The organism is Micrococcus porci (genome assembly GCF_020097155.1).
In the GTDB taxonomy this organism is placed as follows: Bacteria; Actinomycetota; Actinomycetes; order Actinomycetales; family Micrococcaceae; genus Micrococcus; species Micrococcus porci.
Map to the genome: position 1 here is coordinate 1,341,247 of NZ_CP083691.1, position 230,686 is coordinate 1,571,932.

186 protein-coding genes, 2 tRNA genes and 3 rRNA genes are annotated in these 230,686 nt (G+C 74.2%); 127 read left to right on the forward strand and 64 right to left on the reverse strand.

Annotated features, from left to right (window positions below):
- Positions 1-479: 479 nt before the first annotated feature.
- Positions 480-1,070 (reverse strand): hypothetical protein, encoded by a 591-nt coding sequence (locus KW076_RS06505; RefSeq protein WP_224354546.1) that lies wholly within the window; start codon positions 1,068-1,070, stop codon positions 480-482.
- 301 nt (positions 1,071-1,371) lie between these two features.
- Here KW076_RS06505 and KW076_RS06510 point away from each other — a divergent pair, with 301 nt between their 5' ends.
- Positions 1,372-1,716: a recombinase family protein gene (locus KW076_RS06510; protein WP_224354547.1), complete on the forward strand. Its 345-nt coding sequence runs from the start codon at positions 1,372-1,374 to the stop codon at positions 1,714-1,716.
- Between the two features lie 35 nt (positions 1,717-1,751).
- Positions 1,752-1,922, forward strand: a complete 171-nt coding sequence (locus tag KW076_RS06515; protein ID WP_224354548.1) for a GNAT family N-acetyltransferase — start codon at positions 1,752-1,754, stop codon at positions 1,920-1,922.
- A 22-nt stretch (positions 1,923-1,944) separates the two neighbouring features.
- Here the strand turns inward: KW076_RS06515 and KW076_RS06520 are convergent, their stop codons facing one another.
- The 3 genes from KW076_RS06520 to KW076_RS06530 are packed head-to-tail and all read right to left on the reverse strand — an operon-like array spanning position 1,945 to position 3,638.
- Positions 1,945-2,460 carry a GNAT family N-acetyltransferase gene (locus KW076_RS06520; RefSeq protein ID WP_224354549.1) on the reverse strand — a complete coding sequence of 172 codons (516 nt, stop codon included), beginning with the start codon at positions 2,458-2,460 and terminating at the stop codon, positions 1,945-1,947.
- A 43-nt stretch (positions 2,461-2,503) separates the two neighbouring features.
- On the reverse strand, positions 2,504-3,115 hold the full coding sequence (locus tag KW076_RS06525) for an O-methyltransferase (RefSeq protein ID WP_224354550.1): 612 nt from the start codon (positions 3,113-3,115) through the stop codon (positions 2,504-2,506).
- 4 nt (positions 3,116-3,119) lie between these two features.
- Complete coding sequence (locus tag KW076_RS06530) at positions 3,120-3,638, reverse strand: GNAT family N-acetyltransferase (protein WP_224354551.1); 519 nt, start codon at positions 3,636-3,638, stop codon at positions 3,120-3,122.
- A gap of 93 nt (positions 3,639-3,731) precedes the next feature.
- On the opposite strand from KW076_RS06530, the gene KW076_RS06535 reads away from it, so the two are divergent.
- The 3 genes from KW076_RS06535 to hemL are packed head-to-tail and all read left to right on the forward strand — an operon-like array spanning position 3,732 to position 6,656.
- Positions 3,732-4,316, forward strand: coding sequence for a P-loop nucleotide/nucleoside kinase family protein (locus KW076_RS06535; RefSeq protein ID WP_224354552.1), 585 nt, complete (start codon positions 3,732-3,734; stop codon positions 4,314-4,316).
- Positions 4,317-4,347: 31 nt separating this feature from the next.
- On the forward strand, positions 4,348-5,334 hold the full coding sequence (gene hemB, locus KW076_RS06540; RefSeq protein WP_224354553.1) for a porphobilinogen synthase: 987 nt from the start codon (positions 4,348-4,350) through the stop codon (positions 5,332-5,334).
- Entirely contained in the window at positions 5,331-6,656 is a 1,326-nt protein-coding gene (gene hemL, locus KW076_RS06545; RefSeq protein ID WP_224354554.1) for a glutamate-1-semialdehyde 2,1-aminomutase, read from the forward strand. Before hemB ends, hemL begins: the two co-directional genes overlap by 4 nt.
- Positions 6,657-6,747: 91 nt before the next feature.
- On the opposite strand, the gene KW076_RS06550 is transcribed toward hemL, so the two are convergent.
- Positions 6,748-7,434 carry a 3'-5' exonuclease gene (locus tag KW076_RS06550; protein WP_224354555.1) on the reverse strand — a complete coding sequence of 229 codons (687 nt, stop codon included), beginning with the start codon at positions 7,432-7,434 and terminating at the stop codon, positions 6,748-6,750.
- A gap of 75 nt (positions 7,435-7,509) precedes the next feature.
- Between KW076_RS06550 and KW076_RS06555 the strand changes: the two genes are divergently transcribed.
- Genes KW076_RS06555 through KW076_RS06565 form a run of 3 tightly spaced genes read left to right on the forward strand, consistent with a single transcriptional unit; the run spans position 7,510 to position 15,025 of the window.
- A complete protein-coding gene (locus KW076_RS06555; protein WP_224354556.1) occupies positions 7,510-7,917 on the forward strand; it encodes an MGMT family protein in 408 nt (135 codons plus the stop codon).
- Between the two features lie 59 nt (positions 7,918-7,976).
- A complete protein-coding gene (locus KW076_RS06560; RefSeq protein WP_224354557.1) occupies positions 7,977-11,459 on the forward strand; it encodes an ATP-dependent helicase in 3,483 nt (1,160 codons plus the stop codon).
- Positions 11,447-15,025, forward strand: coding sequence for an ATP-dependent helicase (locus KW076_RS06565; RefSeq protein ID WP_224354558.1), 3,579 nt, complete (start codon positions 11,447-11,449; stop codon positions 15,023-15,025). Before KW076_RS06560 ends, KW076_RS06565 begins: the two co-directional genes overlap by 13 nt.
- Here KW076_RS06565 and KW076_RS06570 read toward each other — a convergent pair.
- Complete coding sequence (locus KW076_RS06570) at positions 15,000-16,097, reverse strand: phosphotransferase (RefSeq protein WP_224354559.1); 1,098 nt, start codon at positions 16,095-16,097, stop codon at positions 15,000-15,002. The genes KW076_RS06565 and KW076_RS06570 overlap by 26 nt on opposite strands.
- A gap of 112 nt (positions 16,098-16,209) precedes the next feature.
- Here KW076_RS06570 and nudC point away from each other — a divergent pair, with 112 nt between their 5' ends.
- A complete protein-coding gene (gene nudC / locus KW076_RS06575) occupies positions 16,210-17,232 on the forward strand; it encodes an NAD(+) diphosphatase (protein WP_224354560.1) in 1,023 nt (340 codons plus the stop codon).
- Positions 17,233-17,251: 19 nt separating this feature from the next.
- On the forward strand, positions 17,252-19,369 hold the full coding sequence (locus KW076_RS06580) for an ATP-dependent DNA helicase UvrD2 (protein WP_224354561.1): 2,118 nt from the start codon (positions 17,252-17,254) through the stop codon (positions 19,367-19,369).
- A 30-nt stretch (positions 19,370-19,399) separates the two neighbouring features.
- Here KW076_RS06580 and KW076_RS06585 read toward each other — a convergent pair whose 3' ends face one another.
- Positions 19,400-20,176: a dinucleotide-utilizing protein gene (locus KW076_RS06585; RefSeq protein ID WP_224354562.1), complete on the reverse strand. Its 777-nt coding sequence runs from the start codon at positions 20,174-20,176 to the stop codon at positions 19,400-19,402.
- A 144-nt stretch (positions 20,177-20,320) separates the two neighbouring features.
- On the opposite strand from KW076_RS06585, the gene KW076_RS06590 reads away from it, so the two are divergent.
- On the forward strand, positions 20,321-21,010 hold the full coding sequence (locus KW076_RS06590) for a M48 metallopeptidase family protein (RefSeq protein WP_224354563.1): 690 nt from the start codon (positions 20,321-20,323) through the stop codon (positions 21,008-21,010).
- Between the two features lie 10 nt (positions 21,011-21,020).
- On the opposite strand, the gene KW076_RS06595 is transcribed toward KW076_RS06590, so the two are convergent.
- Complete coding sequence (locus KW076_RS06595) at positions 21,021-22,433, reverse strand: zinc-dependent metalloprotease (protein ID WP_224354564.1); 1,413 nt, start codon at positions 22,431-22,433, stop codon at positions 21,021-21,023.
- Between the two features lie 214 nt (positions 22,434-22,647).
- Between KW076_RS06595 and KW076_RS06600 the strand changes: the two genes are divergently transcribed.
- From KW076_RS06600 to KW076_RS06610, 3 genes are all read left to right on the forward strand, one after another.
- Positions 22,648-23,733, forward strand: coding sequence for a YlbL family protein (locus KW076_RS06600; protein ID WP_224354565.1), 1,086 nt, complete (start codon positions 22,648-22,650; stop codon positions 23,731-23,733).
- A 124-nt stretch (positions 23,734-23,857) separates the two neighbouring features.
- The gene (locus KW076_RS06605; RefSeq protein ID WP_224354566.1) at positions 23,858-26,830 is read left to right on the forward strand and encodes a UPF0182 family membrane protein; all 2,973 of its coding nucleotides are present in this window, start codon (positions 23,858-23,860) and stop codon (positions 26,828-26,830) included.
- Between the two features lie 110 nt (positions 26,831-26,940).
- Positions 26,941-27,014: transfer RNA gene (locus KW076_RS06610), tRNA-Met, on the forward strand.
- 271 nt (positions 27,015-27,285) lie between these two features.
- On the opposite strand, the gene KW076_RS06615 is transcribed toward KW076_RS06610, so the two are convergent.
- The 4 genes from KW076_RS06615 to KW076_RS06630 all read right to left on the reverse strand — a co-directional run bounded on the left by KW076_RS06615 (position 27,286) and on the right by KW076_RS06630 (position 31,890).
- The gene (locus KW076_RS06615) at positions 27,286-27,912 is read right to left on the reverse strand and encodes a sodium/glutamate symporter family protein (protein ID WP_224354567.1); all 627 of its coding nucleotides are present in this window, start codon (positions 27,910-27,912) and stop codon (positions 27,286-27,288) included.
- Complete coding sequence (locus KW076_RS06620) at positions 27,909-28,529, reverse strand: sodium/glutamate symporter family protein (RefSeq protein WP_224354568.1); 621 nt, start codon at positions 28,527-28,529, stop codon at positions 27,909-27,911. The genes KW076_RS06615 and KW076_RS06620 overlap by 4 nt, the downstream gene beginning before the upstream one ends.
- Positions 28,530-28,765: 236 nt before the next feature.
- A complete protein-coding gene (locus tag KW076_RS06625) occupies positions 28,766-29,572 on the reverse strand; it encodes a PspA/IM30 family protein (RefSeq protein ID WP_224354569.1) in 807 nt (268 codons plus the stop codon).
- 113 nt (positions 29,573-29,685) lie between these two features.
- Positions 29,686-31,890, reverse strand: coding sequence for a TPM domain-containing protein (locus KW076_RS06630; RefSeq protein WP_224354570.1), 2,205 nt, complete (start codon positions 31,888-31,890; stop codon positions 29,686-29,688).
- 222 nt (positions 31,891-32,112) lie between these two features.
- On the opposite strand from KW076_RS06630, the gene KW076_RS06635 reads away from it, so the two are divergent.
- On the forward strand, positions 32,113-33,489 hold the full coding sequence (locus KW076_RS06635) for a S1C family serine protease (RefSeq protein WP_224354571.1): 1,377 nt from the start codon (positions 32,113-32,115) through the stop codon (positions 33,487-33,489).
- Positions 33,486-34,274, forward strand: coding sequence for a PIG-L deacetylase family protein (locus KW076_RS06640; RefSeq protein ID WP_224354572.1), 789 nt, complete (start codon positions 33,486-33,488; stop codon positions 34,272-34,274). Before KW076_RS06635 ends, KW076_RS06640 begins: the two co-directional genes overlap by 4 nt.
- An 84-nt stretch (positions 34,275-34,358) precedes the next feature.
- Here the strand turns inward: KW076_RS06640 and KW076_RS06645 are convergent, their stop codons facing one another.
- The 5 genes from KW076_RS06645 to folP form a co-directional block, all read right to left on the reverse strand.
- Complete coding sequence (locus KW076_RS06645) at positions 34,359-35,810, reverse strand: anti-sigma factor domain-containing protein (protein WP_224354573.1); 1,452 nt, start codon at positions 35,808-35,810, stop codon at positions 34,359-34,361.
- A gap of 7 nt (positions 35,811-35,817) precedes the next feature.
- Positions 35,818-36,342, reverse strand: a complete 525-nt coding sequence (locus KW076_RS06650) for a tRNA (cytidine(34)-2'-O)-methyltransferase (RefSeq protein ID WP_224356802.1) — start codon at positions 36,340-36,342, stop codon at positions 35,818-35,820.
- A 95-nt stretch (positions 36,343-36,437) separates the two neighbouring features.
- Positions 36,438-37,406 (reverse strand): DnaJ domain-containing protein, encoded by a 969-nt coding sequence (locus KW076_RS06655; protein WP_224354574.1) that lies wholly within the window; start codon positions 37,404-37,406, stop codon positions 36,438-36,440.
- The gene (locus KW076_RS06660) at positions 37,403-38,236 is read right to left on the reverse strand and encodes a pyrimidine reductase family protein (RefSeq protein WP_224354575.1); all 834 of its coding nucleotides are present in this window, start codon (positions 38,234-38,236) and stop codon (positions 37,403-37,405) included. The genes KW076_RS06655 and KW076_RS06660 overlap by 4 nt, the downstream gene beginning before the upstream one ends.
- Positions 38,233-39,267, reverse strand: a complete 1,035-nt coding sequence (folP, locus tag KW076_RS06665) for a dihydropteroate synthase (protein ID WP_224354576.1) — start codon at positions 39,265-39,267, stop codon at positions 38,233-38,235. Before folP ends, KW076_RS06660 begins: the two co-directional genes overlap by 4 nt.
- 65 nt (positions 39,268-39,332) lie before the next feature.
- On the opposite strand from folP, the gene KW076_RS06670 reads away from it, so the two are divergent.
- From KW076_RS06670 to secA, 13 genes are all read left to right on the forward strand, one after another.
- Positions 39,333-40,691: a TrkH family potassium uptake protein gene (locus tag KW076_RS06670; RefSeq protein ID WP_224354577.1), complete on the forward strand. Its 1,359-nt coding sequence runs from the start codon at positions 39,333-39,335 to the stop codon at positions 40,689-40,691.
- Entirely contained in the window at positions 40,684-41,373 is a 690-nt protein-coding gene (locus tag KW076_RS06675) for a potassium channel family protein (protein WP_224354578.1), read from the forward strand. Before KW076_RS06670 ends, KW076_RS06675 begins: the two co-directional genes overlap by 8 nt.
- Positions 41,374-41,410: 37 nt before the next feature.
- Positions 41,411-42,655, forward strand: a complete 1,245-nt coding sequence (locus KW076_RS06680; RefSeq protein WP_224354579.1) for a cysteine desulfurase family protein — start codon at positions 41,411-41,413, stop codon at positions 42,653-42,655.
- Complete coding sequence (gene mnmA / locus KW076_RS06685; RefSeq protein ID WP_224354580.1) at positions 42,652-43,788, forward strand: tRNA 2-thiouridine(34) synthase MnmA; 1,137 nt, start codon at positions 42,652-42,654, stop codon at positions 43,786-43,788. Before KW076_RS06680 ends, mnmA begins: the two co-directional genes overlap by 4 nt.
- A gap of 9 nt (positions 43,789-43,797) precedes the next feature.
- Complete coding sequence (locus tag KW076_RS06690) at positions 43,798-44,187, forward strand: chorismate mutase (protein ID WP_224354581.1); 390 nt, start codon at positions 43,798-43,800, stop codon at positions 44,185-44,187.
- A complete protein-coding gene (locus KW076_RS06695) occupies positions 44,180-45,301 on the forward strand; it encodes a uroporphyrinogen decarboxylase/cobalamine-independent methonine synthase family protein (RefSeq protein ID WP_224354582.1) in 1,122 nt (373 codons plus the stop codon). The genes KW076_RS06690 and KW076_RS06695 overlap by 8 nt, the downstream gene beginning before the upstream one ends.
- Positions 45,302-45,494: 193 nt before the next feature.
- Positions 45,495-46,175 carry an MtrAB system response regulator MtrA gene (gene mtrA, locus KW076_RS06700; RefSeq protein ID WP_224354583.1) on the forward strand — a complete coding sequence of 227 codons (681 nt, stop codon included), beginning with the start codon at positions 45,495-45,497 and terminating at the stop codon, positions 46,173-46,175.
- A 4-nt stretch (positions 46,176-46,179) separates the two neighbouring features.
- Entirely contained in the window at positions 46,180-47,976 is a 1,797-nt protein-coding gene (gene mtrB / locus KW076_RS06705) for an MtrAB system histidine kinase MtrB (RefSeq protein WP_224354584.1), read from the forward strand.
- The gene (locus tag KW076_RS06710) at positions 47,976-49,712 is read left to right on the forward strand and encodes an LpqB family beta-propeller domain-containing protein (RefSeq protein ID WP_224354585.1); all 1,737 of its coding nucleotides are present in this window, start codon (positions 47,976-47,978) and stop codon (positions 49,710-49,712) included. The genes mtrB and KW076_RS06710 overlap by 1 nt, the downstream gene beginning before the upstream one ends.
- Positions 49,713-49,815: 103 nt before the next feature.
- On the forward strand, positions 49,816-50,592 hold the full coding sequence (locus KW076_RS06715; protein ID WP_224354586.1) for a ComF family protein: 777 nt from the start codon (positions 49,816-49,818) through the stop codon (positions 50,590-50,592).
- Positions 50,593-50,751: 159 nt separating this feature from the next.
- Positions 50,752-51,432, forward strand: a complete 681-nt coding sequence (gene hpf, locus KW076_RS06720; RefSeq protein ID WP_224354587.1) for a ribosome hibernation-promoting factor, HPF/YfiA family — start codon at positions 50,752-50,754, stop codon at positions 51,430-51,432.
- 56 nt (positions 51,433-51,488) lie between these two features.
- A complete protein-coding gene (locus KW076_RS06725) occupies positions 51,489-52,790 on the forward strand; it encodes a DNA glycosylase AlkZ-like family protein (RefSeq protein WP_224354588.1) in 1,302 nt (433 codons plus the stop codon).
- 86 nt (positions 52,791-52,876) lie between these two features.
- Positions 52,877-55,618: a preprotein translocase subunit SecA gene (secA, locus tag KW076_RS06730; RefSeq protein ID WP_224354589.1), complete on the forward strand. Its 2,742-nt coding sequence runs from the start codon at positions 52,877-52,879 to the stop codon at positions 55,616-55,618.
- Between the two features lie 103 nt (positions 55,619-55,721).
- Here the strand turns inward: secA and KW076_RS06735 are convergent, their stop codons facing one another.
- Both KW076_RS06735 and KW076_RS06740 read right to left on the reverse strand, forming a co-directional pair.
- Positions 55,722-56,318: an Rv3235 family protein gene (locus KW076_RS06735; protein ID WP_224354590.1), complete on the reverse strand. Its 597-nt coding sequence runs from the start codon at positions 56,316-56,318 to the stop codon at positions 55,722-55,724.
- A complete protein-coding gene (locus KW076_RS06740) occupies positions 56,315-57,064 on the reverse strand; it encodes a LysM peptidoglycan-binding domain-containing protein (protein ID WP_224354591.1) in 750 nt (249 codons plus the stop codon). Before KW076_RS06740 ends, KW076_RS06735 begins: the two co-directional genes overlap by 4 nt.
- A gap of 162 nt (positions 57,065-57,226) precedes the next feature.
- Between KW076_RS06740 and KW076_RS06745 the strand changes: the two genes are divergently transcribed.
- Positions 57,227-57,790 carry a hypothetical protein gene (locus tag KW076_RS06745; protein ID WP_224354592.1) on the forward strand — a complete coding sequence of 188 codons (564 nt, stop codon included), beginning with the start codon at positions 57,227-57,229 and terminating at the stop codon, positions 57,788-57,790.
- 18 nt (positions 57,791-57,808) lie between these two features.
- On the opposite strand, the gene KW076_RS06750 is transcribed toward KW076_RS06745, so the two are convergent.
- Positions 57,809-58,036, reverse strand: a complete 228-nt coding sequence (locus KW076_RS06750; protein ID WP_224354593.1) for a helix-turn-helix domain-containing protein — start codon at positions 58,034-58,036, stop codon at positions 57,809-57,811.
- A gap of 222 nt (positions 58,037-58,258) precedes the next feature.
- On the opposite strand from KW076_RS06750, the gene KW076_RS06755 reads away from it, so the two are divergent.
- From KW076_RS06755 to KW076_RS06765, 3 genes are read left to right on the forward strand one after another with little or no spacing between them, the layout of a single operon-like run.
- Complete coding sequence (locus KW076_RS06755) at positions 58,259-58,906, forward strand: RcpC/CpaB family pilus assembly protein (protein WP_224354594.1); 648 nt, start codon at positions 58,259-58,261, stop codon at positions 58,904-58,906.
- 1 nt (position 58,907) lies between these two features.
- The gene (locus KW076_RS06760) at positions 58,908-60,506 is read left to right on the forward strand and encodes a CpaE/TadZ family protein (RefSeq protein WP_224354595.1); all 1,599 of its coding nucleotides are present in this window, start codon (positions 58,908-58,910) and stop codon (positions 60,504-60,506) included.
- Positions 60,476-61,978 (forward strand): sensor histidine kinase, encoded by a 1,503-nt coding sequence (locus KW076_RS06765; RefSeq protein ID WP_224354596.1) that lies wholly within the window; start codon positions 60,476-60,478, stop codon positions 61,976-61,978. Before KW076_RS06760 ends, KW076_RS06765 begins: the two co-directional genes overlap by 31 nt.
- A gap of 28 nt (positions 61,979-62,006) precedes the next feature.
- Here the strand turns inward: KW076_RS06765 and KW076_RS06770 are convergent, their stop codons facing one another.
- Positions 62,007-62,255 (reverse strand): WhiB family transcriptional regulator, encoded by a 249-nt coding sequence (locus KW076_RS06770; protein ID WP_224354597.1) that lies wholly within the window; start codon positions 62,253-62,255, stop codon positions 62,007-62,009.
- 375 nt (positions 62,256-62,630) lie between these two features.
- Between KW076_RS06770 and KW076_RS06775 the strand changes: the two genes are divergently transcribed.
- Positions 62,631-63,077, forward strand: a complete 447-nt coding sequence (locus KW076_RS06775) for a hypothetical protein (protein WP_224354598.1) — start codon at positions 62,631-62,633, stop codon at positions 63,075-63,077.
- Positions 63,078-63,113: 36 nt separating this feature from the next.
- Here KW076_RS06775 and KW076_RS06780 read toward each other — a convergent pair whose 3' ends face one another.
- Positions 63,114-63,485, reverse strand: coding sequence for a DUF1844 domain-containing protein (locus KW076_RS06780; RefSeq protein WP_224354599.1), 372 nt, complete (start codon positions 63,483-63,485; stop codon positions 63,114-63,116).
- A 62-nt stretch (positions 63,486-63,547) separates the two neighbouring features.
- Here KW076_RS06780 and infC point away from each other — a divergent pair, with 62 nt between their 5' ends.
- The 4 genes from infC (at position 63,548) to KW076_RS06800 (ending at position 66,537) form a co-directional block, all read left to right on the forward strand.
- Positions 63,548-64,744 carry a translation initiation factor IF-3 gene (gene infC, locus KW076_RS06785; protein WP_224354600.1) on the forward strand — a complete coding sequence of 399 codons (1,197 nt, stop codon included), beginning with the start codon at positions 63,548-63,550 and terminating at the stop codon, positions 64,742-64,744.
- 125 nt (positions 64,745-64,869) lie between these two features.
- Positions 64,870-65,064, forward strand: coding sequence for a 50S ribosomal protein L35 (rpmI, locus tag KW076_RS06790; protein WP_224354601.1), 195 nt, complete (start codon positions 64,870-64,872; stop codon positions 65,062-65,064).
- Positions 65,065-65,150: 86 nt separating this feature from the next.
- Positions 65,151-65,537, forward strand: a complete 387-nt coding sequence (gene rplT / locus KW076_RS06795) for a 50S ribosomal protein L20 (RefSeq protein ID WP_224354602.1) — start codon at positions 65,151-65,153, stop codon at positions 65,535-65,537.
- A 103-nt stretch (positions 65,538-65,640) separates the two neighbouring features.
- Positions 65,641-66,537 (forward strand): TrmH family RNA methyltransferase, encoded by an 897-nt coding sequence (locus KW076_RS06800; protein WP_224354603.1) that lies wholly within the window; start codon positions 65,641-65,643, stop codon positions 66,535-66,537.
- Between the two features lie 122 nt (positions 66,538-66,659).
- Here KW076_RS06800 and KW076_RS06805 read toward each other — a convergent pair whose 3' ends face one another.
- Both KW076_RS06805 and KW076_RS06810 read right to left on the reverse strand, forming a co-directional pair.
- Positions 66,660-66,938 carry a GlsB/YeaQ/YmgE family stress response membrane protein gene (locus KW076_RS06805; RefSeq protein WP_224354604.1) on the reverse strand — a complete coding sequence of 93 codons (279 nt, stop codon included), beginning with the start codon at positions 66,936-66,938 and terminating at the stop codon, positions 66,660-66,662.
- 117 nt (positions 66,939-67,055) lie between these two features.
- On the reverse strand, positions 67,056-68,324 hold the full coding sequence (locus KW076_RS06810) for an MFS transporter (RefSeq protein ID WP_224354605.1): 1,269 nt from the start codon (positions 68,322-68,324) through the stop codon (positions 67,056-67,058).
- A gap of 57 nt (positions 68,325-68,381) precedes the next feature.
- On the opposite strand from KW076_RS06810, the gene KW076_RS06815 reads away from it, so the two are divergent.
- Positions 68,382-68,861, forward strand: coding sequence for a (deoxy)nucleoside triphosphate pyrophosphohydrolase (locus tag KW076_RS06815; protein WP_224354606.1), 480 nt, complete (start codon positions 68,382-68,384; stop codon positions 68,859-68,861).
- Positions 68,862-68,883: 22 nt separating this feature from the next.
- On the opposite strand, the gene KW076_RS06820 is transcribed toward KW076_RS06815, so the two are convergent.
- A complete protein-coding gene (locus KW076_RS06820) occupies positions 68,884-70,014 on the reverse strand; it encodes an Rv2578c family radical SAM protein (RefSeq protein WP_224354607.1) in 1,131 nt (376 codons plus the stop codon).
- 75 nt (positions 70,015-70,089) lie between these two features.
- On the opposite strand from KW076_RS06820, the gene KW076_RS06825 reads away from it, so the two are divergent.
- Positions 70,090-70,737, forward strand: a complete 648-nt coding sequence (locus KW076_RS06825) for a pyroglutamyl-peptidase I (RefSeq protein ID WP_224354608.1) — start codon at positions 70,090-70,092, stop codon at positions 70,735-70,737.
- A gap of 36 nt (positions 70,738-70,773) precedes the next feature.
- On the opposite strand, the gene KW076_RS06830 is transcribed toward KW076_RS06825, so the two are convergent.
- Genes KW076_RS06830 through KW076_RS06840 form a run of 3 tightly spaced genes read right to left on the reverse strand, consistent with a single transcriptional unit; the run spans position 70,774 to position 72,124 of the window.
- Positions 70,774-71,268: a hypothetical protein gene (locus tag KW076_RS06830; protein WP_224354609.1), complete on the reverse strand. Its 495-nt coding sequence runs from the start codon at positions 71,266-71,268 to the stop codon at positions 70,774-70,776.
- A complete protein-coding gene (locus KW076_RS06835) occupies positions 71,265-71,621 on the reverse strand; it encodes a CHY zinc finger protein (protein ID WP_224354610.1) in 357 nt (118 codons plus the stop codon). Before KW076_RS06835 ends, KW076_RS06830 begins: the two co-directional genes overlap by 4 nt.
- A 35-nt stretch (positions 71,622-71,656) precedes the next feature.
- Positions 71,657-72,124, reverse strand: a complete 468-nt coding sequence (locus tag KW076_RS06840; protein ID WP_080983906.1) for a MarR family winged helix-turn-helix transcriptional regulator — start codon at positions 72,122-72,124, stop codon at positions 71,657-71,659.
- 22 nt (positions 72,125-72,146) lie between these two features.
- On the opposite strand from KW076_RS06840, the gene KW076_RS06845 reads away from it, so the two are divergent.
- From KW076_RS06845 to KW076_RS06865, 5 genes are all read left to right on the forward strand, one after another.
- On the forward strand, positions 72,147-72,647 hold the full coding sequence (locus KW076_RS06845; protein ID WP_204371902.1) for a VOC family protein: 501 nt from the start codon (positions 72,147-72,149) through the stop codon (positions 72,645-72,647).
- Positions 72,648-72,720: 73 nt separating this feature from the next.
- Positions 72,721-73,707, forward strand: a complete 987-nt coding sequence (locus tag KW076_RS06850) for an IS481 family transposase (RefSeq protein ID WP_224354611.1) — start codon at positions 72,721-72,723, stop codon at positions 73,705-73,707.
- A gap of 102 nt (positions 73,708-73,809) precedes the next feature.
- Entirely contained in the window at positions 73,810-74,886 is a 1,077-nt protein-coding gene (gene pheS, locus KW076_RS06855; protein WP_224354612.1) for a phenylalanine--tRNA ligase subunit alpha, read from the forward strand.
- Positions 74,887-74,892: 6 nt separating this feature from the next.
- Positions 74,893-77,445 carry a phenylalanine--tRNA ligase subunit beta gene (gene pheT / locus KW076_RS06860; RefSeq protein WP_224354613.1) on the forward strand — a complete coding sequence of 851 codons (2,553 nt, stop codon included), beginning with the start codon at positions 74,893-74,895 and terminating at the stop codon, positions 77,443-77,445.
- Positions 77,446-77,465: 20 nt separating this feature from the next.
- Entirely contained in the window at positions 77,466-78,143 is a 678-nt protein-coding gene (locus KW076_RS06865) for a 4'-phosphopantetheinyl transferase family protein (protein WP_224354614.1), read from the forward strand.
- Between the two features lie 41 nt (positions 78,144-78,184).
- On the opposite strand, the gene KW076_RS06870 is transcribed toward KW076_RS06865, so the two are convergent.
- The 3 genes from KW076_RS06870 to KW076_RS06880 all read right to left on the reverse strand — a co-directional run bounded on the left by KW076_RS06870 (position 78,185) and on the right by KW076_RS06880 (position 84,710).
- Positions 78,185-79,546 carry a M1 family metallopeptidase gene (locus KW076_RS06870; RefSeq protein WP_224354615.1) on the reverse strand — a complete coding sequence of 454 codons (1,362 nt, stop codon included), beginning with the start codon at positions 79,544-79,546 and terminating at the stop codon, positions 78,185-78,187.
- A complete protein-coding gene (locus tag KW076_RS06875; RefSeq protein WP_350354973.1) occupies positions 79,543-83,592 on the reverse strand; it encodes a Pls/PosA family non-ribosomal peptide synthetase in 4,050 nt (1,349 codons plus the stop codon). The genes KW076_RS06870 and KW076_RS06875 overlap by 4 nt, the downstream gene beginning before the upstream one ends.
- Before the next feature lie 122 nt (positions 83,593-83,714).
- Entirely contained in the window at positions 83,715-84,710 is a 996-nt protein-coding gene (locus KW076_RS06880; protein WP_224354616.1) for a quinone oxidoreductase family protein, read from the reverse strand.
- Positions 84,711-84,808: 98 nt separating this feature from the next.
- On the opposite strand from KW076_RS06880, the gene argC reads away from it, so the two are divergent.
- Genes argC through argR form a run of 6 tightly spaced genes read left to right on the forward strand, consistent with a single transcriptional unit; the run spans position 84,809 to position 90,810 of the window.
- Positions 84,809-85,849 (forward strand): N-acetyl-gamma-glutamyl-phosphate reductase, encoded by a 1,041-nt coding sequence (gene argC, locus KW076_RS06885; protein ID WP_224354617.1) that lies wholly within the window; start codon positions 84,809-84,811, stop codon positions 85,847-85,849.
- On the forward strand, positions 85,846-87,006 hold the full coding sequence (gene argJ, locus KW076_RS06890; protein ID WP_224354618.1) for a bifunctional glutamate N-acetyltransferase/amino-acid acetyltransferase ArgJ: 1,161 nt from the start codon (positions 85,846-85,848) through the stop codon (positions 87,004-87,006). Before argC ends, argJ begins: the two co-directional genes overlap by 4 nt.
- 9 nt (positions 87,007-87,015) lie before the next feature.
- The gene (gene argB / locus KW076_RS06895) at positions 87,016-88,032 is read left to right on the forward strand and encodes an acetylglutamate kinase (RefSeq protein WP_224354619.1); all 1,017 of its coding nucleotides are present in this window, start codon (positions 87,016-87,018) and stop codon (positions 88,030-88,032) included.
- On the forward strand, positions 88,029-89,357 hold the full coding sequence (locus tag KW076_RS06900) for an acetylornithine transaminase (RefSeq protein ID WP_224354620.1): 1,329 nt from the start codon (positions 88,029-88,031) through the stop codon (positions 89,355-89,357). Before argB ends, KW076_RS06900 begins: the two co-directional genes overlap by 4 nt.
- Positions 89,354-90,325, forward strand: a complete 972-nt coding sequence (gene argF / locus KW076_RS06905; protein WP_224354621.1) for an ornithine carbamoyltransferase — start codon at positions 89,354-89,356, stop codon at positions 90,323-90,325. Before KW076_RS06900 ends, argF begins: the two co-directional genes overlap by 4 nt.
- Positions 90,325-90,810, forward strand: a complete 486-nt coding sequence (gene argR / locus KW076_RS06910) for an arginine repressor (protein ID WP_224354622.1) — start codon at positions 90,325-90,327, stop codon at positions 90,808-90,810. Before argF ends, argR begins: the two co-directional genes overlap by 1 nt.
- 205 nt (positions 90,811-91,015) lie before the next feature.
- On the opposite strand, the gene rpf is transcribed toward argR, so the two are convergent.
- The gene (gene rpf / locus KW076_RS12585) at positions 91,016-91,750 is read right to left on the reverse strand and encodes a resuscitation-promoting factor Rpf (RefSeq protein ID WP_286670214.1); all 735 of its coding nucleotides are present in this window, start codon (positions 91,748-91,750) and stop codon (positions 91,016-91,018) included.
- Between the two features lie 635 nt (positions 91,751-92,385).
- Here rpf and KW076_RS06925 point away from each other — a divergent pair.
- The 14 genes from KW076_RS06925 to KW076_RS06990 all read left to right on the forward strand — a co-directional run bounded on the left by KW076_RS06925 (position 92,386) and on the right by KW076_RS06990 (position 112,983).
- Positions 92,386-93,627 (forward strand): argininosuccinate synthase, encoded by a 1,242-nt coding sequence (locus KW076_RS06925; protein WP_224354623.1) that lies wholly within the window; start codon positions 92,386-92,388, stop codon positions 93,625-93,627.
- Positions 93,628-93,710: 83 nt separating this feature from the next.
- Positions 93,711-95,171: an argininosuccinate lyase gene (argH, locus tag KW076_RS06930; RefSeq protein ID WP_224354624.1), complete on the forward strand. Its 1,461-nt coding sequence runs from the start codon at positions 93,711-93,713 to the stop codon at positions 95,169-95,171.
- 153 nt (positions 95,172-95,324) lie between these two features.
- Positions 95,325-97,607: a HelD family protein gene (locus KW076_RS06935; protein WP_224354625.1), complete on the forward strand. Its 2,283-nt coding sequence runs from the start codon at positions 95,325-95,327 to the stop codon at positions 97,605-97,607.
- A 93-nt stretch (positions 97,608-97,700) separates the two neighbouring features.
- Complete coding sequence (gene tyrS, locus KW076_RS06940) at positions 97,701-99,029, forward strand: tyrosine--tRNA ligase (protein WP_434084372.1); 1,329 nt, start codon at positions 97,701-97,703, stop codon at positions 99,027-99,029.
- An 802-nt stretch (positions 99,030-99,831) separates the two neighbouring features.
- Positions 99,832-101,353: ribosomal RNA gene (locus tag KW076_RS06945) — 16S ribosomal RNA — on the forward strand.
- Positions 101,354-101,772: 419 nt separating this feature from the next.
- Positions 101,773-104,861, forward strand: a 23S ribosomal RNA gene (locus KW076_RS06950).
- A 181-nt stretch (positions 104,862-105,042) separates the two neighbouring features.
- Positions 105,043-105,159, forward strand: a 5S ribosomal RNA gene (rrf, locus tag KW076_RS06955).
- The 16S, 23S and 5S rRNA genes sit together here, the layout of an rRNA operon.
- Positions 105,160-105,666: 507 nt before the next feature.
- Entirely contained in the window at positions 105,667-106,503 is an 837-nt protein-coding gene (locus KW076_RS06960; protein ID WP_224354627.1) for a hypothetical protein, read from the forward strand.
- A complete protein-coding gene (locus KW076_RS06965; RefSeq protein ID WP_224354628.1) occupies positions 106,500-107,342 on the forward strand; it encodes an HAD-IIA family hydrolase in 843 nt (280 codons plus the stop codon). The genes KW076_RS06960 and KW076_RS06965 overlap by 4 nt, the downstream gene beginning before the upstream one ends.
- Positions 107,335-108,174, forward strand: coding sequence for a TlyA family RNA methyltransferase (locus KW076_RS06970; protein ID WP_224354629.1), 840 nt, complete (start codon positions 107,335-107,337; stop codon positions 108,172-108,174). Before KW076_RS06965 ends, KW076_RS06970 begins: the two co-directional genes overlap by 8 nt.
- A 123-nt stretch (positions 108,175-108,297) precedes the next feature.
- Positions 108,298-109,389, forward strand: a complete 1,092-nt coding sequence (locus KW076_RS06975; protein ID WP_224354630.1) for an NAD kinase — start codon at positions 108,298-108,300, stop codon at positions 109,387-109,389.
- Positions 109,386-111,128 (forward strand): DNA repair protein RecN, encoded by a 1,743-nt coding sequence (recN, locus tag KW076_RS06980; RefSeq protein WP_224354631.1) that lies wholly within the window; start codon positions 109,386-109,388, stop codon positions 111,126-111,128. The genes KW076_RS06975 and recN overlap by 4 nt, the downstream gene beginning before the upstream one ends.
- Before the next feature lie 173 nt (positions 111,129-111,301).
- A complete protein-coding gene (locus tag KW076_RS06985) occupies positions 111,302-112,009 on the forward strand; it encodes an NUDIX domain-containing protein (protein WP_224354632.1) in 708 nt (235 codons plus the stop codon).
- A complete protein-coding gene (locus tag KW076_RS06990) occupies positions 111,934-112,983 on the forward strand; it encodes a site-specific tyrosine recombinase XerD (protein WP_434084312.1) in 1,050 nt (349 codons plus the stop codon). The genes KW076_RS06985 and KW076_RS06990 overlap by 76 nt, the downstream gene beginning before the upstream one ends.
- A 127-nt stretch (positions 112,984-113,110) precedes the next feature.
- Here the strand turns inward: KW076_RS06990 and KW076_RS06995 are convergent, their stop codons facing one another.
- From KW076_RS06995 to KW076_RS07010, 4 genes are read right to left on the reverse strand one after another with little or no spacing between them, the layout of a single operon-like run.
- The gene (locus tag KW076_RS06995; RefSeq protein WP_224354634.1) at positions 113,111-114,256 is read right to left on the reverse strand and encodes a bifunctional 2-methylcitrate synthase/citrate synthase; all 1,146 of its coding nucleotides are present in this window, start codon (positions 114,254-114,256) and stop codon (positions 113,111-113,113) included.
- 13 nt (positions 114,257-114,269) lie between these two features.
- On the reverse strand, positions 114,270-115,208 hold the full coding sequence (prpB, locus tag KW076_RS07000) for a methylisocitrate lyase (protein ID WP_224354635.1): 939 nt from the start codon (positions 115,206-115,208) through the stop codon (positions 114,270-114,272).
- Complete coding sequence (locus KW076_RS07005) at positions 115,208-116,734, reverse strand: MmgE/PrpD family protein (RefSeq protein ID WP_224354636.1); 1,527 nt, start codon at positions 116,732-116,734, stop codon at positions 115,208-115,210. Before KW076_RS07005 ends, prpB begins: the two co-directional genes overlap by 1 nt.
- Positions 116,731-117,426, reverse strand: a complete 696-nt coding sequence (locus KW076_RS07010; protein ID WP_224354637.1) for a GntR family transcriptional regulator — start codon at positions 117,424-117,426, stop codon at positions 116,731-116,733. The genes KW076_RS07005 and KW076_RS07010 overlap by 4 nt, the downstream gene beginning before the upstream one ends.
- 164 nt (positions 117,427-117,590) lie before the next feature.
- Between KW076_RS07010 and KW076_RS07015 the strand changes: the two genes are divergently transcribed.
- Positions 117,591-119,534, forward strand: a complete 1,944-nt coding sequence (locus KW076_RS07015; protein ID WP_224354638.1) for an AMP-binding protein — start codon at positions 117,591-117,593, stop codon at positions 119,532-119,534.
- A gap of 48 nt (positions 119,535-119,582) precedes the next feature.
- Here the strand turns inward: KW076_RS07015 and KW076_RS07020 are convergent, their stop codons facing one another.
- Positions 119,583-120,308: a response regulator gene (locus KW076_RS07020; protein ID WP_224354639.1), complete on the reverse strand. Its 726-nt coding sequence runs from the start codon at positions 120,306-120,308 to the stop codon at positions 119,583-119,585.
- Positions 120,305-121,930 carry a sensor histidine kinase gene (locus KW076_RS07025; RefSeq protein WP_224354640.1) on the reverse strand — a complete coding sequence of 542 codons (1,626 nt, stop codon included), beginning with the start codon at positions 121,928-121,930 and terminating at the stop codon, positions 120,305-120,307. Before KW076_RS07025 ends, KW076_RS07020 begins: the two co-directional genes overlap by 4 nt.
- A gap of 196 nt (positions 121,931-122,126) precedes the next feature.
- On the opposite strand from KW076_RS07025, the gene KW076_RS07030 reads away from it, so the two are divergent.
- A complete protein-coding gene (locus KW076_RS07030) occupies positions 122,127-123,491 on the forward strand; it encodes a cation:dicarboxylate symporter family transporter (RefSeq protein ID WP_224354641.1) in 1,365 nt (454 codons plus the stop codon).
- Between the two features lie 79 nt (positions 123,492-123,570).
- Here the strand turns inward: KW076_RS07030 and KW076_RS07035 are convergent, their stop codons facing one another.
- Positions 123,571-124,620, reverse strand: coding sequence for a formylglycine-generating enzyme family protein (locus KW076_RS07035; protein WP_224354642.1), 1,050 nt, complete (start codon positions 124,618-124,620; stop codon positions 123,571-123,573).
- 203 nt (positions 124,621-124,823) lie between these two features.
- Here KW076_RS07035 and KW076_RS07040 point away from each other — a divergent pair, with 203 nt between their 5' ends.
- The 15 genes from KW076_RS07040 to KW076_RS07110 all read left to right on the forward strand — a co-directional run bounded on the left by KW076_RS07040 (position 124,824) and on the right by KW076_RS07110 (position 141,207).
- Positions 124,824-125,684, forward strand: coding sequence for a ParA family protein (locus KW076_RS07040; protein ID WP_224356805.1), 861 nt, complete (start codon positions 124,824-124,826; stop codon positions 125,682-125,684).
- A gap of 253 nt (positions 125,685-125,937) precedes the next feature.
- Positions 125,938-126,897 carry a pseudouridine synthase gene (locus KW076_RS07045; RefSeq protein ID WP_224354643.1) on the forward strand — a complete coding sequence of 320 codons (960 nt, stop codon included), beginning with the start codon at positions 125,938-125,940 and terminating at the stop codon, positions 126,895-126,897.
- Positions 126,897-128,027, forward strand: a complete 1,131-nt coding sequence (locus KW076_RS07050) for a prephenate dehydrogenase (RefSeq protein ID WP_224356806.1) — start codon at positions 126,897-126,899, stop codon at positions 128,025-128,027. Before KW076_RS07045 ends, KW076_RS07050 begins: the two co-directional genes overlap by 1 nt.
- Positions 128,028-128,030: 3 nt before the next feature.
- Positions 128,031-128,759, forward strand: a complete 729-nt coding sequence (cmk, locus tag KW076_RS07055) for a (d)CMP kinase (RefSeq protein WP_224354644.1) — start codon at positions 128,031-128,033, stop codon at positions 128,757-128,759.
- 18 nt (positions 128,760-128,777) lie between these two features.
- Entirely contained in the window at positions 128,778-130,313 is a 1,536-nt protein-coding gene (der, locus tag KW076_RS07060) for a ribosome biogenesis GTPase Der (RefSeq protein WP_224354645.1), read from the forward strand.
- A gap of 46 nt (positions 130,314-130,359) precedes the next feature.
- Positions 130,360-130,887 carry a hypothetical protein gene (locus KW076_RS07065; RefSeq protein ID WP_224354646.1) on the forward strand — a complete coding sequence of 176 codons (528 nt, stop codon included), beginning with the start codon at positions 130,360-130,362 and terminating at the stop codon, positions 130,885-130,887.
- 348 nt (positions 130,888-131,235) lie between these two features.
- Positions 131,236-131,312, forward strand: a tRNA-Pro gene (locus KW076_RS07070).
- Between the two features lie 155 nt (positions 131,313-131,467).
- Entirely contained in the window at positions 131,468-132,976 is a 1,509-nt protein-coding gene (locus KW076_RS07075; RefSeq protein ID WP_224354647.1) for a peptide MFS transporter, read from the forward strand.
- 85 nt (positions 132,977-133,061) lie between these two features.
- Complete coding sequence (gene gcvH / locus KW076_RS07080) at positions 133,062-133,448, forward strand: glycine cleavage system protein GcvH (RefSeq protein WP_224354648.1); 387 nt, start codon at positions 133,062-133,064, stop codon at positions 133,446-133,448.
- Between the two features lie 146 nt (positions 133,449-133,594).
- Positions 133,595-134,011, forward strand: coding sequence for an FHA domain-containing protein (locus KW076_RS07085; RefSeq protein ID WP_224354649.1), 417 nt, complete (start codon positions 133,595-133,597; stop codon positions 134,009-134,011).
- A 5-nt stretch (positions 134,012-134,016) separates the two neighbouring features.
- Positions 134,017-134,748, forward strand: coding sequence for a transcriptional regulator FtsR (ftsR, locus tag KW076_RS07090; protein ID WP_224354650.1), 732 nt, complete (start codon positions 134,017-134,019; stop codon positions 134,746-134,748).
- Positions 134,741-135,238, forward strand: coding sequence for a bifunctional nuclease family protein (locus KW076_RS07095; protein WP_224354651.1), 498 nt, complete (start codon positions 134,741-134,743; stop codon positions 135,236-135,238). Before ftsR ends, KW076_RS07095 begins: the two co-directional genes overlap by 8 nt.
- Before the next feature lie 195 nt (positions 135,239-135,433).
- Positions 135,434-136,015: a MerR family transcriptional regulator gene (locus KW076_RS07100; RefSeq protein ID WP_370643420.1), complete on the forward strand. Its 582-nt coding sequence runs from the start codon at positions 135,434-135,436 to the stop codon at positions 136,013-136,015.
- 123 nt (positions 136,016-136,138) lie between these two features.
- Positions 136,139-139,660 (forward strand): pyruvate carboxylase, encoded by a 3,522-nt coding sequence (locus KW076_RS07105; protein WP_224354652.1) that lies wholly within the window; start codon positions 136,139-136,141, stop codon positions 139,658-139,660.
- Positions 139,661-139,746: 86 nt separating this feature from the next.
- Entirely contained in the window at positions 139,747-141,207 is a 1,461-nt protein-coding gene (locus KW076_RS07110) for a mycothione reductase (protein ID WP_224354653.1), read from the forward strand.
- A gap of 49 nt (positions 141,208-141,256) precedes the next feature.
- Here KW076_RS07110 and KW076_RS07115 read toward each other — a convergent pair whose 3' ends face one another.
- Complete coding sequence (locus KW076_RS07115) at positions 141,257-143,095, reverse strand: AMP-dependent synthetase/ligase (RefSeq protein WP_224354654.1); 1,839 nt, start codon at positions 143,093-143,095, stop codon at positions 141,257-141,259.
- A 131-nt stretch (positions 143,096-143,226) separates the two neighbouring features.
- Here KW076_RS07115 and KW076_RS07120 point away from each other — a divergent pair, with 131 nt between their 5' ends.
- The gene (locus KW076_RS07120; protein WP_224354655.1) at positions 143,227-144,216 is read left to right on the forward strand and encodes an ROK family protein; all 990 of its coding nucleotides are present in this window, start codon (positions 143,227-143,229) and stop codon (positions 144,214-144,216) included.
- 54 nt (positions 144,217-144,270) lie between these two features.
- On the opposite strand, the gene KW076_RS07125 is transcribed toward KW076_RS07120, so the two are convergent.
- Positions 144,271-145,062, reverse strand: coding sequence for an alpha/beta hydrolase (locus KW076_RS07125; RefSeq protein ID WP_224354656.1), 792 nt, complete (start codon positions 145,060-145,062; stop codon positions 144,271-144,273).
- Positions 145,063-145,129: 67 nt separating this feature from the next.
- On the opposite strand from KW076_RS07125, the gene KW076_RS07130 reads away from it, so the two are divergent.
- On the forward strand, positions 145,130-145,840 hold the full coding sequence (locus tag KW076_RS07130) for a lysophospholipid acyltransferase family protein (RefSeq protein WP_224354657.1): 711 nt from the start codon (positions 145,130-145,132) through the stop codon (positions 145,838-145,840).
- Between the two features lie 106 nt (positions 145,841-145,946).
- Positions 145,947-147,347, forward strand: coding sequence for a class II 3-deoxy-7-phosphoheptulonate synthase (locus KW076_RS07135; protein ID WP_224354658.1), 1,401 nt, complete (start codon positions 145,947-145,949; stop codon positions 147,345-147,347).
- A 74-nt stretch (positions 147,348-147,421) separates the two neighbouring features.
- Here the strand turns inward: KW076_RS07135 and pknB are convergent, their stop codons facing one another.
- Both pknB and KW076_RS07145 read right to left on the reverse strand, forming a co-directional pair.
- Positions 147,422-149,302 carry a Stk1 family PASTA domain-containing Ser/Thr kinase gene (gene pknB, locus KW076_RS07140; RefSeq protein WP_224354659.1) on the reverse strand — a complete coding sequence of 627 codons (1,881 nt, stop codon included), beginning with the start codon at positions 149,300-149,302 and terminating at the stop codon, positions 147,422-147,424.
- Positions 149,303-149,357: 55 nt separating this feature from the next.
- Positions 149,358-150,530 (reverse strand): LysM peptidoglycan-binding domain-containing protein, encoded by a 1,173-nt coding sequence (locus KW076_RS07145; protein ID WP_224354660.1) that lies wholly within the window; start codon positions 150,528-150,530, stop codon positions 149,358-149,360.
- A gap of 183 nt (positions 150,531-150,713) precedes the next feature.
- Between KW076_RS07145 and KW076_RS07150 the strand changes: the two genes are divergently transcribed.
- Positions 150,714-151,112 (forward strand): Rv2175c family DNA-binding protein, encoded by a 399-nt coding sequence (locus KW076_RS07150; protein WP_224354661.1) that lies wholly within the window; start codon positions 150,714-150,716, stop codon positions 151,110-151,112.
- A 67-nt stretch (positions 151,113-151,179) separates the two neighbouring features.
- Here KW076_RS07150 and KW076_RS07155 read toward each other — a convergent pair whose 3' ends face one another.
- Positions 151,180-152,277, reverse strand: coding sequence for a polyprenyl synthetase family protein (locus tag KW076_RS07155; RefSeq protein WP_224354662.1), 1,098 nt, complete (start codon positions 152,275-152,277; stop codon positions 151,180-151,182).
- A gap of 58 nt (positions 152,278-152,335) precedes the next feature.
- On the opposite strand from KW076_RS07155, the gene dinB reads away from it, so the two are divergent.
- The 24 genes from dinB to nrdR all read left to right on the forward strand — a co-directional run bounded on the left by dinB (position 152,336) and on the right by nrdR (position 179,788).
- Positions 152,336-153,589 carry a DNA polymerase IV gene (dinB, locus tag KW076_RS07160; RefSeq protein WP_224354663.1) on the forward strand — a complete coding sequence of 418 codons (1,254 nt, stop codon included), beginning with the start codon at positions 152,336-152,338 and terminating at the stop codon, positions 153,587-153,589.
- A 127-nt stretch (positions 153,590-153,716) separates the two neighbouring features.
- Complete coding sequence (locus KW076_RS07165; RefSeq protein WP_224354664.1) at positions 153,717-154,100, forward strand: DUF3040 domain-containing protein; 384 nt, start codon at positions 153,717-153,719, stop codon at positions 154,098-154,100.
- A gap of 235 nt (positions 154,101-154,335) precedes the next feature.
- A complete protein-coding gene (gene mraZ / locus KW076_RS07170) occupies positions 154,336-154,767 on the forward strand; it encodes a division/cell wall cluster transcriptional repressor MraZ (protein WP_224354665.1) in 432 nt (143 codons plus the stop codon).
- Positions 154,768-154,933: 166 nt separating this feature from the next.
- Positions 154,934-155,929, forward strand: a complete 996-nt coding sequence (gene rsmH / locus KW076_RS07175) for a 16S rRNA (cytosine(1402)-N(4))-methyltransferase RsmH (RefSeq protein WP_224354666.1) — start codon at positions 154,934-154,936, stop codon at positions 155,927-155,929.
- A gap of 20 nt (positions 155,930-155,949) precedes the next feature.
- Positions 155,950-156,540, forward strand: coding sequence for a cell division protein FtsL (gene ftsL / locus KW076_RS07180; RefSeq protein ID WP_224354667.1), 591 nt, complete (start codon positions 155,950-155,952; stop codon positions 156,538-156,540).
- Positions 156,540-158,366, forward strand: a complete 1,827-nt coding sequence (locus KW076_RS07185) for a peptidoglycan D,D-transpeptidase FtsI family protein (protein WP_224354668.1) — start codon at positions 156,540-156,542, stop codon at positions 158,364-158,366. Before ftsL ends, KW076_RS07185 begins: the two co-directional genes overlap by 1 nt.
- Before the next feature lie 35 nt (positions 158,367-158,401).
- The gene (locus tag KW076_RS07190; RefSeq protein ID WP_224354669.1) at positions 158,402-160,153 is read left to right on the forward strand and encodes a Mur ligase family protein; all 1,752 of its coding nucleotides are present in this window, start codon (positions 158,402-158,404) and stop codon (positions 160,151-160,153) included.
- A complete protein-coding gene (locus KW076_RS07195; protein WP_224354670.1) occupies positions 160,150-161,673 on the forward strand; it encodes a UDP-N-acetylmuramoyl-tripeptide--D-alanyl-D-alanine ligase in 1,524 nt (507 codons plus the stop codon). Before KW076_RS07190 ends, KW076_RS07195 begins: the two co-directional genes overlap by 4 nt.
- On the forward strand, positions 161,670-162,800 hold the full coding sequence (gene mraY, locus KW076_RS07200; RefSeq protein ID WP_224354671.1) for a phospho-N-acetylmuramoyl-pentapeptide-transferase: 1,131 nt from the start codon (positions 161,670-161,672) through the stop codon (positions 162,798-162,800). The genes KW076_RS07195 and mraY overlap by 4 nt, the downstream gene beginning before the upstream one ends.
- Entirely contained in the window at positions 162,797-164,365 is a 1,569-nt protein-coding gene (gene murD, locus KW076_RS07205; protein WP_224354672.1) for a UDP-N-acetylmuramoyl-L-alanine--D-glutamate ligase, read from the forward strand. The genes mraY and murD overlap by 4 nt, the downstream gene beginning before the upstream one ends.
- 29 nt (positions 164,366-164,394) lie before the next feature.
- Entirely contained in the window at positions 164,395-165,660 is a 1,266-nt protein-coding gene (ftsW, locus tag KW076_RS07210) for a putative lipid II flippase FtsW (RefSeq protein ID WP_224354673.1), read from the forward strand.
- Positions 165,657-166,784, forward strand: a complete 1,128-nt coding sequence (gene murG, locus KW076_RS07215; protein ID WP_224354674.1) for an undecaprenyldiphospho-muramoylpentapeptide beta-N-acetylglucosaminyltransferase — start codon at positions 165,657-165,659, stop codon at positions 166,782-166,784. The genes ftsW and murG overlap by 4 nt, the downstream gene beginning before the upstream one ends.
- Complete coding sequence (gene murC, locus KW076_RS07220; RefSeq protein ID WP_224354675.1) at positions 166,781-168,262, forward strand: UDP-N-acetylmuramate--L-alanine ligase; 1,482 nt, start codon at positions 166,781-166,783, stop codon at positions 168,260-168,262. The genes murG and murC overlap by 4 nt, the downstream gene beginning before the upstream one ends.
- A gap of 44 nt (positions 168,263-168,306) precedes the next feature.
- Positions 168,307-169,038: a cell division protein FtsQ/DivIB gene (locus KW076_RS07225; RefSeq protein ID WP_224354676.1), complete on the forward strand. Its 732-nt coding sequence runs from the start codon at positions 168,307-168,309 to the stop codon at positions 169,036-169,038.
- A gap of 301 nt (positions 169,039-169,339) precedes the next feature.
- Entirely contained in the window at positions 169,340-170,605 is a 1,266-nt protein-coding gene (ftsZ, locus tag KW076_RS07230) for a cell division protein FtsZ (protein ID WP_224354677.1), read from the forward strand.
- An 89-nt stretch (positions 170,606-170,694) separates the two neighbouring features.
- Entirely contained in the window at positions 170,695-171,438 is a 744-nt protein-coding gene (locus tag KW076_RS07235; protein WP_224354678.1) for a purine nucleoside phosphorylase YfiH/LACC1 family protein, read from the forward strand.
- Positions 171,431-172,213 carry a YggS family pyridoxal phosphate-dependent enzyme gene (locus KW076_RS07240; RefSeq protein ID WP_224354679.1) on the forward strand — a complete coding sequence of 261 codons (783 nt, stop codon included), beginning with the start codon at positions 171,431-171,433 and terminating at the stop codon, positions 172,211-172,213. The genes KW076_RS07235 and KW076_RS07240 overlap by 8 nt, the downstream gene beginning before the upstream one ends.
- Before the next feature lie 116 nt (positions 172,214-172,329).
- On the forward strand, positions 172,330-172,944 hold the full coding sequence (locus tag KW076_RS07245) for a cell division protein SepF (protein WP_224354680.1): 615 nt from the start codon (positions 172,330-172,332) through the stop codon (positions 172,942-172,944).
- Between the two features lie 3 nt (positions 172,945-172,947).
- Complete coding sequence (locus KW076_RS07250; RefSeq protein ID WP_224354681.1) at positions 172,948-173,235, forward strand: YggT family protein; 288 nt, start codon at positions 172,948-172,950, stop codon at positions 173,233-173,235.
- 147 nt (positions 173,236-173,382) lie between these two features.
- Complete coding sequence (locus KW076_RS07255; protein ID WP_224354682.1) at positions 173,383-173,997, forward strand: DivIVA domain-containing protein; 615 nt, start codon at positions 173,383-173,385, stop codon at positions 173,995-173,997.
- Between the two features lie 23 nt (positions 173,998-174,020).
- Positions 174,021-174,554 (forward strand): signal peptidase II, encoded by a 534-nt coding sequence (gene lspA / locus KW076_RS07260; protein WP_370643447.1) that lies wholly within the window; start codon positions 174,021-174,023, stop codon positions 174,552-174,554.
- A 3-nt stretch (positions 174,555-174,557) separates the two neighbouring features.
- A complete protein-coding gene (locus KW076_RS07265; RefSeq protein WP_224354684.1) occupies positions 174,558-175,538 on the forward strand; it encodes an RluA family pseudouridine synthase in 981 nt (326 codons plus the stop codon).
- 162 nt (positions 175,539-175,700) lie between these two features.
- A complete protein-coding gene (gene dnaE / locus KW076_RS07270) occupies positions 175,701-179,222 on the forward strand; it encodes a DNA polymerase III subunit alpha (protein ID WP_239238444.1) in 3,522 nt (1,173 codons plus the stop codon).
- 71 nt (positions 179,223-179,293) lie between these two features.
- Positions 179,294-179,788, forward strand: coding sequence for a transcriptional regulator NrdR (nrdR, locus tag KW076_RS07275; RefSeq protein ID WP_224354686.1), 495 nt, complete (start codon positions 179,294-179,296; stop codon positions 179,786-179,788).
- Between the two features lie 94 nt (positions 179,789-179,882).
- On the opposite strand, the gene ppgK is transcribed toward nrdR, so the two are convergent.
- Positions 179,883-180,704 carry a polyphosphate--glucose phosphotransferase gene (gene ppgK / locus KW076_RS07280; RefSeq protein ID WP_370643448.1) on the reverse strand — a complete coding sequence of 274 codons (822 nt, stop codon included), beginning with the start codon at positions 180,702-180,704 and terminating at the stop codon, positions 179,883-179,885.
- An 80-nt stretch (positions 180,705-180,784) separates the two neighbouring features.
- Positions 180,785-181,729, reverse strand: a complete 945-nt coding sequence (gene map / locus KW076_RS07285; RefSeq protein ID WP_224354688.1) for a type I methionyl aminopeptidase — start codon at positions 181,727-181,729, stop codon at positions 180,785-180,787.
- Between the two features lie 81 nt (positions 181,730-181,810).
- Between map and KW076_RS07290 the strand changes: the two genes are divergently transcribed.
- Positions 181,811-182,035: an SPOR domain-containing protein gene (locus KW076_RS07290; protein WP_224354689.1), complete on the forward strand. Its 225-nt coding sequence runs from the start codon at positions 181,811-181,813 to the stop codon at positions 182,033-182,035.
- 71 nt (positions 182,036-182,106) lie between these two features.
- On the opposite strand, the gene panB is transcribed toward KW076_RS07290, so the two are convergent.
- Positions 182,107-183,018: a 3-methyl-2-oxobutanoate hydroxymethyltransferase gene (gene panB / locus KW076_RS07295; protein ID WP_224354690.1), complete on the reverse strand. Its 912-nt coding sequence runs from the start codon at positions 183,016-183,018 to the stop codon at positions 182,107-182,109.
- Between the two features lie 23 nt (positions 183,019-183,041).
- Here panB and KW076_RS07300 point away from each other — a divergent pair, with 23 nt between their 5' ends.
- Complete coding sequence (locus KW076_RS07300; protein ID WP_224354691.1) at positions 183,042-184,382, forward strand: glutamine synthetase family protein; 1,341 nt, start codon at positions 183,042-183,044, stop codon at positions 184,380-184,382.
- Between the two features lie 5 nt (positions 184,383-184,387).
- Positions 184,388-187,492 carry a bifunctional [glutamine synthetase] adenylyltransferase/[glutamine synthetase]-adenylyl-L-tyrosine phosphorylase gene (locus tag KW076_RS07305; protein ID WP_224354692.1) on the forward strand — a complete coding sequence of 1,035 codons (3,105 nt, stop codon included), beginning with the start codon at positions 184,388-184,390 and terminating at the stop codon, positions 187,490-187,492.
- Positions 187,493-187,558: 66 nt separating this feature from the next.
- Here the strand turns inward: KW076_RS07305 and KW076_RS07310 are convergent, their stop codons facing one another.
- Positions 187,559-188,587, reverse strand: a complete 1,029-nt coding sequence (locus KW076_RS07310) for an LLM class flavin-dependent oxidoreductase (RefSeq protein ID WP_224354693.1) — start codon at positions 188,585-188,587, stop codon at positions 187,559-187,561.
- Between the two features lie 170 nt (positions 188,588-188,757).
- A complete protein-coding gene (gene glnA, locus KW076_RS07315) occupies positions 188,758-190,182 on the reverse strand; it encodes a type I glutamate--ammonia ligase (protein ID WP_224354694.1) in 1,425 nt (474 codons plus the stop codon).
- A 148-nt stretch (positions 190,183-190,330) separates the two neighbouring features.
- Between glnA and KW076_RS07320 the strand changes: the two genes are divergently transcribed.
- Positions 190,331-190,846, forward strand: a complete 516-nt coding sequence (locus KW076_RS07320) for an RDD family protein (RefSeq protein WP_224354695.1) — start codon at positions 190,331-190,333, stop codon at positions 190,844-190,846.
- A 72-nt stretch (positions 190,847-190,918) separates the two neighbouring features.
- Here the strand turns inward: KW076_RS07320 and KW076_RS07325 are convergent, their stop codons facing one another.
- From KW076_RS07325 to lipB, 3 genes are read right to left on the reverse strand one after another with little or no spacing between them, the layout of a single operon-like run.
- A complete protein-coding gene (locus tag KW076_RS07325; RefSeq protein ID WP_224354696.1) occupies positions 190,919-191,725 on the reverse strand; it encodes a DUF4191 domain-containing protein in 807 nt (268 codons plus the stop codon).
- 25 nt (positions 191,726-191,750) lie between these two features.
- A complete protein-coding gene (lipA, locus tag KW076_RS07330) occupies positions 191,751-192,758 on the reverse strand; it encodes a lipoyl synthase (protein WP_224354697.1) in 1,008 nt (335 codons plus the stop codon).
- Entirely contained in the window at positions 192,755-193,447 is a 693-nt protein-coding gene (gene lipB, locus KW076_RS07335) for a lipoyl(octanoyl) transferase LipB (protein ID WP_224354698.1), read from the reverse strand. Before lipB ends, lipA begins: the two co-directional genes overlap by 4 nt.
- A 409-nt stretch (positions 193,448-193,856) precedes the next feature.
- Here lipB and KW076_RS07340 point away from each other — a divergent pair, with 409 nt between their 5' ends.
- On the forward strand, positions 193,857-195,437 hold the full coding sequence (locus KW076_RS07340; protein ID WP_255612488.1) for a serine/threonine protein kinase: 1,581 nt from the start codon (positions 193,857-193,859) through the stop codon (positions 195,435-195,437).
- An 86-nt stretch (positions 195,438-195,523) separates the two neighbouring features.
- Here KW076_RS07340 and KW076_RS07345 read toward each other — a convergent pair whose 3' ends face one another.
- The 4 genes from KW076_RS07345 to KW076_RS07360 all read right to left on the reverse strand — a co-directional run bounded on the left by KW076_RS07345 (position 195,524) and on the right by KW076_RS07360 (position 200,813).
- Positions 195,524-195,868, reverse strand: coding sequence for a hypothetical protein (locus KW076_RS07345; RefSeq protein ID WP_224354700.1), 345 nt, complete (start codon positions 195,866-195,868; stop codon positions 195,524-195,526).
- A 23-nt stretch (positions 195,869-195,891) separates the two neighbouring features.
- Positions 195,892-197,700: a 2-oxoglutarate dehydrogenase, E2 component, dihydrolipoamide succinyltransferase gene (gene sucB, locus KW076_RS07350; protein ID WP_224354701.1), complete on the reverse strand. Its 1,809-nt coding sequence runs from the start codon at positions 197,698-197,700 to the stop codon at positions 195,892-195,894.
- Between the two features lie 98 nt (positions 197,701-197,798).
- Positions 197,799-199,178, reverse strand: coding sequence for a dihydrolipoyl dehydrogenase (gene lpdA / locus KW076_RS07355; protein ID WP_224354702.1), 1,380 nt, complete (start codon positions 199,176-199,178; stop codon positions 197,799-197,801).
- Between the two features lie 108 nt (positions 199,179-199,286).
- Positions 199,287-200,813, reverse strand: coding sequence for a leucyl aminopeptidase (locus KW076_RS07360; RefSeq protein WP_224354703.1), 1,527 nt, complete (start codon positions 200,811-200,813; stop codon positions 199,287-199,289).
- Positions 200,814-201,005: 192 nt separating this feature from the next.
- Here KW076_RS07360 and KW076_RS07365 point away from each other — a divergent pair, with 192 nt between their 5' ends.
- The 3 genes from KW076_RS07365 to KW076_RS07375 all read left to right on the forward strand — a co-directional run bounded on the left by KW076_RS07365 (position 201,006) and on the right by KW076_RS07375 (position 204,845).
- Positions 201,006-201,980: a PAC2 family protein gene (locus tag KW076_RS07365; RefSeq protein WP_224354704.1), complete on the forward strand. Its 975-nt coding sequence runs from the start codon at positions 201,006-201,008 to the stop codon at positions 201,978-201,980.
- A 37-nt stretch (positions 201,981-202,017) separates the two neighbouring features.
- On the forward strand, positions 202,018-203,139 hold the full coding sequence (locus KW076_RS07370) for a DUF4192 family protein (protein ID WP_286670215.1): 1,122 nt from the start codon (positions 202,018-202,020) through the stop codon (positions 203,137-203,139).
- 164 nt (positions 203,140-203,303) lie between these two features.
- Positions 203,304-204,845, forward strand: coding sequence for an RNA polymerase sigma factor (locus tag KW076_RS07375; RefSeq protein ID WP_224356808.1), 1,542 nt, complete (start codon positions 203,304-203,306; stop codon positions 204,843-204,845).
- A gap of 90 nt (positions 204,846-204,935) precedes the next feature.
- On the opposite strand, the gene KW076_RS07380 is transcribed toward KW076_RS07375, so the two are convergent.
- Positions 204,936-205,151 (reverse strand): DUF7455 domain-containing protein, encoded by a 216-nt coding sequence (locus KW076_RS07380; protein ID WP_224354705.1) that lies wholly within the window; start codon positions 205,149-205,151, stop codon positions 204,936-204,938.
- Positions 205,152-205,378: 227 nt separating this feature from the next.
- Between KW076_RS07380 and KW076_RS07385 the strand changes: the two genes are divergently transcribed.
- Together KW076_RS07385 and KW076_RS07390 are read left to right on the forward strand one after the other, a co-directional pair.
- On the forward strand, positions 205,379-207,484 hold the full coding sequence (locus tag KW076_RS07385; RefSeq protein WP_224354706.1) for a DNA gyrase/topoisomerase IV subunit B: 2,106 nt from the start codon (positions 205,379-205,381) through the stop codon (positions 207,482-207,484).
- A 76-nt stretch (positions 207,485-207,560) separates the two neighbouring features.
- On the forward strand, positions 207,561-208,085 hold the full coding sequence (locus KW076_RS07390) for a hypothetical protein (RefSeq protein ID WP_224354707.1): 525 nt from the start codon (positions 207,561-207,563) through the stop codon (positions 208,083-208,085).
- Positions 208,086-208,161: 76 nt separating this feature from the next.
- Here the strand turns inward: KW076_RS07390 and KW076_RS07395 are convergent, their stop codons facing one another.
- From KW076_RS07395 to KW076_RS07415, 5 genes are all read right to left on the reverse strand, one after another.
- Positions 208,162-209,226, reverse strand: coding sequence for an NAD-dependent epimerase/dehydratase family protein (locus KW076_RS07395; protein ID WP_255718711.1), 1,065 nt, complete (start codon positions 209,224-209,226; stop codon positions 208,162-208,164).
- 5 nt (positions 209,227-209,231) lie between these two features.
- Positions 209,232-212,204 (reverse strand): alpha/beta fold hydrolase, encoded by a 2,973-nt coding sequence (locus KW076_RS07400; protein ID WP_224354709.1) that lies wholly within the window; start codon positions 212,202-212,204, stop codon positions 209,232-209,234.
- A gap of 21 nt (positions 212,205-212,225) precedes the next feature.
- Complete coding sequence (locus KW076_RS07405) at positions 212,226-213,266, reverse strand: 3-oxoacyl-ACP synthase III (RefSeq protein ID WP_224354710.1); 1,041 nt, start codon at positions 213,264-213,266, stop codon at positions 212,226-212,228.
- Between the two features lie 113 nt (positions 213,267-213,379).
- Positions 213,380-214,363: a M56 family metallopeptidase gene (locus KW076_RS07410; protein ID WP_224354711.1), complete on the reverse strand. Its 984-nt coding sequence runs from the start codon at positions 214,361-214,363 to the stop codon at positions 213,380-213,382.
- A gap of 12 nt (positions 214,364-214,375) precedes the next feature.
- Positions 214,376-214,765, reverse strand: coding sequence for a BlaI/MecI/CopY family transcriptional regulator (locus KW076_RS07415; protein WP_350354976.1), 390 nt, complete (start codon positions 214,763-214,765; stop codon positions 214,376-214,378).
- A gap of 118 nt (positions 214,766-214,883) precedes the next feature.
- On the opposite strand from KW076_RS07415, the gene KW076_RS07420 reads away from it, so the two are divergent.
- The 3 genes from KW076_RS07420 to cydC are packed head-to-tail and all read left to right on the forward strand — an operon-like array spanning position 214,884 to position 221,155.
- Complete coding sequence (locus KW076_RS07420) at positions 214,884-216,464, forward strand: cytochrome ubiquinol oxidase subunit I (RefSeq protein ID WP_224354712.1); 1,581 nt, start codon at positions 214,884-214,886, stop codon at positions 216,462-216,464.
- Positions 216,465-216,494: 30 nt separating this feature from the next.
- The gene (gene cydB / locus KW076_RS07425) at positions 216,495-217,517 is read left to right on the forward strand and encodes a cytochrome d ubiquinol oxidase subunit II (protein ID WP_224354713.1); all 1,023 of its coding nucleotides are present in this window, start codon (positions 216,495-216,497) and stop codon (positions 217,515-217,517) included.
- Positions 217,514-221,155 carry a thiol reductant ABC exporter subunit CydC gene (gene cydC / locus KW076_RS07430; RefSeq protein WP_224354714.1) on the forward strand — a complete coding sequence of 1,214 codons (3,642 nt, stop codon included), beginning with the start codon at positions 217,514-217,516 and terminating at the stop codon, positions 221,153-221,155. The genes cydB and cydC overlap by 4 nt, the downstream gene beginning before the upstream one ends.
- A gap of 29 nt (positions 221,156-221,184) precedes the next feature.
- Here cydC and KW076_RS07435 read toward each other — a convergent pair whose 3' ends face one another.
- Positions 221,185-223,791, reverse strand: coding sequence for a DNA gyrase/topoisomerase IV subunit A (locus tag KW076_RS07435; protein ID WP_224354715.1), 2,607 nt, complete (start codon positions 223,789-223,791; stop codon positions 221,185-221,187).
- Between the two features lie 49 nt (positions 223,792-223,840).
- On the opposite strand from KW076_RS07435, the gene KW076_RS07440 reads away from it, so the two are divergent.
- The 3 genes from KW076_RS07440 (at position 223,841) to KW076_RS07450 (ending at position 228,515) form a co-directional block, all read left to right on the forward strand.
- Positions 223,841-226,570 (forward strand): bifunctional acetate--CoA ligase family protein/GNAT family N-acetyltransferase, encoded by a 2,730-nt coding sequence (locus KW076_RS07440; protein WP_224354716.1) that lies wholly within the window; start codon positions 223,841-223,843, stop codon positions 226,568-226,570.
- 80 nt (positions 226,571-226,650) lie between these two features.
- Positions 226,651-227,313: a DUF5998 family protein gene (locus KW076_RS07445; protein ID WP_224354717.1), complete on the forward strand. Its 663-nt coding sequence runs from the start codon at positions 226,651-226,653 to the stop codon at positions 227,311-227,313.
- Positions 227,314-227,390: 77 nt separating this feature from the next.
- Positions 227,391-228,515: an alkaline phosphatase family protein gene (locus KW076_RS07450; protein WP_224354718.1), complete on the forward strand. Its 1,125-nt coding sequence runs from the start codon at positions 227,391-227,393 to the stop codon at positions 228,513-228,515.
- 36 nt (positions 228,516-228,551) lie between these two features.
- Here the strand turns inward: KW076_RS07450 and sepH are convergent, their stop codons facing one another.
- Positions 228,552-230,084, reverse strand: a complete 1,533-nt coding sequence (sepH, locus tag KW076_RS07455) for a septation protein SepH (RefSeq protein ID WP_224354719.1) — start codon at positions 230,082-230,084, stop codon at positions 228,552-228,554.
- Between the two features lie 276 nt (positions 230,085-230,360).
- On the opposite strand from sepH, the gene KW076_RS07460 reads away from it, so the two are divergent.
- Positions 230,361-230,660, forward strand: a complete 300-nt coding sequence (locus KW076_RS07460) for a DUF4193 domain-containing protein (protein WP_224354720.1) — start codon at positions 230,361-230,363, stop codon at positions 230,658-230,660.
- Positions 230,661-230,686 lie beyond the last annotated feature (26 nt).

Here is a 230,686-nt window from a genome sequence, read left to right on the forward strand (position 1 = left end):
CGCTGAGCCCCTTTACGTCCACTTCAGGAAGTGGGCCAGTCTCAAGCGAGGGTGGCCCACATCAGCGAGCAGAGAATGAGCGGGCGCTGGATGTGTCGGGGAGACCCCTCGCGCTCATGCGTTGCGCCTCCGTGTAGACGTATGACATCTACGCGCCGAGGCTTTTAATGAGGGGTATTGCGATATTTGAAAGTCGACAAAATAAGAGCGACACCCGCAATCCCTAGCAGGCTTCCGGCAACTCTCCCAAATAGTTCCGAATTAATAAACCCCCCCATAAAAAAAGCTATCCCCAAAAGGATGAATGCAAATCCAAAAATTACATTCTGAAAACGATTCATGAAACTAGTTACACCGCCCGAGTGAAATTACAATAATAGTATCTTGGCAAGATTTATAAGGGTCTCCATACGAGTAAGAGCTATGCCCCGCTGCGCGATTTGACGTGGGGCATAGCTCTTACTTCCTTGATTCAAGTCTTAGCGACCCATAGCTTCGCGGCACGTCTGCAGAAAGCCTAGGCCGACCAAGGCGGCGCCCAGTTCGAGAATCTCCCTCTCGGCTGTACGAGTAGATATATTTCGGGCGCCAGCAAGGATTCGGGCAACCTTGGTAGCACCATACTTGTTCACGAGCCTAACAAGTCGTGCTGCAAGCGCTGCAACGCGAACAGTGGGGAAGACGGTGCCCCCGACGAAGAGCAGAATCTCCCCTGCGCACTTTGCCGTTTCGACCCATCCCAGGGCAGAAACCTCATTCTCCGAGTGAGATGTCTGCTCATTTGAAATGGACTCAAACTCTGCGTTTACATCTTCAACAGCGCGCTTAGCCTTGATCAAATCCGCGCTTGAAAAAGTGTATCCCGTCACTTTCCCATTCGGATCCTGGACTTCGAGAATCTTCATGGAAGAATCGATGGCGACCGTGCGGCCCCGGCGCAGACCCGGCGGGAGGTCGGTCGCAGGCCCGGCCATTGCAGGAGTCGCGGTCATGGTGAGCCCGGCAGAAATAATTGCCGCAGAACTCAGCTTGATGACTGAACGACGACTCGCCTTATTGATATCCGTCACGATTCCTCCAGGTGCTTGCCCTCTAGTTGTCGCTGAGAGGCTGCTTGTCCATCATGATGCCGGTCGGCTACGCGGGTGCTCTGATCATCGACTGTGATCGAGCAATGCAAGCATACAGCAATGTGTTGTGCGTTACCTAGCCAGGATGCTGTTGCGCGACCTGGAAGTGCAGTCCTCCTCCCCCGAGGAACTCTGTCCAGGCGGGTATACCCCTTTACACGCCTCGCCCACCCACGAGAGCATCACGTCAGAGACGGTCCTAAGCGGGACCGTTGGACATAAGTGTCGGAGGGTCTTAGACATGGTTGGACAGACGGTGGCCTATGTGCGGGTGAGCTCGGCCGAGCAGAACCTGGATCGGCAGCTGGAGGCGGTGGGGGAGTGCGACCGGATCTTCGAAGACAAGATCTCCGGCAGCTCCCGCGCCAAACGCACCGGGCTGGCGGAGCTGCTGGGGTACGTGCGGGAGGGGGACCTGGTGAAGGTCGCCTCGATGGATCGGTTGGGACGGGACACCCGGGATCTGTACGCGATCGTGGATGAGCTCACGGATAAGGGGTGTGCGGTGCAGTTTGTGTCCGAGCGGATCACCGTGGACAAGTCCGGCACCTCCCCGGTGGACCCCACATCGAGGACCCCACGGTAAGAGCAACCCCAAAGGGATAAGGCACGGTCTTCTACATGGCGGTGTTGCCCTCGCGTCGGGGTCAGGGGATGGGGCGTCGTCTGCATGCCCTCGGCCTGGCCGAGCTGGCCCGGCGTGGCGCGCGGAAGTACATCGGCTCCACCGGCCGGAAGAAGGCCGCCATGGTCGCCGTCTCCCGCGCCAACGACTGCATCGTGGAGGGATGACGGCGAGGGGTCTGCGCCTGGCTCACCCGCCCCGCTGCGTCCCTGTGCGGGGTCGGAATCCCAGCCGCCGGTAGATGCCCATGGCCGCCTCGGAGGTGCCCTCGCCGAAGCGCAGGCTCACGGCCGCGTCGCCGGCGGCGGAGCAGGTGTCGACGGCGTGCTGCACCAGGGCGCGCCCGACCCCCTTCCCGCGCACGGCGGGATCGGTGAAGAGGTCGATGATGAACGGACCCGCGAGGTCCGCGTCCCAGATCGAGCGGGTGACCACCATGATCGCCCCGGCCAGGCGCCCGTCCACCCATGCCGTGGCACTCGCGTCGGCGCGCAGCTCCCCGTAGTCGCCGCGGAAGGTCGCGTCCATCTCCTCGCGCGCTTCAGCCAGGCCGGAGGCGGCGACGCCGGGCGGGTAGCCCATGAGGTAGCACCGGGCCAGGTCGTCGGTCGTCCCGGTGTCCAGTCCTCGGAACTCGAAGTCTCCGCGGACATGGTCGGCGGCGTGGGCCGCCGGCAGGCGGAGCGTCAGCAGGTCGGTGGACACGGGGGTTCCTCTCGTCAGGGCGGGGTGCATCCCTGCCGTTCGATCACCCGACGCCGGAGCCGTGCCCGGGTCGGTCCTTGCTGACCAGCAGCAGGCCGGCGCCCACGGGCACCAGGGTGCTGCGGAAGCCCGGTGAGGCGTCCACGAGCGCACGGAAGGGGCGGACGTCGTCGGCGTGGGACAGGCAGTTGTCCACCACGAGCAGCCCCCCCGGGGCCAGGATGCGGGCCAGGTCGGGCCAGTAGTCCGGGTAGGCGGGGCGCTCGGCGTCGAGGAAGACCAGCGGCAGGCACCCGTCCTCGGCATCGGCCAGCACGTCCGCGGCGTCCGCCTGCCGGACGGTCACGACATCGGCCACCCCCGCCGCCTCCAGGTTCGTCCGGGCCTCGGCCAGGCGGGGTGCGTCGGGGTCGACGGTGGTGAGACGACCGCCGTGGGGCTCCAGGGCGTCGGCGATCCAGAGGGCCGAGAAGCCCGTGGACGTGCCCAGCTCCAGCACCTCGGCCGGGGCCAGCGTGCGCACGAGGATGTTGAGCAGTTCCGCGCTCTCCGGCTCCAGGTTGCGGCGGCGGTCCAGGCGGTCGGGCTGGGCGGCGTCGAAGTCGCGCCCCTCCTGCCAGAGGCGGTCCAGCAGCGCACGGCGTCTCGGGTCCATGGGGTCATCCACCAGGGGCGGAGGCCGCCCCGTCCACGACAGCGACGGGTCCCTCCCAGCGCTGCTCGCCGTCGACGATGTGTCCGGTAGGACGCAGGCCGAGCCGGCGCGCCACGGCGGCCGAGGCGGCATGGCCGGGGTGGATGTCGGCCACGACCTCGGAGACCCCGCGCCGGGCGAGCTCGTCGAGCAGCAGGCGCGCCGCGGCGGTCGCATGGCCCCGGCCCTGCCAGGGGACGCCGATCACCCACGCGATCTCGGCGGCTCCCCCCGCGACGGGGATGGTCGCCTGCACGTAGCCGACAGCCTCCCCGGTGTCGTCGAGCACCACGAGGTGGTTCAGCCACGTCTCGCTGCGGTCCTCGGAGTGGCCGCGGGCCTGGACTGCGTACTGGCCGGAGAGGGCCCCCCGGGTGGGCGGCTCGCCGCCCGTGAACGTGTACAGGGCCGGATCCGCGAGGACGGCGACCATCTCGTCGGCGTCGTCCGGGCGGAGGGGTCGCAGGTGGATCGGGGGAGTCATGGGCCCCACGGGATCGGGTCTGCGTGCGGATGTCAACACCGCCCCGGCGGGTCGGCGGGCGCGCCGGCGTCGCCACCCGGCACCATGGCAACGGTGTTCGAGGGAGGCGACCGGCCCTGGCTGTGCGTGCTCGCCGGACGTGCCGGGACGGGCAAGACCACGCTGGCCCAGGCGCTCGCGCAGGCGACGGGCGCCTGCTGCCTGCGGGTGGACGCCGTCGAGACCGCACTCGGGCGGGTCCAGGACCACGTGGGCGCCGCGGGCTACGCGGTCGTGCACGAGCTCGCCGTCTCGAACCTCCCGCTGGGCCACGACGTCGTCGTCGACGCCGTCCATCCCGTCCCCGCATCCCGGGCCGCCTGGACGCAGACCGCCGCGCGGGCGGGCGCGCGCCTGGTGGTCCTCGAGACGGTCCTGCCGGACGGGAGGGAGCACCGCCGCCGCGTCGAGACGCGCGAGGCCGACATCCCCGGCCACCGGGTCCCCACCTGGGAGGACGTCCAGGCGGACGGCTGGGTGGCGTGGGACGTCGAGCGCGACGGTCCCCCGGACCGTGATCGACACCACCACCCGCGCGGCCGCGCTGCGCGACGCGCCGGCGGCCCTGCCACGCCGGTGACGCGCACGCGTGCCTCCGAAGGCCCGGGCGCCGTCCCGAGCGGGACCGCGCACCCGTAGCGCGTCGGGCCCACGGCCTAGAATCGAGGGCATGTCCTTCCCCTTGAACCGTCCCCGCCGCCTGCGCCAGTCCGCCGCGATGCGCCGGCTGGTGGCCGAGACCCGCCTCCACCCGAACGAGCTGATCCTGCCGGCCTTCATCAAGGAGGGCGCCGCCGAGCCCGTGCCGATCGCCTCGATGCCGGGCGTCGTGCAGCACACGACGGACACCCTCAAGGCCGCCGCGGCCGAGGCCGCCGAACTGGGCCTGGGCGGCATCATGCTGTTCGGCGTGCCGACCACGCGCGACGCCGTCGGCAGCGCCGCCCTGGACCCGGACGGCGTCCTGAACCGGGCCATCCGGGACGTGAAGGCGGAGGTGGGGGACGGGCTCGTCGTGATGTCCGACCTGTGCCTGGACGAGTTCACCGACCACGGCCACTGCGGCGTGCTCACCGCCGAGGGCACTGTGGACAACGACGCGACGCTGGAGATCTACGCCCGGATGGGCGTCGCGCAGGCCGAGGCCGGTGCGGACGTGCTCGGACCCTCCGGGATGATGGACGGCCAGGTCCGCGTGATCCGGGAGGCCCTCGAGGGCGCCGGACATCACGAGACCGCGATCCTCGCCTACGCCGCGAAGTACTCCTCGGCGTTCTACGGGCCGTTCCGCGACGCCGTCGACTCCCAGCTCACGGGCGACCGCAAGACCTACCAGATGGACGCCGCCAACCGGAGCGAGGCCCTGCGCGAGGTCGCCCTCGACCTCGAGGAGGGCGCGGACATGGTGATGGTCAAGCCCGCGATGAGCTACCTGGACATCGTGCGGGACGTGGCGGACATGGCGGACGTGCCCGTCTCCGCGTACCAGATCTCGGGGGAGTACGCGATGATCGAGGCCGCCGCCGCACACGGCTGGATCGACCGGAAGGCCTCGATCGTCGAGTCCGTGCTCTCCATCCGGCGCGCCGGCGCCGACTCCGTGCTCACCTACTGGGCGGCCGAGCTCGGCCGCTGGATGAAGGAGGGGTCCCTGTGACCGCGTCCCAGCCGACCACCAACGCCGCCGCCTTCGCCGCGGCCCAGGCCGTCATCCCCGGCGGCGTGGACTCGCCCGTCCGCGCGTTCGGCTCCGTGGGCGGCACGCCCCGCTTCATGGCCGGCGCACGCGGCCCGTACCTGACGGACGTCGAGGGCACCGAGTACGTCGACCTCGTCTGCTCGTGGGGCCCCATGCTGCTCGGCCACCGCCACCCCGAGGTCCTGGAGGCCGTGCACGCCGCCGTGGACCGCGGCCTCGGCTTCGGCACCTCCACGCTGGAGGAGACCGCGCTGGCCGAGCTGATCGCCTCCAGGGTGCCGGTCGAGCGCGTGCGCTTCGTGTCCACCGGCACCGAGGCCACCATGACCGCCCTGCGCCTGGCCCGCGGCGTGACGGGGCGCAACCTGATCGTGAAGTTCGCCGGCTGCTACCACGGCCACTCGGACGGCCTGCTGGCCGCCGCCGGCTCCGGCGTGGCCACCGCCGCGCTGCCCGGCTCCGCCGGCGTCACCGAGGCCGCCGCCTCGGAGACCCTCGTCGTGGACTACAACGACCGCGCCGCCCTCGAGGCCGTGTTCGCGGAGCACGGCGAGCGCATCGCCGCGGTGATCACCGAGGCCGTGCCCTGCAACATGGGCGTCGTGGAGCCGGCCGAGGGCTACAACGCCTTCCTCCGCGAGATCACCGCGCAGCACGGCGCCCTGCTGATCTGGGACGAGGTGCTCACCGGCTTCCGCGCCACCGCCACGGGCGGCTGGGGCCTGTCCGGGCAGCCCGAGGGCTGGACCCCGGACATCTGGTGCTTCGGCAAGGTGATCGGCGGCGGCATGCCCGCGGCCGCTCTGGCCGGCTCCGCGGAGATCATGAACCACCTGGCCCCGCTGGGCCCCGTGTACCAGGCGGGCACCCTCTCCGGGAACCCGGTGGCCATGGCCGCCGGCCACGCCACCCTCTCCCGCGCCGACGACGCCGTGTACGCCGCCGTCCAGCGCGCCTCGGACGCCGTCCGCGAGGGCCTCGCGGCGGCGCTGACCGCCGAGGGCGTGGACCACTCCATCCAGCGCGCCGGCACCCTGTTCTCCGTGGCCTTCGGCACGTCCGAGCACGGTGTGCGGGACTACCGGGACGCCCAGGGCCAGGACGTGTTCCGCTACGCCCCGTTCTTCCAGACCATGCTGGAGTCCGGTGTCTACCTGCCGCCGTCCGTGTTCGAGGCCTGGTTCGTCTCCGCCGCCCACGACGACGCCGCCGTGGAGCGTGTGCTCGCCGCCCTGCCGACCGCCGCGAAGGCCGCCGCGGCCGCCACCCCACAGGGCTGACCGAGCCCGAGAGGACCCGCACCGACGACGACGGCGCCCCGCCCGGGGAGGGTGGGGTGCCGTCGTCGTCCGCGGGGGAGAGGACGCCGGCTCACACGTCCGGCTCCACCGGCCACGCGCGGGACACGGTGGCCTGGGGGTCCTTGCGGCGGAGGTACTCCTCGAAGCTCTCCGCCTGCTCCGCCTTCCAGCGCGCCTGCGCGGCGTGCAGCTCGTCCAGGGGCAGGTCCGCCTTCGGGTGCCGGCGCACGAGCTCGTCCATGACCTGCACGGCGGCGAGCGCGTCGGCGGCGGACGTGTGCGCATCCTCCAGGACCACGTCGTAGTGCTCGGACACCGCGCCGAGGGTGCGCTTGCCCTTGCGGAACCGGTCCACCTGCTTGTCCACCACGTAGGGGTCCACCACCGGGCGCGGCTCCAGCGGGGCGACCCCGTGGCGGCGGGCCTCCCGGTCCATCACGGTGAAGTCGTAGACGCCGTTGAAGGCCACCACGGGGATGCCGGCGGCGAAGAGGTCCCGCAGGGTCTCCGTGATCTCGGAGACGCCCCGGCGGGCCTCCAGGCCCTCGGCCCGCGCCCGCTCGGTGGTGACCCCGTGCACGGCGGCGGCCTCCTCCGGGATCGGCACGCCCGGGTCCAGCAGCCACTCCGCGGAGGACACCGCCTTCCCGGCGGCGTCCACCATGACGATCGTCGCCGTGACGATCCGGGCCTGCCTGGGGTCGCGCCCGGTGGTCTCGAGGTCGAACCCCGCGCGGATCTGCTCGTTCCAGCTCATGGCCCCCACGGTACCCAGCCCGCAGGACACGCTACGGCGCACGGAGGCAGGCGCCGGGCTTGGCAGGATGACGGGGTGAGCCCCGTCCCGTCCACCCCGCCCGACCCCGACCCCCACCTGCCGACGGACGGACCCGTCACCCTGGGGGAGGCGCTCGCGGCCGCCGCCCGGCTGATCCCCTCGGGGCGTGCCGCCTCCTACGGAGCCCTGGCCGGGCTCCTGGGCCGGGGCGGGCCCCGGCAGGCCGGGCGCGCGATGGCCGAGTCCGAGCCCGGGACGCCGTGGTGGCGCGTCGTCCGCGCCGACGGCTCCCTGCCCGAGCCTCTGCGGCGCCAGGCGCGGGAGCGCTGGGCGGCCGAGGGGACGCCGGTGCGCGGGTCCGGCACCGTCCGCGATCAGCGGGTGGACCTGGCCCAGGCCGGCTGGGAGCCCGACGCCGCCGCCCGCGCCGCGCTCGCAGACCTGGCCGCCCGCGTGGGCTGAGCGACGGCCCGACCACGGCGGCCGGCCTACCGTGTCCGGCCCCCTGACAGACTGGAGCCATGAGCACCACCCCGCACCCGTCCGAGCCCCGGACGGAGCCGACGCCGCAGGCCGCCGACGCCGACCCGGCGGACCTCGCCGCGCTCCTGGCCGAGCCGGACGAGGAGCCGCCGCACGCCGCGCCCGTGCCCGCGCGCCTGGTGCGCGGCGTGGGGCAGGACCGCGCCGGCGTCGTGCTCACCGTCGAGCAGGAGGCGGTGGCCGGGCTGGGGGAGGGCCACGGTGCCCACCTGGTGCTCGGGGCGCCCGGCACGGGGCGGAGCACCGTGGCCGTGGAATACGCCGCCCGGCGGCTCGAGGCGGGCCTCGATCCGGAGTCGCTGCTCGTGCTCGCACCCAGCCGCGAGGCCGCGGCCCGCCTCCGGGACGCCCTGACGGAGCGGCTGGCCGCCGCCGGGCACGGCACCCGCGCCGTGACGCCCGTGCGCACCTGGGCCTCCTACGCGTTCGACCTCATCCGGCGCGCCCGCGTCACCGGGCCCCTGCGCGGGCTCTCCCGCCCGCCGCGGCTGCTCTCCGGTGCGGAGCAGGACACGGTGATCGCGGAGCTCCTGGACACCTACGCCGCCGGCCTCGCCCCGGCGCCGGAGTGGCCGCGGGACGTCGCGCAGGCCGTCGACACCCGCGGCTTCCGGCGGGAGGTCCGCGAGCTCGTGGACCGCATGAGCGAGTTCGGCGTGGAGCCGGGCGTCCTCCAGGAGCTCGGCCGCCGGCACGGCCGCCCGGTCTGGGAGGCCGCCGCCGAGCTGGTCCAGGACTACCGGGACCGCCTGGACCTGGGCATGGCGGAGGCGTTCGACGCCGCCGGGCTCATCTCCACCGCCGTCCGCCTGCTCACGGAGCGCTTCCCGGACGACCCGGAGCGCGACGCCGCGGCCCTCGCCTTCGCCGAGGCGGAGCAGGCACGGCTCCGGGCGATCGTGGTGGACGACCTGCAGGAGGCGGGTCCCGCCGTGCACGACCTCCTCGTCCACCTCGGCCGGGGCCGGGACGTCCTCCTCACCGCCTCGCCGGACACGACCGTCCAGGGCTTCCGCGGCGCCCGCCCCGACCTGGTCTCCCGGTACCCCGCCGCCCTGGATCCCGATGCCGTCCCCGGGGCGTCGTCGCCCGACCCCGACGCGCGGACCCACGTGCTCACGGCGGGGCACCGCATGAGCGCGGGCGTCCAGGAGGGCTGGCTCCGCGCCGCCCGTCGCATCCGCCAGCGGACGGTCGGCGTGGAGCTCACCCGCACCCGCACCGTCCCCGCGGGGGAGGGCGGCGCCGTCGAGGGGCACGCGGTCCCCTCGCGTGCCCACGAGGACCAGCTCGTCCTGGAGCGGGTGCTGCGCGTCCACCACGAGGACGGCGTCCCCCTGGACGGGCTCGCGGTGATCGCCCGCTCCGGCGCCCGCGCCGCCGCGCTGGGGCGTCACCTGGAGGCGGCCGGCGTCCCCGTGCGCCGCGAGGCCGCCGGTGAGGTGCTCAAGGACGAGCCCGCCGTGGCGCCGCTGCTCACCCTGCTCCGGGCGGTCTCCGACCAGGCCGAGGACCCGGAGGCCGGCGTGGCGCTGGAGGCGGACGAGGCCGTCGCGCTGCTGCGCGGCCCCTATGGCCGCGCCACCGCCCTCAACATCCGCCGCCTGCGCCAGGACCTGCTCGCCGCCGAGCGGGCCCGTGGGGGCCGGCGCACCTCGGACGAGCTGCTCGTGGCGGCCTTCGGCGACCCGGCCCTCGCCGGTGAGGAGACGGACCGCCACCGGGCCCTGCGGCGCCTGGCCTGGATGCACCGGGACGGCCTCGCGGCCGCCCGGGAGCCCGGCGCCACCGCGGAGACCGTCCTCTGGGCCGTGTGGGCCGCCTCCGGCCGGGCCGACCGCTGGCGCGCCGCGGCCCTCGGCCGGGCGGAGGGCGCCGAGGGGCGGCGGGAGGCCCGCCGCGCGGACGCGGACCTCGACGCCGTCGTCGCGCTGTTCCGCATCGCTGAGCGGTTCGTGGACCAGTTCCCGGGCGCGGCGCCCGCCGACTTCTCCCGGTACATGGAGTCGCAGGACCTGCCCATGGACACCCTGGCCCGCCGGGCGGAGACCGGTGACGCCGTGCACGTGCTCACCCCGGCCGGCGCGGCGGGCCGGGAGTGGGACACGGTGATCGTCGTCGGGCTCCAGGAGGGGGCCTGGCCCAACACCGCCCTGCGCGGTCAGCTGCTGGGCGCCACGGACCTGACCGACCTGCTCACCGCGGCCGCCGTCGACGGCGCCTGGCCCACGGACCACCGGACCCGGCTCGCGGAGGTCCGGCAGGATGAGCTGCGGATGCTGGCCGCCGCGGTCTCACGGGCACGCCGGCGCGTCGTCGCCACCGCCGTGCGCAACGAGGACGAGACCCCCTCGGACTTCCTCGACCTGCTCGACCCCGTCGCGGACGTCGCCGCCGGCCGCCCGCTCACCGAGGTGCCCCTGCCCCTCACCGCCGCCGCCCTCGTGGCGGCGGCGCGTCGTCGGCTGGAGGCGCCGGACCTGCCGGAGGCCCTCGTGGGCCTGGAGGATCCGGCGGCCGCCGCGGTGCTCGCCGCCCTCGCCGAGGACGGCGTGGCCGCGGCCGCGCCCGACCGCTGGTGGGGACTCGCCCCGCTGTCCACGGACGCCCCGCTCACGGACATCACCGCGGAGCCCGTGCGCCTCTCGCCCTCGCGGGCTCAGACCGCCTTGGAGAACCCCCTGAACTGGCTCCTGTACCACGTGGGAGCCCAGGCCGGCGGCACGCTCGCCCAGTCGATCGGCGTCCTCGTGCACTCCGTGGCCGAGCACCACCCGGACGGAGAGCCCGGCGCCGTGCGTGCCGAGCTGGAGCGGCGGCTCCCGGAGCTGGGCCTGCCGGAGGGCTGGACCACCGACCTGCAGCACGCCCGCGCCCGCCGCCTCGTCGAGGCGTACATCCGCTACTGGTCACAGATGCGCGCGGAGGGTCGACGCCCCGTGGCGCAGGAGGTCGCCCTGCACGTCCCCCTCGCCTGGGGGGATGAGCGCGTGGAGATCTCCGGTGTGATCGACCGGCTCGAGGTCGACGCCACTGGCCGCCCCTACGTGGTCGACCTCAAGACCGGCTCCTCCAAGCCGGACACGGCGGAGCTCGAACGTCTCCCGCAGCTGGCCGCCTACCAGGTGGCCGTGCGCGCCCGCGGGCTGGAGCTGCTCGCCGAGGACCCCGCCACCGACCCCGCCCTGCGCCGGGCCCTGTCCGCGATCGAGGCCCCGGCCGAACCCGGGGGAGCGGCCCTCGTCCAGCTCGGCGCCGCCACCAAGACCAAGGCCACCGTCCAGCCCCAGCCGGCCGTCACCGCCGACGACGACTGGGCCCTCGACCAGGTGTTCACCGCGGCCCGCCGCACCGTGGGTCCGCGGTTCCTGGCCGTCCACCGGCCCGGGGTGCGCTGCGCCCTGCCGTCCGTCTGCCCGCTCTGCACCGAAGGAAGGCAGGCCACCGAATGGCATCGCTGAGCTCCCCGGTCCCGCTGCGCCCCGCCCCGGTCGACGCCGGGCCCCGGGTCGACGTGTCCCGCGCCGTCCACAGCCCGCAGGACATCGCCGCGCGGCTGGGCGTGTTCCCGCCCACCGACGAGCAGGTGGAGGTGATCGCCGCCCCGCTGACCCCGCGGCTCGTCGTCGCCGGCGCCGGCTCAGGGAAGACCGCCACCATGTCCGACCGGGTCGTCTGGCTGGTGGCCAACGGCTTCGTCCGCCCGGACCAGGTCCTCGGCGTGACGTTCACCCGCAAGGCCGCCGGTGAGCTCGCCCACCGCATCAACGCCAAGGTGGACGCACTGCTGCGGTCCGGCCTGCCCATCCCCGGGTTCGAGGGCGAGCCCGAGGACCTGGGGCGGGCCTCCGTGTCCACGTACCACTCGTACGCCGGCGCCCTCGTCCGGGACTACGGCCTGCGCATCGGCGTGGAGCCCGAGGCCCGCCCGCTCGGGGAGGCGGACGCCCACCGGCTCATGTCGGCCGTGGCCGCCTCCCACCCGATCGTCGCGGACGGCCTGCGCGTCTCGGCGTCCACCCTCGTCGCGGCCGCGCTGCGGCTGTCCGGCGACCTCGCCGAGCACCTCGTGGAGCCCGCGCAGGTGCGGGCCCACCTGCGGGAGCGGATCGCCGTGGGCGAGGCCCTGGAGCTGCCCCCGCGCATGAAGGAGCCCTCCGACGAGATCGTCGAGTTCTTCGCCGGCCTCGAGACCCGGGTCCTCATGGCCGACCTGGTCGAGCGCTACACCCAGGCCAAGGCCGAGCGCGGCGTCATGGACTTCGGAGACCTGCTCCGCCACGCCGCCCGGGTGGCACGGGAGATCCCCGCCGCCGGGCGGGCGGAGCGGGAGCGGTTCCCCGTGGTCCTGCTGGACGAGTTCCAGGACACCTCCCACGCGCAGATGGAGATCTTCCGCGGGCTCTTCGGCCCCGAGTCCACGGACCTCGACGCCCCCGGGCTGGGCCACTGCGTCACCGCGGTCGGTGACCCTCACCAGTCCATCTACGGGTTCCGCGGCGCGTCCGCCGGCCAGCTGTTCACCTTCCCCTCGGCGTTCCCCCGCCTCGGCGAGCTGCCCGGCGGCGCCCCCGGCCGGGTCAACGCGGACGTCTCCCACCTCACGGTCGCCTGGCGCAACGACGAGGCGATCCTCGCGGCCGCGAACGCCGTGGTCGCGGAGCTCAACGCCCACGCCGCCGACGCCGGCACACCCCTCGAGCTCAAGCCGCTGCGGCCGCGGCCCGGCGCCGGGACGGGCGAGGTGCGCGTGGACCGCCACGTGAGCGCGCAGGACGAGGCGGAGGCGCTCGTCGCACGCCTGGCGGCCCTCGGCGAGGACCCCGCCACGGCGGATCTCAGCCGCGCCGTGCTCTGCCGCGCCCGGACCCAGTTCGGGCCCGTCCTCGACGCCCTCGAGGCCGCCGGTGTGCCGTACGAGGTGCTGGGGCTGTCGGGGCTGCTCTCCCTCCCGGAGATCGCCGAGGTGCTCTCCGTGCTCCATGTCCTCGCGGATCCGGGCCGCAGCGACCACCTCGTCCGCGTCCTGGCCGGCCCCCGGTACCGGATCGGCCCGGCGGACCTCGAGCTGCTCCACGAGCGGGCGCGGTTCGTCAGCCGGCTGCGCCGCCGCGCGGCCGCCCACGAGCCGCTCGACCCGGCGACCGCGGTCGAGGCGCCGGACGTCAGCGCGGACGAGGACGCCGACGCCCCGGCCCTGCTGGAGGCCCTGGACTCCCTGCCCGGGGAGTCCACCGTCTGGACCGGCTCCCACGGCCGGCCCTTCTCCGCCGAGGGACTGCGCCGCCTGCGCGCGGCCAACGCGGAGCTGCGCCGCCTCTCGGCCTGGGCCGGGGCGGACCCGGCCGACCTCATCGGGGAGGTCGTCCGGGAGATCGGCCTGGACGTCGAGCTCGCACTGCGCCCCGGCCCGTCAGCCGCCTCCGCGCGCCGCCACCTCGACGCCTTCCAGGACGCCGCCCGGGGCTTCGCCGCCGGCGACGGCGCCCCCGCCGACCTGCCGGCGTTCCTCGCATGGACGGAGGCCGTGGAGGAGCACGAGAAGGGCCTCGGCATCGCGTCGGCGGACCCCGCCCCCGGCGTGGTCCAGGTGCTCACGGCCCACGCGTCCAAGGGACTCGAGTGGGACGTGGTGGCCGTGCCGGGCCTCCAGACGGGCACCTTCCCCACCGCGCGTCCGGACCGCTGGACCAGCGGGGGGACCGGCATGCTGCCGTGGGCCCTGCGCGGCGACGCCGCCTCCCTCCCGCAGTGGGACGGCTCCTGGGCCGAGAACCGGCGCGACTGGGTGCAGTCCGCCGGGACGGGCTACTCCTCCAAGACGGCGGCCGCCACGAACCCGGCCCCCTACGGGGACGCCGTCGCGGACCACGCCGCCCGCGAGGAGCGGCGCCTGGCGTACGTCGCGTTCACCCGCGCCCGGTCGGCCCTCTGGCTGAGCACGTCCCACTGGAAGGGCACGGCCAAGAAGCCGGTGGACCCCTCGCCCTTCCTCGTGGAGGCGGCCGCGCTGGCCGGGGAGGTGCCCGGCGTCGTGCTGGGGGAGGAGCCCGCGCCGGAGGAGCTGGGCGAGGCCAACCCCACGGCCGAGCGCACGCTGGTCGCCTGGTGGCCGGCGGACCCCCTCGAGGGACCCGAGGCCTTCGAGGCCGACGGCGAGGACCTCGACGACGAGGCCGCGTGGACCCCGCTGCCCCGCCGCACCCGCCCCCGCCGGGCCCGTGTGGAGAACGCCGCCCGCCAGGTCGCCGCCGCGGACCCCGCGGCCCTGGCCGAGGACACCGACCTGGCGCGGGCGCTGGACTGGGTGCTGCTGCGCCGCCGGCGCGTCGGCGCGGCCGCGGACGGCGTGGCCCTGCCGGAGCACCTCTCGGTGTCCCTCTACGGGGAGCTCGCGGCCGACCCCCAGGCCGTCGCGGACCAGCTGCGCCGGCCCATGCCGCGGCCGCCGGCCCACGCGGCCCGCCGCGGCACCGCCTTCCACGCCTGGCTCGAGCAGCGCTTCGACGCCACCGGCATGCTGGACATCGACGAGTCCGACGACGCCGCCGACGCCTGGGTCGAGGACGCCCTGGACCTGGCGCCGATGCAGGAGTGGTTCCTCGCCTCCCGGTGGGCCGACCGGGTGCCCGCGTTCGTCGAGACCGCCGTGGAGACAACTCTCGCCGGGATCACCCTCCGCGGGCGCATCGACGCGGTGTTCCGCACGGGCGCCCGCCCGGGCATGCCCTTCGACCCCGAGGCCGACTGGGAGCTGGTCGACTGGAAGACCGGCCGCGTGCCGGGTGGGGCGGAGCTGCGCCGCAAGGCCCTGCAGCTGGCGGTGTACCGCCTGGCGTGGTCCCGCCTGCACGGCATCCCCCTGGAGCGCATCCGGGCGAGCTTCGTGTACGTGGCCGCGGGCCAGGAGCGGGTCTTCGACGACCTGCCCGGGGAGGAGGAGTTGGAGGCGATCGTCACCGCGGCCGTCGCGGGCCCGGGCGCCACCTCGTCCGGCGAGGTCAGTCCACCGGACGCAGCACGCTGACGGTGCCCCCGGCGCGGCCGTCGTCGTCGGAGACGTCCACGACGCCGTCCGCGTCGTCCTCGTCCCAGTCCGGGGCCCGGTCGTCGTGGGCGGCGTGCAGCCCGACCACGTTGTCCGCCGTCGGGGCGGCCTGCGGAGCCGTGGCCTCCGCGACGCCGACGGCCTCGGCCAGCTCGGTGAGCAGGGCCCGCGCGTCGGCGGTCGTCTCCGCGTCGTGGCGGTCGACGCCCCGCAGCAGCCACCGCGCCAGCGCGAACTCCGCCAGCAGCGCGCCGCGGCGCAGCAGGTGCGCGTCCGGGGCCGCCGCGCCCTCGGAGTCCAGCCGCTCGGCGTAGGCGGCCAGGACGCGCTCGGGCAGGGCGGGGTCCTCCGCGGCGGCCAGCCAGGCGAAGTCCTCCGCCGGGTCGCCCACGTGCAGGTCCGTCCACCCGGACACCCCCACCACGCGGCCGCGGGACACCAGGAGGCCGTCCTCGTGCAGGTCCCCGTGCACCGGGACCGGCGAGAAGTCCCAGAGGTCCGCTTCCTCGAGCGTCTCCTCCCAGCGGCGCAGCAGGCGCGGCGGCACCTGCCCGGTGGCCGCCGCCCGGTCCAGCTCCGTCAGGTGCCGCTCGCGCACATGGTCCGCGGTGTACACCGGCAGGTCCGCCTGCTCCACCACGGTCAGGGGCAGCGTGTGCAGCGCGGCGAGGATGCGGCCCAGGTCCTGGACGGCCGCGTCCCCGAGGCCGCCGATCTGCTCGAGCGTGGCCGGCTCGCCGGGCAGGGCCTGGTAGACGAAGGTGCGCAGCCCGTCGATCCGCACGGCGCCCGCCACCGAGGGCACGCGGAACGGCAGCCCCGCGCGCAGGTGCGGGTCGAAGCCGGCGAGGACCTGCAGCTCGGTCTCGAGGCGGATGCCGGCCTCCGCGGAGCGCGGCGAGCGCACCAGCCAGCGCTGGCCGGCGTCGTCCACCACGAGCGCGGCGGCGACGTCGGGCGAGTCGTCCGGGCTGGGCTCCACGGAGACGGGGGTCAGGCCGGGCACGGCGGCGGCGGCGAGGGCGGCGAGGCGGAGGGGCTGACGATGCACCCGTCCAGCCTAGGCCGCGAACGCCGGGGACGCCCGGGGGCGCACCGGTCCGGGCCCCGACCGGCCGGACACGGGTGTCCGCCGCGCGGGGCACGGGCCTACCGTGGGGGCCATGCCCGTCCCCTCCGCCCCCGACGCCGTCCCCGCCGCCCTGCCGCACCTGACCCTCGCCCGCGAGGCCCTGGACCGGTCCGGTGCCGAGCGCGAGGACCCGGGGCTGCTCGGCCGCCTCGCCGCGGATCCCGCCACGGGCGTCCTGCACCTCGTCGGCGGCCGCGCCCCCGTCCGGGACGGCGCGCTGGTCCTCGTCCCGCCGGCCGGGCCCTTCCCGCCCGAGGCCGTGTTCCTGGGCCGCCGCCTGACCGACGCCGCGGCCCCCTCCGCCGCCGGCCGCCCGCTCGTGCTCGTCGCGCGCGAGTCGGCGCCTGGGTCGTCCGGGGACGGCGGGCCGACGCGGCCAGCCGAGCCGACCGACGCCCCGACCCGCGACCCCTTGGCCGGGGCGGCCTGGCTGGGGCTGAGGGACGTGGCCGCGGGCCTGTCCGACGCCGACACGGGCCTGTTCGTGGAGGCCGTCGCGATCGCCAACTGGCACGCAGGCCACGGGTTCTGCTCTCGGTGCGGCGGCCGCACGGACACGGAGTCCGCGGGCTGGGTGCGCCGCTGTCGGGACTGCTCGGCCCGGCACTTCCCCCGCACCGACCCCGCGGTGATCATGGCGGTCATGGACGACCAGGACCGGATCCTCCTCGGCTCGAACGCGGCCTGGCCGGCGGGTCGGCACTCGTGCCTGGCCGGGTTCGTGGAGCCGGGCGAGTCCCTCGAGCACGCCGTCGCGCGGGAGGTCCTCGAGGAGGCGGGCATCGTCGTCGTGGACGCGGCGTACCGAGGCTCCCAGCCGTGGCCGTTCCCGCGCTCGCTCATGGTGGGCTACCGGGCGCACGCCCTGCCGGGTCAGGAGCCGGTGGCCGACGGCCACGAGATCCGCTCGGTGCGCTGGTTCACGCGCGACGAGCTCGCGGCCGAGGTCCGGGCGGGCGCCGTGACCCTGCCGGGGGCCGTGTCCATCGCGCGGGCCCTGATCGAGGATTGGTACGGTGGGACGCTGCCGGATCCGACCACGCTGATCTCCTGAGAGGAGGGCTCCGGGCCCCATGAGCACCCCCGACGAGATCCTCCGCGGCCTGGACCCGGAGCAGCGCAAGGCCGCGACCGCCCTGCACGGGCCCGTGTGCATCCTGGCCGGCGCGGGCACGGGCAAGACCCGCGCCATCACCCACCGGATCGCCTACGGCGTGGCCTCCGGCGTGTTCGACCCGCACCGCACCCTCGCCCTGACCTTCACGGCCCGCGCGGCCGCGGAGATGCGGACCCGCCTGCGCGACCTCGGCGTCGACGGCGTCCAGGCCCGCACCTTCCACTCCGCGGCCCTGCGCCAGCTGCAGTACTTCTGGCCGCAGGCCGTGGGCGGGCAGATGCCCACGCTCGTCGAGAACAAGGTGCGCCTGCTCACCGAGGTCGCGCACCGCATGCGCATGACCGTGGACCGGGCCGGCCTCCGCGACCTGGCCGGGGAGATCGAGTGGGCCAAGGTCTCCCTCCACGCCCCCGAGGGGTATGCCGAGGCCGCCCGCGACCGCGAGATGCCGGCCGGCTGGACCGCGACCACGGTCGCCCGGCTCTACACGGGGTACGAGGAGGCCAAGACCGCCCGCAACATGATCGACTTCGAGGACGTCCTCCTCATCCTGGTGGGCATCCTCTCCACGGAGCCGAAGATCGCGGCGACCGTCCGGGAGCAGTACCGCGTCTTCGTGGTGGACGAGTACCAGGACGTCTCCCCGCTGCAGCACCGCCTCCTCGACCTCTGGCTGGGGGACCGGCAGGACCTCTGCGTCGTGGGCGACTCCTCCCAGACCATCTATTCCTTCACGGGCGCGACCTCCCGGTTCCTCACGGGCTTCCGCGAGCGCTACCCCGAGGCCACGATGGTCAAGCTCGTCCGGGACTACCGCTCGAGCCCGCAGATCGTCGGCGCCGCGAACACGCTGCTGGCCGAGCGCACCCAGGCGGGCCTGCGGGACCGGTCCCTGCCGTTCTGGCCGGAGCCGCTCGCCCTGTCCTCGCAGCGTCCCTCGGGGCCGGACGTCGTGTTCGCCGAGTGCCAGGACGACGAGGCCGAGGCCGGCTGGGTGGCCCAGCGGATCCAGGGCCTGCTCGACGACGGCGTGCCGGCCGCGGAGATCGCCGTGCTGTTCCGCACCAACGGCCAGTCCGAGGCGTTCGAGACCGCCCTCTCGGCGGCGGGCATCGGCTACCAGCTGCGCGGCGGGGAGCGGTTCTTCTCCCGCCGGGAGGTCCGCGAGGGCGTCCTGCAGCTGCGCGCGGCGGCGCGCGAGGCGCAGGACCTGGTGGGTGCCGACGTCGTGCAGCGCGTCAAGGACGTGCTCTCCTCCCTGGGCTACTCGGACACCCCGCCCTCGGCATCGGGCGCGGCGCGCGAGCGCTGGGAGTCCCTGCACGCCCTGGTGAACCTGGCCGACCAGCTCGCGGGGACGCGGGAGGACTTCACCCTGGTGCAGCTGGTGGCGGAGCTGGACGAGCGCGCCCAGGCCCAGCACGCGCCCACCGTGCAGGGCGTCACGCTGGCCTCCCTGCACTCGGCGAAGGGCCTCGAGTGGGACGCCGTGTTCCTGGTCGGCCTGTCCGAGGGGCTCATGCCGATCTCCTTCGCGGACACCCCCGCCGAGGTCGACGAGGAGCGCCGTCTGCTCTACGTGGGCATCACGCGCGCCCGCCAGCACCTGCACCTCACCTGGACCCTGGCCCGTTCGGGCGGCGGCCGGGCCAACCGGCGCCCCTCGCGCTTCCTGCGTGCCATCGACCCGACGCTCGGCGGCACCCGTGAGCACGCCCCGGCCGCCGCGATGCCGGCCCGCCGTCCCCGGCGCGGGGCCACCGTGGCCGTGTGCCGCACGTGCGGCCGCCCCCTCGAGACGGGCGCCGAGCGCAAGACCGGGCGCTGCGTGGACTGCCCCGCCCTGTACGACGAGGGCGTGCTGGACACCCTCAAGGACTGGCGCAGCCGCGTGGCGAAGACGGACAAGGTGCCCGCGTTCGTGGTCTTCACGGACGCGACCCTGGAGGCGATCGCCGAGACGATGCCCGCCACGCCGGCCGAGCTGATCAAGGTCAAGGGCGTGGGCAAGTCCAAGCTCGACCGGTTCGGCCAGGACGTCCTCGACCTGCTCCACGGGACCTCCGCGGCCTGAGCCGGAGCACCCGGGACCACTCCCGCCGATTCACGGACGGGCGTCCGCGAGCGCCCCGTCCAGGGACTCCTCCACGGCGGCCAGCGCCGCCGCCCAGTCGTCACCCGTGCCGTCGCCGGCCAGGAGGTCCGCGCACCCGCATCCGGGACGCGTGCGGACGGGGATGCGGGTGAGCCGTCCGGTGGCCGCGTCCACCCGCAGCACTGCCGACGTCGCGTCCCGCCGCCCGGTCAGCACGTCGAGGGCCAGGACCACCGCGCGCAGTGCGTGTCCGGGCTCCCGGGCCGCCCCGGGGTCCCGGCGCGGCGGCGCGGCCGGGGGAGCGGTGAGGGCCGTCCCGGGGACGTCCTCCGTGCAGAGAACGCAGCCGGGTGCGCCGCCGCCGGTCCAGGGTCCGGCGCTGACGCCGTGGAGGTCGGTGCGGACGGGCAGGAGGGGATGCTGCGCCGCGATGGCGCGGGCGGCCAGATCGGGCAGGCCGGGCAGGTCGACGGCGACCGTGGCCGCCCCGAGGGCGCCCGGTCTCGTGCCGGCCCCCGCATAGACGGGCAACGCGGGCCACGTCCGCGACAGGCGCGCCTCCCAGGCGCGGTCCCGCGGGCGGCCGAGGTCCGCCGGGAGGAGGCCCAGACCGAGGTCGGACGCCCCCACCGGCGTCGGGTCCCACAGTGCGAGCGCCGCCACCCCTCCGGCCGCGAGCGCGGCGGCCAGCGCACCGCCGGCCGGTCCGAGCCCCGCCACCTGGATCCCCGCCGGGTCCGCGAGCAGGCCCGACTCCCGGGGCCCGTGTGCGTCCGTCGTCGCCATGGCACCGCCTCCCTCCGCGTCCGGCGCCCCGCGCGCCGGTCCCGCCTCCACCGTGCCACGGGCGCGCGTCGCGTGGTCCGGCCGTCCACAGGGCGCCCGCCCGTCCGGACGCGCCCCGGCGCCGCGCCGCGGGAGAATGGCGGCATGAGCCCGTCCCGCACCGTCACCGACCTCGACTGGCATGGCACCCCGGTGCGCCTGGTGCGCTCCGCCCGGCGCACGCGCACCGTGGCGGCCGTCTGGCGGGAGGGCCGCCTGCAGGTCAGCGTCCCCGCCCGTCTCTCCCGGGCGGAGGAGCGGCGGTGGATCGAGCGCATGGTGGACAGGGCCGGGCCCGCCCCCGCCGCGCACCCCGCCCCGTCCGCCTCGGCCCCGTCGACCGGACTCGGATCGGCCCCGGACCCGAGGGGGGACGCGGACCTGCTGGCGCGCGCGGACGCCCTGGCGTCCGCGCACCTCGACGGCGCCGCCCCCGGCGGACGTGCACCCCGGCCGGCGTCGGTCACGTGGTCCAGTCGGCAGCGCCAGCGGTGGGGCTCCTGCACGCCCGCCCGCGGCACGATCCGTCTCTCGGCCCAGCTGCGGGGCATGCCGGACTGGGTGGTGGACGCGGTCCTCGTGCACGAGCTGGCCCACCTGAGCGAGCGTGGGCACGGGCCCCGCTTCCAGGCGCTCGTGGGCCGCCTGCCGCGCTACACGGAGGCCATGGCGTTCCTGGCCGGCGTCACCTACGCCACGTCGCGCGGACTGCCGGGGGCTTACCCGGCAGACGCCGACGTCGCCGACCACGCCCGCGGATGGCCGGGCGGGGACGACGACGTCGTGGAGGGGTGAGCGGGCGGGCTCAGCCCTCGTGGGGGGCGTCGCCGAAGCCGCCGTCGAGGAGCGTGCGCAACTCGTCGTCGAGGGCGTCGGTGGAGGCCTCCGCCTCGGAGCGGCGGCGGGCGTAGCCGGCCGGGTCGTCGAGGTCCTCGGAGGTGGGCTGGCGCTCGGGGGAGGACCAGATCTGCTCGCGGTACTCCACCCCGTGCTCGGCGGTGACGGCCTCCCAGAAGACGGCCGCCTCGCGCAGGCGGCGGGGGCGCAGCTCGAGCCCGACGAGGGCGGCGAACGCCTCCTCGGCGGGGCCGCCGGAGGCGCGGCGGCGGTTCATGGTCTCGCGCAGCGCGGGGGCGGACTCCAGCGGGGCCGCCGCGGCGGCGACCACCACGTCCACCCAGCCCTCCACGAGGGCGATGAGCAGCTCGAGCTGGTCCAGGGCGGCCCGCTGCGTGGCGTCGGGCTCGGCGATGAACGAGGACCCGTTGAACACGGCCTGCATGGACTCGGGGTCCATGGGGTCCACGGACTCGGCGGCGCGTTCGATGCCCGCGGTGTCCAGGCGGATGCCGGCGGCGTACTGCTCGATCGCGGCGAACAGGTCGCGCTCCAGCCACGGGGAGTGCAGGAACAGGCGCAGGCGGGCCACCTCGCGCAGGGCCAGGTAGAGGCGCAGCTGGTCGTCCGGCACGGACAGCCCGTCCCCGAACTCCTCGATGTTCACGGGGATCAGCACGGGGGTGTGCCCGGCGATCGGCAGGCCCATGTCCGTGCCGGAGAGCACCTCCTTGCCGAGCGTGCCCACGGCGCCGCCCAGCTGCAGGCCGAACATGGTCCCGCCGAGGTTCTTCAGCATGGGCTGGAGGCCGCCGAGCATGCCGGCGTCCATCCCCTCGGGGAGCTGGCCGGGCAGCTGCTGCTCGATCGCCGCGGACATGGCGCGGGACAGGGACACCGCCACCGGCTCCGTGACGCGGCGCCAGCGCTCGGCGGTGGCCTCCACCCACTCGGCCCGGGACCAGGCCGCGCCCACGGCGCCCGTGGACTCGGTGTCCGTGACGCCGTCCAGCCACAGCTCGGCCAGGCGCAGGGCTTCGTCCACCTCGCGACGGGCGAAGGTGCCCACCACTGGGTCCTCGCCCGCCACGGCCTGGCGCGCGGACTGCCTGGCCAGCGTCCAGTTCACGGGGCCGTCGGAGCCAGGGCCGGGGTTCATCATGGCCTGGAACTGCGCCATGGCCTGCTGCAGCATCGTGGGGTCCAGTGCGGACGGGTCGAAGCCCATGCCGCCCGGTCCGCCCATCCCCTGCATCGCCTGGCGGATCTGCTCGGGGTCGGGGCCCTGCCCGCCGAACATCTGCCGGAGCATCTCCTCGAGGGGGTCGCGGGCGTCGTCGTCGCCGGAGCCGGATCCGGGGGTGCGCGGGGAGTCAGTCATGCGCCCCAGGCTATCGGCGCGCCCGCCGCCCGTGCGCGGGTCGGCCCCCGGGCGCGTCCGCCTTTCGCCCTGGGCGCACCCGCCGCCGGGGCCCGCGGCCCCTCCGCCGCGCCGCCCTCGGCGCGCCCGGGTAGACTGGACCGACCCGCGCCCGCCGGCCACCGCCCGGGCGCGTGGACCGATCCGACCACCCCCGCAGGAAAGCCGGTGTCGCGTGCGAGCAGCCCCTCCCAGGCCCCGCGGCGGCTCGCGCCGTCGCCCCGGCCGGACGCCCGTCTCCGGGCGGCTCGCCCTCGGCTCGGCCGCCCTGGCGTTCGTGCTTCCCGTGCCGTACATCCTGGAGGGACCCGGCCCGGCCATCGACGTCCTGGGCGAGCAGGACGGCACCCCCGTGCTCACGGTGGAGGGCGGCACCGCCGACCCCGGCGAGGGGCGCCTGGACATGACCACCGTGCTCGTCTCCGGCCCGCCCGGCGGGACCACGGGCCTCGGCGACCTCGTCACCGCCCTCGCGGACGGCACCGTGGACGCCCAGCCGCGCGAGCTCGTGCACCCCTCCGGCGTCAGCGCGGACACGGTCGCCCAGTCCAACGCCGCGGCCATGACGGACTCCCAGGACGTCGCCACGGCGGCCGCCCTGCGGGCCCTGGGCCGCGACGTCCCCGCGCACCTGGCCGTCCATGCGACGGTCCCCGGCGCCCCGGCCGAGGGGATCCTCCGCGAGGGCGACGTGATCCTCGCCGCCGCAGGGAGGTCCGTGACGGACATGGCGGGGATCCGCGCCGCCGTCGACGCCGCCGGCCCCGGGGACCTCGCCCTGACCCTCCGCCGCGACGGCACCGAGCGGCAGGTGAGCGTGCCCGTGACCGCCGCGGACCCGGCCACCGGCCGCTCGTGGCAGCTCGGGGTCCTGCTCGAGCAGCGCTTCGACCTGCCCGTGCAGGTCGAGTTCGCGCTCGAGGACATCGGCGGTCCGTCCGCCGGGATGATGTTCGCCCTCGCGGTGATCGAGCGGCTGACCCCGGGGGACATGACCGGCGGCGCGCGGATCGCCGGCACCGGCACCATCACGGCGGACGGCGTCGTCGGCCCCATCGGGGGCATCCCGCAGAAGATGCAGGGCGCCGCCCGGGACGGGGCCGACGTGTTCCTCGCGCCACGGGAGAACTGCGCGGACCTCGCCGGCCGCGTCCCCGCCGGGATGACCGTCTACGCCGTGGACACGCTGGCCACGGCCCGCGCCGTCGTCGAGGCCGTGGGCCGCGGCGAGCGCCCCGACGACGTGCCCACGTGCTCGTGACGCCGCCCCGCACCCGCCCCCTGACCGACCAGACCACCGCGACCGCACCGCCGGGCGCGACACCACGCGGGGACCGCACGGCTCCGCAGACCGCCCCCGGACCGGGGGAGACGAAGGAGAGACTGTGAGCTTCGGACAGGAAGGCGCGGGCCCCTTCGGCGGCCCGCCCCATCACGACGGCGATGGCGGCGCGCACGCGGCGCGCCGGGTTCGCGCGGGCGGGGGCCGGCCGAGCGCGCTGCTGCTGACCGTGATCGCGGTGGCCGCGCTCGTGGCCCTCTACATGCTGTTCACGCAGGTGTACACGGAGGTGCTCTGGTTCGACCAGCTCGGCTTCTCCGAGGTGTTCTGGACCGAGGTCCTCACCAAGGCGGCCCTGTTCGTCGTCGCCGGCGCGGTGATGGCCCTGGCCGTGTGGCTGTCCCTGCGCACCGCCTGGCGGCACCGGCCCGGCACGGCGGGCGCGGACGGCCGGGACTCCCTCAGCCGGGCCCGGCGTCAGCTCGAGCCGATGCGCCGGCTCGTCTGGGCGGCCCTGCCGGCGGTCCTGGGCCTGTTCGCCGGCTCGGCCGCGATGAACGGCTGGAAGACCGTCCAACTGTTCCTCCACCAGGTGCCCTACGGCAAGGCCGATCCGGAGTTCGGGCTGGACCTGATGTTCTACCTGGCCACGCTGCCGTTCCTGACGATGGCGGTCGGCTACCTGATCTCGGTGGTGCTGGTCGCCGGCCTCGCGGGCCTCGCCGTGCACTACCTCTACGGGGCCCTCGGCGTCGGCGACGACGGCCGGGTGCACGTCTCCGTCCCGGCCCGCGTGCACCTGGGCGTGCTCGCCGGCCTGTTCCTGCTGCTGCAGGCGGCCACGTTCTGGCTCAATCGCTACCGCACCCTCCAGTCCCAGGCGGGGAACTGGGCCGGCGCCATGTACACGGACGTCAACGCCGCGATCCCCACGTCCGCGATCCTGGCGGTGACGGCGGCGCTCGTGGCCGCCCTGTTCGTGTGGGCGGCCTTCACGGGCCGCTTCCGCCTGCCGCTGGTGGGGGCGGCGGTGCTCGTCATCACGGCGCTCGTGGTGGGGACGGCCTACCCGTACGTCGTGCAGCAGTACCAGGTGAAGCCGTCCGAGCGGACCCTCGAGTCCCCGTACATCGCCCGCAACATCGAGATGACCCGCGAGGCCTACGGCCTGGACCAGGTCCAGGTGGCGAACTACGAGGGCACCACTGACGCGCAGGCCGGGGACCTGAAGGGGGAGGAGGCCAACACGGCGAACGTGCGCCTGATGGACCCCAACCTCATCTCGCAGACCTTCGGGCAGCTGCAGCAGTTCCGCCCGTACTACGCGTTCCCCGGCACCCTGCACGTGGACCGCTACGAGGTCGACGGACAGACCCGGGACACCATCCTCGCCGCGCGCGACGTGAACGTGGACCCGGAGCAGTCCTGGGTGAACCGGCACACCATCTACACGCACGGCTACGGCGTGGTCGCCGCGGATGCCTCCGCGGTGGGTGCGGGCGGCAGGCCGCAGTGGATGCTCTCCGAGATCCCCTCGCGCGGCGTCCTGGGCGACGACTCGACCTACGAGCCTCGCATCTACTTCGGCCTGAACTCCCCGGCGTACTCGGTGGTCGGCGCCCCGGAGGGTGCGCCCGCCGTCGAGCGCGACCGCCCCCAGACCGCCGACTCCACGGACGACACGGCCTACACCTTCCAGGGCGACGGCGGCCCCTCCGTGGGCGGGCTGTTCAACCGGCTCGCCTACGCGGTGAAGTTCGGGTCCCCGGAGCTCGTGCTGTCCTCCGACGTGAACGAGGCCTCGCAGATCCTCTACGACCGCGACCCCGTGGACCGCGTGGCCAAGGTGGCCCCCTACCTCACGGTGGACACCGCCCCCTACCCGGCGATCGTGGGCGGGCGCGTGAAGTGGATCGTGGACGCCTACACGACGTCGGACCAGTTCCCGTACTCGACCGCCCAGCAGCTGGGCGAGGCCACGCAGGACTCCCTCAGCGAGGGCCAGGCCGCCGCGCTGCAGGGCCGGGTGAACTACATCCGCAACTCCGTGAAGGCCACCGTGGACGCCTACGACGGCTCCGTGGAGCTCTACGCGTGGGACGCCGAGGACCCGTTGCTGAAGTCCTGGCAGGGCGTGTACCCGGCCAGCCTGAAGCCGTACTCGGAGATGTCCGCGGCCCTGTTGGACCACGTGCGCTACCCCGAGGACATGTTCAAGGTGCAGCGCGAGCTGCTGGGCCGCTACCACGTGACCAATCCGGGCGACTTCTACGAGAACAACGACGCCTGGTCCGTGCCGTCCGACCCGACCACCGACAAGGACGTCAAGCAGCCGCCGTACTACATGTCCCTGCGGCTGCCCGGCCAGGAGGAGACCGCGTTCTCGTTGACGAGCACCTACATCCCGCAGATCACCGACAACGGCCAGCAGCGCAACGTGCTCTACGGCTTCCTCTCCGCCGACGGCGACGCCGGCACGGGCAGGGACGGCGAGCGGGCGCCGGGCTACGGCACGCTGCGGCTCCTCGAGCTGCCCCGGTCCACCACGGTGCCCGGCCCCGGGCAGGCGCAGGCGAACTTCGACTCCAACGCGCAGGTCTCCCAGGAGCTGAACCTGCTGCGGCAGGGAGCCTCGGAGGTGCTCAACGGCAACATGATCACCCTGCCCGTGGCCGGGGGCATCCTCTACGTCCAGCCGGTGTACGTCCGCTCCTCCGGCGGGACCACCTACCCGACGCTGCGCAAGGTGCTCGTGTCCTTCGGGGACAAGGTCGGGTTCGCCGACACCCTGGACGAGGCGCTGAACCAGGTGTTCGGCGGCGACTCGGGCGCCACCACGCCCGACGCCGGGGAACCGGCCCAGGAGCCGCGGGGCACCGCGGAGGAGGAGCTCAGCTCTGCGCTTGCGGAGGCCCAGGACGCGCTGGCCGAGGGCCAGGAGCGTCTGGCTCAGGGCGACTGGGCGGGCTACGGCGAGCAGCAGACCCGCCTGAACGAGGCGCTCAAGCGCGCCACCGCCGCCGACGACGCCGCCAAGGGCGCCCAGGAGTCCGCAGACCCGGCGCCCGAGGGCTGAGCCGCCCCGCCGTCCGCGCGGCCCACGACGGGCGCGTGGACGGCGGGTGGCCGCCGGCTGACCCCGATTTGAACTCTCCGCGACGATGTGTGTATAGTTCTATCTGTCGCCGCGGGGTGGAGCAGTTCGGTAGCTCGCCGGGCTCATAACCCGGAGGCCGCAGGTTCAAATCCTGCCCCCGCAACGAGAAAGACCCCCAGGACTCCGGTCCTGGGGGTCTTCTGCATGTCCGGCTCCCGCGCGCTGTTCCCCTAGGACGTCCGCCGACTCGTCCGGGTCCGGCGCTCACGGGCGCATCGACGCCCTCAGATGATCGGATGCGGCCGAGTGGGGGGGGGGGGGGGGGGGGGGGGGCCGTGAGCGCGCGCGGGTGCTTCCGCCGGAGACGACGCCGGGCCCGCCTCCTCCCGGGGGAGGGGGCGGGCCCGGCGTCGTGCCGGGGCGGCGGGGGCCGCTCAGGCGGGGACGGCCGACTTCCGGGCCGGGTCCGAGCGGACCAGGAACACGGCGGCGATGATGGCCGCCTCCGCGATGGCGTCCCAGATGCCCACCACGGCCCACGAGAGGCCGGCGATGATCAGCAGCGGCACGAAGGACACGGCCGCGATCTCGACGGGCACCACCGTGATGTAGGCCACGCCGAACTGCTCCATGGTGCCGGACTTCAGCTTCGGGTCCACGATGCGCAGCATGGCCACGCCGGTGGCGACGGCGCCGGTGGCCCAGCCCCAGGTGAACAGCTGCTTCTCGAACCAGGACTCGGTCATGACGTGCGGGGCCACGACCAGGCCGAGGAGGACGGCGAGCGCGAGGCCCACGACGAACAGGATCAGCAGCGGCTGCCAGTAGTCCAGGACCACCTTCGGGGCGATCGAGGCGATGCCGCAGACGATCAGGATGTCGGTGGCGGTGCCGGAGACGGAGTTCAGGGACGCCGAGTCCAGGAACGTGGCGGTCTTCGTCACCTGGAGCAGCAGACGGCCGATGATGCCCAGCACGAACGCCACCGCGAAGGCGGGGATCATCAGCTTGGGGCCCTCCGGGCCCACGATGGAGGGCCACACGCCCTGGAACCAGGTCAACCAGGCCGTAGGCGGCGGCGCCGAACATGGCGACGATGCCCACCTGGAAGGCCAGGGACTCCACGGAGGCGGCGGAGAAGGTGTGGCGGCCGATCACGGGGCACTCGGCGACCTGGTCGAGCACGCCCGTGCGCAGGTCCTCGGGGATGGAGGTCAGGCCGGCATACTCGCGGGCGTTGGCCGCGGGCGGCGCCCACGGCGGCGGCGGAGCCGAAGCCACCGGCCCAGCCGGCGAACAGCAGCAGGCCGAAGGAGTCCGGCGTGTGGAACAGCGGGTGCAGGATCAGCAGGGCCGCGAGGGCGCCGATGGCGACCTGGGAGGCGTAGATCAGCACGCCGTAGGCCGCGAACGAGCCGACGGGGCGGCCGATCTTCCGGACGTCGAAGTCATCGGTCAGGGCCAGGCAGACGAAGACGAAGACGATGACGATCGAGCCGTAGGTGCCGACCTGGTCGCTGAACGGCAGCCAGCCGGCGCCGTTCGGCCCCAGGGCCAGGCCGAGGATGCCGGCGATCACGGACGCCGGGATTATGAGGGTCTGCAGTGGCGTGAACACCGCGCGGGCGAGCGTGCCGATCGCCAGCAGCGCGCCGATCAGGCCGGCGTCCACCAGCACGGACCACGCCGTGAACTGTCCATCTATGGGTTCTCCAGGAGTGCGGGTCGTGAGGCGGGGACGCCGCGGGTGCGGGCGGGACGGCCGTCCTCCGACCAAGGCGGGGGACCGACGGAGGGCAGCGGGGACGGACGGGGGACACAGAACCGGGCACCCGTCCACTCGACCCCCACCAGGCACGACGATGGCGCCGCCCCTCCTCTCGGGAGGGACGGCGCCGTCGTCGGCGGGGCGGCTCAGGCGCGCTCGGCGGTGCCGGTCTGCGTGCCGGTCTCAGCGCCGGAGTAGTCCAGGGTGAGCTCCTCCGAGCCGGCGGTCAGGGCCGAGGGGGCGGAGCCGGACTTCAGGGCGGCGAGGCGGGCCTCCACCTCGGTCTGCTCGCCGAGGTCCTCGAGGGACTCGAACTGGGCGTCCAGGGAGGACGCGGCGAGCTCCTGCTGGCCGCGCACGCGGGCCTCCTCGCGGCGCACCTTCTCCTCGTAGCGGGAGATCTCGGAGGTCGGGTCCATGATGTCGATGGACTTCACGGCCTCGTTGACCTTGGTCTGGGCCTCGGCGGTGCGGGAGCGGGCGGTGAGCTCGTCCCGCTTGGAGACCAACTGCTGGCGCTTGACCTTCATCTGGTCCAGGCCGGTCTTGAGGCGGTCGACGATCTCGCGCTGGGAGGTGATGGTGGGCTCGGCGGTCTTCGCCTGGCGCTCCGCGTCCATCTGGCGCTCGATGGCGACCTTGGCGAGGTTGTCGAACTTGTCCGCGTTGGCGGCCTCGCCCTTGGTGCGGAACTCGTCCGCCTTCTGGGAGGCGGCGAGGGCCTTCTGGCCCCAGCTGCGGGCGGCCTCCTGGTCCTCGCGGTAGTCGTCCTCCATCATGCGCAGGTTGCCGATGGTCTGGGCGACGGCCGCCTCAGCCTCCGCGATGTTGTTGGTGTAGTCCCGGACCATCTGGTCCAGCATCTTCTGCGGGTCCTCCGCCTTGTCCAGCATCGCGTTGATGTTGGCCTTGGCGAGCGTGGTGATGCGGCCGAGGATGGACTGCTTGACCATGATGACTGCCTTTCGTCGTGCTGGTGGATCTCCCGCAGGCCGTGGGACCTGCAAGTCGTGCTCCCGGCGCGTCCGGCGCCGGGGGTCTGTGTGTCGGGTCGTGCGCGGCCGGCTCAGAACCCGCCGAAGTCGGCGTCGCCGAAGCCGCCGAAGTCGCCGCCGTCCAGGCCGCCGCCGCCGAACCCGCCGAAGCCGCCGCCGCCCCAGTCGCCGCCGCCGAAGCCGGAGTCGTGGTGGTGGCCGCCGAACATCGAGTTCATGAGGATGCCGCCGAGCAGGGCGCCGCCCAGGCCGCCGGCGAAGCCGCCGCCCGCGCCCGAGCGGGGCATGCCGTAGCCGCCCCGGTACCCGGCGCCGGCGTAGCCGCCGCCCAGACCCCCGTAGCCGCCCATGCCGCCGTAGCCGAAGTCGGCGACGTCCTGCTGGGCGCGCTCCGAGGCGCGGTCGGCGAGCTGGGAGGCGCGCTGGGCATGGTCGAGGGCCGCCACCGGGTCGGTGGAGCGCAGGGACATGGCCGTCTGCAGGGAGCGGTCCGCCTCCGCCAGGCGCGTGCGGGCCTCCGAGCCCACGGCGCCGCGGCGGGCGCCAATGAAGTCGGCTGTGCCGTCGATCTGGGCCTGGGCCTGGGAGATGGCCGCGGAGAGCATCTGCTCGGCCTGCCGCGCCTGCTCGCGGGCGTCACGGACGCCGGACAGCGGGGTGTTCAGCTGCCGGTGGGCGCTCTCGAGGCGCTGCAGCAGCGCCAGGGGGTCCGGGCGGCCGGACTGCAGCTCCGCACGGACCGCGGCCAGCGTCTGCTGCATGCCGCCCACGGGGCCGGCCAGCTCCGGGTTGCGGCCCGCGGAGAGGAGCGCCTGGGCCTCGGCGAGGTCCTGCTCCGACTGGGAGATGCCCATCTGCAGGTTCGCCACGTGGGTGGACAGCGCGGCCCCGGCCTTGGAGACGGCCTCGGTGAGCGTGCCCACCTGGGAGAGGGACTCCTCCGCGGCCCGCACGGCCACCGCGGCCGTGGAGCGGTCGCCGGCCTCCAGGGAGGCCCTCGCCTTCGCCTCGGCCGTCTTGACGAACTCCAGGCGCTCGCGGGCCTGCGTCGCGTTGTCGTTGACCTCGGTGAGCGCGGACTCGGCGTAGCGGCCGTGGAGGTCCACCAGCTCGCGCTCCGCGGCCTGCACGGCGCCCTCCGCCTGGGGGACGCGGGACTCGAGGGCGGAGATGGCCTCCGGGACGGAGTTCTCGAGGTCGCGCAGGGAGTCGAACTCCTTCTTGTGCGCCGCGAGGGTGGCGCCCACCTGCTCGGAGCGGGCGATGATCTCCTTGAGCCAGGAGCGCTGGTCCGCCTCGGTGTCCGGGATCTCGTCGTCCAGCTGGTGCTGCAGCTGGAAGGAGGCGCGCATGTGCTCCTTGGCCTTCTCGATGTCCTGGCGGAACGTGCCCACCGCGCCCTCGCCGTAGGAGGCCATCGCGAAGCCGACCTCCTGCTCCGAGGAGCGGATCGCGTCGTCGGCGGCCACGAGCGTGGCGCCGGCGCGCTTCCGGAGCTCGTCCACGGACAGCTCGTCCAGCGGGTCGCGCGACGCCTGCGGGCCGGTGGCGACGGCGCCGGGCTCGGCCCCGCCGTCCGACTTCCTGCGCCGGCGGGACACCACGTACGCGCCGCCGGCGACGGCGGCCAGCGCGCCGGCGCCCACCAGGGCCCCGGAGGCGCCGTTGCCGGAGTCGGACGTGGAGGTCTGGGCGGAGGAGTCCTGCTCCGCGGCCTGGGGGAGCGTCCCGTCCGGCTGGTAGGTCTCCCCGGAGCGGCCCCGGCCGTCGAGGGTGCCGTTGGCGGCGTCGTCGAGGCCCTGCACGGCGGCGACGGCCGGCGCCTCCCAGTCCCCGCCCGCGGCGGCCTTCCGCAGGGCCGGGAGGATGTACGCGGAGCGGATGTCCGACTGCATGGTGGAGGACATGCCCGTGTCGAACCCGTAGTTGCGGTTCTCCACGGCGATGGCGAGCACGGAGTCGCTGTTCCCGAGGCCGCGCTGCTGCACCACGGAGTCGATGGTCGCCTGCGGCGTGGAGTCGAACTTGTCCACGTACACGACGTAGAGGTTCTGCCCCGCCTTGGACTGCAGCTGCGTGATGTCCTGCGTCAGCTCGCTCTCCTGCGCGGAGGAGAGGACCTCGGCCTGGTCCACCACGAACGTGCCAGGGGGGACGTCCACGGCGGCATGCGCGCCGGGGGCGAGGAGCGCCGTCGTCGTGATCGCCCCCAGTCCGCCGAGGACGGCGGCGCGGCTGAGCCGCGGGGCGGACGGACGGACGACGGACTCGGCCATGGGGAGCTCCCTTTCCGGGGACGGGGTGCGGAGGCCGGGGGCGCCGGCCCGCCGCGGGTCTGGTGGCCCTGATTCTAGGGTGGCGCCGCGCGGGGGCATAGGGCCGCTCCCCGGCAGCCGACCGCGTGCCTCCAGCCCTCGGCGGACAGGGGACGCGGGCTCTCAGCACCGCGGGGAAGTCTGGGGCGAACGTCCAGGGATCGTCCAGAGTGGGGGTCCACCATGGGGCGCGCAGCGCACCGGCCGGACTGCACGGACGGCGGCGCGGACCAGAAGCCGGCACAGACCAGAAGCGAGGCCACCGTGGAGCATCCCGCCCCGGACACCGTCACCCCCGAAGCCGCCCCCGTCGCATCCTCCCCGCGGCCGGCGTCCCCGCGCGGCCGTCGCCGTGCCCTCGGCGGCGCCCTCGCCGCGACGGTGCTCGCCGGCTCCCTGGCCGCCTGCGGCGTTGCGGGTCCGGGCGCCGGCGCGTCGGCCTCGGCCTCCGCCTCGGGGTCCTCCAGCGCCGCCGCCGCTCCGGCGGTCGGGTCCACCGACCAGCCCGTGGCGGACAACCCCGTGGGCGCCGCCGCAGCGAAGGCGCTGCCGTCCGTGGTGACGATCTCCGCGACCTCCGGCTCCAGCGCGGGCTCGGGCTCCGGCTCCATCCTCGACGCCGAGGGGCACATCCTGACCAACACGCACGTGGTCACGCTCGGCGGCACCGCGTCCGACGCCTCCATCACCGTGCGCACCTCCGACGGCAAGGTCTACGCCGCGAAGGTCGTCGGCACGGACCCGGTGTCCGACCTCGCCGTCATCAAGATCGACGCCCAGGGCCTGACCCCGATCACGATCGGCTCCTCGAAGGACGTCAAGGTCGGCGACGACGCCATCGCCATCGGCGCGCCCCTGGGCCTGTCCAACACGGTGACGGACGGCATCATCTCCACCCTGAACCGGACCATTGCCATCCAGTCCTCGGCCGCCCCCGAGGGCCAGACCGGCTCCTCCGGCACCGAGCGGTTCCGCTTCCAGCTCCCCGGCGAGCAGGGCCAGTCCCAGCAGCAGGACATCTACATCAACGTCCTCCAGACCGATGCCGCCATCAACCCCGGCAACTCCGGCGGCGCCCTCGTCAACGGCGCCGGCGAGCTCGTGGGCGTGAACGTGGCCATCGCCTCCGCCGGCGGCTCCTCCGCGAGCGGGGCCGAGTCGGGCAACATCGGCGTCGGCTTCGCGATCCCCGTGGACTACGCCAAGCGCGTCGCGGACGACCTCATCGCGGACGGCACCGCCTCCCACGGCCTGCTCGGCGTCACGGTCCAGCCCCAGCCCGCCCAGGTGCAGGGCGCCGCCGGCGGCTCGAAGAGCACGGAGTTCAGCGCGGGCGCCCTGGTCCACACCGTCTCGTCCGGCTCCCCGGCGGAGAAGGCCGGCCTGAAGGAGGGCGACGTCATCACGCAGGTGGGTGAGCGCACCGTCACCGACACCGAGTCCCTCACCGCGGCCGTCCGCGAGTACCGGGACGGGGAGACCACCCCCGTCCGGTTCACCCGCGACGGCCGGGAGCAGACCGCGGACGTCACCCTGACCGCCATGGAAGCCTCCCGATGAGCGCGGTCCCCGAGTCCCTGCCCACGCCCGCCGACCTGGCCGTCCGCCACGGGTGGCGCACCGTCCTGGCGTTCGGCGCCCACCCGGACGACCTCGACTTCGACGCCTCCGCCACCCTGGCGGGCCTCGCCGCCGCCGGGGTGCGGGTGGAGCTGTGCGTGGTCACCGACGGCGACGCCGGGGGGTTCGACTCCGACGGCCCCGAGGCGATGACCGCCCGCCGGCACGCCGAGCAGCGCGCGGCCGCAGCGGTGATCGGCGCCGCGGACGTCCACTTCCTCGGCGAGCGCGACGGCCACCTCGAGCCCACCCACGAGGTGCGCCGCCGCATCGTGGAGCTGATGCGCCGGGTGCGCCCCGACGTCGTGCTCTGCCCCCACCCCGAGCGGGACTGGGAGTCCATGCAGGCCTCTCACCCGGACCACCTGGCCTGCGGCGAGGCCGTGGTGCGCGCCGCCTACCCCGCGGTGGAGAACCCCTACGCGTACCCGGAGCTGGCCGATGCCGGCCTGGACGCGTTCCGCATCCGGCACCTGATGCTCTACACGGCCCCCGCGGCGCGCCGGAACCTCACCGTGGACGTCACCGGGCTGGAGGACGTGAAGCTCCGCGCCCTGGACGCGCACGTCTCCCAGCACCCCGACGCCCCCGCCATGCGCGAGGCCGTGCGGGCCAAGCTCACCCGGCGCCACCGGGAGGCCGCCGGGCCCGACGCCCCGGCCGGCTCCGGCGAGGCGTACCACCTCGTCACCGTGAACGGGGACGGCGTCATCGCCGGCTTCTGAGCCGACCCGGCCTACCGTCCCGCACGCACGAGGGCCCCGGCACCGCACGGTGCCGGGGCCCTCGCGGCCTCAGGGGCGCCGCCGTCAGTTGTTCGAGGGCATGCCGCCGTACTGGGGACCGGACTGGTTCGAGGGGTCCAGGTCCAGGCCGAGCAGCACGTCGTCCGCCGTCGGCTCCGGGGAGCCCCCGGACGGCTCCACGGTCATGCTCACGGCCGCGAACCGGTCGAGGCCGCGGAAGGAGATGGGGTCGTCGAACCCGTCGGCGTCGTAGGTGCCCAGCGACGACGGCGCGGAGCCGTCCTTCGGGTACAGCCACACCTGGTACGTCTGTCCGTCCTCGAGCTGCGGCATGCCGGAGACCGTCACGTAGCCGCTGTTCTCGGAGTCGGACAGGAAGCCCTGCATCGTGCCGCCGCCCGCAGCCGGGTACTCGGAGGTCGTGTAGAGGTCTTTCGCCCCGTGGACGCGGTGGGTGATGCCGTCCCGGGAGAACTGGCTCCAGCCGGCGTACACGCCCAGCGCCAGCACCACGAGCGCCAGCAGGCCCAACAGGACGGTCTTCAGCCCGCGGCGGCGCTCGGCGGCCCCCCGCGGGGCCGCGGTCTCCTCCACCAGCTCCAGGCCCATGTCTTGGGCCGGCAGACGGCGCAGCACGCCGTCCAGCAGGTCCGAGGGCGGCTCGGCGACGACGTCGCGGAACGCCCACGCGACGGCGCGCCGGCCCGCGTCCACGCGGGTCCGCCAGAGGGCGAGCTCCCCGGCGCCGCGCTGCTGGGCGGCCGCCGCCGCGGCGGTGTGGCCGGCGGCGTCGAGCGCGTGCAGGGCCGAGAGGTCCGCGAGCTCGGCGCCGCGGCCGGCGTCGACGTCCTCTCGCGTGGTGGCGGCCAGCGCGGGGCGGGCCCCGGCGACGGGGGCGGGCAGCCCCTGGTCCGCGCGGTGGGCGGCCACGAGTTCCTGGACACCGTCCCGCAGCAGGGTGCGCGCGCGGTCCACGGGCACGTCCAGGGCCTCGGCGACCTGGGCGTCCGTGCGGCCCCCCAGCCAGGCCAGGCGCACCGCCCGGTGGGTCTCGGGGCTCACGGAGCCCTCGAGGGTGGCGGGGAGCGCCGTCGGGCCGCCGGTCCCCAGGCCGGCCCGCTCCGGCAGCAGGCGACGCCCCTGCTCCGGCAGCGCGTCCGTGCGCAGCAGGCCGGTCATCACGCGGTGGGCCAGGACCTCCAGCCACGCGAACACCCGGCGCTCGCGGGCGGCCGCGGCGTCGCGGTCGCTGAGGTCGAGCTCCGCCTCCGGCGCCTCGGACCAGGCCGCCAGGTAGGTCTGCGCGGTCGCCTCGGCGGCGTCGCGGCGGGAGCGGAACATGGCGGTGGCCATGCCGTGGACCCACGGGACGGTGGCGTCGTAGAACGCGGAGAACGCCGCGCGGTCGCCGCGCGCACTGGCGTGCAGGAGCTCGTCGACGCCGCGGCGGGAGGGCTGCTGCGGGGCGGTCGACGCGTCGGCGCCGGGGGTCTCGGGGTGCTGCGGAGTCTGCATGGTGACCTCAGTGTAGGGAATCGGCGGCGGGGCTCCCGGCGCCGGCGAAGCCGTGCTGACGCCACGCCTCGTAGACGGCGATGGAGGCCGCGTTGGCCAGGTTCAGGGACCGGCGGGAGGGCTGCATCGGCAGGCTGACGGTGTCCGTGACCCGCGGGTCGGACAGCACGTCCTCCGGCAGCCCCGTGGACTCCCGGCCGAAGAGCAGGACGTCACCGGCTTCATAGGCCACCCGGTCGTGGCGGACGCGGCCGCGGGCCGAGAAGGCGAACACGCGGGCGGGGGCCAGGGCGGCGAGGGCGGTGTCGAGGTCCGGGTGCACGGTCATCACGGCGAGGTCGTGGTAGTCCAGTCCGGCGCGGCGCAGGTGGGCGTCCGAGAAGTCGAAGCCCAGCGGCTCGACGAGGTGCAGCTCCGCCCCCGTGATGGCGGCCAGGCGGATCGCGTTGCCCGTGTTCCCCGGGATCTCCGGCGTGTGGAACAGGATCCGGAAGCCCGGGGTGCCCGGGGCGGGGGCGCGCTCGGCGTCCAGGTGCGGGTTCCGCGCGGCGGGCGGCGGGGCGGCGGGGGAGGGGTCGGGCGGGGTCTGCGGCACCCGCCCATGCTAGTCCCGGCGGGTCGGCGCGATCAGTGCAGGTGCCGCACGAGCACGGCCAGCGCGCGCCGGTCGACGACGTCGGGGTCGGGCCCGGAGCCCAGGAACAGCTGGAGCTCCCGCAGGAGGTCCCGGCCCGCGGCGGGCGCGGCCGTGAGCAGGTCCGCCTGCGCCTCGGGGCGGTCGGCGCCGCGCGCCTGCCGGATCACGGGGGAGTGCACGGCGTCGCGGTCCGTCATCACCAGGACGAAGCCGCCCACGGTGACCTGGGGGAGGGCGTGCTGCCAGGCCTGCATGGCAGGGCCGAGCAGCGGGGGCGCCACGGGGCGGCCCCGGGCCCCGGCCCGCAGGTCCGCCCCGTCCCACGTGTAGGTCCCGTCGGGCACCTGGACGGAGCCCACGAGGGCCAGGCGGCGGCCGCAGAGGACCGCGTGGTCCACGTCCAGCCCGCGGCCGAACCGGCCGCCCAGGTGCAGCCCCGTGAGGATCCGCACCGCGGGCAGGACCGGGGGGAGCGTGCGGGCGAGCAGGTCGAGGGTCCGGGCCTGGCGCACCACGCGGTGCTCGTCCGGGAGGATGCCGCGCGGTCGGGGCGCGCCGTGCAGCCGCTGGGAGGAGCGCACCAGGTCCAGCACGGAGGAGTCGTGCTCGCCCTGGCCCGGCGGCGGGTCGTAGACCACGGACCCCGGTGCGGGCCGGTCGCGCTCGCGGACCCCGGCCGGGGGCCAGGCCTGCGCCGCGGAGCGGCCCGCGGACGCCGTCCGTCCGGTGGTCCCGGCCGGCTCGGGAGGAAGGGAGAGGTCGTACCGTCGGCGCGCCTCGGGGTCGCCCAGCTGCTCCCACGCGCGTGTGACGGCCCGGAAGTCGCGGGCGTCGCCTCCGGCGTCGGGGTGGGTGCGGCGGGCCGCGGCGCGCCAGGCGCGGCGGATCCGCTCGGCGTCGGCGTCCCGGGGGACGCCCAGCACCTCGTAGGCGGTGCGGCGGTCCCCGGTCCCGCTCACGGCGCCCCCGGGGCGGGGTCGGCGTCGGCCGGGTCCGCCTCCAGGCCGGGGGCCTCGGCCAGCACGGCCGCGTGGCGCTCGTGGACCAGACGCAGGTAGAGCTCGCCGTCCTCGGTGAGCACGTGGTGGGGGCGCAGGCGGGTGGGCAGGCCGGGCCCGTCACCGCCGGAGAGCACCCGCGGGCCGTCACCGCCGGCGAGCAGCGGGGAGATGGTCAGCAGGAGCTCGTCCACGAGGTCCGCGGCCGCCAGGGTCCCGAACAGGCGGGGGCCGCCCTCGCAGTGCAGCACGCGGTGGCCGCGCGCGGTCAGAGCGTCCACCAGCGCGGGGGCCTCCACGACCTCGGCACCGGAGGCCACGACGTCGGCGCGCGCGGCGAGCGCCTCGGCGCGGTCCGGGCACCGCTCCAGGGCGGTCTGCGTCGTGAGGATCAGCGGCCGCACCGGCGCCTGCCGCAGGAAGTCCCCGTCCGGGTCCAGGCCCAGGGCGCCGCTGACGACGGCGATGCCGGGGTGGGCCGGCAGCCCCGCCTCCTCTCGGCGCGCCCGCGCGGCCGGACCCACGAGCGGCCCCTCGTAGCCCTCGGCCCGCACGGTTCCCGCGCCGACGAGGACGACGTCCGCGTCCGTGCGGGCGAGCGTGAACTGGCGCTGGTCCGCGGGCGAGCCGAGCCCCCCGGCGCGGCCGTCCAGGGTCGCGGCCCCGTCGAGGGAGGAGACGAACACGGCCCGCACCCACGGCCCGGGGACCAGGTCCGGGGCGGGGGCACGGCGCAGGGCGAGCAGGGCGTCGTCGTCGATCTCGGGTCCGGTGGCGGTCAGCAGCCTCACGGGCGGGCCTCCTCGGGGTCGTGGGTGGGGGCGGGGACGGCCGCGGGGGGCCGGTCCGCCGGGACGCGGTCCGCCGGCGTGGTGCGGTCCGCGGCGGGGTTCACGTCCCCGGTGTTGTGGACGGCGAGGAGGGGCTCGCGCCATCCCAGGATGCACTCGAGCATGTGGGCCGTGGAGACGGAGGCGTCGGCGTCGTGCATGCGCAGGATCCGGGCGCCGGCGAGGGCGCAGAAGGCGGCGGAGGCGAGGGTGCCGGCCAGCCGGTCGTGCCGGTGTCGGTCCAGGGACTCGCCGATGAAGTCCTTGTTGGACACGGCCGCCAGCACGGGGAAGCCCAGGTCGGCGATCTCGTCCAGGCGGCGCGTGACCTCCAGGGTGTGCACGGTGGTCTTGTTGAGGTCGTGGCCCGGGTCCACGATGATCCGCTCCTCGGGGACCCCCAGCGCCACCGCACGGTCCACGGTGCGCAGCAGGTGCTCGCGCACCTCCGCGACCACGTCGTCGTACCGCGGGCGGGGGACCACCGTCCGCGGTCCGCTCACATGGGCCAGCGAGTGCGTCACCACGAGGTGGGCGTTCGAGGCCGCGACGACCCGCCCCAGGTCCGGGTAGTAGAGGCCGGTGGTGTCGTTCACGACGTCGGCGCCCGCGTCGATGGCGGCCTCCGCCACCGCCGGCTGGAACGTGTCCGCGGAGAGGATCAGCCGCCGGGCGGCCTCCGAGGCGCCCTCGCCCCGGCCCGCGCGCACGGCGGCGACGAAGGGGGCCACGCGGGCGGCCTCCTCGGCGGGGTCGAGCTCCCGGCCCGGGGCGAACGGCACCCCGCCCACGTCCACCCACTCGGCCCCCGCGTCCGCGGCGGTGTGCACCTGGGCGAGTGCGGCGTCGAACGCGAAGCCCGCGCCGTCGTCGAAGAAGGAGTCCGGGGTGCGGTTGACCACGGCCATCGTGACGATCCGGCGGCGGAAGTCGATCTCGTGATGGGCGAACCGGTGCACCGGGTGGGCGAGGGGGACGGAGGGGGTCGGCACCCGGCCATTCAACCACCGGCGCCGCGCCGTGACAGGACGCTTCGGGAGGACTATGTTTCCCTCCCGTGGCACCCACCTCGTCGCCGCGGGTCGGCCCGCGCCGGCCCCGCTTCCGGCCGACCCAGCTCGTGGTCGGGTCCTTCCTCGTCGCCATCGTGACGGGCACCGGCGCACTGCTGCTGCCCGCCTCGTATCAGGGCCGCGCGCCCACCCCGCTGGAGGCCGCGTTCACGGCGACCAGCGCCACCACGGTCACGGGACTCGGCGTCGTGGACACCCAGACGTTCTGGACACCCCTGGGTCAGGTCGTGATCCTGGCGCTCATCAAGCTCGGTGGCCTGGGCGTCATGACGTTCACGTCGCTGCTGGGGCTGGTGATCCTCCGGCGGCTCGGCCTCACCCAGCGCCTCGACGCCGCGGCCTCCACCCGGGCCGAGGGGATCGGGGACCTGCCCCGGGTGCTGCAGGCCCTGATCCTGTACTCCACGGCCGTCGAGGCCTCGGTGGCGCTGCTGCTGAGCCTGCGCTTCTGGCTGGGCGCGGGGATGTCCCCGGGCCAGGCGCTGTGGCAGGGGATCTTCCACGCGGTCTCCGCATTCAACAACGCCGGGTTCGCGCTGTTCAGCGACAACCTCATGGGCTTCGTCTCGGACCCGTTCATCTGCCTGCCGATTGCGGCGGCGATCATCTTGGGCGGCCTGGGCCTGCCGGTCGTGCTGACCCTGCGGCGGCACCTGCGCCGGCCCGAGCGGTGGAACCTCACGGTCCGGCTCGTGCTCGTGGGCACCGCGGTGCTGCTGGTGGGCGGCACGCTCATGTACCTCGTCCTCGAGTGGTCCAACCCGCGGACCCTGGGCGGTCTGGACCCGGCCTCGCGCGTGCTCGCGGCGTTTTTCCAGTCCGTCACGACCCGCACCGCCGGCTTCAACACCCTGGACTACGGGCAGATGCATCCCGTGACGCTCTTCGGCACCGACGTGCTCATGTTCATCGGCGGCGGCCCCGCCGGCACCGCCTCGGGCGTGAAGATCACGACGGCCAGCGTCCTGCTGTTCATCGTGCTCGCGGAGATCCGGGGGGAGGGCGCCGTCCATGCGTTCGGCCGCCGGCTCTCCCGGACCACGCACCGCGAGGCGATCACCGTGATCATGCTCTCCGCGACCGCGATCGCCGTCGCCACGATGGCGATCATGGGCCTGTCCTCGTTCACGACCGACCAGATCCTGTTCGAGTGCGTGTCGGCGTTCGGCACGGTGGGCCTGTCCACCGGCATCACCGCCCAGCTGCCGCCGACCGCGCAGGGCATCCTCATGCTCCTCATGTTCGTCGGCCGCATCGGCCCCGCCACCGTTGCCGGCAGCCTGGCCCTGACCGACCGCACCCGCCACTTCGAGTACCCGAAGGAGAGGCCCCTCATTGGCTGATCTCACCCGTTCCCTGTTCGCTCCCCGCCGGGGCGACCGCCCCACCGTGGCCGTCCTCGGGCTCGGCCGGTTCGGCTCCGGGGTCGCCCTCGAGCTCATGGAGTCCGACTGCCACGTGCTGGGGGTCGACGCCGATGCCGAGGCCGTCCAGGCGCTCAACGGCCGACTGACCCACGTCGTCCGCGCGGACAGCACGGACGAGGAGGCGATGCGCCAGCTCTCGGTCCACGAGATGGACCACGTCGTCGTCGCCATCGGCGGCGACCTCGCCGACTCGATCCTCACCGTCTCGCTCATGCGGCGGTTCGGGACGCACCAGCTCTGGGCCAAGGCCAACGACGACCGCCACGGCGAGATCCTGCGTCAGCTCGGCGTGGAGCACGTGGTCCATCCGGAGAGGGACATGGGCCGCCGCGTGGCGCACCTGGTCAGCACGTCCTTCCAGGACTTCGTCGAGGTCGAGCCGGGCCTGGCCATGGTCCGGGCCACGCCGCCGTCGCGCCTGCTGGGCAGGGACCTGCGCGCCACCGGACTCGCGGGGGAGCGGGGCATGCGCGTGGTCGCCGTCAGCAGCCGCGGCACGTGGCTCTACCCGCCGAGTCACTACGTGCTCGAGCCCGAGGACACGATCCTCCTGGTGGGCCCGACCCGCGATGTCGAGCGGTTCCTCGCCCGGGACTGAGCCGGGGCACATCCGGCGCGGCTCCTAGACTGGCCGGGTGACCACCCCGGACCGCGTGCACCTGGACCACGCCGCCACCACGACGGTGCGCCCCACCGCGCTCGCGGCCCTGGCCGAGGCGGCCGCGCTGCCGGGCAACCCGGCCTCCCTCCACGCCTCCGGCCGCCGGGCCAAGCTGCACCTCGAGGAGGCGCGGGAGCGCATCGCCGCGGCGCTCGGGGCGCACCCCACCGAGGTGATCCTCACGTCCGGGGGCACCGAGGCGGACAACCTCGCCGTCCAGGGGCTGTACCGAGCCCGCCGCGCGGCCGCGCCGGAGCGCACCCGGATCGTGCTGACCGGCATCGAGCACCACGCGGTCCTCGACGTGGTGGGCTGGCTCGCCGCGCACGAGGGTGCCGAGCCGGTGCTCGTCCCGGTCGACGACGACGGGCGGGTCGACCTCGCCGCATGGGGGGCCGCGCTGGCGGCCGCGCCCGAGCGGACCGCCCTGGCCACGTTGATGTGGGCCAACAACGAGATCGGCACGGTCCAGCCCGTGGCCGAGGCCGCCCGGCTCGCGGCCGACCACGGGGTCCCGTTGCACACCGACGCCGTCCAGGCCCTCGGGGCGGTGCCCGTGGACTTCGCCGCGTCCGGGGCCGCGACCCTGGCTGTCTCGGGGCACAAGGTCGGCGCCCCCGTGGGTGTGGGCGCCCTGCTCGTGCGCCGGGACGTCACGCTGGAGGCCGTGGTGCACGGCGGCGGCCAGGAACGACGCCTGCGCTCGGGCACGGTCTCGGTGGCCCTGGCCGCCGCGCTGGCGGCCGCCGTCGCGGAGGCCGTCGCGGAGCAGCCCGCCGAGGCCGCCCGCCTGGGCGGGCTGCGGGACGAGGTGATCGCCGCCGTCGACGCCCTGGACGGGGTGCGCCTGACCGGGCCGCGGGACCTCGACCCGGCGACGGGAGAGCCGCTGCCGCCGGGGACGCGCCGACTGCCCGGCAACGTCCACATCACCGTGCCGGGCCGGACCGCGGACGCGCTGCTGTTCTTCTTCGACATGGCCGGGCTGGACACCTCGTCCGGGTCGGCGTGCACCGCCGGGGTGGCCGAGCCGTCGCACGTGGTCGCGGCCCTGCCGGGGCGGACGGAGGCCGACGCACGGGCCACCCAGCGGTTCACCCTCGGCCGGACGACGACGCCGGCCGAGGCGGCCGCGCTCATCGACGGGCTGCGGACGCTGCTGGGGCCGGCGTCTAGACTGGACCGCCCGTCCGTCGTCGAGAGAGGAGTCCGCCCGTGAAGGTCCTGGCCGCCATGTCCGGTGGGGTGGACTCCGCCGTCGCCGCCGCCCGCGCCGTGGAGGCGGGGCACGACGTCGTCGGGGTGCACCTGGCCCTGTCCCGCATGCCGGGCACGCTGCGCACGGGCTCGCGGGGCTGCTGCACGATCGAGGACGCCCAGGACGCCTGGCGGGCCTGCGAGGTGCTGGGCATCCCCTTCTACACGTGGGACTTCTCCGAGCGCTTCCAGGCGGATGTGGTGGACGACTTCGTAGCGGAGTACGCGGCCGGGCGCACCCCGAACCCCTGCCTGCGCTGCAACGAAAAGATCAAGTTCGAGGCGCTCCTGGACCGCGCCCTCGAGCTCGGCTTCGACGCGGTGGCCACCGGGCACTACGCGCGCGTGGAGTGGGGGGAGGACGGCCGCGTGCAGCTGCACCGCGCCGCCGAGGACGCCAAGGACCAGTCCTACGTGCTGGGGGTGCTGCGGGAGGACCAGCTGGAGCACTGCCTGTTCCCGCTCGCGGACACGCCCACGAAGGAGCTCGTCCGCTCCGAGGCCGCCGAGCGCGGCCTCTCGGTGGCCGCCAAGCCCGACTCGCACGACATCTGCTTCATCCCCGACGGAGACACCCGCGGCTGGCTGGCCGAGCGCATCGACCTGGCACCGGGCCCCATCGTCGGCGCCGACGGCGAGGTCCTCGGCGAGCACGCGGGCGCGCAGGCGTACACCGTGGGGCAGCGCAAGGGGCTGGCCATCGGCCGGCCCGCCCCGGACGGGCGGCCCCGGTTCGTGCTGGAGGTCCGGCCGAAGGACAACACGGTGGTGGTCGGCGGCAGGGAGCTGCTGGACGTGGACCGCATCACCGCGATCCGTCCGTCCTGGGCCGGGGCGCCGCTGCCGGAGGCGGCCGCCGGCGGGTGGTTCGACTGCGAGCTGCAGTTCCGCGCGCACGGGGAGATCGTCCCCGCCCGGGCCCGCCAGGCCGCCGACGACGACGGCCGCCCGCGGTGGGAGATCCGCCCGGAGCGGCCCCTGCGGGGGGTCGCCCCCGGCCAGTCCGCGGTGCTGTACCGCGGCACCCGGGTGCTCGGCCAGGCGACCATCGACACCGCCCGCAACGCCGCCGTGGACGCCGCGGAGCGTGCGTAGGGTGGCCGCATGAGCCACGACTACGACCCGCACGCCAGCTCCCTGGCCGGCACCGCGGACCAGGACATCCTCGAGGAGCTGTACGAGATCCGCGGGAGCATCGACAACATCGACGCGTCCCTGGTGTATCTGCTGGCCGAGCGCTTCAAGTTCACCCAGCGGGTGGGCCGGCTCAAGGCGCGCCACGCCCTGCCCCCGTCGGACCCGGGGCGAGAGGCCGCGCAGATCGAGCGGCTCCAGGACCTCGCCCGCGACGCGGACCTGGAGCCCGAGTTCGCCGAGAAGTTCCTGAACTTCATCATCGCCGAGGTCATCCGCCACCACCGGGCCATCGCCGAGGACGAGGCCCCGGTGGCCCGTCCCGCCGAGGCGTCCGACGCCGGGTCCGCGGATGCCTGAGGCGTCCGACGACGTCGGCGCCGTGCGGGTCGCCGCGCTCGGCGGCGCTCCGTGGCGCGGCACCGACGCGGCCGAGGCGCAGCTGGCGACGCTCGGAGAGCTGGGCGCCGAGCACTGGCCGGTCCTGCCGGAGCTGCCCGATCGCGGCCCCGGCGCCGACGCGACCGGCCGCAGCGCCGCCCTCCTGCACGAGCTGGCCGTGGACCTGCAGCCCCACGGCTGGCGGGTGAGCCCGCCCGGCGTCGTCGGCTCGGGCATGGACCGCCGCCGGGCCGCATCCTTCTGGCGCGAGGACGCCCACCGCTGGGCGGACACCGCCGGGGCCGAGGGCGCCGTCGTGGAGCGCCTGGGCGTGCGCCTGCGCGGCCCGCTGTCCCTGCTGGGGAGCCTGTGGCTGCCGGGGGGCGAGCGGGTGCTCGTGGACCATGGTGCCCGGCGCGACGTCGCGGCGTCCTACGTGGAGGGCCTGCGCGACGCGGTGCCCCGCCTCGCCGCGGCGACCGGGGCCCGGACCCTGGGCGTCGTGCTGGACGAACCGTGGGCCGCCGCCGTCCTGGCCGGCGCCCTCCCCACGGCCAGCGGCTACCGCACCGTGCGGTCCGTGCCCCGGGACGAGGTCCGCGCGCTGTGGCGCGACGCGCTGGCGGCGCTCGCGGACCTGCCCGGCGTCGGCCGGGTGTGGCTCGCCCCAGGGCGCCGTTCGGCGGGCGTGGACGTGCCGTTGCCGGACGTGTCCGCCCTGGCCGCGCTGGCGGGGGAGTCCCTGCCCGCGGCGGCACCGTCCGCGGACGACGACGCGCCCGCCCCGACCCGCGTGGACCTCGTGGTGCCCGTCGGCGCCCTGGACCCCGGGCCCGACGGCACGGGCGGGACGCGGGCGGGCTGGGAGACGGCCGCCGGGTGGACCGACGCCGGGCGCGGCCTCACGCTGTCCACGGCGACGGGGGTCCGGCCCGCGGACGTCGCCCGGACCTGGGAGCGCCTCGGTGCGGACCCCGGGCACCTCGCCGGCGTCGGGCTGACGGTCCCGGGACCGCACGATGCCGCCGTGCTAGGGCGCCTCCGTGCGGACGCCGAGGAGCTCGCCGCGCGGGTCGGGGAGCTCCTCGGCTGAGCGCCGTCCCGCGGGGGCGCGGCCCGCTCCGGCGCCCGGAACGGTCACGAATCCGTGACGACGCGCGTCGTTCTGCTGGCTCCGGCACTCCGACGTCCGGGGCAGGCGCTACGATCCGAGGGTGGGCACGGCGAGGTCGCGCCCGGCGCCGCCGTGGGGGCGGTGCGCCCGGCAGCGGGAGGAGGACGCGGGCATGAGCAAGGCCAGGATCCTGGTGGTCGACGACGACGAGGCGCTCGCCGAGATGATCGGCATCGTCCTGCGCAACGACGACTTCGAGCCGTCGTTCGCCGTGGACGGCACCTCTGCCCTGCCCGCCTTCCGGTCCGCCCGCCCGGACCTCGTCCTGCTGGACCTCATGCTCCCCGGGATCGACGGCATCGAGGTCTGCAAGCAGATCCGCGCCGAGTCGGACGTGCCGATCATCATGCTCACCGCCAAGTCGGACACCGCCGACGTCGTCCGCGGCCTGGAGTCCGGGGCGGACGACTACGTGCCCAAGCCCTTCAAGCCCGCGGAGCTCGTGGCCCGCGTGCGCGCCCGGCTCCGCGAGGGCGAGCAGCGCCCGGCCGAGGCCCTGGCCATCGGGGACGTGCGCATCGACGTCGCCGGCCATCAGGTCTCGCGCGGCGGCGCGCCGATCTCCCTCACGCCGCTGGAGTTCGACCTGCTCGTGGCCCTGGCCCGCAAGCCGCGCCAGGTGTTCACCCGGGAGATGCTCCTCGAGGAGGTCTGGGGGTACCGCCACCAGGCGGACACCCGCCTGGTGAACGTCCACGTCCAGCGCCTGCGCGCCAAGGTCGAGCCAGACCCGGAGAACCCGACCGTGGTGCTCACGGTGCGCGGCGTCGGCTACAAGGCCGGCCAGGTCTGAGCCGGTGACCGCCCCGGCCGAGCCCCCGCAGCCGGCCGAGACCGGCGACCCGGACGAGACCGGGGCCACGTCCGCGCCCGCGTCGGCGGGTCCCTCCACGTCCGCCGCCCCGCCGCGGGCCGGCCTCCGGCGCCGCCTGCGTCGGCGCTGGAACGGCTCCCTCCAGCTGCGCACCGCCGTCCTGGCGGGCCTGCTCACGCTCCTCGCGAGCCTCATGATCTCGGGGCTGATCACCCAGCAGGTGGCCCAGGCCCTCTTCGACGCCCGGCACCAGCAGGTGGAGGCCGAGGCCCGCCGCGGCCTGGCCCGCGTGCAGAGCACCTTCGCCAACGCGGCCGCGACGGACCAGCAGGCCACGGACGCCCTCGTCAGCCAGACCATGCGGGCGCTGGAGCTGGACGGCGGCACCACGATCCGGCGGCGCTTCCGCCTGGAGCCGCTGCCCGGCGGCACGGCGGCGTCCGTCGGCACCGTCTCCTCCCAGGGGCTGGACGCCGACGTGATCCCCCAGGACCTGCGCGACGCCGTGGCCTCCGGGCCGGGGGTCTACGACGCGTCGATCGCCCTCCCCGCGGCGGACGGCAACACGCGCCCCGGGCTGGCGTACGGCACGCAGGTGGTCCTCCCGCCGGGCGCGACCTACGCGCTGTACCTGGTCTACGACCTCTCGGACGTGCAGGAGTCGCTGGACTCGGTCCTGGGCGTGCTCCTGATGTTCGGCAGCGGCTTCCTGCTGGTCACCGTCCTGGTCTCCTGGTGGGCCGCGCACAGCGTGGTCCGGCCGGTCCAGCAGGCCGCGACGGCCGCCGAGTCGATCTCCGGCGGCAACCTCGCGGTGCGCATGCCGGTGCGCGGGGACGACGAGATGGCGCGTCTGGGCACCTCCTTCAACCGGATGGCAGACAGCATCCAGGCGCAGATCACCCAGCTCGCGCAGCTCTCCCGCATGCAGCAGCGCTTCGTCTCCGACGTCTCCCACGAGCTGCGGACCCCGCTGACCACGGTGCGGATGGCGGCGGACGTCCTCTACGGCTCCCGGGAGGACTTCGACCCCGTGAACCGCCGCTCCACGGAGCTGCTCTACCACCAGGTGGACCGCTTCCAGGCCATGCTCGCGGACCTGCTGGAGATCACCCGGTTCGACGCCGGCGCCGCCCAGCTGGCGCTCGAGGACACGGACCTGCTGGCCCTGGCCCGCGACGTCGTGCTGACCGCCGCACCGCTGGCCGATCAGGCGAAGGTCCCCGTGTACCTGGTGCCGCTCCCCCTCGAGGAGGGCCTGGACTGCGTGGCCCAGGTGGACCCGCGCCGCATCGAGCGGATCCTGCGCAACCTCGTGAACAACGCGATCGAGCACGCCGAGGGCTCACCCGTGGACGTGCTCGTCGCCGCTGACGAGGGGGCCGTGTCCGTGGCCGTCGTGGACGAGGGCATCGGCATGAGCCCGGAGCAGGTCCAGCGGGTCTTCGACCGGTTCTGGCGCGCCGATCCGTCCCGCAAGCGCACCACCGGCGGCTCCGGCCTCGGCCTGGCCATCGCCACCGAGGACACCCGCCTGCACGGGGGCCGTCTGGAGGCGTGGGGCGAGCTCGGGGTGGGCTCCGTGTTCATGGTGACCCTGCCCCGCCGCAACGGCGCCGAGTCGCCGGTGCGCCGTGCGGTCCTGCCCATGCCGCCGTCCTACGACCGGGGCGGCCGGCGGCTGGCCGCGGACCTGCACACCCCGGTGACCGGTCCGGAGGGGACCGGCGTGCACGACGCCGCCGCGCTGCCCGAGCGCGGCAGGGAACAGGAGCTCTGATGCGCCCGTCCGGCCCCGCACGACCCCGCCGCCGGCTCTGCGCCGCGGCCCTGGCGGGCGCCCTCGCGCTCGCGGGCTGCGCCCAGATCCCGCAGTCCTCGCCCGTGCGCAGCGGCGCCCCGCTGGACGTGGGGTCGCGCGCCGCGGACGCCCCGCAGTTCCGCCCCCCGGGGCCCGCCGAGGACGCGACCGCGGAGCAGCTCGTCCGCGGCTTCGCGCAGGCGGGGATCGCCCCCGAGGACGGCTACGCGATCGCCCGGCAGTACCTCTCGGCGGAGGCGTCGGACGGGTGGGAGCCGGACCGTGGTGTCGTCGTGTACTCCGGCGAGCCGACCGTCACCCGGGGACTGGGGGAGGGCACCTACGAGGTGCAGCTGGAGGTGGAGTCGGAGGTCGACGAGTTCGGCCAGCGCACGATGGCCCCGCCGAACACCACGCAGGCCCGCGAGGTGACCGTGGAGGAGGTGGACGGGGTCCTGCGCATCACGGGCGTCCAGGATGGGGTGCTGCTCTCCCGCAGCCAGTTCGCCCAGCTCTACGCTCCGCATCCCCTCTACTTCTTCGACCAGTCGCAGGCGTTCGCCGTCCCGGACGTGCGCTGGTTCGTGAATCGCGGCACGGCGGTGACCGCCCTGACCCGCGCCCTGCTGCGCGGCCCCGCGCCCTACCTGACGGGGGCCGTAGCCACCGCCTTCCCCCTGCGCACTGGAGCGGACCTCACCGGCCCCTCCGTCCCGGTCGCGGAGGACGGCACGGCCGCCGTCGACCTGACCGGGGCCACCGTCGACGGCGCCGACCCGGCCCGCCTCAGCCGCATGCGCGAGCAGCTGGAGCGCACGCTCACGGGCGTGTCCGGGGTGGAGCGCGTGGAGGTCACCGTGGAGGGCCGCTCCCTGACCTCGTCCGCGCCGTCCGGGTCGGTCCCGTCGGCCCGCATCGGCGAGGACCCCGGCACGGTCCAGGTCGGCGTGTCCGACGCCGGTGAGCTGGTGTTCTTCCAGGGCCTGGACGCCGTGCCGGTGGGAGGCCTGCCGTCCGTCGCGGACCTGGGGCCGGAGGACCCGGCCATGGACCGGGAGCGGCGCCGCTTCGTGTTCCTGGACCGCACCCGCACGGTCCTGCACGGCGTCGGCACCGACGGCGGGGAGCACCGCCTGCTGGACGGCGGCCGGCTCACCGCACCCAGCCTGGACTCGTCCGGGTGGGCCTGGACCGTCGACCGGGCCCGCTCGTCCCGGATCTCGGTCGTCCGGGCGGACGGTTCTGAGCCGGCGCGGGTCGTCACCACGCCCTGGCTCGCGGAAGGGGAGTCGATCGTGGCCCTGCACATCGGCCCGGCGGGCGCCCGGGCCGCCCTCATCGTGGACGACGGCCAGCAGCGGACCCTCCGCGTGGCCGGCGTCGTGCGGGGCGGGGACGGCGTGCCCACCGCCCTGACGCCCCCCGTGTACATCCCGACGCTCGATCCGCCGGACGACGTCGAGTGGATGGGGGACGGGTCCCTGGTGTCCACGCCGCTCGCGCCCGACGCGGAGACGCGCGTCCGCCCGGAGGTGGTGTCCCTCGACGGCACCTCCCGGCAGCTGAACCCGCTGGCGGGGCTGACCGGGATCAGCGCACGCGAGGAGGGGACGCTGTACGCCGAGACGGCCGAGGACGTGTTCCTCCTGGTCGGCTCCTCCTGGCGCGCGCAGGACGTCGCCACGCCGGTGCACGACCTCGCCTTCCCGGACTGACGGCCCGCCGCGACGACGGGCGACCGCTCCTGCACAGCCGACCGCCCCGCACTGCGGCGCGGTCCGGGGCCGTGGGCGGCGTCGAGCGTGCTGGACTGCCCGCATGCACCCGCTCCTGGAGTCCGTCGTGGACCTCGTCCTGCCCGCCGACTGCGCCGTGTGCGGCGCACCCGGGCACCGTCTGTGCCCGGACTGCCGGTGCCTGCTCGGGCGGGAGCTGTCCGCCCCGCACCGCGCCGAGGAGCCCGCGCTCGCCCTGCCCCTGGGCCCCGACGGCGCGCCGCTTCCGGTCTGGGCGGCCGGGGACTACCGCGACGGCCTCGCGGCCGCGCTGCTCGCCTTCAAGGACCACCACGGCTTCGGCCTGCGCCCCATCCTGGGGGACGCGCTCGCCCGCACGGTCGCGGCGGCCCGACTGGACCCCGGCCTGCAGGAGGCCGCGCACGCCCTGCTCGTGCCCGTCCCCGGATCGGCCTCGGGGTTCCGGCGGCGCGGCTACGACCCGCTGGCCGAGCTGGTCCGCTCCCTGCCCGCCCCCTGGGTGCGGGACGACGTCGTCCGGGCGGCCCCGGCGTGGTCGGCGTGGCCACCCGGCGGCGGGCCCTCCCACGGCGGTGCGGGCTCCCGGGAGCGCCGCTCCCGGCGGCGGGGCTGGCGGGTCCGGGAGGGGGCCCTGCGCCCGGGCACCCCGGTCCTGCTCGTGGACGACGTGCTCACCACCGGCGCCACCCTGGCCGCCCTGCACCGGGCCGTCCGGCGGGCCGGCGGCCGTCCGGTGGGCGGCGTCGTCGTCGCCGCGGTGGCCCCGCCGACCGGGGACGGCGGGGCCGGGGTCGGCGGTGCGGGATCGACCCTGGCCGGAGCCGAACCGGGGGAGTAGTGTTCTGGCCACGGAACACGCTCCCCGTGTTCCCGTCCCGCCGACGGCAGGAAGGAGGCCCCGCCCTCTGACCGATGCGGGCCGTGCCGCGGACCGTCCGGCGAGGAGGCGACCTCCCCTCCGTTCCGGGACCTGAGTGAGCCGGATCAGGAGGACATCATGACCCTCGACGTCAGCTACATCGCCCGCGGCATCACCCTCTCGGACCGCTTCCGTGAGCACGTGGAGGAGCGCCTCGAGAAGATCGAGCCGCTCGCCGAGGGCGCCGAGACCCTCGAGGTCAAGGTCAGCCGCTCCTCGCACCACCGCCACTCCGACGAGGGCATGCGCGTCGAGCTGACCCTCCGGGGTGCCCGCGAGGTCGTGCGCGCCGAGGGCGATGCCGACGACAAGGCCGCCGCATTCGACGCCGCGCTGTCCCGGATCGCCGAGCGCCTGCGCCGCATGCGGGACCGCCGCAAGGACCGCCGCCACGGCAAGGGGAGCGCGGCCTCCCGCGGTGCGGGCGAGATCCCGTTCGTGCCGCCGCTGCCCGCCGTGGGCCAGGCGGACGCCCCCGCCGACGAGGCGCCGGAGAGCGGCACGCCGGTGAGCATCCGGGCCAAGCGGTTCCCGGCCACGCCGATGTCCGTGGACCGGGCCGTGGACGCCATGGAGCTCGTCGGTCACGACTTCTACCTGTTCCAGGACGAGACCACCGGCGTGCCCTCCGTGGTGTACCGCCGCCGCGGCTGGTCCTACGGCGTCATCAGCCTGGACGAGTCCCTCCCGGCGCACCACGTCGCCCCCGTCGAGGGCGAGCGCGTCTACCAGGCGAGCCGGGAGGCCGACGCCGAGTGAGCAGTCGGCGCGCCGCCACGGCACCGCCCGGGTCCGCCCCGGGCGGTGCCGTCCCCGTGTGGTCGGCATCCCGTGCCCGCCGCGTCGTCCTGGGCGCGCAGGGCCTCGCCGGACCGCGGCCGGCCGCGAGCGCGCGGCGGGTGGCCGGCGTCGCCGCGCGCCTCGGCGTGGTGCAGGTGGACTCGGTGGACGTGCTCGCCCGCGCCCACCTGATGCCGTTCCACTCCCGCCTGGAGGACGTGGACCCGGCCCACGTCGCCGCCCTCACCGAGGGCCGCGGCCGGCGCTTCACGGAGGCCTGGGCGCACGAGGCCTCGATCGTGCCCGCGACGTCCCGCGCGGCGCTCACCCTCCTGCAGGGCCGGCGCTGGCCGCTCGCCACGGCGCTGCCCGAGGACCGCCGCACCGCCGCGGCGGCGGACATCCGGGCCCTGCTGGCGGCGCACGGGCCGCTGACGGCGCGCGAGGTGCGCGACCGGCGCGCCTCGCCCTGCGGGCCCGGGACCTCCTGGGGGTGGAACTGGTCCGAGGACAAGCGGGTCCTCGAGCATCTCTTCGCCGAGGGCTCCCTGGCCTCCGCCGGCCGCACCGCCTCCTTCGAGCGCCGCTATGCCCTTCCCGAGCTGCTCTGGCCTCAGGGGGAGAGCGGGCGGGCCCCGGTGCCGCCGGAGCCCGCCGCCGGCGGCGACGCCCGGCTCGCCGCCGCCCTCCAGCTCACCCGGATCGCCCTGCGCGCCCAGGGGGTGGGGGTCGCCGACGAGATCGCCGACCACCACCGCGCCCCCGTGACGCTGACCCGGCGGGCGCTGGAGGTCCTCGCCGACCGCGGCGAGGCGCTCGAGGTCCGCCTGGACCTCGGCGGGACCCGCCCCGTGCCCGCCTGGGCGGACCCGACGGCGCGCACCCCGCGCCGCGCGGGGGCGTGCACGCTGCTGAACCCCTTCGACCCGGCCGTCTTCCACCGCCCACGCGTGGAGCGGCTCTTCGGTGTGCGCTACCGGCTGGGGATCTACACCCCGGTGGACCGTCGCGTGCGCGGCTACTACCCGCTGCTCCTCCTGCAGGGGGAGCGCCTCACCGCGCAGGCGGACCTCGGGGCCGTCCGCCGCGGGCCGGATCCCCGGCTCGAGCTGCGCGGCGCCTGGTCCGAGGACCCCGCGGCGCACCCGGGCCCGGCCGGGCCGGCCCCGACCCCGGACGAGGTGGCCGACGCCCTCGCCGAGGAGGCGCTGCGCGCCGCGCGCTGGCGCGGACTGCCGCGCGTCGTGGTGCCCGAGGGCGCCCCCGGAGACCTGACGCCGCGCGTGCGGCGGGCGCTGCTGGAGCGCGACGGCGGCCGCGTGCCGCCCGGACCGTAGACTGTCGGGACGACCGCGTACGGGTCCGCCGGGGCCGCCGTCGAGCGCCGACGACCGGGCCACACCGCCAAGGGAGCAGAGAACCAGTGCCTTCGATCATCGACCGCGTCCTGAAGATCTCGGACAACCGCGTGCTCAAGCGCATGCGCGGGACCGTGGACGCCGTGAACCTCCTCGAGGACGACTTCCGCGCCCTCTCCGACGCCGAGCTGCGCGCGGAGACGGACTCGTTCAAGAAGCGCCTGGCGGACGGGGAGACCCTGGACCTGCTCCTGCCCGAGGCGTTCGCCGCGGTCCGCGAGGCCGCCGGCCGCACCCTCGGCCAGCGCCACTACGACGTGCAGCTGCTCGGCGGCCTCGCGCTGCACCAGGGCAACATCGCGGAGATGAAGACCGGCGAGGGCAAGACCCTCGTCGCCACCGCCCCCGCCTACCTCAACGCCCTGACCGGCAAGGGCGTGCACGTGGTCACCGTGAACGACTTCCTCGCCTCCTACCAGGCCGACCTGATGGGCCGCGTCTACCGGTTCCTGGGCATGGAGACGGGCGTGATCGTGTCCGGCCAGGACCCGGCCACCCGCCGCGCGCAGTACGCCGCGGACATCACCTACGGCACGAACAACGAGTTCGGCTTCGACTTCCTCCGGGACAACATGGCCTGGTCGAAGGAGGAGCTCGTCCAGCGCGGACACCACTTCGCGATCGTCGACGAGGTGGACTCCATCCTGATCGACGAGGCCCGCACGCCGCTGATCATCTCCGGGCCCGCGCAGGGCGACATCAGCCGCTGGTACGGCGAGTTCGCCCGTCTCGTGCGCTCCCTCGAGCGGGGCACGGATTACGAGGTCGACGAGAAGAAGCGCACCGTCGGCGTCCTGGAGCCGGGCATCGAGAAGGTCGAGGACCACCTCGGCATCGCCAACCTCTACGAGTCCCAGAACACCACGCTCGTGCAGTTCCTCAACAACGCCGTGAAGGCCAAGGAACTGTTCAAGCGGGACAAGGACTACGTGGTCCTCGACGGCGAGGTCCAGATCGTCGACGAGCACACCGGCCGCGTGCTCGCCGGGCGCCGCTACAACGAGGGCCTGCACCAGGCGATCGAGGCCAAGGAGGGCGTCGAGGTCAAGCCGGAGAACCAGACGCTGGCCACCGTGACCCTGCAGAACTACTTCCGCGGCTACGAGAAGCTCTCCGGCATGACCGGCACCGCCGAGACCGAGGCCGCGGAGTTCACATCCACCTACGGCCTCGGCGTCGTGGTGATCCCCCCGAACAGGGAGAAGCAGCGCGTCGACCGCAACGACCTCGTCTACAAGAACGAGAAGGTCAAGTTCGACGCCGTGGTGAAGGACATCGCCGAGCGCCATGCCACGGGCCAGCCCGTGCTGGTGGGCACCACCTCCGTGGAGAAGTCCGAGTACCTCTCCACGCTGCTGACCAAGGCGGGCGTGCGCCACGAGGTACTCAACGCCAAGAACCACGCCCGCGAGGCGGCCATCGTCGCGCAGGCGGGCCGCCCCGGTGCGGTGACCGTGGCCACCAACATGGCCGGCCGCGGCACGGACATCATGCTCGGCGGGAATGCCGAGTTCACCGCCGTGGCGCGCATGCAGGAGCTGGGCCTCGACGCCGCGGAGGACCCCGAGGCCTACGAGGCCCGCTGGCCCGAGGTGCTCGAGCAGGCCGAGGCCGCCGTCCAGGACGCCCGGGAGAAGGTGCGCGAGGCCGGCGGCCTCTACGTGCTGGGCACCGAGCGCCACGACTCGCGCCGCATCGACAACCAGCTGCGCGGACGCTCCGGCCGCCAGGGCGACCCCGGCGAGTCCCGGTTCTACCTCTCCCTGACCGACGACCTGATGCGGAACTTCAACCCGGGCGCGGCCCAGCGGATCATGAACTCCGCCTCCATCCCGGACGACATGGCCCTGGAGTTCAAGATGGTCTCCTCCGCCATCCAGAACGCGCAGTCCCAGGTCGAGGGGCGCAACGCGGAGCAGCGCAAGAACGTCCTGAAGTACGACGACGTGATGAACCGCCAGCGCGAGGCCATCTACGCGGACCGCCGGGCGATCCTCGAGGGCGACAGCCTCGGCGAGCGTGTCCGCGGGTTCGTGGAGGACGCCGTGGGCGCCGTCGTCGATGCGGCCACCGAGGAGGGCGCGCCGGTCGACTGGGACCTCGAGAAGCTCTGGGAGACCCTGCGCGAGGTCTACCCGGTGGGCATCTCCCCGGAGGACGTCCTGGAGCAGGTCGGCGGCCGAGGGCGCCTGAAGGCGGCGGACCTGAAGCGCGAGCTGGTCTCCGACGCCCTGCTCGCCTACGACGACCGCGAGGCCCAGGTGGGCTCCGAGGCTCTGCGCGAGGCGGAGCGCCGCGTGGTGCTGGCCATGATCGGCCGCCACTGGCAGGAGCACCTCTACGAGATGGACTACCTCAAGGAGGGCATCGGTCTGCGGGCCATGGCCCAGCGCGAGCCGCTGGTCGAGTACCAGCGCGAGGGCTTCACGATGTTCCAGGCGATGCTCGCGGCCATCAAGGAGGACTCGGCCCGCACCCTGTTCCACGCGCAGATCGCCGCCGCTCCGGCCCCGACGCAGCTGCCCGGCGTCAAGGACGCGCGCGCGATGACGATGGTCCCCCAGATCTCCGTCGAGGGTGTGGAGACCCCGCGCCAGCCCGCGCGCCTGCACCTGTCCGGCCCCTCCGAGGACGGCGAGGGCGTCGAGGAGAAGGACCTCGCGGCCGACGGCGCTCAGACCCCCGCGGGCGCCAACCGGGCGTCCCGCCGGGCGGAGGCCCGCAGGCGCCGCCGCGGCGAGGACTGAGCCCGGCGCCGGGGGACCCCCGGCGGACAGCGGAGGAGGCCGGGGCCGACGTCGTCATGACGCCGGCCCCGGCCTCCGCCGGCTCCGCGGTCCACCGGCCCGGTCAGCCGATCTCGAGGTGCGTCACCTTCCAGCGGCTCAGGCGGCGCTCGATGCGCAGGGCGACCGCTCGGGCCCGCCCGGCCACGAGCACGGTGGCGCTGGCCTCCACCGCCCCGGGGCGCACCGCGCAGACCCGGGCCCCCACCGGCCGCGGGGCCGAGCCGGACGGCGGGCGTGTGCCCGTCCGCTCGAGCAGGTCGACGCGGCGGCACATCTTCTCGTAGGTCTCGGGCGCCAGCCAGCCGGCGAGGTCTCGCACGGGGCGACGTCCGGCCTCGGTCTCCACGCACGCCACCGCGACCACGGCGGCGAGCGAGCGCAGTCGGCGCAGCTCCTCCCGGTCGTCCTCCTGCTCTGCGCGCCGGACCAGGTCCTCCCCGGTGGGCACCGCCGACATGCGGCGGGCGGGGCCGCGCAACAGGGCGGACTCGGTGTCGCGCCGGGAGGGGGCCGTTCGGGAGACGGGACGGGGGCGGGTCGGTCCGTGGGCGAGGGCGGGGGCGAGCGTGGTCATGGGGTCCTCCTGTGCGGGGCGGTGTGCGGGTCGGTCGGCGGACGTGCGGATCATCGTGCGGTCGGCGCGGACGGAGTGCGTCATGGGGTGCCGCCTCGCTGGACGTGCGGGGTGAAGTCGGGGGCGGTCAGGACCGTCCCGGGGAGGATGAGGTTCGGGTCCTCGCCGATGAGGTCCCGGTTGTGCCTGTGCCACTCCCGCCACCGCCGGTCGACCTCGCGCGGGGTGGCGTCCGGGCCCAGCTCGTCTGCTGCGATGTCCCACAGGCAGTCCCCGGCCCGCACGGTGACGGTGGGACGGTCCCCCGTGTCACGCGGGGCGGCGGGGGAGCCCGGCTGCGGCGTCGGCGGGGCGCCAGGCGTCCAGGCGGCGTCCGGCAGCGTCGGGGAGGCGGCGGCCGACGTCCACGACGCGTCCACCACGGCGGCCGACGGCGCGGGAGGGGCGTCCGCCCAGGCCGCCGGGGCCGCGAGCAGCTGCGCGCCCAGCACCGCCGCGCCGGCGCGGCGCAGCAGGGCGGGGGTCATCCGCTCGCCCAGACGAGACCAGCCGCGGTGCCCCGTGCGTCGGCCCAGGGCCAGTGCCGCGAGGCCGAGGAGACCCAGGGCCCACCAGGCCGCGAGTGCGAGTCCGAGACCGGCGGCGCCGAGGCCGAGGGCCCGACCGAGCGCCGCGTCCGGGGTGGGTGCGGCCGGTCCCAGCAGCGTGGCGGCGGCCCAGCCGAGGGCCGGCACGGCCGCGGCCAGCACCGCCAGCGCGGCGACGTCGAGGGCCGAGGCGCGCGGGGCGTGGACCCCTGCGGCGGGCGGCTGTGATGCGACGAATGACATGGTCCCCTCCGACCGTCGTCTGGACGGCTCCCGTGCCGTCGTGAACGTTCTGTCCTGAAGTGAACCGTACGGGTCGGATGGTTGTCAATGTTGTCGTTTGATGATGTTCGATGTGCCTCGATGGCCCGACGGCGGTGCGGGAGGTCGGACTAGTCTGTGCGCATGCGATGGGACGGGCTGTTCGAGGACCTGGAGGCGCGCTGGTCCGCGCTGGAGTGGGACGCGACGCGCGCCGAGGCCGCCGAGCTGACCCGGGGGGAGTGGGCGGCGCTCACGCTCGAGGAGCGGCTCCGCGGCGCGCGGGGCGAGACGGTGCGCCTGCACCTGGTCTGGGGGGAGCACCGCGACGTCCGCCTCGGGACGGTCGGCGACGGATGGGTGTCCGTGAACGCCGCCGCGGCCGACTCCCTGCTGGTGCCCCTGACGTCCGTCGTCGCCTGGGAGGGGCCACTGGGCGCGGCGAGCACCGCGCCCGAGGGCGTGCGCTCCCGGCCCGGCCTCCCCGCGGCGCTGCGTCAGCTGGCGCGGGCGCGCGCGGCGGTGCGGGTCGTGGCGGGGAACGGCGTCGAGCTGGGGGAGGGGACGATCGACAGGGTGGGCCGGGACCACGTGGACCTGGCCCGGCACCCGCGCGACGAGGCGCGGCGCGCGGGGCAGGTGCGGGGCCGGCTCGTCGTGCCGCTGGCCGCCCTGGGCCTGGTCGCGACGCCGGGCCCCCTCGGCTGAGGCTCCGCGGCCGCGTGCTCAGGCGCCGTGCCCGGCGTCCTCGCGCGTCCGCTCGGCCACGCGGGAGCGGGTCAGCTCGCGCTGCCGCTCGACGTACTCGTCCAACCAGCCGGCCTCGATGCGCCACTGGCCCCGGCCGCCCACCTGGATCGCCTGGAGCTGCCCGGTGCGCACCAGGGTCCGGGCCTGGCCGACGGAGACGTTCAGCACCTCGGCGACGTCGGTGAGGGTCAGGAACTGCGGCACGGGTCCTCCAGGGTCGAGACGGGGCGGCCGCCGGGCGGCCGGTCCCCACCATTCAACCGTGTCCCAGGCCTCCGTGCCTCCCCTGTCCACAGGGTGGGGGGCCCTACGCTGGATGCGCGCCCGGCCTGGCTACCCTGGGACGCACGCGGAGGGTGCGGCGCTGACGGGGCGCTCGGCTCCGCGTGGCCCGTCGTCGCGGGCTCCACGAAGGGGGGACCTCTCATGACCACCGATCCGACCGCGCCCGCCGAGGGGGCACGACTGCGCCGCCCCCGCTGGCGCGACCCCCGTCTGCTCGTGGGGCTCGTGCTCGTGCTCGCCTCCCTGGCCGGGGTGACGGCGATCGTCGCCGGTGCTCAGCGGACGCAGACGTACTGGGCGGCCGCCCGCGACCTCGCGCCGGGGGCTCCCGTTCCCGCGGATGCGTTCGTCCCCGTGGACGCCAACCTCGCCGACGCCGCGGGACACTACCTCCGGGCGGATGCCCCGGCCCCGGCGGGCAAGGTCGTCGGCGCGGTCGTGCGGGCCGGGGAGCTGGTGCCCGCGGACGCCCTGGCGGACGTGGACCCGCAGCGCCGCCGCCCCGTGGGGGTGCAGCTGGCCGAGCCGCTGCCCGCCGGCACGTCCGCGGGGGACCGCGTCGACGTGTGGGTCGCCGCCCGGCAGGATGACGGGCGGGACTACGAGGCACCCCGACGGATCGCCGAGGGCCTCGAGATCTCCGAGCTGACGGAGGCCGAGGGCGGCTTCGGCACCGGCGCCACGACGCGCCTGCAGCTGATGGCGGGCGAGGACGTGCTCGCGCAGCTGCTGGACGCCAAGGTCTCCGAGGCGCGCATCACCGTGGTCCCCGCCCTCGGGGAGGGCTGACGTGCGCGTCGCGCTGGCCACCACGCTGATGCCCGGCCGGGACCACGTGGGACCCCTGGAGCAGGCCCAGGCCGAGGTCACGGTCGTCCGCCGTGCCGAGGACCTCGCCGAGCTCCTCGCCGCAGCCCGGTCGGGACTGGTCGACGCCGTGCTCGTGGCGGGTGACCTGAGCGCCCTCGCGCGGGGCTTCGTCGACGAGGTCCGCGAGGCGCCGCGGCCCGTGGCCGTGGTCGCCATGGGCGAAGTGCGGGCCGAGCGCGAGCGGGTCCGCACCCTCGGCGTCCCCTGTCTCTCCGCCGACGCCGACCCGCTGGCCCTGGCGGCCGCGGTCCAGTCGGCCGTCCGGGCCCGTCTGACGGGCGCGCGTCCGGAGCTGGGCTCGGAGACGCCCCCGGCGGATCCTCCCGCGCCCGCACCCGGCACCCCGGACGGCGGCGACCCCGAGGCGGTCCGCGTGGCCGCCGTCCGGGACCGCGAGGGCACCCCACGCCTCCCGGAGCCGAACCCCGTGCGCGTGGACGCCCTGGCCGCGAGCGAGGTCGACGCGCTCTTCACCGAGGAGACGTCCCCTGTCGCCGCCGCGGACGAGGCGGGGCCGGCGTCGCCGGACGCGGCCGGACCGGACGCCGTCACGGCGTCGCCGGCCGACACGGCGCCCGAGGACGGCCCCGAGGGCGGCCCCGAACGGGGGCGGACAGGTCGGACCGTCGCGGTCTGGGGGCCCACCGGCGCGCCCGGGCGCACCACGGTCGCCGTCAACCTGGCGGCCGAGTCCGCCGTCGCGGGACTGCGCACCCTGCTCGTAGACCTGGACACCTACGGCCCGTCCGTCGGGGTGCACCTGGGGCTGACGGAGGAGACGGCGGGGCTGGCCCGCGCCGTCCACCGCGCGGAGCGCGGCAGCGTCACACGGGAGGACCTCGTGGACGCGGCCGTCCGGGTGCGGGTCGCCGGCGGCGACCTGGACGTCCTCACCGGGCTCACCCGGCCCGACCGGTGGCCCGAGGTGCGCCCGGGCGCGCTGCGGGAGGTCCTCCAGGCCGCCCGCGACGGCTGGGACCGGGTGGTCCTGGACCTCGGGTTCTGCGTCGAGGAGGACGAGGAGCTCTCCTTCGACGTCCCCGCCCCGCAGCGCAACGGCGCCACCCTCGCCGGCCTCGCCGCCGCGGACCGGGTGCTCGTGGTCGGGGGTGCCGACGCGGTGGCCATGCCCCGCCTGCTGCGCGCCGTGGAGGCCCTGCCGGCGGGTGTCGAGCAGGACCGCGTCCGGGTCGTCGTCAACCGGGTGCGGCCGCAGGCCTCCGGGGTGGCCCCGCAGGCCCAGGTGGCGGGCGTCTGGGAGCGGTACGGCCCGCCGATCCCGCTCGTCGCCCAGCTCCCCTGGGACCCGGGTGCGGCCGACCGGGCGCTGCTGGGCGGCCAGGTCCTCGCGGAGGCGGCCCCGGGCAGCGCGCTGCGCGCCGCCGTCCTCGAGCTGGCCCGCCTGGACCCGGCGGTGGCGGCCCGCACGCAGAGCGCGGGCAGGGGTCGTCGGCCGGCCGTGCGCGGCCTGCGTCGTAGGCTGGCCCCATGGTCAGCACCATCGCCTCGGACCCCCTGAACACGCACCCCGACCTGGGCGCGGAGGACCGGGCGTGGCTCCAGCAGCTCGTGGGGGACTGGCAGCTGATCGCGGACCTCGCGCTGGCCGACCTCGTGCTCTGGTGCCCGCTGCCCGTGGAGGTCGACGGCACGGGCCACCTGGCCATGGCGCAGGTGCGGCCTTTCACTGCGCCCACGCTGTTCCACCGGGACATCGTGGGCTCGCGGGCGCGTGCCGACCTCCGCGCCCTCGTGGACCGCGTGTGGGCCGCCGGGGCGCCGGCGGACGGCACGGGCCCGCTCGTGGAGCCCGGCGCCACGCTGAAGGTGCGGCTGTGGCCCGTCGTGCGGGCCGGGCGGGTGGTGGGCGTGGTGAGCGCCCACGAGGACCCCCGCACCCGCCCCGCGCGCTCGGCGGTGGAGGACAACTACCGCACCAGCGCTGACACGCTGCTGGACATGGTTCAGCACGGCCGCTGGCCGAACCCCGAGGACCCGCCGGCGTACTGGATCGGCGGGACCCCGCGCGTCGGCGACGGCCTGGTGGTCCTCGGCGACGATTCGCGGGCCACCTTCACCAGCCCGAACGCGGTCTCCGCGCTCCGTCGACTGGGCCTGCCCACGACCCTGGCCGGCCACTCGCTCACCGAGCTGCTCGGGGGCACCGAGGCCGCCCGCCGGCCGGTGGAGGAGGGCTCCTGGGCCATGCTCAACGGCCAGCGCGCCGGGCGCACAGAGGTCCAGGCCAACGGTGCGACGCTCACGGTTCGCTCCGTGCCGCTGCGGAACCGGGACGGCTGGTGCGGGGCCCTGATCATGCTGCGCGACGTCACCGAGCTGCGCCGTCAGGAGCAGCGGCTGATCAGCAAGGACGCCACCATCCGCGAGATCCACCACCGGGTGAAGAACAACCTGCAGACCGTGGGGTCGCTGCTGCGCATGCAGGCCCGGCGCTCGGACTCCCCGGAGACCGGGCGGGCCCTGCGCCAGGCGATGCAGCGGGTGGACACCATCGCCCTCGTCCATCAGACGCTGAGCGAGCAGATCGACGCCCAGCTCTCCGTGGACGCGCTGATGGCCCGCCAGTTCCGCCTGGCCGTGGAGGTTGCGGGCGACGGGCGGCCGCTGGGCACCCGGGTCGAGGGCACCTTCGGAGAGCTCGCGTCGCACGTCGTAACCTCGGTCGCCCTCGTGCTCAACGAGCTGGCCACGAACGCCGTGGAGCACGGCACCGGCGAGGAGGGGGGAGTCGTCTCGCTCCAGGCGCACCGGGAGGACACCCCCGCCGGCGACGTCCTGGTGTTCAGCGTGACCGACGGCGCGTCCGTGGAAGACGGTCCGGGAGAGGGGTTCGTCCCCCAGCCTGCGCCGAACGGCCTGGGCCTGCGGATCGTGCACTCGTTGGTCGAGGGGGACCTGCGCGGGTCCATCCAGTGGCGGCGGATGCCCGACGGCGGCACCCGGGTGACGGTGCGCCTGCCGGTGGAGTGAGGGTCGCCCGCGGCGGACGCGGGCCGGGTCAGGAGGCGCGCCGGGCGCGCGCGGCGCGGCGCTTCATGGCGCGGCGCTCGTCCTCGCTCATGCCGCCCCAGACGCCGGAGTCCTGGCCGGACTCCATGGCCCACTTGAGGCACGTGTCGATGACCTCGCAGGTGCGGCACACGGCCTTGGCCTCCTCGATCTGCAGGAGGGCCGGGCCCGTGTTGCCGACGGGGAAGAACAGCTCGGGGTCCTTGTCGAGGCAGGCTGCCTTGCTGCGCCAGTCCATGGTGGTGCTCACTTCCTGTGTCGGTGCCCCGGCGGGGCGGTCGACCCGCGGGTCGACGGCTGCGCGCGCGGCGGGCCCGGGCGGTGCGCCTCGGACGGCCCGGGCACGACGCGGCCCGGTCAATGCGACGGGGACCGCATCAGTCGAAACGGTCCCCGGGAAACTGTTGACCTCGATCCTCCCACGGGCATGCAAGGTGAACAAGAGGTGAAGGAGTCGTCTGCGGCGCACCCCCGTGAGGCGTTGGTCACATCGGGGGGCCGTCTGATCGCGTGCGGGGTCGCTCCGGGGCGTAGCGTGAGGGGCATCGCGGGCGCACCGGACGGCAGGGGCGCCCGCTCGTCCCCCGTGACCGCAGCCCCTGGAGGTCCCCGCATGAGCTCGTCGATCCCCGCCTCCCCGTCCGGGCGCCGGAGGATGCCCGCCCAGGCCGTCGTGGTGGCCGGGGTCCTGGGCCTCGAGGCCCTCACGCTGGTCTGGCTCGCCGTCGACGGCGTCGCCCACCTCGGGGCGGGCGCCCTCCCCACGGCCGCGGGGGTGTTCCTCGTGGTCGTCTACGTGCTCCTGGCTGCGTGGGTCGGCGCCGTCTGCGGGGGCATGGTCCGCGGCCGGCGGTTCAGCCGCGGCGCCGCGGTGGCGATCCAGCTCTTCGCCGTGATCCTGTCGACCTGGCTGATGAGCATCGGTGCGCCGATCGCCGGCGGGCTGCTGCTCGTCGGCTCGGGGGCGGCGCTGCTGTGCCTGTTCTCGGGCGCCGTGCAGGCGCACCTCGCCGGGCCCGACGCCGGCCGACCGGACGCCGGCCGACCGGACGTCGGCTGAGCGGCGTGGTCCCGCCGGGGGGCCGACGTCGCGGGGTCAGTTGACGGGGCCGGTGAACTTCTCACCCGGGCCCTTGCCGGGGGCGTCCGGGAAGGGGGAGGCCTCGCGGAAGGCGAGCTGGAGGGAGCGCAGGCCGTCGCGCAACGGGCCGGCGTGCTGGCTGCCGATCTCGGGCGCGGCGGCGGTGACGAGGCCGGCGAGCGCGGTGATGAGCTTGCGGGCCTCGTCGAGGTCGGTCATCTCCCGCGCGTCGGGGGAGTCGGCCAGGCCCACCTTCACCGCGGCGGCCGTCATCAGGTGCACGGCGGTGGTGGTGATCACCTCGACGGCGGGGACCTCGTGGATCTCGCGGACCTCGGTGGGGACGTCCTCGCCCGCGGCGTGCTGGTGCTGGTTCTGATCGGTCATGGTGGTAAGCTTCCCACAGACCGCTTCCAGCGGCGCACCCGTGTGCCGTCCGGAAGAGCAAAGTGGAGTCCTCCTCCCACCCGCGTCAGCAGGACGTCCGGCACGGCCGGGCCGAGTTGCCGGGTCACCGCGTGTCCGCGGCGGTCGCACCGGGGTCGGACGACCCCTGGCGACCCGGCGGCACCGCGAAGGGTCCCATCCGGGGCCGGTTCGAGGCCTCCCGTCTGCACCCGCAGGGGAGGCCTTCCGCATGGAGGGCCCCTGGCGTCCGGTCGCATCAACGTCCAGCAAACAGGAGTGGCACCATCAGCGATCCCCGCATCAACGAGCGTATTCGCGTTCCGGAAGTCCGACTCGTCGGCCCGAACGGCGAGCAGGTCGGCATCGTCCGCGTCGAGGACGCCCTGCGCCTCGCCGCCGAGGCGGACCTGGACCTCGTGGAGGTGGCCCCCACGGCCAAGCCTCCGGTGTGCAAGCTCATGGACTTCGGCAAGTACAAGTACGAGGCCGCCGTCAAGGCCCGTGAGTCGCGCAAGAAGCAGGTGAACACGGTCCTCAAGGAGGTCCGCTTCCGCCTGAAGATCGACCAGCACGACTACGAGACCAAGACCGGCCACGCCAAGAAGTTCCTCTCGCAGGGCGACAAGGTCAAGGCCATCATCCAGTTCCGCGGCCGTGAGCAGCAGCGTCCGGAGCTCGGCATCCGCCTGCTCCAGAAGTTCGCCGAGGACGTCGCGGAGCTGGGCACCGTCGAGTCCCAGCCCCGTCAGGACGGGCGCAACATGGTGATGGTCATCGGCCCGCTGAAGGCCAAGGCCGAGGCGCGCGAGGAGCAGCGCAAGTCCACCGAGGGCACCCAGCGCGAGCGCAAGGGCGGCGGCTCCCGCCGCGACCAGGCCGCCCGCGAGGCCAAGGCCGCCGCGGCGGAGAAGGCTGCCGCCAACTCCGCCCCCGTGCGCAACTCCATCGGGGACGCGTTCCCGGAGCAGCTGCGCTCGTTCGCCGCCCAGCAGACGGAGGCCCCGGCGGAGCAGGCCCCGGTGCCCGCGCCGAAGGCGGCCCCGGCCAAGGCCACTCCGGCCAAGGCCCCCGCCCCGAAGCCGGCGGCGACGCCCGCGCCCAAGCCCCCGGCGTCCGCGCCGAAGCCGCCGGCGGCCCCGAAGCCCGCCGCCGCCCCCAAGCCCGCCGCGAAGCCCATGCCCGCCCCGCCGAAGCCGGCCGCCCCCAAGGGCGCGCCCAAGCCCGGTCCCCGCGGCTGACCACGGCCCGGCGCCTCGCGCGTCGGGCATCCAGACCCCTCCGTCCCGCCTGGGACGGAAGACCACAGCACTGGCACTGCGTCTCTGACGCGGACGCCAGCTGACGACGAAGGAGAACGGCTGCCATGCCGAAGATGAAGACCCACAGCGGCGCCAAGAAGCGCTTCCGCGTGACCGGCTCCGGCAAGATCATGCGCCAGCAGGCCAACCGCCGCCACTACCTGGAGCACAAGTCCTCGCGCCTGACCCGCCGCCTCGCCGGCGACAAGGTCGTCTCCAAGGGCAGCATCAAGCAGATCAAGCGGATGCTCGGCATCTGACCACCCTCCGGCCCACCGGCCGGTCCCTCACCTCTTCCCGGAGCGGTGCGCCCTGCACCCCGGGACCGACAGACAGGAGCACACACGTGGCACGTGTGAAGCGGGCGGTCAACGCCCACAAGAAGCGTCGTACCGCCCTGAATCGCGCCTCGGGCTACCGTGGTCAGCGTTCCCGCCTCTACCGCAAGGCGAAGGAGCAGCTGCTCCACTCGTTCACCTACAACTACCAGCACCGCCACAAGCGCAAGGGCGACTTCCGTCGTCTGTGGATCACCCGCATCAACGCGGCCGCCCGCGCCAACGGCATGACCTACAACCGCTTCATGCAGGGCCTCAAGCTGGCCGGCATCGAGGTGGACCGCCGCATGCTGGCCGAGATCGCCGTGTCGGACGCCGCCACCTTCACCGCGCTCGTCGAGACCGCCCGCACGGCGCTCCCGGCCGACGTGAACGCCCCGGCCGCCTCCCGCTGAGCCGTGGCCGGCGCGTCAGCGCCGTGACCGACAGGGGCGGGCCCGTCTACCGGGCCCGCCCCTTCGTCGTCCCCGCACATCCCCAGGAACAGGAGACCCCCGCATGTCCCGCGCCCCGCAGCCCGACGACGAGCTCATGCAGAACCCCCGCGCCGAGCGGGTGCGTGCCGTGGCGGCCCTGGCCGGACGCGCCGCCCGTCGGCGCAGCGGCACGTTCGTGGTCGAGGGCCCCCAGTCCTGCCGGGAAGCGCTGCGCGCGCACCTCGGGGAGGGGCCGGAGCGGACACGCGCCCAGTGGCGCCCCGGCGCCGTGCTCACCCAGCTGTTCGTCGCCCCGGACCTCTTCGCCCGCGATCCCGGGCTCGGCGACCTCGTGGCGCGCCTCCACGACCTCACGGGGCCGGACCGTGTCCTGGTCCGGGAGGCCACGGACGAGGTCCTCACCGCCATGTCCGACGCGGTCACGGCGCAGGGGATCGTCGCGGTGGCCCGCATCCCGCAGCCGCTCACGGCGGAGGACGCGTGGTCCGACGCGCGGCTCGCCGCCGTCCTGTGTCGGGTGCAGGACCCGGGCAACGCAGGGACGATCGTGCGCGCGGCCGACGCCGCCGGCGCCGACCTCGTGGCGTTCACCGCCGGTTCGGTGGACCCGTTCGGTCCCAAGGCGGTCCGCTCCACGGCGGGGTCGCTCTTCCACGTCCCCCTCGTCGTCGGGACGGAGGCGGACGCCGCCGCCGACGCCGCCCGGGCCGCCGGCATGCAGGTCTGGGCCGCCGACGGCTACGGGGCGGATCGGCTGGACGCCCTGGAGCAGGACGTGCTCGGGGCACCGACGGCCTGGCTGCTGGGCAACGAGGCCCAGGGCCTGTCCGCCGCCGAGCTGGAGCTGGCCGACCGCCGGGTCGCGGTGCCGCTCTACGGGGCGGCGGAGTCCCTCAATGTGGCCACCGCCGCCACGGTCTGCCTGTACGCCTCCGCCATGGCGGCCCCGCACGCCTGACGCGCCCGTCCGCCGCACCGACGCGGCCACCCGGCGGGACGAGAACGGGGGCGTGGGCCGGAGATCCGGCCCACGCCCCCGTTCGGTGCGTGGCGAGCCCGTGGGCTGAGCGCGTCAGATGGTCAGACGCGGGTGCCGCGGCCCATGCGGCCGGCGATGGCCTGCCAGATGAACGCGACGATCACGCCGCCGATGATGGCCCAGAACCAGGTGGCCAGGTCGAAGAAGCCGTCGTTGGTGGACGCACCGAAGAGGGTGCGGCCCAGCCAGCCGCCCAGCAGGGCACCCAGGACGCCGGTGATGAGGGCGCCCAGCCAGCCGGAGCCCTGGTGGCCCGGAAGGATGAGACGAGCGATGGCGCCGGCGATGAGGCCGAGGATGATCCACGCGAGGAAGCCCATGATGAATGTCCTTTCTGGACGTCTATAGCTGTACGTGGGGACACGTTAGCCCACGCCCGGGGGTCGCCCTCCACCCCTCATCGACTGCGAATGCGCTGTGCATCCATGGTCGGCGGGCTATGCCCCAGGCGGCGCCGACGCGGGGCGGCGCAGCAGCGCCACCGACATCAGCAGCCCGACGAGGGCGATGCCCGCGCCGATCAGCGAGGGCATCCGGAGGGAGGCGCCCGCCCCGACGGCCGCCGCGCCCACCCACGCGCCCATCGCGTTCGCCATGTTGAGGGCCGAGTGGTTCAGCGAGCCGGACAGCTGCGGCGCCGTCGGGGCGGCGTCCACGAGGAGCACCTGGAGGGCCGGTGCGATGCCGGAGCCGGAGAGGGCCACGACCAGCAGGCTCACCAGCAGCGCCGGCCACCAGGGGGCGGTCAGGGAGACGGCCAGCAGGCCCAGCGCGCTCACGCCGAACGACCAGCGCAGGGTCCGGATCGGGTCGCGGTCCGTCAGGGCGCCGGAGACGAGGGTGCCGATCACCATGCCCACGCCGTAGAGGGCCAGGACCGCGGGCACCCAGCGCGGGTGCAGGCCGGAGACCTCGGTGAGCAGGGGTGCGATGTAGGTGTAGAGGCAGAACATGCCCGCGAAGCCGACGACCCCGATGGCCACCGTCGCCCACAGCCGCCCCGAGGCCAGCCCGCGGATCTCGGCGGCGACGGACGCGCCCGCCGGGGCCGGCACCCGGGGGACGAGGAGGGCGGTGGCGGCGATGCATCCCAGGGCGCACGCCGCGACGACGGCGAACATCCACCTCCAGCCGGCCGCCTGGCCGAGGGCGGTGGCGGCGGGCACGCCGACGACGTTGGCCACCGAGAGGCCCGCCATGACCCAGCCGATCGCCTGGCCCCGACGCGCGGGGCCCGCGAGGTCCGCGGCGGCGAGGGCCGCCGCGGAGAAGAAGGCGCCGTGGGGCAGGCCGGAGACGAACCGGGCCGCCATGAGCGCACCCAGGCTCGGGGCCAGCAAAGAGGCGAGGTGCCCCACCACGAACAGGCCCATGAGGAGGATGCTGGAGAGTTTGCGGTCCATGCGCGCCAGCGCCGCCGCCAGCACCGGCGCACCCACCACCACGCCCAGGGCGTACATGGAGATCAGGACGCCCCCGGTCTCCAGGCCCACACCGAGGTCGGTCACGGCCTCGGGCAGCAGGCCCATCATCGTGAACTCCGTGGTCCCGATCGCGAAGCTGCCCAGGGCCAGGGCGAGGATCGCCGGCAGCAGGCGCACGCGCCGCGGGCTCAGGAGGTCGTCGGGCGAGGCGGGACGAGGGGAGGGGGCGGCGGCGCCGTGATGCGGTCTCGGGATCGGGTGCGGAGCGGGGTTCTGGGGCACCGGCCCAGCCTACGGACGGCGGCGCAGACGAGGCGGCCCCGCCGCTACTCTGGCGGCATGAGTCCCGCCACACCGCAGACCCCTCCCGTGCCGTCCGCGCCGCGCCCCGTGGTGGGGGTCGCCCTGGTCGACGACGCCGCACGCCCCACCGCGCTGCTGGCCGCGCGGCGCAGTGCCCCGGCATCCCTGGCCGGGCTCTGGGAGTTCCCGGGCGGCAAGGTGGAGCCGGAGGAGGGGGCCGATGCCGCGCTGCACCGCGAGCTCGTCGAGGAGCTGGGCGTGCGGGTGCGCCTGGGCACCGAGGTGGCGGCCCCCGAGGGCCCAGGCTGGGAGCTGGCGAACGGGGCCCGGATGCGCGTGTGGTTCGGCGTGCTCCGGGAGGACTCGGGCGCCCCCGCCGCGCTGCAGGACCACGATCGCCTGGAGTGGACGCCGCTCACGGCCGAGGCCCTGCACGCGCTGGACTGGATCCCTGCTGACCGGCCGATCGTCGACGCGCTGTTGGCGGCGGTCGAGGCCGGCCGACTCGGGCTCTGAGCCGGGCCGGTCGGTCCGGCGGTCAGAACAGCGTCGGCTGCGCGATGACGGGCCGGACGGCGTCCGCGGCCGTGTCCGCCTGCTCGGCGCCGGTCGTGCCGGCCGGGGCGGAGAGGGGTGCCGAGGCGCCCCCTCGCGGGCCGGGCCCGTCCTCCCGGGTGATCGTGTGGGCGCCTCCGTGGCGCAGTCCGTGGCGCGCCGCAGCCTCCCGTGCGGCCTGGGAGACCACCCGGCGGTACGCCTGCGGCGCGTAGGCGGAGCGGGCGTACATGCGCCGGTAGTCCGCAGCGAGGTGGGGGTGCTCCCGGTCGATCCAGCCCAGGAACCACTCCCGGGCGCCGGGGCGCAGGTGCAGGGTCCCGGCCAGGACGCTGTGCGCTCCGGCGTCCGCGAGGGCGGCCATGAGCCGGTCCAGCTGGCGGTCCGAGTCCGTCAGCCAGGGCAGCAGGGGCATGGCCATGACGGAGACCTCCACCCCGGCCTCGGCCAGACGGCTGATCAGCCGCAGGCGGGCCGCGGGGGAGGGCGTGCCCGGCTCCACCGCGGCCGCCAGGGAGGGGTCGAGGAGGGCCAGGGACAGCCCGACCTGCACGGACGTCTGTGCGGCGGCCGCCTGCAGGGCGGGCGCGTCCCGCCCCAGCAGCGTGCCCTTGGTGAGGATGGAGAACGGGGTCCCCGTGTCCGCCAGGGCGGTGATGATGCCGGGCATGAGCCGGTAGCGGCCCTCGGCGCGCTGGTAGGGGTCCGTGTTGGTGCCCAGGGCCACCGGCTCACGCGTCCAGCCGGGACGGGAGAGCTCCGCGCGCAGGACCTCCGGGGCGTTCGTCTTGACCACGATCTGCCGGTCGAAGTCCTCGCCGGGCCCGAGGTCCAGGTAGCGGTGGGTGCCGCGGGCGTAGCAGTAGACGCAGGCGTGGGTGCATCCGCGGTAGGGGTTCACGGTCCATCGGAAGGGCATGGCCGAGGAGGCGGGCACCTTGTTCAGCGCGCTGCGCGCCAGCACCTCATGGAAGGTCACGCCGGCGAACTCCGGCGGGGACACGATCCGCTGCAGGCCCGGGAGCGGCAGCGTCGCGGGCGAGCCGGCCGGTGTGCCGGCCCCCGGCCGCTGAGCTCCGCCCCCGGTCCGCAGGGTCTGCGCTTCCCATCGCATGACTCCATTAGAACACATGTTCGAATCGCGTGACAACGGCCGGAGTCGGCACGGCCTTCCCGTAGCCTGGCGCGCATGACCGACCCCGTCCGCGTCCTCCTCACCGGCTTCGAGCCCTTCGGCGGCGACGACCACAACCCCTCCATCGAAGCGGCCCGTGCGGCCGCCGCGGCCCTGACCGCGGACGGGACCCCCGCCGTCGCCGTGGAGCTGCCCTGCGTGTTCGCCGCGGCCGGGCCCGCGCTGGCCGCCGCGCTCGAGGCGCACCGACCGGAGATCGCGGTCGCCGTCGGGCTCGCCGGGGGGACGGCCGCCGTGCGGGTGGAGCGCGTGGCCGTGAACCTGCAGGACGCCCGGATCCCGGACAACGCGGGGGACCGGCCCGCGGACCGCCCCGTCCGCTCCGGCGGTCCCGCCGCGCACTTCGCCACCCTTCCGGTCAAACGCGCCGTCGCCGCCGTGCGCGAGGCCGGTGTCCCCGCCGAGCCCTCCCTCTCGGCCGGGTCCTTCGTGTGCAACCACGTCATGTACTCGCTGCTCGACGCCCCGGCCCCGGCCCGCGCGGCCGGCTTCGTCCACGTCCCGTGGAGCCGCGAGCACGCGCCGACGCCGCAGACCCCGGCTCTGCCGGCGGCGGACCTGGCCCGCGCCGTCGCCGCGGTCGCCCGCGCGGCCCTGGTCGAGGGCCCGGACCTCGACGTCCCCGGGGGCGCCCTGCACTGACGTGGGCCGGACCCGCCGTGCGGCAGCCGGCGCGGCTCAGGCGCGGCGGGCGTCGCGGAGGTCCCCGCCGGCCGGCTTGAGCGCGCCCCGGCCGGGGCCGCGCCGCACCGCCGCCTGGACGTATCCGCCGCGCTCCAGTCCCGCGCCCCGCTCGAACGGGTTGCGCGACGCCGGGTCGCCCGTGCGCCAGCTCGACCACGCCGCCGACATCCCGTACAGCGGCAGGAAGGGCAGCCCCAGGCACGCCGCGTACTGGGCGGCGTGCGCTCCCTCGTGCCGCCACAGCCGCTCCGTCATCTCCAGCCCGGGCCGGGTGAACACGACGTCCCCCACCGTGAACGCCGCCCCGCCCGGGAACCGGTGCCGCCAGCCCTCCGCGTGGAGCAGCCCGTCCGGCCCCGGGCGCAGGGGGCAGCCCGCGAGGACGGCGCCCACCACACCGAGGGGCGTCGAGAGGTTCAGCAGGTTCCACAGGCCCCGCAGCCGCGCGGCGCCCCGCGGCCGAGTCGGGCGCGCGGGGGCGGCGCTCACGCGTCCACCGCGAAGTACAGGCGGGCGTGTCGGGAGCAGCCCGGGTTGAAGCCGGCTCCGCAGGCCGGACAGTGCGGATCCGCGTGGGCCATGGCGGCGCGGTACGCGGGCACATCCATCTCGTGCCGGCAGACCCCGCACAGCACGCTCGGGAGGCCGAACGCCTCGCGGGGGAGCGGGCGGCCCGGATGGCCGGCCAGCTCGTCGTGGCACTCGCGGCAGCACCAGTACTCCGGGCAGCAGTCCAGGCGCAGGGCGACGACGTCGCGCTCGGTCCGGTAGTGGGCGCAGCGGGTCTGCGGGTCGGCGTCGACGCCCCGGACGGCGGGGCCGGGGTCTGCGGGCGTCACCATGGCGCCAGACTAGGGGAGCGCGTCCGGCGCGGCCACTAGATGTACTGACCGGGGACGTTGATCGAGTCCGCTGCATGTGAGGCGTCGAGCTTCCCAAGGAGTGCCTCCAGCGCTGTCAGCTCGTCGGGGGTCAGGGCGTGGAAGAAGGCGTTGCGTCCCTGACGCAGGCCGGGTTGCAGGTCATTCCACCACTGCCGCCCCTCGGGGGTCAGGCTCAGAAGTCGCGACCTGGCATCGGCGGGGTTCGGTCGGGCCTGGACCCATCGCGCTTCGATGAGCTTCCTGATGGTGGCACCGACGTTCCGCGGGTCGACCGCGATGGCGGTTGCCACCTGTGCCTGCGTACGTTCACCTTCCGCGAGGACAGCCATGGCAGTGAACTGGGCCGTGGTGATCCCCTGCCCTGTCAGGTGAGTCGCCCATGCCCTCTCTGCGCGCCGCCCGAGGGTCGCCAGGAGGAAGCTGGCACCTTGGCGATACTTGACGTCACTCGATGTGCTCATATTTTATGTATACATGCCTTCCTTGACGCCCCCGACCGGGCACAACACCATCAACCCCTTCGCCATCGTTCCAGACGCCATGGGCTTCATCCGCTTCGTGGAGTCCGTGTTCGACGGGCACGAAGCCGCCCACGTCCGCACCCCCGATCGGGACGGCTCGATCATCCACGGCGAGGTCACGATCGGCGACGCCACGATCATGCTGTGCGACCGCAAGCCCGACTGGCCCTTCACGCCGGCCTTCCTGCAGGTCTATGTCCCCGATGCCCAGGACTGCCTGGACAAGGCCGTCGCGGCCGGAGGGCGCATCGTGACTCCCGTCAGCGACTTCTACGGCGGCTACCGGATCGCGCGCGCTCTCGACCCGTGGCGCAACCTCTGGTGGATCTACGAACCGACGACCCAGCCCCTGCACCAGGATGAGCGCGACAGCGACACCGACTGGCACGACCGCAAGCCCAGCCTCGTCTACACCTCCCTCATGGACGCCATGCGCTCCCTGGATCGACCTGAGCCGGCATGAGTCACCGCCAGCTCTTCGGCCCCGATCACGCACCATCTGATCGGGGCCGATTCGCACCCACCCTCGAACGATAATGACCCACCTCAACGCAGCTCTCACACCTCGCCACCGGCTCAAGGTCGCCCGCCTCGTCGTCGAGGACGGCCACCCGATCAGCGAGGTCGCCGCCCGGTTCCAGGTGTCCTGGCCGACCGTGAAGCGGTGGGTCGACCGCTACCTCGCCGGCGAGTCCATGAACGACCGCTCGTCGCGACCGAAGTCCTCACCGAAGAAGACGAACAAGGCGGTGACGAAGCGGTGCGTGAGCCTGCGAATGCGACTGCGCGAAGGACCAATCCAGCTCGCCGCCCGGCTGGGGATCGCTCCCTCGACGGTCCACCGCATCCTCACGGCGGCGCGCCTGAACCGGTTGTCGTACGTCGACCGCGCCACGGGCGAGCCAGTACGTCGCTACGAGCACCCGCACCCGGGTTCGCTGGTGCACGTGGACGTGAAGAAGATCGGGAACATCCCCGACGGCGGCGGCTGGCGTTACGTCGGCCGCCGCCAGGGCCAGAAGAACCGCGCCGCGACACCGGACAAGCCGAAGAACAAGTGGCACAGCCCCAAGCTCGGGTACGCATTCGTACACACCGTCATCGACGACCACTCCCGCGTCGCGTACACCGAGGTCCACGACGACGAGACCGCCATCACCGCCGTCGCCGTCCTGCACCGGGCGGTCGAGTGGTTCGCCGAACGTGGCGTTACCATCGAACGAGTGCTGTCCGACAACGGTGGGGCATACCGGTCGTACCTGTGGCGCGACACCTGCGAGGCGCTGTCGATCCGTCCGAAGTTCACCCGCCCGTACCGGCCGCAGACCAACGGAAAAGTGGAGCGGTTCCACCGCACGATGGGTGACGGGTGGGCCTACGCCCGCTGCTACACCAGCGAGCAAGAACGCCGAGACGCCCTCCCCGACTGGCTCCACCACTACAACCAGCATCGCCCCCACAGCGCCTGCGGGAACCAGCCGCCCTTCTCACGATTGATCAACGTCCCCGGACAGTACAACTAGACTGGCCGACAGGCCGCCGCCCGGGCGGACCGGCGCCCGCGCGCCCGGTCCCCGCCGCGCCGGCGGCGATCCGACGTCCCCTCATGCGAAGGTCATCGACCCATGACTTCCAGTCCCGAGACGGGCGCGTCCGAGGACGCGCCGCAGCTCTCCCCCGTGGACGGCCCCGCCGTCGACGCCGCCGTGGCCGAGGCCCTGGCAGCGTTCGAGGCCGCCGCCGACCTCGAGGAGCTCAAGGCCGCGCGCCTGGCCCACCAGGGCGACCGCGCCCCGCTGACCCTGGCCAACAAGGCCATCGGCACCCTGCCCAAGGAGCAGAAGGCCGAGGCCGGCAAGACCATGGGCGCCGCCCGGAGCCGGATCGGCAAGGCCCTCGCCGCCCGCACCGAGGTGCTCGAGGCCGAGCACGCCGCCCGCATGCTCGCCGAGGAGACCGTGGACGTCACCGCGGCCGCCGCGCGTCGCCTCCCGGGCGCCCGCCACCCGCTGTCCCTCCTGCAGGAACGCGTCTCCGACATCTTCGTCGGCATGGGCTGGGAGATCGCCGAGGGCCCCGAGCTGGAGCACGACTGGTTCAACTTCAACGCCCTGAACTTCCCGCCGGACCACCCGGCCCGCGAGATGCAGGACACCTTCTTCGTGGAGCCCCTGGAGTCCAACCTCCTGCTGCGCACCCACACCTCCCCGGTGCAGGTCCGCTCCATGCTGGAGCGCGGCGCCCCCGTGTACGTGCTCTGCCCCGGCCGCACCTTCCGCACGGACGAGCTCGACGCCACCCACACCCCCGTGTTCCACCAGTTCGAGGGCCTGGCCGTGGACCGCGGCCTGACCATGGCCGACCTGCGCGGCACCCTCGAGTACTTCGCCCGACAGATGTTCGGGCCGGAGGCGGAGATCCGCCTGCGCCCGAACTTCTTCCCCTTCACGGAGCCCTCCGCGGAGATGGACATCTGGCACCCGCAGGCCAAGGGCGGCCCGCGCTGGATCGAGTGGGGCGGCTGCGGCATGGTCCACCCCAACGTCCTGCGCTCCGCGGGCATCGACCCGGAGGAGTTCTCCGGCTTCGCGTTCGGCATGGGCATCGAGCGCACCCTGATGTTCCGCAACGAGGTCCCGGACATGCGGGACATGATCGAGGGCGACGTCCGCTTCTCCCAGCACTTCGGAATGGAGCTCTGATCCACCGTGCGTATCCCGCTTGACTGGCTGCGCGAGTTCGCGCAGGTCCCCGCCGACGCCACCGCCGAGGACGTCCTGGCCGACCTCGTCACGGTCGGCCTCGAGGAGGAGGACGTCCACCGCCCGTCCGACGAGCTCACCGGCCCGCTCGTCGTCGGCCAGGTGCTCACCCGCGAGCCCGAGCCGCAGAAGAACGGCAAGACCATCAACTGGTGCTCCGTGCGCGTGGTGCCCGAGGGCGCCGAGCAGACCCTGACCGGTGAGGGCATCGACCCCTCGGGCGTGCAGGGCATCGTCTGCGGCGCCCACAACTTCGAGGTCGGGGACAAGGTCGTCGTCTGCCTGCCCGGCGCCGTGCTGCCCGGGGACTTCCGCATCTCCCCGCGCTCCACGTACGGCCACGTCTCCGCCGGCATGATGGCCTCCGCCCGCGAGCTCGGCCTCGGCGACGACCACGACGGCATCATCGTCCTGGGCGACATGGGCCTCGACCCCGAGGTCGGCACCGACGTGGTCGACCTCTTCCACCTCCGCGAGGAGGCCGCCGAGGTCAACGTCACCCCGGACCGCTCCTACGCGTTCTCGATCCGCGGCATCGCCCGCGAGTACGCGCACGCCACCGGCACCGCGTTCACGGACCCGGCCGCCGCCGTCACCGCGCCTGAGGCGAACGACGCCGGCCCCGCCGTCACGCTCGCCGACGGCGCCGGCATCTACGGCGTCCCCGGCTGCGACCGGTTCGTGGCCCGCGTGGTCGAGGGCATCGACCCCGCCGCCGCGACGCCGCCGTGGATGGCCGCGCGCCTGCGCTTGGCCGGCATCCGCCCCCACTCCCTGGCCGTGGACGTCTCCAACTACGTCATGTGGGAGCTGGGTCAGCCCCTGCACTTCTACGACGCCGACCGCCTCACCGGCGGGATCACCGTGCGCCGCGCCGCCGCGGGGGAGACCCTGCGCACCCTCGACGACAAGGAGCGCACCCTCGATCCCGAGGACCTCGTGATCGCCGACGAGTCGGGCGCGATCGGCCTGGCCGGTGTCATGGGCGGCGCCGCCACCGAGGTGTCCGAGGGCACCACCCGCGTGCTCATCGAGTCCGCGCACTTCGACGCGGTGTCGATCGCGCGTACCCGCCGCCGCCACCGCCTGCCCTCCGAGGCCTCGAAGCGCAACGAGCGCGGCGTGGATTGGGAGATCGCCGACGAGGCCGCCGAGCGCGCGGTGCAGCTGCTCGTCGAGCTCGCGGGCGGCACCCCCGCCCAGGGCGTCACGGACGTGGGCACCCGGCCCGAGCCCGTCGTCGTCGAGCTGGACCCGGAGTACCCGGCCCGCCGCATCGGCGTGGACTACCCGCGCGAGCGGGTCGTGGAGCTGCTGACCGGGCTCGGCGCGTCCGTCGAGGACGCCGGGGACCTCCTGCAGGTCACGGCGCCCACCTGGCGCCACGACCTGCGCATCCCGGAGGACCTCGTGGAGGAGGTCGCCCGCCTGGACGGCTACGCGAACATCCCCTCCACCCTCCCCGTGGCGCCCCCGGGCCGCGGCCTGACCCGCGCCCAGGTGCACCGCCGCCGCGTGGCGGACACCCTGGCCGCCGCAGGCCTCACCGAGGTCCTCGACTACCCGTTCGTCTCCGAGGGGCAGAACCGCCTGTTCGGCTCCGCCACCCCCGAGGAGGGCGCGGCGCAGCGCATGGTGCGCCTGGCCAACCCGATCTCCTCGGAGTTCGGCTGGATGCGCACCACCCTGCTGCCGAACCTCCTGGAGACCGTCCGTCGCAACGTCTCCCGCGGCTTCAAGGACGTCGCCCTGTTCGAGGTCGGCGCCGTGTTCCTGCCGGGTGACGGCGCCCTCGGCTCGCCCTCCAACGAGCCCATCGGTGTCAAGCCCTCCGCCGAGACCCTCGCGGAGCTGGACGCCGGCATCCCGGCCCAGCCCCGCCACGTGGCCGGCGCCTTCGCCGGGCACGAGGCCGCCCCCGGCGCCGGATTCGCCCCGCGCGCGTTCGACTGGCAGGACCCGATCGCCGCCGCGCTCGCGGTCGGCCGGGCTGTCGGGGTGGAGCTGACCGTGGTCCAGGGGACGCACCAGGCGTTCCACCCGGGCCGCACCGCCACCCTGTCGCTGCCGGACGGCACCGCGGTGGGCGTGGCCGGTGAGCTGCTGCCGGCCTGGCTCGAGGACGCGGACATGCCCGCCCGCACGGGCGCCTTCGAGTTGGACCTGGATGCCGTGCTGGCGGCCGCCGCGGACCGCGTCGTGGCCCGGCCGCTGTCCACGTACCCCGCCTCCCAGCAGGACGTCGCCCTCGTGGTGGCGGACGACGTCGTCGCCGGGGACGTGCGCGCCACCCTCGCCGAGGGCGCGGGCGAGCTGCTCGAGGAGGTCGCGCTGTTCGACGTCTACGCCGGCAAGGGCGTGCCCGAGGGGCACAAGTCCCTCGCCTTCAGCCTGCGCTTCCGTGCGCCGGACCGCACCCTGACGGCCGACGAGGCCTCCGAGGCCCGCGAGGCCGCCACGGCGCTCGCCGCCGAGCGCCACGGGGCCGTGCAGCGCTGAGCCGGACCCCCGGCTCGGCCGTGCGTGAGACGAGCGTGACGACGGCGCCGACCTCCCCCACGCGGGGGATCGAGGTCGGCGCCGTCGGCGTGTCCCGGACCGAGGGCACCGCGCAGGTGCTGGCGGCCCTGGGGACGAGGCTGGGTCTCGGGCCGCGCGCCCTGGCCCTGGCGCACTCCTGCCCCGGCTGCGGGGCGACGGACCACGGGGCCCCGGCACTGCGCCGCGCCGGCGACGGGACGACACCCGGTGGGGCGCCCGGCGACGACGGGGGGCCCGTCCTGCCCGCCGTGAGCCTCACCCACGTCGACGGGCCCCGGCCGGTGACCGTGCTCGCGTGGTGCACGCCGTCCGTCGCAGGCACGGCGTGGGGGATCGGCGTGGACGCCGAGGACCCGACGGCGCCGCAGACCCTGCGCGCCTTCGCCGCGGGAGCGGACGGCGCCGCGGAAATCGACGCCGTGGCCTTCGCGGCGGAGGAGCGCGCCGCCCTGGCCGGGCTGTCCCCGGAGGGGGCCCTCGCCGAGCGCGTGCGCCTCTGGACCGTCAAGGAGGCCCTGGTGAAGGCCCGCGGGACCGGGTTGGACCGCGACCCCGCCGAGGTGCGCCCCCAGCTCGGGGAGGCGGTCGTGCCCCTGGCGGATCCGCGGCTGCCCCCGGGCGTGGTCGGGACGGTCGCCTGGCGGCCGGCCTCCTAGCCCCGGCGCGGCGTGCCGGCACCCCGAGCCCGGGCGGGGGCTCAGCCGGGGAAGGCGGGCAGCTCCGGCCGCAGCGTCCAGGCGTCGAACAGCGCGTCCACGTCCTCCGGGGCCACGTCGGCGCGCGGCGCCCAGGCGAGCACGTGGGCGCGGAACCCCGGCGTGTCCACGGTGGCGAAGCGGTGCCGGGCCACCCAGTCCCGGAGCATCTCGCCGAACACGGCGTCACCCAGCAGCGTGCGCACGGCCAGCACCGTGAGCGCGCCCCGCTTGTACACGCGATCGTCGAACATGTCGGCGGCGCCCGGCGCGGCCAGGACGAGGTCTTCCCCCTGGCGCTTCAGGCCGTGCCAGGCCTGCTTCGCCTCGTGGCGGAGGGCGGCCCGGCCCGACGCCTCCGCCCACAGCCACTCGGAGTAGCAGGCGAATCCCTCGTGCAGCCACAGGTCGGACCAGCGCCCCAGGGTCACGGCGTTGCCGAACCACTGGTGGGCCATCTCGTGGGCGATCAGCCGCTCCGACTCCCACGAGCCGTCCAGGTGGTTCACGCCGAACAGGGACAGGCCCGCGGCTTCGAGGGGGATCTCCAGGACGTCGTCGGCGACGACGGCCGCGTAGTCGTCGAACGGATAGGGCCCGTAGGCCGCGGTGAAGGCCTCCATCATGCGGCCCTGGCCGGCCATCGCGGCCTCGGCGCGGGCCTGCAGGCGCGGGGAGACGACGAGGCGCAGGGGCGGCACGCCCCCGGCCGCGGCCGACTCCGGCGTCCCGGAGCCCGGCGCGGTCACCTGCCGGTACCGGCCGATCTGCAGGGTGAGCAGGTAGGCGGGGACGGGCCGGTCCATGACCCACCGCCAGGTCTCGCGGGATCCGCGGGAGCGCAGGCGGGTGCCGCGGCCGTTGGCCACGGGGAGGTAGCCGGCGTCGCAGGTGACGGTGATGTCCGCGGTCTGGCGGACCGCGGGGGAGTCGATGCACGGCACCCACGTGGACGCGCCGTGGGGCTGCCCGGCCACGAGCACCCCGTCCGTCAGCTCCTCCCAGCCGATGGTCCCCCACGGGCTGCGGCGGGGCCTCGGGTGCCCCGAGTAGGACAGCCGCAGGACCACGAGCGACCCCTCCGGCAGGGAGGCGCCCAGGTGCACGACCACGCGGTGCGGGCGGTTGCGCGGCGTCGTCGCCCTCACCTTGAGGGGGCGGCCGTCGTGGGTGCCGGCGGCGCCGTCGACGGCGAGCCGGTGCAGGTCGAGCTCGACGGTGTCGCTCTGCCGGCACAGCCGCACGTGGAGCTCCGCGACGCCGGCCACCCGGTTGGACGCCAGCCGGACGTCGAGCTCCACCCGCAGGTGCTCGATCGTGGCGGTGTCGGAGCCGACTCCGGGGATGTACGGGTCGGTGCTCATCGGATGCCTCCTGCGCTGGTCGGGTCGGGGATCACAGGCAGCGCGCCGGTGGCGGCCGCGGCCCGCTGGTGTGCCGTCGGGGTCTTGCCGGGCCGGCGCCACGGGGCCACGGGGTTGCCGAGCCACCAGGTGCCGCCGGGCAGCTCCTCGCCGCGCATGACGAGCGAGCCGGCGCCCACGGTGGTGCCCTCGCCCAGACGCGCGGCGGGCAGCACCACGGAGTTGGGGCCGAGGGTGGCGCCGTCGGCGAGGACGACCTCGTCGAGGGCCATGACGCGGTCGTGGAAGAGGTGGGTCTGCACCACGCAGCCGCGGTTCACGGTGGCCCCGTCGCCCAGGGTGACGAGGTCCGCCTCCGGGAGCCAGTAGGACTCCACCCAGGCGCCGCGGCCGATGCGGGCGCCCATGCCTCGCAGGAACCAGACCATGGCAGGGGTGCCGGCGGCGGCGCGGGAGAACCAGGGGGCGGCGAGGAACTCGGTGAACGTGTCCGCGACCTCGTTGCGCCAGATGAACGAGGACCACAGGGGGTGCTCGCCGGCACGCACGCGGCCCACGAACGCCCTCTTGGCGAGGACGGTCACCACGGCGGCGACGGCGCCCGCCGCGAGCAGGACGGCGCCGCCGAGCAGGGCGGCCAGCCACCAGGTGCCCACCGCTGCGAGGGCGGCGAGGGCGGCGCCCACGGCGATCGTCAGCGCGACGTGCAGCCAGACCGGGATCGCGCGCAGCAGCTCCCAGCCGGTGCGGGCGGCCTTGAGCCGGGCCGGGGGCGCGTAGGTGAGCGAGGCGTCGGCCTCGACCTCGGTGCGGCGCAGGCGCACGGGCGGCGATCCCATCCACGAGGTGCCGGCCTTGGTCTTGGCGGGGGTGGTGGAGAGGACGGCCACGAGGGAGTCCCTGCGGAGGGTGCGGCCACCGGGGACCATGCCGGAGTTGCCCACGAAGGAGCGCTTGCCGACCTTCGCCGGGGCCACGTGCATCCAGCCGTCTTCGAGCGTGTAGGAGGAGACCATCGTGTCGTCGGCGAGGAACGCGCCGTCGCCGACCTGGGTCATCGTCGGCAGGAGCACCACCGTGGACGCCTCGACGTCCTTGCCGACGCGGGCGCCGAGCCAGCGCAGCCAGGTGGGCGTGAAGCGGGAGGCGTAGATCGGGAAGAGCTGGTCGCGGGCGGCGTCGAGCAGGCGCTCGGTGGCCCAGATCTGCCAGCCCACCCGCGAGCGCACGGGGTGGTGGCCCGGGGTGATGCCGATCGCGAGGACGCGCACGGCGACGAGCACCAGCAGCATCTGCACGCCGAACCACACGGCGGCGATCAGCGGGCTGGCCGCGAGCAGGCGGGCGGCGGCGGTGCCGACGGCCTGCAGCGGCGACGCGTCGGCGGCGGCGGGCGGCCACCAGGTCAGGGACCACGCGCCGACGGCCGCCGCGGCGGCCACGGCCGCCAGCGGCAGCAGCGCCACGGCCGTGGAGGAGAGCGTGGAGAGCACGCGCCAGCCGGCGGCGTCCGGGGCGGTCTCGGCCGGGGCCGAGCCGCGCTTGACCTTGCCGAGCTTCACGGCGGGGGAGCCGCCGTGGCGCTGGTGGCCGCGCAGACGCCCGGCCACGGTGGAACCGGCCTCGACGTGGGCGCCGGCGCCCACCTTGGCGCCGGGCAGCAGGGTGGAGCGGGACCCGACGACGGCCCCGGCCCCGACCTCCACGGTGCCGACGCGCAGCACGTCGCCGTCGACCCAGTAGCCGGAGAGGTCGACCTCCGGCTCGATCGAGGCGCCCTCGCCCACGGTGAGGAGCCCCGTCACGGGCGGGAGGGCATGCAGGTCGGCGTCGCGGGCGATGCGGTTGCCCAGCAGCCGGCCGTAGGCGGGGATCCACCCGGCCCCGGCGAGGGAGTAGGGGTCCACGAGGTCGGTGACCTGCTGCGCCAGCCAGAGGCGCAGGTGCACGCGTCCGCCGCGCGGGTGGGCGCCCGGGCCCACGCCGTGCAGCAGGGCGCGTGCCGTCAGCCCGGCCACGAGCATGCGGCCGGGGGCGGTGACCACGAACAGCCCCACGAGCGCGAGGATCCACCACGGGACGGTGGGCAGTCCGGGGACCAGGCCGGTGGCGGCGAGGAGGTTCACGGCGACGCCGGTCCACGTCCCCAGGCGCAGCGCCGGGAGGATGAACGCGGGCAGCCCCACGAGGGTCTGGGCCCACTGGGTGCGCCGCCGGGTGGTGTCGACGTTGCGCTCGTGGACCTCGATGCCCTCGGCGCCCTCGCCGAGCACGGCGGAGACGAGCTCGTCGGCGGTGGGGTGGCGGTAGACGTCCTGGACGGTCACGCCGGGGTGGCGCTCGCGCAGCCGGGCCACGAGCTGGGCCGCGGCGAGCGATCCGCCGCCGGCGGAGAAGAAGTCGGTCGAGCCGTCGGCCGGGGCCGCGCCGAGCACGGCCGCCCACTGGGCCAGGACCCAGCCGTCGGGGGTGGACTCGTCGGGGGTGTCGGCGTCGTCGGTGGCGGCGGTGCCGGGCAGCGGCCAGGGCAGGGCGTTGCGGTCGACCTTGCCGGAGGTCTTCGTCGGCAGGGAGTCGACGAGGGCCAGGCGCGGGACGATCGCCGCGGGCAGCTCCTCGGCGAGCCGGGCGTGGGCGGCGTCGAGGTCGAAGCCCTCGAGCGGGCCCGTGGGCTTGAGGTAGCCCACGAGGAGCTGGTTGCCGGCCGGGGTGGTGCGCACCGCGGCGGCGCCGCCCTGCACACCGGGCAGGTTCTGGAGGGCTGCGTCCACCTCGCCGAGCTCGATGCGGCGGCCGCCGACCTTGACCTGGTCGTCGGCGCGGCCCAGGAACAGCAGTCCCGCGGGGTCGTAGAGCACGAGGTCGCCGGAGCGGTAGGCGCGGTCCCAGCCGAGGGTCTCCATGGGCGCGTACTTCTCCGCGTCCTTGGCGGGGTCGAGGTAGCGGGCCAGGCCCACGCCGCCGATGATCAGCTCGCCGGTCTCGCCCTCCGCCACGGGGACGCCGGAGGCGGGGTCGACGACAGCCAGGTCCCAGCCGTCCAGGGGCAGGCCGATGCGCACGGGTCCCTCGCCGGCCAGCGGGGCGGCGCACGCGACGACCGTCGCCTCGGTGGGGCCGTAGGTGTTCCAGACCTCGCGACCGGGCACGGCCAGGCGTGCGGCGAGGTCGGGCGGACAGGCTTCGCCGCCGAAGATCAGCAGGCGCACGTTCGCGAGTGCGGCCGTCGGCCACATCGCGGCGAGGGTCGGCACGGTGGAGACGGCCGTGATGCGCCGTTCGGCCAGCCAGGGGCCGAGGTCCATGCCCGAGCGGACGAGCGCGCGGGGCGCGGGCACGAGGCACGCGCCGTGGCGCCAGGCCAGCCACATCTCCTCGCAGGAGGCGTCGAAGGCCACGGAGAGGCCGGCCAGGACACGGTCGCCGGGGCCGAGCGGATCGGCGGTGAGGAAGATCCGGGCCTCGGCGTCCACGAAGGCGGCCGCGGAGCGGTGGGACACGGCGACGCCCTTGGGCGTGCCCGTCGAGCCGGAGGTGAAGATGATCCACGCGTCGTCCTCCAAGCGGGGGGCGCGGGCCTCGGGCGCCTCGGCCCGCTCGGCGGCCGCGCGGTCGTCGAGCGCGCGCTCGCCGGTCAGGACGCCGGCCACCCGGGCCTCGCCGAAGACGAGCCGGGCGCGCTCCTCGGGGTCGTCCGCGTCCACCGGCACGTAGGCGGCGCCGACCGCCATGACGGCGAGGATGGAGACGTAGAGGGCCGCGGTGCCGGAGGGGATCCGCACGCCCACCCGGTCGCCCGCGCCGATGCCGTGCGCCTGCAGGAACCGCGCGGACTCGAGGACCCGGTCCAGCAGCTCCGCGTAGCCGAGCTGCGCCGTGCTGTCGTCCAGGGCGGGTGCCTCGGGGTGCTCGCGCGCGGTCGCGTCGAGGATGTCGATCAGCGTGCGTGGCGGCGGTGTGCGGTCCGTGCCCGGCAGCTGGGGTGCGTGCGGGGTGCCGGCGTCGTGGGGGGCGGAGCGGGGCGTGGACGGGTGGGGTGCGGTCACGGGACCTCCGGGGACGGCGTGGGAGTGAGGACGGGGCGGGGGACGACGCGCGGGCGGTCCAGGACCGACCCAGCCTAGTTCACCTGTTGTTCACCTGGGGTGGGGGACCCGCCACACGGTCGTCAGGAGAGGGGGAGCAGCACCTTGCCCGTGGTGGCCCGCGACGCCAGCAGGGTGTGCGCGCGGCCGGCCTCCGCCAGGGGCACCCGGGCGCCGATCCGCACGTCCAGCGCGCCGGCGGACCAGGCGTCGAAGAGCTCTCTGCCGCGCCAGGCGGTCTCCTCGGCGGTGCGGGTGTAGTGGGCCAGGGACGGCCGGGTGACGTAGAGCCCGCCGCCGGAGTTCAGCCGCTGGAGGTCGAACGGGGGCACCTGGCCGGAGGCGCCGCCGAAGAGCACCAGCGTGCCCCGCACGCGCAGGGAGGCCAGCGAGTCCTCGAAGGTGTCCGCACCGACGCCGTCGAACACCGCGTGGGCGCCCTCACCGCCGGTGGCGTCCAGGACGGTCTGCCGCAGCTCGGCGTAGGGCACAGCCGCGGAGGCCCCGGCGGCCGCCGAAAGCGCGCGCTTGTCCTCCGTCGAGGCGGCCGTGATGACCGTGGCGCCCCGGGCCGCGGCCAGCTGGGTCAGGAGCAGGCCCACGCCGCCGGCCCCCGCGGTGAGGGCGACGACATGCCCGGGCTCCACGGGGAACGTGGAGCGGCACAGGTAGTGGGCGGTCATGCCCTGCAGGGGCAGCGCGGCGGCGTCGGCCAGGTCCACGCCCGCGGGCACGTGCAGCAGCTGGTCCGCCGGGGCCGTGAAGTGCTCGGCGTAGGTGCCGCGGCCGGCGGCGGTCGCCACGCGCGCGCCCCGCAGCGCCTCGTCCACGCCGGGGCCCAGCGCGACGACGACGCCCGACCCCTCGCTCCCGGGGGTGAAGGGGTGCGGGACGGCGTAGACGCCGGAGCGCTGGTAGGTCTCGATGAAGTTCAGGCCCGCCGCGGCCGTCCGCACCAGCACCTCTCCGGCGCCGGGGGTCGGGACGGCGGTCTCGGTCCAGCGCAGGACCTCGGGGCCGCCGACCTCCTCGGCGATGATCGCGTGGTGGCGGGCGGGGATCTCGGCGTGGGTGCTCATGCTCCGCACTCTAGGTGCCCCCGGGGGCGGCGGACGAGCGCGCCGTCGTACTTCGCATAGATATTCCAGCCTCTGCATAGATGCGCTAGGGTGACGCCATGACATTCACCGTCGCCGTCTCCGGGGCCAGCGGCTACGCCGGGGGAGAGGTCCTGCGCCTGCTCGCGGGCCACCCCGAGGTGCAGATCGGCGCCATCAGCGCCCACTCCAACGCCGGCGAGCGCCTGGGCTCCCTCCAGCCGCACCTGCACGCGCTCGCGGACCGCGTCCTCGACGACACCACGGCGGACGTCCTGGCCGGGCACGACGTCGTCGTCCTCGCCCTGCCGCACGGCGCCTCCGCGGCCGTGGCGGCGGAGCTGGCCGAGCGGTCCCCACGGACCCTCGTCATCGACGCCGGAGCGGACCACCGCCTCGAGTCCGCCGCCGACTGGGAGCGCTTCTACGGCACGGACCACGCCGGCACCTGGCCCTACGGCCTGCCCGAGCTGCCGGGGCAGCGGGAGAGACTGGCCGGGGCCACGCGCATCGCCGTCCCCGGCTGCTACCCGACCACCTCGATCCTCGCCCTCGCCCCCGGCTTCGCCGCCGGGCTGCTGGAGACGCGGGACGTCGTCATCGTCGCCGCCTCCGGCACCTCCGGCGCGGGCAGGGCCGCGAAGCCACACCTGCTCGGCTCCGAGGTCATGGGCGGCATGAGCCCCTACGGCGTGGGCGGCGGCCACCGGCACACCCCGGAGATCGAGCAGGGCCTCGCGCAGGCCGCCGGCGAGCCGGTGCAGATCTCCTTCACGCCCACGCTCGCCCCCATGCCCCGCGGCATCCTCGCCACCGCCACCGCCCGCCTGAAGGAGGGCGTGACCGCGGACCGGGTCCGGGCCGCGTGGGAGGACGCCTACGGCCCCGAGCGCTTCGTCCACCTGCTGCCGGAGGGGCAGTGGCCGACGACGAAGGCCGTCGTGGGCTCGAACCACGTCGTCATGCAGCTCGCCGTGGACCCCCACGCCGGCCGTGTGATCGTCACCGCCGCCCTCGACAACCTCACCAAGGGGACCGCCGGCGGCGCCCTCCAGTCCATGAACATCGCCCTCGGCCTGCCGGAGCAGCTGGGGCTCGAGATCCAGGGGGTCGCGCCGTGAGCGTCACCGCAGCACAGGGCTTCCGCGCCGCCGGCGTCACGGCGGGCCTGAAGCCGTCCGGGAAGCCGGACGTCGCCGTCGTCGTCAACGACGGCCCGTCCCACACCGCCGCCGGCGTGTTCACCACCAACCGCGTCGCCGCCGCCCCCGTGCGGTGGTCTCGGCAGGTGCTGACGGACGGGCGCGCCGACGCCGTCGTGCTCAACTCGGGGGGCGCCAACGCCGCCACCGGGCATGCCGGCTTCCAGGACGCCCACCGCACCGCCGAGCACGCCGCCGAGGCGCTGGGCGTGTCAGCGGGGGACGTCGTGGTCTGCTCGACCGGCCTGATCGGCGAGCGCCTGCCGCTGGACACGCTGCTGGCCGGCGTGGACGCGGCCGCCGCGGGGCTGGCGGAGGACGGCGGGGCCGACGCCGCCCTGGCCATCATGACCACCGACACCGTGCCCAAGGAGGCGCAGGCCTCCGGCGAGGGCTGGACCGTCGGCGGCATGGCCAAGGGCGCCGGCATGCTGGCCCCGGGCATGGCCACCATGCTCTGCGTGGTCACCACCGACGCCGACCTGCCGGCCGCGGCCCTCCGGGCCGCCCTCGAGGAGGCCGTGCGCACCACGTTCAACCGCGTGGACTCGGACGGCTGCATGTCCACGAACGACACCGTCGTGCTGCTCGCGTCCGGCGCGTCCGGCGTGGCCCCCGAGCCCACGCAGTTCGGCGCGGCCCTCCACGCCGTCTGCGCGGACCTGGCCCGTCAGCTCGTCGGCGATGCCGAGGGCGCCGGGCATGACGTCCTCATCCGCGTGGTCAACGCCTCGGACGAGGACGCCGGCGAGGCCGTGGCCCGCGCCGTCTCCCGTTCCAACCTGCTCAAGACCGCCATCTTCGGCCAGGACCCCAACTGGGGCCGGGTCATCTCCGCGGTCGGCACAGTCCCGGAGGAGGTGGCCCCCTTCGACGCCGACGCCCTGGACGTCTCCTTCAACGGGGTGCAGGTGTGCCGGGCCGCCGGCGTCGGGGACTCCCGCGCGGGCGTGGACCTCTCCGGCCGCGAGGTGGTCATCGAGATCGACCTCCACGCGGGCGACGCCGTCGTGGAGCTGTGGACCAACGACCTCACCCACGACTACGTCCACGAGAACTCCGCCTACTCCACCTGAGGTGACCCCATGACCGGCCAGCCCGCCCCCGCCGACCCCACCACGCCGTCCGTGCCCGTGCTCTCCACGGCGCAGCGGCTCGAGCGCGCCGCCAGCAAGGCCGAGGTGCTCGTCGAGGCGCTGCCGTGGGTCCAGCGCTTCGCCGGCGCCACGATGGTGATCAAGTACGGCGGCAACGCGATGGTCTCGGACGAGCTGCGCCGGGCCTTCGCGGAGGACGTCGTGTTCCTCCACCACGTGGGCGTGCACCCCGTGGTGGTCCACGGCGGCGGCCCGCAGATCAACGCGATGCTCGAGCGGCTGGGCATCGAGTCCGAGTTCCGCGGCGGCCTGCGCGTCACCACGCCGGAGGCCATGGAGGTCGTCCGCATGGTGCTCACCGGACAGGTCGGCCGCGAGCTCGTCGGGCTGATCAACTCCCACGGTGCGTATGCGGTCGGCTCCTCGGGCGAGGACGCCGGGCTGTTCCGCGCCCGACGCACGGGCGCCGTCGTGGACGGCGAGACCGTGGACCTCGGCCTGGTGGGCGAGGTCACCGCGGTGAACCCGGAGGCCATCCGGGACGTGATCGACGCCGGCCGGATTCCCGTGGTCTCCTCGGTTGCCCCGGAGATCGGGGACGACGGCGAGCCCACCGGGGAGGTGCTCAACGTGAACGCGGACACCGCCGCCGCGGCCCTGGCCGCCGGGCTCGGGGCCGCGAAGCTCGTGCTCCTCACGGACGTCGAGGGGCTCTACGCCGACTGGCCGGACCGTGACTCCCTGATCAGCTCCCTCACGGCGAGCCAGCTGCGCGGACTCCTTCCGGGCCTGCAGTCCGGGATGATCCCAAAGATGGCCGCGTGCCTGCACGCCGTCGACTCCGGCGTCCACCGTGCGCACGTGGTGGACGGCCGCCGCCCGCACTCGATGCTGCTCGAGGTGTTCACCTCGGACGGCGTCGGCACGCAGGTCGTCCCGGATCCCACCCCCGCCACGCGGCCCGCGTCGGCGCCCACCACCGCCACCGCCCAGGAGGACGCATGAGCACCGCACCCGGCACCGATCCCGCGGCCCCCCAGGAGGAGCTGCTGGCGCGCTACGCCCACGCACTGACCGGCGTGTTCGGCGCCCCCGCCCGCGCGCTCGTGCGCGGCAGCGGCACGTCCGTCTGGGACGCCGACGGGCGCGAGTACACGGACCTCGTGGCCGGCATCGCCGTGAACTCGCTCGGCCACGCCCACCCGGCGGTCGTGGAGGCCGTCTCGCGGCAGGTGGCCACCCTCGGCCACGTGTCCAACCTCTTCACCTCGGAGCCGCAGGTCCGGCTGGCCGAGGCCCTCCTGGACCGGGCCGGCCTGCCCGAGGGCTCCTCGGTCTTCTTCTGCAACTCCGGCACCGAGGCCAACGAGGCCGCCCTCAAGCTGGCCCGCCGCCACGGCACGCAGGATCCCACCGGACGCCGCACGCGCGTCCTCGCCCTGGAGCGCGCCTTCCACGGCCGCACCATGGGCGCCCTGGCCTTGACCCACAAGGAGGCCTACCGGGCGCCGTTCGAGCCGCTGCCCGGCGGTGTCGAGTTCATCGCCGGCGGCGACGCCGGGGCCCTCGCCGCGGCCCTCGCCCCCGACGCCGAGGGCCGGACGGTGGCCGCCGTCGTCCTCGAGCCGGTCCAGGGCGAGGCCGGCGTGCATGGCTGGCCCGCCGCATACCTCGCCCGCGTTCGGGACCTCACGCGTGAGGCGGGCGCGCTGATGATCCTGGACGAGGTCCAGTCCGGCGTCGGCCGCACGGGCACCTGGTTCGCCTTCCAGAACCCGCAGGTCACGGGGTCCGGCGCGCCCGTGGTGCCGGACGCCTTCACTCTGGCCAAGGGCCTGGGAGGCGGCGTGCCGATCGGCGCGCTCGTCTCGGTGGGCCCCCAGGTCTCCCGCCTGCTCGCCCCGGGCCAGCACGGCACGACGTTCGGCGGGAACCCGCTGGCCACCGCCGCGGGCCTCGCGGTCGTGGAGACCCTGGAGGCCGAGGGGCTGCTGGACCACGTCCGCACCGTCGGCGCCCGGGTGTCCGAGCGCCTCGAGACGCTCGCCGAGGTCACGGCCGTCCGCGCCTACGGCCTCTGGATCGGCGTCGACCTCGCCGACGACGCCGCCGCGTCCCCCACGGGCGGGCTCGCCCCGGCCGTGGTGCGGGCCGGCCTTGACGCGGGCTGGATCCTCAACGCCACCGGACCCCGCACGCTGCGCCTGGCCCCGCCCCTGAACGTGGAGGCGGCGGACCTCGACCGCTTCGCGGACGCCCTGCCCGCCCTGGTGCGCGCCGCCCGCGCCGCCGCTCCGACCCCCCACGCTCCGAAGGAGGAGACCGCATGACCGCCGCCCCCGGCACCGACGTCCCCGTCCGCCACTTCCTCGTGGACACGGACCTGAGCCCCGCCGAGCAGGCGGAGGTCCTGGACCTGGCCCTGGAGATGAAGGCGGACCGCTTCCGCCACCGCCCGCTGGCGGGCCCGCAGACCGGCATCGTGTTCTTCGACAAGACGTCGACCCGCACCCGGGTGTCCTTCGCGGCCGGCATCGCCGACCTCGGCGGCACCCCGCTGATCGTGAACCCGGGGGAGTCGCAGCTGGGCCACAAGGAGTCCATCGCGGACACGGCGCGCGTCCTCGAGCGCATGGTCGGCGTCATCGTGTGGCGCACCTACGCCCAGTCCGGCCTGGAGGAGATGGCGGCGCACTCGCGCGTGCCCGTCGTCAACGCCCTGTCCGACGACTACCACCCGTGCCAGCTGCTGGCCGACCTCCTCACCGTGCGCGAGCACAAGGGCCGCACGCGGGGCCTGACGATGGCCTATCTGGGCGACGCGGCCAACAACATGGCCAACTCGTACCTGCTGGGGGGCGTCACGGCGGGCATGCACGTACGCGTCGCCGGCCCGGAGGGCTTCCTGCCCGACCCGGCAGTCGTGCGCGCGGCCGAGGAGCGGGCCGGGGAGACCGGTGGATCCGTGCTCGTCACCACGGACGCGGCCGCCGCGCTGGACGGCGCGGACGTCGTCGTCACGGACACCTGGGTGTCCATGGGCCAGGAGGACGAGAAGGAGGAGCGCCTTCGCCTGTTCGCGGACTACCGCGTGGACGCTGCCGCCATGGCCCGCGCCGCCTCCGACGCGGTCTTCCTGCACTGCCTCCCGGCCTACCGCGGCTACGAGGTCACGGAGGACGTGATCGACGGGCCGCAGTCGGTGGTGTTCGACGAGGCGGAGAACCGGCTGCACGCGCAGAAGGCGCTCATGGCGTGGCTGCTGTACCGCTCGGGCCTGGCCCAGGACCCCCGTTGATGGCCACGCCGGCGACGAAGACCGCCCGCCAGGCGGCCATCCGGGACGTCCTGCAGACGCGCGCCATCCGGTCGCAGGCCGAGCTCTCGGACGCCCTGGCCGAGCGTGGGCTGTCCGTCACCCAGGGCACGCTGTCGCGCGACCTCGTCGACCTCGGCGCCGTGCGCCTGCGCGGGGCCGAGGGGATGGTCTACGCGGTGCCGGCCGACGGCGAGGAGGCCGTGGCCGGGCGCAGCGCCGAGTCACAGACGGGGCGGCTCGCGTCCATGGCACGCGAGCTGCTCCTCTCCGCCGAGCCGACGGAGAACCTGGTCGTCCTGCGGACCCCTCCCGGGGCCGCGCAGTTCCTCGCCTCCGTCGTGGACCAGGCGCGCGTCGAGGGGATCGTGGGCACCATCGCGGGCGACGACACGGTGCTGCTCATCACGGCCGGCACGCGGGAGGCCCCCGCGGTGGCCGCCCGGCTGCTCGGCATGGCCGGCTGAGCCCTCCTGACGGCACGAAGGCCCCCGAGGACCACGTCCTCGGGGGCCTTCTCATGCCCGGAGCCGTTGCACGCCCTTCTGAGGCCCGATCGTGACGGCGGAGTCGCAGGGGATCGCTGGGGTCCTGCGCGGCCGTCTGGACGGCATTCAGGGGCGACGAAGGCCCCGTCCCAGCGGGACGGGGCCTTCGATCGCGGGGAGTGGATCAGGCGGTGGGGAGCACGAGCTCCTGGCCCACGTAGATCACGGAGGCGTCCTCGATGATGTCCTTGTTGGCCTCGTGCAGGGCCTTCCAGCCGCCGGCGACCTTGTGGGTCTTGGCGATCTTCCACAGGGAGTCGCCCGGCTTCACGAAGACGGTGTCCTCGGCGGCGGCCAGCTCGGTGGCGTTCTCGGTGTTGGCCTTCTCGGCGGCCTTCAGCACGGACTTGGGGGTGTGCGCGGCGGCGGCGGCGCGCTGGGCGGCGGCCTTCTCGGCGGCGCGCTGCTCGGCGGCGGACTGCTCGGCGGCCCAGTCCTGGGCGGCGGAGGCGGACGCCTGGGTGGACTGGCGCTGCACCGGGGTGGTGGAGTACGCGTCCGGGGCGGTGTCGGCGCCGGAGAGGCCGGCCTTGACGGAGCACACGGGCCAGGCACGCCAGCCCTGCATATCCTGCAGGATCTCGGCGCGCTTGATCTGCTCGGCCTTGGAGGCCTCGTGCGGGTAGCCGGTGCCGCCCACGCCGCGCCAGGAGGTCAGGGAGAACTGCAGCCCGCCGTAGTAGCCGTTGCCGGTGTTGATGGCCCAGTTGCCGTTGGACTCGCAGGCGGCGATCTTGTCCCAGGTCTCGACGGACGCGGCCTGCGCCGGGGCGGCGAAGGCGGCGGCGGCACCGACCAGAGTCATGCCGGTCAGGGCGGTGGCGGTGGCACGGCGGGAGGAGGTGGTGAAGAAAGTCATGTCGAAGAGAGGTTCGAGATCCTGCCTGTCCGGTCGCGGCTGCGTTCCGGAGGGTCGTCTACTCCTTGGTCGGGTCAAAGACTCCGTCGACGCGAGACGACCCTCAGCGGGCGGCCGGCGGAGCTTCGATCCGGGATCGACGTGTGCGCGTCGCGGGCTGGCCCGGGACTCGGTAACGGTTCGATCACGAATCGGCTACGGAAGAGTCAACGCCCCGAGGTGGGGGAGCGTCAAATCGCGGTGTGGACGACCTCAGCGGCCGGCGTCCTTCTGGCTCCTGGATGTCGATATGTCCATTGTGGGTCGGTTAGGAGTGGACAAAATGACGTCTTGGAGACGATGAGAGCGCAATCGGTCACTTCTTACCTCTCCAGCTCCTGGGCGTGTCGGCAGAGATCCCCCCGTGACAGCCCGTGGGTGGAAGATGCCTGAGCTGTTTGTTCGCTGTGGATGCCGCGCGACCGCCCGGTGTGCAGGAGTCGTCCTCCTTCGGGTCTGCTCGCCAGGCATATTCCGCACATTGCATAGATATGCATACGACCGCTAGGATCGGGGGCGACAACGCCGGAGGCTCGCGCCCCGCGCGGCCGCCAGAGGGCGGCCGGGAGCATGTCCTCTATATAAGGAGAAGAATCGTGAAGGATCGCATCGTCCTCGCCTACTCGGGCGGCCTGGACACCTCCGTGGCCATCGGCTGGATCGGCGAGGCCACCGGCGCAGAGGTCGTCGCCGTCGCCGTGGACGTGGGCCAGGGCGGCGAGTCCCTGGAGACCATCCGACAGCGGGCGCTGGACTGCGGCGCGGTCGAGGCCTACGTGGCCGACGCCCGTGACGAGTTCGCGGAGCAGTACTGCATGCCCACGCTCAAGGCCAACGCGCTCTACATGGACGCCTACCCGCTGGTCTCGGCGATCTCCCGCCCCGTGATCTCCCGCCACCTGGTGGCCGCGGCCCGTCAGTTCGGCGCCTCAACGGTCGCCCACGGCTGCACCGGCAAGGGCAACGACCAGGTCCGCTTCGAGGTCTCCATCCAGACGCTGGGCCCGGACCTCAAGTGCATCGCGCCGGTCCGCGACCTCGCCCTGACCCGCGAGAAGGCCATCGAGTACGCCGAGCGCAACGAGCTGCCGATCGCCACGACCAAGAAGAACCCCTTCTCCATCGACCAGAACGTCTGGGGCCGCGCCGTGGAGACCGGCTTCCTCGAGGACATCTGGAACGGCCCCACCAAGGACGTCTACGACTACACCGACGACCCGGCCTTCCCGCCGGCCCCGGACGTGGTGACCATCGCCTTCGAACAGGGCGTCCCCACGGCCCTCGACGGCCGCGCCCTGTCCGCCCTGGAGATCATCGAGGAGCTCAACCGGCGCGCCGGTGCGCAGGGCGTGGGCCGGATCGACATCGTCGAGGACCGCCTGGTGGGCATCAAGTCCCGTGAGATCTATGAGGCCCCGGGTGCGATGGCCCTCATCGCCGCCCACCGCGAGTTGGAGAACGTCACCCTCGAGCGCGAGCAGGCCCGCTTCAAGAAGCAGGTCGACCAGCGCTGGACCGAGCTGGTGTACGACGGCCAGTGGTTCTCCCCGCTGAAGAAGAGCCTGGACACCTTCATCGACGACACGCAGAAGCACGTCAACGGCGAGATCCGCCTCGAGCTCCACGGCGGACGCGCCACCGTCCAGGGCCGCCGCTCGGAGACCGGCCTGTACGACTTCAACCTGGCGACGTACGACGAGGGCGACTCCTTCGACCAGTCCTCGGCCCGCGGGTTCATCGACATCTACGGCCTGTCGGCGAAGACCGCGTCCGAGCGCGAGCAGCGGCTCGGCGGTGCGGCCGACCTGGCCGACGTCGCGCGCCTGAGCAACGACTGACCATCCCGCACCGCGGACGACGGCGGCCGGCCCCGCACCGGGACCGGCCGCCGTCGTCCGTCCGACCTTCAAGGAGACCCGCAGTGAGCGAGAACAGCACGCCGCGCCATGGCACCAACGAGGGCGCCCTGTGGGGCGGCCGGTTCGCCGGCGGCCCGTCCGAGGCCCTGGCGGCCCTGAGCAAGTCCACGCACTTCGACTGGCGCCTGGCGCCCTACGACATCGCCGGCTCGCGCGCGCACGCCCGGGTGCTGCACACTGCGGGGCTCCTCACGGCCGACGAGCTCGCCGGCATGATCGACGCGCTCGACCGCCTGGAGGCCGACGTGCGCTCGGGTGCCTACGCCCCGGCCGAGTCGGACGAGGACGTCCACGGCTCCCTCGAGCGCGGCCTGATCGAGCGCGCGGGCGCCGAGCTGGGCGGCAAGCTCCGCGCCGGCCGCTCCCGCAACGACCAGGTCGCCACCCTGGGGCGGATGTTCCTGCGGGACCACGCACGCGTCGTGGCCCGGGGCGTGCTGGCCACGGTGGACGCGCTCGTGGAGCAGGCCGAGGCGCACCCCTTCGCGCCCATGCCCGGCCGCACCCACCTGCAGCACGCGCAGCCGGTCCTGCTCTCGCACCACCTGCTGGCGCACGCCTGGGCGTTCACCCGCGACCTGCAGCGCCTCGTGGACTGGGACGCGCGGGCCGCCGTCTCGCCCTACGGCTCCGGCGCCCTCGCCGGGTCCACGCTGGGCCTGGACCCGAACGCCGTGGCCGCCGAGCTCGGCTTCGACTCCGCCGTGTGGAACTCGATCGACGGGACCGCGGCGCGCGACGTCTACGCGGAGTTCGCGTGGGTCGCGGGCATGATCGGCGTGGACCTCTCCCGGATCTCCGAGGAGGTCATCTTCTGGGCCACCAAGGAGGCCGGGTTCGTGCGCCTGCACGACTCCTACTCGACCGGCTCCTCGATCATGCCGCAGAAGAAGAACCCGGACGTCGCCGAGCTGGCGCGGGGCAAGGCGGGTCGGCTCATCGGCGACCTCGCCGGCCTCATGGCGACGCTCAAGGGTCTTCCGCTGGCCTACAACCGGGACCTGCAGGAGGACAAGGAGCCGGTGTTCGACGCCGTGGACACCCTCGAGCTGCTGCTGCCGGCCGTGTCCGGCATGATCGCCACGCTGTCGTTCAACACGGAGCGCATGGCGGCCCTCGCACCCCAGGGCTTCGCGCTGGCGACGGACATCGCGGAGTGGCTCGTCCGCCAGGGTGTGCCGTTCCGGGTGGCCCACGAGCTCTCAGGTGAGGCCGTGCAGGTCGCCGAGTCGCGCGGTGTGGAGCTGTGGGACCTCACGGACGAGGAGTACGCCGGGATCTCCGCGCACCTCACGCCGGCCGTGCGCGAGGTCCTGAGCACGGAAGGCTCGCTGAACGCCCGCCGCGGCCAGGGCGGCACCGCGCCGGAGGCCGTGGCCGAGCAGCTCGCCGCGCTGAAGGCGGCCCTCGAGCCGCTCCGCGCCTTCGCCGCGTCGGCCGGGTCCGTGGTCGACGCCCGCTGATGTGTGCCCGGGGCCAGGGCACGCCCCGGCCCCGGGCGTCCACCATCCGTCCATGCCGCGTTCACGTCGCCGGTTGTACGATGGATGGTCCCGTTCCGCCGCGGGGCCGCCCGACGCCGGCGGCCACGCCCCGACCGCATGAGGTTGCCCCCGATGACCGACACCGTGTCCTCCCGCCAGGCGGAGCTCGAACTCGAGCGGGAGCGGGTGGCCGTGCGCTACGCACGGCTGGACGCCCTCCGGGCGGAGAAGGAGGAGCAGCTGGCCCGGGTGCGGCGCTCCGGGTTGCAGGGGTCCGTGCAGAACCATTCGGAGCGCGACGCGTTCGCGAGCCTCTATGAAGACCGCCTCGCTCAGCTGTACGCGGTGGACGAGCGCCTCGTGTTCGGCCGCCTGGACCTGGACGCGGACGATGCGGGCGACGTCGAGCAGCGCTACATCGGCCGCATCGGCCTCACCGACGAGGGCCAGGAGCGCCTTCTCGTGGACTGGCGCGCCCAGGAGGCGGGGGCCTTCTACCAGGCGACGGCGGCGCGGCGTCTCGGCGTGGGCCGGCGCCGCCACCTGCTGCTGCGCGGCCGTGAGGTCCGCGACTTCGAGGACGACGTGCTCGACCCGTCGCTGATCGCCGAGGGCGCCGCCGGGGCCCAGTCCCAGGGGGCGCTCCTGGCGGCGGTGACCGCCCGGCGGACGGGCCGCATGGGGGACATCGTGGCCACGATCCAGGCGGAGCAGGACGAGGTGATCCGGGCGGACACCTCGGGCGCGCTCGTCGTGCAGGGCGGTCCGGGCACCGGCAAGACGGCCGTGGCCCTCCATCGCGCGGCCTATCTGCTCTACACCCACCGGGACCGGCTCGCGAAGTCCGGTGTCCTGGTGGTGGGCCCGTCGAACGCCTTCATGCGGTACATCGAGCGGGTGCTCCCGTCCCTGGGCGAGACGGGCGTCGTCATGGCCTCCCTCGGCACGCTCATGCCGGGCGTCCAGGCCGGGCCGGACCGCTCGGCGCGCGCGGCGGAGCTCAAGGGCCGGCTGGAGATGGCCGACGTCGTCGCCGCCGCCGTCGCGCAGCGGCAGCGGCTGATCCCGGAGACCCGCAGGCTCGAGATCGAGGGGACGGTCGTCAAGCTGAAGCCGGCGATGGTGCGGCGGGCCCGCGACCGGGCCCGGGCCACGGGCAAGCCCCACAACGAGGCGCGGACGACCTTCGTGAAGATCCTCGTCCGCGAGCTCGCGGAGAAGCTCAGGAAGAAGCTGGAGAAGTCCTCGGGCGTGCCCGTGCAGCGTGACCTGCTGCTGGAGGACGTCCGTACGGCCCGGGACGTCCGCGTGGCCCTGAACCTGTGCTGGATGCCGCTGACGCCGCAGAAGCTGGTGGGTGACCTGCTCACCAAGGAGCACCTGCTCCGGGCGGCGGCGCCCGGGCTGTCCGACGGCGACGTCGCGGCCCTCCTGCGCACGGACCCGGACGCGTGGGTCGAGTCCGACGTCCCGCTGCTGGACGAGGCCGCCGAGCTGCTCGGCGAGCTGGAGGAGCCCCACCGGCCGGGGGAGTCGGAGGCGCAGCACCGCCGCAACGTGGAGAACGCGCAGGCCTCCCTGGAGAACATGCACCAGACGCTCGCGGAGCTCGGCGTGGACGGGGTCGTGGATGCGGAGCAGCTGGCGGCGGCCAACGAGGTCCGCGCCGTGCGTCGCACGACGGCGGAGCAGGCCGCGCACGACCGCACGTGGACGTTCGGGCACGTCGTGGTGGATGAGGCCCAGGAGCTCTCGCCCATGCAGTGGCGGCTCCTGGCCCGCCGCTGCCCGCTGAAGTCCTTCACCGTGGTCGGAGACATCGCGCAGGCGTCCCGCCGGGGCGGCGCGCGGTCGTGGAAGGACGTGCTCGGACCGGAGTTCGGCGACCGGATGCGCCTGGAGGAGCTGACGGTGAACTACCGCTCGCCCGCGCGCATCACGCGCTGGGCCGCCCAGGTGGCGCAGGCGGCGGGCCTGGAGATCAGCTCGCCGGAGGCCGTGCGCGAGGGGGAGCACGAGCCGCTGCTGACGGTGGAGCCCGGCGCGGACCCCACGCGTCTGGCCCAGCGGGTCGTGGAGGCCGAGCGCGGACGGGTCGGGGACGGACTCGTGGCGGTCATCGTCCCCGCCGACGACGCCGCGGAGCATCTGACCCACCTGCAGGATCGGTGGGGCTCCCTCGTGGACCGGGCGCCGGCCCCGGGGGTGGAGGTCGTGGTGGTCACGGCGCGGGAGACGAAGGGCCTCGAGTTCGACGCGGTCGTGCTCGTGTCCCCGGAGCGGATCGTCGCCGACGCCGACGGCGTCGTGGGCGACCTGTACGTCGCGATGACGCGGTGCACCCAGTCGATCAGCGTCGTGAGCGGCGCCGCCGAGGAGGAGTTGCCCGCCGGGCTCATGCCGGTCCCCGCCTGAGTCGGGCGTCGGCTGCCGTCGCGGCACTCCTCCGCGCGTCGTCGTCACCGAGCCGCACGCGGTGGATAGGGTGAACCCGTGGCTGAGACGACCGTGACCCGTGCAGAGCGCCTGCGGCAGCAGGCCAACGACCCCTCCTTCGAGAACGTCTGGCAGGAGCTGACGTGGCGCGGCCTGGTGCACGTGTCCACGGACGAGGCGGCGCTGGAGGAGGCCCTCGCCGGGGAGCCGATCAGCTACTACTGCGGCTTCGACCCCACGGCCCCGTCCCTCCATCTGGGGCACCTGGTGCAGCTCCTCCTCATGCGCCGGCTCCAGCTGGCCGGCCACCGGCCCGTCGCGCTGGTCGGCGGGGCCACCGGGCTCATCGGCGACCCGCGGCAGACCTCGGAGCGGGTGCTGAACACCCGGGAGGTCGTCCAGGAGTGGGTGGAGTCCCTGCGCGCACAAATCGAGCCCTACCTCGCCTTCGAGGGGGACAACGGCGCCCGCATGGTGAACAACCTCGACTGGACCGCAAGCATGAGCGCGCTCGACTTCCTCCGCGAGGTCGGCAAGAACTTCCGCGTGGGCACCATGGTCAAGAAGGAGATCGTGGCCAAGCGCCTGCACTCGGAGGAGGGGATCTCCTACACCGAGTTCTCCTACCAGGTGCTGCAGGGCAACGACTTCCTCGAGCTCTACCGGCAGCACGGGGTGACCCTGCAGTCCGGCGGCTCGGATCAGTGGGGCAACCTGACCTCGGGCACGGAGCTGATCCGCAAGGTGGAGGGCGCCCACGTCCACGCGCTCGGCACACCGCTGATCACGAACTCCGACGGCACGAAGTTCGGCAAGTCCGAGGGCAACGCCATCTGGCTGGACGCGGACATGTGCTCCCCGTACGCCTTCTACCAGTTCTGGCTCAACACGGCCGACGCCGACGTCGTCGACCGCCTGAAGGTCTTCACCTTCCTGACCCGGGCCGAGATCGAGGAGTACGCGGCCAAGGTCGACGCCGAGCCGTTCCGGCGCGAGGCACAGAAGCGCCTCGCCTGGGAGGTGACGGCTCTGGCCCATGGCGAGGAGGCGGCGCGGACGGTGATCGACGCGTCCGCCGCCGTGTTCGGGGGAGGGGACCTGTCCGAGGTCGACGTCGACGTCCTCTCGGCCGTGCTGGCGGAGCTCCCTCAGGCGGACGCAGCCCAGTGGGGGGCCGCCGGCAAGCCGACGGCGGTCGAACTGCTGGTGTCGACCGGGCTGGTGTCCTCCAACTCGGAGGCGCGGCGCACCATCAAGGAAGGCGGCGCGTCGGTGAACAACGTCAAGGTCGCCGACGCCGAGCAGGTCTTCGGTGCAGATGAGGCCCTGGCCGGCCGCTACCTGCTGGTGCGCCGGGGGAAGAAGAACATGGCTGCGGCCGACCTCCGATCGGGGGAGTGACGCACGGCATACGAGGGAGTCGCCGTCGAGGGACGGCGACCATGCCGGGAAGACACCCCGGGATCCGCGGGAATCCGCGGGTCCCGGGGTGTCGCCGTTCCACCGCGCCCTCGATTTGGCGATCCCGCTGCGGTAGGGGTAGAGTTCTTTCTCGTGCTGAGGCGCGGTTCGGGGTTTTCCGGGCGGTGCTGGTGAGTAGCCGAGCATGACTTTCAGGGTCTGGCGCATGGATCGCAGTCCTGGGTTGTCGGTTCACCGGGCATGCATTCCCTGTTGAGGGGGTGGGTATTCTTGAGAAGATGGTCTGGTTTGACTGACTGGGATCGTGTGGTAAGGTCTTCTGGTCCTTCCTTGTTCTTCGTTGGATGGTGGGTGTGCTCGTCAGAGCGGCTTGACATTGACGGAGAACGTGGTAAGGTTGACTGGCCCGCCATGGTGAACGGCTGCTGACGGCTTCGGGAACGGAGTTGACACGGTGTGTGAACATGGTAAGGTTGTGAAGTCCTGAACTGCAGAGAACAGCGTATCGACGCCGACATGGTGTTGACAGTCTGAATCGGATGGTCTAGGATGGAGAAGTTGCTCCGGAGCGAAGCACCGCGGAATGACGTGGTGGGGAGGCCGGAAGCGCCTGTTGTTTGAGAACTCAATAGTGTGCCAAGTTTGTTGATGCCAATTGTTTTAACACATATTGGTTGACCGTTGTGCCCGCACCCCCGTGCGATGTGCACACGGTCTGCCAGGTATTGAATTGGCGTGGTGACCGGTTATTTCCGGCTGGTCCCGCGTCGTTCTGTAATTTTTTACGGAGAGTTTGATCCTGGCTCAGGATGAACGCTGGCGGCGTGCTTAACACATGCAAGTCGAACGATGAAGCCCAGCTTGCTGGGTGGATTAGTGGCGAACGGGTGAGTAACACGTGAGTAACCTGCCCTTGACTCTGGGATAAGCCTGGGAAACTGGGTCTAATACCGGATAGGAACGTCCACCGCATGGTGGGTGTTGGAAAGAATTTCGGTCATGGATGGACTCGCGGCCTATCAGCTTGTTGGTGAGGTAATGGCTCACCAAGGCGACGACGGGTAGCCGGCCTGAGAGGGTGACCGGCCACACTGGGACTGAGACACGGCCCAGACTCCTACGGGAGGCAGCAGTGGGGAATATTGCACAATGGGCGAAAGCCTGATGCAGCGACGCCGCGTGAGGGATGACGGCCTTCGGGTTGTAAACCTCTTTCAGTAGGGAAGAAGCGAAAGTGACGGTACCTGCAGAAGAAGCACCGGCTAACTACGTGCCAGCAGCCGCGGTAATACGTAGGGTGCGAGCGTTATCCGGAATTATTGGGCGTAAAGAGCTCGTAGGCGGTTTGTCGCGTCTGTCGTGAAAGTCCGGGGCTTAACCCCGGATCTGCGGTGGGTACGGGCAGACTAGAGTGCAGTAGGGGAGACTGGAATTCCTGGTGTAGCGGTGGAATGCGCAGATATCAGGAGGAACACCGATGGCGAAGGCAGGTCTCTGGGCTGTAACTGACGCTGAGGAGCGAAAGCATGGGGAGCGAACAGGATTAGATACCCTGGTAGTCCATGCCGTAAACGTTGGGCACTAGGTGTGGGGACCATTCCACGGTTTCCGCGCCGCAGCTAACGCATTAAGTGCCCCGCCTGGGGAGTACGGCCGCAAGGCTAAAACTCAAAGGAATTGACGGGGGCCCGCACAAGCGGCGGAGCATGCGGATTAATTCGATGCAACGCGAAGAACCTTACCAAGGCTTGACATGTTTTCGACCGCCGTAGAGATACGGTTTCCCCTTTGGGGCGGATTCACAGGTGGTGCATGGTTGTCGTCAGCTCGTGTCGTGAGATGTTGGGTTAAGTCCCGCAACGAGCGCAACCCTCGTTCCATGTTGCCAGCACGTAGTGGTGGGGACTCATGGGAGACTGCCGGGGTCAACTCGGAGGAAGGTGGGGACGACGTCAAATCATCATGCCCCTTATGTCTTGGGCTTCACGCATGCTACAATGGCCGGTACAATGGGTTGCGATACTGTGAGGTGGAGCTAATCCCAAAAAGCCGGTCTCAGTTCGGATTGGGGTCTGCAACTCGACCCCATGAAGTCGGAGTCGCTAGTAATCGCAGATCAGCAACGCTGCGGTGAATACGTTCCCGGGCCTTGTACACACCGCCCGTCAAGTCACGAAAGTCGGTAACACCCGAAGCCGGTGGCCTAACCCTTGTGGGGGGAGCCGTCGAAGGTGGGACCAGCGATTGGGACTAAGTCGTAACAAGGTAGCCGTACCGGAAGGTGCGGCTGGATCACCTCCTTTCTAAGGAGCATCAGTGCCCGTTGCATCACCGAGTGTGTGATGGCGGGTTGCTCATGGGTGGAACATCAATGAATGGTGCCAGTGGTGGTGCCGGCTGGATGTGAGTACGCCTTCGGGTTGGAAAGCATGTGGTTGGTGGCTACGTGCTGGTGTTGGCACACTGTTGGGTCCTGGGACAGCAGGCGCCCCTTTTCGGAGGGGTTGTTGTTCTGATCCTGCCTGGTGAAGCTGCGCATGTTGGTGTGTGGTGGATGGGGTGAGGGGCTGTTGTTTGAGAACTGTATAGTGGACGCGAGCATCTTATTTTTGTTGCCGTTGCGTGTGGTCGTCCCCCTGGGTGGCTGCGTTGAGCGTGACGGTGATGCCGAGAATGACATCTTTAGTTAGAGATAACTGCTCATTTGAGGACTTTCATGTGTGTGAAAGTTTCTAAGGGCGCATGGTGGATGCCTTGGCAACAGGAGCCGAAGAAGGACGTGGGAATCTGCGATAAGCCTGGTGGAGTCGATAACCGGACGTTGAGACCAGGATTTCCGAATGGGGAAACCCCGCACGACGTGTCGTGTGACCCCCGGTTGAACACATAGACCGGGTGGAGGGAACGTGGGGAAGTGAAACATCTCAGTACCCACAGGAAGAGAAAACAAAAGTGATTCCGTGAGTAGTGGCGAGCGAAAGCGGATGGGGCTAAACCGTATGCGTGTGATACCCGGCAGGGGTTGCGTGTGCGGTGTTGTGGGCCCCTCCTTGTCATGTCTGCCGGCATGGCGCAGTGAGGTGCGGGCATATAGACGAACCAGTGTGGATGCTGGACCGTAGAGGGTGAGAGTCCCGTAGTTGAAATGTGTTCCGCCGCTGTTGGAGGGTCGCCCGAGTAGCACGGGGCCCGAGAAATCCCGTGTGAATCTGCCAGGACCACCTGGTAAGCCTGAATACTACCTGTTGACCGATAGCGGATCAGTACCGTGAGGGAATGGTGAAAAGTACCCCGGGAGGGGAGTGAAATAGTACCTGAAACCATGTGCCTACAAACCGTCGGAGCCTTTCGGGGTGACGGCGTGCCTTTTGAAGAATGAGCCTGCGAGTTAGTGATACGTGGCGAGGTTAACCCGTGTGGGGAAGCCGTAGCGAAAGCGAGTCTGAATAGGGCGGTTCAGTCGCGTGTCCTAGACCCGAAGCGGAGTGATCTACCCATGGCCAGGTTGAAGCGCGTGTAAGAGCGCGTGGAGGACCGAACCCACTTCAGTTGAAAATGGAGGGGATGAGCTGTGGGTAGGGGTGAAAGGCCAATCAAACTCCGTGATAGCTGGTTCTCCCCGAAATGCATTTAGGTGCAGCGTCACGTGTTTCTTCCCGGAGGTAGAGCTACTGGATGGACGATGGGCCCTACAAGGTTACTGACTTCAGCCAAACTCCGAATGCCGGGAAGTGAGAGCGTGGCAGTGAGACTGTGGGGGATAAGCTTCATAGTCGAGAGGGAAACAGCCCAGACCACCGGTTAAGGCCCCTAAGCGTGTGCTAAGTGGGAAAGGATGTGGAGTTGCTGAGACAACCAGGAGGTTGGCTTAGAAGCAGCCACCCTTGAAAGAGTGCGTAATAGCTCACTGGTCAAGTGATTCCGCGCCGACAATGTAGCGGGGCTCAAGTACACCGCCGAAACCGTGGCATTCAGTTTTCTGGATGGGTAGGGGAGCGTCGTTCACGAGGTGAAGCCAGCGAGTAATTTCTGGTGGATTGTGGACGAGTGAGAATGCAGGCATGAGTAGCGAAAGACGGGTGAGAAACCCGTCCGCCGGATGACTAAGGGTTCCAGGGTCAAGCTAATCTGCCCTGGGTGAGTCGGGACCTAAGGCGAGGCCGACAGGCGTAGTCGATGGACAACGGGTTGATATTCCCGTACCAGTGAAGAACCGCCCATGCTGAGCCGGTGATACTAACCGTCTGAAGCGCCCCTCACTGCCCCTTCGGGGGTGGATGGGTGCGTGGAGCACGGGACCTGAACCGGGGAGGCAAGCGTATTAACAGGTGTGACGCAGGAAGGTAGCCGGGCCAGGCAATGGAATCGACCTGGTCTAAGGGTGTAGGGCTGCCGGTAGGTAAATCCGCCGGCTGTGTGCTTGAGACCTGATGGGCGCCCACGTGGTGGGTGATCCGGTGATCCTATGCTGCCAAGAAAAGCATCGGCGCGAGGTTTGAACTGCCCGTACCCTAAACCGACACAGGTGGTCAGGTAGAGAATACTAAGGCGATCGAGAGAATCATGGTTAAGGAACTCGGCAAAATGCCCCCGTAACTTCGGGAGAAGGGGGGCCCCAACCTTGAGCACCGCTTGCTGGTGTGAGGGGATCGGGGCCGCAGAGACCAGGGGGAAGCGACTGTTTATCAAAAACACAGGTCCGTGCGAAGTCGTAAGACGATGTATACGGACTGACTCCTGCCCGGTGCTGGAAGGTTAAGAGGACCCGTTAGCTTCGGCGAAGCGGAGAATTTAAGCCCCAGTAAACGGCGGTGGTAACTATAACCATCCTAAGGTAGCGAAATTCCTTGTCGGGTAAGTTCCGACCTGCACGAATGGAGTAACGACTTCCCCGCTGTCTCAACCGTGAACTCGGCGAAATTGCATTACGAGTAAAGATGCTCGTTACGCGCAGAAGGACGGAAAGACCCCGTGACCTTTACTATAGTTTGGTATTGGTGTTCGGTGTGGCTTGTGTAGGATAGGTGGGAGACTGTGAAGCGGGCACGCCAGTGTTCGTGGAGTCATCGTTGAAATACCACTCTGGTCATACTGGATGTCTAACTTCGGCCCGTGATCCGGGTCAGGGACAGTGCCTGATGGGTAGTTTAACTGGGGCGGTTGCCTCCCAAAATGTAACGGAGGCGCCCAAAGGTTCCCTCAGCCTGGTTGGCAATCAGGTGTCGAGTGCAAGTGCACAAGGGGGCTTGACTGTGAGAGTGGCAGCTCGAGCAGGGACGAAAGTCGGGACTAGTGATCCGGCGGCTCGTTGTGGAACGGCCGTCGCTCAACGGATAAAAGGTACCTCGGGGATAACAGGCTGATCTTGCCCAAGAGTCCATATCGACGGCATGGTTTGGCACCTCGATGTCGGCTCGTCGCATCCTGGGGCTGGAGTAGGTCCCAAGGGTTGGGCTGTTCGCCCATTAAAGCGGTACGCGAGCTGGGTTCAGAACGTCGTGAGACAGTTCGGTCCCTATCCTCTGCGCGCGTTGGAAATTTGAGAAGGTCTGTCCTTAGTACGAGAGGACCGGGACGGACGAACCTCTGGTATGTCAGTTGTACCGCCAGGTGCATGGCTGATTAGCTACGTTCGGGATGGATAACCGCTGAAAGCATCTAAGCGGGAAGCCGGCTTCGAGATGAGATTTCCTTGCCCCTTTGAGGGTGTGAGGCCCCCAGCTAGATGACTGGGTTGATAGGCTGGATGTGGAAGCGAGGACTGAAGACTCGTGGAGCTGACCAGTACTAATAGGCCGATGACTTTCAACACACATCATTTTTGGTGTTCGCGTCCACTGTGCGGTTGTCTGATTGCAGCCGGTGCTTTCCTGGTCTTGCCTGTGTGGTAGGGTTGGGGGGTGTTGTTCAAGTGAATATTGCCACTGTCTTGTTTGTGGCTCTCTAGGTTTCCCACGGCATGCTGGTTTGGTGTGTTGGTTGGGGTGAGGGTTACGGCGGTCATAGCGTGGGGGAAACGCCCGGTTCCATTCCGAACCCGGAAGCTAAGGCCCACAGCGCCGATGGTACTGCAGCCGGGAGGTTGTGGGAGAGTAGGTCGCCGCCGGACATTCTTTTGGGTTGAGGCCCCACACCTTCGGGTGTGGGGCCTCCCTGTGTTTTGGGGGGGCTTGTGGTGGGGACGGCAGAACGCGACCCACGCCGCAACGAGCCGTCCGCTGACGCTCATCGAAGGCCCGCACGCCCTTCGCCGGTAGGCTGGGGCGGAACATCAGAGCGTCTGCAGGACGCGAATCCGGGGCCACGCCCCCACACACCAGAAGAGTCGGAAGGACATCCCATGGCTGAGCGCTCCGCACGAGAGCCCCGCGACGATCGCCGCGGAGACGGCCACGACGGCACCCGTTCCGGCACCCCGCGAGGTCGGCGAGATGGGGACGGCGGGCGACGTCAGGGGGAGGGGCGTCCGTTCCGTCCGCATCGCGACGGTGAGGGCGTCGGCCGTTCACGCAACGTAGGTGGTCGGGACGGCGCGGCCCCGCGGCCCGGTCGTCCGGAGCGCGCCCAGCGTGAGCGCCCCGCCCACAGCCCGTCTGATCTCCGCGCCGCGAACAGGGTGGACCAGCAGCGCTCGCCCGACATCGACGGGGACGTGACCGGCAAGGAGCTCGACCGCGGCACCCTGAAGGAGATCGGCGGTCTCGACGAGCGTCCGGCGACCTGGGTCGCCAAGCACCTCGTGATGGCAGGCCGGTACATCGACGAGGACCCGGAGCTCGCCTTCCAGCACGCCCTGGCCGCCTCCCGCAAGGGAGGGCGCCTGGCCCGCGTGCGCGAGGCCGTCGCCCTGACCGCCTACGCGGCGGGGGAGTACCACGAGGCCCTGCGCGAGTTCCGCACCTACCGCCGCATGACCGGGGACGACACGCACATCGCGGCGCAGGTCGACAGCGAGCGCGCCCTCGGGCGCCACGAGAAGGCGCTGCAGCTGGCCGGCGAGGTCGACACCTCCCGGCTGGACCGCGCGGCGCGCGTGGAACTCGCGATGGTGGTGTCCGGGGTGCGCGAGGATCTCGGAGACCTGGAGGGCGCCCTCGCCGCACTGAAGATCCCGGAGCTCGACCGACGCCGGGGCTACCCGTTCTCCCCGCGGCTGTTCCAGCGCCAGGCCGACGTGCTCACCGCCCTCGGCCGCACCCAGGAGGCCGCCGTGTGGCAACGCTCCGTCCATGTGGCCGAGCGCGCCCTGGGGATCGGCGGCTTCGCCGAGCCCGAGATCGTCGATGTGGAGGTCGAGCCGGCTGAGGACGACCGCCCCGTGCGCGGTCACCGCGAGCGACACACCGGGCCCCGCGTGTCGGACGCCTCCCAGTCGTCCGCGGAGTCCGCCCCCGTCGGCGAGGGATCCGCCGAGGAGCACGGGCAGGCCGCCCCCGCGGAGCGCGAGTCATGACGGATCCCGCGGCCTCCACGTTCTTCGGCGGTCACGACGGGCTCCTGTGTGACCTCGACGGCGTCGTCTACGCGGGCGGGGAGGCCATCCCCGGCGCGGTCGAAACTGTGAGCGCCCTCGCGGAGCGGGGAGTGCCCGTCGGGTTCGTCACCAACAACGCCTCGCGACCCCCGGAGGCGGTCGCCGAGCAGCTGCGCCGGTTCGGCCTCGAGGTCTCCCCGTCCCATGTCTTCGGTTCTGCTCCGGTCGGTGTCGACCTCCTCGAGGAGCGGCTGACGGCCGCTGGACACGAGGGCCCGGCACGGGTTCTCGTGGTCGGCTCGGTCCATCTGGCGGACCTGGTCGCGGCCCGCGGCCACCACGTGGTGGAGACCGCGGCCGAGCGACCGGACGCCGTCCTGCAGGGCTTCGACCCCCGGGTGGACTGGTCGCGTCTCGCCGAGGCGGCCTACGCCGTCAACGCCGGCGCCGCCTGGGTGGCCACGAACCTGGACCTCTCCATCCCGCGGGCCGAGGGGGTGGCTCCCGGCAACGGTGCCCTCGCCCTGGCCGTCACGCAGGCGACCGGCGTCATCCCGGTGGCGGCCGGCAAGCCGGAGCCGCGCCTGTTCCATACCGCCGCGGCCGCCCTGGGGCTCCAGGCACCGCTCATGGTGGGGGACAGGCTCGACACCGACATCCGCGGCGGCAACGCCGCCGGCATGGAGACCGTGCTCGTCCTCACCGGCGTGGGCTCCCGGCATGCGGCGGGGGAGGCCCCCGAGGAGGACCGCCCCACCTGGATCGTCGACGACATGACCGCCCTCCTGGGCGAGCCCGCGGAGGCGGCGCGTGGGTGAGGCCCGACGGGCCGACGTCGCCCTCGCGGCGGACGGCCTCGCGCGCTCCCGTACGGAGGCCGCGGCCCTCGTCAAGGAGGGCGTCGTCCTGGTGGACGGCACGCCGGTGCGTCGCCCATCCCAGCCCGTGGCGTCGGGTGCGGTCCTGTCCCTCCTGGACCAGGGGCCGCGCTGGGTCTCCCGCGCGGCGCACAAGCTCGTCAGCGCCCTGGAGGCCTTCCCGGTGCCGGTGGCCGGACGACGGGCGCTGGACGCCGGGGCCTCGACCGGCGGCTTCACGCAGGTCCTGCTCGAGCGGGGCGCGGCACGCGTCGCCGCCGTCGACGTCGGCCACGGCCAGCTGGTGCAGGAGCTGCGCGCCGACCCCCGCGTCTTGGTCCGCGAGGGGCTGAACGTCCGCGACCTCACCGCGACGGACGTCGAGGGCTCGGTCGACCTCGTGGTCTCCGACCTGTCCTTCATCTCCCTGCGCCTCGTCCTCGACGCGCTCGCCGGGGTGTGCCGGCCGGACGCCGACCTGCTGCTGATGGTCAAGCCCCAGTTCGAGGTGGGCCGTGCGGCCCTGCCCCGGACCGGCGTCGTGACGGATCCCCGGGCGCGTCGCTCGGCCGTGGAGGGCGTGGTGGCGGCCGCGCTCGGGACCGGCCTCGCGGCCCGCGGGGTCGCACGCTCCGGCCTGCCCGGCCAGGACGGCAACGTGGAGTTCTTCCTGCACCTGCGCGCCCCCGCCGCCCCCCGCGACGGTGGAGCGGTCGCCGGGGATGCGGACGAGGACGAGCGCCGTCGCCGCGCGGCCGCCCTGGTCGCCGCCGCCGACGTCGACTGGTCCTGACGTCACGGCCCGGTCCCGTCCGCGGCTCCTCCGTGTGGACGGCGCCGCTGTCGTGTCCGCCCCCGTGGCTATCCTGGGACGAGCCGGCCGGAGCCGACCGGCCGACCCCCGCCGGAAGGAACCATGTCCGAGACCCCCTCCCGCCGCGTCCTCGTCCTGGCCCACACGGGCCGCGCCGACGCGATCGCCGCGGCCCTCCAGGCGACGGCCATGCTCGCCGAGGAGGGCCTGGACACCGTCATGCTCGCCGAGGACGTGGCGGCGATCCTGGAGTCGGGGACGGACGCCGTCGGCTTCCGGCCGCTGACGCTGGGCCGGGACTGCACGCTCGACGACGTCCAGCTCGGGCTGGTGCTGGGCGGGGACGGCTCGGTGCTGCGCGCCGCCGACTTCGTCCGCGGCCACGGCATCCCGCTGGTGGCCGTGAACCTCGGGCACGTCGGCTTCCTCGCCGAGTCCGAACGCACCGACCTCCACCGCACCGTGAAGGCGATCGCCGACGGCGCCTACGTCGTGATCGAGCGCATGGCGCTCGACGTCACGGTCCGCGTGGAGGGCCGGGAGGTGGCCCGCACGTGGGCTCTCAACGAGGCGTCCGTGGAGAAGTCCAACCGGGAGCGGATGCTCGAGGTCGTCGTCTCCGTGGACGACTCGCCGCTGACCTCCTTCGGCTGTGACGGCGTCGTGCTCGCGTCGCCCACCGGGTCCACCGCCTACGCATTCTCCGCGGGCGGCCCCGTGGTGTGGCCCGGCGTGGAGGCGCTGCTCTGCGTGCCGATCAGCGCCCACGCGCTCTTCTCCCGGCCGCTCGTCGTGGGGCCGCACTCGACCGTCGCCGTGGACGTGCTCACGCGCACCCGGGAGACGGGGGTGCTGTGGTGCGACGGCCGTCGCACCGTGGAGCTGCCCCCGCGTGCCCGCATCGAGGTCACCCGATCTGCCGAACCGGTGCGGCTGGCGCGCCTGCGGCCCACGCCGTTCGCCGAGCGACTCGTCCGCAAGTTCCGCCTCCCCACGGAGGGGTGGCGCGGGCCTGTCACGGAGGCGGACCGGCGCACCGGCCCCCTGGCCGAGGTGGAGACGGTGGAGCCGCGCCACGCGGCGCCGAGACCGGACGTGGTGCCGCCGCCCAGCGAGCCCCTCACCGTCCTCAGCCCCGAGGCCCTGGCCCGCTACCGAGGCCGCGACGGGCGCGAAGGAGACCGGACCTCATGATCGACTGGATGCAGATCACCGGCCTCGGCGTCATCGGCGAGGCCACCGTGGACCTGGACCCCGGCTTCACCGTGGTGACCGGCGAGACCGGCGCCGGCAAGACCATGGTCGTCACCGCGCTGGGGCTGCTGCTGGGCCGGCGCGCCGACGCCGGCGCCGTGCGCCGTGGGTCGCGTCGGGCCGCCGTGGACGCCGGCGTCCGCCTGCCCGCCGACCACCCCGCGCTGAGCCTCGCCGTGGAGGCCGGCGCCGTGCTCGACGACGCCGGCGACGGCTCCGCCGACCTGGTCCTGAGCCGCAGCGTCACCGCCTCCGGCGACGGCACCCGCTCCCGTGCGGGGCTTGGCGGCCGCGCCGTCCCGGTGGGGGTGCTCGCCGAGGTGGGATCCGCGCTGGTGGCCGTGCACGGGCAGAACGACCAGGTCCGCCTCCAGTCCGCCGCGGCACAGCGCCACGCGCTCGACGCCTTCGGCGGCCCCCAGCTCGTCGCCGCTGCGGCCGCCTACCGCGCCGACCACACGGCCTACGTTGCCGCCCGGAGGGAACGGGACCTGCTGGTGGAGCGCCAGCAGGAGCGGGCCCGGGAGGCCGAGGCGCTGCAGCGCGGGCTCGAGGAGATCGACCGGGCCGAGCCGGAGGCGGGGGAGGACGAGACGCTGCGCGCCCTCATCCGGCGCCTGGAGGACGTCGAGGAGCTCCGCGCCGCGGCCGACGGCGGCCACGCCCACCTCGCCGGCCCGGACATCGAGTCCGGCGACGACCTGCCCGGGGCCATCACCCTGGTCGAGTCCGCCCGCGCAGCCGTCCAGGCAGCCCCCGGGGACGACCCCGAGCTCGCCGCCGCGGCCGGGCGACTGGCCGAGGCATCCGTCATCCTCGGGGACATCGCTGCGGACCTGGCCCGGTTCTCTGCAGACCTGGACGGCGACGCCGTCTCCGACCTCGACGCCGCGCAGACCCGGCTCGCCGAGCTCAGCCGCCTCCAGCGCCTCTACGGTCCGGAGCTGACGGACGTGCTCGCCTGGGCCGAGGCGCAGCGCCCCCGCCTGGAGGAGCTGCAGGGCGACTCCGGGCGCATCGACGAGCTCGAGGCCGACCTCGCCCGCCTGGACGCCTCGCGTCGGGAGCGGGCCGCGGAGCTCACCACCCTGCGCACCGCCGCCGCAGGCCGCCTGGAGCAGGCCGTCACCGCCGAGCTGCACGCACTCTTCATGCCGGACGCCTCCTTCCACGTCTCGCTCGTCCCGCTGGACGACGGCGACCCCGGCCCCCACGGTGCGGAGGACGTCGCCCTTGCGCTGCGCCCGCACGCCGGAGCCGAGCCGCGCCCCCTCGGCCGGGGCGCCTCCGGCGGCGAGCTCTCCCGGGTGATGCTCGCCCTGGAGGTGGTCCTCGCCGAGACCGACCCCGTCCCGACGTTCGTGTTCGACGAGGTCGACGCCGGCGTCGGCGGTGAGGCGGCCGTCAGCATCGGCGCCCGACTCGCGCGCCTGGCCCGCCATGTCCAGGTCATCGCCGTGACCCACCTGCCGCAGGTCGCGGCCTACGCGGACCGGCACGTCCGGGTCGAGAAGAACTCCGACCCCGAGGCCGGGGTGACGACCTCCGACGTCGTCACGCTCGGGCAGCAGGAGCGGGTGGACGAGCTCGCGCGGATGCTCGCCGGGCACGGGGACTCTGCCGCCGCCCGGGCGCACGCCCGCGAGCTGCTGGAGGCGTCGGCGGCCGAGCGGGCCTGACGCCATGCGCCGAGCCCCCGCCGCGTGTGTACGATCGGGACCCGTGGTGCAACGTGACTCCCGCCCCCAGCCGTCCCGCACGGTGCCCCGGCAGAAGCCCGCGCGCGGCGGTGCGGTGCCGACGCCCGGTGCGGTCCTGACGTCCTCGACCCTCGTCGTCCCGGAGGACCCCCGTGGCTGAGGTCCCCGCGTCCGCCGGGCGCTCGCCGCTGCGCGACCTCTCCCTGCCGCGGCGGGTGAAGAAGTCCAAGACGGTCTTCGAGGGCCGGGTCTGGGACATCGCCCGCGAGAGCTTCCGCATGGACCCCGACGACAAGGGCCAGGAGCCGCTCACGCGCGAGCTGATGGTGCACCCGGGCGCCGTCGCCGTCCTGGCCCTGCGCACGCACCTCACCACCGCCGGCCCCGTCGAGCAGGTGGCGCTGGTCCGCCAGTACCGCCACCCCGTGGGCATGGAGCTCTGGGAGGTCCCCGCCGGGCTGCGCGACGTCGCCGGCGAGCCCCTCGTGGAGACGGCCCGCCGCGAGCTGCGGGAGGAGGCGGACCTCGAGGCCGCCGAGTGGCACACCCTCGCCGACTTCTTCACCACCCCCGGCGGGTCCACGGAGGCCATCCGCGTGTTCCTGGCCCGCCAGGTCAGCGCCGTTCCCGAGGGGGCGCGACACGAGCGTGAGGGCGAGGAGGCGTCCATGCCCCTGGCCTGGGTGAACACGGACGAGGTGCTCGACGCCGTCCTCGACGGGCGCATCCACAACCCGTCCACGGTGGTGGCGGTCCTCGCCCTCCACGCGCACCGGGCCCAGGCATGGCGTCGCCTCCGCCCGCCCGACGCCCCGTTCGTCCCCGACCGGCGGGGCCCCGGGGCCGACCGGCCCGCGTGAGCGCGTCGCCCGAGCTCCACCGCGCGCTCGACCGGCACCTGGACCACCTGGCCGTGGAACGGGGCCTGGCCAGCGCAACCCTGGCCGCGTACCGCCGGGACCTGGGCCGATACCTCGCATGGCTGGAGGCCTCCCGCGTGGATCGTCCCGCCGACGTCGACCCCGGGCACGTCGCCGGTTTCCTCTCCGCCCTCGGCACCGGGGACGACGGCGGCCGACCCCTGGGCGCCCGGTCCGCCGCGCGCGTGCTCTCCGCCGTGCGCGGCATGCACCGCTTCTGGGCGCTCGAGGGGCTCACCCCGACCGACCCGGCGGCCGATGTCGCCCCGCCCCGCCCACCCGAGCGGCTCCCGAAGGCGCTGCCCGTGGAGACGGTGACCCGGATCCTCGAGGCGGTCCCCACCGCGGAGCCCGCCGACCTGCGGGACCGCGCCCTGCTCGAGTTCCTCTACGGCACCGGGGCCCGCGTCTCTGAGGCCGTGGGACTGGACGTCGACGACGTCGTCGGCGTGGCGGGGGACCGGGGCGCCGGCCGGGGCGACGACGATCGGCTGCCCGTGGTGCGCCTCTTCGGCAAGGGCTCCAAGGAGCGGCTGGTTCCCGTGGGTTCGCACGCCGCCGACGCCCTCGCGGCGTGGCTCGTGCGCGGCCGACCCGCCCTCGCGGCAGCGGCGACGCGCCCGGTGCCGGCGCTGTTCCTGAATCTCCGCGGCGGGCGCCTCTCCCGGCAGTCGGCGTGGTCGATCCTCAAGGCGGCCGCCGAGCGGGCTGGCGTCGCCCAGGACGTCTCCCCGCACACCCTGCGGCACTCCTTCGCCACGCACCTGATGCAGGGCGGGGCCGACGTGCGCGTCGTGCAGGAGCTGCTGGGCCACGCGTCCGTGACCACCACCCAGGTCTACACCAGGGTCACGGCCGAGGCGCTGCGCGAGGTCTACGCGTCCGCCCACCCGCGGGCCCGCTGGACCACCTGACCCGCCACCCGTGGACGCCGCGGGGGCGGCGCCTCCCGCGGACCCCTGGTGGGATCCCGGAAGGCGCCGCCCCCGCGCGGAGACGGAACCGCTCAGCCCCGGGCCGGCAGCTCGCGCTGCGCCGTGTTCACTTTCCGGGCAGCTCGCGCTGCTCGGGGCCGTTGTAGGCCGAGAGCGGGCGGATCAGGGCGTTCGCGGCGCGCTGCTCCATGATGTGGGCGGTCCAGCCGGTGATGCGCGCGGCGATGAAGATCGGCGTGAACATCTCGGTGTCGAAGCCCATGAGGTGGTAGGTCGGGCCGGCCGGGTAGTCGAGGTTCGGCTTGATCTGCTTGGCCTCGTCCATGGCCTGCTCGAGCCCGTCGTACAGGCCGAGCATCTCCTCGCGGCCGTAGTGCTCGATCATGCGGTCCAGCGCGGCCTTCATGGTGGGCACACGGGAGTCGCCGTTCTTGTAGACGCGGTGACCGAAGCCCATGACCTTCTTCTTCTGGGCCAGGGCGTCCTCCATCCAGGCCTTCGCTCGGGCGGCGGCATCCTCGCGGGACTCCTCCTTGCGGATGCCGATCTCGTCGAAGGTGTGCATGACAGCCTCGTTGGCGCCGCCGTGCAGCGGGCCCTTGAGGGCGCCGATCGCGCCGGTGACGGCCGAGTGCAGGTCGGAGAGCGTCGAGGTGATGACGCGCGCCGTGAACGTGGAGGCGTTGAAGGAGTGCTCCGCGTACAGGACCATCGAGACGCGGAACGCATCGACGACCTCGGGGGCGGCCTCCTCGCCGAAGGACATCCAGAGGAAGTTCTGCGCGTAGTCCAGGTCCGCGCGCGGCTCCACGACCTCCTGGCCGCGGCGGCGGCGCTGATCATAGGCGACGACGGCGGGGAACGCGGCGAACAGCGCCTTCGCCTTCTCCAGCTCGGCCTCGGGGGAGGAGTCCTCCGCCTTCGGATGGTTGGCGCCCAGCACGGACACCGCGGTGCGCCCCACGTCCATCGGGTGGCAGTCGGTCGGCAGCAGGTCCACGGCGGCCTTCACCTCGGGGTCCAGCGCGCGGTGGGCGCGCTCGAACCGCTGGAACTCCTCCAGCTCCGCGTCGGTCGGCAGCTCGCCGTTCCAGAGCAGCAGCGCCACGGCCTCGAAGGGCAGCTGCGCCGCGAGGTCCTGCACCGGGTAGCCGCGGTAGAGCAGGGAGTTGGTCTCCGGGTTGACCTTGGACACCGCCGTGGTGTCCACGACGACGCCGGCCAGGCCCTTCTTGATCTCGGTCTCGGTCATGATGGGGGTCCTCTCAGAGGTTGGCGTTGTTCGAGTCGATGTCCAGCGTGGGGACGTCGAAGTTGAAGATGCCGGTGTCGAACGCGTTGTAGCCCTCGTAGTCCACGAGCTCGTACAGGCGGGCCCGGGTGAGCATCTGGTCCACCTGGGACTGCTGGGTGCCCTCCTCGCGGATGGCGTCCAGCACACGCTCCGCAGCGCCCATGGCCGAGCGGAGCAGGGTCACCGGGTAGATCACCATGGCGACGCCGGCGTCGGCCAGCTGCTGCCGGGTGAACAGCTCGGACTTGCCGAACTCGGTCATGTTGGCCAGCACGGGCACGCCCAGCGGGGCGAGCTCGCGACACACGGTCTCGAACTCGCCGATGTCCTTGAGGGCCTCGGGGAAGATCGCGTCCGCACCGGCCTCCACGAGCGCCTTCATGCGGGCGATCGCGGCGTCCAGGCCCTCCACGGCACGCAGGTCGGTGCGCGCCATGATGAGGAAGTTCGGGTCCCGGCGGGCGTCGACGGCGGCGGCGATGCGCTTGACCGCCGTGTCCAGGTCCACCATGTTCTTGCCGTCGAGGTGGCCGCAGCGCTTGGGGTTGAACTGGTCCTCGATGTGGCAGCCGGCCAGGCCGGCGTCCTCGAACTCCTGGACCGTGCGGGCCACGTTCATCGGCTCGCCGAAGCCGGTGTCGGCGTCGATCAGGCAGGGCAGGTCCGTGAGGCGGGCGATCTGTCCCCCGCGCACGGCCACCTCGGTCAGGGTGGTGAGGCCGACGTCGGGCAGGCCGAGCTCGTTGGCGAGGACGCCGCCGGAGATGTACACCCCGGGGAAGCCCTTCTCCTGGATCAGCTTGGCCGTGAGCGGGGTGAACGCGCCCGGGAACTGCTGGGCGCCGCCCTGCTTGAGGGTCTCGCGCAGGTCGATGCGCTTCTGGGCGGCGGTCTTCTTCGAGTACAGCATCAGAACAGCCCCTTCGGGGCGGCGGCGAGGTCGGCCTCGGACAGGAACGCCGGGTTGGCCAGGACGTTGAGCTGGTCGAGCTCGCCGGCCTGCAGCTCGGACAGGCGCTGCACGGCGTCCAGGAAGCGGTCCTGCTCCTCGGGGGTCACGACGCCCTCCGCCAGGGTGCGGAACTTCTGGATGTACTGCTCGCGGGCGAACGGGCGGGCGCCCAGCGGGTGGGCGTCGGCGACGGCGATCTGGTCGGTGATGACCGTGCCGTCCGTGAGGGTGATCTCCACGGCGCCGCCGAAGGCCTTCTCGGAGAGGTCGTTGGAGTGGTAGCGGCGGGTCCACTCGGGGTCCTCGACGGTGGTGACCTTGTGCCACAGGGCCACGGTGTCCGGGCGGGCGGCGCGCTCGGGGGCGTAGGAGTCCACGTGGTGCCACGCGCCGTCCTGCAGGGCGACGGTGAAGATGTAAGGGACCGAGTGGTCGAGGGTCTCGCGGGAGGCCGTGGGGTCGTACTTCTGCGGGTCGTTGGCTCCGGAGCCGATCACGTAGTGGGTGTGGTGGGAGGTCTTGATGAGCACGGACTCGACGTTCTCCGGGTCCATGGCCTCCGGGTGCTCGGAGTGCAGCTTGCGGGCGAGGTCGATCCAGGCCTGGGCCTGGTACTCGGCAGAGTGCTCCTTGGTGTAGGTGTCCAGGATGCCGCGCTTGGGCTCGCCCTGCTCCGGCAGCGGTACCTCGTAGTGGGCGTCCTTGCCGTCGAGCATCCAGGCGATCACGCCGTCCTCGCCCTCGTAGATCGGCACGGGGGAGGTCTGGCCGCGCATGGCGCGGTCGGCGGCCTCGACGGCCATCTTGCCGGCGAACGCCGGGGCGTGCGCCTTCCAGGTGGAGATCTCACCCTTGCGGGACTGGCGGGTCGCCGTGGTGGTGTGCAGGCCCTGGCCGATGGCCTGGAAGACGGTCTCGGCGTCGAGGCCGAGGAGGGTGCCGATGCCGGCGGACGCGGACGGGCCGATGTGGGCGACGTGGTCGATCTTGTGCTTGTGCAGGCAGATGGACTTCACGAGGTCCACCTGGACCTCGTAGCCGGTGGCGATGCCGCGGATCAGGTCGGCGCCGGAGCGGCCGGCGTGCTGGGCGACGGCGAGGATCGGTGGGATGTTGTCGCCCGGGTGGGAGTACTCCTCCGCCAGGAAGGTGTCGTGGTAGTCGAGCTCGCGGACGGCCACGCCGTTGGCCCAGGCGGCCCACTCGGGGGAGACCTTCTGGTCCACGCCGAAGACGGTGGCGCCGGCGCCGCCCGTGGAGACCGGGTGGGACAGGGCCTGGGCGCGGGCGGCCACGATAGGGCCGCGCTTCAGGGAGGCGACGGCGACGGAGGCGTTGTCGATGATGCGGTTGATGATCATCTCCTCGACCTCGGGGAGCACCTCGACCGGGTCGACGGCGACCTCGGCGAGCTTGTGGGCGAGCTGGTCCTCGCGGGCGAGGTTGTCGGCGGAGGGATGGACGCGGACGTCGTGCTTCTTCACTGATGTGCTCCTTCGAAGGGGGTGGGGGTCAGCAGGGTGGTCGACTCCGCGGCGCGGGCGCGCCGGGTGAGATGGGTGGCCGCGTGGTGCAGGTGCACGCGGGTGGTGGCCTCGGCGAGGTCGGCGGCGCCGGCGGCCACGGCCGCGGCGATGTCCGCGTGCTCCGCCGCCGACGACGCCAGGCGGGCCGGGTCGTGCGCGGCCAGGCGCCGCAGGCGGGCCAGGTGCAGGCGCAGCGTGCGCAGCGTGGAGACCAGGTAGGGGTTGCCCGCCGCGGCGTCGAGGCCGGCGTCGAGCTCGTCGGTCAGCGTGTAGTAGCCGGCCGGCTCGTCACCGGCCTCCAGGCGCGGGACCGCCGCGAGGAACCGGTCGGCGAGGGCGCCCATGGCGGCCGCCTGGTCGGCGTCGGCCCGCTCGGCGGCCCGCCGGGCCAGCAGCGATTCCAGGGCGATGCGCAGCTCGAACAGCTGCTCCGCCTCCTCGAGGCTGACGTCGGCGACGACGACTCCCCGGCCCGGCGCCTGGGCGGCGAGTCCATCGGCCACGAGGCGGGCCAGGGCCTCTCGCACCGGGGTGCGGGAGATCCCGAGGCGGTCCGCGAGCTCGACCTCGCCCAGCACCGTGCCCGGGGGCAGGGTCCAGTCGAGGATCTCCCCGCGCAGGGCGGCATAGGCCCGGTCGCTGACTCGCATGGCGCCACTGTATACAGAAACCCCGGCCGGTGTGAACGGGGGCACGGAAAAACCGCCTCTCAAGGGGTGAGAATCCGACGTGCGTGTGCGGGCGACTCCCGGCGGCGGCCCCTTATGTATGCACATCTCTTGTGCCACGTGATCCGCGCCACTATCCTCGAGCCATGGCGACCGACACCACCGCAGCCCCCCGCTCCTACGCCGACGTCCACCGCCGCTCCCTCGAGGACCGGGAGTCGTTCTGGCTCGCCGCCGCCGAGGCGATCGACTGGACCGTCCCGCCCACCCGGGCGCTCGACGACTCCGCCGCGCCCCTGTACCGCTGGTTCCCGGACGGCGTCCTGAACACGGCCCACAACTGCCTCGACCGGCACGTGGCCGCCGGCCGCGGGGAGGAGCTCGCGCTCGTCCACGACTCCGCCATGACGGGCGAGGTCACCCGCTTCACCTACGCGGAGCTCACCGCCGAGGTCGCCCGCCTGGCGGGCGCGCTCGCGGAACGCGGCGTCGGGAAGGGGGACCGCGTGCTGGTGTACCTGCCGATGATCCCGCAGGCCCCGATCGCCATGCTGGCCTGCGCCCGCCTGGGCGCGGTGCACTCCGTGGTGTTCGGCGGCTTCGCGCCGCGCGAGCTCGCGGCCCGCATCGACGACGCCACCCCGGACGTGGTGCTCACCTGCACCGGCGGCATCGAGCCCAAACGCCGCGTCGAGTACCTGCCGGCCGTGGCCGAGGCCCTCGAAATCGCCGAGCACCCCGTGCGCACCGTCCTCGTCCACCACCGCGAGGGGTTCGCCACCGCCCGCGAGGACGTCGCCGACCGCGGCGGGGCGGAGTGGGAGGACTGGGCCGAGGCCGTCGCCGACGCCGCCCCCGCCGGCTGCGTGGACGTCGCCGCCACCGACCCGCTGTACATCCTCTACACCTCCGGCACCACCGGCCGGCCCAAGGGCGTGGTCCGCGACCACGGCGGCCACGCCGTGGCCCTGCGCTGGACCATGGAGAACATCTACGACGTCGGTCCCGGCCAGGTCATGTGCACCGCCTCCGACGTGGGCTGGGTGGTGGGCCACTCCTACATCGTCTACGGGCCCCTGCTGGCCGGCGCCACCACCGTCCTCTACGAGGGCAAGCCCGTGGGCACCCCCGACGCCGGTGCGTTCTGGCGTCTGATCCAGGACCACGGCGTGCGCTCCTTCTTCACCGCTCCCACCGCGCTGCGCGCCGTCCGCAAGGCCGACCCGGAGGCCGCGCTGCTGGCCGAGTACGACGTCTCCAGCCTCCGCCACTTCTTCGCCGCCGGCGAGCGCCTGGACCCGGAGACCCAGAAGTGGATCGAGGGCGTCCTGGGCATGCCGGTGATCGACCACTGGTGGCAGACCGAGACCGGCTGGGCGATCGCCGCCAACCCCGTGGGCCTGGAGGAGCTGCCCGTGAAGACCGGCTCGTCGTCGGTGCCCAGCCCGGGCTTCGACGTCGTGGTGGTCGACGGCCTCGGCACGCCCGTGGCCCCGGGGGAGGAGGGCAACATCGCGATCCGCCTCCCGCTGCCGCCCGGCACCCTCCCCACCCTCTGGAAGGCGGACCAGCGCTACGTCGACTCGTACCTGACCGCCTTCCCCGGCCACTACGCCACGGGCGACTCCGGCATCGTCGACGAGGACGGCTATGTGTTCGTCCTCGGGCGCACCGACGACGTCATCAACGTCTCCGGCCACCGCCTCTCCACCGGCGTGCTCGAGGCCGCGCTGGCCTCCCATCCGGCGGTCGCCGAGTGCGCCGTCATCGGCGTCGCGGACACCCTCAAGGGCCAGCGGCCCTCGGGCTACGTGGTGCTCAGGGCCGGCGTGGAGCGCCCCGAGCCGGGCGGCGAGGCCGAGGAGGCACTGCTCGCGGAGCTCGTGCAGACGGTGCGCCGCGAGGTCGGCCCCGTCGCCGACTTCCGCGACGTGGCCGTGGTCGAGGCGCTGCCCAAGACCCGGTCCGGCAAGATCCTGCGCAAGACCATGCGCCAGTTGGCCGACGGCGAGCAGGTCGCCGTGCCCTCGACCATCGAGGACGCCTCGGTGCTCGAGGACCTCGCGGCCGTCCTGCGGCCCGCCGGCTGAGCACCTTCCGCATGAGCGGGCCCCGCCCGTGGAACGGGCGGGGCCCGCTCATGCGGAAGGGGCCCCCGGTGCCCAGACGTACTCCTGTTCGGGGCGCCCGCGGCCGCCGTGCCGTGCGCGACGGCGCACCCGACCGATCCGCTCGAGGTGCTCCAGGTAGCGCCGCGCCGTGACGCGGGACAGGCCCAGCCCGGCGGCGGCCTCGGAGGCGCTGCGGCCGCCGTCGGCATCGTGCACCAGGTCGAGGACCGCCTGGAGGGTGCCCGCCGAGAGGCCCTTGGGGAGTTCCTCCACGCCCCGTCGCTGACCGGCGCGGAACACGTCGTCCACGTGCTCCTGGCCGGACAGCCGCCCCGGCCCCGCGAGCAGCGCGGCCGCGCTGCGGAACCCCGTCATCCGCTGGGCGAACGCCTCGAACCCGAACGGCTTGACCAGGTACTGGACGACGCCGAGGGCGATCGCCCGCCGCACCACGGAGAGCTCCGTGGCGGCGGTGAGGGCGAGGACCCCGCCCTGGAAGCCCGCCGCGCGCAGCTGCTGCAGCAGGTCCAGGCCGTGGCCGTCCGGCAGGTTCATGTCCAGCAGGAGCACGTCGAAGGGGAAGCGGCCGTCGCGGTCGAGCGCCGCGGCCACGAGACGCCGCGCCGCGTCCACCGTGCCCACTGCACCTACCACCGTGAACCCGGGCAGGCGGGTCACGTGGTCCGCGCACGTCTGTGCGGTGAGCTCCTCGTCCTCGACGATCAGCACCCGGTAGGGCCGTTCCGCGCTCATGCCGCCTCCCCGTCCTGCTCGGGCCCCGCGGGCGGGACCTCCACCGTGAACACCGTGCCGGAGTCCGTCGCCACCTCGACGACGCCGCCCGCCTGGGACGCGATGCTGCGCACCAGGGCCAGGCCCATGCCGCGGCCCGCGATCCCGGCCGGCTTGGTGCTCCACCCCGGCTCGAACACGCGGTCCCCGTCCGGATCGAGGCCGGGCCCGCCGTCAGCCACCTGTACGAGGAGGCCGTCGGCGTCGCACGTGACGTCCGCGTCCACCCAGCGGCCGGCCGGCTCGGCGGCGTCCGCGGCGGCGTCGAGGGCGTTGTCCACCAGGTTGCCCACCACCGAGACGAGGTCGAGTGCGGCCAGGGGTGCGGGCGCCGACAGGCGCACGGCGTAGGTCAGCTCCACGCCGCGCTCCGCGGCCTGCGCGGCCTTGGCCTCCAGCAGGGCGGAGACGACGTCCTCGGCGTCCTGGTCGGGGCGGCGGTGCCGGGTGAGCACGTCGCGGGCGGCGTCCGTGCGCCCGGAGTCCAGCAGCGCCAGCGCGGTGTGCAGCTGGTTGGCGTGCTCGTGCGTCTGCGAGCGCAGCGCGGCGGTGAGCGTCCGGGACAGGGCGAGGTCGTCGGTGAGCCGCTGCAGGTCCGTGCGGTCGTGCAGCATCAGGACCCGGGTGCCGGCGGGGGCGGGGGAGATCCCCTCGCGGGCGGCGTCGTCCACGGCCCCGCCCCGCCGCGGGCGGGCCGCGCCCAGCACGCGCTGCCGGACCACGAACAGGCGGTCGCCGACGCGCGCCGGGAAGTCCGCGTCGGCGTGCTCCTCGAGTGCCCGGGCCAGCTCCTCGGGGAGGCGGGCGGCCGCAGGGACCGTGCCGTCCTCCGTGCGGGCCGGCAGCCCCAGCGCGTGCACGGCGGCGGCGTTGTGCTGGCGGATGCTCCCGTCCGGCGCGAGCACCACGAGCGAGGCCTCCAGCGAGTCCATCGCGGCGGCGGAGAGCAGGAACGACTCGGCCAGGTCCTCGGGACCCCGCCCCAGGGTGACGCGGTGCAGGTAGCGCGCCACGAGGAGGGCCGCGCCGAGGCCCGCGGCGAGGGTGAGCGCGAACGTCACCGCAAGGCGCGGCAGCTGGGCGGACGCGGCGACCTCCAGCTCGGAGACCCGCACCCCCATGGTGAGGACCCCGACGACGGCGCCCTCGGCGTCGCGGACGGGCACGAGCGCCCGCACCGAGATGCCGGCCGGACCCGTCGCCGAGACCTCCGTCCAGGACTCCCCGGCGAGCGCCCGGTCCACGGGGGCCGGATAGGCCGTGCCGACCTGCTCCGGACGCCAGCTCGCCACCCGCGTGCCCCGCGCGTCGAGCAGAGTCAGCCAGGAGACCCCCGCGTCGTCCACCACCGAGGGGATGCGCGCCTGCAGCGCCGCGGCCCCGGCAGGGGAGCCGAGGGCGTCCACGACGACCTCCTCCCGGGCGGCCAGGCGAGCGACGCCGAGCACGTGCCGCTCCTCCACCACGAAGGTGGCATCCCGGGCCTGCCGCCAGCCGGCCCAGCCGCTGAACACCGCGATCACGGACAGCAGCAGCACGAGGCTGGCCGCCACGCGGCGGGCGATGGACCAGGGGTGGCGCACGGCTGCTCCTCTTTTGCTCTGCGCTGCTCTGCGCCGCTCGGCGCTGAAGGACTCGGCGTCGTCCTCCCCCCGATCGTCTCCCGGGAGGGCGGGGTGTGACCACTATGACCGCAAGGGTGACGCGGGCCACCCCGCCGGGGGACGGTGGAGCCGTCCCCGCCGTCCGCAGGCGGGTCTTGCGAAGAAAGGCGGTGCCATGACGCACGCATCCCCCGCCGAGGCGGTCCCGGTCAAGAAGAAGGACCGGACCCACTGGCTCTACATCAGCGTGATCGCCTCGGTGATCCTGGGCGCCGCCGTGGGCCTGCTGTTCCCGGAGTTCGGCAAGTCCCTCAAGCCCCTGGGCGACGGCTTCGTCTCCCTCATCAAGATGATGATCGGCCCGGTCATCTTCTGCACGATCGTGCTGGGCATCGGGTCCATCGCGAAGGCCGCCACGGTCGGCAAGGTCGGCGGCCTGGCGCTGCTGTACTTCATCACGATGTCCACGTTCGCGCTGGCCATCGGCCTCGTGGTCGGCAACTTCGTGCACCCGGGCGAGGGCCTCAAGCTCACCCCCTACGACCCGAACAAGCCGAAGGCCCCCCTGGACTCCACGGTCCAGTTCCTCCTGGACATCATCCCGGGCTCCATGCCCGTGCTGCCCGTGCTGTTCGTCGCCCTGCTCGTGGGCTTCGCGCTCCAGCAGATGGGCCCCGCCGGCGCCCCGCTGCTGCGCGGCCTGACCCTGATCCAGGGCGTCGTCTTCCGCATCCTCATGATGATCATGTGGGTCGCCCCGCTGGGCGCGTTCGGCGCGATCGCCGCCGTCGTCGGCTCCACCGGCTGGTCCGCCATCGGCGCGATGCTCCTCCTGATGGGCGCCTTCTACCTGACCTGCATCCTGTTCATCACCCTCGTGCTCGGCACGATCCTCAAGGTCGTCACCGGGCTGAACATCTTCTCCCTGCTCAAGTACCTGGGCCGCGAGTACCTGCTGATCTTCGCCACCAGCTCCTCCGAGTCCGCCCTGCCCCGCCTCATCGCCAAGATGGAGCACGCCGGCGTGGACAAGTCCGTGGTCGGGGTGACCGTGCCCACCGGCTATTCCTTCAACCTGGACGGCACCGCCATCTACCTCACGATGGCCGCCCTGTTCGTCTCCAACGCCATGGGCATGGAGATGAACCTCGGCGAGCAGGTCGGCCTGCTCCTCTTCATGATCATCGCCTCCAAGGGCGCCGCCGGCGTCACCGGCGCGGGCCTGGCCACCTTGGCGGCCGGCCTGCAGGCGCACCGTCCGGAGCTGCTGGGCGGCATGGGCGTGATCGTGGGCATCGACAAGTTCATGTCGGAGGCCCGCGCGCTCACCAACTTCACCGGCAACGCCGTCGCCACCCTGCTCATCGGCCAGTGGGTCGGCGAGCTCGACGGGGACCGCGCCCGCCGCGTGCTCGGCGGCGAGCTGAAGTTCGACGAGGCCATGGTCGCCGGCCACGGCGACGCCGTCTTGGAGGACGCCAAGGCGCACCCCTCGATGGTCGAGCAGACCGGCGGCAGCCACGCCGCCTCCACGTACTGACCCGACCGGTCGACGACGCCGCCGGCCCGGCATCAGGATCGCTCCTGGTGCCGGGTCGGCGGCGTCTGTGCCTCCCGGCTCAGCCCAGGTCGCGGACCACGCGGAAGCCGAACATGGTGGTGGCCACCTCGGCGGAGAGGTAGGCGCCGCGGTAGTCCAGGCGCAGGTTCTGCGGCTGGTAGTTCCAAGCGCCGCCCCGGACCACCGGGAAGGGTACGGGGCCGTCGTGCACGGAGCCGTCGCCCGCCGTGCCGGAGAGGTCCTCGATCCAGTCGTCCGCCATGAACGCGCGGGCGTTGCCCGTGACGTCGTACAGCCCGAAGCCGTCGGCCTCGAACGATCCGACCGGGGCGGTGTGCGCGAAGCGGTCCGTCACGGACAGGCTCTCCCAGGGGAACCCGTTGACCGCCTGGGAGACGGTGTCGTAGGTGTTGGCGTAGCGGGCCGCCTCGTCGAGGGTGTCGCCCCAGAAGAAGGCGGTGTCGGCCCCGCCGCGGGCGGCCCACTCCCACTCGTCCTCCGTGGGCAGCCGGTCGGACTCCCCGGTGGTCTCGGAGAGCCAGTCGACGTAGGCCTGGGCGTCCTGGCGGGTCAGGGCGACGGACGGGGAGTCGGGGGTCTGCTCGAAGCCGGGGTCCAGGTAGGACAGCTCCGGGTTGAACGTCATGGCGCTGGGATCCTCCGGGTCCCACCAACGGGACCCGCCGCACACCTGGTATCCGGTGTCGTCCACGAACGCCTGGAACTGCTCCACGGTGACCTCGGTGCGACCCAGGGCGAAGGGCTCGGCAATGGTCACCTCGCGCTGGGGCAGCTCGAAGTCCCGGCGATTCTCCGGCACGCCCCAGGCCTCGTGCTCGGCGTCGGTCGAGCCGGCGGTGTAGGTGCCGGCGGGGATCACCACCATGTCGGGTCCGGCCTGGTGGTCGGAGGACACGGTGCCGGCGGGGGTGCCGGCGTCGACATCCGCGGCGGTCGACACGGGGGTGCCCGCGGCGTGCGCGGCCTGGTCGAGGCGGTCGGCCAGGGTCTGCACGATGAACCGCCACTCGTCGACGGCGCCCGTGAGCATCATGTCGTCGTCGATGGCCCCCTGCACGCAGTCGGGCGACGAGGTGTGCTCGAGCAACGCCCGGGACCCGGCGCCGGCCCGTGGGAGGGGGGGCGTCCGCGGCGTCGCCCGGGGCCGCCGACGCCGACCACCCACTAGGCTGGGTCCCCAGCAGGACGACCTCCGGCCGCGGTCCCGCGGCGTGGGGCCGTCGACGCGCCCAGACGACCACCGTGGAAGGAGCCGGCGCCGCCGTGACCCCCAAGGAACCGATCCCCGTCATGACCGTGCACGGCGAGCCCGTTCTGGGGCCCACCGGGCGCCCCAAGCACGAGTTCCCCGAGCCGACCCCGCTGGCCGGCCATGGACCTGCGCGGATCATCTCGATGGTGAACCAGAAGGGCGGCGTCGGGAAGACGACCTCCACGATCAACCTGGGGGCCGCGCTCGCGGGCTACGGCCGCAAGGTCCTCATGGTGGACTTCGACCCCCAGGGCGCCCTCTCCGCGGGCCTCGGCGCGGACCCGTACGAGCTGGACGTCACCGTCTACAACGTGCTCATGGAGCGCAAGGTCACCGCCCGGGACGCGATCCTCCCCACCGCGTTCGAGAACATGGACGTGCTGCCCGCCAACATCGACCTCTCCGCCGCCGAGGTGCAGCTGGTCAACGAGGTCGCCCGCGAGCAGGTCCTCGATCGGGCCCTGCGCCAGGTCAAGGACGACTACGACGTCGTCCTCATCGACTGCCAGCCCTCCCTGGGCCTGCTCACCGTCAACGCGCTGACCGCCTCGGACGGCGTCATCATCCCGCTCACCGCCGAGTTCTTCGCCCTGCGCGCGGTGGCGCTGCTGGTGGAGACCATCGAGAAGGTCCAGGACCGGCTCAACCCGGACCTCGAGATCGACGGCGTGCTGGCCACCATGTTCGACCAGCGCACCCTCCACTCCAAGGAGGTCGTGGGCTCGCTCGTGGACGGCTTCGGGGACCGGGTGTTCGAGACCGTGATCAAACGGTCCATCAAGTTCGCCGACGCGACCGTCGCCGCGACGCCGATCACCGTGTTCGCCGAGAACCACGACGGCGCCAAGGCCTACCGCCAGCTGGCCCGCGAGCTGATCTGCCGCGGCGGAGCGCCGTGATCCGCCGCTGACGCCGGCCCCGCACGAGGCGCCCGGCACCCGCTCCGCACGCCTGCGCGGAGCCGGGTGACGGGCGCCTCAGCGCATCCGGGCCCGATCTCTGCGAGAATGGCCGGATGGGCGCCGTCGGAACGACCCGACGCCGGCCCTCCCCACACCCCCACGGCGCCTCCTCAACGGACACGGCGCCGACCTCTCCGCGCGTGCGCCCTCCGGCTCCGTGCGGCCCCGATCCCGGAAGGACCCCGACTCCATGAACTCCCGCAAGCCGCGAGGCTCCGGACGCACCCCCGCCGCAGGCAAGCGCGGCGGCCCGTTCTCGGAGCGTGACTTCCAGCGCAACCTCGGCGCCCGCCGCGGCCCCGCCCGTCCGAAGGACGAGCCCGCCTTCGACGAGGACGCCGCCGAGCGCCGCGTCCGCTCCAGGCGCGGCAAGGGCGCCGGGGCCGCCCGCGCCAAGGCCCAGCACCTCGAGGAGATCCACGTGGAGGACGGCGAGCGCCTGCAGAAGGTGCTGGCCTCCGCCGGCGTGGCCTCCCGCCGCGTCTGCGAGGACCTCATCGCCGAGGGCCGCGTGGAGGTGGACGGCGTCGTCGTCACCGAGCCGGGCGTCCGCGTGGACCCGGTGCGCTCCCGCATCCAGGTCGACGGGATCTCGGTGCAGACCGACGTCACCAAGCAGTACTTCGTGTTCAACAAGCCCCGCGGCGTGATCTCCACGATGCTGGACCCGGAGGGGCGCCCCTCGATCGCCACTTACCTGAAGCCGGGCCAGGAGAACCTCTTCCACGTGGGCCGCCTCGACAACGAGACCGAGGGCCTGCTGATCCTCACCAACGACGGCGAGCTCGCCAACCGCCTCACCCACCCCTCGTGGGAGGTGCCCAAGACCTATCTGGTGCAGACCCGCGGCCCGCTGGCCAAGGGCGTGTCCAACCGCCTGCGGGAGGGCGTCGAGCTGGAGGACGGCCTCGCGAAGGTGGACTCCTTCAAGCTCGTGGACTCGACGCCGGGCCACGTGCTCGTCGAGGTCGTGCTGCACTCGGGCAAGAACCGGATCGTGCGCCGCATGTTCCAGGAGATCGGCCACCCCGTCGAGCGCCTCGTGCGCGTCAAGGTCGGCCCGATCCTCCTCGGCGACCAGAAGCAGGGCTCCGTGCGCGCCATGACGGCGCAGGAGCAGGGCCACCTCAAGGCCCTGGTGGACCTGTGATCCCGGCCGAGGGCGGCGCCGGCCCGGCCGGCCTCTCCGGCCCCGTGCTGGTCCGTGGCACCGGCCTGCTCGGCGCCTCGATCGGCCTGGGGCTGCGCGCCGCTGGCGCCGACGTCCTGCTGGACGACCCCTCGCCGACGGCGCTGGCCGTCGCCCGGGACATCGGCGCCGGCGCCGTCGTGGACCTCGACGACCCCGCGCTGGCCCCCGGCCTCGTGGTGGTCGGTGCGCCGCCGGACGTGACGCCCGCCGTCGTGGTGGACTCGCTGCGCCGCTGGCCGCACGCCGTGGTCACGGACATCGCCTCCATCAAGGGGGCGATCCTCGCCGAGGTGCGCGAGGCCGCGACGCGCGGGGACATCGCCCCCGGCGACGTCGCCCGGTACCTGCCCGGCCACCCCATGGCCGGCTCGGAGCGCTCCGGTCCCGTCGCCGCGCGCGGCACGCTGTTCACGGCGAGCCCCTGGGTGCTCTGCCCGGCCGCGGAGACGGATCCGGCCGCGCTCGCGGCGGGGGAGGCCCTGGCCCGCACCCTGCAGGCCACGGTGCACCGCATGTCCGCCGCGGACCACGACGCGTCCGTGGCCCTGATCTCCCACCTGCCGCAGATCGCCGCGTCCCTGGTGGCCTCCCGCCTCCAGGACGCCCCGGACCCCTCGCTGGCCCTGGCCGGCAACGGGCTGCGGGACACCACCCGCATCGCGGCCTCGGACCCGCACCTGTGGGTGCAGATCCTGGCCGGCAACGCGCCGCAGATCGTGCCCACGCTGCACGGGCTGCGAGAGGATCTGGACAGGCTCATCGGCACGCTCGAGGCGCCGTCCGCGCCCGGCGCACGGCTGGACGTCGCGCGGCTGATCGCGGAGGGCAACGCCGGACGCGCCCGGATCCCGGGCAAGCACGGCGCCCCGCCGCAGGCGTTCGCCCTGGTCACCGTGATCGTGGACGACACGCCGGGCCAGCTCGCCGCGCTGTTCGAGGAGATCGGGCGCGCGGGCGTGAACGTGGAGGACATCCGCCTCGACCACGCCTCCGGGTACCGGGTCGGCATGGTGGACGTCTCGGTGCTGCCGGGACGCAAGGACGAACTCGTGTCGGCGCTGACCGACGCCGGATGGAAGGTGGTCTGAGCCATGACCGAGCACACCCAGCACGACGACGCGGCGCGCCCCGCCCTGGTGGTGGCCGTGGACGGGCCCTCGGGCTCGGGCAAGTCCTCCGTGTCGAAGGCGGTGGCCCGTCGCCTCGGCGCGGCCTACCTGGACACGGGCGCCATGTACCGCGCGGTGGCCTGGCACGTCCTGGACTCCGGCGTGGACCTCGCCGACCCCGACGCGATCGCCGGCGCGGCCCGCGCCATGGACCTGCGCCAGTCCACGGACCCGGACGTCGAGTCCGTGGTCGTGGGCGGCACGGACGTGACGGACGCCATCCGCGAGGACCGTGTCACCGACGTCGTCTCCACCGTGGCCGTGGTGATCCCCGTGCGCGAGGAGCTGCAGCGCCGCCAGCGCGCGGCCATCGCCGGGGCCGGACGCATCGTCGCCGAGGGACGCGACATCACCACCGTGGTGGCCCCGGATGCGCACGCCCGTGTGCTGCTGACCGCCTCCGCCGAGGCCCGCATGGCCCGCCGTTCCGGCCAGCTGCAGCGTGCCGGCGCGGGGGAGCGGGACGCCGCCACCCTCGAGCGCCAGGTCTCCGGCCGCGACGCCCGGGACTCCGCCGTCTCCACGTTCGACCGCCCCGCCGAGGGCGTGGCGCTCGTGGACTCCACCGAGCTCGACTTCGAGCAGACCGTCGCGGCCGTGCTGGCCGCCGTGCAGGACCAGGCCGGCGTGGACGCCGTCCCGGGCCGCTGACCCGGAAGGACCGCCCCGATGACCGAGAACACCCCCCTGACGGAGGGCGAGGAGTACCAGCCCGCCGGTGAGGACCACCTGGCCGAGCGCCTGGCCGCCATCTCCGACGAGGAGGCCGACGCCCGCGCCGCCTCCCTGCGCGCCGGCCTCGGCGACTACGAGTTGGAGGAGGACGACGCCGCCCTCCTCGCCGACTGGGACGGGGACGACGAGTTCGACCTCGACCTGCCCGTGCCGCCCGTGCTCGCCATCGTCGGACGCCCCAACGTGGGCAAGTCGACCCTGGTCAACCGCATCATCGGCCGCCGCGAGGCCGTCGTCGAGGACGTGCCGGGCGTGACCCGCGACCGCGTCTCCTACGAGGCCGAGTGGAACGGCCGCGTGTTCACCGTGGTGGACACCGGCGGCTGGGAGCACGACGCCAAGGGCATCCACAAGCGCGTCGCCGACCAGGCCGAGCTGGCCGTGGACGTGGCCGACGCCGTCGTCTTCGTGGTGGACGCCACCGTGGGCATGACCGCGACGGACGAGGCGGTCGTGACCATGCTCCGCCGCAAGGACCGGCCCGTGATCGTGGCCGCCAACAAGGTGGACGACATGGTCCAGGAGGCCGACGCCGCCTCCCTGTGGTCCCTCGGCTTCGGCTACCCCTGGCCCGTCTCCGCGGTGCACGGGCGCGGCGTGGCGGACCTGCTGGACGCGGCCCTGGAGGAGCTGCCGGAGGAGTCGGCGCACGGCGGGCTCGTCCCGCGCGGCGGCCCCCGTCGGATCGCCCTCGTGGGCCGCCCGAACGTCGGCAAGTCCTCCCTGCTGAACAAGCTCGCCGGCGCGGACCGCGTGGTCGTGGACGACTACGCGGGCACCACCCGCGACCCGGTGGACGAGCTCGTGGAGCTCGGCGGGCGGCTGTGGCGCTTCGTGGACACCGCCGGCATCCGCCGTCGCCAGCACATGGCGCACGGCGCCGACTACTACGCCTCCCTGCGCACGGCGTCCGCCCTGGACCGCGCGGAGGTGGCCGTGGTGCTGCTGGAGGCCCCGAGCGTGATCTCGGAGCAGGACGTGCGCATCGTGCAGATGGCGCTGGAGTCCGGGCGCGCCCTCGTGCTGGCCTTCAACAAGTGGGACCAGATGGACGAGGACCGCCGCCCCCAGCTGGAGAAGGAGATCGAACGGGACCTGGCCCACGTGGCCTGGGCGCCGCGGGTGAACATCTCCGCGCTCACGGGCTGGCACAAGGACCGCCTGGTGCCCGCGCTGGACACGGCGCTGGAGTCCTGGGACCGCCGCATCCCCACGGGCAAGCTGAACGCGTTCCTGGGCGAGCTCGTGGCGGCGCACCCGCACCCCCTGCGGGGCGGCAAGCAGCCGCGCATCCTGTTCGCCACGCAGGCGTCCACGCGGCCGCCGACGTTCGTGCTGTTCACCACCGGGTTCCTCGACCCCGGCTACCGCCGGTTCATCGTGCGCCGCCTCCGGGAGACGTTCGGCTTCGAGGGGACGCCCATCGAGATCGGCATGCGCATCCGCGAGCGGCGCGGCCGCAAGCGCTGACGCGGCTCCCATGGTCGTCCCAGGCTGGCCCGCTAGCCTGGCCCTCATGACGACGACGCCCCGCGCCTCGCGCGCCTCCCGCCCCGCCGCGGCCCTGTTGACCCTGGCGGGTGCCGCCCTGGCCCTGACCGGCTGCGCGGCCGGCCCGGACCAGGAGACCGCCGACGCGCTGGCGAGCGCCGACGAACGGATCGCGAGCGCCGAGGCGGAGATCGCGGACCTGAAGGACCGCATGGACCGGGTCCCCGACACGGCGGCCATGCAGAGTCAGGCCTCCGAGGCGGTGTCCAGCGCCGTGGCCCAGGCCACGGGGGCGGCCGGGTCGCTGGGCGCGGACGCCGCCCGGCGTGCCCAGGAGGCGGTCGACGGCGTGTCCGGGCTGCCGGACGCCGAGGCCGTGCAGCAGGTGGAGGACGGCGGCCGGGTGATCGTGGAGTACGCGCAGGACGCCCTCCCCAAGGACCCCGCCGAGCTGCAGGCCCGCCTGGACGAGGCCGCCGACGCGGTCCGCCGGCAGGTCCCGGACTCCGCCGGTGTGGAGTTCAAGGTGGGGGACCAGACCTTCACCTTCTGAGCCGCCTGGACTCGCCCCGGGAAGTGCCCCCGCGATGTCCGGACGGCACCTGCCCGCGTGATACGATCCGCGGGAAGCGCGGCGTCGCCTGTCATGCCCCTCGGGGCCAGACGGCCCAGACGTCGGTTGCGCGTGCGACCCGGTGACGGAACGTCCGCGCCCGGGGGGCTCTCGGTCGGGTCACCCTTGGTTCAGGGCGAGGGGTTCACGTTCACGAAGAGGACGTGGGCCCCTTTCTCTTCGGCCCCGTACCCCAGGCGGCCAGCCGGCGGGGGAGTCGATTCGCCCCGCGTCTCGGAATGGGGTATCATTGACGAGTGCTGAAACGCGGAACGCCGCGGATCGCCACGGGCTATGGCGCAGGTTGGTAGCGCGCTTGACTGGGGGTCAAGAGGTCGTGGGTTCAAATCCCGCTAGCCCGACCAGCAGCACGAGGGCCCCGGAACCTGTCGGTTCCGGGGCCCTCGTCGTCGTGGAACGGCTCGCCCCCGCCTCGCGGGCAGCGTGATCTGTGCCACGAATCGGTCGGACGGCGTCGTCCCGCCCGGGCCGGAGGCCCTGTGGATGGAATCATGCTCCGATGACCCACAGCCCAGACAGCGGCGCCTCCGTGGCGCCCGACGCAGACCTGGGCGCCGCGCAGGCGCCCGCTCCCGACTGGCACGGCCGCCGCTTCTTCGGCCAGCCCGGCCCGCTCGCCAACCTCTTCTCCGTGGAGATGTGGGAGCGCTTCTCCTACTACGGCATGCAGGCGATGCTCGTGTACTACATGTCCTGGACCGCCGAGCGCGGGGGCCTGGGCATCGACGAGGCCACCGCCACCGGCATCGTCGGCGCCTACGGCGGCATGGTGTACGTGTTCTGCATCCTCGGCGGCTGGATCGCCGACCGCCTCCTCGGCTCCGAGCGGACCATGTTCTTCTCGGCCGTCGGCATCATGCTCGGCCACATCGCCCTGGCCCTGGTCCCGGGCGTGCCCGGCCTCATCCTCGGCCTGGTCCTCGTCGCCGTCGGCTCCGGCGGCCTCAAGGCCAACGCCGCCAACCTCGTCGGCTCCCTCTACGCCAAGGGCGACCAGGCCCGTGACGCCGGGTTCTCGATCTTCTACATGGGCGTGAACCTCGGCGGCCTCGTCGGCCCGCTGCTCACCGGCTGGGCCCGTCAGACCTGGGGTTTCCACGTGGGCTTCGGCCTGGCCGCTGTCGGCATGGCCATCGGCCTCACCCAGTACGCGCTGACCCGCAAGAACCTGCCCTCCACCGTCCACGGCGTCCCGGACCCGCTGCCCCGCTCGCAGTACGGCCGCTGGGCACTGATCGGGCTGGCCGGCCTCGCCGTCGTCGCCGTCCTCCTCCTGACGGGCGTCGTCAACGTGGGCAACCTCGCCGACGCCGTCGTGGTGCTCGCCGCCCTCGCGGCGATCGCCATCTTCGCCGTGCTGCTGACGTCCTCCAAGGTCTCCGCGGAGGAGCGCTCGCGCGTGAAGGCGTTCATCCCGCTGTTCATCGGCACCGCCGTGTTCTTCGCGCTCTTCCAGCAGCAGTTCACCGTGGTGGCGCTCTACTCGGAGAACCGCCTGGACCGCACCCTGTTCGGCACCGAGATCCCCATGGAGTGGGTCAGCTCGATCAACCCGATCTTCATCATCGCGTTCGCCCCGGTGTTCGCCGCGCTGTGGACCCGCCTCGGCGACCGCCAGCCGTCCACGCCCGTGAAGTTCGCCCTCGGCATCCTGCTGATCGGCGCGGCCTTCCTCCTCTTCATTCCGGCCTCCGGCTTCCTGGCCGTGCCGCTGCTGTGGCTGACGCTCATCCTCTTCGTCATGACCATGGGCGAGCTGATGATCTCCCCGGTGGGCCTGTCCCTGTCCACGAAGGTGGCCCCCGCGGCCTTCCCCGTGCTGATGGTGGCCCTCTACAACCTGTCGGTGGCCCTGGGCACCGCGCTCGCCGGCTCGCTGGCCGGCTCCTACACCGCGGAGAACGAGGCCGGGTACTTCGGCGTGATCGGCGGCGTCACCATCGCCGTCGGCGTGGTCATGCTGCTGCTGGCCCCGGCCGTGCGCCGCGGCATGCGGGGCGTGCGCTGAGCGCGCCTCGGTGGCGGAAGGCCCTCCTCCCTCGGTAGTCTGCGGGACAGACCATCCCCCCCCACCCGACTGAAGGGGTTCGACCATGAGCAGCATTCCCGAGGGCTTGAAGTACTCCACCGATCACGAGTGGGCCCAGGACGCGGCCGAGCCCGGTGTCGTCCGCGTCGGCATCACCGACTTCGCGCAGGACGCGCTCGGCGACGTCGTGTACGTCGACCTGCCGTCGGTGGGCGACGAGGTGACCGCCGGCGCGGCCATCGGTGAGGTGGAGTCCACCAAGTCGGTCTCGGACATCATGGCCCCGGTCTCCGGCACCGTCACCGCCGTCAACGAGGAGCTCGACGGCGAGCCCGCCCTGGTGAACTCCGCCCCCTATGAGGGCGGCTGGCTCGTGGAGATCAAGCTGTCCGACCCCGCCGAGGTCGACGGCCTCCTCGACGCCGCCGGCTACGCCGCTCACGTCGGCTGACCCGCCTCCCTCCGCCCCTCCGCACCCGCGGCGGGGCGGAGCCGTATGAACCGCCGGCGACGGGGTCGGCGGCGTCGCGCGTGTCCGGGCCTCGGACGCGAGCCTCGTCCCGTTCCGCCTCGTCCCCCACCCCCGAGGAGACCCCCATGACGCAGCAGGAGCCCAGCCTCCACACGTCCTCCATCAGCCTCACCGACCTGGCCCCCGTCGCGGAGACCGGTCTGTCCCCGGAGGAGACCGCCGCCGTGCGCGCGCTCCCGGCCGGGGCGGCCCTGCTCGTCGCCCACGAGGGCCCCGACGCCGGCGCCCGCTTCCTCCTGGACACCCCCGTGGTGACCGTGGGGCGGCACCCGGAGTCCGACATCCTGCTCGACGACGTCACGGTCTCCCGGCGCCACGCGGAGTTCCGCGCCGTGGACGGCGGGCACGAACTCGTGGACCTGTCCTCGCTGAACGGGACCTACGTCAACAACGACCGCGTGGACCAGGTGCGCCTGCGCACCGGCATGCAGCTGCAGATCGGTCGCTACCGCCTGAGCTACCACGCCGCCGAGCCCGCCTGACCCGCGTGAGCGCCCCGCACGAGCCGTCCGCCGCCCCGCCACCCGCGGGCGCGGCGCTGGGCATCGGCGACCTCGTGGCCGCCCTGGAGCCCTCTTTCCCCGGTGTGAGCGCGTCCAAGGTGCGCTTCCTGGAGGACCGCGGCCTCGTGCGCCCCGAGCGGACGGCCGCGGGCTACCGCCGCTACCGGCCCGCGGACGTGGACCGGATCCGGCTGGTCCTCACGCTGCAGCGTGACCGCTTCCTGCCCCTCAAGGTCATCCGGGAGCACCTCGACGCCCTGGACCGCGGCGAGCGCCCCGAGGATCTGGGCGAGGCCCCCGCGGCCGCCCAGGAGGCCGTGCGGCTGGGGCACGGGATCGCGGACCCCGACCGCCGCTGGACGCGGGCCGAGCTGGCCCGGGAGGCTGAGGTGCCGGCCCCGCTCGTGGACGAGCTGGACCAGTACGCGCTGCTGCCGCGCGCGGAGGACGGCCTGCACCCGCCGGCGGCCCTCGGCGTCGTCCGGGCGGCGGGGCGCCTGGCGGCGCACGGCATCGAGCCCCGCCACCTGCGGCCCTTCCGCGCCGCGGCGGACCGCGAGTTGGGCCTGGTGCAGAGCGCCGTGGCCCCGCTGGCCACCCGCCGGGACGCCGGCACCCGGGAGCGCGCCGCCCGGACGGCGGAGGAGATCGCCACCGCCTGCCTCGCCCTGCACGCCGCCCTCGTGCGCGCGGGACTGGAGAGCCTCGATGGCTGAGCCCCCCGAGCCTGCGGGCGACGTGCCCCTGACCGTCCTGGGCGTCCGGGTGGAGCTGCCCGAGCAGCAGCACGTCATCCTCCTCCTGGACCCGCCGGGGGAGATCGTCCTGCCGCTGTGGGTCGGCTCTCCGGAGGCGGCGGCCGCGGCGCTGGCCCTGGAGGGGGCCCCGAGCCCCCGGCCCGGCACCCACGCCCTGCTGCTGGCCGCCCTGGCCGCCGCGGGCTCGCGGCTGCGCGGCGTGCGGCTGACCCGGATCGAGGACGAGACCGTCCACGCCGCCCTGCTGCTCGACGGGGGAGCCGAGGTGGACGCCCGCGCCTCTGACGCCGTCGTGCTGGCGGTCCGCGCGCAGGTCCCGGTGCTCTGCGCCGCGGAGGTGATCGCGGCCGCGGGCATGGCGGCCCGCGACGCCGCGGCCGGGGACGAGGACGAGGTCGACGACTTCCGCGCCTTCCTCGACTCCGTGGACCCGGAGGACTTCGCCTGACCCCGCCGGGGCGCGACACGGAGGACCCCCACCCTCGGGTTCGTTGACCCGCCGCCCGGCGCGCCGTACCGTCGTCCAGAAGGCCCCCGGCCGCACCCGGGCCGCCCACGCGCACCTCCACGGTCACCGGAGGGCGCGCGGACGACCCGCCAGCGGCCACCGCAGCGGGGCCGCCGACCAGGAAGGGTCTCCTCTGTGACACCTCATGCAGGTCCTGGTCTGCCCCTCGGCATCGACGGCAGACAGGGACGTCTCTTCGACGTCGACGCGCTCGCCCCCGGCGGCGACGTCGGCTACCGCGGCCCCACCGCGTGCAAGGCCGCCGGCATCACGTACCGGCAGCTCGACTACTGGGCCCGCACCGACCTCGTGGTGCCCACCGTGCGCGGAGCCTCCGGCTCCGGCACGCAGCGCCTCTACTCGTTCCGCGACATCCTCGTGCTCAAGGTGGTCAAGCGCCTGCTGGACACGGGCGTGTCCCTCCAGCAGATCCGCACCGCGGTGGCGCACCTGCGCGAGCGCGGCGTCGACGACCTGGCGCAGATCACCCTGATGAGCGACGGCGCCTCCGTGTACGAGTGCACGTCGCCGGACGAGGTCGTGGACCTCGTCCAGGGCGGCCAGGGCGTGTTCGGCATCGCCGTCGGCCGCGTCTGGCGCGAGGTCGAGGGCAGCCTCGCCGAGCTGCCCGGCGAGGTGCTCGGCGACGACCACGCCCCCGAGGACGAGCTCTCTGCCCGCCGCCGCGCGCGGCGCCCCGCACGCACCGCGTCCTGAGCCGCGACGCCGACGCCCCTTCCCCCACGGGAGGGGGCGTCGGCGCATGCGGGGTGACCCGTGCGCCGTCATAATGTGGCATACCTCACCAGGACCGCGTGAGCGGTATGCCAGACTCGGGCCATGAGTCTTCCTCTGGATCCCGACACCACCCGCAACGGCGCGGGTCGTCCGGCGCACGCCGCGGCTCCCGCCTTCTCCAAGGTCCTCGTCGCCAACCGCGGCGAGATCGCCGTCCGCGCCTTCCGCGCCTGCCACGAGCTGGGGGCCCGCACCGTCGCGGTCTTCCCGCACGAGGACCGCAACTCCATCCACCGTCAGAAGGCGGACGAGGCCTACCGCATCGGCCAGGAGGGCCATCCCGTGCGGGCCTACCTGGACGTGGACGAGATCCTCCGCGTGGCCAAGGACGTGGGCGCGGACGCCATCTACCCCGGCTACGGCTTCCTCTCGGAGAACGCCGGGCTCGCCCGTGCGGCCGCCGAGGCCGGCATCACCTTCGTCGGCCCGCCCGCGGACGTGCTGGAGCTGACCGGCAACAAGGTGGAGGCGCTGCGCGCGGCCAAGCGGGCCGGCATCCCGACCCTGAAGTCCTCCGACCCCAGCTCCGACGTCGAGTGGCTGCTGGGCCAGGCCGAGGAGATCGGCTTCCCCATCTTCGTCAAGGCCGTCGCCGGCGGCGGCGGGCGCGGCATGCGCCGCGTCGAGCGCCCCGAGGACCTGAAGGACTCCCTCGAGGCCGCCATGCGCGAGGCGGACACCGCCTTCGGCGACCCCACGGTGTTCCTGGAGCAGGCCGTGCTGCGCCCGCGGCACATCGAGGTACAGGTCCTCGCCGATGCGGAGGGCAACGTGGTGCACCTCTTCGAGCGCGACTGCTCTCTGCAGCGCCGCCACCAGAAGGTCATCGAGATGGCGCCCGCGCCGCACCTGGATGAGGAGATCCGCCAGGCCCTGCATCGGGACGCCGTCGCGTTCGCCAAGGAGATGGGCTACGTCAACGCGGGCACCGTCGAGTTCCTCGTGGACACCGCCGGCGAGCGCGCCGGCCAGCACGTGTTCATCGAGATGAACCCGCGCATCCAGGTCGAGCACACCGTGACCGAGGAGGTCACGGACGTCGACCTCGTCGCCGCGCAGCTGCGGATCGCCGCGGGCGCGACGCTGGAGGAGCTCGGCATCCGCCAGGAGGACCTGCACGTGCGGGGCTTCGCCATCCAGTGCCGCATCACCACCGAGGACCCGGCCAACGGGTTCCGCCCGGACACCGGCACCATCACCGCCTACCGCTCGGCGGGCGGCTCCGGCGTGCGCCTCGACGGCGGCACCATCTACGCCGGCGCCGAGATCAGCCCCCACTTCGACTCGATGCTGGTCAAGCTCACCTGCCGCGGCCGCGACTACGAGACGGCGGTGCGCCGCGTCCGGCGCGCCCTGGCAGAGTTCCGCGTGCGCGGCGTGACCACGAACATCCCGTTCCTCATGAACGTGATGGACGACCCGCAGTTCGTGGCCGGGGACGTGGCCACGGACTTCATCGACAAGCACCCCGAGCTCGCGATGGTCAACCGCTCCCAGGACCGCGGCTCCAAGGCGCTGCAGTACCTGGCGGACGTGACCGTGAACAAGCCGCACGGCGAGCGCGTGGACGGGATCGACCCCCGCGACCGCCTGCCCGGGCATCCCTCGGACAAGCGCCACGAGCCGGACCGGTCCCCGTTCGACGGCCCGAGCCGCAACCCGGGCGCCGTCCCGCCGGCGGGCTGGCGCCAGGTCCTGGCGGAGCAGGGCCCCGAGGGCTTCGCCCGCACCCTGCGCGAGCAGACCGCGCTGGCCGTCACGGACACCACCTTCCGCGACGCCCACCAGTCGCTGCTCGCCACTCGCGTGCGCACCCGCGACCTGCTCGCCGCCGCCCCGGCCGTGGCGCACACCCTGCCGGGCCTGCTCTCGGTCGAGGCCTGGGGCGGGGCGACCTACGACGTCGCCCTGCGCTTCCTGCACGAGGACCCCTGGCAGCGCCTGGAACTGCTGCGCGCCGAGCTGCCGAACATCCCGATCCAGATGCTGCTGCGCGGCCGCAACACCGTGGGCTACACCCCGTATCCCACGGAGGTGACCGACGCGTTCGTCCAGGAGGCCGCCGCCACCGGCGTGGACGTGTTCCGCATCTTCGACGCCCTCAACGACGTCGAGCAGATCATCCCCGCGATCGCCGCCGTGCGCGCCACCGGCACCGCCGTGGCCGAGGCCGCGCTCTGCTACACGGGCAACATGACGGACCCGGCAGAGGAGCTCTACACGCTGGAGTACTACCTCGGCCTCGCCCGTCGCATGGTCGACGCCGGCGCCCATGTGCTGGCGATCAAGGACATGGCGGGCCTGCTGCGCCCCGCCGCGGCCAAGGAGCTCGTGGGCGCCCTGCGCGCCGAGTTCGACCTGCCCGTGCACCTGCACACCCACGACACCGCGGGCGGTCAGCTGGCCACCCTCCTGGCCGCCTCCGAGGCCGGCGTGGACGCGGTCGACGTCGCCGTCGCCTCGATGGCCGGCACCACGAGCCAGGCGCCCATGTCCGCCCTGGTGGCCGCGCTCGAGCACACGGAGCGGGACACGGGCCTCACCCTCGAGGCCGCCGCCGCCATGGAGCCCTACTGGGAATCCGTGCGTGCCATCTACGCGCCGTTCGAGGCGGGCCTGAAGGCCCCCACGGGTCGCGTGTACCAGCACGAGATCCCCGGCGGCCAGCTGTCCAACCTCCGCACCCAGGCCATCGCGCTGGGGCTGGGGGAGCGGTTCGAGCAGGTCGAGGCCATGTACGCCGCCGCGGACGACATCCTCGGCCACCTCGTGAAGGTGACCCCGTCCTCCAAGGTCGTCGGCGACCTCGCCCTGCAGCTGGTGGGCGGCGGCGTGGACCCGGACCAGTTCCGGGAGCGCCCCGAGGACTTCGACATCCCGGACTCGGTCGTCGGCTTCCTGCGCGGAGAGCTGGGCGACCCGCCCGGCGGCTGGCCCGAGCCCTTCCGCACCCGCGCCCTGAAGGGCCGCCGCGAGGGCTCCGGCATGGTCCAGGTCTCGGAGGAGGACGCCGCCGCCCTCGCCGAGGCCGGCCAGGGCCGGCGCGACGTGCTCAACCGCCTCCTGTTCCCCGGCCCGACGAAGGAGTACGAGGCGCACCGCGAGGAGTTCGGCGACATCTCCACCCTGCACACCCGCGACTTCCTCTACGGGCTCGTGCCCGGGCGGGAGCACGTGGTCTCGCTGGGTCGCGGCGTGCGCCTGATCGCCACGCTCCAGTCCGTCTCCGAGCCGGATGAGAAGGGCATGCGCACCGCCATGCTCACCCTCAACGGCCAGCTCCGGCAGATCCAGGTCCGGGACCGCTCCGTGGAGTCCTCCGTCCGCCAGGCGGAGAAGGCCGACGCCGCGGTCCCCGGCCAGGTGCCCGCGCCGTTCGCCGGCTCGGTGACCGTGCAGGCCGCCGTGGGCGACGTCGTCGAGCAGGGCGCGCCCGTGGCGACCATCGAGGCCATGAAGATGGAGGCGGCCATCACCGCCCCCGTCTCGGGCACCGTGACCCGTGTGGTGACCCAGGGCGTCACCCCCGTCCAGGGCGGGGACCTGCTGCTCGTCATCGAGTGAGCCCGGACCCGGCGGCGAGTTCCGCCGGGGACGAAGTGGACGGCCCGGACGACCCTCACGTCCGGGCCGTCTCCTATGCTGACGCCATGGCCACCACCGAGCGCTTCGACCTGATCATCCTCGGCTCCGGTTCCGGGAACTCCCTCGTCACGGACCACTGGGAGGGGCGGCGCGTCGCCATCGTGGACGCCGGCGTGTTCGGCGGCACCTGCCTCAACGTGGGCTGTATCCCCACGAAGATGTACGCCTACCCGGCGCAGCTGGCCGCCTCGGGGGCCGAGGCCGAGCGCCTCGGCGTGGGCCTGGACTTCACCGGCGCCGACTTCGAGGGCATCCGGGACCGCATCTTCGGCCGGATCGACGCGATCAGCGAGGGCGGTCTGCGCTACCGGCGGGACCAGCTCGAGCACACCGAGGTCGTCGCGGAGGAGGCCTGGTTCTCCGGCCCCAAGGAGCTGACGACGGCGTCCGGCCGCGTCCTGGCCGGCGAGCAGGTCGTGGTGGCCGCCGGCTCCCGCCCGACCGTGCCGGACGTCCCCGGCGTCGGCCTGCCCTCCGTGCACACCTCGGACACGATCATGCGCCTGCCCCGGCAGCCGAAGCGTCTCGTCATCCTGGGCGGCGGGTACATCGCCTCCGAGTTCGCGGCCATCTTCTCCGGACTCGGCACCGAGGTCGTGCAGGTCAACCGCGGCGCCCGGCTGCTCAAGGCCCACGACTCCTCGATTTCGACCCGCTTCACCGCGCTCGCGGCCCGGCAGTGGGACGTGCGCACCGGCTGGACCCTCGCCGGCGTCGAGCCCGTGGGGGATCAGCGGCGGGCCGACGAGGGGTGGGTGCGGGTGCGCCTCGACGCCGTCGAGGGCCAGGAGCAGATGGTCGAGCGGGAGGAGACCCTCGAGGCCGACGCCGTGCTGCTCGCGGTCGGCCGCACCCCGAACACGGACCGGCTCCGCCCCGAGGCGGCCGGGTTCGACGTCACGGCGGCCGGCGTCCTGGCGGTCGACGAGCACCAGCGGGTGCTCTCCTCCGGAGTGCCGGTGGAGGGCGTGTACGCGCTGGGGGACGTGGCCAACGCCTGGCAGCTCAAGCACGTCGCGAACCACGAGGCCCGCGTCGTCGCCCACAACCTGGAGCACCCGGAGGACCTCCGCGCGAACACCCTGGGGCCGGTGCCCGCCGCGGTGTTCACCCGGCCGCAGATCGCCTCCGTCGGCCTGACGCAGGACGAGGCCCGCGAGCTGCTCGGCGAGGACGCGGTGACCGTCAAGGAGCAGGCCTTCGGTGACGTCGCCTACGGCTGGGCCATGGAGGACGCCGAGGGCGTGTGCACGATCGTCGCGGAACGGGCCACCGGGCGGATCCTCGGCGCCCACCTCATGGGCCACGACGCCGCGAACCTCATCCAGCCGCTCGTGACCGCGATGTCCTTCGGCATCGACGCCCACCGCCTGGCCCGCGGCCAGTACTGGCCGCACCCGGCACTGACCGAGGTCGTGGAGAACGCCCTCCTCGGCCTCGACGTCCCCGACTCCGGCCTGCTCTGAGGCCGCCGGCCCCGGGCACGGGGCCCGGGGCCGGCCCTGATCCGTCCGCTCAGCCGCGGGCGGGGCCGGCGCCGTAGATCTCGTCCAGCACGGGCTGGAAGTCCTTGAGGATGGCCGTGCGGCGCATCTTCAGCGACGGGGTCATGTGCCCCTCGTCCGCGGAGAAGTCCCGGTCCAGGATCCGGAACTCGCGGATGCCCTCGGCGCGCGAGACCGTGTCGTTCGCCCGGTCCACGGCCTTCTGCACGTGGGCGATCACCTGGGGCTCGCGGGCGGCCTCGGCCATGGAGATCTGCGGGTCCAGGCCGTGGGCGCTCGCCCAGGAGGGGAGCGTGTCGGCGTCGAGGGTGACGATGGCGGCGACGAACGGCTTGGCCTCGCCGACCACCATGACCTGGGAGACCAGGGCGTCCGAGCGGATCGCATCCTCCAGCTGGGCCGGCGCCACGTTCTTCCCGCCCGCGGTGACGATGATCTCCTTCTTGCGCCCCGTGATCTTCAGGAAGCCGTCGTCGTCCAGCTCGCCGAGGTCGCCCGTGCGGAACCAGCCGTCCTCGGTGAAGGCCTCCGCGTTCGCCTCGGGCCGGTTGCGGTAGCCGCGGAACAGCGACGTGCCGCGGGTGAGGATCTCGCCGTCGTCGTCGATCCGGACCTCGTTGCCGCCCAGCGGCTGGCCCACACGCCCGATCTTGAGCTTGCCGGGTCGACCCACGGTGATGGGGGCCGTGGTCTCCGTCAGGCCGTAGCCCTCGAGGATGGTCACACCGACGCCGCGGAAGAAGTGCGCGAGGTCGGGGGAGAGGGGGCCGCCGCCGGAGACGGCGTACTTGAGGTGCCCGCCCATCGCCTCCCGGATCCGGCGGTAGAGCAGGGCCGAGTAGAACGCTCGCTGCAGCCGCAGGGGCGCCGTCATCCGGCCCTCCTCGAGTGCCCGGGACCAGCGGACCGCGACGTCGGCGCCGCGCCGGAAGATCTTCTCCTTGCCGCCCGCCTGGGCCTTGAGCAGGGAGGCGTTGTAGATCTTCTCGAACACGCGCGGCACGGCCAGCAGGAACGTCGGGTGGTACGTGTCCATCGACGTGGCCAGTCGGGAGAGGTCCGGGACGTGGCCGCACCGCGCGCCGGCGGCCACGGTGAGCACGGAGACGAACCGGGCGAACACGTGGGCCAGCGGGATGAACAGCAGGGTGGAGGCGCCCTCGTCGACGACCTCCCCGAGCGAGGAGCGGAGCGTCTGGTTCACGAGCTCGGCGAAGTTCCCGTGCGTCAGCTCGCACCCCTTCGGGCGACCGGTGGTGCCGGAGGTGTAGATGATCGTCGCGAGGGACTCGAGGGTGACGCCCTCCCGGCGGGCGTCGAGCTCGTCCGCGGGCACGTCGGCCCCAGCGTCCGTCAGGCGGTCCAGTCCGGCCCCGGGCGCGCCGCCGTCCTCGTCCATCACCCACAGGCCCTTCAGCTCGGGCAGGCCCTCGCGATGGACGGCGTCGGACACGGACTTGGCGCGGGCGGGGGTGTCGGCGATCGCGGCACCGACCCCGGCGTCCTCGAAGATCCAGGCGATCTGCGAGGCGGAGGACGTCTCGTAGACGGGCACGGTCACGGCGCCGGCGGTCCAGATCGCGAAGTCCGCGAGGGTCCACTCGAGACGGGTGGCTGAGACGATCGCCACACGGTCGCCGGGGCCCACCCCGGCGGCCACGAGGCCCCGGGCCAGGGCGCGGACGCGGTCCCACGCCTCGGCCGCCGTGACGTCGTCCCATGAGCCGTCCTCGCGGGGGACGGCGAACAGGGCCCGCTCCGGGTGCTGGACGGCCTGGTCGCGCAGGAAGTCGGTGATGGCCGCGTCGGGGCTCAGGCGGGGCAGGTACGGCTCGCTGATCTGGCGCATGGTTCTCCGGGGGATAGGGGGCGGCGGTGCACACGACCGCCGCCGTGGTGACACGGATCACCTGAACAGTACCCGAGTCACGGCGTCACGGGCGGCACCGGCGGAGCGCCGACGGATGCGAGCATGGCCGGATGCACCGCAGCCGTCCCGCCCCTCCCTCCCCTCCCGCCCCGTCCGCGTACCCGCGGCGTCTGCTGGGTGTGGACCTCGGCGGCACCGCCGCCAAGGCCGGCGTCCTCGAGCTCGCCCGCGACGGCCGCGCCCGCATCCTGGCACGCTCCCGGGCGGCGCATGCCGGCGCCGACCCCGCGTCCGCGGTGACCCGCGCCGCCGCCGACGCGCTCTCCCGGGCGGGTGTCCGCGTGCCGGACGGGGCCGGGTTCGCGTGCGCGGCGTGGCTGGATCCCGCCACCGGACGGGCCCGGGCCAGCCCCCACCTGCCCTCCCTGGTCGGCATCCGCCCCGCGGCCCTGTTGACCCCCGTGCTGGAAGCCGCGGGAGCGGCCGGGCACGGGCTCGTCCCGGTGGCGTTGAACGACGCCGACGCCGCCGCTCTGGCGGAGTCCCGCCTCGGCGCCGCCCGCCCGGCGCCCGGCGACCTCCCGGGAGCCCCGACGCTGTTCGTCGCGCTCGGCACCGGGGTCGGCGGCGCGGTGATCGTGGACGGCGCCGTGCTGCCCGGGGCGCGCGGCATGCACGGCGAGGCGGGGCACATCTGCGTCGACCCGGACGGGCCGGCGTGCCCCTGCGGGGCGCGGGGCTGCTGGGAGCTCTACGCCTCCGCCTCCGCGCTCGCGCGGACGCTGCCCGGGCGGCCGATCGCCGACGTGCTCGAGGCGGCCGTCGCGGGCCCCGGTCCGGAGCGGGACGCCGTCCTGGACGCGGGGGAGTGGCTCGGGCGCGGTCTCGCCCCGGCGGTCTGTCTGCTCGACCCGGTCCGCGTCGTGGTGGGCGGAGGCCTGATGGCGGCCGGGGAGCTGCTGCTGCCCACGGCCCGGGCGGCCCTGCGGCGGGCCCTGCCGACCGCCGCCGCGGACCGGCCGCCGGAGCTCGTCGCGGCCGCCCTGGGCAACGACGCCGGGTGGATCGGCGCCGCCCTCGCCGACGGCGCCCGGGTCTGAGACCGGTCCGGGCAGGCATGCCCCCGCCGCTCAGCGGGCCATCGGTTCCCCCGCTCAGCGGGCGGCGGCGGCCACCGCGTCCCGGCTGCGGGCGACCAGCAGCGGCAGGTCACGGTCGAGGGTGGCGACGTGCCGGCTGTGGAGCAGGCGGACCACCTCGACCGGCGCGGCCGTCAGCCCGCGCAGCAGGGTGTGGTGGCTGCGCTCCGGCACCACGGCGTCCTCGGCGGACCGGAACACCGTCACCGGCGCCGTGATCCGACCCAGTCCCCGGCGCGCGGCGGTCTGGATGCGCCCCACCTGGGCGACGCCGGCCACGGGCGCCCGCTCGTAGGCGAGCTCCCGCGCGTCGGGGTCCGCGATGTCCCCCGCGATCGACGGGACCGAGGGCACGACGTGGCGCAGCAGCGGCGCCGCGACGGCGAGCGGGCTGCCGAAGCGCAGCGCCGGGTTCACCACGAGCACCCCGGCCACGTCGCGGTGCGCCGCCGCGTCCAGGGCCAGGGCGCCGCCCATCGAGATGCCTGCGACGACGACACGCCGATGCGTGGCCAGCGCCGCGTCGACGGCGTCTCGCACGGCGGCGCGCAGCTCGTCCGCGTCGGTGGTCCCGAGGTCCTCCCAGCGGGTGCCGTGCCCCGGCAGCAGCGGCACATGGACGGCCGCGCCCCCGGCGGCGACGCCCTCGGCCCAGGCGCGCACGGAGTCCGGTCCGGAGGTGAACCCGTGGAGCATGACCACCGCGACCCCCGGCAGGGAGGTCGCCGGCAGCCGGAAGGGACGCTGGGCGGGGTCGACGCCCGGCGCGGGGCGGCGGTCGGGCGCGGCGGGGCGAAGGCGCGTCATGCGCACAGTGTAGGGCCGCCTGCCTAGGATGGACGGGCACCCGCCGCTACGAGAAGAGGTCCCCGCCGTGTCCGCGTTCTACTGGTCCGCCAAGACGTTCGTGGTGGCCCCCGCCACCCGGCTCCTGTTCCGCCCGTGGGTGAAGGGCCTGTCCCACGTCCCGGCCGAGGGGCCGGCGATCCTCGCGAGCAACCACCTCTCCGTGTCCGACTCCGTGTTCATGCCCGCGATGCTGGACCGGCAGGTGCACTTCCTGGCCAAGCAGGAGTACTTCACGGGCCGCGGCGCCAAGGGCTGGGCCACGAAGAAGTTCTTCGAGGCCACCAACCAACTGCCCATGGACCGCTCCGGCGGCGCCGCGTCCCTGCGCTCGCTCGAGGCCGGGCTGGAGTGCCTCCGCGAGGGCAAGCTGCTCGGCATCTACCCGGAGGGCACCCGCAGCCCCGACGGCCGCCTGCACCGCGGCAAGATCGGCGTCGCCAAGCTGGCGCTCGCCTCCGGCGCGCCCGTCGTGCCGATCGCCATGATCGGCACGGACCGCGTCCAGCCCATCGGCCGCATCCTGCCCACCCTGCGCCGGCTGGGCATGATCTTCGGTGAGCCCCTGGACTTCTCCCACCTGCAGGGCCGGGAGGGGGACCACCGGGCCCTGCGCCAGGTGACCGACGAGATCGTGGAGGCCATCCGCCGCCTCTCCGGGCAGGACTACGTGGACGTCTACGCGGCGGACGTGAAGTCCGGCCGCGTGGCGGTGCCGCCCCGCGCCGGCCGCGACTGACGCCCGCCGCCCCCGTCCCTGCGGGGCCTGGACGTCGCCGTCTCAGAGAGCGGACCGTGGGCGTCATGCGTCCGGGGACCCCCGCCCCGGCCCCTAGGGTGGTGGCATGCATGAGGACCCCCGCGACCAGATCATGGCCTTCGGCACCGCCATCTCCGAGGGGGCCGCTCCGGACCCCGCCCTCGACGCGTGGCGCGAGCTGCCGATCAAGCAGGCGCCCACCTGGGCCGATGAGGACGACTTCCGTGCCGCCGTCGCGGAGCTGAGCCAGGTCCCGCCGCTCGTCTTCGCCGGCGAGGTGGACGTGCTGCGCACCCGCCTGGCCGACGTGGCCCGCGGCCAGGCCTTCCTGCTGCAGGGCGGCGACTGCGCCGAGACCTTCGCGGGCTCCACCGCCAACCGCATCTCCGCCCGCGTGAAGACGATCCTGCAGATGGCCGCCGTCCTCACCTACGGCGCGTCCATGCCGGTCGTGAAGATGGGCCGGATCGCCGGCCAGTACGCCAAGCCGCGCTCCTCGGACACCGAGACCCGCGACGGCGTCACGCTGCCGAGCTTCCGCGGCGAGATCGTCAACGGGTTCGAGTTCACGGAGGAGGCCCGCCGCCACGACGCGCGGCGCATGGTGACGGCGTACCACACGGCCTCGTCCACGCTGAACCTGGTCCGCGCGTTCACGCAGGGCGGCTTCGCGGACCTGCGCAGCGTGCACCAGTGGAACCGCGGCTTCATGGAGAACCCGGCCTACGCCCAGTACGAGCAGATCGCCGCCGAGATCGACCGGGCGGTCCGCTTCATGGACGCCGCCGGCGCCGACTTCGAGGCCATGCGCCGCACCGAGTTCTACGCGGCCCACGAGGCGCTGCTGCTCGACTACGAGCGAGCCCTGACGCGCCTGGACTCCCGCACGGGTCTGCCCTACGCCACCAGCGCCCACTTCCTGTGGATCGGCGAGCGCACCCGCGACGTGGACGGCGCCCACGTCGACTTCCTCTCCCGCGTCCGGAACCCCATCGGCGTGAAGCTCGGCCCGACCACCACCGTGGACGACGTCCGCGCGCTGGCCGACAGGCTGGACCCGGAGCGCGAACCCGGCCGCCTCACCTTCATCACCCGCATGGGAGCGGACAAGGTCCGCGACGTGCTGCCGGGCATCGTCGCCGGCGTGCGCGACGAGGGCCTGCAGCCGGTGTGGGTCACGGACCCGATGCACGGCAACACCGTCACCGCCGCCAACGGCTACAAGACCCGCCGCTTCGAGGACGTCATGGACGAGCTCACGGGCTTCTTCGAGGTGCACCGCGAGCTCGGCACCCACCCCGGCGGCATGCACGTGGAGCTCACGGGCGACGACGTGGCCGAGTGCCTCGGCGGCTCGGACCCCGTGGACGAGGCGGACTTCGACGAGCACTACGAGACGCTCTGCGATCCGCGCCTGAACCACCAGCAGTCGCTGGAGCTGGCGTTCAAGGTCACGGACGCCCTCGCCCACCCGCACCAGGACTGACAGGGAGGTGGAGCGACGACGGGGCCGGGGGAGCGATCCCCCGGCCCCGTCGGCCGTCCGGACTCCCCCGCCGGTCAGAGGGTCCAGAGCTGGACGCTGGCGCCCTCGGGGAGGACGGTGCCGGCCGGCGTGCCCTGGCGCAGGACGCGCGCCGCGTCCCCGGACGGGCCGGGCAGGGGCAGGGTCCGCACGTCGGGGACGAACCCGAGGTCCGCGAGCCGCGTGCGGGCCTCGCCGACGGTGAGCCCGCCGAGGTCGGGGAGCGGATGCGTTGCCGGGCCGGTGGAGAGGACGACGGCCACCTCGTCGCCGGGCGTCATCTCCGCGCCCGCCTCCGGGCTCTGGCTCACCACGGCGCCCGCGGGGACCGCACGGTCCGCCACGCGGTCGGCGACGACGACGCCCACCCGGCCGTCCTCAGCCACCGCATGGGCGTCCGTCACCGTCAGCCCGGCGAGGTCCGGGGCGGGCACCGGCGCCGGGCCGTCGGAGACGGTCAGCCGGACGGGCCCGCCCGCATCGACCGTGCTGCCGGCGGCGGGGGAGACGTCGAGCACCACGCCGTCGGAGAAGCGCTCGTCGTGCCGGGACACGACGGCGGAGGTGAGTCCCGCCTCCGCGAGTCGGGCGGCGGCCTCCTGCTGCTCGAGGCCCCACAGGGGCGGCACCACCACGCCGGCCGGACCGGAGATCCCGCCGGAGCCCAGGATCCAGCCGAGCAGCAGCGCCATGCCGGCCAGGAGCAGTGTGACGGCCGCTCCGACCGCCACCGTGCGCCCCATGCCGGCCCCCAGCACGACCTCCGGGGTGCGGGCCGTCCGGCGCCGCTGGCGGGCCGACGCGGGTCGCGGGGCCACCGGGGCCGGACGCGGAGCCTCCGGGACCGCGGACGAGAGGTCGGACGAGGGGCTGGCCGCGGTCGCGGTCGCAGGTGTGGGCACGGGCTCCGCGCGACGGGGGTCGGGGCGGCGCGGCTCGAGACGGGCGGTCGCGTCGGCGGCGTCCGGCACGGGCACGGTGGGCACCGTCGGCGACACGGCGAGGGCGACGGTGGGGGCGTCGTCGGCCGCAGGGGCCTCGTCGGCGGGCGCGGTCTGCGGGAGGAGCGCGGCCACGCGGCGGAGCTCGGGCAGCAGGGCCGCCGCGTCTTCGGGCCGGTCCGCGGGCCTGGGCTCCGTGCACCAGAGGACGATGTCGTCCAACGCCTCGGGCAGTCCCGGACGCACCGATGAGGGGACCGGGACGCGCTCGTGCACGTGGCGGTAGGCCACCTGCAGCGGCGTGGCCGCCGTGAACGGCTGGGTGCCCGTGAGCAGCTCGAAGAGCATGATCCCGACCCCGTACACGTCCGCCCGGGCGTCCCCGCCGGTCCCGGAGATCAGCTCGGGGGCGAGGTAGGCGGGGGTGCCGAAGACCGTCTGGCCTGCAGAGGTGTGGCCCGTCGCCGCGCGGGAGAGCCCGAAGTCCGCCACCGTGATCCGGCCGTCGGTGCGCACGAGGACGTTCTCCGGCTTGACGTCGCGGTGCACGAGCCCGGCGCGGTGGGCGGCCGCGAGCCCCTCGACGACCGGCTCCAGGAGCGCGACCGCCCGCCGCGGGGCGACGGGGGCCTCCTCCCGGATCACGGCGCGCAGGGTCCGCCCCGGCACGTGCTCCATGACGAGGTAGGCGAGCACGTCGCCGGCCTCGTCCGCGGTGTGCCCCTGGTCGAGCACCGCGACCACGTGGGGGTGCGAGATCCGCGCGGCCGTCTTCGCCTCGCGCTCGAAGCGCCCGACGAGCGCGGGGTCCTCCGCGAGGTGCGGGTGCATGACCTTGAGGGCCACCTCCCGGTCCAGCCGGTGGTCCAGCGCGCGATACACGGTGGACATGCCGCCGCGCGCCACGCGGTCGAGGACCTCGTAGCGCCCGTCCACGAGGTCCCCGATCAGGGGATCACGGCGCGTGCTGCTCATGCCCTCCAGGGTAGATGACCCGCCGGTGCGCCCGTCGGGAGACCCCGCGCCCCGGTCAGAACATCGCGGCGGCGGCCTTCACACGCGCCACGTAGTTCCGGGCCTCCTGCTGCTTGACCGGGTCGTCCGACCCGCCGAGGCCGGTGAAGTAGGCGCTGATGCCCTGGTCGACGGTGTCCGTGTGCTCCTGGAGGTACTTGATGAGCACGACGCCGGCGGTCACGTTGTCCCGCACGTCGAGGACGTTGAGCTCCCGGCCCACGAGCTGGGATGCGAACTCGCCCGTGATCGGGATGACCTGCATGGCGCCGATCGCGTTGCCGGGGGAGACGGAGGCGTGCTGGAAACGGGACTCCGTGTAGGCGTGGCCGAGGGCCAGGGCGGGGTCGACGCCGAGCTCGAGCGCCGTCTGCCGCACGAGTGCCTGGACCTCGGCCGGGGACGGCTGCGGGACGGCCTGCAGTGCCCGCAGGTTGTCGTTGGCCGAGGCGGTCACGTGAGGCGCGTAGGTGGTGCTGAGGAACGTGGAGCCCACGGGACCGTCGATGACGGGGGCCTGCTCGGTGCCGTCGGCGATCACGAGCACGTCGCCGGTGTGCAGCACGGACCGCCAGGTGAGGCCGTTGAGCTCGCGCAGGCGGGGGATCGACACCTCGACGCGCTGGGAGATCGACCACATCGAGTCGCCGTTCCGGACGGTGTAGGTGGTCGGGGCGGCCTGGCGGACCGGCGCGGGGGCCGCGGCCACGGGCGTGGCGGGCGTCGTGGGCCGCGCCGGCGCCTCGGTCAGGAGGATCTGGCCGGGGTGCAGCATCGAGCGCGCGCCGAGGCCGTTGATCCGCTGGAGGACGGCGGCGTCGACGCCGGCGCGGCGGGACACCTGCCACCAGCCCTCGCCGCGCTCGACCTCCACGGTGCCGGGGGCGGCCGCCGGCGCGGGGGCGCCGGTGAGGGCGAGGACCTGGCCCGTGTAGATGACGGAGTCCGCGCGGAGGCCGTTCAGGCGGAGCAGGTCGGAGAGCCGGACGCCCTCCGCCTCGGCGATGCGATAGGGGTTCTCGCCGGCGCGGACGGTGTGGGTGCGCGGCGCGGCGTGGGCGGCCTCGGCGGCCTGCGCGGCCACGGGCAGCGCCCCCGTCATCAGGAGCGGGACGACGCCGCCGGCGACGAGGCCGAGCGAGCGGCGTGCGGTGGTCGCGGAGGCGCGGGGCGCGGCGGGCTGGGGCATGAGGGGGGTGACCTTCCTGGCGGGGGGCATGTGGGCTGGCACGGGCGATGCCCGTGTCGGGCGCCCCGGGGGGAAGGTGGCGGCGGCCCCGACTCCGCCGATGTTATAGGAACGTGACCTTCCGCGCCCACCCCCGTCGGCCGACCGCCCGGCCCTGTCTGGAGGCCCAGGTAGATTGGCGGGATGACCACCGAACACCCCGTCGACCGGGTCCCCTCCGACGCCGTCTCCCCCGAGCTGGACGCCCTCGTGGGCGACTGGCTCACCCTCCCGGACGTCGCCGAGCGCCTGGACCTGCGCGTCACCCGCGTGCACAACCTGATCAACGACCGTCGCCTGCTCGCCGTCCGCCGTCCCGAGCCGTCCGTGCGCGCCGTGCCCGCGGCATTCCTCACGGAGCGCGGACTGCTTGAGCCGCTGCACGGGACCCTCGTGCTGTTGCAGGACGCCGGGTTCGACGACGAGGAGGCGCTGCGGTGGCTCTTCACCCCTGACGAGTCGCTGCCCGGCCGGCCGATCGACGCCCTCCGGGACGGCCACAAGACCGAGGTGCGGCGCCGCGCCCAGGCGCTGGGGTGGTGAACCGGTCCCGCTGACCGCAGGGGCCCGGGCCCGACCCCGGGCGAGTCGCGGGCCCGGGGCCGCCGGGTCAGGCGGTGCGGACTGTGTACGCGTCGATGAGCTCGGCCAGCTCCCCGCGCACGTCCGTCCCCACCCCGAGGGCCGCGAGCCGCTCCAGGCCCCGGCGCGCCTCGGCCGAGAGCCGGTCGACCTCGTCGGCGACCGCCGTCCGGGCTCCGACCTCCTCGAGCCGCCGTTGCCAGTGCGCCACCCGCTCCGCGGAGAGCGCCGGATCTCCGAGCTCGGCGTCGAGGGCGGCCGCCTCCCCGCGGGGGAGCAGCGCCTCGGCCCGGGCGACCAGGACCGTCCGCTTGCCCTCGCGGAGGTCGTCCCCGGCAGGCTTGCCCGTGTGTGCCGGGTCGCCGAACACCCCGAGCAGGTCGTCCTGCAGCTGGAAGGCCATCCCGAACGGCAGGGACACCGCCTCGAACGCCGCGACGAGGTCGTCGTCGGCGCCCGCCAGCAGGGCCCCGAGCGCCAGCGGGTGCACCGCCGAGTAGCGGGCCGACTTGTGCTCTACGACGGCGCGGGCCGCGCGCTCGGCCGCCGCCGGGTCCGCGGCGGGCGGCGCCATCTCCGCGGCCACGTCGAGGTACTGGCCCACCATGACCTCGAAGCGCATCCGCTCCATCTCCCGCCGCGCGCGCTCCGCCCGGGGAGTGCCTTCAATGGCCCGGGAGAACATGGAGTCGCTCAACGCCAGGGCCACGTCCCCGGCGAGGATGGCCGCGGACACGCCGAAGTGCTCCGCCTCGTGCCGCCAGCCGTGCTCGCGGTGGCGGGCCTCGAACCGGCGGTGGACGCTGGGCATGCCGCGCCGGGTGTCGGAGCGGTCCAGGATGTCGTCGTGGATCAGGGCGGCGGCCTGGAACAGCTCGAAGGCCGCGCCCGCGACGGCGGCCCGCGGGTCCGTCGGGGAGCCCCCGGCGGCGCGCCACCCGAGCCAGCAGAGGACGGCGCGCAGCCGCTTGCCGCCCGAGGTGAGCACGCTGACGGCCTCGACCACGGGATCCGCGTCGGGGTGGATCCGGGCGGCGCCCCGCGCGTGTCCGTCGAGCACCGCCGTCAGGCGCTCGGCGACGGCGGCGCGGAAGTCGGACACGGAGGCGGTCTCGGGCGTGGGCATGGGTCCCAGGGTAGTCGGCGGTCGGTGTCGCGTCCGGAGTCGGGGCTACCCTCGGGGCATGTCCGCACCCGACCCCGGCCCGGCGCCCTCGTCCCCGCCCCCGCCCCGGCGCGAGCCCAGCATCCTCCACGTGGACATGGACGCCTTCTTCCTCTCGGTGGAGCGGCGCGAGCGGCCGGAGCTCCGCGGCGTCCCGGCTGCCGTCGCCCATCCCGAGGGGCGGTCCGTCGTCCTCTCGGCCTCCTATGAGGCCCGGGCCTACGGGGTGCGTTCGGCCATGCCGCTGGCTCAGGCCCGCGCGCTGTGCCCGCCCCTGCGGGTGACGCCGCCGCGCCAGGAGCTGTACCGGTCCACGTCCGCGCGGGTGATGGACCTCTTCGGCCGGGTGACCCCGGTGGTGGAGCAGCTCAGTGTGGACGAGGCCTTCCTGGACGTCGCCGGGGCCCGCCGGCTGCTCGGCCCGCCGGAGCGCATCGCGGCGCTCATCCGGGAGCGGGTGCGCGCGGAGCTCGGCCTGCCGTGCACCGTCGGCGGGGCGGGGGTGAAGTTCGTGGCCAAGATGGCCTCCACCGCGGCCAAGCCCGACGGGATGCTGCTCGTGCCCCCGCAGTGCACCCTGGCGTTCCTCCACCCGCGGCCGGTCGGTGCCCTGTGGGGCGTGGGGCCGCAGGCGGCTCGCCGGCTGCGCGAGCGCGGCGTGGAGACGATCGGCGACCTCGCCGCGCGCGACCCCCGCTGGCTGCGGGAGGCCTTCGGTGCCGCCGGAGCGGCCTGGGCGGAGCTGGCGGCGGGGCGTGACCCCCGCCCCGTGGCGCCGCGCGAGCCCGCCCGGAGCGTCGGGGCGGACCACACGTTCGACGTCGACGCCCGGGATCCCGCCGCCCTGGACCGCGAGGTGCTGTCGCTGTGCCACCGGGTGGCGGCGCGCCTGCGATCGGGCGGTCACACCGCCGCCGCCGTCACCGTGCGGGTGAAGGACCCCGCGCTGGCCACGCGGGCCCGCACGGTGCGCCTTCCCGCGCCGACGGCGTCGGGCCGTGTCCTGCACGCGCACGCCGGGCCGGCCGTGGCCGGGCTGCTCACCGAACGCCCCCACCCGGTCCGACTGGTCGGCGTCCGCGCCGAGCGCCTGTCCGACGCCGAGGCCCACGGCGCGGTCCAGGAGGCGCTGTTCGCCCCCGAGGGGCACGAGGGGCCCACGGACGACGCCGGCTGGCGCCGCGCGGAGGAGGCGGCGGACGCCGTGGCCCGGCGATTCCCGGGCGCAGGGGTGCGGCCGGCCTCCCTCCTGGGCCCGCCGGAGGGCTCCTGACCGGCGCGGACCCCGGCCCCGGCGTGGCGGCGGACGGGGGTGGGGAACTATCGTGGAGGGCACCCGGCGCCCTGGGCGCCCTGCCGACGGGGCGGCCGCGCCGCCACCACCAGAGAAGGAGCGCCTCGTGCCTCTCTCCGACCACGAGCAGCGAGTCCTCGACGAGCTCGAGCGCCAGCTCCACGCCGACGACCCGTCCCTCGCGTCCCAGCTCTCCACTCCGCGGGGCCCCGCCCCTGTGCGCCGGATCGTCCTGGGTGCGGCCATGATGCTCGCGGGGCTGGCCGTGGTCCTGGTCGGGGTGTCCACCCACCTGGTGGTCGTCGGCGTGCTCGGCGCCGTGCTGCTCGGCGGCGGCATCCTCGTGCTCACCTCCCGCAGGGTCTCGGCCTCCCGCGCCCCGGGGGCGCCGGTGGCCGGCGACGGCGGCCCGCACGCCGGGCGCCGGCGCGGCGGGCTCATGGACCGGCTCGACCGCGAGTGGGACAGCCGGGGGCGCGCCGACACCTGATCCGCCACGCCCTCCCCGGTCCCTCCACTTCCCTCCCCGCAGGCCCCCGCTCCCTCACGGAGCGGGGGCCTGCGGCGTGTCCGGGGAGCGTCGACCCCTCGTTGACCAGGGCGGGGGCGGGAATCGGGCGGCGAACGGTGGTCGGTGGAGGGAAGTGGGGTAAAGTGGAGGGCAGAAGAGAGATCGGCCCCGCCTCTGGTCGGGAGGGGCCCTCGACGGGTCAGGGGGTGTGCCGATGTTCCTCGGCACGTACACCCCCCGGCTCGACGAGAAGTGGCGTCTGATCCTGCCGGCCAAGTTCCGCGAGGAGTTGGCGGACGGGCTGGTCCTGACCCGAGGTCAGGAGCGGTGCGTCTACGTGTTCAGCGCGGCCGAGTTCGAGCGTGTGCACGAGCAGCTGCGTTCGGCCCCGCTCTCTTCCCGGCAGGCGCGGGACTACATCCGCGTCTTCCTCTCCGGAGCCTCGGACGAGACCCCGGACAAGCAGGGCCGCATCACCGTCCCCTCCCCGCTCCGGCAGTACGCGGGGCTGGACCGGGACGTCACGGTGATCGGCGCGGGCACCCGTGCCGAGATCTGGGACACAGCGGCCTGGGCCGCATACCTGGCCGAGCAGGAGGCGGCGTTCTCCGAGACGGACGAGGACGTTCTCGGCGGCATCCTCTGATCCACCCACCCACCGAGACATCCACCCCGCCCCCGTCGCACGAGACCCCCAGCCGGCGCCCCGGCACCTGACCCGCCTTCCCCTGGGCCAGGCATCGGAGCGGCGGAGGGGGATCCCGTGGTGCGGAGGCCCACCACGACAGCGCGCATCGGAGCAGGAGGCAGACGTGGACCCGACCCAGCCGCTTCCGCGGGACCGGCACGTCCCGGTCATGCGGGACCGCGTGGTCGACCTGCTCGCGCCCGCCGTGGAGGCGGCCGCCGCGGCCGGTCGCACCCCCGTGGCGGTGGACGGCACCCTCGGCATGGGGGGCCACACGGAGGTCCTCCTGCGCCGGTTCCCCACGCTGCGCGTCGTCGGCATCGACCGCGACCCGAACGCCCTGGCCATGGCGCAGGAGCGCCTCGGCCCGCTGGCGGAGCGCCTCGTGCCGTTCCACGGCACCTACGACCAGGTCCCCGAGGCCCTCGCAGCCGCCGGCGCCGAGCGCATGGACGCCGCGCTCTACGATCTCGGGGTGTCCTCCTACCAGCTCGACGCGCGGGAGCGCGGGTTCGCCTACTCCTACGACGCGCCGCTGGACATGCGCATGGACACGACCGCGCCCGTCACGGCCGCGGATCTCGTGGCCGAGCTCGACGAGCAGTCGCTGCGCCGCATCATCCGCCGGGACGGCGAGGACCGGTTCGCCGGGCCGATCGCCCGCGCGATCGTGCGGGCACGCGAGGAGGAGCCGATCCTCACGACCGGCCGGCTCGTCGACGTCATCCGGGCGGTCGTCCCGGTCTCCGCGGGCAACAAGGGCGGCCACCCGGCCAAGCGCACCTTCCAGGCCCTGCGGATCGCCGTGAACGAGGAGCTGGACATCCTCGACGCCGCCGTCCCCGCGGTCCTGGACGCCCTGGAGGTCGGCGGGCGGCTGGTCGTCATGAGCTACCACTCCCTCGAGGACAGGATCGCGAAGCGGCACCTCCAGGAGTGGGCGGCGTCGACCGCGCCGCCGGGGTTCCCCGTGGAGCTGCCCGAGCACCGGCCGCTGGTGAAGGTCCTCACCCGGGGCACGGAGAAGCCCACGGAGGAAGAAATCGAAGAGAACCGCCGCGCCTCCTCCGCGAAGGTGCGTGCAGTTGAGAAGATCAGGACGTCGAGGACCACGGCATGACGGCGTACGAGGAGACCGGGATGAGCGCACAGGCGTGGAGGGACGAGGCGAGGACGGCCTGGCCGCGGACCGGGGCGACCCCGGAACGCGAGCACCGGCAGCGCACGCCGCTGTCCGTGGTCCCCACGCCGCTGCCCCGCTCGGGCTCCGGCGTGGCCGTGCTGTGCGGACTGGTGCTGCTCGTGGCGCTCGGCCTCGTCCTGGTGATGAACATCACCATGTCCAACCGGCAGTTCACCCTGCTGGACCTGCGCGCCCAGCAGACCACCCTCACGGAGACCAACGAGCGCCTCGCAGAGCAGGCCGGCTACCTTGACGCGCCCCAGAACCTGGCGGCGCGGGCCGGGGCCATGGGCATGGTCAGCCCGGGCGCCACCTCCACCGTGGACGTGGCGTCGGGCGCCGTGGCGGGGCCCTCCACGGGCGCCGGGTCGACGACCCTGCCCGAGGGCCGCATCGCCCCGCCCGCCGACGCCGACCTCGCCCGCCAGGGCGAGGCCCAGGGGCAGATCCCGGGCCCGCGCACCGTGGACCCGGCCGCTCCCACCGCGGCCCCGTCCGGGGAGACCGCCCCGACCCCGGCGCCCACGGACGCCCCCGCCGGCCGCTGATGCCGGTCTCCCGCTCCCGCGTGAGCGGCGCGGGCTCCCGCACCGCACCGCCGATCGGCACGGCCCGGGTCCGGTCGCGGACCGTCCTGCTGCTGCTCCTGGCCCTGGTGACCGTGCTCGGCCTCCGCCTGGTCTGGGTCCAGGGCATCGACGCCTCGGGCGCGGCCGCCACCGCCATGAGCGAGCGCCTCAAGACGCAGGAGATCCGCCCGGAGCGCGGCGCCATCACCGACCGCGACGGGGCGGTGCTGGCCTCCACCGTGCGCCGCTACGACATCGTCGTGGACCAGCGCCTGGTCAAGGACTTCAAGGAGTGGGACGCGGAGAAGCGCCAGAGCGTGCTCGTGTCCATCGACTCCCGCCTGTCCAGCCTGGCGGAGGCCCTGGGCATGAGTGAGGACGAGGTGCGCGCCGCCGCGATCGGCGACCGTCCCTGGGCCGTGCTCAAGCGCTCCGTGACCCCGGAGGTCCGCGACCGCGTCCTCGCCCTGAAGGTCCCCGGCGTCCTCGCCGATGCGGTGGACCGCCGCACCTATCCCAGCGGGGCGGTCGCCGGCAGCCTCGTGGGCTTCATGAGCTCCGACGGCACGCCCCTCGAGGGCCTGGAGAAGAGCCAGGACGCCGTCCTGTCCGGCACGCCCGGCACCCGCACGTTCGAGGTCGGGGCGACCGGCATCCGCATCCCCAACGCACCCGAGGACGTCACCCCAGCGGTCGACGGCGCGACCCTCCGCCTCACGCTGGACAAGGACGCCCAGTGGTACGCCCAGGAGGCGATGGCCCGGCTCGCGGACACCTACTCCGCGCAGTGGGCCAACGCCGTCGTCATGGACGCGAAGACGGGGGAGGTCCTGGCCCTCGCGGACTCCGCGACCGTGGACCCGGGGGACCCGCAGGCCGCGGACGCGCGGGCCCGCACCCCCGGAGTCGTGTACACGCCCTACGAGCCCGGCTCCACCGGCAAGACGGCGACCATGGCCGCGGCCCTCGACATGGGCCTGGTCACCCCGGAGACCGGCCTGGAGGTCCCGGACCGGTTGGAGCTCAAGGGGCAGCCGCCCATCCGCGACGCCTCCCCGCACGAGACCTACACGATGACCGTGGCGGGAGTGTACGCCCGCTCCTACAACACCGGCACCGTGATGGTGGCGGAGAAGATGTCCGACGAGCAGCGCTACGAGTACATGCGTTCGTTCGGGATCGGCCGGCCGATCGACCTCGGACTGCCCCAGCCCGCCCGCAGCGTCCTCGCGGCGCCGGGGGACTGGGACGGCCGCCAGCGCCTGGTCACCGCGTTCGGCCAGGGCTACACGGTCACCACGCTGCACACGGCCCAGATGTTCCAGGCCATCGCCAACGGCGGCGTCCTCGAGCCGGCCCGCCTGATCGCGGCCACGGTCGGTGCGGACGGCACGGAGCACCGCTGGGACCCCGGGGTCGCCTCCCGCCGCGTGGTCTCCGAGCAGACGGCCGAGGAGATGCTGCGCATGATGGAGACCGTGGTCACCCAGGGCACCTCCACGGTGGCCCAGCTGCCTGGCTACCGGGTCGGCGGCAAGTCCTCCACCGCGCAGGTCGCCGGGGAGACCGGCACCTACGACGGCTACAACTACGGCTTCACCGCGGTCGCGCCGCTGGACGATCCCCGCTACGTGGTCTCGGTGTCCATGAACCGGCCCTCGGCGGGCGGCAGCTCCAAGGTGGTGGCGGCCGCGGCCGCGGACGTGATGCAGCACATGCTTCGCCAGGGCGGGGTGCCGCCCGGCGGCGCCGAGCCGGACGATTACCGCGTGTTCGTGGACGACCCGCAGGAGCGCCCGTGGTGAGCACGACGTCAGCAGCAGCAGACCAGGAGGACCAGATGACCGACGACGCCCCCCAGACGACGGCGCCCCTCACCCCCGCCGAGCAGGACGCGGCCTTCCGCCCCGCCGCCGTGACCCCGGTGGCGTGGGCCGAGGTGGCCGCCGCCCTGCGCGCCGCCGGCCAGGACGTCCGCGAGCGGTCCGCCGCCGCGGCCCCCGCGGTCACCGGCGCTGCCCTGGACTCGCGTGTCGTGCGCCCGGGAGACCTCTACGTGGCGCTGCCGGGCGCCCGCGCCCACGGCGCCGCGTTCGCGGCGGCGGCCCGCGAAGCCGGTGCGGCGGGGGTGCTGACGGACGGGGACGGCGTCGCACTGCTCGCGGAGCAGGGGCTGGACGACCTTCCCGTCCTCGAGGTGGAGTCAGTGCGGGCGGCCGCCGGCGTGGCCGCGGCCCGGATCTACGGCGGCGGCCCCGACGCCGGCCCTCGGCTCCTCGGGGTGACCGGGACCAACGGCAAGACGACCACCAGCTTCCTGGCGGCGTCGATCGTGGAGGCCCTGGGAGAGCGCTCCGGCATCATCGGCACCATCCTCACGCGCGCCGGCGACCGGCAGGTCCCCTCGACCCTCACGACCCCGGAGTCCGCCCAGCTGCACGCACTGATGGCGCTGATGCGCCAGGAGGGCGTGGACACGGCGGTGATGGAGGTGTCCTCCCATGCCGTGGAGTACCGGCGGATCGCCGGGCTGCACTACGCGGTGGCCGGGTTCACGAACCTCACGCAGGACCACCTGGACCAGCACGGGACCATGGAGGGCTACTTCCGGGCCAAGCTCGGCCTGTTCGAGGCCGACCGCACGGACCGCGCCGTCGTCGTCCTGGACGGCGGCGAGGGGCCCCGCTGGGGCGTGAAGACGGCCCGCCGGGCCGGCGCCCCCGTGACCACCCTGGCCCTCGGGGCCGCCTCGCCGACCCCGGGCGCCCTCGCGGAGGAGCACCCGGACGTCGTCCCGGACTGGCAGGTGACGGACCTCGTCGCCGACGGGCTCGGCCACCGGTTCGCCCTCGTGCACGCGGCCACCGGCCGGCGGCTCCCGGCGTCGGTGGGCCTGCCGGGCCTGTTCAACGTGGCCAACGCCGCGCTGGCCGCCCTCATGGTGCTCGAGTCCATCGGGGAGGACCGCCTGGACGAGCTCGCCGCGGTGCTGGACGTCCCCGCCGGCACCGGCCCCCTGGCTGCCGCGGTGCCCGGCCGCATGGAGGTCGTCGGCCGGGAGCCGGACGCCGTCGTCGACTTCGCGCACAATCCGGACGGCATGGTCCAGGCCCTGCGCGCCCTGGGCGACGCGCGGGCCGCCGCCGGCCGTGCGGGCCGCACCCTGATCGTGTTCGGCGCCGCGGGCGACCGCGACGCCACGAAGCGGCCCCTCATGGGCCGGATCGCGGCCGAGCACGCGGACGTCGTGATCGTCACCGACGACACCCCGCACACGGAGGACCCCGCGCCGATCCGCGCGCAGCTGCTCGAGGGGGCCCGGGAGGAGGCGGCCCGCGCCGCCGCGGCGGGGCGCGAGGTGCGGGTGGAGGAGTTCGCCGACCGCGCGGCGGCCATCCGCCGCGCCGCGGAGCTCGCCGCTCCGGAGGACGGCATCCTCGTGGCCGGTCGCGGCCACGAGACCGAGATGGACTACGACGGCACGCTCGTGCCGCTCGACGACCGCGTCGCCCTCCGCGACGCGCTGGCCGCGCGTCGCCCGGGCGACGCCCAGGAGCCCGGTGTCGCCGGGGGTAAGGTCGCAGGCAAATGATCGCACTCACCGCCGCCCAGATCGCCGAGGCCGTCTCAGGCACGCTGTCCTCCACCCTGGACCCGGAGACCGTCCTCGTGCACGTCACGCCCGACTCCCGCGAGGTCGTGGGGGAGGGCACCCTCTACGTCGCCAAGCCGGGCGAGCACGCCGACGGCCACGACTACATCGACGCCGCCCTCGCGGCCGGCGCGTCCGCGGTGCTGGCCGAGCGGCCCACGCAGGACGCCGACGGCGCCGCGCACCCTGCCATCCTCGTCGCCGACGCGGTGCTCGCGATGGGCGCGCTGGCCCGCGAGGTGGTCCGGCGCATCCGCGAGCACTCGCCGACCACGGTCATCGGCATCACGGGCTCGGCGGGCAAGACCACGACCAAGGACCTCCTCGCCGCGCTGCTGTCCACCCAGGGGCCCACCGTGGCCCCGGTCGGCTCGTTCAACGGGGAGGTCGGCGTGCCCCTGACGGTGTTCCGCGCCGCGCTGGACACCCGCTACCTCGTCGTGGAGATGGGCGCCGACCACGTCGGCAACATCGCCTACCTGTGCGACGTCGTAACCCCGGACATCGGCGTGGTGCTCATGGTGGGCACCGCCCACGCCGGCAGCTTCGGCGGCGTGGAGAACATCGCGAAGACCAAGGGCGAGCTGGTGGAGGCCCTCGGCCCGGACGGCGTCGCCGTGCTCAACCGCGACGACGGCCGCGTGGCCGCCATGGCCTCCCGCACGCAGGCCCCGGTCGTGTGGTTCTCCACCGAGGAGTCGGGCGCCGCGGCGGCCGCCGAGGACGTGGCCGCCGGCCGCGCGTCGGGCCTCTCCGTGGCCCGTGCCCTCACCGCGGACGCCGAGGAGCGCCCCGTGTTCGACCTGCAGCTGGGTGCCGACCTGGACGCCCCGCGCCACGCCGTGCGCGCCGGCCTGACCGGCCTGCACCACGCCCACAACATGCTCGCGGCGGCGGCCGCCGCGCAGGCCGCGGGCATGGACCCCGCGGACATCGCCCGCGGTCTCGACGGCCTCGGCCCCACGAGCCGCCACCGCATGGAGCGCAGCGAGCGCGCCGACGGCGTGAGCATCATCAACGACGCCTACAACGCCAACCCCGAGTCCATGCGCGCCGCCCTGCGGACCCTGGCCACCCTCGGCCGGTCCTCGGGCCGGCGCACGTGGGCCGTCCTGGGGGAGATGCTCGAGCTCGGCGACGCCCGCATCCGCGAGCACACGCTCGTCGGCGAGTCCGTGGTCCGCCTGAACATCTCCCAGCTCCTCGTGGTGGGCGCCGGCGCGCGCCCCCTCTACATCGGCGCGATGAACGAGGGCAGCTGGGGGGACGAGGCGCACTTCGTCGACGACGTCGAGCAGGCCGAGGCCTTCCTGGCCGAGGCCCTCCAGCCCGGGGACATCGTGCTCGTGAAGTCCTCCAACGGCGTCGGCCTGGCCGCCCTCGGCGACCGCCTGGCCGCCGCCGACGTCACCCCCTCGACCGCCTCCCCCTCCGACACCACCAAGGAGACGCGCCCGTGATCGGTCTGCTCATCGGAGGCGTCCTCGGCCTCATCCTCTCCGGCCTCGGCACGCCCCTGTTCATCCGGTACCTCGTCAAGCGGGGCTACGGCCAGCAGGTGCGCGACGACGGCCCGCAGACGCACAAGTCGAAGCGCGGCACGCCGACCATGGGCGGCTTCGTGATCATCTCGGCGCTCGTGCTCGGCTACCTCCTCACGCACGGGATCCTCGCGCTGCTCGGCTCCGAGCTCGCCGGCCCCACGGCGTCGGGCTGGATCGTGCTGCTGCTCACCGTGGGCATGGCGTTCGTGGGCTGGATCGACGACTACACGAAGATCGCCAAGCAGCGCTCCCTGGGCCTCACCCCCAAGGGAAAGATCATCCTGCAGGGCCTGATCGGCACCGCGTTCGCCGTGCTCGCCCTGCTCTTCCCGAACGCGGACGGCGTGACCCCCGCGTCGACGGCGGTCTCCTTCGTCCGGGACATCCCGTGGCTCGAGCTCGCGTTCGCGGGCCCGGTGGTGGGCGTGGTCCTGTTCGTGATCTGGTCCAACATCATCACCACCGCCACCACCAATGCGGTGAACCTGACGGACGGCCTCGACGGCCTGGCCGCCGGCGCCACCGCCATGGTCACCGGCGCGTACGTGCTCGTCTCGCTGTTCCAGGCGAGCCAGTCCTGCGGTCTCACCGAGGGCGCGGAGGCCTGCTACGTGGTGCGCGACCCCATGGACCTGGGCCTGCTCGCCGCGGTCCTCACGGGCGCGCTCCTCGGCTTCCTCTGGTGGAACACGTCCCCGGCCAAGATCTTCATGGGCGACACCGGGTCCCTCGGCCTCGGCGGCGCCCTCGCCGGCCTGGCGATCCTCTCCCGCACCGAGATCCTCGTGGTCATCCTGGCGGGCCTGATGGTGGCCATCACCCTCTCGGTGATCATCCAGGTCGGGTGGTTCAAGATCTCCGGCGGCAAGCGCGTGTTCCTCATGGCGCCCCTGCAGCACCACTTCGAGCTCAAGGGCTGGGCCGAGGTCACCGTGGTGGTCCGGTTCTGGCTGATCTCCCTGGTCTGCGTGATCATCGGCCTGGCCCTGTTCTACGGCGAGTGGCTCCTGCAGCACGGCGCCCTCCAGGCGGTGGCCCGATGAGCGCCCCCGTGATGCGCCCGCACGCCGACACGGACCGCACCCGCGGCCTGCGCACCTGGGACGACGCCGGCTGGGCCGGCCTGCGCGTGGTCGTCACCGGGCTCGGCGTCTCCGGGTTCTCCGCCGCCGACACGCTGGCCGAGCTCGGCGCGCGCGTCGTCGTCGTGGACGGCCGCGACTCGCCGGAGAACCGCGCCAAGGCGGACACCCTGCGGATCGTGGGCGTGGCCGACGTGCTCCTCTCGGAGGACGCGACGCATTCCCTCCCCGAGGTGGACGGCGAGCGCCCGGACCTGGTCGTGACCTCCCCGGGCTGGCGGCCGGACCAGCCGCTGCTCATGGCGGCCCACGAGGCGGGCCTGCCGATCTGGTCGGACGTGGAGCTGGCCTGGCGGCTGCGCGAGCGCGCCGGCCGCCGCACCGCCGACTGGGTGTGCCTGACAGGCACCAACGGCAAGACCACCACCGTGACCATGGTCGAGGCCATCCTGCGGGCCGACGGCCGCCGCGCCCTGGCGTGCGGCAACGTCGGCACCCCCGTGCTCGACGCGGTCCGGGACCCGGAGGGCTTCGACACGCTGGCCGTCGAGCTCTCCAGCTTCCAGCTGCACTGGACCCACTCGATCGTCCCCGCCTCCTCGGCGGTCCTGAACCTGGCCGAGGACCACGTCGACTGGCACGGATCCATGGAGGAGTACGCCGCCGCCAAGGGGAAGGTCTACGAGCGCACCACCGTGGCGTGCGTGTTCAATGAGGCCGACGCGCTGACGCGCACCCTGGTGGAGCGCGCCGACGTCGCCGAGGGCTGCCGGGCGGTCGGGTTCACCACGGACACCCCGGGGCTCTCCGACGTGGGCGTCGTGGACGGGATCATCGTGGACCGCGCGTTCCTGGAGAACCGCCGCCACGAGGCGATCGCCCTCGCCGAGCGGTCCGACCTCGGCGCCGTGGCCCCGCGCCACACCGTGGCCAACGCCTGCGCCGCGGCCGCGCTGACCCGCGCCGTGGGCGTGTCCCCGGAGGCCGTCGCGGAGGGGCTGCGCTCCTACGACCGTGGCGAGCACCGCATCCAGCTCGTGGCGACCTCCCGCGACGTCATGTGGGTCAACGACTCCAAGGCGACCAACCCGCACGCCGCGGACGCGTCGCTGGCCGCGTTCTCGTCGGTCGTGTGGATCGCCGGCGGCCTGCCCAAGGGCGTCACCTACGACGAGCTCGTCTCCGCCCATGCCGGCCGGCTCCGCGAGGTCATCCTGCTCGGCACGGACACGTCCGAGCTGCGCCGCGCCCTGGCCGCGCACGCCCCGGAGGTCCCCGTCCACGCGCCGCTCGCCGACGCCGACGGGCACGGCTCCCCGGACGGACGGGCCGTCATGGCCGAGGCCGTCCGCCTCGCCGACGCCCACGCCTGCCCCGGCGACACCGTGCTGATGGCCCCCGCGGCGGCGTCGATGGACCAGTTCCGCTCCTACGCGGAGCGGGGCGACGCATTCATCGCCGCCGTGGCCGAGCTCATGCGCGAGCACGGCTGGGACGTCGACTCCGAGGCCGACGCCCCGGCCTGACCGCCCGAACCGAGCAGACCAGGAGCCCCATGCCGTCCACCGCCACCCGCCCCGAGGCGTCCTCGCGTGCCAGCGCCCGGACCGCCGTGCGCCCGCGCCTGGCCGGGTTCTGGGGTGCGCTCGAGGGCCGGCGGGCCCTGGACTGGGCCGCCCTGCTGATCGGGCTGTGCACCGCCGTCCTGACGGTGCTCGGCCTGGTCATGGTGCTCTCCGCCTCATCGGTGGAGGCCATCTCCAGTTCCGGCGGATCCTACGGCCTGTTCCTGCGCCAGGGCGGATGGGCCCTCGGTGGGGCCGTGCTGCTGGCCGTTCTCCGCCGCCTGCCCGTCGACCTGTACCGCCGCCTCGCGTGGGCCGCCTACCTGTTCGCGTTCCTGCTCCTGGCGCTCGTGGCCTTCACCCCGCTGGGCAAGGAGGTGAACGGCAACACCAACTGGCTCCAGCTCGGCCCGGTCACGTTCCAGCCCTCGGAGGCGGCCAAGCTCGCCATGGCGCTCTGGGCGGCCGCCGTGCTGCAGCGCAAGGAGCGGCTGGTCCACCTGGTCTCGCATGCGCTCGTGCCCGTGCTGCCGTTCGGCGTGGCCCTGATCCTGCTGGTGCTCAAGGGGCGCGACCTCGGCACCGCCCTCATCCTGGCCTTCATCCTCGCCGTCATCCTGTTCGTCGCCGGCACCCCCGGCCGGGTGTTCGCCGTCCTCGCGGGGATCGGCGTCGTCGCGGCGCTGGGGATGACCGTGTTCGCGGCCAACCGCATGGAGCGCGTCCAGGCGTGGCTCTTCGGCTGCGAGGGGCTGCAGGGCGACCCCTGCATGCAGCCGGACCACGGCATCTACGCGCTGGCCTCCGGCGGCTGGTGGGGCGTGGGCCTCGGGCAGTCCCGCCAGAAGTGGAACTACATCCCCGAGGCGGAGAACGACTTCATCTTCACCATCCTCGGTGAGGAGCTCGGGCTCGTCGGCACGCTGCTGGTGCTCGCCTGCTTCGTGGGACTGGCCGTCGGGATGTACCGGGTGGCGGCCGGCGCGTCGTCCACCTTCGTGCGGCTCGCGACGTGGGGCATCCTGGCGTGGATCGTCGGCCAGGCGGCGATGAACATCGCGATGGTCACCGGCCTGCTGCCCGTGGTCGGCGTGCCGCTGCCCTTCATCTCCTATGGTGGATCTGCGCTGACCCTGTCGCTGGCGGCCGTCGGCGTGGTGCTCTCCTTCGCACGCCACGAGCGGGACCTGCTGCCCGCCGCGGAGGCGTCCGCCGCCGACCCCGCCTCGTCCGCCTCACCCCAGGAGTCCCGATGACCACCCCGAACGACGCCTCCCGCCCGCTGCGCGTGGTCCTGGCCGGCGGCGGCACCGCCGGCCACATCTCACCGATGCTCGCCATCGCCCGGGCGCTGGGCCGTCAGGACCCGTCCACGGTGTGCACGATGGTCGGCACCGACTCCGGGATGGAGACCCGGCTGGTGCCCCAGGCCGGGTACGAGCTGGACTTCGTCGAGCGGGTGCCCATGCCCCGCCGACCCTCCATGGACGTCGTGCGGTTCCCCGGGCGCTTCCAGGCCTCCGTCCGGCAGGCCGGGGAGATCCTCCGCCGCCGCGGCGCGGACGTGCTCGTCGGCGTCGGCGGCTACGTGTCCACGCCGATGTACCTCGCCGCCTCCCGCGCCGGCGTGCCCGTCGTCGTCCACGAGGCCAACGCGCGGCCGGGACTGGCCAACCGGGTGGGCGCGCTGCGCGCCGCCCGCGTGGGCACCGCCCTGCCGGACACCCGCCTGCCGAAGGCGCAGTGGGTCGGCATGCCCATGCGCCCGGAGATCTCCGGCCTGGACCGCGCCGCGGCCCGGGACGCCGCCCGCGCCGAGCTGGGCCTCGACCCGGAGCGGACCACGGTCGTCGTGACCGGTGGCAGCTCCGGCGCCCTGAACGTGAACCGGACCGTGCGGGAGAGCCTGGACGACCTCCTCGGCGCCGGCCTGCAGGTGTTCCACCTGACCGGCCGCGGCAAGGAGCTCACGGATGAGGCCGGCCAGCGCGTGACGCGCCCCGGCTACGTGCAGCGCGAGTACCTCGACGGCATGGAGAAGGCCTACGCCGCCGCCGACCTGATCGTCGCCCGCTCCGGTGCCGGCACGGTCTGCGAGATCGCCGCCGTGGGCCTGCCCGCCGTCTTCGTGCCCCTGCCCGTGGGCAACGGCGAGCAGGCGCTCAACGCCCGCCCCGTGGTCGACGCCGGCGGGGCCCTGCTGGTGCGGGACGAGACGTTCCGCGCCGACTGGGTGCGCCGGGAGCTGATCCCCCTGGCCACCGACCCCCAGCGCCTCGCCGCCATGGGAGAGGCCGCCGCGCGCCTGGGCGTGCGCGACGCCGACGTCAGGACGGCCGACCTCGTGCGCGAGGCGGCCCGGGAAGGAGCCCGCCGATGACCACGCAGCAGACCCCCGAGGGGCGCGCCCGCCGGGAGCGCGTCGCGGCGCTGGGCCGGGTGCACCTGCTCGGCATCGGCGGGGTGGGCGTGTCCGGCGTGGCCCGCATCCTGCAGGACCAGGGCGTCGCGATCTCCGGCTCGGACGCCAAGGACCTCCCGGTCATGCACGACCTCGCCGCGGGCGGGGCGCGGATCACCGTGGGCTACGACGCCGCGCACGTCGGCGACGACGTCACCACCGTGATCGCCTCGTCCATCGCCGGTCCGGGCAACCCGGAGCACGACGCCGCGGTGGCCCGCGGGCTGCGCGTGCTGCACCGCTCCGAGGGCCTGGCATTGGCCATGGAGGGCCACCGTGTCCTCGCCGTGGCGGGCACGCACGGCAAGACCACCACCTCCTCCATGGCCGCCATGGCGTTCACCGACGCCGGCTGGGACCCCACGTTCGCGGTCGGCGCCGCCGTCGCCGGGCTGGGCACCAACGCCCGTGCGGGCGCCGGGGAGTGGTTCGTGGCGGAGGCCGACGAGTCCGACGGCACCCTGGTGAACTACCCGACGACGATCGCCGTGGTCACCACCGTCGAGGCGGACCACCTCGACCACTACGGCACCGAGGAGGCCGTGCACGAGGTGTTCCGCGTCTTCGCCGGACAGCTGCCCGCGGCGGAGGACGGCGGCGCCCTCGTGGCCTGCCTCGACGATGAGGGCGCGGCAGGCCTGGCGGCGTGGGCGCATGAGCACGCCCGGGCCGCGGTGGTGACTTACGGCACGGGGCCGCGCGACGGCGTCGAGCCGGACCTGCTGGTCGACGGCGTCACCGTGGAGCCGGGGGAGTCCGGCGTGGGGCAGCGCGCCCGCTTCACCCTCGCGGACGGCACGTCCGCCGAGGTGCGACTGCAGGTCCCGGGCCGGCACAACGCCCTGAACGCCGCCGCCGTCGCCCTGGCGGCGGTCCGCGCCGGCATGTCGCTCCGAGAGGCCGTTCACGGGCTGGAGCAGTTCCGCGGCACGGCCCGGCGGTTCGAGTTCCGGGGCGCCGAGCGTGGAGTCCGCGTCTTCGACGACTACGCGCACCACCCGACCGAGGTGGTCGCCGCCGTCTCCGCGGCTCGGGCCGTGGCCGGCGAGGGCCGCGTCCACGTCCTGTTCCAGCCGCACCTGTTCTCCCGGACCCGGGACTTCGCGGCGGAGTTCGCCGCGGCGCTCTCCGGCGCGGACCGGGTGCGCGTGCTGCCCGTGTACGCGGCGCGCGAGGAGCCCATGGAGGGCGTCGACGCGACCCTCATCACCCGGGCCCTCACCACGCCGGACCCCGCGGACCGCACGGTCGCGGTCGACCGGGCGGCCGCGGTCCGCGAGCTCGCCGCCGGCGCCCGCGAGGGCGACGTCATCCTCACCATGGGCGCGGGCGACGTGACGGCCCTGGGGCCGGACCTCGTGGCGGCGCTCGCCGCGGACCCGTCCGTCGACGCGTGAGCCGGCGGGGTCGTCGCGCAGGGTCCGGCACCGGATCCACGGTGGTGGCCTTCCCGGGGCGCTCGGCCCGGGAGCGCCGCCGCCGACGCGCGGGCATGCTGGCCGCGGTGTTCGCGGCGCTGGCCCTGGCCGCGTGGGCGGTGTTCGCGTCGCCCCTCCTGGCCGTCGACCGGATCGACGTGACCGGCACGCGCCTGGTGGACCGTGCCGCGGTGGAGGAGCGGGTGGCGCCGCTGCGGGGGGTCCCCTTGCCGCGCATCGGCTCCTCCTCCGCGGGGGATCTGCTCTCCGGCATGCCGGGCGTCGCGTCGGCGAGGACCGTCGCCGTGCCGCCCACGGCCCTGGAGGTGCGCATCGAGGAGCTGGCGCCGGTGGCGCGCTCCGCCGGCGGCGACCGGGCGCAGGTGCTCCTCGAGGACGGCTCCGTGCTCGGCTCCGTCCCGGTCTCGGCCCTCCCGGGGGAGGGCGAGGAGGGAGGGGCGCTGCCGTCGGCCCCGGAGGCGCTCCTCACGGCCGGTCCCGACGTGCGCGCCTCGGCGGCCACCGTCCTGCGCGCCCTGCCGGACGGCGTCCGGGATCGGGTGCGCGGCGTGGATGCGGGGAGCCCCGAGCAGGTGCGGCTCGACCTGGGCGGCGGCCGGACCCTGGTCTGGGGGGACGCGTCCGAACCGGAGCGCAAGGCCGCGGTCGCGCAGGCGCTGCTGGACGGCCTCGAGGACGCGCGCGGGGTGCGTGAGGTGGACGTGTCCGTCCCGGATCGGCCCGTCACGCGCTGATCCGCCTGCAAGGAGCTTCACCTTCGACGTGAGGGTGAACTTCGCAGCCCTCGAGATCTGGCACGGCGGCGTGGGCATCGGCCGATGCCGCGAGGTTCAAGTTTCGCGTGAAGGTGGAGATCAGCACGCCGCCAGGCGCGCCATCATGCGGAATCCTTTGCGTCGCGGGAGGTCCTCCCAGTACGGTGGGATCGAGCACGCGCGCGTCGACCTTCCATGCTGACTTGAAGGCGCCGCCGCCGACCTCGCCCTCGCGACGTGGGCGAGGGCACCGAATCCTCGAGCAAAGGGAATGGACACCGTGGCTGCACCCCAGAACTACCTGGCCGTCATCAAGGTCGTCGGCATCGGCGGCGGCGGCGTCAACGCCGTCAACCGCATGATCGAGGTGGGGCTCCGCGGTGTGGAGTTCATCGCCATCAACACGGACGCCCAGGCGCTCCTGATGTCGGACGCCGACGTCAAGCTGGACGTGGGCCGCGAGCTCACCCGCGGCCTCGGCGCCGGCGCCAACCCCGAGGTCGGTCGCCAGGCCGCCGAGGACCATGCGGAGGAGATCGAGGAGGTCCTGCGGGGGGCCGACATGGTCTTCGTGACCGCGGGCGAGGGCGGCGGCACCGGCACCGGCGGCGCCCCCGTCGTGGCCCGCATCGCCCGCTCGCTGGGCGCCCTGACCATCGGCGTCGTCACCCGCCCGTTCACCTTCGAGGGCCGCCGTCGCGCCGGCTCCGCGGAGAACGGCATCGACGCGCTGCGCGACGAGGTCGACACCCTGATCGTCATCCCGAACGACCGTCTGCTCTCCATCTCGGACCGCAACGTCTCCGTCATGGACGCCTTCCGCCAGGCGGACCAGGTGCTCCTCTCCGGCGTGCAGGGCATCACCGACCTCATCACCACCCCGGGCCTGATCAACCTCGACTTCGCCGATGTGAAGTCCGTGATGCAGGGCGCGGGCTCCGCGCTGATGGGCATCGGCCACGCCCAGGGCGAGGACCGCGCCGTCAAGGCGGCCGAGCTGGCCATCGCGTCCCCGTTGCTCGAGGCGTCCATCGACGGCGCCTACGGCGTGCTGCTCTCCATCCAGGGCGGCTCCGACCTCGGCCTGTTCGAGATCAACGAGGCCGCCCGGCTGGTGCAGGAGGTCGCGCACCCCGAGGCCAACATCATCTTCGGCGCGGTCATCGACGACGCCCTCGGCGACGAGGTCCGCGTCACCGTCATCGCCGCCGGCTTCGACAAGGTGGACGCCACCTCTGCCCCCGCGGCGCCGTTCCAGCAGCAGGCCGCCCCGCAGCGCGCCGCCGCGCCGCAGCAGCCCGCCCAGCAGGCCCAGCAGGCTCCGGTCTCGCAGCAGGCCGCGCCGCAGCGTCCGTCCGTGCCCGGCACCATGCCGCTGAACAGCTCCTCGGCCTTCGGCGGAGCCCCCGCCCAGCCGGCCGCGACTCAGCAGCCCGCCGCCCCGCAGCAGCCCGCCGCGCCGCAGCGGGCCCAGCAGGACCTGCCCACGGTCGTGGAGCCGGAGTTCGGCTCCTCCGACCTCGACGTGCCGGACTTCCTCAAGTGAGCCTCGCGGGAGGGCCGGTCGGGACGCAGCCGGTCCCGTCCGGCCCTTTCGTGCACCGTGAGGACCTCCGTGCCGACGCGCGGGGGCGCGTGGCGCACGTCGCCTGGACCTCCGCCGAGGCCGGCAGCCTCGCGTTCCACATCCTCGGCGCGGAGCAGGAGCAGGCCCGGGCGGACGTCGTCGCGGCCCGCCATCGCGTGGAGGACGCCATGGGTGTGCCGCGCGGATCCGTCTTCTACCTGGAGCAGGTCCACTCGGTGGACGTCGTCACCGCCGGACCCGGCTGGGAGGAGGGCTTCGCGCCCACCGCGGACGCCTCGGTGAGCCCGGACGGCCACACGCCGCTGGCCGTCATGGTCGCCGACTGCCTGCCGGTCGTGTTCGTGGACGGCCTCACGGGGGCGACCGCCGTGGCCCACGCCGGTCGGCGCGGCCTGCTGGACGGGGTCCTGGAGAACACGGTGGACGCCCTGCTCGCGCTGCGCCCCGAGGGCTCCGCGGGGGCCTTCGGCCTCAAGGCGTGGATCGGCCCGGGCATCTCGGGGGAGTCCTACGAGGTCCCGCAGGCCATGCAGGACGAGGCTGTCGCCCGCATCCCCGAGCTGGAGGCGACCACGAGCTGGGGCACGCCGGCCCTGGCCCTGGCCTCGGGCGCCCAGGCGGTCCTGCGGGCGCGGGGCGTGGCCGTCGAGCGCATCGCCCTGGACACCTTCACGGACGAGCGGGTGTTCTCCCATCGGCGTGCGCCGGGTCGGGGCCGGTTCGCCGGGCTCGTCTGGACGACCCCGGCCGACGTCGACCAGGACCACGACGCGGGCGACGCCCGTGGCTGAGCCCCTGCAGGACGACCCGCGCGTCGCCGAGATCGCCGCCGGGCTGGACGGCGTCCGGCGGCGGATCGCGGATGCCGCGGCCGCGGCCGGCCGGGCGGACCTCCCGGAGCTGATCGTCGTGTCGAAGACGCACCCGGCGGAGGACGTGGTCGCCCTCGCGGGTCTGGGTGTGCGGCAGGTGGGCGAGAACCGGGACCAGGAGGCACGTCCGAAGGCGGCCGCCGTCGCGGAGGCCCTGGGCGGGGCCGGCGTGCCGGCCCCCGCGTGGCACTTCATCGGGCAGCTGCAGACGAACAAGGCCAAGCACGTGGCCCGCTACGCGTCCGCGGTGCACTCCGTGGACCGGCTGGACCTCGTCGACGCGCTGTCCCGCGCCGTGGTGTTGCGGCGCGAGCGCGAGGGGGCCGACGCCGTGTCGGCGCTGGACTGCCTCGTGCAGGTCGACGTCGACGACCGCGCGGACGAGGACCGCCCGGAGGGCATCGGGCCCCGGGGCGGCGCGGCCCCGGAGGACGTGCCGGAGCTGGCCCGCGCGATCGCCGCCGCCGACGGCCTGCGCCTGCGGGGCCTGATGTGCGTGGCCCCCCGCGCGGCGGACCCTGCGGCGGCGTTCGCCCGGCTCGCGGCGCTGTCCGCCCGGGTCCGTGCGGAGCACCCCGACGCCGACGCCCTCTCCATGGGCATGTCGGGCGACCTCGAGGCCGCCGTGGCCGCGGGGGCGACACACGTCCGGGTGGGCTCGGACATCCTCGGCGCCCGTGGGGCCGTGGGATAGCGTGTGACCCACGTGCCGACACGCGCCCGGCAGCCCCGCGGCGTGACGGCGCGGCACTGGACGACGAACGACGCGCCCCCGCTGGGGGCCGAACCGACGCGGTGGAGGACAGCGACATGGCCGGCGGCCTGAAGAAGACGATGATCTACCTCGGCCTGGCCGACGGGGACGAGTACGACGACGACCCGCGGCACGAGGCCGTGGACGCAGCCCCGCGGCGTGAGCCCGTCGAGGCCCGCCGCGTCGCCGAGCCCGCGCCCCGGCTCGAGCCGGAGGACGAGGAGTTCGACGAGCCGTCGACGCCCTCGCACGCCGGATCCACGGCCGCCGCCGCGGCCGAGCCGGCCCCGCGCCGCGCGGCGTCCCGCCCCGAGACCGCCGACCCGGGCCACCGCGCCCCGGTCACCCCCATCAAGCGAGCCGCCGCCCCGTCGGCCGAAGGAGATGCCGTGCGCACCCTGTCCACCGTCCACCCGCGCTCCTACAACGACGCCAAGCGCATCGGCGAGGCGTTCCGCACGGGCACCCCGGTCATCATGAACGTCACCGACCTCGGCGAGAACGAGGCCAAGCGCCTGGTCGACTTCGCGGCCGGGCTGGTGTTCGGCCTGCACGGGTCCATCTCCCGCATCACGAGCAAGGTGTTCCTGCTCACCCCGTCCTCCGTGGAGGTCGTCGGCGAGGAGCCGCCCGCCGGCCGTGACGGGGACGCGCCCTACGACAACGACTGACCCGTGCAGCTCGTCTTCGCCCTGCTCTACTTCGTCCTCACCGCCTACATGGCGGTGCTGACCGTGCGGATCGTCCTCGACGTGACGCGCTCGTTCGCCCGCTCGTGGCGGCCGTCGGGCCCTGTGCTGGTCGCCGCGAGCGGCGTCTACGCGCTCACCGACCCGCCGCTGCGGGCGCTGCGCCGCCGCATCCCGCCCCTGACCCTCGGCGGGGTCGGCCTGGACGTCGCGTTCCTGGTGGTCTTCCTGGGTGTCGTGCTGCTCCGCGTGCTGGTGCTGACGCTGGCCTGAGCGACGCCGGCGCCGGCCGCCGGGCGCCGCTTGCGGGTCCCCGTCGGCGCAGGGGCCCGGTGGTAGGGTCAAGCATCGTGAGACCGGCGGTGGCCGGCCGCATCCGATCGCCGGCGCCGGCCGATCCGCAGAGAGAGGTGACCGCCTGTGGTGCTGTCCTGGGAAGACGTGGTCAACAAGGAGTTCCAGCTCACGAAGTTCCGTGAGGGCTACGACCGCGAGGAGGTCGAGGACTTCCTCGACGAGGTCGTCGAGGAGCTCAAGCGGCTGACCGAGGAGAACGACCGGCTGCGCTCCGACCTCGACGCGTGCCGTGAGGGCGCACCCGCCCAGGCCGAGGCCTCGGCCCCCGCCGCTGGGGAGGCTGCGCCGGCCCTCCAGGCCCCCGCCCCGGTCGCCCCCGTGGAGCCGTCCGCCCCCGGGGAGCCGGTCGCCCCGACCGACTCCGCCACCTCGGCGGCCGGCGTCCTCGCGATGGCCCAGCGCCTGCACGACGAGTACGTCGCCGAGGGCGAGCAGCGCCGCGACCGGATCATCGCCGACGCGGAGGCCGAGGCGACCACCGTCGTCCGCCAGGCGGAGGAGACCCGGACCCGCACCCTGTCCGACCTGGAGTCCCGCCGCAAGGGCCTCGAGGCGGACGTCGAGCGCCTGCGCGCCTTCGAGACCGACTACCGCTCCCGCCTGACCGCGTACATCGAGGGCCAGCTGCGCGAGATCACCGCCCAGGAGCGCCTCGAGCCGGCGAAGGGGACCGTGTGAGCCCTGCGGCCCCGCAGGACGCCCTGACGGACCACCGCGACGCCCCCGCCCGCCCGGGCCGGGGCGTCGTCGGTGCGGCCCTGGGGGTCGCGACGCTCGCCTACGCGCTGGACCAGGGCACCAAGCTCCTGGTGGAGCGCACCATGGAGCTCGGCGAGTCGATCGTCGTGATCCCGGGGCTGCTGCGCTGGCACTACATCCTCAACCCCGGCGCCGCGTTCTCGATCGGCACGGACGTCACCTGGCTGTTCACGCTGATCCAGGCGGTCGTCGCGGTCGTCGCCCTGGTGGCGCTGCTGCGCTCCCGCTCCCGCGCCTGGTCCGTCGCGCTCGGCGGGCTCCTCGGCGGCGTCATGGGCAACCTCACGGACCGCCTGTTCCGGCCGCCGTCGTTCGGCCAGGGCCACGTCGTGGACATGGTCTCCGTGCCGAACTTCGCGATCTTCAACGTGGCGGACTCCTTCATCGTCTGCTCCATCCTCACGCTGTGCCTGCTGCTGATGAGCGGCCGCCGGCTGGACGGCACGCGCGAGTCCGACGCGGCCGCGGAGGCCTGAGGAGTGGGCCTGCGTCCCGGTCTGACGGAGCGGCTGGCGGTCACGGAGGACGACGCCGGCCGCCGCGCCGACGCGGTGCTGGCCGACGCGTTCGGGGTGTCCCGCGCGTCGCTCGCCGACCTGTTCTCCCGGGGCCTGGTGCGCGCCGAGTCCCGCACCGGCCGCCGGGACCGCGTCCTGGCCAAGTCCGCCAAGGCGGTGGCGGGGGAGACCCTGGCCGTGGACGTGCCCGTGGACCCCGACCCCCTGGAAGTGAGGGCTGAGCGCGTGGACGCGATGACCGTCCTGTACGAGGACGACGACCTGCTGGCGGTGGACAAGCCCACCGGCGTGGCGGCGCATCCGTCGCCGGGCTGGTTCGGGCCGACCGTGGTGGGCGGCCTGGCCGGGCTCGGGCGCCGGATCTCCACCTCCGGCGCGCCGGAGCGGCAGGGGATCGTCCACCGGCTCGACGTCGGCACCACCGGCGTCATGGTCGTCGCCAAGTCCGAGCGCGCCTACACGGCGCTGAAGGACCAGTTCCGCGAGCGCGTGCCGGAGAAGGTGTACCACGCGGTGGTCCAGGGCATGCCGGACCCGCTGGAGGGGACGATCGACGCCCCGATCGGTCGGGACCCGAACCACCACTGGCGCTTCGCGGTGCTCGAGGGCGGACGCCCGTCGGTGACCCACTACGAGACGGTCGAGGCGTTCGGCCGGGCGACGCTGCTGGAGATCCACCTGGAGACCGGGCGCACCCACCAGATCCGCGTGCACACCTCCGCGCTGCGCCACCCCTGCGCCGGTGACCTCACGTACGGCGCGGACCCGCGCCTGGCGGCCGAGCTGGGCCTGACGCGGCAGTGGCTGCACGCGCACCGCCTGGCGCTCCCGCACCCCGCCACGGGGGAGCGCCTGGAGATCGTCTCGCCCTACCCGGACGACCTCGCCCACGCCCTGCGCGTCCTGCGCGGGGAGGACCGCGGCGCCGCCCCGGACGCCTAGACTGGACCGGTCCGCACGCCGCGCCGCCCCGTCCGGGGGTGGTCCGTGCCCAGGGGTGCGCGGCGGGAAGGATGAGCGGCGTTGAGCGTGCAGCAGGAGACCACGGCCGAGGCCACGAGGGACGGCGGGTTCGTCCACCTGCACACCCACACCGAGTACTCCATGCTCGACGGCGCCGCGAAGCTGGACGAGCTGTTCGCCGAGGCGAACCGGCTGGGCATGGACTCCCTGGCGATCACGGACCACGGCTACCTCTTCGGCGCGTTCGACTTCTGGAAGAAGGCCACGGACGCCGGGATCAAGCCGATCATCGGGCTCGAGGCCTACCTGACGCCGGGCCAACAGCACCGCTCCGACAAGGAGAAGATCCGCTGGGGCGAGCCCCACCAGCGCGGCGACGACGTCTCCGGCGGCGGCGCCTACACCCACATGACCATGCTGGCCGAGTCCACGCAGGGCATGCACAACCTGTTCAGGATGGGCTCGATCGCCTCGCTGGACTCGGTGTACGCGAAGTGGCCGCGCATCGACCGGGAGCTGCTCAGCCAGTACTCCTCGGGCCTGATCGCGACGACGGGCTGCCCCTCCGGCGAGGTGCAGACCCGTCTGCGGCTGGGCCAGTACAAGGAGGCCGTGGAGGCCGCCGCCGAGTTCCGGGACATCTTCGGCAGGGACAACTTCTACTGCGAGGTCATGCAGCACGGCCTCGACATCGAGAAGCGTGTGGTCGAGGACCTGCGCCGCCTGGCCAAGGACCTGGGCCTGCCGTTCGTGGCCACGAACGACCTGCACTACACCCATGAGCACGATGCCAAGGCGCACGAGGCGCTGCTGGCCATCCAGTCCGGCTCCAAGCTCAACGAGCCGACCTACGACCAGGGCGGCTCCCGCTTCGCGTTCTCCGGCACGGACTACTACCTGAAGTCCCCGCGGCAGATGCGCGAGCTGTTCGCCGAGCTGCCCGAGGCGTGCGACAACACGCTGCTCATCGCCGAGCGCTGCGAGACGAGCTTCGACACCTCCGCCAACTACATGCCGCGGTTCCCCACCCCGGAGGGGGAGGACGAGACCAGCTGGCTCATCAAGGAGGTCGCCAAGGGCCTGGCCTACCGGTACCCGGAGGGTGTGCCGGACCACGTCCGCAAGCAGGCGGACTACGAGCTGGACGTCATCATCTCGATGGGGTTCCCGGGCTACTTCCTCGTCGTGGCCGACTTCATCAACTGGGCCAAGGAGAACGGGATCCGCGTGGGCCCGGGCCGCGGCTCGGGCGCCGGCTCCATGGTGGCCTACGCGCTGCGCATCACGGACCTGGACCCGCTCCGGCACGGGCTGATCTTCGAGCGCTTCCTCAACCCGGACCGGGTGTCCATGCCGGACTTCGACGTCGACTTCGACGACCGCCGCCGTTCCGAGGTGATCGACTACGTCACGCGCAAGTACGGCGACGAGCGCGTCACGATGATCGTCACGTACGGCACGATCAAGACGAAGCAGGCGCTCAAGGACTCGGCACGCGTGATGGACCAGCCCTTCTCCATGGGCGAGTCCCTGACGAAGGCGCTGCCGCCGGCCGTCATGGCCAAGGACATCCCGCTCAAGGACATCGAGGACCCCGAGGCCAAGCGGTACGCCGAGGCCGGGGAGTTCCGCGAGCTGGTCGCCGCCGACCCGGTGGCGAAGCAGGTGTTCGAGACCGCCAAGGGCATCGAGGGCCTGAAGCGCCAGTGGGGCGTCCACGCCGCCGGCGTCATCATGTCCTCCCACCCGGTGATCGATGTGATCCCGATCATGCGCCGACTCCAGGACGGCCAGGTCATCACGCAGTTCGACTACCCCACGGCCGAGGGCCTGGGCCTGATCAAGATGGACTTCTTGGGGCTGCGTAACCTCACCATCATCTCGGACGCGATCGAGAACATCCGCGCCAACCGGGGCGTCGACCTCGACCTCGAGCACCTCGACGTGGACGACGCCGAGTCCTACGCCCTGCTGGCCCGGGGCGACACCCTGGGCGTGTTCCAGCTCGACGGCGGGCCCATGCGCGCCCTGCTGAAGATGATGCGCCCGGACAACTTCGAGGACATCTCGGCGACGATCGCCCTCTACCGGCCGGGCCCCATGGGCGCGAACTCGCACACGAACTACGCCCTGCGCAAGAACGGGCTCCAGGAGATCACCCCGATCCACCCGGAGCTCGCGGAGCCGCTCAAGGACATCCTGGACACGACCTACGGCCTGATCGTCTACCAGGAGCAGGTCATGGCCATCGCCCAGAAGGTCGCCGGCTACTCGCTCGGCCAGGCGGACATCCTCCGCCGCGCGATGGGCAAGAAGAAGAAGTCCGAGCTGGACAAGCAGTACGAGGCCTTCCACCAGGGCATGCTGGACCGCGGCTACTCCGAGGGCGCCGTGAAGGCCCTGTGGGACATCCTCCTGCCGTTCTCGGACTACGCCTTCAACAAGGCGCACTCGGCCGCCTACGGCCTGGTCTCCTACTGGACGGCCTACCTGAAGGCCCACTATCCGGCGGAGTACATGGCCGCGCTGCTCACCTCGGTCGGCGACGACAAGGACAAGCTGGCCATGTACCTGAACGAGTGCCGCCACATGGGCATCACGGTGCTGCCGCCGGACGTGAACGAGTCCTTCCTGAACTTCACCCCGGTGGGCGACGACATCCGCTTCGGCATGGGCGCGGTCCGCAACGTGGGCGGGAACGTCGTCAAGGGCATGGTCCAGGCCCGCGAGGAGAAGGGGCTCTACACGGGCTTCGGCGACTTCCTGGCCAAGGTGCCGCTGGTGGTGTGCAACAAGCGGACCATCGAGTCGATGATCAAGGCCGGGGCGTTCGACTCGCTCGGCTACGCCCGTCGCGCCCTCCTGGCGGTGCACGAGGAGGCCGTGGACGCCACCGTGCAGCAGAAGCGCAAGGAGGACCACGGCGAGTTCACCTTCGACCTGTTCGCCCTGGGCGGCGCCGCGGACGCGGCCGACGACTCGGACGCCTCCGACGGCGTCGCCGTGCCGGACCTGCCCGAGTGGCCGAAGAAGGAGAGGCTCGCGTTCGAGCGCGAGATGCTCGGCCTCTACGTGTCCGACCACCCCCTGCAGGGGCTGGACGGGGTCCTCTCCCAGTTCGCGGACACCCAGATCACCCGCATCCTTGACGACGACGGCCCCGCCGACGGCGCGCACGTCACCATCGCGGGCCTGATCACGACGCTGGAGCGCCGGATCGCCAAGAGCTCGGGCAACGCCTACGCGCGGTGCGAGATCGAGGACCTCGGCGGCTCGCTGGACGTCATGTTCTTCGGGCAGGTCTACGCGCCGATCGCCATGATGCTCGCGGAGGACCTCGTGGTGGCGGTCAAGGGGCGCGTGCAGCGCCGCGACGACGGCTCGGTGGTGCTCTCGGCCATGGAGCTGGCCATCCCGGAGCTCACGGACGCCACGGGCGGGCCGGTGCGGATCACGATGCCGGCGTTCAAGGCGACGGAGCGCGTCGTCGGGCAGCTGGGGGACGTGCTGCGCACCCACGAGGGCTCCACGGAGGTCCGCCTGTCCCTCACCGGGCAGCGTGGCGTCCAGGAGTTCCAGCTGGGGCCGCAGTACCGCGTCACCCCCAACCCCGCCCTGTTCGGCGACCTCAAGATCCTGCTGGGGCCGTCCTGCCTGGGCTGAGCCCCCGACCCGCCCCGTAGCATGGGCCCGTGCCCGCCCGAGGGCCCGGCCCGACGTGAAGGAGAGCGCCCATGCACTGCCCGTACTGCCGCCACGAGGACTCCCGCGTGGTGGACTCGCGCTCCCTGGAGGACGGCTCCGCGATCCGCCGCCGGCGCCAGTGCCAGGCCTGCGGCAAGCGGTTCACCACGATGGAGACCACCGCGCTCACCGTGGTGAAGCGCTCCGGGGTCGCCGAGCCCTTCGACCGGTCCAAGGTCATCAACGGCGTCCGCAAGGCGTGCCAGGGGCGGCCCGTCTCCAGTGACGACCTCGCCGTCCTCGCACAGGAGGTCGAGGAGGCGGTCCGGGCCTCCGGCAACGCCGAGGTGGACGCCCACGAGGTGGGACTGGCCATCCTCGGCCCGCTGCGCCGGCTGGACCAGGTCGCCTACCTGCGCTTCGCGTCCGTGTACCGGGACTTCGAGTCCCTGAGCGACTTCGAGGACGCCATCGCGGAGCTGCGCGCCCAGGAGGGGGAGGCCCCCGGGCGTCCCGCGGTGCAGCCTCGGCTCTTCTCGCGCTAGAGTGTCTCCGAGGCCGTTTCGACGGCCCACATCGCCGAGGGCGGTTCCGGAGGGGAAGCCGGAACCGCCCTCGGTGCGTCCGGGGTCGGACGCGTCAGCGGAGCAGGCCGTCCGCGGGGTCGGCGTGCGCGGCGAGCGCGGCACCCACGATGCCCGCGTTGTTCTGCAGCATGGCGGGAACGATGGGGGTCTCCAGCTGCAGCAGCGGCAGGTAGTCGTGCGGGCGCTTGGAGATGCCGCCGCCCACGATGAACAGGTCGGGGGAGAAGATCCGCTCCAGGTGGGAGAAGAACCGCTGGAGCCGCAACGCGTACTCCGGCCAGTCCAGCCCCTCCCGCTCGCGCGCCTTCGCGGACGCGCGGGACTCGGCCATCACGCCGTCCAGCTCCAGGGAGCCGACCTCGAAGTTCGGGACGAGCACGCCGTCGTTGATCATCGCGCCGCCGATGCCGGTGCCGAGGGTGATGACCATGACGAGGCCGGGCACGCCCGCGCCGGCGCCGTAGCGCGCCTCGGCCAGGCCGGCGGCGTCGGCGTCGTTGACCACGGTGACCGGGCGCTGGAGCGCCTCCTCGAAGGTGTCCTGCAGGCTCACACCGATCCACGAGGGGTCGATGTTGTTGGCCGAGCGGCACACGCCGTGCTGGACGATCGAGGGGAAGCACACGCCCACGCGTGAGTCCGCGTCGGGGGCCTTCTCGCGGTGGTCCAGCTCGGAGACGATCTGCGCCAGGGTCCGGGCCATCGTGGCGGGCGACGCCGGCTGCGGGGTGTCGAGCCGGAACCGGTCGCCGCGCAGGGTGCCCGACTTGGGGCCGTGCCCCAGCCGGACGATGCCGCCCTTCATCCCGGTGCCGCCGATGTCGACGCCGAGGACGGACGGGTGCTTGGACGGGGCCGGGGGCAGGCGTGGGATCACGCCGGTGTTGGGAAAGCTCACGCCGGACAGTGTACGGACCGCGCCGGAGGCGCCCCAGGGACGGCCCCCTGCACCGCTCAGGGGAGGGTGAGGATCTCCGCGCCGTCCTCGGTGACCACGAGGGTGTGCTCGAACTGGGCGGTGCGGCGCCGGTCCTTCGTGACGACCGTCCACCCGTCGTCCCACTGCTCCCAGTCGATCCCGCCGAGGGTGATCATGGGCTCGATGGTGAACACCATGCCCGGCACCATCAGCCGGTTGTGGGCGGGGGCGGCGTCGTAGTGGGGGATGACCAGGCCGGAGTGGAAGTCCACGCCCACGCCGTGGCCGATGAAGTCGCGGACGACGCCGTAGCCGAAGCGCCGGGCGTAGGACTCGATGGCGCGGCCGATCACGTTGATCTCGCGCCCGGGCTTGACGGCCTTGATGCCGCGGCGCAGCGCCTCCTCGGTGCGCTCCACCAGCAGGCGGGACTCCTCGTCGACGTCGCCCACGAGGTAGGTGCGGTTGTGGTCGCCGTGGACGCCGTCCTTGTACGCGGTGATGTCCAGGTTGACGATGTCCCCGTCCTCCAGGACGGTCCCGTCCGGGATGCCGTGGCAGATGACCTCGTTGACCGAGGTGCAGATCGAGCGGGGGAAGCCCCGGTAGCCCAGGCACGAGGGGTAGGCGCCGGCGGCAACGATGAACTCGTGGGCGATCCGGTCCAGCTCGTCCGTGGTGATCCCGGGGCGGATGTGCTCGGCCGTGTGCTCCATGGCCTGGGCCGCGATGCGGCCGGCCTCCCGGATGCGGCCGATCCCCTCGGTGTCGTAGACGTCGGAGGCGTTGCCCTCGTCCGCGGTCGCCCTCCCCACGTACTCCGGGCGGACGATCGAGGCCGGCACGGCCGGGGCGGGGGACGGCGCCCCCGGCGTCAGCGTGCCCAGCGGCGCGCGCGAGCCCGGCTCCGGGGCGGGCGGGCCCTCGGGGCGGGGGCCGTTGTGGCTGGGCTGGGACGTGGGACGCGCGGTGGTGGACATGCCCTCCAGCGTATCGCCCGGTCCCCGGGAGGGCGCGTCAGGCCCTGCCCCGCGCACGGCGCCGGGTCTAGGGTGTGGGCCATGACCGACACGCACGAGCCCGGCAGCGGCTACTGGTTCAACGTCCGCACCCACCAGATCGAGGAGGGCCCCCAGTCGGACTGGAAGGAGCTCCTCGGCCCCTACCAGACCCGGCAGGACGCCGAGAACGCCCTGGCGCGGGTCCAGGCCCGCAACGAGGCCGCCGACGCGGAGGACGCCCACGACGACGCGTGGGACGCCAGCCCGCTGAACGACGCCTCCTGAGGCGTCCGTCCCCGACGACGACGGCGCCCGCCCCCGAGGGGGACGGGCGCCGCCGTCGTCCCGGACGCGGGTCAGGACTCGAACGCGTGGGCCGGGTCGGGGAACGCGCCGGAGAGCACGTCGGCGCGGTAGGCGCGCACGGCGTCGCCCATGACGGCGCGCAGGTCCGCGTATCGCTTCACGAACCGCGGCGTGCGCCCGGCGCCCAGGCCCAGCATGTCCTGCCAGACGAGCACCTGGCCCGTGGTCTTCGGGCCGGCGCCGATGCCGACCGTGGGCACGCGCAGGGCGGCGTCGACGGCGGCGGCCACGTCGGAGGGCACCATCTCCATCAGGACGGCGAACGCCCCGGCGTCCTCCAGGGCGCGGGCGGAGGCGATCAGCCGCTCGGCGGCGCCCTCGCCGCGGCCCTGGACCCGGTAGCCGCCGAGCACGTGCTCGGACTGCGGGGTGAAGCCGATGTGCCCCATCACCGGCACGCCGGCGGCGACCATCGCCGCGATGTGCGGGGCGAAGCGCTCGTCGCCCTCCACCTTCACCCCGTGCACCCCGGCCTCCTTCATGAGGCGGACGCCGGCGCGCACCGCCTGCTCGGGGGAGGCCTCGTAGGAGCCGAAGGGCAGGTCCGCCAGCACGAACGCCCGTCGCGCCCCGCGAGCCACCGCCGCCGAGAAGACGATCATGTCCTCCAGGGTGACGGGCAGCGTGGAGCCGTGGCCCAGCACCGTGTTGCCCAGGGAATCGCCCACGAGCAGGACCTCGACGCCGGCCTCGTCGAACAGGGCGGCCGTCATCGCGTCGTAGGTCGTGAGCATCGCGAACCGGCGGCCCTCGTCCTTGGCGCGCTGCAGGTGCACGGTGCGGTACCGGGCGGGGGCCTCGACGGGTGCGGCCGCCGCGGCGGTCGCGGCCCCGCCGTAGGGGGCGGCGGCCTCGGAGGCTGCGGGGGACGACGCCGGGGGCGTGACGGTGCGGGAGTCCATGCCCGCGAGTCTAGAGTGGCCGCATGGATCGTCAGCAGGATTTCGTGCTCCGCACCATCGAGGACCGCGACGTGCGCTTCGTGCGCCTCTGGTTCACCGATGTGATCGGCACCCTCAAGTCCGTCGCCCTCGCCCCGGCCGAGGTCGAGGCGGCGTTCACCGAGGGGCTGGGCTTCGACGGCTCGTCGATCGACGGGTACACGCGCATCTCCGAGTCGGACATGCTGCTCCAGCCGGACCCGGCCACCTTCCAGATCCTGCCGTGGCGCGGTGAGGCCGGGCAGACCTCCCGCATGTTCTGCGACGTCCTCACCCCGGACGGCCGCCCGGCCCCCGCGGACCCCCGCAACGTCCTGCGCCGCGTGCTGGACAAGGCCTCGGACATGGGCTTCAGCTGCTACACGCACCCGGAGATCGAGTTCTACCTGCTGGCCTCGGACCGCCCCGGTCCGGACGGGCGCCCCGTGCCCGTGGACTCGGCCGGGTACTTCGACCACGTCCCCGGCGGCGCGGCCCAGGACTTCCGGCGGGACGCCGTCACCCTCCTGGAGGACATGGGCATCTCGGTCGAGTTCAGCCACCACGAGAACGGCCCCGGCCAGAACGAGATCGACCTCCGCGCCGCCGACGCCCTGACCACGGCGGACAACGTGCAGACCTTCCGCACGATCATGAAGGAGGTCGCCGCCCGTCAGGGCCACTACGCCACGTTCATGCCCAAGCCCTTCGGCGACCAGCCGGGCTCCGGCATGCACACGCACTTCTCCCTGTTCGAGGGGGACTCGAACGCGTTCTACGACCCCGCCGACGAGTTCCGCCTCTCCGTGACGGGCCGCCGGTTCATTGCGGGCCTGCTGAAGCACTCCGTGGAGATCAGCCTGGTCACGCACCAGTTCGTGAACTCCTACAAGCGGCTCTGGGGCGCCGACGAGGCCCCCGCCTACGTCTCCTGGGGCCACAACAACCGTTCGGCCCTGGTCCGCGTGCCGCTCTACAAGCCGGACAAGGCCGGCTCCGCCCGCATCGAGTACCGGGGCCTGGACGCCTCCGCCAACCCCTACCTGGCCTACGCCCTGCTGCTGGCCGCCGGCCTCAAGGGCGTCGAGGAGAACTACGACCTCCCCGAGCCCGCCTCCGAGGACGTCGGCGCCCTCACCCCCCAGGAGCGGCGTGTGCTGGGGCACGTGTCCCTGCCGGGCACCCTGCACGACGCCGTCCGTGCGGCAGAGGAGTCGGAGTTCGTCGCCGACGTGCTCGGCGAACACGTCTACGAGGCGCTGCTGCGCAACAAGCGCCAGGAGTGGGACGACTACCGCGTGGAGATCACCCCCTACGAGCTCCGCCGCTACATGACCGGGCTCTGAGTCCGATGGCCCCGACGCCGGACTCCCACGTCCCCGGCCCGCGACGCGCCCTCGTCCATGCCGGCGTGGCCGACCTGACGCGCGCGGAGCGGCTCCTGTCCTCGCCCGAGCTCGCCGAGCAGGACGCCGACGCCGCGCTGGCCGCCCTGGCGCACGCCGCGGACCCGGACAGCGCGCTGCTGCTGTACATCCGCCTGGCCGAGCGGGACCCGCAGGTGCACCGGGTGCTCGCCGAAGCCGACCGGGCCCGGGACCTGTTGCGCCTGCTCGGCGCCTCCGAGGCCCTCGGCGAGTTCCTCATCCGCCGCCCGGAGCATCTGGACCTGGTCCTCGACCCGGCGCGGGCCGCCGCCACCGCCCCGGCGCTCGCCCAGCAGGACCCCACGGACGGCGGGGACTGGCACGACGAGCCCGCCGCGCTGCGCGCACTCCTCCTGGAGGCGGTGGGCGCGGACCCGGCCGCGGACCAGCCCGTGGCCGGGCTCACCGGCGCCGACGCCTCCGTCGCCCTGCGCCGGGCCTACCGGCGGCAGCTCACGGCGATCGCCCTGGCTGACCTCGCGTCGCGGGAGCCGACCCTCGTGATGCCGGCCGTCGGCCGCTGGCTCGCCGACCTGGCCGGCGCCGCCCTGGAGGCCGCGCTCGCGGTCAGCCGGGCCGAGCTCCGTGCGCGCGAGGGCGCCGCCGTGGACTGCGTCGAGCTGGCCGTGATCGGCATGGGCAAGTGCGGCGCCCGCGAGCTCAACTACGTCTCCGACGTGGACGTGGTCTTCGTCCACGACGTCCTGGAGCCGGGGGCGCCCGACGCCCCGTCCGCCCAGGAGGCCGCGCGCCTGGCGGCCGAGCTGGCCGCGGGCATCTCCCGGGTGCTCTCCGGCCCCGCCCCCGAGCCCGGCCTCTGGGAGGTGGACGCGAACCTGCGGCCGGAGGGCAGGGACGGGGCACTCTCACGGACGCTGGACTCGCACGTGGAGTACTACCGGCGCTGGGCCCACGGCTGGGAGTTCCAGGCGCTGCTCAAGGCCCGGCCGGTGGCCGGCTCGCCCGCCCTGGGCGAGCGGTACGTCGCGGCGGTCTGGCCGCGCGTATGGGAGTCCTCGGCCCGAGAGGGGTTCGTGGAGAACGTCCGCGCGATGCGCACCCGGGTGCTGGACACCATCGCGCGGGACGAGCGGGACCGGGAAATCAAGCTCGGCGCCGGTGGCCTGCGCGACGTGGAGTTCACGGCCCAGCTGGTGCAGCTGGTGCACGGCCGCGCCGACGAGTCCGTGAGGGTGCGGGGGACCCTCGACGCGCTCCGCGTCCTGCACGCGGCCTCCTACATCTCCTCCCGGGACATGCGCGCCTTCGACGCGGCCTACCGCTGGCTCCGCCTCCTCGAGCACCGCATCCAGCTGGTCCACCTGCGCCGCACACACCTGATGCCCGTCAAGGAGGGGCCGCGCCGCGTGGTCGCCCGCTCCATGCGGGGGGCCGGCGACGTCCACCCGGTCGCCGGAGACGACCTCCAGGACCGCTTCTCCCGGGTCCGGCGGGAGGTCAGGGCCCTGCACGAGACCGTCTTCTACCGCCCCCTGCTCTCCACCACCGCGGCGCTGTCCGACGAGGACGTGCGCCTGTCCGCCGACGCCGTGCAGGCCCGCCTCTCCGCCCTGGGCTACCGCGACCCGCGGCGGGCGCTCGCCCACATCGAGGCGCTCACCCGGGGCGTGTCCCGGCGCGCGGCCGTCCAGCGGCAGCTGCTGCCGGCCATGCTCGGCTGGTTCGCCGACGGCGCGGACCCAGATGCCGGCCTGCTCGCCTTCCGCCGGCTCTCCGAGTCGCTCGGCTCCAGCCCGTGGTTCCTGCGCATGCTGCGGGACTCCACCGACGCCGCCCGCCGCCTCTGCCTCGTCCTGGCCGGGTCCCGGCGGGTCGGCGACCTGCTGGAGCACGCCCCCGAGTCGGTCGCCTGGATCGGGGAGACCCGCGAGCTCGCGCCCCGCGGCCTCTCCGCCCTCACATCCGAGGTGACGGCCCGGCTCGACCGTCGGTCCCCGGAGGAGTCCGCGGCCCAGGTCATCCGGCACGTCCGACAGATCCGGCAACGGGAGATCCTGCGGACGGCGCTGGCGGACATCACCGGCGTCGTCGGCCTGGAGGAGGTCGGCCACGCCCTCGCCGACGTGGATCAGGCGGCCGTCCAGGGCGCCCTGCGCGTGGCCGGGCAGGCCGTGCTCGACGGCGCGGACCCCCTCACCGAGGTCGTCGTCGTGGCCATGGGCCGCCAGGGCGGCCGGGAGATCGCCTACGGCTCCGACCTGGACGCGATGTTCGTCCACCGCCCCCTGGCCGGCGCCGACGAGACCGCGGCGGCCGCCCAGGCGGAGGCCGTCGCGCGCCAGCTCATGGCCCTGCTCCAGCAGCCGGCCGCGCCGCCGCTGCCCAGCGAGCAGCCCCTCGACGTCGACGCGGACCTCCGCCCCGAGGGCCGGCAGGGCCCGCTGGTGCGCACCCTGGACTCCTACCGCGAGTACTACGCGCGCTGGGCCGAGGTGTGGGAGCGCCAGGCGCTGCTGCGGGCCCGCGTGGTGGCCGGCCCCGCGGGCCTGGCCGAGGAGTTCACGGCCTGGGCGGACGGGGTGCGCTACGGCGACGAGCTCTCCGCCGGGGACGCCCGGGAGATCCGCCGCATCAAGGCGCGCGTGGAGGCGGAGCGCCTGCCCCGGGGCGCGGACCCCGCCCGGCACGTCAAGCTGGGCCGCGGCGGGCTCTCCGACGTCGAGTGGCTGGTGCAGTCCCTCCAACTGCGCCACGCCCACGACGAGCCCGAGCTCCGGGTGACCGGAACGCTGCCTGCCCTGCGTGCCCTGGCCCGCCTGGACCTGCTGCCCCCCTCCGAGGCCGCCCTGCTGGAGGAGGCCTGGCTGCTGGCCACGCGCGTGCGCTCGGCGCTCGTGCTGTGGACCGGCAAAGGGTCCGACGTGCTGCCCACCAATGCCCGGGACCTGGGCGCCCTCGCGCGGCTCGCGGGGGACGCCTGCGGCGGCGGCGTGGCGTTCGAGGAGCGCTACCTGCGCGTCACGCGGCAGGCCCGCCAGGTGTTCGAGCAGCGCTTCTACGGGCTCTGAGCGCCGGGCGGGCCGACCGCCGCCGGGGCCCGCCCGCGGCTCCGGGCACGCCGGTCGTCTCCGGGCTCAGCGCCGGATGACGTGCTCGCCGAGCAGCTCCAGGGTGCGCACGCGCGCCGGGTGGTCGACGGCGGCGGCCGTGACGATCAGCTCGTCCGCCTCCACGCGGGCGGCGAAGTCGTCGAGCCAGGCGCGCACGACGTCCGGTGTGCCGACGGCGGTGTGCCGCAGCATGCCGAGCACCTGCTCGCCGGCGGGGGAGTCCATGAGCATGTCCAGCTCGTCCTCGGTGAGGTGGCGGCCCCGGCCCAGGAACATCCGCACGCGGGACCGGCGGGTGGCCTCCCACAGCCGCTGGGCCTCCTCGTCCGTGTCGGCGACGACCACGTTGGCGGCGGCGATGAAGTGCGGGGCGTCCAGCGCGTCCGTCGGGGTGAAGTGCTCACGGTAGAGGCGGGCCGCGTGCTCGAGCATCTGCGGCGCGAAGTGGCTCGCGAACGCGTAGCCCAGGCCGAGCTGTGCGGCGAGGTTCGCGCCGAACGCGGAGGAGCCGAGGATCCACAGCGGCACGTCGGTGCCGCGGCCGGGGTAGGCGTCGATGCCCGGCATCCGGGACTCGCCGCGTAGATAGCCCTGCAGCTCCAGGACGTCCTGGGGGAACCGGTCGGCGGCCTCGGGGGAGCGGCGCAGCGCCTGCAGGGTGCGCTGGTCCGTGCCGGGCGCCCGGCCGAGGCCGAGGTCCACGCGGCCGGGATGCAGCTCGGCGAGGGTGCCGAACTGCTCGGCCACCACCAGCGGCGAGTGGTTCGGGAGCATCACGCCGCCCGAGCCCACGCGGATGCGCTCCGTGTGGGCGGCCACGTGGGCGAGGAGCACGGCGGTGGCGGACGAGGCGATGCCGGGCATGTTGTGGTGCTCCGCGTACCAGACGCGCGTGAATCCCTGCGCCTCGGCGGTCTGCGCCAGTTCCACCGACTGCCCGAGCGCCTCGCCGATCCGCTGGTCCCCGCGCACGGTGGCCAGGTCCAGCAGGGACAGCGGGACGCCGGCCGGGGCGGTCTCCGGGGGGACGACGGGTCGGACGTCGGCGGTCATGGGTGCTCCTTCGGGTCGCGGATCGCCGGCGGCACGTGCCCGCCGGCGCTGCCCCGGACAGCGTCGCGTCGGCGGCGCCTATTCCCTGGTCTGCAGAGATGTCACGTGGGCCACGACGATGCCGGCCCCGTCCTCGCGGGGGAGGACGGGGCCGGAGGTCGACGGGCGGCTCAGCAGGAGTAGTAGAGCTCGAACTCGTAGGGGTTCGGGCGGGCGGCAAGCGGGGTCAGCTCCATCTCCCGCTTGTAGTCGATCCAGGTGCGGATCAGCTCCTCGGTGAAGACGTCCCCGGCGAGGAGGAACTCGTGGTCCTCCTCGAGGGCGTTCAGCGCCTCCTCCAGGGAGGTGGGCGCCTTCTGGATGTCGGCGGCCTCCTCCGGGGGCAGCTCGTAGAGGTCCTTGTCGATCGGCTCGGCCGGCTCGATGCGGTTGCGGATGCCGTCCAGGCCGGCCATCAGCTGGGCCGCGAAGGCCAGGTAGGGGTTGCCCGAGGCGTCGGGGGCGCGGAACTCGAGGCGCTTGGCCTTCGGGTTGGAGCCGGTGACCGGGATGCGGACGCCGGCGGAGCGGTTGCCCTGCGAGTAGACCATCGAGACCGGGGCCTCGAAGCCGGGCACGAGGCGGCGGTACGAGTTCACGGTCGGGTTGGTGAACGCCAGCACCGCCGAGGCGTGCTGCAGGAGGCCGCCGATGTACCAGCGCGCGGTGTCGGAGAGGTTCGCGTAGCCCTTCTCGTCGTAGAACAGGGGCTCGCCGCCCAGCCACAGCGACTGGTGGCAGTGCATGCCGGAGCCGGCCTCGCCGAAGACGGGCTTCGGCATGAAGGTGACGGACTTCCCGAACATCTCCGCGACGTTCTTCACCACGTACTTGAACTTCTGCAGGTCGTCCGCGGAGTGGGTCAGGGTGTTGAAGCGGTAGTTGATCTCCGCCTGGCCCGCGGAGCCCACCTCGTGGTGGGAGCGCTCGACCTCGAGGCCGACCTCGGCGAGGACGGCGCAGATCTCGTCGCGCAGGTCCGCCTGCTTGTCGACCGGGGTCACGGGGAAGTACCCGCCCTGGCGGGGGGTCTTGTGGCCGAGGTTGCCGCCCTCCTCGTCGCGCGAGGTGTTCCAGTGGGCCTCCGTGGAGTCGACGCGGTAGAAGGAGCTGCGGGCCGAGGACTCGTAGCGCACGTCGTCGAACACGTAGAACTCGGCCTCGGGGGCGAAGAAGGCGGTGTCCGCGATGCCGGTGGAGGCCAGGTAGGCCTCGGCGCGCTGGGCGACGCCGCGCGGGTCGCGGCGGTAGTCCTCGCCGGTGCGCGGGTTCACGATGGAGAAGTTCATGGCCAGGGTCTTGCGGACGCGGAAGGGGTCCACGAAGGCCGTGGTCACGTCGGGGATGAGCTGCATGTCCGACTCGGCGAGGCCGGCGAAGCCGCGGATCGAGGAGCCGTCGAAGAGCTGACCGGTGACGAAGAAGTCCTCGTCCACCGTGGAGGCGGGGACGTTGAAGTGGTGCTGCATGCCCGGCAGGTCGGTGAAGCGGATGTCGACGAACTCGACGCCCTCGTCCTTGATGTATGCGAGCACGTCTTCGACGGAGGTGAACATGGTTCTCTCCTGGCCTTCCTACGGTGGAATGGGGGCCGCGCGCCGTGGCGCCCGGCATGCCCCCACCCTACTCAGCCCGTGTGCGGGCCGCGTGTCCTGTGTGTTTCCGGCGTGTAACGCGTCCTCCGGCCCCGACTACCCTGGTGGGGTGGCACATCGAGCATCCGACCCCGCCCCCCGTGACCGGTCAGAGCGGGACGCCGCCGGCCGCGCCGAGCCCCTGATCAGCCGCGCCGACCTGGCGGGCTGGATCGACGGCCCCGGAGGGGGACGCGCCGGGGGCCGCTGGCCGGGCGACCTGCTGGGCCTGCCCGAGCACGGTCCGGCGTCGATGGCCACCGCCGCCCGCCGGGCGGGCGCCCTGATGATCGACTGGGCCCTGGCCCTCGTGGTCTCGAACCTCGCGTTCGGGGGCGACGCGATCGCCACCCTGCTCGTCTTCGCCGCCATGCACGTCGTGGGCCTCACGCTGCTCGCCACCACGGTCGGCAAAGCCCTCTGCCGGATCCAGGTGGTCCGCGAGGGCACGGGCGGCACCGCCCCGGTGCACCGCGTCCTGATCCGCACCGCGCTGCTCTGCCTCGTGCTCCCGGCTGTCGTCGTCGGACCGGACGGGCGGGGCATGCACGACCGCGTCGCCGGGACGGTCGAGCTCCACATGTGACCGCGGCGCCGTCGCGCCGGACACGACGAGGCCCCCGCCGCGCGGCGGGGGCCTCGTCGTGTCCGGGAGTGCTCAGCGGCCTCGCATGCCGCGGCGGTCCGGGCGGGCGCGCATCGGGTCGACGCCCTTGGGGATCGGCGGCTTCTGGGTGCCGAGCGCGGAGAGCCGCTTGTCCACGGCGCTGACCTCCTGCGCGGTGAGCTTCTTCGGCAGGGCCTTGAGCGTCTTGGGCACCTCGCGCAGCGGGATCTGGCCCTCGCCACGGCCGGTCTCCACGACGTGCACGGGCACGCCGGGCAGGAAGCGCTCCATGGCCTTCTGCTCCTTGGACACCAGCTTCCCCACGCGGGAGGCGGGGCCCTCGGTCACGAGCACCACGCCCGGCTTGCCGATCGCGCGGTAGACGAGGTCGTGGGTCTTGGGGTTGACGGCCGACGGCTGCTCCCCGACAATCCACCCGCGGCCCAGGCTGGACAGGGTGGCGCCGGCGGCGCCGGTCTGGCCCTCCAGGCGGTCGAACATGGCCCGCTCGCCCAGGCGGTTCATCACGATCACGGCCGCGAGCACGCCGAAGGGGATCGCCAGCAGCAGCCAGGTGATCCAGTTGTGCAGCAGCAGGCCGACGACCAGGCCGAGCACGAGGACGGACGCGAACGCGAGCACCATCCAGAGGACCAGGCGCGGGTTCTGCTGGCGCGTGATCGCGAAGACCTGCTTGAGCTGGCTGATGATGCCGGGGCCGGCGTTCGCCCTCTTCTGGGCGCGCTCGGCCTTCGCGTCCGCCTTGAGCTGGGCTCGGCGGTCGCGCTGCATCGCCTTGACCTCCTTCAGCGAGGAGGATCCGGACGAGGACGGGGAGGTGGAGGGGTTCTTAGCCATTTGGGGTCCAGTCTACCGGCGGGCCTCAGGACATCCGGGCGACGACGGCGGCGGCCTCCTGCCGGGCGGTGCGCTCGCCGCGCAGGTGGGCGAGGTGCTCCGGCACCTCGCGGCCCAGCCGCTCCATCGCCTGCGCGTAGAGCTTCCCGGCGCGGTACGAGGAGCGCACCAGCGGCCCCGCCATGACGCCGGCGAAGCCGATCTCCTCGGCGCGCTGCGACCAGGCCACGAACTCCTGCGGCTTGACCCACCGGTCGATCGGGTGGTGCAGCTTGGAGGGCCGGACGTACTGGGTGATCGTGATGATGTCGCACCCGGCCTCGTGCAGGTCGACCAGCGCCTGGTCGATCTCCTCGTCCGTCTCGCCCATGCCGAGGATGAGGTTGGACTTCGTGACGAGCTCCTGCTCCTTGGCCATCGTCAGCACCCGGAGGGACTTCTCGTAGGTGAAGGCCGGGCGGATGCGCTTGAAGATGCGCGGCACCGTCTCCAGGTTGTGCGCGAACACCTCGGGCCGCGCGTCGAACACCTGCTGCACCAGCTCCGGGACCGCCCCGAAGTCCGGGGGGAGGATCTCGACGCCGGTGCTCGGGTTCAACTCGTGGATCCTGCGGATGGTCTCCGCGTACAGCCAGGCCGCGCCGTCCTTCTGGTCGTCGCGGGCCACGCCCGTGACGGTGGCGTAGCGCAGGTCCATCTCGCGGATGTTCTCGGCGACCTTCTGCGGCTCGTCCATGTCCAGCGGCAGGGGACGGCCGGAGGCGATGTCGCAGAAGTCGCAGCGGCGCGTGCAGATGTCGCCGCCGATGAGGAAGGTGGCCTCGCGGTCCTCCCAGCACTCGAAGATGTTGGGGCAGCCGGCCTCCTCGCACACCGTGTGCAGGCCCGAGCCCTTCACGGTGTTCTTCAGGCCGATGTACTCCGGCCCCATGTGGACCTTGGCCTTGATCCACTCGGGCTTGCGCTCGACGGGGACCTCGGCGTTGCGGGCCTCGACGCGCAGCAGGCGGCGTCCCTCGGGGGCGGTGGTCATGCGGGCGTTCCTTCCGTGGGGGTCAGCGCGATGTGCTCCGGGCCCAGGTCCTCGAGGTGGCGCACGAGGACGGGCAGGACGTCGACCGGGGTCACTTCGCGGCCGGTCTCGACGGAGAGCGTGGTGGTGGACGCGTCGGCGATGCCGCACGCGATGATCGTCTCGTAGGGGGTCAGCGAGTTCGAGCAGTTGAACGAGAAGCCGTGCATCGACACGCCGTCGTGGATGGACAGCCCGATCGCCCCGAGCTTGCGGTCCGGACGGGGGTCGCCCTCACGGGCGGTGATCCAGATCCCCGCCCGTCCGTCCACGCGGACGGCCGTGACGCCGAACTCAGCGGCGGTGCGGATCAGGACCTCCTCGAGGAACCAGACGTAGTCCTTGACGTGCGCCCGGTCCCGGAGGCGGACCACCGGGTAGCCGACGAGCTGCCCCGGGCCGTGCCAGGTGATCTTGCCGCCGCGGTCCACGTCGACCACGGGGGCGCCGTCGGTGGGGCGGTCCGCGTCCTCAGTGCGACGTCCGGCGGTGTAGACCGCCTCGTGCTCGAGCAGCAGGATCTCACCGTCGGAACGGCCGGCCACGACGTCGGCGTGGAGGGTCCGCTGGAGGGCCCAGCCCTCCTCGTAGTCAATCAGGTCGGGGGCCAGGCCGAGCACGCGGACGGGCGGCAGGAGGGCGTGGGGCATGGCGACCACTGTAGTCCCCGGCCGCGGTGCCGCTGGAGCGTCGGGAGAGCGGGGAGGCCGCCGCCGACCCCTGTGGACAACCCGAGAGGAGCTCGCCGGGATCGGGCAGGCTGGACGGCGGAGGGGATGCCGTGCCCCGCGGAGAGCCGCGGGGCACGGCCCGCGGGATCGACGGAGGGGAGTGGCCGTGGAGGCGGAGGACGCGGAGCGGAGCGGCGGGGTGCCGCCCGTGGGACGCCCGGCGACGGACGACTGGTTCGCCGACGGCGGACGGGATGTGAGCGCCTGGGCCGATCCGCCCCGGGGAGGGGAGGGGCCCGCTGCGGTGGAGCCCGGGGTGGGGGACGTCGGGTCGCCCGCGGAGCTCGGCCCAGCGGATCGGCCCCCGCAGGCGCCGGGCCTGCGGGTCGTGTCCCGGATCGGGATGGGCGGGCAGGCCGAGGCCTGGCTCGTGCGCCGGGAGGACGGCACCGAGTGTGTCCTGAAGGTTCCCCGAGCGGACGGGGACCCGGACGCCGTCGCGAAGGAGGCCGCCGTCTACGGCCACCTCCGCCACCCCCACCTGTTGCGCGTGCTCGGGACCGTGGACACGGACCGGGGGACCGGCGTCCTCAGCGAGCGGCTCCCGGCGGGCAGCCTGGCGTCGATGGTCCACGACGCCGGTCCCCTGCGCCCCGGGCAGGCCGTCACCGTGCTCGTCCCCGTCGCGCAGGCCCTGGCCCACCTGCACGAGCACGGCGTCGTCCACGGGGACGTCTCCCCGGGCAACGTGCTCTTCGGGGTCGACGGCCGGCCCGCCCTCGCGGACCTCGGGGTCGCGCGCGTCGTCGGGGGCCCCCGGGGCCGCGGGGGGACACCGGGCTTCACCGCTCCGGAGGACGAGGCCGGCGTCGGCGAGGGCGGGGCAGCGGCGGACGTCTACGCGTGGGGCGCCCTGGGCTGGTTCGCCCTCACGGGCCGGGCGCCCGGGCCGCGTGAGCACCGGGCGCCGCTGCCCGTGCTGGTGCCGGACGTGCCCGTCGAGCTGGCGCTGCTGCTCTCCGCCGCCCTCGACCCGGACCCGGCCGGGCGGCCGGGCGCCGCGGAGGCCGCCGTGGCCGCGTACGACGCGGCGCCGCCCGAGCCCGTGCCGCTGCACGAGTCGGCGCCGGCCGAGGTGGCCCACCTGCTGCCCACCGTCGTGCCGCCCGCACGGCCCGGCGGGTCCGGGGACGCCCGGCGGTCCCGTCCGAGGGCGGGCGGGCGCCGGGACGCGGGGCGGGGCAGAGGGGGCCGGAAGAGGCGGAACCGGTCGCCCCGCTCGAGGGGCTGGCACCCGGTGATGCTGGTGGGCGCCGCCGTCCTGGCCGGAACGGTCGTGTCAGCGGCCGTGGGCGGCCTGACGGACCGGCCCGAGGATCAGGGCGAGGGTGCGGGCTCGCGTGCCGTGGCGGCGCCGCCGACGTCACCCACGGCCGCTCCGGCCAACCCGAGGGCCTCGGTCACGCCGACCGGTGCGGCCGACCCGAAGGACGCGATCACGCCGACCCGCGACGGTGGCGTGCCCTCCGCGGCGGGGACGGGACCGGCCGCGGTGCTCCCCGCGGAGGACGCGGCGGCCGCCCTGGCCGCCGTCGCCGAGGGCCGGACCGCCGCGCTCACGGACCCGGACCCCGCGCGGGTGGACGCCTACGCCGTCCCGGACGGCCCGGCGTGGCGGCGGGACCGGGCGATCCAGGACCAGCTGCGCGAGGGAGGCAGTGCGTTCTCCGGGCTCGTCGTCACGCTCGAGGCCGTCGGGCGGCCGCGGCCCGCGGAGGCCGGTGGTTCGGGCGGAGCCGAGGCGGGGTGGGTGGTCGTGCCCGCCGTCCTGCGGATGAGCGCCCACACCGTGCTGGACGACGCCGGGTCCGTCGTCGGGGAGGTGCCGGCGTCGGAGGAGGACGTGTCCGTCACCCTCGTGCCGGGTGGGGAGGGCCGCTGGCGGGCCGCCGCCGTGGACCCCCGCTGAGGGGACCCAGCTGCGGACGCTCAGACGCCGCGGGCCCCGGGGAGGTGTTCCTCCCCGGGGCCCGCGGCGTCTGCGCGCCCGGTCCGTCAGGACCAGAGCACGGCGACCAGGATGTTGACCAGGCCCATGCCGCCCACGGCGTGGGCGAGTCCCTTCGGCACGACCTCACCGCGGTTGGCCTTGCGGCGACCGAGCAGGGCGGCGATGAACACGATGACGCCGATGAGGAACTTGATCCCCAGCTTCATGTGGTTCGGCTCCCCGGTCATGGCCCACCCGAACAGCACGACCCCCGAGAGGATCATGCCGAGGGCGCCCCACCACTGGGAGACGGTGACGGTCGGGTTCTTGAAGTGGGCGAACCAGCCGCCCACGATCGCGGCCGCCGAGACGATGTGGATCGCGACGACGACGTTGTGGAGGATCTCCATGCGTCAGGCTCCTGAGGTTCCGGTCAGAGGCCGAGTTCGGCCGCGAACTCGCCGCCCTCGAGGCGCGCCTTGAGGGTCTGCAGGAAGCGGCCCGCGTCGGCGCCGTCCACCAGGCGGTGGTCGTAGGTGAGGGACAGGTACATCATGTGGCGGATCGCGATGGTGTCGTTGCCGTCGGCGTCGGCGACGACCATCGGGCGCTTCACGATCGCGCCGGTGCCCAGGATGGCGACCTGCGGCTGGTTGATGATCGGCGTGTCGAACAGGGCGCCCACGGAGCCGATGTTGGTGATCGAGAACGTGCCGCCGGAGAGCTCGTCCGGGTTGATCTTGTTGGTGCGGGTGCGCTCGGCGACGTCGGCGATCTTCTGGGCGAGGCCGGCCAGGTTGAGCGTGCCCGCGTCCTTGACGACCGGCACCAGCAGGCCGCGGTCCGTGTCCACCGCGATGGCGATGTCCTCGGAGGCGTGGTAGGTGATCTCCTTGTTGTCCTCGGAGAACGAGGCGTTTAGCTTGGGGTGCTGCTTCAGCGCCTCCGTGACGGCCTGCGTGATGAACGGCAGGTAGGTCAGCTTGACGCCGTTCTTCTCCTGGAAGGAGGCCTTGGCCTTGCCGCGCAGCTGCACGATGCGGGTCATGTCGACCTCGTGCACCTGGGTGAGCTGGGTGGAGAGGTCGAGGGACTCGCGCATGCGCTGGGCGATGACCTGGCGGATGCGCGGGGCCTTCTCGGTCTCGCCGCGGACGGCGGCCGGAGCCGGGGCGGAGGCCGCGGCGGGGGTCTGCTGCTCCTCGGCGGCCGCCGGGGAGGCGGAGCCGGAGGACGCCTGGTTGGCCAGGGAGGCCGCGAGCACGTCCTGCTTGCGGATGCGGCCCCCGACACCGGTCCCGCGGACGGTCGAGAGGTCCACGCCGTTCTGCTTGGCCAGGCGGCGAACGAGCGGGGTCACGTAGCCCGGGCCCGGCTCGGAGGCCGAGGTCTCCGCGGCGGGGGCGGACGCCGCCGGAGCGGCGGAGGCGGTCTCGGCGGGGGAGGCGGCCGGGGCCTGCTCCTGCTTCACGTCGCCGGCCTGCTCCGCGGCCTCTTCGGTCTGTTCGCCGGTGGGGGCCTCGGTGGCCTTGTCCTCGATCTCCTCGGGGGAGGCGGTGTCCGCGGCGGGGGCGGGGTCCTGCGACGCGGCGGGGGCGGCGCCGGAGCCCACGCGGGCCAGCACGGCGCCGACCTCGACGGTGTCGTCCTCGTTCGCCAGGATCTCCACGAGGGTGCCGGCGACGGGGGACGGGATCTCGGTGTCGACCTTGTCGGTGGAGACCTCGAGCAGCGGCTCGTCGACCTCGACCTCGTCGCCGACGGACTTCAGCCAGCGGGTCACGGTCCCCTCGGTCACGGACTCGCCCAGCGCGGGCAGGGTGACCTCGGAGTCCTCGCCGCCGGCCGACGGGGCCTCGTCCGAGCCCTGGTCGGTGGAGGCGCGCTCCTCCGGAGCCGGCTCGCCGGCGGGCTCCTGCTGGGCGTCGTCCTGCTGCGCCTCCTCGACGGCGGGCTCCTCGGCCGCGGCGTCGTCCTCCGACGCGTCGGCGGAGCCGCCGCCGGAGCCGTCACCGATCGTGGCCAGCGGGGCGCCGACCTCGACGGTGTCGTCCTCCTCGACCAGGATCTCCTCGAGCACGCCGGCCACGGGGGACGGGATCTCGGTGTCGACCTTGTCGGTGGAGACCTCCACCAGGGGCTCGTCGACGGCGACCTCGTCGCCGACGGCCTTGAGCCAGCGGGTCACGGTGCCCTCGGTGACGGATTCGCCCAGGGCGGGCAGGTTCACGGTTTCAGACATGGTTCCGATGCTCCTCATGAGGGGTGGACGCCGGGGGCGCCCACCCGGGGTTGCGAGGTGGGCCCGACGCACGGACCCGGGATGGTCAGTGCGGTGGGTCAGCTGTGCAGCGGGTGGCCGAACAGAGCCATGGCGGCTTCGCCCAGGGCCTCGTTCTGCGTGGGGTGCGCGTGCACGAACTGGGCGACGTCCTCGGGGTAGGCCTCCCAGTTCACGATGAGCTGCGCCTCGCCGATCTGCTCGCCGATGCGCTTGCCGATGCCGTGCACGCCCACGATCGGGCCGTTCTTCTGGCGGACCATCTTGATGATGCCGCCGGTGCCGAGGATCGAGGACTTGCCGTTGCCGGCCAGGTTGTACTCGGCGACCTCGACGTTGTCCTTGCCGAACTTCTCCTCCGCCTTGGGCTGGGTGTAGCCCACGGACATGATCTCCGGCTCGGTGAAGGTGACCTTCGGGATGTTGATGTCCTCGACCACCATCGGCTTGTTGCCGGCGATCTCCTCGGCCACGAAGATGCCCTGCTGGAAGCCGCGGTGCGCCAGCTGCAGGCCGGGGACGATGTCTCCCACGGCGTAGATGTTGCCGACGCCGGTGTGCAGGCGCTCATCGGTGAGGACGAAGCCGCGGTCCATCTTGACGCCCTGCTCCTCGTAGCCGAGGCCCTCGGTGTTCGGGCCACGGCCGACGGCGACGAGGCAGACCTCGGCCTCGAACACCTTGCCGTCCGCGAGGGTCACCTTGACGCCCGAGTCGGTCTCCTCGACCTTGTCGAAGAACGTGCCCAGGTTGGTCTTGATGCCCTTCTTCTTGAACTCGCGCTCGAGGACCTTGATGATCGCCGGATCCTCGTTGGGGACCAGGGTCTTCAGGCCCTCGATGATGGTGACGTCGACGCCGAAGGAGTTCCACAGGGACGCGAACTCGGAGCCGATCACACCGCCGCCGAGCACGATGGCCGACTTCGGGGTGTAGTCCAGCTCGAGGGCCTCCGTGGAGGTCATGATCTTCTTGGAGATGGGCAGGCCCATGGTCTTGGACACGGAGCCGGAGGCCAGCACGATGTTCTCTGCCGTGTAACGGGTGCCGTCGACCTCGACCTCGTTCTTCGAGACGAGCTTGCCGGCGCCCTCGATGACCTGGACCTTGCGCATCTTCAGCAGGCCGGCCAGGCCCTTGTGCTTGCCGGAGACGATGCCGTCCTTGTAGTCGCGGACCTTCGCCATGTCCACGGACTCGAGGGTCGCGTTGACGCCGACCTTGGCGGCGTTGCGGGTCTCGTCGGCCACCTCGGCGGCGTGCAGGTAGGCCTTCGTGGGGATGCAGCCCCAGTGCAGGCAGGTGCCGCCGACCTTGGACTTCTCCACGAGGGCGACGGACTTGCCGTACTGCACGGAACGCAGGGCTGCGGCGTACCCGGCGGAGCCACCGCCGAGGACGAGGACGTCGAATTCCTGAGCGGTTGCCGAATCGGCCACGGTGATGCTCCTTGAGGTCGGGTGTGTGTGGAGTCGTTGGCGATGCCCTCCGGCCGCACGGTCCCGGGATCCGCCGGGGGTGCGGCGTGGAGGCGTCTTCGTGAAACCTTACCCGGCACGTCCCGCGATGAGACCCACCAGGGTGCGCACCATCGTGCCGGTGGCGTCGCGCGGGGTGTAGCCGTAGGCGGCGGACTCGTTGAACGAGGGGCCGGCGATGTCCAGGTGCGCCCAGGGCGTGGGGGACTCGGCGCGCTCCGCGGCGGGGCGGCCGGCGTCGACGAACTCGCGGAGGAACGCGGCGGCCGTCATCATGCCGCCGAACCGCTCTCCCATGTTCGAGATGTCCGCCACCCGCGAGTCCAGGGAGGGGCGCAGCTGCTCCGGGATGGGCATGGGCCAGGCGAGCTCGCCGGCCGCGCCGGCCGCGGCCACGACCTCGTTGCGCAGGGCCTCGTCGCCCATGACACCGGTGTGCCGCACGCCCAGGGCGACCAGCTGGGCGCCGGTCAGGGTGGCGACGTCGAGGACGGCGTCCGGTCGCTCGTCCGTGGCGGCCACGAGGGCGTCCGCCATGACGACACGACCCTCGGCGTCGGTGTTCATCACCTCGACGGTCTTCCCGCCGTGCATGGTCAGGACGTCGGAGGGGCGCAGGGCCGTGTCCGAGGGCATGTTCTCCGCCATGGCGAGCCAGCCGGTCACCCGCACGGGGATCTCCAGGGCCGCGGCGGCGCGCACCACGGCGAACACGGTGGCGGCGCCGGCCATGTCCGACTTCATCGTCATCATGGACGCCGGGGGCTTGAGGGAGATGCCGCCGGTGTCGAAGGTGATGCCCTTGCCGACGAGGGCCACGTGTGCGCGCGCGCCGGCCGGGGCGTGCTCCACGCGCACCAGGCGCGGCGGGCGCGAGGAGCCCTGGCCGATGCCGACGATGCCGCCGAAGCCCTCGGCCGCCAGCTGCGCCTCGTCCCAGACGCGCACGTCCACATCGGTGCCCTCGAGGTCCCCGACGACGGCGTCGGCGAAGGAGGCGGGGTACAGGTGGGAGGGCGGCGTGTTCACGAGGTCGCGGACGGCGCAGACGGCGTCGCCGATCACGGCGGCGCGGCGCAGCACGGGCTCGGAGGCGGACGCCGGGAGGGGGGTGACGAGTTCCACAGTCGACACGGGAGCGCGCCCGGGCGTGTCGCCGGCGGACGTGAACGCCGTGAACGCATAGGCGCCCAGCGCGGCGCCCTCCGCGACGGCGGCCAGGCGGGACGGGGTGTCCGCCGGCAGGGCGAGGGCCACGGACTCCGTGCCGGCCAGGGAGCGCACGGCGGCGCCGGACGCCTGGCGGAGCGCCTCGTCGTCGGCCCCGCCGTCCTGGTCCAGGTCCCCCAGACCCACGAGAACGAGCAGGGGCCAGCGGGAGCCGGACAGGCCCGGCAGGCGGTGCACCTCGTCCGGACGCCCCTTGACCTCGAGCAGCTCGAGGGAGGACTCGAGGGCGACGGCGGCCTCGTCGGGCAGCGCGTCCGTGAGCAGCAGCGGCCCGTCCGGGCCGGCGCCGACGCCGACGACGACGGCCGGCGCGGTGACCTCCGCGAGCGATCGGGCGATGAGGGTCGGGCGTTCCTGCGAGATCACGGAGGGATTCCTTCCTGGAGGGGACGGTGCGTCGGGGCGCGTGGCCGCAGACGATGGCGGGTCCGCACCGGGACGTCCAGCCCATCCTAGCCAGGGCGGAATACGGGGCGACCCCGGATCCGTTGCCCCTCCAGAGGCACTCGGCCGCCCGGCGCGGGCGCAGCGGAGCCACGGACGAGGAGGACAGGACAGGTGCAGGACCCCACACAGCTCTACACCCGGCACGACGCCGCACCCGGGGACGCCGTGCCGGACGGGCTGGGCGTGCTCGTGACGCTGACGGGCCACCTCGACGCGGGGCACGTCGGCCGGCAGGTCGGCGCGGGGCTGCGGGAACGGCTGGCCCACCGCACGGTCGCCCGCTTCGACGTCGACCAGCTCCACGACTACCGCGCCCGGCGGCCACGGATCCGGTTCGACCGCGAGCGCTACACGGACCTGCGGATGCCCGCGCTCGACGTCGAGCTGATGGAGGACCTGCTCGGCCACCCGTTCCTGCTGGTGGCGGGGCCGGAGCCGGACATGCAGTGGGGCCGGTTCACCGCGGCCCTCCTGGGCCTGCTGCAGGAGTGGGAGGCCTCCTCCGCCACCTTCCTGGACGCCGCGCCGCTGCCGGTGCCCCACACCCGCCGCATCGGGGTGACCACCCACGGCAGCCGCGCCGACGCGCTCGAGGGCCTGTCCACGTGGAGCCCCGAGGCCGACGTCGTGGCGGGGCTCGTGCAGGTCCTGGAGCTGCGGGCCGAGGAGGCGGGGTTGCCGACGGCGGGCTACACCGTGCACGTGCCGCACTACGTGGCCGAGGCGGGCTACCCCCAGGCGGCCGTCGCCGCGCTCGAGTACGCCGGCGCCTCCCTGGACCTCATGCTCCCCACGGACGAGCTGCGCGACGCCGCCCGCGAGGTCGACGCGGAGCTCGAGCGGCAGGTCGCCGGCTCGCCCGAGGTCCAGACGATGATCACCGGTCTCGAGAAGAACTACGACCAGAACTCCGAGGGCCAGGAGCGCTCCCTGCTGGAGTCCCACGGCGAGCTCCCCGACGGCGACGAGCTCGCCTCCGCCGTGGAGGCGTACCTCGCCGAGCGGGACGAGTCGGTCCAGCCGCGGCCGACGACTCCTGCACAGGACGACGAGGGTCCCGCCCCGTCCCCGGACCCGCAGGTCTGACCGGCGGGGTGGGGTGCGGCCCCGCACGCTGGAGGGCATGGATCACCCTCCCGCCGTCCCGTCCGCCGTCCCCGCCGGGGTCACGCCTCCCCACCTGCCGGTCCTGCGGGCCCGTGGGGTGGACGACCTGCTCGGCTACGCGTTCCACGTCCTCGGGACCGAGCCGCGCGAGTCCATCCTCCTGGTGACCCTCGCGCGGGCTCGGCTGCGCGCCGTCGTCCGGGTGGACCGGCCCGGACGGGAGACGCCCCCGGCCGCGAGGCACTGGGCCGAGGCCGTCGCCGCGGTGGCCCGTCGCGACGCCGCGGCCGACGCCGTCGTCTGCGTGAGCCTCACCGGCCGGGCGGGCGGACTCGAGCCGCCCGGCTGGTGGCCGCCCCTGGTGCGGGCCCTGCGGGACCGGGGGATCCCGGCGCGGGAGGGATGGGGCGTCGTCGCCGGGCACGCCGCCCGCTGGCCGGTGGAGCCGGGCGCAGGCCCCGGCCCGCTGGAGGAGGTGGATCCCCGCCACTCCGACCTCTCCCTGCACCTGATCGGCGCGGGCTCGGTCTGGGGCCTGCGCGCGGGACACCGGTCCGTGCCCACCCCCGCGGCCCTCGACCCGGCCGCCCCGGACCGCCCGCACTGGACGGCGGCCCGCGCCCGCCCCGAGGCGCCCGGACCGTGGCTGGCCGCGTGGGAGCGCGTCCTGGACGGAGGCGGGCTGCCCGAGCGCCCCGCAGGACGGGCCCGCCTCGGCGCCGGGCTCGAGCACCCCGCCCGGCGGGACGCCCTGCTGATCGCCGCCGCCGGTGCCGCCGCGGACGAGCTCCCCGCCGCGGAGCGCGCCGCGCTCCTGACCGGCACCCGCGACCCCGGGCCGGACTGGCGACGCCTCGACCGGCTCTGGGACGCCCTGCGCGCGCTCGCGGCCGACGCGCCGGCGCCCTGCGCCGCGCCGGCGCTCGCCCTCGCCGCCTGGATCTGCTGGGCACGGGGCGAGGGCACCGCGGCGGGCGCCCACTTGGACGTGGCGAGGCGGCTCGCCCCCCGGGATCCGCTGGTCGGGGTGCTGAGGCGGATCCTGGACGCGGGGGCCGTCTGCGCCTGGGCGGCGGATCCCCGCCGCGCCTGGACCCCGTGGGATCCGCAGGACCCGGCGTCCGGCATGAGAGGATGAGGCGGTTCGACGCATGCCGAGGCGGTTCGACTCCGCCCGCGGAGGAATAGACGCCGGCCTCCCCGTGTTGAGCACTTCGAGACCCTGCACTCCACGGGGCCGCCGACGCCGTCGTCGGTCCGTGGACTTGACAGGGTCACGTGCATATGACGCCGTGCTCCGCGATGACGGCGGGCACCCCGACGGAAAGGCCTCGAGTGACCACTTCGACGACCAGCGGCAAGCAGGACGGCAAGGAGACCGCCGCCTCGACCACGACGGCCGCCGCCGCGAAGAAGACCACCACCGCGGCGAAGAAGAAGACCACCGCCGCCGCGGCGAAGAAGCCCGCGGCCGCGAAGACGGCCTCCGGCGCGTCCACCGCCGCGAAGAAGACGACCGCGAAGTCGACCGCCGCCCAGGCGACCACCACGCGCGGGGCGACGACCAAGAAGGCCGCCGCGGACGCGGAGACCGAGGCCGCGCCCGCCGCCGCGCCGCGCAAGCGGACCTCCACGGCCACGTCGACCGCCAAGGCGGCCCCCAAGAAGACGACGCGCGCCCCCAAGAAGACCGCTTCCAAGGCCGTGGCCGAAGAGGAGCTCGTCGAGGAGGAGGACCTCGAGCTGGACGCCGACGACGTCGCGGAGCAGGCCTCGCAGGACGGGGACGACGCCGACGCGGACGGCTCGGACGCCCCCGCCGCAGAGGACCTGGTCGCCACCACGGAGAAGCCCGCCGAGACCGCCGCCAAGGGTGCGTTCGTGATGGACAACTCCGAGGACGACGCCCCGGTCCAGCAGGTCGTGGTGGCCGGCGCCACCGCCGACCCCGTGAAGGACTACCTCAAGCAGATCGGCAAGGTCGCCCTGCTCAACGCGGAGCAGGAGGTGGACCTCGCCATGCGCATCGAGGCCGGCCTCTACGCCGAGCACCACTTCGCCGAGAACCCGCCCGAGGACTACCGGCTGCGCCGCGACGTCGAGCTGATCATCGCCGACGGCCGCCGCGCCAAGAACCACCTGCTCGAGGCCAACCTGCGCCTCGTCGTCTCCCTGGCCAAGAGGTACACGGGCCGCGGCATGCTGTTCCTGGACCTCATCCAGGAGGGAAACCTCGGCCTCATCCGCGCCGTGGAGAAGTTCGACTACACCAAGGGCTTCAAGTTCTCGACCTACGCGACGTGGTGGATCCGCCAGGCCATCACCCGCGCCATGGCGGACCAGGCCCGCACCATCCGCATCCCCGTGCACATGGTGGAGGTCATCAACAAGCTGGCCCGCGTGCAGCGCCAGATGCTGCAGGACCTCGGCCGCGAGCCTACCCCGGAGGAGCTGGCCAAGGAGCTGGACATGACCCCGGAGAAGGTCGTGGAAGTCCAGAAGTACGGCCGCGAGCCCATCTCCCTGCACACGCCCCTCGGCGAGGACGGCGACTCCGAGTTCGGCGACCTCATCGAGGACTCCGAGGCCGTGGTCCCCGCGGACGCCGTGTCCTTCACCCTGCTCCAAGAGCAGCTGCACTCCGTGCTGGACACGCTCTCCGAGCGCGAGGCCGGCGTGGTCGCGATGCGCTTCGGCCTCACCGACGGCCAGCCCAAGACCCTGGACGAGATCGGCAAGGTCTACGGCGTCACGCGCGAGCGCATCCGTCAGATCGAGTCCAAGACGATGTCCAAGCTGCGCCACCCGTCCCGCTCCCAGGTGCTGCGGGACTACCTGGACTGATCCGTCCCGCACACGACGACGGCCCGTCCCCTCCACGCGGAGGGTGACGGGCCGTCGTCATCAGGGGCCGGCATGAGCCGGGCCTCGGTCTCAGGCGGCGGTGGAGCCGTCCAGCTCCTCGGTCTGGTCCTGCCACAGGGCCGCCTGCGGGCGGAGCGAGGCCTCGACGCCGCGGGCGTGATGGCCGCAGAAGAGCAGCTCGCCGCCGGAGGGCAGCACGGCGCGGACGTAGGCCTGGGCGCCACAGCGGTCGCAACGGTCGGCGCGGGTGAGGGCGGCCGGTTCGGCCACGGCGGTGATGGACATGCGTCCTCCTCGTCTTCGTTCGGGTCAGGGGCGCGGAGCGCGCCGCATCCTGTCCACTGGAACGCCCAGCATGGCACCCTCCTTCCCGGCGCGGGCTCCGAGCCCCGCTGTTTCGCCACCCGCGTACGCGGCGCCGGTGCCGCCGCGGCCGAGGGGCCACCGTTGTCACGTCTGTCGCGCCGGTAGGCTGGGACGACCCCGCCGCCGCCCCGGAAGGACCGCCCCCTGTGCCCGCGAACACCGAGTACTCCGCCCGCCACCTCTCCGTTCTGGAGGGGCTCGAGGCGGTGCGCAAGCGTCCGGGCATGTACATCGGCTCGACGGACTCGCGCGGGCTCATGCACTGCCTGTGGGAGATCATCGACAACTCCGTGGACGAGGCCCTGGCCGGCTTCGGCCAGTCCATCGACGTCACGCTGCACCCGGACGGGTCGGTCGAGGTCGCGGACAACGGCCGCGGCATCCCGGTGGACGTGGAGCCGCGCACGGGGCTGACCGGCGTCGAGGTGGTCTTCACCAAGCTCCACGCCGGCGGCAAGTTCGGCGGCGGTTCCTACGCGGCCTCGGGCGGCCTCCACGGCGTGGGTGCCTCCGTGGTCAACGCCCTGTCCTCCCGCCTGGACGTGCAGGTGGTGCGCGGGGGCAAGGTCCATCAGCTCTCGTTCCGGCGCGGCGAGCCCGGTCGCTTCCAGGACGGCTCCCGCCCCACCCCGGACGCGCCGTTCGAGCCGGCCGCCGACGCCGCCCCGCTGGACGTCGTCGGGAAGGCCAAGCGCGGGCAGACCGGCACCCGCGTCCGCTACTGGGCGGACGAGCAGATCTTCACCCCGGACGCGACGTTCTCCATGGAGGACCTCCAGGCGCGCGCCCGGCAGACCGCCTACCTCATCCCGGGCTTGCGCATCGCGGTCACCGACCTGCGGCGCCTCACGGGCACGGCGGGGGAGGCGGGGCCGGTCCAGGAGGTCTACCAGTACGACGGCGGCATCGCCGAGTTCGTGGACCACCTCACCCCCGCCAAGCCGGTGACCGACGTCTGGCGGATCCAGGGCTCCGGCACCTTCACGGAGCGGGTCCCGGTGCTCGGCGAGGACGGCCGCACGCAGATGCAGGACGTGCAGCGCACCTGCGAGGTGGACGTGGCCCTGCGGTGGGACGTGGGCTACGAGACCGTGTTCCGCTCGTTCGTGAACATCATCGCCACGCCCAAGGGCGGCACCCACCAGTCCGGCTTCGAGTCGGCGCTGCTCAAGGTGTTCCGCGCCCAGGTGGAGGCCGGCGCGCGCCGTCTGAAGGCCGGCTCGGACCGTCCGGACAAGGACGACGTCCTGGCGGGCATGACCGCGGTCCTCACCGTGCGCCTGGCCGAGCCGCAGTTCGAGGGGCAGACCAAGGAGATCCTGGGCACCCCCGCGGTCCGCAGGATCGTGGCCCGGGTGGTGGAGAAGGAGCTCACGGCCCTGCTGACCTCCACGGCCCGCGGCCAGAAGCAGCAGGTCGGCGCGCTTCTGGAGAAGGTCGTGGCGGAGATGAAGTCCCGCATCTCGGCCCGCACGCACAAGGAGAACCAGCGGCGCAAGAACGCCCTGGAGACCTCCACGATGCCCGCGAAGCTCGCGGACTGCCGCTCCAACGACGTCGCCGCCTCTGAGCTGTTCATCGTCGAGGGCGACTCCGCCCTCGGCACCGCCAAGCTGGCCCGCTCCTCCGACTTCCAGGCCCTCCTGCCCATCCGCGGCAAGATCCTGAACGTCCAGAAGGCCTCGGTCTCCGACATCCTCTCCAACGCCGAGTGCGCGGCCCTGATCCAGGTGGTCGGGGGCGGCGCGGGGCGCGGCTTCGACCTCGACGCCGCCCGCTACGGCAAGGTCATCCTCATGACGGACGCCGACGTCGACGGCGCCCACATCCGCACCCTGCTCCTCACCCTCTTCTTCCGGTACATGCGCCCCATGGTGGAGGCCGGCCGGGTGTACGCCGCCGTGCCGCCGCTGCACCGCATCGAGGCCGTGACCCGCGGGAAGAAGGAGCGGGAGGTCATCTACACCTACTCCGAGGCGGAGCTTCACGAGGTCCTCGCACGGCTCGAGGCCGAGGGCCGCACCTACCGCGAGCCGATCCAGCGGTACAAGGGCTTGGGCGAGATGGACGCCGACCAGCTCGCGGAGACCACCATGGACCCCCGCCACCGCATGCTCCGCCGCGTGACCATCTCCGAGGTGGAGGCCGCGGAGAGGGTGTTCGAGCTGCTGATGGGCTCCTCGGTGGCCCCGCGCAAGGCGTTCATCGTCTCGAACGCGGACGAGCTGGACCGCGAACGCATCGACGCCTGACCCGCACCGCCGGCCAATCCTCGCCCCCCGACCCCGCCCCTCATGGACGCACCCCTGGCCTTGCTATGCTCCCGCCATGGACGCCGTGGCTCAGAATACAGGTCGACGAGTCGGCGAGCCCCTCACGGAGCGCTCCGACGCTGGGACGGGCCACACCGCCGCTTCTCAGGGGAGGGACGGCACGCTCCGGGGCGATGCCCCCGCCTGGCGCGCCGCCGGCGTGGGCGCCGCGTTCGGGCTGGCCTCGGTGGTGTGCAGCCTGCAGGACCACCTCGCCGAGTGGTCAGCCATCGGCGGGGCGGCCGCCTTCATGGCCCTCGGCCTGCTGTCCATGACGGGGCTGCGCTTCGTGGTGGACCAGGAGAAGGCCAGGAGGACCGTCTTCTACGCCGGTGAGCGACAGGGGGCCTGGTTCCTGCTGAACTTCCTGGGGATCTTCCAGATCCCGCGGTTCCTCATCTCCGGCATCGCCGACCCCACCGGGCTCGTGCTCGCCGCCGCGGGGCTCGGCATCGTGGTCGCCGTAGCGAACCAGGCCCTCGTGAGCCGGTACATGACCGGCCGCCGCCAGCCGGACCCGGAGCCCGTCCCCCTCGGGTGAGGCACGGCGCCCCTGCGGTCCCCACAGGACGGCGGGCGCCCGCTCGTCCTGGTGACGTCCTCCCGCCTCCGGAGGGTCAGCGGTCGCGGTAGTACGCCGCCAGGCGCAGCAGGCCCTCGTCCATCGAGACGGACGGCGTCCAGTCGAGCACCTCGCGCGTGCGGCGCTGGTCGAACCAGTGCGACGTCGACAGCTGCTCGGCGAGGAACTCGGTCAGGGGCGGCTCGCCGTCGGCGGAGCCGCGCCCGGAGGAGCGGACCCCGAAGAGGTCGCGCTCCCACGCCCGCTCGATGAGCGCGCCGGCGCGGCGGGCCACGCCCGCGGGCACGGTGCGCTCGGGCTCCGGGGCGCCGCCGGCGAGCGCGATCCGGCGGATCAGCTCGCCCACGGGGCGCGGCTCGCCGTTGGTCACGACGAGGGCCTCGCCGTGGGTGTGGTCCACCGCGGAGACCGCGGCCACCACGGCCTCCACCGCGTTGCCCGTGTAGAGCGTGTCCACCAGCGCCGCGCCCGAGCCCAGCACCGGCATCCGGCCCTCCCGGGCCCGCTGCACGATCCGGTCGGTGAGCTGCAGGTCACCCGGGCCCCACATCAGGTGCGGCCGCAGGGCCAGCACCCGGAAGTCGTCGGCGTCCGCGCCCAGGGCGATCAGCTCGCCGGCCGCCTTCGTGCGGGCGTAGGGGCCGCGGGCGTGCTCCGGGTCCGCCGGGCCGGCGCCCTCGCCGACGATCGACGCGCCGGCGTGGGCGACCGACGGGGACGAGACGTGCACGAACCGGTGCACACCCCGGCGCCGCGCGGCGTGCACCAGGATCCGGGTGCCCTCCACGTTCACGGCGGCGAACTCCTCCTCGGGCCCGCTCACGGAGACCTTCGCGGCGACGTGCACCACCGTGTCCACGCCCTCGAGTGCGCGTTCGACGGCGGCCGGGTCGGTCACCGAGCCGAGCACGTCCACCGCGCCCGGCACCCCGGACGGCCGGCGCTGCAGGGTGGTGACAGGGTTGCCCGCCTCCGCCAGGACGCGCGCGACGCCCGAGCCGAGCAGGCCGGAGGCGCCCGTGACCAGGACCCGCCGGTGCTCCACCCGTTCGGCCAGCTGCAGCAGACCGTCGTCCCCGAGGTGGACCTCGAAGCCCATGCGGCTCACAGCCCGTCCACCGTCCCCCCGGCGAGCACGCCCTCGGCCCAGCGGGCGACCCGGGGCCGGTCGATCTTGGAGTTGTGGCGGATGTCCGTGGGGATGTGGTCCGCCACCAGCACCGCCGCCACGGGCAGCGGCTCCAGCGCGGAGCGCACCGAGGCCGCCAGGGCAGTGGGGGCCAGGCCCTGCTTGGGCCTGCCGTCCCGATGGTGGCCGGCGCGGCGGGGCGGGCGCGCCGCCGGGACCGCGGCCTCGACCACGACGACGACGGCCTGCGTCCCGGCCGGGCCGACGCCCACCACGGCGGAGCGCGCGACGGGCCCGAGCGCGTCGACGACGCCCTCGGGGCCGCCGGGCGCCAGGGGGCGGTCGGGGGTGGTGAGCACGTGCTGGGCGCGACCCTCGATCCAGACCCGGCCCTCGGCGTCGAAGTGGCCGACGTCGGCGGTGCGGTGCCACACGCGGCCGTCGCGGCGGATCAGCCCGTCGCGCTTGGACTGGTGGTCCGTGAACCACAGGGCGTCGTAGCGGTCCTTCAGGTGCGGCGCGGAGACCACGAATTCGCCGAGGACGCCGTGACCGGCGGCCGGATCCAGGGTGACCTCCTCGGGGGTGCCGTCCTCCGCCAGGGGGGCGATGCGGAACTCGACCGTGGGCAACGGGGAGCCCACGCACACGCCGGCGTCGTCGGCGCGCCGCAGGGCGTGGATGGTCTCGCCGTCGATGTTGGCGAGGAGGAGCCCCTCTGTCATGCCGTAGGGGGTGTTCACCTCGGCCTCCGGCATGAGCGCGGAGACCTGGCGCAGCAGGGCGGGGTGGACGGGGGCGCCGGCCGAGAGCACCTGGCGGACCTGACGCAGGGCCGTGCGCTGCTCGCCGCTGAGGTCCCCGGCCGTGGCGACCACGTTGGCCAGCGCGGCGGGCGAGGCGAAGAGCACGGAGGACTGTCCGGCGATCGCGGCGTCGGCCAGGGCCGCGGCCGTCAGCGTGGCCGGCTTGGTCACGTCCATCACGGGGGAGACGGACGCGGCGCCGAGCGCGGGCCCCAGCAGGGCGAAGGGCGCGAAGCCGGCCAGCAGGGAGGCGCCCGGGCGGATGTCCAGGGTGCGCGCGATCAGCCGCACGAGGTGGCCGAGCCGCTCGTGCGTGTACACGACACCCTTGGCGGGACCCGTGGAGCCGGACGTGAACAGCACCGCGGCGTCCGCGCCGAGCTCCGGCACGGGCAACGGCGCGCCGGCGGCGTCGCGGGGAACGCCCAGCTCGGGGGCCCGGTGGCGGTCCACCATCGCGTAGAGGGAGTCCGACACGTCCAGCAGGGCGCGCTGCGGTGCGGCCAGCGTGGAGACGGACAGGCGGGTGCCCGGCCAGTTCTGCGCGCGGGCCAGCGTGAGCCCAGCGGTCTTCCCGATCACCCAGCGCGGGCGGGCGGACTTCATGGCCCGGGTCATCCCGGAGACGCCCAGCCCCTGGTCGGCGACGACCGCGACGGCCCCGACGCGCAGCACGGCGTAGAGGGCGGCGGAGAGGTCGCGGCCGGGCGGCACCAGCATGGACACCCGGTCGCCGGGGCGCATGCCGGCCTCCCACAGGCCCGTGGCGATCGCCGAGACGGTCTCCTGGAACTCGCCCCAGGACACGGCGACGGGGCGGCGCGCCCCGCCGAAGAGGGCGCGCGAGGTCTCGGCGCCCGCCATGTCCACGAGGGCGGTGTACTCCCGCATGGGGGAGTCGGGCGCGCCCCAGTCCTCGAGCCGGTCCCACAGCCGGGGCAGGCCCGCCGGGGACCCGGCCTCGGAGGCGTGGTCGGCGATGTCCACGTGCACGCCGCGCGAGGCCTCCGGCAGCAGCGGCAGCGCCGAGGTCCGCGGGGCGGCGTCGTCCGCGTGGGGCCGCGGCCCGGGCAGCCCGGAGGCGGGGTCCGCCAGCAGCCCGGCGGTCAGCAGCTGGGCCCACGTGAGCAGCGGGGTGACGACGTCGCGGTCGTCGATCAGCAGGTGCCCGGCCTCCTCGTAGCGGTGCACGCGAGCGGCGGGGAGCCGGTCGCGGAGGTCGTCGAGGTAGCGGTCCAGGAAGACGGGGTCGTCCGCACCCCACTGGATCAGCGCGGGCGTCCCCTGCGCGCCGAGCGCGCTGACGCCGGAGGAGACCTCCTCCAGGGCCGCGTGGCTGCCGTGGGAGGCGTCCACCGGGATGTCGGCGACGAACCCGCCGACGCCGCCGCGGCGCTCCGCCGAGGGGTAGGGCAGGTGGTAGGCGGCGCGGACCTCAGGGGCGAGGGAGGGCTTGGCCAGCGAGGTGGTCACCGCGATGAACGCGTCCGTGCTCACGGTGGAGGCGGGCAGCACGGGTCCGGCCAGGGCGGCCTGGAGGGGCGCGGGGATCTTCGCCTGCGGCGGCTGGTGGACCGCCGTGTTGAGTGTGGAGACGCCGGCCACGACGTCCCGGTGGCGCCCGGCCCAGCCGAGGGAGACGACGCCGCCCCAGTCGTGGCCGAGGGTGATCAGCGGGTGGCCCGTCGCGGCCAGGTCCGTGAGGCCGAGCGCGGCGGTGAGGGCGTCGAGGTCGTCGAGCCGGTCCCCGAGGGAGCGGTAGGTGCTGCGGGCCCGGCCCATCTCGGAGGGGGTGGGGGAGGCCGGATGCTCGAGGCGCTCGGAGTAGCCCATGTCGAGCTGGTCCGGGGCCACCACGCGCCAGGCCTGCTGGCCGCGCCGGGCCCGGCGGGTGGTCTCCGCCAGGAGGGCGCGCCACAGGTAGGACCAGGTGGGGTTTCCGTGCACGGCGAGGATCGTGCCCGCGAGCTCGGCGCCGAGGGCGGCCAGCTGCGGCCCGTTGTCCGCGACGTGCAGGGTGCGCTCGACGCCGGGCAGGTCCGCGGCGGAGCGGATGGTCACGAGTCGCGACCAGTCGGGGTCCCAGCCGGGCAGCTGGTCGAACGGGGGGAGGGCGGCGGGGGCGGCGGGGATGCGCGGCATGGCTCTGGGCTCTCCTTCAGCTCACCACTGGATCTCGAGCATGGCGGTGTTCAGGCCCGAGCCCACGCCCAGGCAGACGACGGCGTCCCCGCGCCGGAGCGAGTCCTGCTCGCGCACGAGGGTGATGGGCAGGGAGGCCGGGCCCACGTTGCCCAGCACGGGGAACGTGGTGGGCAGCTTCTCCAGGGGGATGCCCGCGGACTCGGAGATGGCGTCCGTGTGCATCTGGCTGACCTGATGGGTGACGTAGCGCGCGGCGTGGTCCCAGCCCCACTCCGCGGGCACGTCGTGCCACGCGTCCATGACGAGCTCCAGCCCGTCCTTCAGGAGCGCGTTGGAGTCGGTGAACATCCCGTTGTGGTCGCCCACGCACAGCTGGTGGTGGTCGGTGCCGGCGCGCGTGATGCCGCGCAGGATCCGGTGCGCGTCCGGGTGCTCATCCGTGCGGCCCACCACGGCGGCCGCGGCGCCGGAGCCCAGGGTCAGGGAGGCGAACTGCTCCATGAAGTTGCCGCGGACCGTGGTCTCGGCGTGCAGGTTCGCCACGGTGGAGGCCTGCACCTTGGAGGCGTCCTCGGCGGCGACGACGACGGCGTAGTCGATCTGGCCGGCGTCGACCATGGTGGAGGCGAGCATGAGGCCGTTGACGAAGCCCAGGCACGCGTTGGTGATGTCGAAGTTCGTGGCGGAGGTGGGCAGGCCCATCAGGTCGTGGATCCGCACGGCCACGGACGGCTCGAGGGTGGCCCGGGTGACGGAGGTGTTCACGAGCAGGCCCACCTGCCCCGGGGCCACGCCGGCGGCGGCCAGGGCGGCGGTGCCGGCCTCCGCCGCGGCCTGCTGGAAGTCCTTCTGCGCGTCCCATGCGCGGCGGACCTTCACGCCCGCGACGCGCTCGAGCAGGTGCCGTGGCAGGCGCAGGCGGGTGAGGACGTCGGCGAGCTGCTCGTCCAGGTCGTCCGAGGTCACCTCGAGTGGGGCCTGCACCTCGGTCACGGACAGGAGGGCGGCGCGGGAGAACTCGAAGCTGGCGTTACCGGACACGTGGGGGACCTGGACCATTCTGCTCGGGGGGCTGTGACCGCCCGGACCGAGCGGTCCGTTCACTCTAACGGAGCACCCGGGGGGTGACCTGGCCTGGGGTCCTCCGTTCGCCGGCGGCATGGAGGACGAGGTCAGGCGGGACCGAGGATCACCGCGAGGACGGCCAGGGGCAGTGCCAGGCACGCCGCCGCCGCGGCCCCCGCGACGGCGCCCGGCACCGGGGCCGGCGGGTCCAGCAGGCGCGCCACGCGGCGCCCGAGCCCCCCGGACTCCGCGTCCGGTTCGGCATCCGGCCCGGACGCCGAGGCGCCGGGGGCCTCGGCCGGCCGGACCGTGAGCGCCAGCGCGCGGGCGAGGACGGGGGCCGGCGCGGTGCGGCGGGCCGCGTCGTCGGCGAGCATCTCCGTCACCAGCACCACGCCGGCGCGCGCCGTCTCGGCCGAGGGCAGCCACGCGCAGGCCCGGGCCCAGCTGGCGAAGGCCAGGCGGAGCAGCCCGTGGTGCTGGGCCAGGTGGGCGCGCTCGTGGAGGAGCACGGCGCGCAGCTCCTCCGGGGAGAGCCGTTCCAGGAGCCCGCGGGAGACCACGGTCAGCGGGGTGCCGCCGCCGGGGACTCCGGGCACGCAGTAGGCCAACGGCAGGTCCACGGGCAGCTCGCGCGCCCCGCGGGGGCCTCCGGGCCAGTCGTCGGCGCGCTCGGGGTCCGTGGCGATCAGCTCGAGCGCCGCCCGGTGCCGGGACCGGGCGCGCAGGGTGCGCAGCGCCGTGACCGCGGTGGTGAGCAGCAGGTGCAGGGCCACCGTCAGCCCGGCGCCGACGGCGAGCAGGTGCACCTCGGCCGGCGCCGATCCCGGCCGCGCGATGCCGGAGTCCGGTGAGGTGAGGTCGGCGAGCAGCGCGGGGACGGCGTCGAGCAGGCCGTCCCCCCAGGGGTGCAGCCCCCAGAGGAGGGGCGTGCCCACGAGCGCGAGCCCACCGGCGAGGGCGACCGCCTGCCAGGCGAGCACGGCCAGCCCGGGGGAGCGCGAGGGCCAGGCGGCCCGCCCGAGCAGGACCGGGACGGGCCCGGCGAGGCACAGGGCGACCGCCGCGAGGACGAGCACGGAGAAGGACACCCCGGTGCCCGCTCAGGTCAGCAGGCGGCGCAGGGCGGCCGCGTCCGCGTCGGAGATGCCGCCGACGAAGGCGGCCAGCACCGCCTCGTGGTCCGGGCTGGACCCGAGGATGTCCTGCAGCAGTCCCGCCGCATGCTGCTCGCGGGTGCGGGCGGCGGCGAACACCTGGGGGCGGCGGGCGCCCACCCGGCGGACGTGGCCCTTGGCCGTCAGGCGGGAGAGGGCGGTGAGGACGGTGGTGACCGCGGGGGCTCCGTCCTCCCGCTCGAGGCGGACGCGCAGCTCCTGGGCGGTCAGGCCGTCGGGGTGGTCCCAGAGCGCGTCCAGGACGGCGCCCTCGAGGCGGGCACGGGCCATGGTCTCACCTCCGGGATCGGCGCGGGCGGGGAGCGGACGGTCCACGATCCTAGGCGATCGACTCGCCACGGACCATGTTCTACACGGTGTAGAAGAGGGGCTACCCTGGACGGGATCCCCCGGCCGCATCCCCGGCCGTCCGCCGTCCCAGGAGCACCTCACCGTGGATCCCCTCGAACTCGCGCGGTGGCAGTTCGGCATCACCACCGTCTACCACTTCCTCATGGTCCCGCTGACCATCGGCCTCGGCCTCGTCGTCGCCGTCCTGCAGACCCTCTGGGTCCGCACCGGACGCGAGCACTACCTCCGGATGACCAAGTTCTGGGGCAAGCTCTTCCTCATCAACTTCATCATGGGCGTGGCCACCGGCCTGGTGCAGGAGTTCCAGTTCGGCATGGCCTGGTCCGAGTACTCGCGGTTCGTGGGCGACGTCTTCGGCGCCCCGCTCGCCCTCGAGGCCCTGATCGCGTTCTTCCTCGAGTCCGTGTTCCTGGGCATGTGGATCTTCGGCTGGGACCGGCTGCCCCGCAGGCTCCACCTCGCCGCGATCTGGTGCGCCGTGATCGGCGCCCACCTCTCCGCCTACTTCATCATGGCCGCCAACGCGTTCATGCAGCACCCGGTGGGCTACGAGGTGGTGGACGGGCGCCCCGTCCTGAACGACATCGTCGCCGTGCTGACCAACCCGATCGTGCTCACCCACTTCCCGCACACCATCGCGGGCTCGTGGGCCGTGGCCGGCGGGTTCCTGCTCGGCATCAGCTGGTACCACCTCTGGAAGCGCCGCCGCGACGGGATCGACACCGTCGACGCCGAGGGGCGCGTCGTCGTCGGGACGACCGGCTCGAAGGCGCGCGACGCGCTGGACCACCGCGTGTGGATCACCTCGCTGCGCGCCGGCGCGGCCGTCGTGATCGTCGGCTTCCTGGGCACCGCGTTCACCGGCCACGCCCAGGCCCAGCAGATGATCCACTACCAGCCCACCAAGATGGCGTCCGCCGAGGCCGCCTGCCACGACGGCACCGCGTTCTCCGTGCTCACCCTCGGCGACGTGAACACCCCCGGCGCCACGACGTGCGACGACGTCACGGGCGTGATCGAGATCCCCGGCCTGCTCTCCTTCCTCGCCTACAGCGACTTCACGACGCCGGTGCCGGGCATCACCACCCTCCTGCCGCAGTTCGAGGCGCGCTACGGCACGCAGCTGCCGGACGACCCGATGTACGGCGAGCGTGCCGGCCAGGAGATCTCCTATCTGCCGCTCATGGAGGTGACCTATTGGGGCTTCCGGCTGATGATCACCTTCGGCGGCCTCGCCGCCCTGGCCGGTGCGCTGACCCTGTGGATGACCCGCAAGGGCACGGTGCCGGACTCGAAGCCCTGGATGATCACCGCCGTCGCCTCGATCGGCGCGTCCTTCGCGGCGAACGTCGCCGGCTGGGTCTTCACCGAGATGGGCCGCCAGCCGTTCGTCGTCTACCCCAACCCGGCCATGGGCGTCGATGAGGTCTACATGTTCACCGCCGCCGCCGTGTCCCCGGGCGTCTCCGGCGAGGAGGTGCTCACGTCCCTGATCGTGTTCGTCGTCCTCTACGCCGTCCTGCTCGTGGTGGAGGTCGCCCTGCTGGCCCGCTACGTGCGCGGCGGCGTCCCCGCCGGCATGCCGGAGCTGACGGCGGACGAGCACCGCGACCCCGACGACGACCGCCACGACCGCGACGACGTGCTCGCGTTCGCCTACTGACCCCCGACACGGAGAGAGAGGACCGCTCCCATGACCGAGGCCCTGCCCGTCTACTGGTTCGTCATCATCGCCGTGCTCTGGCTCGGCTACCTCGCCCTCGAGGGCTTCGACCTCGGCGTGGGCATGCTCATGCAGGCGTGGGCGCGCGACGAGCGCCGACGCCGCGTGCTGCTGAACATCATCGGCCCCGTGTGGGAGGGCAACGAGGTGTGGCTGATCACCGCGATCGGTGCGATGTTCGCCGCGTTCCCGTTCTGGTACGCCGCCCTGCTGTCCACGCTGTACATCCCCATGCTCCTGCTGCTGTTCGCCCTGATCCTGCGGGCGGTCTCGATCGAGTACCGCGGCAAGGCGCAGACCGACCGCGTCCGCGGCATCTGGACCTGGTGCCTGGCCGTCGGCTCCTTCCTGGCGGCGTTCATCGTGGGCGCGATGCTCGCCCTGACCACCACCGGCCTGCCCCTGGACGCCCACGGCGACCGGGTCGGCGGCCCCTCCGCGTGGCTGAACGGCTGGGCCGTGCTCGGCGGCCTCGCGGTGGTCGGCTTCTCGATCGCCCAGGCCTGGGCCTTCATCGGCCTGAAGACCGACGGCGCCCCGCGCGTCGCCGCGGCGCGCTTCCTGCGCACCTGGACGCCGGTGGCCGTGCTGCCGATGCTCGTGTGGGCGCTCGCGGTCCTGGTCCGCGGCGACCGCCCGGGGGCGTGGATCCTCCTGCTCCTGGCGCTGGCGGCCGTGCTCGTCTCCGTGCTCGCCGCCCGCGCCGGGCGCGAGGGCGTGGCCCTGGCCGGGCTGACCGGGTTCGCCGCCGCCACCTGGAGCGCCGTCATGGTGGCCCAGTTCCCGGTCCTGACGCCGTCCGCCGTGGACCGGGCGTACGACCTCACGGCCCAGGTCTCCTCCTCCGGCTCCTACACGCTCGGCGTGATGGCGGTGGTCAGCCTCGTGTTCGTCCCGATCGTGCTGGCGTACTCGGCGTGGTCCTACTGGGTGTTCCGCCACCGCGTGAAGGAGACGCACATCCCCGAGTCCCACATCGTGGAGCCCGTGTGACCGACCGCCCACCCCGGCGCCGCGGCCGGGTCCGCGCGGGACGCGGCCCGGGCCCGGGCCTGGACCGCCGCGCCCGCCGGGCCGTCGGCGTCATGGCGCTGCTGGCCGGCGTGCGCGCGCTCGGCTGGATCCTGCTGGCGGAGTCGCTGGCCCGGCTGCTGACCTCGCTGGCCATGACCCTGGACCCGGAGGCGTCCGCGCAGCTGTTCCAGCTGCTCTTCATGCCCCCAGCCCCGGTCGGCCCGGTGGGGCCCGTGGCGGACGTCGCCGGCGTCGTCGTGCTGGGGGCCGCGGGCGTGGTGCTGCGCGCCCTGGCGGACCAGGGCCAGCACGTGGCGGGCCGCCGCGCCGCCCTCGGCGCCCAGGTCGGCATCCGGCGCGAGCTGGTGGCGCATCGGCTCGCCGCCACGGACGGCACCCGGCCCCGCTCGGGCGCGGACGCCGTGCTCGTCACGCACGGGCTGGCCGGCCTGGACGACTACTACACCGAGGTGCTGCCCGCCCTGGCCTCCGCCGCCGTGGTCCCCCCGATGCTCGGCGTGTGGATCCTGACCCGGGACGGGGTGTCCGCGGCCGTCGTGCTGCTCACGGTGCCGCTGATCCCGTTCTTCATGGTGCTGATCGGTCGGCACACCCAGGAGCGCATCGCCGCCGCCCAGGACGGCCTCGACCGCATCTCGGGCCAGCTGCTCGAGCTGGCCCGCGGCCTGCCCGTCCTGGTCGGGCTGCGCCGGGCCGGCGTCCAGCGACGCGCCCTCGAGAAGGCCTCCGAGCGGTACCACGCGGCCACCCTGGGCACCCTGCGCACGGCGTTCGTCTCCGGCCTCGCGCTCGAGCTGATCGCGTCCCTGTCCGTGGCGATCATGGCCGTGTTCATCGGCGTGCGGCTGGTCTACGGGCAGATGGACCTGTACTCCGGGCTCGTGGTGCTCGTGCTCGCCGCCGAGGTCTACCTGCCCCTGCGCGAGGTCGGTTCCGCATACCACTCCTCCGAGGACGGCCGGGCCGCCGCGGAGCGCGCGGCGGCCGCCGTGGCCGAGCCCGTCCCGACGCCGGCCCTCGCCTCCTTGGCTTGGCCCGGCCCCGAGACCGGCCAGGACCACGGGACGGACGGCGGGATGGACGACGGGATGGACGACCGGACCCCCGCCGCGGGGACCGTCCTCCTGCGCGACGTGTCCGTCTCCCGCGGTCCGCGCCCCGTGGTGCGCGGGGCGGACCTGACCCTGCGCCCCGGCGGGCTGACGGTGCTCGGCTCGGCCTCGGGCGCGGGCAAGTCGACCCTCCTGCACCTGCTCGCCGGCGTGCTCCGGACGCCCGACGTCGCCGTCTCGGGGACCGTGGCCGGGGTGGACTCGGACCGCACCCTCTGGGTGGGACAGCATCCCCGCTTCCTCGAGGCCACCGTGGACGCCGAGCTCGACGCGGCCGCCGGGGGAGCGCTCGCGGCCCCGGTCCGGCGTGAGGTGCTGCGGGCCGCGGCGCTGGCGGACTTCGGTGCGCGGGCCCCGCACGAGCTCAGTCCGGGGGAACAGCGGCGCGTGGCCCTCGCGCGGGCGATGTCCCGCCTCGCCGCCGACCGAACGGCCGTGGAGACGCGGCCGTGGCTTGTGCTCCTCGACGAGCCCACGGCCCACCTGGACGACGCCTCGGCCGCCGTGGTCCGGGCCACCGTGGGCGCGCTCGCCCGGGGTGCCGTGCCGGGCCTGCCCACGCCGCCGGCCGCCGTCCTGGCCGCCTCGCACGACCCGGTCCTGCAGCGGGCTGCGGACGCCCTCGTGGACGTGGAGGGCCGTCCCCTCGCGCCGGGCGCGGACGCCGCCCCGTACGCCGACCCGGACGCCGCCGGGCCGCCGCTCGCGGCCGGGGCGCCGGACGATGCCGGGCCCGGGGACGCTCCCGACGCGCCGCGGGGGGAGGGTTCCGAGGGTCGGCCGAGCCTGCGCGCCGTCCTCGCCGTGCTGCCCTGGGGGGCGCCCCGGCTGTGGGCCGGCGTCGGATGGGCGACCCTGACTCACCTGGCGGCCGCCCTGCTCGCGGGACTGTCCGGCTGGCTCATCGTCACCGCGGCGGGCCGGCCGCCGATCCTCTATCTGCTCTCCGTGATCGTCCTGGTGCGCGGGTTCGGCCTGTTCCGCGCCGTGTTCCGCTACGCCGACCGCCTGGCCACGCACGACGCCGTGCTGCGCTGGGCCTCCGAGCTGCGCCTGCGGCTCTGGGACGCCATGGGCCGTCGCCCGGCCCTGTGGAGCCGGCTCTCCCGGGCCGACGGCGCGCTCTCGGTGCTCCTGTCCGACGTGGACGCCCTGCGCGACGCCGCGCCCCGCGTGCTGGTGCCCGTCCCGGCCGCGGTGCTGGCGTGGGCCGTCACCGCCCTGTTGATCGGCGGGCTGGCCCCCGAGCTCGCCGTCACGGCGCTCGTCCCGGGGGCCGTGGGGCTGCTGGTCATCCCCGTGGTCGTGGCCGCGCTGGACCGCCGCGACACCCTGCTCACGGCGCGGCGGCGCGCGGCCCTGCTGGACCGCGTCTCCGCCGTGCTCGGCGCGGCCCCGGACCTGCACGGACTCGGCCGGACGCGTGAGGCCGCGGCCGCCCTGACCGCGTGGGACGAAGACCTGCAGAGGCCGCAACGGCGGGCCGCCTGGGTGGCCGGCCTCGGCCGGGCCCTCGCGGTCCTCGCCTCCGGCGGGGCGGCCCTGGCCGCCGCCCTGACGGCCACGCAGACCGGCACGTCGACGCCGGTCGCCGCCTTCGTCGTGTTCCTCGCCCTGTCCTGGGCCGAGCCCCTCGGCGCCCTCGCCCAGGCGGCGCAGCAGACCGGGACCCTCGTGGACCAGGCGCGGCAGGCCGCGGGTCTGCTCGGCGTGGAGGACGAGGCCGCATCCGGCGCGACGTCCGCCGCCCCGGACGAGGCGGCAGCGTCGGCCGCGGGGTCGTCCGCACCGGCCGGGCGGATCACGGGCGTGCGCCTGGAGGACGCCGCCTACGCCTATCCGGGCTCGACGCGCGTGCTGTGGTCCGGCCTCGACGTCGCGCTGGAATCCGGGCAGACCGCCGCCGTCACCGGCCCCTCGGGGGCGGGCAAGTCCACTCTGCTGGCCGTCCTGCTCGGGTTCCTGACGCCGACCGCCGGCCGGCACCTGCTCACCGTCGAGCGGGACGGCGTGAGCCGCGAGGCCCCGGCGGACCCGGCCGCCCTGGCGCGGGTCGCCTGGACCCCGCAGGACGCGCTCGTCTTCGACTCCACCGTGCGCGGCAACCTGGCCCTGGCCCGGGACGCCGACGACGCCCCCACCGATGCCGAACTCGCGGACACGCTGCGCCTCGTCGGCCTGGGCCGCTGGCTCGACGCCGCCCCGGACGGGCTGGACACCCCCGTCGGCCCCGGCGGGGACCGCCTCTCCGGCGGCGAGCGACAGCGCCTGGCCGTCGCCCGCGCCCTCGTGGCCCGCGCCGACGTCGTGCTGCTGGACGAGCCCACGGCCCACGTGGGCCAGGACGAGGCCCTCGCGCTCATGGCGGACCTGCGCCGCGCGCTGGCCGGGCGGATCGCGGTGGTGGCCACCCACGATCCGCGGGTGGCCGCCGCGGCGGACGTCCGGGTCCGGCTCGGAGGAGACGCGGCCGGTCACCCCTGACCCCGGCCCGCCCGGCCGGGGCGCCGGCGTCAGTCCGCCGAGACCTCCACGCCGGAGTCGTCCACGGGGGCGGCCGCGACGAGCTCGGGGGACGCCCCGGCGCCCACGGCCTCGACGCGCTGGTCCACGGGCACGCCCGAGCCGTCGCGGCGGCCGTACTCGACCGGCAGGGCGCGGGCCACGCCGGCCTTCGAGGCGGCCAGGGCCGGGGAGGCGCCGACCCACGCGAGCGTCAGGTGGGTCTCGCCCTTGAGCAGTCGGTGCGCGCGCACGCCGCCGGTGCCGCGGCCCTTCACCGGGTACTCGCCCAGGGGGGTGACCTTGACGGACCCGCCGGCCGAGCCGAGCAGGTCCGCGTCCCCGTCCGTCACCGTCACCACGACGGCGGGCCGCGGGTGGGCGGCCGGATCCTCGCCCTCCGCGGTCATCGAGGCGGCCGGGGCGACGCCGAACGCGATCACGGCGTCCTCCGCCCCCACGCGCAGGCCGGCGACGCCCCCGCCGGCCGGGCCCTGGGGGCGCACCTGGGAGGCCGCGAAGTGCAGCAGCTGGCCGGCACGCGTGACGAACACGAGGTGGTCGCCGTCGTCCGGGGCCGGAGCGGCACCCACCACGGAGTCCCCGTCCTTGAGCGCGATGGCGGTGAGCTCGTCCCGGTTCAGCGGCCATTCGGGGCGCACCCGCTTGACCACCCCGTGCGCGGTGCCGAGGGCGAGCACTGCATCGAGGGGCACGAGGGCCACGAGCGACTCGCCCTTGGCCAGCGGCACGAGGTCCTTCGCGGGGCGGGCCGCCGTCAACGCGGGCGCGGGGGAGGACTCCTCCGCCGCGGGCAGCTCGACGGCCTGCAGGCGCAGCACGCGGCCGGTGCTCGTCAGTGCGCCGACCTCGCCGCGCGCCGTCGTCGGCACCACGGAGACGAACGCGTCGTGCTTGCGCCGCCGGCCCTGCGGGGCCAGGGGGGTGCGGTCCACGGTGCGCAGCAGCCGCCCGGTGGTGGTGAGCAGGGCCCAGCAGGCCGTGTCCGGGATCATCAGCTCGCCGCCGTCCGACGGGCCGGTCCCCGCGGGCAGGGCCGGCTCGCCGGGGGCGGAGACCACGGAGGCGGCCGCGTCCGCGGTCACCAGCTCGGTGCGGCGGTCGTCGCCGAACTCGTCGGCCACGGCCTGCAGCTCGGCGGAGACCACCTCGCGCAGCCGGGCGTCGGAGGCGAGGATCGCCTCGAGCTCAGCGATCGCGGCCGCGAGCTCGTCGCGCTCGGCCTCGAGCTCGATGCGCGAGAACTTCGTGAGCTGGCGCAGGCGCAGCTCGAGGATGTGCTCGGCCTGGACCTGGGAGAGGTCGAAGACCTGCATGAGGCGGGTGCGGGCCGCGGCGGTGTCGTCCGAGGAGCGGATGATCTCGATGACCTCGTCGATGTCCACGAGGGCCAGCAGCAGGCCCTCCACCAGGTGCAGGCGGTCCCGGCGCTCACCCAGCCGGTGCACGGTGCGCCGGCGGACCACGTCCATGCGGTGGTCCACGTACACCTGCAGCAGCTCGCGCAGCCCCAGGGTGCGGGGCCGGCCGTCCACGAGGGCCACGTTGTTGATGCCGAAGGACTCCTCCATGGGCGTGTGCCTGTACAGCGCCGCGAGGACGGCCTGAGCGTTGAAGCCGGACTTGAGCTCCACCACCAGGCGCAGCCCGTGCTTGCGGTCCGTGAGGTCCACGACGTCGGAGATGCCCTGCAGGCGGCCGCCGCGGACGCCGTCCTTGATCTTCTCGATCACCTTCTCCGGGCCCACCGCGTACGGCAGCTCGGTGACCACGATCCCCGTGCGCCGGCTCGAGACCTGCTCGATGCTCGCCGTGGCCCGCATGCGGAAGGTGCCGCGGCCGGTGGCGTAGGCGTCCCGGATCCCGTCCAGCCCCACGATCCGTCCGCCCGAGGGCAGGTCGGGCCCGGGCACGTGGGCCATGAGCGCCTCGAGGTCCGCGTCCGGATGCGCCAGCAGGTGCCGTGCCGCCGCGACCACCTCGCGCAGGTTGTGCGGCGCCATGTTCGTGGCCATGCCGACGGCGATGCCCGCCGCGCCGTTGACCAGCAGGTTGGGGTAGGCGGCCGGCAGCACGGCCGGCTGCTGGAACTGGTTGTCGTAGTTGGGGACGAAGTCGACCGTGTCCTCGTCCAGGTCCGCCGTCAGGGCGAGGGCCGCCGGGGCCATGCGGGCCTCGGTGTAGCGCGGCGCCGCGGGACCGTCGTCGAGGGAGCCGAAGTTGCCGTGGCCGTCCACCACCGGCAGGCGCAGCGAGAACGGCTGCGCCAGACGCACCATGGCGTCGTAGATCGCCGCGTCCCCGTGGGGATGCAGCTTGCCCATGACCTCGCCGACCACGCGGGCGGACTTCACGTGCCCGCGGTCCGGGCGCAGGCCCATCTGGGACATCATGAACAGGATGCGCCGCTGCACCGGCTTGAGCCCGTCCCGCGCGTCCGGCAGGGCGCGCGAGTAGATCACGGAGTAGGCGTACTCCAGGAACGAGGCCTCCATCTCCTGGGAGACGTCGACGTCGACGATGTTCTCCTGCTCCACGGGGAGGGGGGCCGGGGCGTCGGCCTCGGCGGTGCGGGAGCGGCTCGATCGGGTGGTCATGGTGTGCGGGGGATCCTCACGGGGTCGGTTTGTGTCTACGCTGAATCCTATGGCTGAGCCCGACACCGAGACCGCGTATCCGAGCCAGTGGGAGGCCGACGTCGTCCTCCGCGACGGCGCCACCGCGCGCCTGCGCCCCATCCGCGAGGACGACGTCGACGGCCTGCGCGCCCTGCACGCCGGCCAGTCCGAGTCCTCCATCTACCTGCGCTACTTCACGTTCAAGTCCGAGCTGTCCGCCAAGGAGCTCGAGCGCTTCACGCACGTGGACCACCGGGACCGCGTCGCCCTCGTGATCGAGCGCGGCGGGCGCATCCTCGGCGTCGGCCGCTACGACCGATACGGGGACTCCGACGCCGCCGAGGTCGCCTTCAACATCTCCGACGCCGCCCAGGGCCAGGGGCTGGGCTCCATCCTCATGGAGCACCTGGCCGTCGCGGCGCGCGAGCAGGGCATCCGCCGCTTCACCGCCGAGGTCCTGCCGGAGAACCGCAAGATGCTCTCCGTGTTCCAGGACTCCGGCTTCGAGGTGGCCCGCCACTTCGAGGACGGCGTGGTCGCCGTCGAGTTCCCCATCGACCCGACCGCCCGCTGGCGCGCCGTCGTGGAGTCCCGCGAGCACCGCGCCGAGGCCCGCTCCGTCGCCGAGCTCGTGGAGCCGGAGTCCGTCGCCGTCGTGGGCGCCTCGCGCGACCCCCACGCCGTCGGCTCCATCGTGCTGCGCCACATCCTCGAGGCCGGCTTCACCGGCCGCGTGCACGCCGTGAACCGCGCCGCCGAGGACGTCCAGGGGCTCACGGCCCACGCCTCGCTCAAGGACATCGGCGAGCCCGTGGACCTCGTCGTCGTGGCCGTGCCCGTGGCCGAGGTCGACGCCGTCGTCGCCGAGGCCGCCGAGGCCGGCGCCCAGGGCCTGCTCGTGCTGACCTCCGGGTACGCCGACGCCGGCGAGGACGGCCTGCGCGCTCAGCGCCGCCTCGTGGCCCGCGCCCGCGCCCGCGGCATGCGCGTGATCGGCCCCGCCTCGGCGGGCCTGGTCCGCACCGCGCCCGACGTCCGGCTCAACGCCTCCCCGTCTCCGGGCCTCGCCTCGCGCGGCCCCGTGGGGGTGTTCAGCCAGTCCGGCGCCGTGGGCGCCATGATCACCGCCGGCATGAAGCGCCGCGGCGTCGGCATGTCCACCTCCCTGTCCGCGGGCAACCGGGCCGACGTCTCGGGCAACGACGCGATGCAGTTCTTCGAGGACGACCCCCACACGGCGGCGGTGGGCGTGTACCTCGAGTCCTTCGGCAACCCCCGCAAGTTCTCCCGCATCGCCCGGCGCCTGTCCCGCACCAAGCCCGTCGTGGTCGTGCGCTCCGACGTCACCGGCCGTGCCCTCCCGCCCGGCCACGAGACGCGCACCACCCAGGCGCCCGAGGGGGCCGTGGACTCCATGCTCGAGCAGACCGGCGTGCTCGAGGCCGCCACCCACGAGGACATGCTCGACCTGCTCATGGCCGTGGCCACCCAGCCGCTGCCCACCGGTCGGCGCGTCACGCTGGTGGCCGACTCCCTCGCACTGGACCGCCTGGGCCGCGACGCCGCCGCCGTCGCCGGGCTCGAGGTCGTGGCCACCCACGGCCTGGGCGGCAGCGAACAGGGCATCGCCCCGACCGCCGACGACGTGGTGGCCTCCGTGGAGGCCGCGCTCGCGGCCGGTGACACGGACGCCGTGGTGGTGGTCACGCGCCTGGGCCTGCACCAGGATGAGGACGCGGCGCACGAGGTCGCCCAGGCGCTCGCCCGGGTGGCCGAGGGCGCGACCGTGCCCGTGCTCGGGTGTCTCACGGACGTCGTCTCCGCGCGCTACGGGGGCGCGCGCGTCGGAGGGGCCGCCGCCCCTGCCGCCGACGCCGAGCCCGGCGCACTCCAGCCGGGACTCCCGCTGTACCCCTCGCCGCGCAAGGCCATGACCGTGCTCGGCCGGCTCTGCGACTACGTCGCCTGGCGCCGCGAGGACGCCGGCGAGCCCATCGAGCTGACCGACGTGGACGTCCGCGCCGCGGAGGCGCTCGTCGACCGCGCCCTCGAGCGCGCCCTGGGCACCGAGCTGATCCGCCTCACCGGGGCGGAGACCGAGGAGCTGCTGCGGATCTACGGCATCGGGGTGCTGCGCTCGCGGCGGTTCACCACGCCCGACGAGGCCGTCGCGGCCGCGGAGGAGCTGGGCTTCCCCGTGGCCGTCAAGGCCGTCGACCCGTACCTCCGCCACCGGCTCGACCTCGGCGGCGTGCGCCTGAACCTGGAGGACGCCGAGTCCCTGCGCCAGAACGTGCGCCAGATGAGGGCGGTGCTGGCCCCGTTCGGCGTCACGGAGCTCGAGGTGCAGTCCATGGCGCCCTCCGGCCAGCCCTGCATGGTGACCGCGCTGGAGGACCCCCTCCTGGGCCCGGTGGTCTCCTTCGGCATGGCCGGCGACGCCACGGACCTGCTGGGGGACTGGGTGCACCGCGTGCCCCCGCTGACCGACCAGGACGTCCGGCGCATGGTCCGGTCCCCCCGCGCGGCCGTGAAGCTCGACGGGGTCGGGGGAGTGCCCGCCGTGGACCTGGACGCGCTGGAGGACCTGCTCGCCCGCGTGAGCTGCCTGAAGGACGACCTCCCCGCCGTGGCCCGGCTGCGCTTCGCGCCGGTCCTCGCCGCGCCGACCGGCACCACGGTGCTCTCCGCCGAGGTGGACGTCGCCAACGCCGCCGGCCGTACCGACTCCGCCCGCCGCGCGCTGCGCGCCAGCTGACGGGGGTCACCGGTGCAGGAGCGGCGGGGCGGCTGTGCCCGCCGCCCCGCCGCGCGTCGGCGCCGCCTAGCATGGAGGGCATGACCCCGCTGCGCTGGAACAACCACGACGACTCCGCCTCGGACGGCCGCCGCCCGGCCGGGGAGGTCCGCCGCACCCGGCAGACCGTCGACGCCACCGGCACGCTCGAGCAGGCGCTGGCCCGGGCGGGGTACTACCCGGAGCTGGTCTCCCACGCCGTGGCCCTGGAGCTGGAGGGGCGCACGGTCCACGCCCACCTCGTGCACGTGGACACGCACTTCGACTACGAGGAGATCCACCGGCACATCACCGTCCTGGTGGTCGCAGACGACGTCATGCTCGCCGTGCACCTCGACGACCACGCCGCGGACCCGGCCGGGCACTCGGTGCTGGCGCAGGTGGCCACGGAGATGGTGCCCCTGCGCGCCATCGAGTCGGTGCTCATCACCACCGGCCACGCGACTCCGGAGCGCTACCGCCCCACCGATCCGGTGGCCGAGGTGACCCTCGGAGTGCAGTGGGCGGGCGGCCAGCGCCTGGACCTGCAGCCGGCGGGCTGCGCGGACCCGCAATGCGACGCCGACCACGGCTACACGGGCACCAGCGTGCGCGAGGACCTCGTGATCCGCGTCGCCGCCGACGCCGAGGGGCAGGGCGCGGTGGACGCCGCCCTGGCCTTCGCGCGGACCCTCCGCCGCGTGCACCTGGCGGCGGTCGCGTGACCGGCCCGGACGCCGCCGCTCCTGCCGGCCCGGGGCTTCCCCCCGGGCCCGTCCCGCCCGAGCGCGCGCTGCGCTCCGTGCTGACCTCCGCCGCGGCGGCCCTCGGCGTGCCCGGCTGCGCGAACGCGCTGGGAGTGCCGGTGACGCGGCGCGTCGTCGTCGCGCTCGTGGACGGGCTCGGCCGGGGCGTCCTGAAGCGCTTCAGCGGCCACGCCCCGACCCTGCGGGCGGCCATGGCCGACGGCGGTCGGGTGCTCACGGCCGCCACCCCGACCACCACGGCGGCCTCGCTGACGAGCCTGGGCACCGGACTCGACGTGGGGGAGCACGGCGTCGCCGGCTACGACGTCCTCGACCCGGACCGGGGGGTGGTCGTCAACATGCTCGGCGGCTGGGACGAGGCCACGGACCCGCTGGCCTGGCAGCCGCACCCCACGGTGTTCGAGCGGGCCGTGGAGGCCGGCGTCGATGCCGTCACCGTCTCGCTGCCCGAGTTCGAGCACTCCGCGCTGACCCGCGCAGGGCTGCGCGGCGGCCGGTTCGTCGGCGGGCGCGGCCTCCTCGCCCGGGCCGGTCACGCGGAGCGGGTGCTGGCGGACGCCTGCGTGCCCACGCTCGTCTACTTCTACGTCAACGAGCTGGACAAGGCCGGCCACCGCGACGGCGTCGGCTCCCGCTCCTGGCTCCACGCCCTGGAGGAGGTGGACGCCGCCCTCCGCCGCCTCGTGTCGCGCGTCCCCGCGGGGACCGTGGTGCTCGCCACGGGCGACCACGGCATGGTGGACGTCGCGGAGTCCCGACGCGTGGACTACGCGGCCCTCGGCGACGACGGCGCGCCGGTCAGGCCGGGGCTGCTCGCGGGGGTGGCCCACACGGCGGGCGAACCGCGCCTGGTGCAGCTGCACTTCGCCCCGACGGCGACCCCCGCGGAGCGTGAGGGGACCCGCCGGGCATGGGAGGACGCCTACGGGGACCAGGCCTGGATCCTCACCCGTGACGAGGCCGTGGCCGCGGGGTGGTTCGGCGAGCGCGTCGCGGACCGCGTCCTGCCGCGCATCGGCGACCTGCTCGTGGCGTGCCACGGGGAGCTCGCGCTCTACGATGGGCGCCGCGTGAGCCCCCGCGCGTTCGCGATGGTCGGGCAGCACGGGTCGCCGACCCGCGCCGAGCGCGAGGTGCCGCTGCTCACCTGGCGGCGCTGAGGCGCCCCTGCCGCGGGCCGCGCACGGGCTCCGGCGTCAGTCGCTCTTCTTGCCGAAGACGATGTCGTCCCAGCTGGGCACCGAGGCGCGCCGCGCGGCGGAGCGCGCCCGGGGCCGCGGCGTCGGCATGGCGGGGCGCTCCCGACGCGCGGTGCGCGCCGGCTCCTCCTCCTGCGGGGCGGCCACCGGCGCATCGGACGGCTCGGCGTCGGCCTGCATGGTTCCGGCCTGCCCGGTTTCGGTCCGATCGGCACCGGAAGGCCCGGCAACGGTCTTCCCGGCGTCGGTCTTCCCTGGGGCCTGCGGCGTCACGGCGTCCTCGCGGCCGGCGGCGTCGACCGCCGGGGCCGCCTCGGCGGCGGGGGAGTCGGCCTCGACGGGCGGGCGGCCGTCCGCGCCGTCCTTCGCGACCTCCTCCCGGAGCGAGGGCAGGCCACGCAGCAGGCGGGCCGCCCGGCCGGGGGCGGCGGGCTCGGTCTCGGCCTGCTCCGTGTGGTCGGCCTCGGCGCCGTCCTGGCGGGCCTCGCGCTCGGCCACGCCGCGGGCGATCAGGTGGGCGAGGGCGTCGTCGGACTCCGCGTCCTGACCGACCCGCCGGCCACGCCGGGCCCGCAGGATCTCGAGCAGGTCGGCGTCGACCCCGACCGAGGACGGGCTCGCCCCCAGCGGAGTCACGGCCGCGGGGGCGTCGCCGCCCGAGGCCTCCTCACCGCCGCCCTGCTGCGGCGCGGCAGCATCGTCCTCCCGTGTCAGGGGCTCCTCTGCGGTGAACACGTCCCACGCCTCGGCGTCGGAGAGGATCCGCGCCCAGGCGTTCTCCGGGTCCAGCCGACCACCGGCCGGGCGGAACGACCAGCGGGCCGGCGGCTCCTCGGCCGTCAGCGCCCGACCCCGCGGGGGCAGGGGGAACCGGGCGACCACGGTCCATGCGACGCCGCCGCTCTCACGCCAGGCGTCCCACTCCAGGCTCGCCGGGTCCGTGCCGAGCTCGCGCACTCGGTGCTCGGCGAGCGCGCCCAGGGTGGTGGGACCGCCGTCGGCGACGGTGCCGGAGTAGAGGTCCGGGCCGCCGACCCACACCTGGACGGCGCGCGCCTGCTGGGCGATGTAGCCGCGCTCGGCGAGCACCGGGTACCCGTAGGTGCGGACCCGGGAGAACGCGTTCCCGGACTCGCGGGCGACCTGCTCGACGGATGCGCCCGCGCGGATGCGGGCCTGGATGTCACGGGGGCTCAGGGGCTGGGCCTCGGCGGTGGCCGCCGCGCGCACGTCCGCCTGCTCGGCCACCGCCGTCACGGGAGCCGCCGGCTCCTGGGCAGGGGACGGCGCCGGTCGCGGGACCTCCGGGGCGGGGGCCTCCGCGGACGGCTCGTCGGCCTGGGCGGGGGAGGCGGGCGCGGCACCGTCCGCGGGCTCGGCGGCGGGGACCGCGTCCGGGCGGGCCACGTCGTCGAGGGCGAGGCGGCGCAGGAACGGGGTGCGCTCGAGCGTGTGCTCGGTCCCGTCCGGGGCCGCCAGACGGAGGGCGTGCCCGTCCTCGGTGGTGCCGGTCAGTCGGAGCTCGGCCATGGAGGCGGTCCCTTCCGTGTCGTCGAGCCGGGGCGGGGGCGCCGCCCGGGCAGGGTTTCTCCGATCCTAACGGCCGGGGAGGCCCCCGCGGCGGGACCTGCGCCCGGGCGGTCCAGTCCGCCGGGAGCGGAGCATTTTGCTCCGCGCCCCTCATGGTGCACAATCTACGCGCAACGGCGCTGGACGGGCCCTCCGCGATCTCCGCGGCGCCCGCCGACGGCGCCCCCCGACACCGGTCCCGGTGCCGTCCCACCACCAGCGGAGCGTGAGATCCCCATGGCCACCGACTACGACGCACCTCGCAAGAACGAGGAAGAGCTGAGCCAGAACTCCATCGAGGAGCTCAAGGCCCGGCGCACCGACACCCAGTCGGCCGTGGTGGACGAGGACGAGACGGAGGCCGCGGAGGGCTTCGAGCTCCCCGGCGCCGACCTCTCCGGCGAGGAGCTGATGGTCCGCGTGCTCCCCGCGCAGTCGGACGAGTTCACCTGTGCCTCCTGCTTCCTGGTGCGCCACCGGTCGCAGGCCGCGCGCGAGGAGGGCGGCCTCGTCTACTGCACCGACTGCGAGGGCTGACCCACCGCCACGACGACGCCCCCGAC

Coding starts and splice junctions, on each gene's coding strand:
- argB (WP_224354619.1), top strand. CDS start 87,016: ATGACCGGCCAGCCCGCCCCCGCCGACCCCACCACGCCGTCCGTGCCC.
- dnaE (WP_239238444.1), top strand. CDS start 175,701: ATGCTCGACGGCGCCGCGAAGCTGGACGAGCTGTTCGCCGAGGCGAAC.
- KW076_RS07045 (WP_224354643.1), top strand. CDS start 125,938: ATGAACTCCCGCAAGCCGCGAGGCTCCGGACGCACCCCCGCCGCAGGC.
- sepH (WP_224354719.1), bottom strand. CDS start 230,084: ATGGCCGAGCTCCGACTGACCGGCACCACCGAGGACGGGCACGCCCTC.
- KW076_RS07085 (WP_224354649.1), top strand. CDS start 133,595: ATGACGCAGCAGGAGCCCAGCCTCCACACGTCCTCCATCAGCCTCACC.
- KW076_RS07030 (WP_224354641.1), top strand. CDS start 122,127: ATGACGCACGCATCCCCCGCCGAGGCGGTCCCGGTCAAGAAGAAGGAC.
- KW076_RS07155 (WP_224354662.1), bottom strand. CDS start 152,277: ATGCCCACGCCCGAGACCGCCTCCGTGTCCGACTTCCGCGCCGCCGTC.
- KW076_RS06880 (WP_224354616.1), bottom strand. CDS start 84,710: ATGAGCACCCACGCCGAGATCCCCGCCCGCCACCACGCGATCATCGCC.
- KW076_RS06585 (WP_224354562.1), bottom strand. CDS start 20,176: ATGGCGACGACGGACGCACACGGGCCCCGGGAGTCGGGCCTGCTCGCG.
- KW076_RS06525 (WP_224354550.1), bottom strand. CDS start 3,115: ATGGACCCGAGACGCCGTGCGCTGCTGGACCGCCTCTGGCAGGAGGGG.
- KW076_RS07125 (WP_224354656.1), bottom strand. CDS start 145,062: ATGACGCGCCTTCGCCCCGCCGCGCCCGACCGCCGCCCCGCGCCGGGC.
- KW076_RS07095 (WP_224354651.1), top strand. CDS start 134,741: ATGGCTGAGCCCCCCGAGCCTGCGGGCGACGTGCCCCTGACCGTCCTG.
- recN (WP_224354631.1), top strand. CDS start 109,386: ATGATCGACTGGATGCAGATCACCGGCCTCGGCGTCATCGGCGAGGCC.
- KW076_RS06770 (WP_224354597.1), bottom strand. CDS start 62,255: ATGGACTGGCGCAGCAAGGCAGCCTGCCTCGACAAGGACCCCGAGCTG.
- dinB (WP_224354663.1), top strand. CDS start 152,336: ATGTCCGCACCCGACCCCGGCCCGGCGCCCTCGTCCCCGCCCCCGCCC.
- KW076_RS06820 (WP_224354607.1), bottom strand. CDS start 70,014: ATGCGATGGGAAGCGCAGACCCTGCGGACCGGGGGCGGAGCTCAGCGG.
- KW076_RS06565 (WP_224354558.1), top strand. CDS start 11,447: ATGGCATCGCTGAGCTCCCCGGTCCCGCTGCGCCCCGCCCCGGTCGAC.
- der (WP_224354645.1), top strand. CDS start 128,778: ATGACCGAGAACACCCCCCTGACGGAGGGCGAGGAGTACCAGCCCGCC.
- KW076_RS06935 (WP_224354625.1), top strand. CDS start 95,325: ATGACCGACACCGTGTCCTCCCGCCAGGCGGAGCTCGAACTCGAGCGG.
- KW076_RS07190 (WP_224354669.1), top strand. CDS start 158,402: ATGACCGACGACGCCCCCCAGACGACGGCGCCCCTCACCCCCGCCGAG.
- KW076_RS06735 (WP_224354590.1), bottom strand. CDS start 56,318: ATGACGCACTCCGTCCGCGCCGACCGCACGATGATCCGCACGTCCGCC.
- map (WP_224354688.1), bottom strand. CDS start 181,729: ATGTCCACCACCGCGCGTCCCACGTCCCAGCCCAGCCACAACGGCCCC.
- KW076_RS07390 (WP_224354707.1), top strand. CDS start 207,561: ATGGACGCCGTGGCTCAGAATACAGGTCGACGAGTCGGCGAGCCCCTC.
- KW076_RS07460 (WP_224354720.1), top strand. CDS start 230,361: ATGGCCACCGACTACGACGCACCTCGCAAGAACGAGGAAGAGCTGAGC.
- KW076_RS07290 (WP_224354689.1), top strand. CDS start 181,811: ATGACCGACACGCACGAGCCCGGCAGCGGCTACTGGTTCAACGTCCGC.
- KW076_RS07325 (WP_224354696.1), bottom strand. CDS start 191,725: ATGGCTAAGAACCCCTCCACCTCCCCGTCCTCGTCCGGATCCTCCTCG.
- KW076_RS07065 (WP_224354646.1), top strand. CDS start 130,360: ATGACGACGACGCCCCGCGCCTCGCGCGCCTCCCGCCCCGCCGCGGCC.
- KW076_RS06625 (WP_224354569.1), bottom strand. CDS start 29,572: ATGGTCAAGCAGTCCATCCTCGGCCGCATCACCACGCTCGCCAAGGCC.
- KW076_RS06765 (WP_224354596.1), top strand. CDS start 60,476: ATGGTCAGCACCATCGCCTCGGACCCCCTGAACACGCACCCCGACCTG.
- KW076_RS07245 (WP_224354680.1), top strand. CDS start 172,330: ATGGCCGGCGGCCTGAAGAAGACGATGATCTACCTCGGCCTGGCCGAC.
- KW076_RS06800 (WP_224354603.1), top strand. CDS start 65,641: ATGTCCCGCGCCCCGCAGCCCGACGACGAGCTCATGCAGAACCCCCGC.
- mraZ (WP_224354665.1), top strand. CDS start 154,336: ATGTTCCTCGGCACGTACACCCCCCGGCTCGACGAGAAGTGGCGTCTG.
- KW076_RS06530 (WP_224354551.1), bottom strand. CDS start 3,638: ATGACTCCCCCGATCCACCTGCGACCCCTCCGCCCGGACGACGCCGAC.
- KW076_RS07110 (WP_224354653.1), top strand. CDS start 139,747: ATGGCCACCACCGAGCGCTTCGACCTGATCATCCTCGGCTCCGGTTCC.
- KW076_RS07185 (WP_224354668.1), top strand. CDS start 156,540: ATGCCGGTCTCCCGCTCCCGCGTGAGCGGCGCGGGCTCCCGCACCGCA.
- KW076_RS07195 (WP_224354670.1), top strand. CDS start 160,150: ATGATCGCACTCACCGCCGCCCAGATCGCCGAGGCCGTCTCAGGCACG.
- KW076_RS06835 (WP_224354610.1), bottom strand. CDS start 71,621: ATGGTGACGCCCGCAGACCCCGGCCCCGCCGTCCGGGGCGTCGACGCC.
- glnA (WP_224354694.1), bottom strand. CDS start 190,182: ATGTTCACCTCCGTCGAAGACGTGCTCGCATACATCAAGGACGAGGGC.
- panB (WP_224354690.1), bottom strand. CDS start 183,018: ATGGACTCCCGCACCGTCACGCCCCCGGCGTCGTCCCCCGCAGCCTCC.
- KW076_RS07115 (WP_224354654.1), bottom strand. CDS start 143,095: ATGCGCCAGATCAGCGAGCCGTACCTGCCCCGCCTGAGCCCCGACGCG.
- KW076_RS07375 (WP_224356808.1), top strand. CDS start 203,304: ATGACGGCGGGCACCCCGACGGAAAGGCCTCGAGTGACCACTTCGACG.
- KW076_RS06870 (WP_224354615.1), bottom strand. CDS start 79,546: ATGAGCACCGACCCGTACATCCCCGGAGTCGGCTCCGACACCGCCACG.
- KW076_RS06740 (WP_224354591.1), bottom strand. CDS start 57,064: ATGTCATTCGTCGCATCACAGCCGCCCGCCGCAGGGGTCCACGCCCCG.
- KW076_RS06745 (WP_224354592.1), top strand. CDS start 57,227: ATGCGATGGGACGGGCTGTTCGAGGACCTGGAGGCGCGCTGGTCCGCG.
- ftsW (WP_224354673.1), top strand. CDS start 164,395: ATGCCGTCCACCGCCACCCGCCCCGAGGCGTCCTCGCGTGCCAGCGCC.
- KW076_RS06630 (WP_224354570.1), bottom strand. CDS start 31,890: ATGGCCGAGTCCGTCGTCCGTCCGTCCGCCCCGCGGCTCAGCCGCGCC.
- KW076_RS06515 (WP_224354548.1), top strand. CDS start 1,752: ATGGCGGTGTTGCCCTCGCGTCGGGGTCAGGGGATGGGGCGTCGTCTG.
- KW076_RS07040 (WP_224356805.1), top strand. CDS start 124,824: ATGACCGTGCACGGCGAGCCCGTTCTGGGGCCCACCGGGCGCCCCAAG.
- murD (WP_224354672.1), top strand. CDS start 162,797: ATGAGCGCCCCCGTGATGCGCCCGCACGCCGACACGGACCGCACCCGC.
- KW076_RS07370 (WP_286670215.1), top strand. CDS start 202,018: ATGGATCACCCTCCCGCCGTCCCGTCCGCCGTCCCCGCCGGGGTCACG.
- nudC (WP_224354560.1), top strand. CDS start 16,210: ATGCCCGTCCCCTCCGCCCCCGACGCCGTCCCCGCCGCCCTGCCGCAC.
- KW076_RS07010 (WP_224354637.1), bottom strand. CDS start 117,426: ATGCGAGTCAGCGACCGGGCCTATGCCGCCCTGCGCGGGGAGATCCTC.
- KW076_RS06560 (WP_224354557.1), top strand. CDS start 7,977: ATGAGCACCACCCCGCACCCGTCCGAGCCCCGGACGGAGCCGACGCCG.
- rpf (WP_286670214.1), bottom strand. CDS start 91,750: ATGACTTTCTTCACCACCTCCTCCCGCCGTGCCACCGCCACCGCCCTG.
- KW076_RS07445 (WP_224354717.1), top strand. CDS start 226,651: ATGACCCCGCTGCGCTGGAACAACCACGACGACTCCGCCTCGGACGGC.
- KW076_RS06775 (WP_224354598.1), top strand. CDS start 62,631: ATGAGCTCGTCGATCCCCGCCTCCCCGTCCGGGCGCCGGAGGATGCCC.
- hpf (WP_224354587.1), top strand. CDS start 50,752: ATGACCCTCGACGTCAGCTACATCGCCCGCGGCATCACCCTCTCGGAC.
- KW076_RS06580 (WP_224354561.1), top strand. CDS start 17,252: ATGAGCACCCCCGACGAGATCCTCCGCGGCCTGGACCCGGAGCAGCGC.
- KW076_RS06695 (WP_224354582.1), top strand. CDS start 44,180: ATGCCTGAGGCGTCCGACGACGTCGGCGCCGTGCGGGTCGCCGCGCTC.
- KW076_RS06840 (WP_080983906.1), bottom strand. CDS start 72,124: ATGAGCACATCGAGTGACGTCAAGTATCGCCAAGGTGCCAGCTTCCTC.
- KW076_RS06590 (WP_224354563.1), top strand. CDS start 20,321: ATGAGCCCGTCCCGCACCGTCACCGACCTCGACTGGCATGGCACCCCG.
- KW076_RS06710 (WP_224354585.1), top strand. CDS start 47,976: ATGCGCCCGTCCGGCCCCGCACGACCCCGCCGCCGGCTCTGCGCCGCG.
- KW076_RS06825 (WP_224354608.1), top strand. CDS start 70,090: ATGACCGACCCCGTCCGCGTCCTCCTCACCGGCTTCGAGCCCTTCGGC.
- rpmI (WP_224354601.1), top strand. CDS start 64,870: ATGCCGAAGATGAAGACCCACAGCGGCGCCAAGAAGCGCTTCCGCGTG.
- KW076_RS06815 (WP_224354606.1), top strand. CDS start 68,382: ATGAGTCCCGCCACACCGCAGACCCCTCCCGTGCCGTCCGCGCCGCGC.
- KW076_RS06635 (WP_224354571.1), top strand. CDS start 32,113: ATGGGGCGCGCAGCGCACCGGCCGGACTGCACGGACGGCGGCGCGGAC.
- mtrA (WP_224354583.1), top strand. CDS start 45,495: ATGAGCAAGGCCAGGATCCTGGTGGTCGACGACGACGAGGCGCTCGCC.
- argR (WP_224354622.1), top strand. CDS start 90,325: ATGGCCACGCCGGCGACGAAGACCGCCCGCCAGGCGGCCATCCGGGAC.
- KW076_RS06550 (WP_224354555.1), bottom strand. CDS start 7,434: ATGAGCTGGAACGAGCAGATCCGCGCGGGGTTCGACCTCGAGACCACC.
- KW076_RS07395 (WP_255718711.1), bottom strand. CDS start 209,226: ATGGGCTTCGAGGTCCACCTCGGGGACGACGGTCTGCTGCAGCTGGCC.
- argC (WP_224354617.1), top strand. CDS start 84,809: ATGACATTCACCGTCGCCGTCTCCGGGGCCAGCGGCTACGCCGGGGGA.
- KW076_RS06990 (WP_434084312.1), top strand. CDS start 111,934: ATGGCGTCGCCTCCGCCCGCCCGACGCCCCGTTCGTCCCCGACCGGCG.
- KW076_RS06780 (WP_224354599.1), bottom strand. CDS start 63,485: ATGACCGATCAGAACCAGCACCAGCACGCCGCGGGCGAGGACGTCCCC.
- KW076_RS06900 (WP_224354620.1), top strand. CDS start 88,029: ATGAGCACCGCACCCGGCACCGATCCCGCGGCCCCCCAGGAGGAGCTG.
- KW076_RS06645 (WP_224354573.1), bottom strand. CDS start 35,810: ATGCAGACTCCGCAGCACCCCGAGACCCCCGGCGCCGACGCGTCGACC.
- KW076_RS06965 (WP_224354628.1), top strand. CDS start 106,500: ATGACGGATCCCGCGGCCTCCACGTTCTTCGGCGGTCACGACGGGCTC.
- KW076_RS07135 (WP_224354658.1), top strand. CDS start 145,947: ATGCATGAGGACCCCCGCGACCAGATCATGGCCTTCGGCACCGCCATC.
- sucB (WP_224354701.1), bottom strand. CDS start 197,700: ATGTCTGAAACCGTGAACCTGCCCGCCCTGGGCGAATCCGTCACCGAG.
- cydB (WP_224354713.1), top strand. CDS start 216,495: ATGACCGAGGCCCTGCCCGTCTACTGGTTCGTCATCATCGCCGTGCTC.
- murG (WP_224354674.1), top strand. CDS start 165,657: ATGACCACCCCGAACGACGCCTCCCGCCCGCTGCGCGTGGTCCTGGCC.
- pknB (WP_224354659.1), bottom strand. CDS start 149,302: ATGAGCAGCACGCGCCGTGATCCCCTGATCGGGGACCTCGTGGACGGG.
- hemB (WP_224354553.1), top strand. CDS start 4,348: ATGTCCTTCCCCTTGAACCGTCCCCGCCGCCTGCGCCAGTCCGCCGCG.
- KW076_RS06510 (WP_224354547.1), top strand. CDS start 1,372: ATGGTTGGACAGACGGTGGCCTATGTGCGGGTGAGCTCGGCCGAGCAG.
- KW076_RS07440 (WP_224354716.1), top strand. CDS start 223,841: ATGGCTGAGCCCGACACCGAGACCGCGTATCCGAGCCAGTGGGAGGCC.
- KW076_RS07405 (WP_224354710.1), bottom strand. CDS start 213,266: ATGGTCCAGGTCCCCCACGTGTCCGGTAACGCCAGCTTCGAGTTCTCC.
- KW076_RS06995 (WP_224354634.1), bottom strand. CDS start 114,256: ATGACCGAGACCGAGATCAAGAAGGGCCTGGCCGGCGTCGTCGTGGAC.
- KW076_RS07150 (WP_224354661.1), top strand. CDS start 150,714: ATGACCACCGAACACCCCGTCGACCGGGTCCCCTCCGACGCCGTCTCC.
- pheS (WP_224354612.1), top strand. CDS start 73,810: ATGACTTCCAGTCCCGAGACGGGCGCGTCCGAGGACGCGCCGCAGCTC.
- KW076_RS07120 (WP_224354655.1), top strand. CDS start 143,227: ATGCACCGCAGCCGTCCCGCCCCTCCCTCCCCTCCCGCCCCGTCCGCG.
- KW076_RS06975 (WP_224354630.1), top strand. CDS start 108,298: ATGTCCGAGACCCCCTCCCGCCGCGTCCTCGTCCTGGCCCACACGGGC.
- KW076_RS07020 (WP_224354639.1), bottom strand. CDS start 120,308: ATGAGCGCGGAACGGCCCTACCGGGTGCTGATCGTCGAGGACGAGGAG.
- KW076_RS07305 (WP_224354692.1), top strand. CDS start 184,388: ATGGCCCCGACGCCGGACTCCCACGTCCCCGGCCCGCGACGCGCCCTC.
- lipA (WP_224354697.1), bottom strand. CDS start 192,758: ATGACCACCGCCCCCGAGGGACGCCGCCTGCTGCGCGTCGAGGCCCGC.
- KW076_RS06640 (WP_224354572.1), top strand. CDS start 33,486: ATGAGCGCGGTCCCCGAGTCCCTGCCCACGCCCGCCGACCTGGCCGTC.
- KW076_RS07015 (WP_224354638.1), top strand. CDS start 117,591: ATGGCGACCGACACCACCGCAGCCCCCCGCTCCTACGCCGACGTCCAC.
- KW076_RS07075 (WP_224354647.1), top strand. CDS start 131,468: ATGACCCACAGCCCAGACAGCGGCGCCTCCGTGGCGCCCGACGCAGAC.
- KW076_RS07380 (WP_224354705.1), bottom strand. CDS start 205,151: ATGTCCATCACCGCCGTGGCCGAACCGGCCGCCCTCACCCGCGCCGAC.
- KW076_RS07300 (WP_224354691.1), top strand. CDS start 183,042: ATGGATCGTCAGCAGGATTTCGTGCTCCGCACCATCGAGGACCGCGAC.
- ftsL (WP_224354667.1), top strand. CDS start 155,950: ATGAGCGCACAGGCGTGGAGGGACGAGGCGAGGACGGCCTGGCCGCGG.
- lipB (WP_224354698.1), bottom strand. CDS start 193,447: ATGCCCCACGCCCTCCTGCCGCCCGTCCGCGTGCTCGGCCTGGCCCCC.
- KW076_RS07435 (WP_224354715.1), bottom strand. CDS start 223,791: ATGACCACCCGATCGAGCCGCTCCCGCACCGCCGAGGCCGACGCCCCG.
- argF (WP_224354621.1), top strand. CDS start 89,354: ATGACCGCCGCCCCCGGCACCGACGTCCCCGTCCGCCACTTCCTCGTG.
- KW076_RS07345 (WP_224354700.1), bottom strand. CDS start 195,868: ATGGAGATCCTCCACAACGTCGTCGTCGCGATCCACATCGTCTCGGCG.
- KW076_RS07400 (WP_224354709.1), bottom strand. CDS start 212,204: ATGCCGCGCATCCCCGCCGCCCCCGCCGCCCTCCCCCCGTTCGACCAG.
- gcvH (WP_224354648.1), top strand. CDS start 133,062: ATGAGCAGCATTCCCGAGGGCTTGAAGTACTCCACCGATCACGAGTGG.
- KW076_RS06850 (WP_224354611.1), top strand. CDS start 72,721: ATGACCCACCTCAACGCAGCTCTCACACCTCGCCACCGGCTCAAGGTC.
- murC (WP_224354675.1), top strand. CDS start 166,781: ATGACCACGCAGCAGACCCCCGAGGGGCGCGCCCGCCGGGAGCGCGTC.
- cmk (WP_224354644.1), top strand. CDS start 128,031: ATGACCGAGCACACCCAGCACGACGACGCGGCGCGCCCCGCCCTGGTG.
- KW076_RS06690 (WP_224354581.1), top strand. CDS start 43,798: ATGAGCCACGACTACGACCCGCACGCCAGCTCCCTGGCCGGCACCGCG.
- KW076_RS06805 (WP_224354604.1), bottom strand. CDS start 66,938: ATGGGCTTCCTCGCGTGGATCATCCTCGGCCTCATCGCCGGCGCCATC.
- KW076_RS07310 (WP_224354693.1), bottom strand. CDS start 188,587: ATGACCGCCGACGTCCGACCCGTCGTCCCCCCGGAGACCGCCCCGGCC.
- KW076_RS06595 (WP_224354564.1), bottom strand. CDS start 22,433: ATGACTGACTCCCCGCGCACCCCCGGATCCGGCTCCGGCGACGACGAC.
- KW076_RS07145 (WP_224354660.1), bottom strand. CDS start 150,530: ATGCCCCAGCCCGCCGCGCCCCGCGCCTCCGCGACCACCGCACGCCGC.
- KW076_RS06755 (WP_224354594.1), top strand. CDS start 58,259: ATGACCACCGATCCGACCGCGCCCGCCGAGGGGGCACGACTGCGCCGC.
- prpB (WP_224354635.1), bottom strand. CDS start 115,208: ATGCTGTACTCGAAGAAGACCGCCGCCCAGAAGCGCATCGACCTGCGC.
- nrdR (WP_224354686.1), top strand. CDS start 179,294: ATGCACTGCCCGTACTGCCGCCACGAGGACTCCCGCGTGGTGGACTCG.
- KW076_RS07105 (WP_224354652.1), top strand. CDS start 136,139: ATGAGTCTTCCTCTGGATCCCGACACCACCCGCAACGGCGCGGGTCGT.
- KW076_RS06715 (WP_224354586.1), top strand. CDS start 49,816: ATGCACCCGCTCCTGGAGTCCGTCGTGGACCTCGTCCTGCCCGCCGAC.